The sequence below is a fragment of the Sphingomonas sp. 4RDLI-65 genome, from assembly GCF_049472435.1.
Classification (GTDB): Bacteria; Pseudomonadota; Alphaproteobacteria; order Sphingomonadales; family Sphingomonadaceae; genus Sphingomonas.
Genome location: NZ_JBCEBT010000002.1, coordinates 5,001 through 228,366, shown reverse-complemented (window position 1 = coordinate 228,366; position 223,366 = coordinate 5,001). Strand labels below are relative to the sequence as shown.

The 223,366-nt window shown below is 66.5% G+C and carries 227 protein-coding genes and 2 tRNA genes (2 of these 229 only partly in view); 121 read left to right on the top strand and 108 right to left on the bottom strand.

Annotated features, from left to right (window positions below; translation table 11 throughout):
* The 6 genes from VH567_RS06025 to VH567_RS06000 all read left to right on the top strand — a co-directional run.
* Positions 1 to 845, top strand: partial view of a DMT family transporter gene (locus tag VH567_RS06025; protein ID WP_423324144.1) — the 3' portion only. Its footprint begins 160 nt before the window's first position; 845 of the gene's 1,005 nt are visible here — the last part of the coding sequence; its start codon lies off the left edge, out of view; the stop codon is at positions 843 to 845.
* Positions 842 to 1,495: a COQ9 family protein gene (locus VH567_RS06020; protein ID WP_423324142.1), complete on the top strand. Its 654-nt coding sequence runs from the start codon at positions 842 to 844 to the stop codon at positions 1,493 to 1,495. The genes VH567_RS06025 and VH567_RS06020 overlap by 4 nt, the downstream gene beginning before the upstream one ends.
* Positions 1,496 to 1,623: 128 nt before the next feature.
* On the top strand, positions 1,624 to 1,899 hold the full coding sequence (locus VH567_RS06015; protein WP_055874807.1) for a FeoA family protein: 276 nt from the start codon (positions 1,624 to 1,626) through the stop codon (positions 1,897 to 1,899).
* Positions 1,900 to 1,908: 9 nt separating this feature from the next.
* Positions 1,909 to 3,783, top strand: coding sequence for a ferrous iron transporter B (gene feoB / locus VH567_RS06010; RefSeq protein ID WP_423324140.1), 1,875 nt, complete (start codon positions 1,909 to 1,911; stop codon positions 3,781 to 3,783).
* Positions 3,784 to 3,791: 8 nt separating this feature from the next.
* Positions 3,792 to 4,379, top strand: a complete 588-nt coding sequence (gene ssb / locus VH567_RS06005; protein WP_423324138.1) for a single-stranded DNA-binding protein — start codon at positions 3,792 to 3,794, stop codon at positions 4,377 to 4,379.
* A gap of 5 nt (positions 4,380 to 4,384) precedes the next feature.
* The gene (locus VH567_RS06000; protein WP_423324136.1) at positions 4,385 to 5,917 is read left to right on the top strand and encodes a sensor histidine kinase; all 1,533 of its coding nucleotides are present in this window, start codon (positions 4,385 to 4,387) and stop codon (positions 5,915 to 5,917) included.
* On the opposite strand, the gene VH567_RS05995 is transcribed toward VH567_RS06000, so the two are convergent.
* The 4 genes from VH567_RS05995 to metX form a co-directional block, all read right to left on the bottom strand.
* On the bottom strand, positions 5,914 to 6,294 hold the full coding sequence (locus VH567_RS05995) for a response regulator (protein WP_423324134.1): 381 nt from the start codon (positions 6,292 to 6,294) through the stop codon (positions 5,914 to 5,916). The two genes, VH567_RS06000 and VH567_RS05995, sit on opposite strands and share 4 nt — an antisense overlap.
* 95 nt (positions 6,295 to 6,389) lie before the next feature.
* Complete coding sequence (gene metW / locus VH567_RS05990) at positions 6,390 to 6,977, bottom strand: methionine biosynthesis protein MetW (protein WP_423324132.1); 588 nt, start codon at positions 6,975 to 6,977, stop codon at positions 6,390 to 6,392.
* Positions 6,974 to 7,408, bottom strand: a complete 435-nt coding sequence (locus tag VH567_RS05985; RefSeq protein WP_423324130.1) for a GNAT family N-acetyltransferase — start codon at positions 7,406 to 7,408, stop codon at positions 6,974 to 6,976. Before VH567_RS05985 ends, metW begins: the two co-directional genes overlap by 4 nt.
* Positions 7,405 to 8,571 (bottom strand): homoserine O-acetyltransferase MetX, encoded by a 1,167-nt coding sequence (gene metX / locus VH567_RS05980; protein WP_423324128.1) that lies wholly within the window; start codon positions 8,569 to 8,571, stop codon positions 7,405 to 7,407. The genes VH567_RS05985 and metX overlap by 4 nt, the downstream gene beginning before the upstream one ends.
* 279 nt (positions 8,572 to 8,850) lie before the next feature.
* Here metX and hisC point away from each other — a divergent pair, with 279 nt between their 5' ends.
* Together hisC and VH567_RS05970 are read left to right on the top strand one after the other, a co-directional pair.
* Positions 8,851 to 9,948: a histidinol-phosphate transaminase gene (gene hisC, locus VH567_RS05975; RefSeq protein ID WP_423324995.1), complete on the top strand. Its 1,098-nt coding sequence runs from the start codon at positions 8,851 to 8,853 to the stop codon at positions 9,946 to 9,948.
* Positions 9,948 to 10,856: a prephenate/arogenate dehydrogenase family protein gene (locus VH567_RS05970; RefSeq protein WP_423324126.1), complete on the top strand. Its 909-nt coding sequence runs from the start codon at positions 9,948 to 9,950 to the stop codon at positions 10,854 to 10,856. The genes hisC and VH567_RS05970 overlap by 1 nt, the downstream gene beginning before the upstream one ends.
* A gap of 34 nt (positions 10,857 to 10,890) precedes the next feature.
* Here VH567_RS05970 and VH567_RS05965 read toward each other — a convergent pair whose 3' ends face one another.
* Genes VH567_RS05965 through ftsE form a run of 4 tightly spaced genes read right to left on the bottom strand, consistent with a single transcriptional unit; the run spans position 10,891 to position 13,713 of the window.
* Positions 10,891 to 11,571, bottom strand: a complete 681-nt coding sequence (locus VH567_RS05965; RefSeq protein ID WP_423324124.1) for a lysophospholipid acyltransferase family protein — start codon at positions 11,569 to 11,571, stop codon at positions 10,891 to 10,893.
* Positions 11,568 to 12,104: a YdcF family protein gene (locus tag VH567_RS05960; protein ID WP_423324122.1), complete on the bottom strand. Its 537-nt coding sequence runs from the start codon at positions 12,102 to 12,104 to the stop codon at positions 11,568 to 11,570. Before VH567_RS05960 ends, VH567_RS05965 begins: the two co-directional genes overlap by 4 nt.
* A complete protein-coding gene (locus VH567_RS05955) occupies positions 12,101 to 12,997 on the bottom strand; it encodes a cell division protein FtsX (protein WP_423324120.1) in 897 nt (298 codons plus the stop codon). The genes VH567_RS05960 and VH567_RS05955 overlap by 4 nt, the downstream gene beginning before the upstream one ends.
* Positions 12,994 to 13,713: a cell division ATP-binding protein FtsE gene (ftsE, locus tag VH567_RS05950; protein ID WP_423324118.1), complete on the bottom strand. Its 720-nt coding sequence runs from the start codon at positions 13,711 to 13,713 to the stop codon at positions 12,994 to 12,996. Before ftsE ends, VH567_RS05955 begins: the two co-directional genes overlap by 4 nt.
* A gap of 165 nt (positions 13,714 to 13,878) precedes the next feature.
* Between ftsE and VH567_RS05945 the strand changes: the two genes are divergently transcribed.
* On the top strand, positions 13,879 to 14,685 hold the full coding sequence (locus VH567_RS05945) for an MJ0042-type zinc finger domain-containing protein (RefSeq protein ID WP_423324116.1): 807 nt from the start codon (positions 13,879 to 13,881) through the stop codon (positions 14,683 to 14,685).
* On the opposite strand, the gene VH567_RS05940 is transcribed toward VH567_RS05945, so the two are convergent.
* Positions 14,682 to 16,055 carry an MATE family efflux transporter gene (locus tag VH567_RS05940; RefSeq protein ID WP_423324114.1) on the bottom strand — a complete coding sequence of 458 codons (1,374 nt, stop codon included), beginning with the start codon at positions 16,053 to 16,055 and terminating at the stop codon, positions 14,682 to 14,684. The two genes, VH567_RS05945 and VH567_RS05940, sit on opposite strands and share 4 nt — an antisense overlap.
* Positions 16,056 to 16,167: 112 nt before the next feature.
* Here VH567_RS05940 and VH567_RS05935 point away from each other — a divergent pair.
* Together VH567_RS05935 and VH567_RS05930 are read left to right on the top strand one after the other, a co-directional pair.
* A tRNA-Leu gene (locus tag VH567_RS05935) sits at positions 16,168 to 16,254 on the top strand.
* A gap of 100 nt (positions 16,255 to 16,354) precedes the next feature.
* A complete protein-coding gene (locus VH567_RS05930; protein ID WP_165886441.1) occupies positions 16,355 to 16,507 on the top strand; it encodes a hypothetical protein in 153 nt (50 codons plus the stop codon).
* Positions 16,508 to 16,622: 115 nt separating this feature from the next.
* Here VH567_RS05930 and VH567_RS05925 read toward each other — a convergent pair whose 3' ends face one another.
* The 6 genes from VH567_RS05925 to VH567_RS05900 form a co-directional block, all read right to left on the bottom strand.
* Positions 16,623 to 16,877 carry a hypothetical protein gene (locus tag VH567_RS05925; protein ID WP_423324112.1) on the bottom strand — a complete coding sequence of 85 codons (255 nt, stop codon included), beginning with the start codon at positions 16,875 to 16,877 and terminating at the stop codon, positions 16,623 to 16,625.
* A gap of 22 nt (positions 16,878 to 16,899) precedes the next feature.
* A complete protein-coding gene (locus VH567_RS05920; RefSeq protein ID WP_423324110.1) occupies positions 16,900 to 21,939 on the bottom strand; it encodes a hypothetical protein in 5,040 nt (1,679 codons plus the stop codon).
* Positions 21,940 to 22,009: 70 nt separating this feature from the next.
* Positions 22,010 to 23,140: a hypothetical protein gene (locus VH567_RS05915; RefSeq protein ID WP_423324108.1), complete on the bottom strand. Its 1,131-nt coding sequence runs from the start codon at positions 23,138 to 23,140 to the stop codon at positions 22,010 to 22,012.
* A 53-nt stretch (positions 23,141 to 23,193) separates the two neighbouring features.
* Positions 23,194 to 23,667 (bottom strand): hypothetical protein, encoded by a 474-nt coding sequence (locus VH567_RS05910; protein WP_423324106.1) that lies wholly within the window; start codon positions 23,665 to 23,667, stop codon positions 23,194 to 23,196.
* A 26-nt stretch (positions 23,668 to 23,693) separates the two neighbouring features.
* Positions 23,694 to 24,728 (bottom strand): hypothetical protein, encoded by a 1,035-nt coding sequence (locus VH567_RS05905; protein WP_423324104.1) that lies wholly within the window; start codon positions 24,726 to 24,728, stop codon positions 23,694 to 23,696.
* 466 nt (positions 24,729 to 25,194) lie between these two features.
* Positions 25,195 to 25,656, bottom strand: a complete 462-nt coding sequence (locus VH567_RS05900; protein WP_423324102.1) for a hypothetical protein — start codon at positions 25,654 to 25,656, stop codon at positions 25,195 to 25,197.
* A gap of 361 nt (positions 25,657 to 26,017) precedes the next feature.
* Between VH567_RS05900 and VH567_RS05895 the strand changes: the two genes are divergently transcribed.
* The 6 genes from VH567_RS05895 (at position 26,018) to VH567_RS05870 (ending at position 31,855) form a co-directional block, all read left to right on the top strand.
* A complete protein-coding gene (locus VH567_RS05895) occupies positions 26,018 to 26,179 on the top strand; it encodes a hypothetical protein (RefSeq protein ID WP_423324100.1) in 162 nt (53 codons plus the stop codon).
* A gap of 136 nt (positions 26,180 to 26,315) precedes the next feature.
* Positions 26,316 to 27,380 carry a type III polyketide synthase gene (locus tag VH567_RS05890; RefSeq protein ID WP_423324098.1) on the top strand — a complete coding sequence of 355 codons (1,065 nt, stop codon included), beginning with the start codon at positions 26,316 to 26,318 and terminating at the stop codon, positions 27,378 to 27,380.
* Positions 27,377 to 28,072 (top strand): methyltransferase domain-containing protein, encoded by a 696-nt coding sequence (locus VH567_RS05885; RefSeq protein ID WP_423324096.1) that lies wholly within the window; start codon positions 27,377 to 27,379, stop codon positions 28,070 to 28,072. Before VH567_RS05890 ends, VH567_RS05885 begins: the two co-directional genes overlap by 4 nt.
* A complete protein-coding gene (locus VH567_RS05880; protein ID WP_423324094.1) occupies positions 28,051 to 29,151 on the top strand; it encodes an NAD(P)/FAD-dependent oxidoreductase in 1,101 nt (366 codons plus the stop codon). Before VH567_RS05885 ends, VH567_RS05880 begins: the two co-directional genes overlap by 22 nt.
* A 28-nt stretch (positions 29,152 to 29,179) precedes the next feature.
* Entirely contained in the window at positions 29,180 to 29,602 is a 423-nt protein-coding gene (gene msrB, locus VH567_RS05875) for a peptide-methionine (R)-S-oxide reductase MsrB (RefSeq protein ID WP_423324092.1), read from the top strand.
* A gap of 138 nt (positions 29,603 to 29,740) precedes the next feature.
* Complete coding sequence (locus VH567_RS05870) at positions 29,741 to 31,855, top strand: PBP1A family penicillin-binding protein (protein WP_423324090.1); 2,115 nt, start codon at positions 29,741 to 29,743, stop codon at positions 31,853 to 31,855.
* On the opposite strand, the gene VH567_RS05865 is transcribed toward VH567_RS05870, so the two are convergent.
* Genes VH567_RS05865 through VH567_RS05855 form a run of 3 tightly spaced genes read right to left on the bottom strand, consistent with a single transcriptional unit; the run spans position 31,831 to position 33,533 of the window.
* Positions 31,831 to 32,505 (bottom strand): M48 family metallopeptidase, encoded by a 675-nt coding sequence (locus VH567_RS05865; protein WP_423324088.1) that lies wholly within the window; start codon positions 32,503 to 32,505, stop codon positions 31,831 to 31,833. The genes VH567_RS05870 and VH567_RS05865 overlap by 25 nt on opposite strands.
* A 15-nt stretch (positions 32,506 to 32,520) precedes the next feature.
* Entirely contained in the window at positions 32,521 to 32,955 is a 435-nt protein-coding gene (locus tag VH567_RS05860) for a YcgN family cysteine cluster protein (RefSeq protein WP_398457037.1), read from the bottom strand.
* Positions 32,952 to 33,533 carry an SCO family protein gene (locus tag VH567_RS05855; protein ID WP_423324086.1) on the bottom strand — a complete coding sequence of 194 codons (582 nt, stop codon included), beginning with the start codon at positions 33,531 to 33,533 and terminating at the stop codon, positions 32,952 to 32,954. Before VH567_RS05855 ends, VH567_RS05860 begins: the two co-directional genes overlap by 4 nt.
* 108 nt (positions 33,534 to 33,641) lie before the next feature.
* Between VH567_RS05855 and VH567_RS05850 the strand changes: the two genes are divergently transcribed.
* Positions 33,642 to 34,247 (top strand): ankyrin repeat domain-containing protein, encoded by a 606-nt coding sequence (locus VH567_RS05850; protein ID WP_423324084.1) that lies wholly within the window; start codon positions 33,642 to 33,644, stop codon positions 34,245 to 34,247.
* A gap of 142 nt (positions 34,248 to 34,389) precedes the next feature.
* On the opposite strand, the gene VH567_RS05845 is transcribed toward VH567_RS05850, so the two are convergent.
* From VH567_RS05845 to VH567_RS05795, 11 genes are all read right to left on the bottom strand, one after another.
* Positions 34,390 to 34,887 (bottom strand): MmcB family DNA repair protein, encoded by a 498-nt coding sequence (locus VH567_RS05845; RefSeq protein WP_423324082.1) that lies wholly within the window; start codon positions 34,885 to 34,887, stop codon positions 34,390 to 34,392.
* Positions 34,888 to 35,092: 205 nt separating this feature from the next.
* Entirely contained in the window at positions 35,093 to 35,722 is a 630-nt protein-coding gene (locus VH567_RS05840) for a cell wall hydrolase (RefSeq protein ID WP_423324080.1), read from the bottom strand.
* A gap of 189 nt (positions 35,723 to 35,911) precedes the next feature.
* A complete protein-coding gene (locus VH567_RS05835) occupies positions 35,912 to 36,238 on the bottom strand; it encodes a DUF1491 family protein (protein WP_423324078.1) in 327 nt (108 codons plus the stop codon).
* Positions 36,235 to 36,708 (bottom strand): PaaI family thioesterase, encoded by a 474-nt coding sequence (locus tag VH567_RS05830; RefSeq protein WP_423324076.1) that lies wholly within the window; start codon positions 36,706 to 36,708, stop codon positions 36,235 to 36,237. Before VH567_RS05830 ends, VH567_RS05835 begins: the two co-directional genes overlap by 4 nt.
* On the bottom strand, positions 36,698 to 37,165 hold the full coding sequence (locus VH567_RS05825; protein WP_423324074.1) for a PTS sugar transporter subunit IIA: 468 nt from the start codon (positions 37,163 to 37,165) through the stop codon (positions 36,698 to 36,700). The genes VH567_RS05830 and VH567_RS05825 overlap by 11 nt, the downstream gene beginning before the upstream one ends.
* A gap of 101 nt (positions 37,166 to 37,266) precedes the next feature.
* Entirely contained in the window at positions 37,267 to 37,878 is a 612-nt protein-coding gene (gene hpf, locus VH567_RS05820) for a ribosome hibernation-promoting factor, HPF/YfiA family (protein ID WP_423324072.1), read from the bottom strand.
* A 60-nt stretch (positions 37,879 to 37,938) separates the two neighbouring features.
* A complete protein-coding gene (dnaQ, locus tag VH567_RS05815; protein ID WP_423324070.1) occupies positions 37,939 to 38,631 on the bottom strand; it encodes a DNA polymerase III subunit epsilon in 693 nt (230 codons plus the stop codon).
* Positions 38,632 to 38,646: 15 nt separating this feature from the next.
* Complete coding sequence (gene coaE / locus VH567_RS05810; RefSeq protein ID WP_423324068.1) at positions 38,647 to 39,222, bottom strand: dephospho-CoA kinase; 576 nt, start codon at positions 39,220 to 39,222, stop codon at positions 38,647 to 38,649.
* Entirely contained in the window at positions 39,219 to 40,040 is an 822-nt protein-coding gene (locus tag VH567_RS05805; RefSeq protein ID WP_423324066.1) for a shikimate dehydrogenase family protein, read from the bottom strand. The genes coaE and VH567_RS05805 overlap by 4 nt, the downstream gene beginning before the upstream one ends.
* Before the next feature lie 231 nt (positions 40,041 to 40,271).
* Entirely contained in the window at positions 40,272 to 40,862 is a 591-nt protein-coding gene (locus tag VH567_RS05800; protein WP_423324064.1) for a Maf family protein, read from the bottom strand.
* Positions 40,859 to 41,692, bottom strand: a complete 834-nt coding sequence (locus VH567_RS05795) for a pyruvate, water dikinase regulatory protein (RefSeq protein WP_423324062.1) — start codon at positions 41,690 to 41,692, stop codon at positions 40,859 to 40,861. Before VH567_RS05795 ends, VH567_RS05800 begins: the two co-directional genes overlap by 4 nt.
* A gap of 328 nt (positions 41,693 to 42,020) precedes the next feature.
* Here VH567_RS05795 and hemE point away from each other — a divergent pair, with 328 nt between their 5' ends.
* The 4 genes from hemE (at position 42,021) to VH567_RS05775 (ending at position 46,051) form a co-directional block, all read left to right on the top strand.
* Positions 42,021 to 43,070: a uroporphyrinogen decarboxylase gene (gene hemE, locus VH567_RS05790; protein WP_423324993.1), complete on the top strand. Its 1,050-nt coding sequence runs from the start codon at positions 42,021 to 42,023 to the stop codon at positions 43,068 to 43,070.
* Entirely contained in the window at positions 43,067 to 43,528 is a 462-nt protein-coding gene (locus VH567_RS05785) for a CopD family protein (RefSeq protein ID WP_423324060.1), read from the top strand. Before hemE ends, VH567_RS05785 begins: the two co-directional genes overlap by 4 nt.
* 306 nt (positions 43,529 to 43,834) lie before the next feature.
* Complete coding sequence (gene rho / locus VH567_RS05780) at positions 43,835 to 45,091, top strand: transcription termination factor Rho (protein WP_031395107.1); 1,257 nt, start codon at positions 43,835 to 43,837, stop codon at positions 45,089 to 45,091.
* A 240-nt stretch (positions 45,092 to 45,331) separates the two neighbouring features.
* Positions 45,332 to 46,051 (top strand): TerC family protein, encoded by a 720-nt coding sequence (locus VH567_RS05775; RefSeq protein WP_423324991.1) that lies wholly within the window; start codon positions 45,332 to 45,334, stop codon positions 46,049 to 46,051.
* Positions 46,052 to 46,318: 267 nt separating this feature from the next.
* Here the strand turns inward: VH567_RS05775 and VH567_RS05770 are convergent, their stop codons facing one another.
* Together VH567_RS05770 and VH567_RS05765 are read right to left on the bottom strand one after the other, a co-directional pair.
* On the bottom strand, positions 46,319 to 47,020 hold the full coding sequence (locus tag VH567_RS05770; RefSeq protein ID WP_423324058.1) for a dienelactone hydrolase family protein: 702 nt from the start codon (positions 47,018 to 47,020) through the stop codon (positions 46,319 to 46,321).
* Positions 47,017 to 47,490, bottom strand: a complete 474-nt coding sequence (locus tag VH567_RS05765; protein WP_423324056.1) for a methylated-DNA--[protein]-cysteine S-methyltransferase — start codon at positions 47,488 to 47,490, stop codon at positions 47,017 to 47,019. The genes VH567_RS05770 and VH567_RS05765 overlap by 4 nt, the downstream gene beginning before the upstream one ends.
* Positions 47,491 to 47,546: 56 nt before the next feature.
* Here VH567_RS05765 and VH567_RS05760 point away from each other — a divergent pair, with 56 nt between their 5' ends.
* The 6 genes from VH567_RS05760 to VH567_RS05735 are packed head-to-tail and all read left to right on the top strand — an operon-like array spanning position 47,547 to position 53,247.
* On the top strand, positions 47,547 to 47,783 hold the full coding sequence (locus tag VH567_RS05760) for a DUF6489 family protein (protein ID WP_423324054.1): 237 nt from the start codon (positions 47,547 to 47,549) through the stop codon (positions 47,781 to 47,783).
* A 7-nt stretch (positions 47,784 to 47,790) separates the two neighbouring features.
* Positions 47,791 to 49,068 carry a tRNA uridine-5-carboxymethylaminomethyl(34) synthesis GTPase MnmE gene (gene mnmE, locus VH567_RS05755; RefSeq protein WP_423324052.1) on the top strand — a complete coding sequence of 426 codons (1,278 nt, stop codon included), beginning with the start codon at positions 47,791 to 47,793 and terminating at the stop codon, positions 49,066 to 49,068.
* Between the two features lie 54 nt (positions 49,069 to 49,122).
* Positions 49,123 to 50,958 carry a tRNA uridine-5-carboxymethylaminomethyl(34) synthesis enzyme MnmG gene (gene mnmG / locus VH567_RS05750; protein ID WP_423324050.1) on the top strand — a complete coding sequence of 612 codons (1,836 nt, stop codon included), beginning with the start codon at positions 49,123 to 49,125 and terminating at the stop codon, positions 50,956 to 50,958.
* Complete coding sequence (rsmG, locus tag VH567_RS05745) at positions 50,955 to 51,575, top strand: 16S rRNA (guanine(527)-N(7))-methyltransferase RsmG (protein WP_423324048.1); 621 nt, start codon at positions 50,955 to 50,957, stop codon at positions 51,573 to 51,575. The genes mnmG and rsmG overlap by 4 nt, the downstream gene beginning before the upstream one ends.
* The gene (locus VH567_RS05740) at positions 51,572 to 52,354 is read left to right on the top strand and encodes a ParA family protein (protein WP_055874932.1); all 783 of its coding nucleotides are present in this window, start codon (positions 51,572 to 51,574) and stop codon (positions 52,352 to 52,354) included. Before rsmG ends, VH567_RS05740 begins: the two co-directional genes overlap by 4 nt.
* Positions 52,351 to 53,247 (top strand): ParB/RepB/Spo0J family partition protein, encoded by an 897-nt coding sequence (locus VH567_RS05735; protein ID WP_423324045.1) that lies wholly within the window; start codon positions 52,351 to 52,353, stop codon positions 53,245 to 53,247. The genes VH567_RS05740 and VH567_RS05735 overlap by 4 nt, the downstream gene beginning before the upstream one ends.
* A gap of 279 nt (positions 53,248 to 53,526) precedes the next feature.
* Here VH567_RS05735 and holA read toward each other — a convergent pair whose 3' ends face one another.
* Genes holA through VH567_RS05715 form a run of 4 tightly spaced genes read right to left on the bottom strand, consistent with a single transcriptional unit; the run spans position 53,527 to position 58,193 of the window.
* Positions 53,527 to 54,546: a DNA polymerase III subunit delta gene (gene holA, locus VH567_RS05730; RefSeq protein WP_423324043.1), complete on the bottom strand. Its 1,020-nt coding sequence runs from the start codon at positions 54,544 to 54,546 to the stop codon at positions 53,527 to 53,529.
* Complete coding sequence (gene lptE / locus VH567_RS05725) at positions 54,543 to 55,073, bottom strand: LPS assembly lipoprotein LptE (RefSeq protein ID WP_423324041.1); 531 nt, start codon at positions 55,071 to 55,073, stop codon at positions 54,543 to 54,545. The genes holA and lptE overlap by 4 nt, the downstream gene beginning before the upstream one ends.
* Positions 55,070 to 57,751 carry a leucine--tRNA ligase gene (gene leuS, locus VH567_RS05720; protein WP_423324039.1) on the bottom strand — a complete coding sequence of 894 codons (2,682 nt, stop codon included), beginning with the start codon at positions 57,749 to 57,751 and terminating at the stop codon, positions 55,070 to 55,072. The genes lptE and leuS overlap by 4 nt, the downstream gene beginning before the upstream one ends.
* Before the next feature lie 10 nt (positions 57,752 to 57,761).
* The gene (locus tag VH567_RS05715) at positions 57,762 to 58,193 is read right to left on the bottom strand and encodes a DUF3576 domain-containing protein (RefSeq protein ID WP_056053843.1); all 432 of its coding nucleotides are present in this window, start codon (positions 58,191 to 58,193) and stop codon (positions 57,762 to 57,764) included.
* 269 nt (positions 58,194 to 58,462) lie between these two features.
* Here VH567_RS05715 and VH567_RS05710 point away from each other — a divergent pair, with 269 nt between their 5' ends.
* Positions 58,463 to 59,170 (top strand): hypothetical protein, encoded by a 708-nt coding sequence (locus VH567_RS05710; RefSeq protein ID WP_423324037.1) that lies wholly within the window; start codon positions 58,463 to 58,465, stop codon positions 59,168 to 59,170.
* A 209-nt stretch (positions 59,171 to 59,379) separates the two neighbouring features.
* Here VH567_RS05710 and VH567_RS05705 read toward each other — a convergent pair whose 3' ends face one another.
* Positions 59,380 to 59,907 (bottom strand): thiamine phosphate synthase, encoded by a 528-nt coding sequence (locus VH567_RS05705; RefSeq protein ID WP_423324034.1) that lies wholly within the window; start codon positions 59,905 to 59,907, stop codon positions 59,380 to 59,382.
* Positions 59,908 to 59,929: 22 nt separating this feature from the next.
* On the opposite strand from VH567_RS05705, the gene VH567_RS05700 reads away from it, so the two are divergent.
* Together VH567_RS05700 and VH567_RS05695 are read left to right on the top strand one after the other, a co-directional pair.
* Positions 59,930 to 60,604: a YggS family pyridoxal phosphate-dependent enzyme gene (locus tag VH567_RS05700; RefSeq protein ID WP_423324032.1), complete on the top strand. Its 675-nt coding sequence runs from the start codon at positions 59,930 to 59,932 to the stop codon at positions 60,602 to 60,604.
* Positions 60,601 to 61,269, top strand: coding sequence for an HAD family hydrolase (locus VH567_RS05695; RefSeq protein WP_423324030.1), 669 nt, complete (start codon positions 60,601 to 60,603; stop codon positions 61,267 to 61,269). Before VH567_RS05700 ends, VH567_RS05695 begins: the two co-directional genes overlap by 4 nt.
* Before the next feature lie 222 nt (positions 61,270 to 61,491).
* Here the strand turns inward: VH567_RS05695 and VH567_RS05690 are convergent, their stop codons facing one another.
* The 6 genes from VH567_RS05690 to VH567_RS05665 form a co-directional block, all read right to left on the bottom strand.
* Complete coding sequence (locus VH567_RS05690) at positions 61,492 to 61,971, bottom strand: YdcF family protein (RefSeq protein WP_423324989.1); 480 nt, start codon at positions 61,969 to 61,971, stop codon at positions 61,492 to 61,494.
* A gap of 41 nt (positions 61,972 to 62,012) precedes the next feature.
* On the bottom strand, positions 62,013 to 63,059 hold the full coding sequence (gene ribA, locus VH567_RS05685) for a GTP cyclohydrolase II (protein WP_423324028.1): 1,047 nt from the start codon (positions 63,057 to 63,059) through the stop codon (positions 62,013 to 62,015).
* Positions 63,056 to 63,838 carry an exodeoxyribonuclease III gene (locus VH567_RS05680; RefSeq protein ID WP_423324025.1) on the bottom strand — a complete coding sequence of 261 codons (783 nt, stop codon included), beginning with the start codon at positions 63,836 to 63,838 and terminating at the stop codon, positions 63,056 to 63,058. The genes ribA and VH567_RS05680 overlap by 4 nt, the downstream gene beginning before the upstream one ends.
* A gap of 337 nt (positions 63,839 to 64,175) precedes the next feature.
* Positions 64,176 to 64,805: a LolA family protein gene (locus VH567_RS05675; RefSeq protein ID WP_423324023.1), complete on the bottom strand. Its 630-nt coding sequence runs from the start codon at positions 64,803 to 64,805 to the stop codon at positions 64,176 to 64,178.
* 68 nt (positions 64,806 to 64,873) lie between these two features.
* Positions 64,874 to 66,259, bottom strand: coding sequence for a carbohydrate porin (locus VH567_RS05670; RefSeq protein WP_423324987.1), 1,386 nt, complete (start codon positions 66,257 to 66,259; stop codon positions 64,874 to 64,876).
* Between the two features lie 231 nt (positions 66,260 to 66,490).
* A complete protein-coding gene (locus VH567_RS05665) occupies positions 66,491 to 68,800 on the bottom strand; it encodes a DNA translocase FtsK (RefSeq protein WP_423324021.1) in 2,310 nt (769 codons plus the stop codon).
* Between the two features lie 143 nt (positions 68,801 to 68,943).
* Between VH567_RS05665 and VH567_RS05660 the strand changes: the two genes are divergently transcribed.
* Positions 68,944 to 70,158: a UbiH/UbiF/VisC/COQ6 family ubiquinone biosynthesis hydroxylase gene (locus VH567_RS05660; RefSeq protein WP_423324019.1), complete on the top strand. Its 1,215-nt coding sequence runs from the start codon at positions 68,944 to 68,946 to the stop codon at positions 70,156 to 70,158.
* Complete coding sequence (locus VH567_RS05655; protein WP_423324017.1) at positions 70,158 to 70,865, top strand: phosphatase PAP2 family protein; 708 nt, start codon at positions 70,158 to 70,160, stop codon at positions 70,863 to 70,865. The genes VH567_RS05660 and VH567_RS05655 overlap by 1 nt, the downstream gene beginning before the upstream one ends.
* Here VH567_RS05655 and galE read toward each other — a convergent pair.
* A complete protein-coding gene (gene galE, locus VH567_RS05650; protein WP_423324015.1) occupies positions 70,862 to 71,860 on the bottom strand; it encodes a UDP-glucose 4-epimerase GalE in 999 nt (332 codons plus the stop codon). The genes VH567_RS05655 and galE overlap by 4 nt on opposite strands.
* A 59-nt stretch (positions 71,861 to 71,919) precedes the next feature.
* Here galE and msrA point away from each other — a divergent pair, with 59 nt between their 5' ends.
* A complete protein-coding gene (gene msrA / locus VH567_RS05645) occupies positions 71,920 to 72,462 on the top strand; it encodes a peptide-methionine (S)-S-oxide reductase MsrA (RefSeq protein WP_423324013.1) in 543 nt (180 codons plus the stop codon).
* Positions 72,463 to 72,560: 98 nt separating this feature from the next.
* Here msrA and VH567_RS05640 read toward each other — a convergent pair whose 3' ends face one another.
* Complete coding sequence (locus tag VH567_RS05640) at positions 72,561 to 73,598, bottom strand: L-threonylcarbamoyladenylate synthase (RefSeq protein WP_423324011.1); 1,038 nt, start codon at positions 73,596 to 73,598, stop codon at positions 72,561 to 72,563.
* 46 nt (positions 73,599 to 73,644) lie between these two features.
* On the opposite strand from VH567_RS05640, the gene VH567_RS05635 reads away from it, so the two are divergent.
* Positions 73,645 to 75,357: an acyl-CoA dehydrogenase gene (locus VH567_RS05635; RefSeq protein ID WP_423324009.1), complete on the top strand. Its 1,713-nt coding sequence runs from the start codon at positions 73,645 to 73,647 to the stop codon at positions 75,355 to 75,357.
* A 224-nt stretch (positions 75,358 to 75,581) separates the two neighbouring features.
* A complete protein-coding gene (locus tag VH567_RS05630; RefSeq protein WP_423324007.1) occupies positions 75,582 to 76,397 on the top strand; it encodes an arylamine N-acetyltransferase family protein in 816 nt (271 codons plus the stop codon).
* Positions 76,398 to 76,675: 278 nt separating this feature from the next.
* Here VH567_RS05630 and VH567_RS05625 read toward each other — a convergent pair whose 3' ends face one another.
* Positions 76,676 to 77,032 (bottom strand): GntR family transcriptional regulator, encoded by a 357-nt coding sequence (locus VH567_RS05625; protein ID WP_056053547.1) that lies wholly within the window; start codon positions 77,030 to 77,032, stop codon positions 76,676 to 76,678.
* A 38-nt stretch (positions 77,033 to 77,070) separates the two neighbouring features.
* Entirely contained in the window at positions 77,071 to 77,646 is a 576-nt protein-coding gene (locus VH567_RS05620) for a nitroreductase family protein (protein ID WP_423324004.1), read from the bottom strand.
* Positions 77,647 to 77,755: 109 nt separating this feature from the next.
* On the opposite strand from VH567_RS05620, the gene VH567_RS05615 reads away from it, so the two are divergent.
* Positions 77,756 to 79,363, top strand: a complete 1,608-nt coding sequence (locus tag VH567_RS05615; RefSeq protein WP_423324002.1) for a peptide MFS transporter — start codon at positions 77,756 to 77,758, stop codon at positions 79,361 to 79,363.
* Between the two features lie 114 nt (positions 79,364 to 79,477).
* Here the strand turns inward: VH567_RS05615 and VH567_RS05610 are convergent, their stop codons facing one another.
* Both VH567_RS05610 and VH567_RS05605 read right to left on the bottom strand, forming a co-directional pair.
* Positions 79,478 to 80,470 (bottom strand): aldo/keto reductase, encoded by a 993-nt coding sequence (locus VH567_RS05610; protein WP_423323999.1) that lies wholly within the window; start codon positions 80,468 to 80,470, stop codon positions 79,478 to 79,480.
* On the bottom strand, positions 80,445 to 81,719 hold the full coding sequence (locus tag VH567_RS05605; protein WP_423323997.1) for a dicarboxylate/amino acid:cation symporter: 1,275 nt from the start codon (positions 81,717 to 81,719) through the stop codon (positions 80,445 to 80,447). Before VH567_RS05605 ends, VH567_RS05610 begins: the two co-directional genes overlap by 26 nt.
* A gap of 68 nt (positions 81,720 to 81,787) precedes the next feature.
* Between VH567_RS05605 and glmM the strand changes: the two genes are divergently transcribed.
* The 9 genes from glmM to VH567_RS05560 all read left to right on the top strand — a co-directional run bounded on the left by glmM (position 81,788) and on the right by VH567_RS05560 (position 89,570).
* The gene (gene glmM / locus VH567_RS05600; RefSeq protein ID WP_423323994.1) at positions 81,788 to 83,128 is read left to right on the top strand and encodes a phosphoglucosamine mutase; all 1,341 of its coding nucleotides are present in this window, start codon (positions 81,788 to 81,790) and stop codon (positions 83,126 to 83,128) included.
* Positions 83,128 to 83,343, top strand: coding sequence for a DUF1272 domain-containing protein (locus tag VH567_RS05595; RefSeq protein WP_423323992.1), 216 nt, complete (start codon positions 83,128 to 83,130; stop codon positions 83,341 to 83,343). Before glmM ends, VH567_RS05595 begins: the two co-directional genes overlap by 1 nt.
* A gap of 73 nt (positions 83,344 to 83,416) precedes the next feature.
* Positions 83,417 to 84,259, top strand: a complete 843-nt coding sequence (thiD, locus tag VH567_RS05590) for a bifunctional hydroxymethylpyrimidine kinase/phosphomethylpyrimidine kinase (RefSeq protein ID WP_423323990.1) — start codon at positions 83,417 to 83,419, stop codon at positions 84,257 to 84,259.
* Positions 84,247 to 84,885: a ribonuclease HII gene (locus VH567_RS05585; protein ID WP_423323988.1), complete on the top strand. Its 639-nt coding sequence runs from the start codon at positions 84,247 to 84,249 to the stop codon at positions 84,883 to 84,885. Before thiD ends, VH567_RS05585 begins: the two co-directional genes overlap by 13 nt.
* 176 nt (positions 84,886 to 85,061) lie before the next feature.
* Positions 85,062 to 86,201, top strand: coding sequence for a site-specific DNA-methyltransferase (locus VH567_RS05580; RefSeq protein WP_423323986.1), 1,140 nt, complete (start codon positions 85,062 to 85,064; stop codon positions 86,199 to 86,201).
* Between the two features lie 151 nt (positions 86,202 to 86,352).
* Positions 86,353 to 87,411 (top strand): dihydropteroate synthase, encoded by a 1,059-nt coding sequence (gene folP, locus VH567_RS05575; protein WP_423323985.1) that lies wholly within the window; start codon positions 86,353 to 86,355, stop codon positions 87,409 to 87,411.
* Positions 87,412 to 87,503: 92 nt separating this feature from the next.
* Complete coding sequence (locus VH567_RS05570) at positions 87,504 to 88,388, top strand: bestrophin family protein (protein WP_423323983.1); 885 nt, start codon at positions 87,504 to 87,506, stop codon at positions 88,386 to 88,388.
* Between the two features lie 133 nt (positions 88,389 to 88,521).
* On the top strand, positions 88,522 to 89,217 hold the full coding sequence (locus tag VH567_RS05565) for an FRG domain-containing protein (protein WP_423323981.1): 696 nt from the start codon (positions 88,522 to 88,524) through the stop codon (positions 89,215 to 89,217).
* Positions 89,218 to 89,228: 11 nt separating this feature from the next.
* Positions 89,229 to 89,570, top strand: coding sequence for a hypothetical protein (locus VH567_RS05560; RefSeq protein ID WP_423323979.1), 342 nt, complete (start codon positions 89,229 to 89,231; stop codon positions 89,568 to 89,570).
* A gap of 24 nt (positions 89,571 to 89,594) precedes the next feature.
* Here the strand turns inward: VH567_RS05560 and VH567_RS05555 are convergent, their stop codons facing one another.
* A complete protein-coding gene (locus VH567_RS05555; protein ID WP_423323977.1) occupies positions 89,595 to 91,010 on the bottom strand; it encodes a sigma-54-dependent transcriptional regulator in 1,416 nt (471 codons plus the stop codon).
* 59 nt (positions 91,011 to 91,069) lie between these two features.
* Between VH567_RS05555 and VH567_RS05550 the strand changes: the two genes are divergently transcribed.
* The 8 genes from VH567_RS05550 to VH567_RS05515 all read left to right on the top strand — a co-directional run bounded on the left by VH567_RS05550 (position 91,070) and on the right by VH567_RS05515 (position 96,024).
* Positions 91,070 to 91,273, top strand: a complete 204-nt coding sequence (locus tag VH567_RS05550; protein ID WP_423323975.1) for an aa3-type cytochrome c oxidase subunit IV — start codon at positions 91,070 to 91,072, stop codon at positions 91,271 to 91,273.
* A 4-nt stretch (positions 91,274 to 91,277) separates the two neighbouring features.
* Complete coding sequence (locus VH567_RS05545) at positions 91,278 to 92,399, top strand: NAD(P) transhydrogenase subunit alpha (protein WP_423323973.1); 1,122 nt, start codon at positions 91,278 to 91,280, stop codon at positions 92,397 to 92,399.
* A 10-nt stretch (positions 92,400 to 92,409) separates the two neighbouring features.
* A complete protein-coding gene (locus tag VH567_RS05540) occupies positions 92,410 to 92,658 on the top strand; it encodes a type II toxin-antitoxin system HicA family toxin (protein ID WP_423323971.1) in 249 nt (82 codons plus the stop codon).
* Positions 92,655 to 92,870, top strand: a complete 216-nt coding sequence (locus VH567_RS05535; RefSeq protein ID WP_423323969.1) for a type II toxin-antitoxin system HicB family antitoxin — start codon at positions 92,655 to 92,657, stop codon at positions 92,868 to 92,870. The genes VH567_RS05540 and VH567_RS05535 overlap by 4 nt, the downstream gene beginning before the upstream one ends.
* A 19-nt stretch (positions 92,871 to 92,889) precedes the next feature.
* On the top strand, positions 92,890 to 93,210 hold the full coding sequence (locus tag VH567_RS05530) for a proton-translocating transhydrogenase family protein (protein WP_423323967.1): 321 nt from the start codon (positions 92,890 to 92,892) through the stop codon (positions 93,208 to 93,210).
* 98 nt (positions 93,211 to 93,308) lie between these two features.
* Positions 93,309 to 94,814, top strand: a complete 1,506-nt coding sequence (locus VH567_RS05525; RefSeq protein ID WP_423323965.1) for an NAD(P)(+) transhydrogenase (Re/Si-specific) subunit beta — start codon at positions 93,309 to 93,311, stop codon at positions 94,812 to 94,814.
* Between the two features lie 113 nt (positions 94,815 to 94,927).
* Complete coding sequence (locus VH567_RS05520) at positions 94,928 to 95,884, top strand: hypothetical protein (protein WP_423323963.1); 957 nt, start codon at positions 94,928 to 94,930, stop codon at positions 95,882 to 95,884.
* 64 nt (positions 95,885 to 95,948) lie between these two features.
* Positions 95,949 to 96,024 (top strand) — tRNA-Val (locus VH567_RS05515).
* Between the two features lie 5 nt (positions 96,025 to 96,029).
* On the opposite strand, the gene VH567_RS05510 is transcribed toward VH567_RS05515, so the two are convergent.
* Positions 96,030 to 96,590: a helix-turn-helix domain-containing protein gene (locus VH567_RS05510; RefSeq protein WP_423323961.1), complete on the bottom strand. Its 561-nt coding sequence runs from the start codon at positions 96,588 to 96,590 to the stop codon at positions 96,030 to 96,032.
* A gap of 112 nt (positions 96,591 to 96,702) precedes the next feature.
* Here VH567_RS05510 and VH567_RS05505 point away from each other — a divergent pair, with 112 nt between their 5' ends.
* From VH567_RS05505 to VH567_RS05495, 3 genes are all read left to right on the top strand, one after another.
* Positions 96,703 to 97,167 carry a DUF6456 domain-containing protein gene (locus VH567_RS05505; RefSeq protein ID WP_423323959.1) on the top strand — a complete coding sequence of 155 codons (465 nt, stop codon included), beginning with the start codon at positions 96,703 to 96,705 and terminating at the stop codon, positions 97,165 to 97,167.
* 39 nt (positions 97,168 to 97,206) lie between these two features.
* Positions 97,207 to 98,145, top strand: coding sequence for a diaminopimelate epimerase (gene dapF, locus VH567_RS05500; RefSeq protein ID WP_423323957.1), 939 nt, complete (start codon positions 97,207 to 97,209; stop codon positions 98,143 to 98,145).
* Positions 98,146 to 98,231: 86 nt separating this feature from the next.
* Positions 98,232 to 98,786: a fasciclin domain-containing protein gene (locus VH567_RS05495; protein WP_423323955.1), complete on the top strand. Its 555-nt coding sequence runs from the start codon at positions 98,232 to 98,234 to the stop codon at positions 98,784 to 98,786.
* Positions 98,787 to 98,988: 202 nt separating this feature from the next.
* Here the strand turns inward: VH567_RS05495 and VH567_RS05490 are convergent, their stop codons facing one another.
* Positions 98,989 to 100,254 carry a NupC/NupG family nucleoside CNT transporter gene (locus VH567_RS05490; RefSeq protein ID WP_132895902.1) on the bottom strand — a complete coding sequence of 422 codons (1,266 nt, stop codon included), beginning with the start codon at positions 100,252 to 100,254 and terminating at the stop codon, positions 98,989 to 98,991.
* Between the two features lie 141 nt (positions 100,255 to 100,395).
* On the opposite strand from VH567_RS05490, the gene VH567_RS05485 reads away from it, so the two are divergent.
* The 6 genes from VH567_RS05485 to VH567_RS05460 all read left to right on the top strand — a co-directional run bounded on the left by VH567_RS05485 (position 100,396) and on the right by VH567_RS05460 (position 104,439).
* Entirely contained in the window at positions 100,396 to 101,058 is a 663-nt protein-coding gene (locus VH567_RS05485) for a queuosine precursor transporter (protein ID WP_423323953.1), read from the top strand.
* Positions 101,059 to 101,183: 125 nt separating this feature from the next.
* Positions 101,184 to 102,101, top strand: a complete 918-nt coding sequence (gene argB / locus VH567_RS05480; protein ID WP_060526005.1) for an acetylglutamate kinase — start codon at positions 101,184 to 101,186, stop codon at positions 102,099 to 102,101.
* A 226-nt stretch (positions 102,102 to 102,327) separates the two neighbouring features.
* A complete protein-coding gene (locus VH567_RS05475; protein WP_056053469.1) occupies positions 102,328 to 102,630 on the top strand; it encodes a YggT family protein in 303 nt (100 codons plus the stop codon).
* Between the two features lie 8 nt (positions 102,631 to 102,638).
* The gene (locus tag VH567_RS05470) at positions 102,639 to 102,950 is read left to right on the top strand and encodes a DUF167 domain-containing protein (protein WP_423323950.1); all 312 of its coding nucleotides are present in this window, start codon (positions 102,639 to 102,641) and stop codon (positions 102,948 to 102,950) included.
* Positions 102,947 to 103,822, top strand: a complete 876-nt coding sequence (gene folD, locus VH567_RS05465; protein WP_423323948.1) for a bifunctional methylenetetrahydrofolate dehydrogenase/methenyltetrahydrofolate cyclohydrolase FolD — start codon at positions 102,947 to 102,949, stop codon at positions 103,820 to 103,822. Before VH567_RS05470 ends, folD begins: the two co-directional genes overlap by 4 nt.
* Positions 103,819 to 104,439, top strand: coding sequence for a MarC family protein (locus tag VH567_RS05460; protein WP_423323946.1), 621 nt, complete (start codon positions 103,819 to 103,821; stop codon positions 104,437 to 104,439). The genes folD and VH567_RS05460 overlap by 4 nt, the downstream gene beginning before the upstream one ends.
* A 139-nt stretch (positions 104,440 to 104,578) precedes the next feature.
* Here the strand turns inward: VH567_RS05460 and VH567_RS05455 are convergent, their stop codons facing one another.
* On the bottom strand, positions 104,579 to 106,381 hold the full coding sequence (locus VH567_RS05455; protein WP_423323944.1) for an AcrB/AcrD/AcrF family protein: 1,803 nt from the start codon (positions 106,379 to 106,381) through the stop codon (positions 104,579 to 104,581).
* 90 nt (positions 106,382 to 106,471) lie between these two features.
* On the opposite strand from VH567_RS05455, the gene VH567_RS05450 reads away from it, so the two are divergent.
* A complete protein-coding gene (locus VH567_RS05450) occupies positions 106,472 to 106,897 on the top strand; it encodes a GtrA family protein (protein WP_423323942.1) in 426 nt (141 codons plus the stop codon).
* 15 nt (positions 106,898 to 106,912) lie between these two features.
* A complete protein-coding gene (locus VH567_RS05445; protein WP_423323940.1) occupies positions 106,913 to 107,641 on the top strand; it encodes a class I SAM-dependent methyltransferase in 729 nt (242 codons plus the stop codon).
* A 316-nt stretch (positions 107,642 to 107,957) separates the two neighbouring features.
* Here the strand turns inward: VH567_RS05445 and VH567_RS05440 are convergent, their stop codons facing one another.
* Positions 107,958 to 108,980 carry a glycosyltransferase family 2 protein gene (locus VH567_RS05440; RefSeq protein ID WP_423323938.1) on the bottom strand — a complete coding sequence of 341 codons (1,023 nt, stop codon included), beginning with the start codon at positions 108,978 to 108,980 and terminating at the stop codon, positions 107,958 to 107,960.
* A gap of 51 nt (positions 108,981 to 109,031) precedes the next feature.
* The gene (locus VH567_RS05435) at positions 109,032 to 111,137 is read right to left on the bottom strand and encodes a RelA/SpoT family protein (protein ID WP_423323936.1); all 2,106 of its coding nucleotides are present in this window, start codon (positions 111,135 to 111,137) and stop codon (positions 109,032 to 109,034) included.
* A 166-nt stretch (positions 111,138 to 111,303) separates the two neighbouring features.
* Between VH567_RS05435 and VH567_RS05430 the strand changes: the two genes are divergently transcribed.
* Complete coding sequence (locus VH567_RS05430) at positions 111,304 to 111,789, top strand: winged helix-turn-helix transcriptional regulator (RefSeq protein ID WP_423323934.1); 486 nt, start codon at positions 111,304 to 111,306, stop codon at positions 111,787 to 111,789.
* 126 nt (positions 111,790 to 111,915) lie between these two features.
* On the opposite strand, the gene VH567_RS05425 is transcribed toward VH567_RS05430, so the two are convergent.
* From VH567_RS05425 to VH567_RS05415, 3 genes are read right to left on the bottom strand one after another with little or no spacing between them, the layout of a single operon-like run.
* Positions 111,916 to 112,341 carry an acyl-CoA thioesterase gene (locus VH567_RS05425; protein WP_423323932.1) on the bottom strand — a complete coding sequence of 142 codons (426 nt, stop codon included), beginning with the start codon at positions 112,339 to 112,341 and terminating at the stop codon, positions 111,916 to 111,918.
* A 1-nt stretch (position 112,342) separates the two neighbouring features.
* The gene (locus VH567_RS05420; RefSeq protein WP_423323930.1) at positions 112,343 to 113,119 is read right to left on the bottom strand and encodes a sulfite exporter TauE/SafE family protein; all 777 of its coding nucleotides are present in this window, start codon (positions 113,117 to 113,119) and stop codon (positions 112,343 to 112,345) included.
* Between the two features lie 8 nt (positions 113,120 to 113,127).
* Entirely contained in the window at positions 113,128 to 114,336 is a 1,209-nt protein-coding gene (locus VH567_RS05415) for an LL-diaminopimelate aminotransferase (protein ID WP_093398371.1), read from the bottom strand.
* Positions 114,337 to 114,653: 317 nt separating this feature from the next.
* Here VH567_RS05415 and VH567_RS05410 point away from each other — a divergent pair, with 317 nt between their 5' ends.
* From VH567_RS05410 to clpS, 3 genes are all read left to right on the top strand, one after another.
* Positions 114,654 to 116,363: a PHA/PHB synthase family protein gene (locus tag VH567_RS05410; protein WP_423323928.1), complete on the top strand. Its 1,710-nt coding sequence runs from the start codon at positions 114,654 to 114,656 to the stop codon at positions 116,361 to 116,363.
* Positions 116,364 to 116,715: 352 nt separating this feature from the next.
* Positions 116,716 to 117,177, top strand: coding sequence for a phasin family protein (locus tag VH567_RS05405; protein WP_423323924.1), 462 nt, complete (start codon positions 116,716 to 116,718; stop codon positions 117,175 to 117,177).
* A gap of 192 nt (positions 117,178 to 117,369) precedes the next feature.
* Entirely contained in the window at positions 117,370 to 117,708 is a 339-nt protein-coding gene (gene clpS, locus VH567_RS05400) for an ATP-dependent Clp protease adapter ClpS (protein ID WP_131587736.1), read from the top strand.
* 154 nt (positions 117,709 to 117,862) lie between these two features.
* Here clpS and VH567_RS05395 read toward each other — a convergent pair whose 3' ends face one another.
* The gene (locus VH567_RS05395; protein ID WP_423324985.1) at positions 117,863 to 118,546 is read right to left on the bottom strand and encodes a Crp/Fnr family transcriptional regulator; all 684 of its coding nucleotides are present in this window, start codon (positions 118,544 to 118,546) and stop codon (positions 117,863 to 117,865) included.
* Positions 118,547 to 118,796: 250 nt separating this feature from the next.
* On the opposite strand from VH567_RS05395, the gene murA reads away from it, so the two are divergent.
* Positions 118,797 to 120,080, top strand: a complete 1,284-nt coding sequence (murA, locus tag VH567_RS05390; protein ID WP_423323922.1) for a UDP-N-acetylglucosamine 1-carboxyvinyltransferase — start codon at positions 118,797 to 118,799, stop codon at positions 120,078 to 120,080.
* Between the two features lie 274 nt (positions 120,081 to 120,354).
* On the opposite strand, the gene phbB is transcribed toward murA, so the two are convergent.
* From phbB to VH567_RS05370, 4 genes are all read right to left on the bottom strand, one after another.
* The gene (gene phbB / locus VH567_RS05385) at positions 120,355 to 121,077 is read right to left on the bottom strand and encodes an acetoacetyl-CoA reductase (protein ID WP_423323920.1); all 723 of its coding nucleotides are present in this window, start codon (positions 121,075 to 121,077) and stop codon (positions 120,355 to 120,357) included.
* A 33-nt stretch (positions 121,078 to 121,110) separates the two neighbouring features.
* The gene (gene hemH, locus VH567_RS05380) at positions 121,111 to 122,118 is read right to left on the bottom strand and encodes a ferrochelatase (RefSeq protein ID WP_423323918.1); all 1,008 of its coding nucleotides are present in this window, start codon (positions 122,116 to 122,118) and stop codon (positions 121,111 to 121,113) included.
* On the bottom strand, positions 122,115 to 124,301 hold the full coding sequence (locus tag VH567_RS05375) for a molybdopterin cofactor-binding domain-containing protein (protein WP_423323916.1): 2,187 nt from the start codon (positions 124,299 to 124,301) through the stop codon (positions 122,115 to 122,117). Before VH567_RS05375 ends, hemH begins: the two co-directional genes overlap by 4 nt.
* Before the next feature lie 176 nt (positions 124,302 to 124,477).
* Positions 124,478 to 126,166, bottom strand: a complete 1,689-nt coding sequence (locus tag VH567_RS05370; protein ID WP_423323914.1) for a class I adenylate-forming enzyme family protein — start codon at positions 126,164 to 126,166, stop codon at positions 124,478 to 124,480.
* Between the two features lie 37 nt (positions 126,167 to 126,203).
* Between VH567_RS05370 and lgt the strand changes: the two genes are divergently transcribed.
* The 6 genes from lgt (at position 126,204) to VH567_RS05340 (ending at position 131,828) form a co-directional block, all read left to right on the top strand.
* Complete coding sequence (gene lgt / locus VH567_RS05365) at positions 126,204 to 127,139, top strand: prolipoprotein diacylglyceryl transferase (RefSeq protein WP_423323912.1); 936 nt, start codon at positions 126,204 to 126,206, stop codon at positions 127,137 to 127,139.
* Between the two features lie 51 nt (positions 127,140 to 127,190).
* Positions 127,191 to 128,279, top strand: coding sequence for a class I SAM-dependent methyltransferase (locus VH567_RS05360; RefSeq protein WP_423324983.1), 1,089 nt, complete (start codon positions 127,191 to 127,193; stop codon positions 128,277 to 128,279).
* Positions 128,252 to 128,788: a GNAT family N-acetyltransferase gene (locus tag VH567_RS05355; RefSeq protein ID WP_423323910.1), complete on the top strand. Its 537-nt coding sequence runs from the start codon at positions 128,252 to 128,254 to the stop codon at positions 128,786 to 128,788. Before VH567_RS05360 ends, VH567_RS05355 begins: the two co-directional genes overlap by 28 nt.
* A 151-nt stretch (positions 128,789 to 128,939) precedes the next feature.
* The gene (gene pgeF / locus VH567_RS05350; RefSeq protein ID WP_423323908.1) at positions 128,940 to 129,698 is read left to right on the top strand and encodes a peptidoglycan editing factor PgeF; all 759 of its coding nucleotides are present in this window, start codon (positions 128,940 to 128,942) and stop codon (positions 129,696 to 129,698) included.
* Positions 129,699 to 129,787: 89 nt separating this feature from the next.
* Positions 129,788 to 131,134 (top strand): cystathionine gamma-synthase family protein, encoded by a 1,347-nt coding sequence (locus tag VH567_RS05345; RefSeq protein WP_423323906.1) that lies wholly within the window; start codon positions 129,788 to 129,790, stop codon positions 131,132 to 131,134.
* Positions 131,135 to 131,309: 175 nt separating this feature from the next.
* Positions 131,310 to 131,828, top strand: coding sequence for a phosphoribosyltransferase (locus tag VH567_RS05340; RefSeq protein WP_423323904.1), 519 nt, complete (start codon positions 131,310 to 131,312; stop codon positions 131,826 to 131,828).
* Positions 131,829 to 132,032: 204 nt separating this feature from the next.
* On the opposite strand, the gene VH567_RS05335 is transcribed toward VH567_RS05340, so the two are convergent.
* The gene (locus tag VH567_RS05335) at positions 132,033 to 132,419 is read right to left on the bottom strand and encodes a glycine zipper 2TM domain-containing protein (protein WP_423323902.1); all 387 of its coding nucleotides are present in this window, start codon (positions 132,417 to 132,419) and stop codon (positions 132,033 to 132,035) included.
* Between the two features lie 155 nt (positions 132,420 to 132,574).
* On the opposite strand from VH567_RS05335, the gene VH567_RS05330 reads away from it, so the two are divergent.
* A complete protein-coding gene (locus VH567_RS05330) occupies positions 132,575 to 133,600 on the top strand; it encodes an esterase-like activity of phytase family protein (RefSeq protein WP_423323900.1) in 1,026 nt (341 codons plus the stop codon).
* Positions 133,601 to 133,671: 71 nt separating this feature from the next.
* Here the strand turns inward: VH567_RS05330 and rpmB are convergent, their stop codons facing one another.
* Positions 133,672 to 133,971 carry a 50S ribosomal protein L28 gene (gene rpmB, locus VH567_RS05325; protein WP_056053386.1) on the bottom strand — a complete coding sequence of 100 codons (300 nt, stop codon included), beginning with the start codon at positions 133,969 to 133,971 and terminating at the stop codon, positions 133,672 to 133,674.
* A gap of 181 nt (positions 133,972 to 134,152) precedes the next feature.
* Between rpmB and VH567_RS05320 the strand changes: the two genes are divergently transcribed.
* Both VH567_RS05320 and VH567_RS05315 read left to right on the top strand, forming a co-directional pair.
* The gene (locus VH567_RS05320) at positions 134,153 to 134,371 is read left to right on the top strand and encodes a hypothetical protein (RefSeq protein ID WP_423323898.1); all 219 of its coding nucleotides are present in this window, start codon (positions 134,153 to 134,155) and stop codon (positions 134,369 to 134,371) included.
* Positions 134,372 to 134,410: 39 nt separating this feature from the next.
* Complete coding sequence (locus VH567_RS05315; RefSeq protein WP_423323896.1) at positions 134,411 to 134,860, top strand: nucleoside deaminase; 450 nt, start codon at positions 134,411 to 134,413, stop codon at positions 134,858 to 134,860.
* Between the two features lie 142 nt (positions 134,861 to 135,002).
* Here VH567_RS05315 and pepN read toward each other — a convergent pair whose 3' ends face one another.
* Positions 135,003 to 137,591, bottom strand: a complete 2,589-nt coding sequence (pepN, locus tag VH567_RS05310; protein ID WP_423323894.1) for an aminopeptidase N — start codon at positions 137,589 to 137,591, stop codon at positions 135,003 to 135,005.
* A gap of 106 nt (positions 137,592 to 137,697) precedes the next feature.
* Between pepN and VH567_RS05305 the strand changes: the two genes are divergently transcribed.
* On the top strand, positions 137,698 to 139,380 hold the full coding sequence (locus VH567_RS05305; protein WP_423323892.1) for a M28 family metallopeptidase: 1,683 nt from the start codon (positions 137,698 to 137,700) through the stop codon (positions 139,378 to 139,380).
* A complete protein-coding gene (locus tag VH567_RS05300; protein ID WP_423323890.1) occupies positions 139,377 to 140,213 on the top strand; it encodes an NAD(P)-dependent oxidoreductase in 837 nt (278 codons plus the stop codon). The genes VH567_RS05305 and VH567_RS05300 overlap by 4 nt, the downstream gene beginning before the upstream one ends.
* Here the strand turns inward: VH567_RS05300 and VH567_RS05295 are convergent.
* The 3 genes from VH567_RS05295 to VH567_RS05285 all read right to left on the bottom strand — a co-directional run bounded on the left by VH567_RS05295 (position 140,126) and on the right by VH567_RS05285 (position 144,455).
* On the bottom strand, positions 140,126 to 141,049 hold the full coding sequence (locus VH567_RS05295; RefSeq protein ID WP_423323888.1) for a DMT family transporter: 924 nt from the start codon (positions 141,047 to 141,049) through the stop codon (positions 140,126 to 140,128). The two genes, VH567_RS05300 and VH567_RS05295, sit on opposite strands and share 88 nt — an antisense overlap.
* Entirely contained in the window at positions 141,046 to 142,047 is a 1,002-nt protein-coding gene (locus VH567_RS05290) for a threonine aldolase family protein (protein WP_423323886.1), read from the bottom strand. Before VH567_RS05290 ends, VH567_RS05295 begins: the two co-directional genes overlap by 4 nt.
* A 251-nt stretch (positions 142,048 to 142,298) precedes the next feature.
* Entirely contained in the window at positions 142,299 to 144,455 is a 2,157-nt protein-coding gene (locus VH567_RS05285; protein WP_423324981.1) for a transglycosylase domain-containing protein, read from the bottom strand.
* 205 nt (positions 144,456 to 144,660) lie between these two features.
* Here VH567_RS05285 and VH567_RS05280 point away from each other — a divergent pair, with 205 nt between their 5' ends.
* Complete coding sequence (locus VH567_RS05280; protein WP_423323884.1) at positions 144,661 to 145,284, top strand: NADPH-dependent FMN reductase; 624 nt, start codon at positions 144,661 to 144,663, stop codon at positions 145,282 to 145,284.
* 138 nt (positions 145,285 to 145,422) lie between these two features.
* Here VH567_RS05280 and VH567_RS05275 read toward each other — a convergent pair whose 3' ends face one another.
* Genes VH567_RS05275 through VH567_RS05265 form a run of 3 tightly spaced genes read right to left on the bottom strand, consistent with a single transcriptional unit; the run spans position 145,423 to position 151,244 of the window.
* Entirely contained in the window at positions 145,423 to 146,862 is a 1,440-nt protein-coding gene (locus tag VH567_RS05275) for an efflux transporter outer membrane subunit (RefSeq protein ID WP_423323882.1), read from the bottom strand.
* Between the two features lie 11 nt (positions 146,863 to 146,873).
* Positions 146,874 to 150,065, bottom strand: a complete 3,192-nt coding sequence (locus tag VH567_RS05270; protein ID WP_423323880.1) for an efflux RND transporter permease subunit — start codon at positions 150,063 to 150,065, stop codon at positions 146,874 to 146,876.
* 6 nt (positions 150,066 to 150,071) lie between these two features.
* On the bottom strand, positions 150,072 to 151,244 hold the full coding sequence (locus VH567_RS05265) for an efflux RND transporter periplasmic adaptor subunit (RefSeq protein ID WP_423324979.1): 1,173 nt from the start codon (positions 151,242 to 151,244) through the stop codon (positions 150,072 to 150,074).
* Positions 151,245 to 151,423: 179 nt separating this feature from the next.
* On the opposite strand from VH567_RS05265, the gene VH567_RS05260 reads away from it, so the two are divergent.
* A complete protein-coding gene (locus VH567_RS05260) occupies positions 151,424 to 151,999 on the top strand; it encodes a TetR/AcrR family transcriptional regulator (RefSeq protein WP_423323878.1) in 576 nt (191 codons plus the stop codon).
* Between the two features lie 199 nt (positions 152,000 to 152,198).
* Here VH567_RS05260 and VH567_RS05255 read toward each other — a convergent pair whose 3' ends face one another.
* The 8 genes from VH567_RS05255 to VH567_RS05220 form a co-directional block, all read right to left on the bottom strand.
* Positions 152,199 to 153,230 (bottom strand): sensor histidine kinase, encoded by a 1,032-nt coding sequence (locus VH567_RS05255; protein ID WP_423323876.1) that lies wholly within the window; start codon positions 153,228 to 153,230, stop codon positions 152,199 to 152,201.
* Positions 153,227 to 153,667, bottom strand: coding sequence for a response regulator (locus VH567_RS05250; RefSeq protein WP_423323874.1), 441 nt, complete (start codon positions 153,665 to 153,667; stop codon positions 153,227 to 153,229). The genes VH567_RS05255 and VH567_RS05250 overlap by 4 nt, the downstream gene beginning before the upstream one ends.
* The gene (locus VH567_RS05245) at positions 153,664 to 155,172 is read right to left on the bottom strand and encodes a sensor histidine kinase (RefSeq protein ID WP_423323872.1); all 1,509 of its coding nucleotides are present in this window, start codon (positions 155,170 to 155,172) and stop codon (positions 153,664 to 153,666) included. Before VH567_RS05245 ends, VH567_RS05250 begins: the two co-directional genes overlap by 4 nt.
* A gap of 79 nt (positions 155,173 to 155,251) precedes the next feature.
* Complete coding sequence (locus tag VH567_RS05240; protein ID WP_423323870.1) at positions 155,252 to 156,031, bottom strand: exonuclease domain-containing protein; 780 nt, start codon at positions 156,029 to 156,031, stop codon at positions 155,252 to 155,254.
* A 27-nt stretch (positions 156,032 to 156,058) separates the two neighbouring features.
* The gene (locus tag VH567_RS05235) at positions 156,059 to 156,508 is read right to left on the bottom strand and encodes a PH domain-containing protein (RefSeq protein WP_423323868.1); all 450 of its coding nucleotides are present in this window, start codon (positions 156,506 to 156,508) and stop codon (positions 156,059 to 156,061) included.
* Positions 156,509 to 156,871: 363 nt separating this feature from the next.
* On the bottom strand, positions 156,872 to 158,251 hold the full coding sequence (gene pgmG, locus VH567_RS05230) for a phosphoglucomutase/phosphomannomutase PgmG (protein ID WP_423323866.1): 1,380 nt from the start codon (positions 158,249 to 158,251) through the stop codon (positions 156,872 to 156,874).
* A 145-nt stretch (positions 158,252 to 158,396) separates the two neighbouring features.
* Positions 158,397 to 158,663, bottom strand: coding sequence for a DnaJ domain-containing protein (locus tag VH567_RS05225; RefSeq protein WP_423323864.1), 267 nt, complete (start codon positions 158,661 to 158,663; stop codon positions 158,397 to 158,399).
* Positions 158,660 to 159,502: a division plane positioning ATPase MipZ gene (locus VH567_RS05220; protein WP_423323862.1), complete on the bottom strand. Its 843-nt coding sequence runs from the start codon at positions 159,500 to 159,502 to the stop codon at positions 158,660 to 158,662. The genes VH567_RS05225 and VH567_RS05220 overlap by 4 nt, the downstream gene beginning before the upstream one ends.
* Before the next feature lie 75 nt (positions 159,503 to 159,577).
* Between VH567_RS05220 and panC the strand changes: the two genes are divergently transcribed.
* Together panC and VH567_RS05210 are read left to right on the top strand one after the other, a co-directional pair.
* Positions 159,578 to 160,429, top strand: coding sequence for a pantoate--beta-alanine ligase (panC, locus tag VH567_RS05215; RefSeq protein ID WP_423323860.1), 852 nt, complete (start codon positions 159,578 to 159,580; stop codon positions 160,427 to 160,429).
* Between the two features lie 78 nt (positions 160,430 to 160,507).
* Complete coding sequence (locus VH567_RS05210) at positions 160,508 to 160,804, top strand: hypothetical protein (protein WP_423323858.1); 297 nt, start codon at positions 160,508 to 160,510, stop codon at positions 160,802 to 160,804.
* 115 nt (positions 160,805 to 160,919) lie between these two features.
* Here the strand turns inward: VH567_RS05210 and topA are convergent, their stop codons facing one another.
* The gene (topA, locus tag VH567_RS05205; protein ID WP_423323856.1) at positions 160,920 to 163,538 is read right to left on the bottom strand and encodes a type I DNA topoisomerase; all 2,619 of its coding nucleotides are present in this window, start codon (positions 163,536 to 163,538) and stop codon (positions 160,920 to 160,922) included.
* 474 nt (positions 163,539 to 164,012) lie between these two features.
* Between topA and VH567_RS05200 the strand changes: the two genes are divergently transcribed.
* Entirely contained in the window at positions 164,013 to 164,279 is a 267-nt protein-coding gene (locus VH567_RS05200; RefSeq protein ID WP_423323854.1) for a hypothetical protein, read from the top strand.
* A gap of 27 nt (positions 164,280 to 164,306) precedes the next feature.
* Here the strand turns inward: VH567_RS05200 and dprA are convergent, their stop codons facing one another.
* Together dprA and plsY are read right to left on the bottom strand one after the other, a co-directional pair.
* Positions 164,307 to 165,398 carry a DNA-processing protein DprA gene (gene dprA, locus VH567_RS05195; protein ID WP_423323852.1) on the bottom strand — a complete coding sequence of 364 codons (1,092 nt, stop codon included), beginning with the start codon at positions 165,396 to 165,398 and terminating at the stop codon, positions 164,307 to 164,309.
* Positions 165,391 to 166,005, bottom strand: coding sequence for a glycerol-3-phosphate 1-O-acyltransferase PlsY (plsY, locus tag VH567_RS05190; RefSeq protein ID WP_423323850.1), 615 nt, complete (start codon positions 166,003 to 166,005; stop codon positions 165,391 to 165,393). Before plsY ends, dprA begins: the two co-directional genes overlap by 8 nt.
* Before the next feature lie 287 nt (positions 166,006 to 166,292).
* Between plsY and murI the strand changes: the two genes are divergently transcribed.
* Together murI and hemA are read left to right on the top strand one after the other, a co-directional pair.
* Positions 166,293 to 167,081, top strand: coding sequence for a glutamate racemase (gene murI / locus VH567_RS05185; RefSeq protein ID WP_423323848.1), 789 nt, complete (start codon positions 166,293 to 166,295; stop codon positions 167,079 to 167,081).
* Between the two features lie 136 nt (positions 167,082 to 167,217).
* Positions 167,218 to 168,480: a 5-aminolevulinate synthase gene (gene hemA, locus VH567_RS05180; protein ID WP_423324977.1), complete on the top strand. Its 1,263-nt coding sequence runs from the start codon at positions 167,218 to 167,220 to the stop codon at positions 168,478 to 168,480.
* A gap of 3 nt (positions 168,481 to 168,483) precedes the next feature.
* On the opposite strand, the gene VH567_RS05175 is transcribed toward hemA, so the two are convergent.
* From VH567_RS05175 to VH567_RS05155, 5 genes are read right to left on the bottom strand one after another with little or no spacing between them, the layout of a single operon-like run.
* The gene (locus tag VH567_RS05175; RefSeq protein WP_423323846.1) at positions 168,484 to 169,056 is read right to left on the bottom strand and encodes a Uma2 family endonuclease; all 573 of its coding nucleotides are present in this window, start codon (positions 169,054 to 169,056) and stop codon (positions 168,484 to 168,486) included.
* A gap of 31 nt (positions 169,057 to 169,087) precedes the next feature.
* Complete coding sequence (locus VH567_RS05170) at positions 169,088 to 169,552, bottom strand: DUF3429 domain-containing protein (protein WP_423323844.1); 465 nt, start codon at positions 169,550 to 169,552, stop codon at positions 169,088 to 169,090.
* A 21-nt stretch (positions 169,553 to 169,573) separates the two neighbouring features.
* Positions 169,574 to 170,311, bottom strand: a complete 738-nt coding sequence (locus VH567_RS05165; RefSeq protein WP_423323842.1) for an anti-sigma factor — start codon at positions 170,309 to 170,311, stop codon at positions 169,574 to 169,576.
* Positions 170,304 to 170,867 (bottom strand): sigma-70 family RNA polymerase sigma factor, encoded by a 564-nt coding sequence (locus VH567_RS05160; RefSeq protein ID WP_423323840.1) that lies wholly within the window; start codon positions 170,865 to 170,867, stop codon positions 170,304 to 170,306. The genes VH567_RS05165 and VH567_RS05160 overlap by 8 nt, the downstream gene beginning before the upstream one ends.
* Positions 170,868 to 170,883: 16 nt before the next feature.
* Entirely contained in the window at positions 170,884 to 171,300 is a 417-nt protein-coding gene (locus VH567_RS05155; protein WP_423323838.1) for a hypothetical protein, read from the bottom strand.
* Between the two features lie 233 nt (positions 171,301 to 171,533).
* Between VH567_RS05155 and rpiB the strand changes: the two genes are divergently transcribed.
* From rpiB to VH567_RS05130, 5 genes are all read left to right on the top strand, one after another.
* Entirely contained in the window at positions 171,534 to 171,974 is a 441-nt protein-coding gene (gene rpiB, locus VH567_RS05150) for a ribose 5-phosphate isomerase B (protein WP_423323836.1), read from the top strand.
* Entirely contained in the window at positions 171,971 to 173,281 is a 1,311-nt protein-coding gene (locus tag VH567_RS05145; protein WP_132734655.1) for a serine hydroxymethyltransferase, read from the top strand. The genes rpiB and VH567_RS05145 overlap by 4 nt, the downstream gene beginning before the upstream one ends.
* Positions 173,282 to 173,284: 3 nt before the next feature.
* Positions 173,285 to 173,464 carry a hypothetical protein gene (locus tag VH567_RS05140; RefSeq protein WP_423323834.1) on the top strand — a complete coding sequence of 60 codons (180 nt, stop codon included), beginning with the start codon at positions 173,285 to 173,287 and terminating at the stop codon, positions 173,462 to 173,464.
* Positions 173,465 to 173,929, top strand: coding sequence for a transcriptional regulator NrdR (nrdR, locus tag VH567_RS05135; RefSeq protein ID WP_353469722.1), 465 nt, complete (start codon positions 173,465 to 173,467; stop codon positions 173,927 to 173,929). It begins immediately after the preceding gene.
* 229 nt (positions 173,930 to 174,158) lie between these two features.
* Positions 174,159 to 175,283, top strand: coding sequence for a TrmH family RNA methyltransferase (locus VH567_RS05130; RefSeq protein WP_423323831.1), 1,125 nt, complete (start codon positions 174,159 to 174,161; stop codon positions 175,281 to 175,283).
* On the opposite strand, the gene VH567_RS05125 is transcribed toward VH567_RS05130, so the two are convergent.
* The gene (locus VH567_RS05125; protein ID WP_423323829.1) at positions 175,280 to 175,579 is read right to left on the bottom strand and encodes a chorismate mutase; all 300 of its coding nucleotides are present in this window, start codon (positions 175,577 to 175,579) and stop codon (positions 175,280 to 175,282) included. The genes VH567_RS05130 and VH567_RS05125 overlap by 4 nt on opposite strands.
* A 191-nt stretch (positions 175,580 to 175,770) precedes the next feature.
* Here VH567_RS05125 and rpsD point away from each other — a divergent pair, with 191 nt between their 5' ends.
* From rpsD to VH567_RS05110, 3 genes are all read left to right on the top strand, one after another.
* Entirely contained in the window at positions 175,771 to 176,385 is a 615-nt protein-coding gene (gene rpsD / locus VH567_RS05120; RefSeq protein ID WP_056053294.1) for a 30S ribosomal protein S4, read from the top strand.
* Positions 176,386 to 176,661: 276 nt separating this feature from the next.
* Entirely contained in the window at positions 176,662 to 178,293 is a 1,632-nt protein-coding gene (locus VH567_RS05115) for a M28 family peptidase (RefSeq protein WP_423323827.1), read from the top strand.
* On the top strand, positions 178,294 to 179,265 hold the full coding sequence (locus VH567_RS05110) for an agmatine deiminase family protein (protein ID WP_423323825.1): 972 nt from the start codon (positions 178,294 to 178,296) through the stop codon (positions 179,263 to 179,265).
* 320 nt (positions 179,266 to 179,585) lie between these two features.
* Here the strand turns inward: VH567_RS05110 and VH567_RS05105 are convergent, their stop codons facing one another.
* The 10 genes from VH567_RS05105 to coxB form a co-directional block, all read right to left on the bottom strand.
* Positions 179,586 to 180,455 (bottom strand): class I SAM-dependent methyltransferase, encoded by an 870-nt coding sequence (locus VH567_RS05105; RefSeq protein WP_423323823.1) that lies wholly within the window; start codon positions 180,453 to 180,455, stop codon positions 179,586 to 179,588.
* The gene (thrC, locus tag VH567_RS05100) at positions 180,452 to 181,852 is read right to left on the bottom strand and encodes a threonine synthase (protein WP_423323820.1); all 1,401 of its coding nucleotides are present in this window, start codon (positions 181,850 to 181,852) and stop codon (positions 180,452 to 180,454) included. Before thrC ends, VH567_RS05105 begins: the two co-directional genes overlap by 4 nt.
* An 11-nt stretch (positions 181,853 to 181,863) precedes the next feature.
* Positions 181,864 to 182,490: an SURF1 family cytochrome oxidase biogenesis protein gene (locus VH567_RS05095; protein WP_423323818.1), complete on the bottom strand. Its 627-nt coding sequence runs from the start codon at positions 182,488 to 182,490 to the stop codon at positions 181,864 to 181,866.
* Positions 182,487 to 182,870 (bottom strand): DUF983 domain-containing protein, encoded by a 384-nt coding sequence (locus VH567_RS05090; RefSeq protein WP_423323816.1) that lies wholly within the window; start codon positions 182,868 to 182,870, stop codon positions 182,487 to 182,489. Before VH567_RS05090 ends, VH567_RS05095 begins: the two co-directional genes overlap by 4 nt.
* Before the next feature lie 234 nt (positions 182,871 to 183,104).
* Positions 183,105 to 184,031 carry a cytochrome c oxidase subunit 3 gene (locus tag VH567_RS05085; RefSeq protein ID WP_423323814.1) on the bottom strand — a complete coding sequence of 309 codons (927 nt, stop codon included), beginning with the start codon at positions 184,029 to 184,031 and terminating at the stop codon, positions 183,105 to 183,107.
* A 30-nt stretch (positions 184,032 to 184,061) separates the two neighbouring features.
* Positions 184,062 to 184,613 (bottom strand): cytochrome c oxidase assembly protein, encoded by a 552-nt coding sequence (locus tag VH567_RS05080; protein WP_423323812.1) that lies wholly within the window; start codon positions 184,611 to 184,613, stop codon positions 184,062 to 184,064.
* Positions 184,613 to 184,750 carry a hypothetical protein gene (locus VH567_RS05075; RefSeq protein ID WP_165886435.1) on the bottom strand — a complete coding sequence of 46 codons (138 nt, stop codon included), beginning with the start codon at positions 184,748 to 184,750 and terminating at the stop codon, positions 184,613 to 184,615. The genes VH567_RS05080 and VH567_RS05075 overlap by 1 nt, the downstream gene beginning before the upstream one ends.
* A complete protein-coding gene (locus VH567_RS05070; RefSeq protein WP_423323810.1) occupies positions 184,747 to 185,646 on the bottom strand; it encodes a heme o synthase in 900 nt (299 codons plus the stop codon). Before VH567_RS05070 ends, VH567_RS05075 begins: the two co-directional genes overlap by 4 nt.
* 422 nt (positions 185,647 to 186,068) lie before the next feature.
* The gene (ctaD, locus tag VH567_RS05065) at positions 186,069 to 187,730 is read right to left on the bottom strand and encodes a cytochrome c oxidase subunit I (RefSeq protein WP_423323808.1); all 1,662 of its coding nucleotides are present in this window, start codon (positions 187,728 to 187,730) and stop codon (positions 186,069 to 186,071) included.
* A gap of 1 nt (position 187,731) precedes the next feature.
* Positions 187,732 to 188,871, bottom strand: coding sequence for a cytochrome c oxidase subunit II (gene coxB, locus VH567_RS05060; RefSeq protein ID WP_423323806.1), 1,140 nt, complete (start codon positions 188,869 to 188,871; stop codon positions 187,732 to 187,734).
* A 373-nt stretch (positions 188,872 to 189,244) separates the two neighbouring features.
* On the opposite strand from coxB, the gene pyrE reads away from it, so the two are divergent.
* The 5 genes from pyrE (at position 189,245) to VH567_RS05035 (ending at position 193,248) form a co-directional block, all read left to right on the top strand.
* Positions 189,245 to 189,829, top strand: coding sequence for an orotate phosphoribosyltransferase (gene pyrE, locus VH567_RS05055; RefSeq protein ID WP_423323804.1), 585 nt, complete (start codon positions 189,245 to 189,247; stop codon positions 189,827 to 189,829).
* Positions 189,826 to 190,566, top strand: coding sequence for a pyridoxine 5'-phosphate synthase (locus VH567_RS05050; RefSeq protein ID WP_423323802.1), 741 nt, complete (start codon positions 189,826 to 189,828; stop codon positions 190,564 to 190,566). The genes pyrE and VH567_RS05050 overlap by 4 nt, the downstream gene beginning before the upstream one ends.
* A gap of 177 nt (positions 190,567 to 190,743) precedes the next feature.
* Entirely contained in the window at positions 190,744 to 191,178 is a 435-nt protein-coding gene (gene acpS, locus VH567_RS05045) for a holo-ACP synthase (protein ID WP_423323800.1), read from the top strand.
* On the top strand, positions 191,175 to 192,167 hold the full coding sequence (gene lepB / locus VH567_RS05040; protein WP_423323798.1) for a signal peptidase I: 993 nt from the start codon (positions 191,175 to 191,177) through the stop codon (positions 192,165 to 192,167). Before acpS ends, lepB begins: the two co-directional genes overlap by 4 nt.
* A gap of 1 nt (position 192,168) precedes the next feature.
* Positions 192,169 to 193,248, top strand: a complete 1,080-nt coding sequence (locus tag VH567_RS05035; protein ID WP_423323796.1) for an AI-2E family transporter — start codon at positions 192,169 to 192,171, stop codon at positions 193,246 to 193,248.
* Between the two features lie 215 nt (positions 193,249 to 193,463).
* On the opposite strand, the gene VH567_RS05030 is transcribed toward VH567_RS05035, so the two are convergent.
* Entirely contained in the window at positions 193,464 to 194,528 is a 1,065-nt protein-coding gene (locus tag VH567_RS05030) for a glycosyltransferase (protein WP_423323794.1), read from the bottom strand.
* Positions 194,529 to 194,666: 138 nt separating this feature from the next.
* On the opposite strand from VH567_RS05030, the gene VH567_RS05025 reads away from it, so the two are divergent.
* The 3 genes from VH567_RS05025 to VH567_RS05015 are packed head-to-tail and all read left to right on the top strand — an operon-like array spanning position 194,667 to position 197,348.
* On the top strand, positions 194,667 to 195,593 hold the full coding sequence (locus tag VH567_RS05025) for a hypothetical protein (protein ID WP_423323792.1): 927 nt from the start codon (positions 194,667 to 194,669) through the stop codon (positions 195,591 to 195,593).
* Entirely contained in the window at positions 195,590 to 196,111 is a 522-nt protein-coding gene (locus VH567_RS05020; RefSeq protein WP_423323790.1) for a DUF2141 domain-containing protein, read from the top strand. Before VH567_RS05025 ends, VH567_RS05020 begins: the two co-directional genes overlap by 4 nt.
* A 52-nt stretch (positions 196,112 to 196,163) precedes the next feature.
* A complete protein-coding gene (locus VH567_RS05015) occupies positions 196,164 to 197,348 on the top strand; it encodes a glycosyltransferase (protein ID WP_423323788.1) in 1,185 nt (394 codons plus the stop codon).
* Here the strand turns inward: VH567_RS05015 and VH567_RS05010 are convergent.
* Both VH567_RS05010 and ubiG read right to left on the bottom strand, forming a co-directional pair.
* Positions 197,290 to 198,714: a DUF2029 domain-containing protein gene (locus VH567_RS05010; protein ID WP_423323786.1), complete on the bottom strand. Its 1,425-nt coding sequence runs from the start codon at positions 198,712 to 198,714 to the stop codon at positions 197,290 to 197,292. The two genes, VH567_RS05015 and VH567_RS05010, sit on opposite strands and share 59 nt — an antisense overlap.
* A 218-nt stretch (positions 198,715 to 198,932) precedes the next feature.
* Entirely contained in the window at positions 198,933 to 199,673 is a 741-nt protein-coding gene (gene ubiG / locus VH567_RS05005; RefSeq protein WP_423323784.1) for a bifunctional 2-polyprenyl-6-hydroxyphenol methylase/3-demethylubiquinol 3-O-methyltransferase UbiG, read from the bottom strand.
* A 52-nt stretch (positions 199,674 to 199,725) separates the two neighbouring features.
* Here ubiG and VH567_RS05000 point away from each other — a divergent pair, with 52 nt between their 5' ends.
* From VH567_RS05000 to pal, 9 genes are all read left to right on the top strand, one after another.
* Positions 199,726 to 200,979 carry an aspartate kinase gene (locus tag VH567_RS05000; protein WP_423323782.1) on the top strand — a complete coding sequence of 418 codons (1,254 nt, stop codon included), beginning with the start codon at positions 199,726 to 199,728 and terminating at the stop codon, positions 200,977 to 200,979.
* A 136-nt stretch (positions 200,980 to 201,115) separates the two neighbouring features.
* Positions 201,116 to 202,102, top strand: coding sequence for an NAD(P)H-dependent flavin oxidoreductase (locus tag VH567_RS04995; protein WP_060526296.1), 987 nt, complete (start codon positions 201,116 to 201,118; stop codon positions 202,100 to 202,102).
* Positions 202,103 to 202,517: 415 nt separating this feature from the next.
* Entirely contained in the window at positions 202,518 to 203,276 is a 759-nt protein-coding gene (locus VH567_RS04990; protein ID WP_423323780.1) for a hypothetical protein, read from the top strand.
* 115 nt (positions 203,277 to 203,391) lie between these two features.
* Entirely contained in the window at positions 203,392 to 203,850 is a 459-nt protein-coding gene (locus VH567_RS04985; RefSeq protein ID WP_423323778.1) for a YbgC/FadM family acyl-CoA thioesterase, read from the top strand.
* On the top strand, positions 203,847 to 204,539 hold the full coding sequence (tolQ, locus tag VH567_RS04980; protein WP_056053223.1) for a protein TolQ: 693 nt from the start codon (positions 203,847 to 203,849) through the stop codon (positions 204,537 to 204,539). Before VH567_RS04985 ends, tolQ begins: the two co-directional genes overlap by 4 nt.
* Before the next feature lie 123 nt (positions 204,540 to 204,662).
* A complete protein-coding gene (gene tolR, locus VH567_RS04975; RefSeq protein ID WP_055882060.1) occupies positions 204,663 to 205,100 on the top strand; it encodes a protein TolR in 438 nt (145 codons plus the stop codon).
* Between the two features lie 13 nt (positions 205,101 to 205,113).
* Positions 205,114 to 206,148 (top strand): cell envelope biogenesis protein TolA, encoded by a 1,035-nt coding sequence (locus tag VH567_RS04970; protein WP_423323775.1) that lies wholly within the window; start codon positions 205,114 to 205,116, stop codon positions 206,146 to 206,148.
* Between the two features lie 221 nt (positions 206,149 to 206,369).
* Positions 206,370 to 207,737 carry a Tol-Pal system beta propeller repeat protein TolB gene (tolB, locus tag VH567_RS04965; RefSeq protein WP_423323773.1) on the top strand — a complete coding sequence of 456 codons (1,368 nt, stop codon included), beginning with the start codon at positions 206,370 to 206,372 and terminating at the stop codon, positions 207,735 to 207,737.
* 52 nt (positions 207,738 to 207,789) lie between these two features.
* Positions 207,790 to 208,317, top strand: a complete 528-nt coding sequence (gene pal, locus VH567_RS04960) for a peptidoglycan-associated lipoprotein Pal (RefSeq protein WP_333928802.1) — start codon at positions 207,790 to 207,792, stop codon at positions 208,315 to 208,317.
* A gap of 159 nt (positions 208,318 to 208,476) precedes the next feature.
* On the opposite strand, the gene VH567_RS04955 is transcribed toward pal, so the two are convergent.
* From VH567_RS04955 to VH567_RS04940, 4 genes are all read right to left on the bottom strand, one after another.
* Entirely contained in the window at positions 208,477 to 209,328 is an 852-nt protein-coding gene (locus tag VH567_RS04955; RefSeq protein ID WP_423323770.1) for a S1/P1 nuclease, read from the bottom strand.
* Positions 209,325 to 210,245 carry an isoaspartyl peptidase/L-asparaginase family protein gene (locus VH567_RS04950; protein ID WP_423323768.1) on the bottom strand — a complete coding sequence of 307 codons (921 nt, stop codon included), beginning with the start codon at positions 210,243 to 210,245 and terminating at the stop codon, positions 209,325 to 209,327. Before VH567_RS04950 ends, VH567_RS04955 begins: the two co-directional genes overlap by 4 nt.
* Positions 210,242 to 211,390: an acyltransferase family protein gene (locus tag VH567_RS04945; protein WP_423323766.1), complete on the bottom strand. Its 1,149-nt coding sequence runs from the start codon at positions 211,388 to 211,390 to the stop codon at positions 210,242 to 210,244. Before VH567_RS04945 ends, VH567_RS04950 begins: the two co-directional genes overlap by 4 nt.
* A 350-nt stretch (positions 211,391 to 211,740) precedes the next feature.
* Complete coding sequence (locus VH567_RS04940; RefSeq protein WP_423323764.1) at positions 211,741 to 212,262, bottom strand: DUF1993 domain-containing protein; 522 nt, start codon at positions 212,260 to 212,262, stop codon at positions 211,741 to 211,743.
* Between the two features lie 115 nt (positions 212,263 to 212,377).
* Between VH567_RS04940 and ispG the strand changes: the two genes are divergently transcribed.
* From ispG to VH567_RS04920, 4 genes are all read left to right on the top strand, one after another.
* Positions 212,378 to 213,514 carry a flavodoxin-dependent (E)-4-hydroxy-3-methylbut-2-enyl-diphosphate synthase gene (ispG, locus tag VH567_RS04935; protein WP_423323762.1) on the top strand — a complete coding sequence of 379 codons (1,137 nt, stop codon included), beginning with the start codon at positions 212,378 to 212,380 and terminating at the stop codon, positions 213,512 to 213,514.
* Positions 213,515 to 213,979: 465 nt separating this feature from the next.
* A complete protein-coding gene (locus VH567_RS04930) occupies positions 213,980 to 214,306 on the top strand; it encodes a hypothetical protein (RefSeq protein WP_423323760.1) in 327 nt (108 codons plus the stop codon).
* Positions 214,307 to 214,321: 15 nt separating this feature from the next.
* A complete protein-coding gene (locus tag VH567_RS04925) occupies positions 214,322 to 215,221 on the top strand; it encodes a DMT family transporter (protein WP_423323758.1) in 900 nt (299 codons plus the stop codon).
* Positions 215,218 to 215,694, top strand: coding sequence for a GNAT family N-acetyltransferase (locus VH567_RS04920; RefSeq protein ID WP_423323756.1), 477 nt, complete (start codon positions 215,218 to 215,220; stop codon positions 215,692 to 215,694). The genes VH567_RS04925 and VH567_RS04920 overlap by 4 nt, the downstream gene beginning before the upstream one ends.
* Positions 215,695 to 215,868: 174 nt before the next feature.
* On the opposite strand, the gene ppa is transcribed toward VH567_RS04920, so the two are convergent.
* The 3 genes from ppa to VH567_RS04905 form a co-directional block, all read right to left on the bottom strand.
* On the bottom strand, positions 215,869 to 216,447 hold the full coding sequence (ppa, locus tag VH567_RS04915) for an inorganic diphosphatase (RefSeq protein ID WP_132895682.1): 579 nt from the start codon (positions 216,445 to 216,447) through the stop codon (positions 215,869 to 215,871).
* A 76-nt stretch (positions 216,448 to 216,523) separates the two neighbouring features.
* Complete coding sequence (locus tag VH567_RS04910; protein ID WP_423323753.1) at positions 216,524 to 218,437, bottom strand: M61 family metallopeptidase; 1,914 nt, start codon at positions 218,435 to 218,437, stop codon at positions 216,524 to 216,526.
* 82 nt (positions 218,438 to 218,519) lie between these two features.
* Complete coding sequence (locus tag VH567_RS04905) at positions 218,520 to 219,170, bottom strand: DUF1345 domain-containing protein (protein ID WP_423323751.1); 651 nt, start codon at positions 219,168 to 219,170, stop codon at positions 218,520 to 218,522.
* A 49-nt stretch (positions 219,171 to 219,219) separates the two neighbouring features.
* Between VH567_RS04905 and hisS the strand changes: the two genes are divergently transcribed.
* The 4 genes from hisS to VH567_RS04885 all read left to right on the top strand — a co-directional run.
* A complete protein-coding gene (hisS, locus tag VH567_RS04900) occupies positions 219,220 to 220,485 on the top strand; it encodes a histidine--tRNA ligase (protein ID WP_423323749.1) in 1,266 nt (421 codons plus the stop codon).
* Positions 220,482 to 221,555, top strand: a complete 1,074-nt coding sequence (prfA, locus tag VH567_RS04895) for a peptide chain release factor 1 (protein ID WP_056053173.1) — start codon at positions 220,482 to 220,484, stop codon at positions 221,553 to 221,555. Before hisS ends, prfA begins: the two co-directional genes overlap by 4 nt.
* 91 nt (positions 221,556 to 221,646) lie before the next feature.
* Entirely contained in the window at positions 221,647 to 222,513 is an 867-nt protein-coding gene (prmC, locus tag VH567_RS04890) for a peptide chain release factor N(5)-glutamine methyltransferase (RefSeq protein WP_423324975.1), read from the top strand.
* Positions 222,514 to 222,755: 242 nt separating this feature from the next.
* Positions 222,756 to 223,366 carry the 5' portion of a DUF4167 domain-containing protein gene (locus VH567_RS04885; RefSeq protein ID WP_423323746.1) on the top strand. 595 nt of this gene lie beyond the right edge of the window, so only the first 611 of its 1,206 coding nucleotides appear in the window; the start codon lies at positions 222,756 to 222,758; the stop codon falls past the right edge of the window.

Here is a 223,366-nt window from a genome sequence, read left to right as displayed (position 1 = left end):
TCGTCCGCGCGACCGAGGTCGGGCCGGTGGCGGCGGGATTCTGGCGGCTCACGCTGGCGGTGCCGTTCCTGATCGTCCTCGCGGTCCAGCAGGGCGCGCGGCCGAGGCGGCTCGGGTGGAAGCTGTGGGCAGGGCTGCTCGCGGGGGGCGTGTGCTTCGCGGCCGATCTCGGCACGTGGCACCTCGGGATCCTGCGGACGACGCTCGCCAATGCGACGCTGTTCGGCAATGTCGCGACGCTGATCTTCCCGATCTACGGCTTCCTGATCGTGCGAAGCTGGCCGACGCGGACGCAAGGGTTCGCATTGGCGCTCGCGGCGGCGGGCGGCGCGTTGCTGCTCGGGCGGTCGTACCAGCTCGATGCGAAGAACTTGGCGGGCGATCTGTTCTGCCTGCTCGCGGGGCTGCTCTACACCGTCTATTTCATCCTGATGGCGCGCGCCCGGGCGACGCTCGCCCCGGTCTCCGCGCTGACCTTGTCGACACTGGCGGGGATCGTGCCGCTCCTGGTGTTCGCGCTGGCGATGGGCGAACGCGTGCTGCCGACGCACTGGGGCCCGCTGATCGGGCTCGCCTTGTGCAGCCAGGTGCTCGGCCAGGGCTTGATGATCTATGCGCTTGGCCGCTTCACGCCGCTGGTGATCGGGATCGCACTGCTGATCCAGCCGGTGCTGGCAGGGCTGGTCGGCTGGCTGGTGTATGGCGAGCGGCTCGGTACGGCGGATCTCGTCGGTGTCGTGATGGTCGCGGTCGCGCTGGTGCTCGTCCGGCAAGGCCCTCCCCCCGAATTACCTCTTGAAGACGCGCTTGATACGCCTGATTTTGAACGGCAGGAGACGGTATGACCCAAGACCTCACGCTCGACGAAATCCGCGCAAAGCTCGCCCCCGGTATCGCCGCCAACGCGGCGTTCGACGGCTGGAGCGACGCCGCGCGCGACATGGCCGCGCAGGCGGAAGGCATCGACACCGACGTCGCCGCGCTGGCGTTCAAGGACGGCCCGGTCGACATGATCGACGCCTGGTTCGCGCATATCGATGGCGTGATGCTCGCCGCAGTGTCCCCCGAACGGCTCGCGCTGATGAAAATCCGCGAGAAGATCACCGCGCTGGTCGAGGCACGACTCGATGCGACGTCGATCGATCGCGAATCGCTGCGTCGTGCGCTGGCGATCCTCGCGCTTCCGCAAAACCTCGCAAAGGCGACGCGGCTCGGCTGGCGGACGGTCGACACGATCTGGCGCGCCGCAGGCGATGTCGCGACGGATTATAATTACTACACCAAGCGGACCATCCTGCTCGGCGTGTATGCCTCGACGATCACCGTGTTCCTCGACGACGAGAGCGAAGGCCTTGCCGAAACGCGTGCATTCCTTGCTCGCCGGATCGACGGTATCATGCAGTTCGAAAAGGCCAAGGCCGGGTTCCTCAAGCGCACCGAGCACAGCTTCAGCCTGTCGCGATTCGTTGGCCGGCTACGCTATCCGACGGCCTGAAGCCGCGAACAGTCCGCTAAGTAACTCTCTCTCCGGACTTTCGTCCGAACGACGCGACGTTGGGGTGGTGCCGACTAACGACGGTTAGGGCTTTCCTTCGAACGGGGTTACTGATAATCAGTCGCATCATGGACACTCGCCCCGATCGTTCCGTCAGCCTCGAAACCCTGCCGCGCAAGCAGCACGCCATTGTTGCGGCAATCGAGTGGGCGCGGCTCGCCGGGCCGGAAGCACGCCGGCTTCGCGAACTGGGCTTCGACGAGGGTGTCGATGTCGAGGTTCTGCACCGCGCGACGCTTGGCCAGGGCCCGATCGCCTGCCGTATCGGCCGCATGACCGTCGCGCTCCGCCGCGCGGTCGCCGGCGCGATCCAGGTTTCTCCGATGCCTGCCGCGGCCGAATAATCCTTTAGAATGAACGCAGCACCGCTGGTTGCGCTGGTCGGCAATCCCAATGCCGGCAAGAGCGCGCTGTTCAACGCGCTCACCGGTGCGCGGCAGAAGGTCGGCAATTACCCCGGCGTCACGGTCGAGCGGAAAGTCGGGCGGCTGATGCTCGACGACGGACGGCCGGTCGAGCTGGTCGACCTGCCCGGTGCGTACAGTCTCGAACCCTCCTCCCCCGACGAGCGGGTCACGCGCGACGTCGTCACCGGCACGCAGGACGGCGAACGCCTGCCCGACGCGCTGGTCGTCGTCGTCGATGCCGCCAATCTCGACAATCACCTCCGCTTCACGCTCCAGCTGATCGCGCTCGGCCTGCCGGTGGTGGTCGCACTCAACATGGTCGACCTGGCCGAGCGCGACGGCCTGAAGCTCGATCCCAAGGTACTCGAACGCGAACTCGGCGTGCCGGTGATCCCGACCGTCGCGGTGCGCAAACGAGGCCTCGACGAGCTCAAGGCAGCGCTGTCGAGCATCGTCGTCAACGGCCCGATGCGCCTGCGCAAATCGGACGGCAGCGTCCAGGACGACATCGTCACGCTCCAGCGCCGCGCGCGTGCGATCGCGACGTCGGCGACGGTGTCCGAGACGACCGTCCGCCGCTGGACGCACATGCTCGACGCGGTCGCGCTGCACCCTGTCGCCGGCCCGATCCTGCTGCTCGCGATCATGTTCCTGATGTTCCAGGCGGTGTTCAGCTGGGCCCAGCCGTTCATGGACGCGATCGATGCAGGCTTCACCGCGCTCCAGGCGTTCCTCACCGCAGAACTCCCCGCCTCGCTCCTCCGCTCACTCCTCGTCGACGGCGTGATCGCCGGCGTCGGCGCGGTGATCGTGTTCCTGCCGCAGATCCTGATCCTGTTCCTCTTCATCCTCGTGCTCGAGGCGAGCGGCTACATGGTCCGCGCGGCGTTCCTGATGGACCGCGTGATGGCGAGCGTCGGGCTGTCCGGCCGCGCGTTCATCCCGCTGCTGTCGAGCTTTGCCTGCGCGATTCCGGGCATCATGGCGACGCGGACGATCGACGACGAGAAAGACCGGCTGACGACGATCCTGATCGCGCCGCTGATGACGTGCTCCGCGCGGCTGCCGGTCTACACGCTGATCATCGGCGCGTTCATTCCCAACACGAAGATCCTGCCGTTCGTCGGGCTTCAGGGCGTCGTCATGCTCGGGCTGTACGTGATGGGCATCGTCGGCGCGTTCGTCGCCGCGCTGGTGCTGCGCCGGACGGTGACCAAGGGCGTGTCGTCGGGCTTCATGATGGAGATGCCCAAATACCAGTGGCCGCAGTGGCGCGACGTCGGCATCGGCCTGTGGAGCCGCGCGCAGATCTTCCTGAAGCGCGCCGGCGGCATCATCCTGACTTCGACGATCATCCTGTGGGTGCTGCTGAGCTTCCCCAAGCCGCCCGAACAGCCCGCCGGCGCACCGAAGATCTCGGCCGTCGATTATTCGGTCGCCGGTCGCATTGCGAACGGCATTGCGCCGATATTCGCACCGATCGGCTTCAACCGCGACATCGTCCTCGCGCTGATCCCGGCAATGGCCGCGCGCGAAGTCGCGGTTGCGGCAATCGGCACGGTTTACGCAATCGACGATCCCGACAGCAACCAGGGCGGCAAGGCGATGGTCGAGAACCTGCGCGGCCGCTGGAGCCTGCCGACCGCACTCGCCTTCCTGATGTGGTTCGTGTTCGCGCCGCAGTGCATTTCGACCATCGCCGTCACCCGTCGCGAGACCAATGGGTGGAAATGGCCCGCCTTCATGGTTGGCTATTTGTTCGCCGCCGCGTACATCATGGCTGGCATTACATACTGGCTGGCGGTGTTCGCCGGCCTCTGAGGGGCATCATGGCAGGCAGCGTCAACAAGGTCATCATCGTCGGCAATCTGGGTCGCGACCCGGAGAGCAAGGCGTTCCAGAACGGCGGCAAGGTCGTCAACCTGCGCATCGCGACATCCGAGTCCTGGAAGGACAAGATGTCGGGCGAGCGCAAGGAAAAGACCGAATGGCATTCGGTCGCGATCTTCAACGAAGGTCTCGCGAACGTCGCGGAGAAGTATCTCCGCAAGGGCTCGAAGGTCTATATCGAAGGCGCGCTCCAGACCCGGAAGTGGCAGGACGCGCAGGGCCAGGATAAATATTCGACCGAGATCGTACTGCAGGGTTTCAACAGCGTGCTGACGATGCTCGACGGCCCGAACGGCGGCCAGGGTGGCGGCGCAGGCGGCGGCGGTGGTAGCCGCGGCGGTGGCGACGACTGGGCCGGCGGCGGTGGCGGCAACGACTTCGGCGGTGGCTCGTCGGGTGGCGGCGGCGGTTACGGCGGCGGCGGTCGTGGTGGCAGCGCACCCTCAGGCGGCGGCGGCGCCCGCGGCGGCAGCTTCGGCCAGACCGGCGGCTTCTCGGACGATCTCGACGACGACGTGCCGTTCTGATCTCCATGCCGACGCTGACGTCTCTACCGGCGACCACTTCATTCGACGAGGTCGCACGCGCGCGCGTCATCGCGTCCTACGACGTGGCGGGCGCGCGCGCGAAGGGCCAGCTGGACGACATCGTGTCGTTCGCGGCCGAGCTTTGCGACGCGCCGGTCGCGCTGCTGAGCCTGGTCGAGGAAGAGTATCAGCGTTTCCTGTCGCGCACCGGCACCGATCTGGAGCAGACGCCGCGCAGCATGTCGTTCTGCGCGCACGCGATGCACCATCATGAGGTGATGGAGGTGCCCGATGCGCAGCAGGATCTGCGCTTCGTCGCCAATGCGCTGGTCACCGGCCCGCCTTATGTGCGGTTCTATGCGGGGGCGCCGCTGGTCTCCAGCGAAGGCGTGCCGCTGGGCGCGCTGTGCGTGCTGGCACCCGATCCGCGCGAGGGGCTGACCCGGTTCCAGCGCGACGGCATGACGTTGCTGGCAAAGGCCGCCATGGGCCGGCTCGACGATCGCCGCGCCGCGCGCGAGCAGGCGATGGCCGAGGCCAAGGCACGACGGACGCTGGAAGCGAGCGACCTGCGGTTCCGCACGCTGGCCGACACGATGCCGCAGATGGTCTGGTCGACGCTGCCCGACGGCTTCCACGATTACTACAATGCGCGCTGGTATGAATTCACCGGCGCGCCCGCGGGCACCACCGACGGCGAAGGCTGGAACGGCATGTTCCATCCCGAGGACCAGGATCGCGCCTGGGCATTGTGGCGCCACTCGCTCGATACGGGCGAGCCGTACAACATCGAATACCGGCTGCAACATTTCGACGGCACCTACCGCTGGGTACTCGGCCGTGCGCTGCCGGTGCGCGACGAAAGTGGCGCGATCCAGCGCTGGTTCGGGACGTGCACCGATATCCACGAACAGAAGCTCGCCTACGAAGAGCGCGAGGTCATCAGCCAGGAACTGAGCCACCGCATCAAGAACATCTTTGCGGTGATCGCCGGGCTGATCGCGTTCGCGGCACGGGGCAAACCCGAGTTCGCCGGGATCGCGACCGATCTGCGCCACCGCATTACCGCGCTGGGCCGCGCGCACGACTTCGTCCGGCCCCACAGCGCGAACTCGCGCCCGTCGGCGGCACAGAACAGCCTGCACGGGCTGTTGAAGGAGCTGTTCGAGCCATACCAGCGCGTCGACGGCATGCGCGTGATCGTATCGGGCGACGACGTGACCATCGACGATCGCTCCGCCACCCCGCTCGCGCTGCTGTTCCACGAGCTGGCGACCAACGCGACCAAATATGGCGGCCTCGCCACCGAACTGGGCTGCGTGAGGATCGCTGTCGCCACGAAAGGCGACATGGTGATGCTGACGTGGTCGGAGGAAGGCGGGCCGGTCGTGACCGAACCGAACACCCCGGCCGGCTTCGGCACGCAACTGATCGAAATGAGTGCCGTGCGTCAGCTGGGCGGCAAGATCGAGCGTCAATGGAATGGGTCGGGACTGACCGTCGTGCTTGATATCCCGAAGGCCGCGTTCAGCCGTTAGACGATCCGGATGACGTCGTCATGAACGACAGGCTGCTCGTCGCAGGCAAGCGCGGCAGCCGCCAGGATTGCCGCATCGCTGAATGGCTTGCGGATGTAGCCGAGGCATTCGGCATCGCCGATCTGCGCGGGGTTTGCCGTCACGAACACGACCTTTACGCCGTAATCCGCGGCCATACGCTTGGCGATCTCGGGTCCGGTCGGTCCATCGCGCAGGTTGATGTCGACGAAGGCGAAGCTGCAACCGGGAGCAGCCGCGATCGCACTCTCGCGATCGGCCGCAATCCCCACCACGCCGTAACCCGCATCGGTGAGGATTCTCTCGAGGTCGAGCGCAACGAAAATCTCGTCTTCGACAATGAGGGCGGTCTTGGTCATCGGCGTGTTAACCGGCCGCCGACCAATCGGTTCCGTAGCGATACTGATCTCAATCAGTATCGGGCAACATAGTGTTACATTTATCGCGGTGCGGTTTACCGGCGCAGCAGGAATACCGCATGCTCGGCGAGCAGGTTGGCGGCGCCCGCACCGGTGCGCTGGTCGCCCGACAGGAACCAGGCGTCCTCGACCGTAATGCCGCGCGCCTTCACGAAGCTGCGGAAATCGTCGATCGTCACGTGGTGGATGTTGGGCGTGTCGTACCAGCTCTCGGGCAATTGGCGCGTCACCGGCATGCGGCCGCCCCACAATAGCGACAACCTCACCCTCCAATGCGCGAAATTGGGGAAGCTGACGAACGCACGCCGGCCGATCCGGAGCAGGTGATCGAGCACGAGATCGGGCGCGCGCGCGGTCTGAAGCGTCTGGCTGAGAATGGCGTAGTCGAAGCTCCCATCGGGGTAGCCGGCAAGGTCGATATCGGCATCGCCCTGGATCACCGACAGCCCGCGCGCGACGGCGGATGCAACGTTGCGCGCGTCGATCTCCAGCCCGCGCGCATCGACGTCGCGGGTGTCGCGGAGCGCGGCCATCAGCGCGCCGTCGCCGCAGCCGATATCGAGCACGCGGCTGCCTTGCGCGACGTTTTCGGCGATGACGGCGAGATCGGTGCGTAAGGTCATGGTGCGGTCCGGAGCTGCTCGGCGAGGCCGGGGGCGAGCCTCTCCATATAGCGATCGGCACGGACCAGCGGGTGGAAGCCGAGCCCCGCATAGACGCCGTGCGCATCGGCGGTGACCAGCCCGATTCGTCGCAGCCCTGCGAACGAAGGGTGCTCGAGGAACCAGCTCACCATCTTGCGCCCTAGTCCCTGCCCGCGCACCGACTCCTCGACCCAGACGTCGGCGAGCCAGGCGAACGTCGCGTGATCGGTGATCATCCGAGCAAATCCGACCTGCTGCTCGTCCTGGTACGCACCGAGGCAATGCGAACCGGCGATCGCGCGTTCGACCAATCCGCGCTCGATCCCCGGCGACCAGTAGCTGCTTGCCAGCCAGCCATGGATGCGGTCGACCTGCAGCTTGTCCACGTCGTCGGACAGGATGATCGTCATCGCCCTGCCCTTAGGAAGCCGTCGACGACCCGGTTGAGATCGGGCGCCTCCAACAGGAACGCGTCATGGCCATACGGGCTCGACAATTCGACGAAACTGACAGGTGCGCCCGCTGCGTTGAGCGCCTGAACGATCGCGCGCGACTCGGCGGTCGGATACAGCCAGTCAGTGTCGAAACTGACGAGGCAGAACCGCGATTTTGTCGCGCGAAAGGCATTGGCGAGCAGCCCGCCATGCTCTTCCGCGAGGTCGAAATAATCCATCGCCCGCGTGATGTAGAGATACGAGTTGGCATCGAACCGGTCGGTGAAGGCGAGTCCCTGGTGGCGCAGATAACTCTCGACCTGAAAATCCGCGTCGAACCCGAACGACTTCGCGTCGCGCGCCTGGAGGCGGCGGCCGAACTTCTCGGTCAGCCCGGCTTCCGACAAGTATGTGATGTGCGCCGCCATCCGAGCGACCGCGAGCCCCGCGGTCGGCGCGTCGTCGTCGTGATACTCGCCACCGCGCCAGTTCGGGTCGGCCATCACCGCCTGGCGCCCTACCTCGTGGAAGGCGATGTTCTGCGCGGTGTGGCGCGCGGTCGAGGCGATCACGACGCACGCCTTCACCCGATCGGGAAAGGTGGCGGGCCAGCTTAGCGCCTGCATGCCACCCATCGATCCGCCGACCACCGCATGCAGCACGTTGATGCCGAGATGATCGAGCAGCATGGCTTGCGCGCGAACCATGTCGCGGATCGTGATGACCGGGAAGCTCATCGCCCAGGGGCGACCGGTCGCCGGATTGATCGTCGCCGGGCCGGACGTGCCCATGCAGCTGCCGAGCACGTTCGCGCAGACGATGAAGTGCCGCGCAGGGTCGATCGGCTTGCCCTCGCCGACCATGCGGGTCCACCAGCCGGGCTTGCCGGTGCGCGGGTGGTTCGACGCGACATGCTGGTCGCCGGTCAGCGCGTGGCAGATCAGGACGGCGTTCGAGGCGTCGGCGTTCAGCGTGCCGTAGGTTTCGTAGGCGATGTCGACCGGCGACAGCAGCACGCCGCCGTCTAGCCGTAGCGGTCCCGGCAGCGTCACGCGGCGCGCGAGGCCGAAGCGCTGGTCGGTGTCGTGGCCGATGCTGGGGTCGAGAGCAGGCGTGTCGAGCATGACGCGCGCTACCATAAGGGGCCGCCGTCATGCCAGCGTGGTGGTCATCTTGTGCGCGAACGAAGGCAGGCCATCTCGATCCTCCCCCGCAAGGGGGAGGTGGCTGGCGCTTGCCAGACGGAGGGGGCGGAAAGGGAAACCCCTGTTGCGTTGCCCTCCCCCTCCGTCGCCTTCGGCGCCACCTCCCCCTGGCGGGGGAGGATCGTGAAATCCGGCGATCGACCGCCCCCCCACGCACAAATATTTGCCACCGCGGCACCGCGCCCGCTATGCCCCGCGGCCATGACAAACATCATGCCCGCACCCGCGCCGAAGCCCTGGATCCTGGGGATCGCGCCGTACACGCCCGGCCGCTCGACGACCGATGATGGCCGCACGGTGATCAAGCTGTCGTCGAACGAAAACCCGCTCGGCACCAGCCCCGCCGCCAAGGCCGCGTTCGATGCCGCCGACCGGACGCTGGAACGCTATCCCGATGCCGGCGCGGTCGCCCTGCGCGAGGCGCTGGCGGCGCATTACGACCTCGATCCGGCGCGCGTGATCTACGGCACCGGCTCGGACGAGATCCTGCACCTGGTCGCTGGCGCCTATGCGGGCCCCGGTGACGAGATCATTCACGTCCGCTACGGTTTCGCGGTCTACGAGATCGCGACGCGCCGCGTCGGTGCCGAGCCGGTGATCGTCGACGACCGCGACTATGCGACCGACGTCGATGCGATCCTCGCTGCGGTGACCGAGCGTACCCGCGTCGTGTTCGTCGCCAACCCGAACAACCCGACCGGCACATTCACCCCCCGCGCTGAAATCGCGCGACTGCATGCGGGCCTCCCGAAGTCGGTGCTGCTTGTGCTCGACCAGGCCTATGCCGAATATCTCTCGCCCGAAGAGGACGATGCGGGCTTGGCACTGGCGATGACCGAGGCGAACGTGCTGGTCACGCGGACCTTTTCGAAGATCCACGGGCTGGCGGCCGAGCGGATCGGCTGGGGCTATGCCTGCGCGCCGATCATCGACGCGATGCACCGCATCCGCGCACCGTTCAACGTGACCACCGCGGGCCAGGCCGCCGCGGTCGCGGCGATCGCCGACACCGCTTTCGTCGACGCGACGCGCGCGCATAACGACACGTGGCGCGGCTGGTTCGTCGAGCAGATCGGGCAGATGGGCAATGCCGGCTTGCGTACGGTGCCGTCGAAGGCGAACTTCGTGCTGGTGCTGTTCGAGGGCAAGCTGACCGCCGATGCCGCCTATCACGGGCTGATGGAAGCGGGCTACATCGTCCGCTGGCTCCCGGGCCAGGGCCTGCCGGGCGCGCTGCGCATCACGATCGGCACCGAGGAGGAAACGCGCGGCGTCACCGCGGCGCTGCGCAACCTGGTCGACAACGCCTGATGCTGCCGTTCGCGCGCGTCACGATCATCGGGCTGGGACTGATCGGCTCGTCGGTGGCGCGCGCGGTACGGGAAACGATGCCGACGGTCCGCGTCACCGGCTACGATTCCGACGCGAACGTGCGCGAGGCGGCGGACCGGCTGAACTTCTGCGACGACGTTGCGGACTCGGCCGGCGCCGCGGTGATCGACGCCGACCTCGTGATCCTGTGCGTGCCGGTCGGCATCATGGGCGACGTCGCGCGCGAGTTCGCAGCCGAGCTCCCCGCCGATGCGATCGTCAGCGATGTCGGCAGCTGCAAGGCCGAGATCGTCCGCGCACTTACCGACGCACTGCCCGGCGCGACGGTGATCCCCGCGCATCCGGTCGCAGGTACCGAGCGGAGCGGCCCCGAGGCCGGTTTCGCGACGCTGTTCCGCCATCGCTGGTGCATCGTCACGCCGCCGGAAGGCGCCGACCCGGTCGCAGTCGAGCGCGTGTCCGAATTCTGGCGACGGCTTGGCGCACAGGTCGAGACGATGGCGCCCGAGCACCACGACCGCGTCCTGGCCGTCACCAGCCACCTGCCGCATCTGATCGCCTACACGATCGTCGGCACCGCGGGCGACCTCGAGCAAGTGACCCAGTCCGAAGTCATCAAATATTCCGCCGGTGGCTTCCGCGACTTCACGCGGATCGCCGCGTCCGATCCGACGATGTGGCGCGACATCTTCCTGAACAACCGCGAGGCCGTGCTGGAGATGTTGCAGCGCTTTTCGGAGGATCTAAGTCATCTGCAACGCGCAATTCGCTGGGGCGACGGCGATGCACTGTTCGATCTGTTCACGCGGACCCGGGCGATTCGCCGGAGTATCGTCGAGCAAGGTCAGGACGACGACGTGCAGGATTTCGGCCGCACGCACATTTGACTAAGTCGTTGTTCCACGTGGAACAATTACGTAGTTAGTCGAGCGCGTTCATCGCCGCGTGGACACGGTGCTCGGCCTCTTCGCGCGGAAGACCGGCCGGGACCACCTCGCCGAACCGGAAGGTAATGACACCGGGAAGCTTCGGCCCCTTCTTCGGCCAGACGAGCCCGCTGTCGCATGCGATCGGCACCGTCGGCATCTTCAGCGCACGGTAGAGGCCCGCGAACCCGGGCTTCAGCGGCGGATGCTCGCCCGGCGATACCCGCGTGCCCTCCGGAAAAATGAGTATCGAGCGGCCGGTCGCCTTGGCGGCGGTCGCCTCGCGCATCATGCTGCGCATCGCTTTGGCCGACGCTTCGCGGTCGACGACGATCGCGCCGTATTTGCGTGCGGCCCAGCCCCAGGCCGGGATATCGGCGAGTTCGCGCTTCAGGACGATCGCCGGCCCGTCGAGCAGCGCCTGCAATTCCAGCGTCTCGAACATCGCCTGGTGCTTGCAGGCATAGAATGCCGGCTCGGTCGGCCGAGTACCCTCAATCCGGATATGCACGCCGAGGATCGCCCGCGCGCACCAGCGATGAAAGCGGGTCCATATCGTCGAATGTACGATCACCGCCCGCGTGCCGAACAGCGCCGAGATCGGCACGGTCACCACGATCGGCACCGAGATCGTGTAGAAAACGAGCATGAACGCCCAGTTACGCAGCCAGATCATCCGCCATATCCAATCCACAACGCGATCCGGCGAAGGATCAACTTGTTGTATTCGTTGACCAAGGTCCCGAGCCGCGGCGTTCCCGGAACGCCGTCGCCGAGAATGATCACGTTTTTGCCGAGCGCCGCGGCCAGCTCCATCCGAGCACGCGCGAGATGCCAGTCGGAGGTCACCAGCCGCACCGACCGGTAGTTATGGACACGCACCCACTGCGCGGTTTCCTCCGCGTTCGAGCGCGTATCGACCGCGTCGGCGCCGAGATCGATGCAGCACGCGAACAAGGCAGGCGACGTCCGGTATTCGAGCGCGAGGTCGATCGGCCGCACGCCCGGCGCCACCCCGGTCACCAGCATCCGCCGGGCCTGGTGATCGCGAAGCAGCGCGATGCCGCGGTCGATCCGCCCTGCCCCACCAGTCGGCACGACGATCGCATCCGAGGTAAAGCCGTTGAGCGGCGTGGGCAGCAGCAGCATGAACACCGCGAACCCGAATGCCCAGGCGAGCCCCAAGAGTCCGAACAGCCGGACGATCACAGGATGTGCCTCAGCGCGCGGACGATCGTCACGCGCGCCGCCAGTGTCGCCAGGATGACGAAGGCGAACGGGAGCAACGCGAGCACCACCCAGTCGACCCCGCCGAGCGTCACGCCGCCGAGCAGTTCGGAGCCCAATCCGTGCAACCGGATGCCGATGAACGCCACCACCAGCAGCGCCATCACCCCGCCGCCGACGCCGCCGATCGTCGCATCGAGCGCGATCCGGCGCTGGAACAGGCGTGCGACCTGCAGGTCGGTCGAGCCGAGCATGTGCATCACCGCGATCGTCGCACGGTGCGTTTCGAGCCCCGCGCGCGCGGCGAGCACGACGACCGCCGCGGTCGCGCTCGCCATCAGCAGCACGAGCGCGAGGGCCAGCAACGTCATCGACCGCATCACGTCGTTGACCGGCGACATCCAGCTCTCGTGGCGATCGACGCGGACGACTGGGCTCAGACGCCGCACCGTGGCAGCAACACGCGCGGCGGCCGCCTCGTCGTGATCGGCGAGGTCGACGTCGATCATCGCCGGCACCGGCAATTGCGGATCGGCGCCATCGGACCCTAGCCAGGGTTGCAACAACCGGGTCAGCTCGGCGCGATCGACCGGCATTGCGGTCGCGACCGCCGGCATCGCGCGCAACGCAGCCAGCACGCGCACCGCGACGGCGTCACGCCGGACCGGATCGCCATCGACGACCTGCACCGTCAACCGCCCCGCCAATTGCCGATCGAGCAACCGCGCAGCCCCCGCGGTCGCCAGCCCCAGTGCGGCGGCGAGCATCGTCAGGAACAGCATGATCGCCATCACCCACGTCATCGCGCGCAGGCCGCCGGCCTCGTCGAGCACGCGGCGTTCGGCCGAGGACCGGGCTTTGGTCGCGCGACTCATGAATCGGGCCGCGTCGGCGGATAGCGCAGCGACCCGGTCGGATCGAGCAGCCGCCCGCGATCGAGCCGCATCATCTGCGCCCCCGGAATCCGCCCGAGCAGATGGAAGTCGTGCGTCGCGACCACCACCGTGGTGCCGAGCTTGTTGAGCGATTCGAACAGATGCAGCAGCCGCTCGGCCATGTCGGGATCGACGTTGCCGGTCGGCTCGTCCGCGACCAGGATCTCGGGCCGGGCGATGACGGCGCGGGCGATCGCGACGCGCTGTTGCTCGCCGCCCGACAGCGTCGCGGGTCGCGCGTCGGCGCGGTCGCCGAGCCCGACCCAGGTCAGCATCTCGCGTACCGGTTGCTCGATATCCGCCTCGGGCATGCCGGCGACACGCAAGGGGAGCGCGATATTGTCCCAGGTCGACAGATGCGGCACGAGCCGGAAATCCTGGAACACCACGCCGATCCGCCGGCGGAATCCCGGCAGGCGATCGCGCGACAACACGACCGCGTCCTCGCCGAACAGCCGGATCACACCGCGGGTCGGGCGTTGCGCCAGGTACAGCAGCTTCAGCAGCGAGGTCTTGCCCGCGCCGCTTGCACCGGTGAGGAAATAGAACGCACCACTGCGCAGCGTGAAGCTGACGTCGGACAACGTCTCGGGCCCCGCGTCCGGGCCGGTCCCGTAGCGCAGCCCGACATTCTCGAATTGGACGATATTCGCCATGACGTGGTTGCGCCCGCTCTCGCCCGCTTGATGCCCGTGCCAATGCCCGTATCGGCGCTTTCGCATGAAAGCGCGCGCCGCTTCAAGCTTGCCACCGATGCGGGCCGCGTGCTTATTCACAGCCAAGAACGGTCGCGCTCCGGCGGCCGCTGGTAAAGCGTCTCCATGATCCTCCAATGTCCCGAGTGCAGCACGCGCTATCTGGTCCCCGACAGTGCGATCGGCGGCGAAGGACGCACCGTGCGCTGCGCCAATTGCCGGCATAGCTGGTTCCAGGCGCCCGCCCCGGTGGCAGAAGAGGCGCTGGAGGTGCCGGTCACGACGCCGCTTGCACCCATGCCGCCCCCGCTCGCGCCCTTGCCGCGAACGCCCGATCCGGTCGAGCGATTCGCCGCGCCTGCGACGGCGCCCGTGACGGCACTGCCCGTACCGCCGCCGTCACCGTCGTCACCGCTCGCCGAACCCGCGTTTGTCGCGCCCACCTATGCGGTGGTCGAACCGCGGTACGATTCGAATGCCGAGCAGCCGCCGTTCCGTCCGCGCCGCAACATGGCGCGGCGCTGGACGATCGTGGCGGTGCTCGCCGGGTTGCTGATGCTGCTTGCGGCGGGGGCGATCGTCTATTTGGGTGCACCTGGCGTCGCGGCGAAGCTCGGTCTTGGGCTAGGCAGCGACGAGACGCCCTTGCGGCTGCGCGACAATCCGATCGAGCGACGCGAGCTGGAGAACGGCTCCGAACTGTTCGCGGTCAGCGGCCAGGTGACCAACCCGTCGGACCAGCGCCAGCGCGTGCCGGACATCCGCGCCGAACTCCGCGATGCGCAGGGCCGGCTGGTGTACAGCTGGACGATCACCCCGCAGCAGCGCACGCTGGCGCCGGGCGGCACGATCGATTTCAACTCCGCGACGCTGAACGTGCCGCCCAATTCGAAGCGGCTCGAGTTGAGCTTTGCCGGCGAGGCCACGCGCTAGGCGCGCTGCAACCGCCGGCTGACGATCCAGAAGCGGGCGCCGTGCAGCGTGGCGGCGGTGAGCATGCCGAGGCCCGACGCATAGACCAGCGCCATCGGCCCAATCCCGACGTGCACCATCCACCAGCCCGCGCCGCCAGTGACGACGAAATAGGCGACGATGCTGTTGACCCCCGCGACGACCTGATCACCGAGCGAGCGGAGCGCGTACACTAGCACCACCTGCGCGCCGTCGAATAGGATGAACGGCGCCCACACCGGCAACATCGCCAGCGCGACCCCGTGCGTGGCGAGATCGGCGGGAAACGCCGCGACGATCGGGCCGCGCGCGACGATCAGCATGATACCGCATAGTCCCAGCGCGAGCATCGACAGCCCGGTCGCGATCAGCGCGCGGGAAATGCCGGCCTTCGGATCGCCCTCGCCCACTGCGTTGCCGACGCGTACCCCGCAGGCGGACCCAAGCCCCAGTGCCAATCCAAACGTGACGTTGTGGACCGAGAACACGATCTGGAACGCATGGGCGACATCGTCGCCGAACTGCGTCGACAGCGCGATCAGGATCGAAAAGCCGGCAAGTTCGAGCCCCGATGCGATAGCGGGGACGATCCCGAAGACCGCAAGTGCAGCGATCCCCGCGGGCACGCCCCGCCATGCGGCCCTATCGAGACGACGCACCCCGCGCTCCCGTGCGCGGGGCAAGGTCAGCGCGGCGGCGATCATGCCGACCGCACCAAACCCTGACGCGATCGCGGTGGCGGTCGCGGCACCGACCGCGCCCATAGCCGAGAACCCCAGATGCCCGCCCGACATCGCCCAGGCGAGCACCGCGTTGAGCGGCAGGATCGACAGGTTCACGACGGCGACACGGCGGGGTCGGCTGACACCCTCCAGGAAGAAGCTGGCGGCGACGATCATCAGCTGCGGCGGGTAGGTGAACGCCATCACGCGGACGACGCGCCCGGCGGGGTCGACGAGTGCGGGCGCGACGCCGATCCCCGCGAGCATCGAATCGGCGAACAGGAACATGACGCCGCCGACCACCAGTCCGAGCAGCAGCCCGAGCACCAGCCCCTCGCGCAGCACCTGACCGGTGCGCGACAGATCCCCTGCCCCATCGGCGCGCGCGGTGTGAACGAGCACGCCCGACAGCCACGCAAGCCCAGTGACGATCGCGATGAAAGTGAGCGAGCGACTCGCGCCGAGCGCGGCCACCTCGTGCGCGCCGACCAGCCCGACCACGATCACGTCGGTGACGTGGAGGATCGTCCAGTTGAGGCTGGTCAGCATCACCGGCCAGGCGAGCGCCAGGATGCGCCAAGTCTCGTGGGGCGTTTCGCTTCGGGTATCGGTCGAGAAGAGGCGGAGCATCGTTTGCGGTACCGGACGAACGGTTTTTCGCAAAGGCCGTTGCGTAGCGTTCAAACCCTTGCTAGTGGCGCTCGCCTACCAGATGCCGGGTCCGCCCGGTGATGTTTCATGGGCGGCCATGGCGGAACTGGTAGACGCGCAACGTTGAGGTCGTTGTGGGCGAAAGCCCGTGGAAGTTCGAGTCTTCTTGGCCGCACCATTTTTTACAGATCGAGTGAACCACCCCGTTGAGGGTCCCCCTTGCCACGCTTGTGCGTTGGCGTGCTTGAAGAGATTTGGGCCCGCGTGGAGGAATTTGCATGAGTTCGATCGACGACACGATCATCGACACGCCCGAAGGCCCGATGACGTTTGCGCAGTGGAAAAAGAAGAACCCGGTCCAGCTGCCCTCGCGCCGGACCAAGGGGAAGAAGCTGCCCAACAAGGTCAAGCTGACGACCGACGAGAAATAGGCAGACTATTCCCCTCCCGCTTGCGGGAGGGGTTAGGGGAGGGGCTGGCCCAACCCGCCAGCTCGCTTGCGGCACGCCCCTCCCCCGACCCCTCCCGCGAGCGGGAGGGGAGAAGTCAGTGCGGCCCCACTCCCGTCCCTGCGCCCATCTGCGCGCGGATCATTCTTGCCTGGAATTTCACGCGTTGCCAGAACGTCGCATCGTCGAGGCGCCATTGGCGGATCGCCTGCGTCGCGAGCGTCTCGATCAGCGCTTCGCTGGCCGCCGCGTCCTGCTTGGCGAATTCGCGCGCGAGGTCCTCGACGCACGGGCCGTGATCGGTGAAGTCGCGCGGGGGCGTCATCGGTGGGGCCTGGCTCGGCATCGGCATGTCTCTCTCTCCCTGTAAATGGTCATCGCCGGCCGCCGAACAGCGCGCGCGTCGCGCTGCCCAAAGTCGAGCCTATCGTCGTCTGGTCGAACTTCAGCCGCATCGTCACGTACGGCCCCTGCCGCGTGTAGCGGTCGTCCTCGAAATCGCGGTCGCGGTAGCCCGAGACGTTGTAGCCCGCGGTCAGCCACATGTTCTGCGCAGGCGACACGCCGACCGACGGCCCGCCGCTCCACGACCACGCACCGCGCGACCACGCGTGCTGGACCGATCCGCTCACGCCGACGTCGATCCGCGTGCCGATGTCCTGGCGCAGTTCGAACCCGGTGACGTCGATATACCCGTCATACGTGTCGTCGGCGAAGCGCCCCGCGACGTATTTCGCGCCGTAATAGAGCGTCGCCTCGGTACCGTGGCCAAGCCCCTCGGGGCCGGTGCGGTAATTGACGGCAAGATTGTTGATCGCCCGCGTGGTGACCTGATCGCCGCCGCCATACGCGGGCACGCCGAGTGCGTTGGAGTCCGTGAACCCTGAATCCGCACTCTCGTGGCGCAGTTCGAGGCGTTCGAGCAGCGACCAGCGGCTGTCCAGTGGGCGGAAGGCGAGCGCGACGTCGGCGGTGGCGTAGGTGGCGACCGCGCCGGTCTTGTCCCTGATCGTGTACGCCTTGATGCTCGACGCGAGCGTCTTGCCCTGCCCCAGCGTACGCAGGAAGTTGGTGGTGATCCCCCACCGATCGCCGCTGTCGGCATTGCGGTATTCGAGCCGCCCGTTCACCGACCAGCGGGCTTGGCGATAGGTCGCGCCGAGCGTGGCGGCGGCGTAATCGCCATTCGTTTGGTCCTGCCCGACATAGCCGCCCGAGGTGACCGGCTGGAACGCATTGACGACTGCGCCCTCGGGGATCTGCCCCTTCAGCGTATTGCTGGCATCGAGCGTGCCGTCGATCGTCCAGTTCTTGCCGAGCGGGACCGACTGGCTGAGGCCGTATTGCGCATAGGTCCGCGCGCCGTTTTCGCCGATGGCCTGCTGGTTGAGCGTGCTCATCAGCTTGGCGCCGGTCCAGGGCGCGACATCGACGCCGAACTGCTTGGTATGCGCGACGAAGCCGTTGCCGTCGGCGATCTCGTAGCCGCCGATCAGGCGGATGCCGGGCGTGATCCGGTAGGCGAGCTGGATCTGGTGGCGGATCGGGAAGTCGACGCTGTCGCTGTCGCCGCCGGGCGCGAACTGGGTCTGGCCGGTGATCGTCACCGCGTTGCCGAACAGCGCCTGGCTGCCACCGACGGTGAGCAGGCGGCTGTCGCGGTTGCGACCGTCGACGCCCTTGTCCGACGCGTACTGGCCGCCGACGAAGATCGTGCCGGAGTCGCGACGATATTCCAGGCGGATATCGGCGGCGGATCGTGTGCCCGCACTGTCGAGCTGCTGCTGGTGCCAGGCAACGCCGGTGATGCTGAGGCGATCGGTCAGCCGCACCCGGCCGTCGAGCCCGAATTTGCGTGTACCGGCTTCGACGAGGTTCTGCTGGCCGACGCCGAACGCGGTATCCTGTTGGCGGGCATAGGCGAGCAGGTCGAGCTTCGACCCATGGTGATCGACTTCGGCGAGGTAGGCGAGGCCCTGCCCCAGCCCCTGACGTCCACCCTTGGCGATCTCGCCGCGGAGTTCGGTATTGGCGGTCACGCGCGCCTTGATGTCGGCGCCGAGGACGGTGGCCTTGCCGACGGTCTCGTCGCGGATCGCGGCGACACCGATTTCGACGCGGCCGTTCGCCAGCTTGGTCGCGACGCGCGCGGCGGCGGCGAGCTTTGCCGACCTACCCCCCTCGACCTCGTAGTCGGCGACGATGAAGATCGGGTTCAGGTTGTTGTCGCGGCTGAGGATCGGGCTACGGAAGCGGACCGTGCCCATCGACGTGTCGATGTCATAGTCGATGTGGCGCGTCAGCTCGGTGGTCGCGACGATCAGTTCGGAGCGGAAGCGGTCGCGCGTCTCGATCCGCAGCTTGTCGCTGTTCGGGACGATGTTGCGGCCCGACAACCGGTACGGACCGCTGAGGCCGTTGCCCTGGATCTCGTCGCGCGAATACAGCGTGTCGGTGTTGGCCGCGAACCCGGTCGCACGCACCCGCTTGCCCTCGTACGCCGCCTTCACGCCGTTGAGCGTGCGGTTGTAGCGGGTCAGCTGCGTGTCGGTGAAGCCGGTCTCGAAATCGCCGAACAGCGCGTAGAATTCGCGACGCTCGAGCCGCAGGTACAGCTTCCGCTTGGTGGCGGCGTCATAGCCCTGGCGCGAGCCGTCGCCGTACACGGTGTAATAGCGGTTGGGATCAATCGTGCCGAGCAGCCCGCGGTCGGGATCGTATTTCCGGTCGCTGTCATACGCGATCGTCGCCAGCCACGAACCCTTGACGCGACCCTTGGCGTAGAAAGCGAGCTGGCCGTCGGTGACCACGCTGCCCCGCTGCGAGCGCGGCAGGCCAGACTGGCGCTTGCTGAGCATGTCGTAACCGAGCGAGCCCGCACCGAACCCGACGACCACCCAGTCCTTCTGCGACGCGGCGAGCCACGCGCGGACGTCGTTGGCGTGAACCAGCTTGTCCTCGGTCAGCGAGACGACGACGTGAACCGCGCCCGCCTGCGTGGTCGGCTGGAGCGCGATGAAGGCAAGCCCGTCGTCGCCGACCACCCGCGCGGTCGTCGCCGCGCGATCGCGACCGGCAAGCTGGCGGCCCTGTTCGAGCTCGGCCTCGACCGCCGCCGTGTAGGGCTGGTCGACGCTGAACGGGACGAGCGTGCCCGCACGAACGGGACGTCCGGTCTTGTCGGTCACGCGCACCGCGATCAGCGGACGGGTAAGGCCGTCGGCGACCAGCCTGCTGCTGGCGGCGTCGAACACCGCGCGGACCGGTGCACCCGAATAATGCACTACCCGGTCGAGCGTCTTCACGACGCTGCCGTCGGCGGCGAGCACACGCGCCTGGAGACGATTGTCGCCGTCGATCAACGGGATACCGGTCCAGCGCGACACCGCGATGTTGCTGCCATCGCGCGCATCGGTACCGTCGAACGCGAGCGGCTCGACCTGCCTGCCGTTGATCGTCAGCGCGATGCGCTGGCCCGGCATGTGCTTGACGACGGCGCGCAGGATCGGCGCGCGCGGGTTGTGGTCGGCAGTCGGGAACAGCCAGTCGATGCCGGCCGCCTGCTCGCCCGCCAGCCAGTCGCGACTGCCGGCAGCGATGGCGGCATCCGCGACCGCGACCGGAAGCCCCGCGTCGGCCGCCTTGGCGTTGCCGGTCGGCTTCAACTGGAAATCGACGCGCTTCAGGAGGCCACCGTCTCCTTCGACGAAGCGCGAGATCGGACTGTTGGCCTGCCGGGTGTCGATGTCGCAGGCGACCGGCGCGTGCGTCGCGGGGATGCTCGAAATGTCGATCTGGACGACGTGGCGCCCGGCGCGGACGCCTTCGAAATGATACAGGCCGTCGCGATCGGTGACGACGAACGTGCCGTCCTCCATCAACAGGCGGATTCCGGCCACGCCCTTGCGCTTGTCGACCGGATCGCCGCAATTCCCCTCGGTCACGCGGCCGATGATCGTCATCGCGTCGGTGAACAGGAGCGGACGCAGCCGCACCGACGCAGCGGCTTCGTTGCTGGTGACGGTGCCCTGCCCGACCACGCGTGCGCGATTAAGCGCTTCGCCGGTCGGTGCGCCCGGCGCGATGCTGACGACGTATTTGAGTTCGGTCGAGGCGCCGGCGGCGAGCAGCGGGATCGCGAAGTCGAGGCTGCGGCCATCGCTCGACACGGTCGGCTCGTCCCCGCCGCGCGCCGAATTGCGTTCGTAGCGCAGCCCCTTGGGCAACGTATCGGCAACATGGAGCCCGCGCGCGGCAATCGAATCGCGGTTGGTAATGCGCAGCAGATACTGGACGAAATCGCCCGGCGACGCCTCGCGGACGGAGGCGACCTTGGTCAGCAGCAGCGTACCGGCGCCGGGGCTGTCGAGCGGAATGTCGGCGGAAAAGGGCTCGGGCGTCGACAGCGTCAGCGAGCCGCCGAAACTCGTGTCGTTGAGGATGAACGCGCGGCCTTGCGGGTCCTTCAACGCGGCCAGCGTCGCGCGATCGACCGTCGAGGGCGCGGTGTAGGTGCCGGGCGGCGCCACCTTGAGGAAATAGCGCCCGGCAGGGGCCAGCGGAAAGCGATAGCGGCCGGTCTCGCCGGGATAGACGCGGCCGCTGGCGTCGGTGACGGCTGCGCCGGTGACCACGGTGGAGGGATAACGGCTGACGCCGTCGTCGCCGAACACGGTCGCGGGCTGGCCGCTGTCGTCGACCAGCGACACGGTGGTGCCGTCGACCAGCGCACCGGTCCGCGAATCGAACGTGTAGCCGGCCGGATCGATCAGCAGCGACGCCATCGAGGCCAGGCTGTAGCCATCCTCGACAAAGCTCAGCTTGATCGTCACGCCGCGCATGTTGCGGATGTCGCAGGCAGCGAGGTCGGGATGCTTGCCGGTCGCGCTGGCGGGGATGCCGCCGGCGAAGATGCCGCTGTCGGCCGCGGTTTCGGTCAACGTCAGCGTCGTGTGGATCGTGCCGACGTCGACATCGATGACCGACGTCTCGCGCAGCTCGGGATCGTGGTTGCCGGCCTGGTTGTCGAGCACCAGGATCATGTCCGCATAGATATCGACCGCCGCGACCCAGGGCGATGCGGCATAGGTCGCGGCATCGATCGGCGCGGGGGTGAACAGGAACGACGGCGCGGTCTGGCACGTCGCGCCGGTCAGTTCGTAATTGGGCGGCGGCAGGCGGAACGTGAGTGTCGTCGGACGCTTGGCCCGGTTCACGTCGAGCGCCACCATGTTGGACGATATCGTGCGCGATCCGGATGCGCTCGCCGCATCGTCGAACGTCAGCGTCGCGGTGTTCTCGATACGCGTCTGGCCACCGGCCTGGGCGCTGGCCGGCAGACAGCCGAGCACGAGCCCGGACAGGATAGCCAGGAACAGGGCGCAGAGGCGCAAAAGGCGGTGGGCGCTGGGCATGAAGGGCCCTCTCCCGACACGCGTCGCCACGCGTGCCGGGATCGGTCGATCCTTGTTCGCGAGGGACGGGTTAGTTGATCGTCACGCGGAAGCTTGCCGCGACCGTCGCGCCCCCGATCAGGGTCGGAATCGTCGCGGTCACCTTCTTCGTGCCGGTATCGTACGAGCCGGTGAAATTGGTCCCCGGAATCGCCGCCCCGTTGTCGCTCGCGATGAAGCCGGCCAGCGTACAGATCGGATTGACGCCGGGCAGGCCGATCACGATCGACCCGGGCTGATACGTCGTGTTCGCCGGGATGGTATCGGTCAGGTTGACGTTCTCCGCCGACACCAGCAGCGTCGCGTTGTTGACCACGAGGCAATATTGCACGGTCGCCCCCGGAATGGCCTTGGGCAGCACGATGCCCGACACCGGATCCGATATCACCGTCGAATATTTGGTCACGGTCAGCGCGACGTTGCGCGTGGTGATCTCATAGCCCAGCGATGCACGGCCCTGGCCATTGTTGGCGATATCCAGGCCGAGACCATCCGAATCATTGTCGGCAAACACGATATCGACCGCATTGTCGTCGTTGGCGAGGATGCTGGGCGACAGTGCAGCGCCCTGGACCGCGCCATTGCCACCGGCGGCGACCTGCGCGATCAGCGTGATGCCGGCGAGCGCGGCGGTCTGCTGGTTCGGCACGTCGCCGACGATGAACACGGTCGCGACCTGATCGGCGCCCAGTTCGCTGATGTACGTCGCGGTATCGACCCCGACGTCGTACGTGCCGTTGCCGTTCGAATCGACGAAGATCCGGATGTTGGTCACGTCGAAATTATCGCCGGTGAACAGGTTCTGGATCGGCGTCTGGCTGGCCGACAGCAGGAAGTCCTGCGTGCCGTTGGTGTTGTTGGTCACCTGGAAAGCCACCACCGCGTTGGGCTGGCCGATTGCCACCTGCGTGTTGTTCTGCGTCGCCGGGACGACCGTCAGATTGACCTTGCGATCGACCACGAACGTCGCTGCGTTCGACGTCGCCGACTGTTGCACGCCATTGACGGTGTAGCTCGCCTGCGCGGTGTTGGTGATGGTCGTGCCGGCGGCGGTGCCCGCGGGCCCCGGCGTCTGCGCGCTGGCGGTGCCGGCCATCGTTCCGATCGACACGATTGCCGCCGTACCGGTCAGCAACGTGCGTATTACCCCTTTTGCGTACATTTCTAGGTCTTCCTTCTGCGTGGTCGTTCAGGTTTCGAGAGCGTGGGACGGGATCATTTGAGGACGGCCTGGAAGGCGAACTGGCCTTGCGCGCCGGCCGGGATCGGGCTTGCGAGGCGCCACCGGACGCTGGTGACATCGTTGGGGCCCGCCGCGCGCGTGCTGCCGTCGAGGCTGCGGACGCGCAGCGAATCGAGCGCACCGAAGATCTTGCCGTCGACCGATAGGTCGGGCGCAGGCGAACCGGGGCTGGCCGAGCGATAGGAAATCTGCCGCGGCAACGGGTTGGCCAGCACGACGTTCGCCAGCGGCTGCGCGCCGGTGTTGCGATAGGCCAGCACGAAGATCACCTTGTCGCCGGGCGTCACCCGCGACGGCTTGACCAGCGCGATGCGGGTGGTGCCGTCGGCGGCCGCGCTGCGGCTCTCGACCATGATGCTGCTGGTGACCTGCAACGGACCGGCCGCGGCGGATGCCACGGCAGCGGTCGTCGCCAGGACGACGGCTATCGTCGGACGCGTAATCATGGGCATGCTCCTCCTGAGAATTCGGGTCATTGAATCTTGGCCTTGAACTGGACGGTGTGGACGGACGCCGCGGCGACCTGGCCGAGCGCAACGGCGATCGCGCCGCCCTGCACGGATTGGGGCGCAGATTGGGGCGCGGATTGGGGATCGAAGCGGCCCGCATCGCCGTCGCCGGCATCGGTCAGCGGCGTGCCGTCGAGCACCAGGCTGCCGGGCACGAACGCGGTGCCGCCGGGGATCGGGTCGAGGATCCGCGCGCCGGCGACCGCATCGGTAAAGCGCGCCTCGAGCGTGTAGGTGATGACCGCGTCGCGCACCGCGTTCTGCGATCCGTCGGCGGCGCGCACCGACTGGCTCTTGAACAAGGCCGGCCCCGAAAGCGCGGTCGTCAGCGGCACCGCGACCCGCGCGATCGCCCCGGTCGGGCCGACCACCGCATCGCTGCCGCCGTCGCCCAATCCCGCATACGCGCTGCCGGTGCTGCCCGATCCGGTGCTCGACTGCGCCGTCACCGTCAGGGTCGCCGTCGCGCCGGTAGCGCCCCCGGATGCCGCGACGATCGCCAGCAACGCGATCGACTGGCCGGGCGCCAGGACCGGCGTCCTGCCGTCGACCGGTGCCAGATCGATGGCCGGATCATAAAGGCCGTCGCCATTGGCATCGGTCACCAGCGCGCGCAGCGTGATCGGACCCGACGACACGCTGGCCGCGACAACGAAGGATTCCCGGCCATTGTCCATGTTGGTCAGCGTCAGCGGCACCACGGTCGGCTGGGCCGCAACGACGATCCCCCCCTGCCCGTTGCGCACCAGGCCGACGTCGAGCCGCTCTGCGACGATGATCGTCACGGTGTTCGAGACGGTCGACTGCGCCGTCCCGTTCAGGTCGAAGCGCAGACCCGCGGTGTTGACGATCGGCGTTCCCGCGAGGGTCTGGGCCGTAACAGCCTGGGCACCAACCTGGGCACCCGTGTCTTGCGCCCGTGCAGCAAGCGGCATGAGACCGACCGCCGCACCGATGAGCAGGGCGCACGACAGGGCATTGGCAGCCCAAAGCCACATGTCGTTACTCGCCAAGATTGTCCGGAGACGAATCAATTACTGCCCCAATCCTCTGATCGGAGGCAGAAATGCCGGATGTCGCTTAATCAAATACTACAAAGTCATAATGGCGAACTTTGCTGTAATATTTGTTCGAATATCAAACGGATGTGAATGCCATTATTGGATATAGTATAGCGTTATCGGGCCGAAAAAACCGTTTCACCTGACAACTACCAGATTAAATCACATCGTTATGGCAACAGGTACGCGACATTGACCCTTTTCGTAGAAAAGGCAGGCGCCCCAGAACTTGTTGGTGCACCTTTCGAATACGCGAGGGTTCGCAATGCGACAGCGTCGCCCCTTGTTCTCCCGCGAGCGTGGGCGCCCGGTCTGAATCGTCGCGCTTGCGGGAAACAGGCCGGGGACGATGCGGTAGTTTCGATCTATACCGGCACGCCTGAGCGCCGGGGATCGACCAGGCCTAGCGCTGCTTGAGCGCCCGCAGATAGGCGGTCATCGCCAGGTCGCCGGCATGGCTGAGCGAGATCTCGACGCGACGGCGGTCGGTCGGATCGATCACGCGGTCGATCAGCTTCAGCTTGTGGAGATGCTCGATCCAGCGCTGCGACGTGGTGACGGGCGCATCGGACATGCTCACCAGCGCCTTGATGTTCATCGGCAGCCGCTCGTCGCGCGACACGAACAGCGCGAGCAGCATATCCCAGGCGGGCTCATGGAACAGTTCGCCCGGCAGGAACTGGCGGCGCAGGCGGCGTTCGGCGAGGACCGTCTGCGCATGCTCGACCAGCACCGCGGTGTTGGGCACTTCGCCGACCGATGTCGGCTGGGCCGCCTGCGCCACGCGCCCGTTGAATTCCTCGGCAACCGCCGACAGCTTTGCGGTCAGATCCTTGATCAGTTCGACTACGGACTCGTTCTTCACCAATGGCTCCCCGTCGCTCCTATGGGATGACACGACATCCAAAAATCCGGCCCGCGGCTTGAACCGCTATCGCCCGATACCGTCATACACCGTAATCATTGTCGCCTTCCGTAGCGATAATTCAACCCAATCCTTTGATAATCGGTAATTCGGAGTAATAATTACATCGAAAACAGTGTGCATCTCCCCGGCGAGACTATTGTGCTGCCAAAAGATTGATCCAAAACGGTTTTATTCGTCCCAATCTGATGCTTTGTTGTGGACATATGCCAGGATAGACTTCTGGCGACCATCGATAGGCCGGGCTATTGCGCGATCGCCGCGCGATACGGTGCACGGCGCTGATAGCGGAAAGCCTGCCATGAACGCGATTCGCGTCTATTCCCTGCTGCACGATGCCTGCCAGACGCTGGACGCGGCGGAAGACCATGCGATCGCCGCGCATGTCGGCTACGCGATGGCGCTGCTCCAGCAGAAATACGACATCGACGAAAACCAGATGGACCGATCCACCTCCGAATGATCCCGGACAAAGATGCCGGGGACGATCATAGTCCGTTTGACCATCCGGCGCGTTGCTGCCTACGCGATCTTACCGTGTCGTGACGTCCCGGGTCGGGGCCGCGCAGGGTGACGTCGATCGCGTGCGAGAGGGTATTGTGTCCGCTTATCTGAATGCCGTCGGGTCCGCCGTTCCTGGCCACGACATCCACGGTGCCTTCATTGCCTGGGCGCGATCGCGGGTCGACGCGCGGGCGCAGCGCGTGTTCGACCGGATGACCGGCCGTGCGGGCATAGTGCATCGCTGGTCGGTGCTGCCACCGACCGAAAGCGGGGGATCGCCGGTCGACGATAGCGGGTTCTACGCGACCGAACCGCACCCGGGGACGGCAACGCGGATGACGCTGTACGCCGAGCACGCTCCCATTCTGGCGATCCGCGCGATCGAGGCGCTGCGGGATCAGATCGCGCTCGACGGGATCACGCATCTGGTGGTGGCCAGCTGCACCGGCTTCGTCGCGCCGGGAATCGACCAGATCATCGCGAGGCGGCTCGGGCTCGCGCCCGATGTCGAGCGGCTGCTGATCGGGTTCATGGGATGCTATGCCGCGATCGTCGCGCTGCGCAGCGCCCGCCACATCGTCCGGTCTGAACCGAACGCCCGCGTGCTGGTCGTGACGGTCGAGCTGTCCACCCTCCACCTGCAGCCGGCGACCGAGATCGAATCGCTGCTGGCCATGCTGCAGTTCGGCGATGGCGCCGCGGCCGCACTCGTCACCGGCGATCCGCACGGGTTCGCGCTGGAGACGCCGTTTGCCGCGACGCTGCCCGACAGCGAGGCCCTGATCCGCTGGGACGTCACCGATGCCGGGTTCGCGATGCATTTGTCGGGCGAGGTGCCGGGACGGATCGCCACCGCGCTGGCGGATTCGGCGTTCCGCGATATCGTTAGCGGCGGACGATCGCCCGATGCGATCGATGGCTGGGCGATCCATGCCGGTGGCCGGTCGATCCTCGATGCGGTCGAGCATGCGCTCGATCTGAAGCCGGATACGCTCGCCGCATCGCGTCAGGTGCTGGCGGACAATGGCAACATGTCGTCGGCGACGCTGATGTTCGTGTTCCAGCGGCTGCTGGCCGGGCCGCCGGTCGAGAACGGCGTGGCGCTCGCGTTCGGGCCAGGGCTCGCGGCGGAGGGCTTCGGATTCCGGAGCGCGGCATGACCCTCTTTTCGACCGGGCTGGCCACCCGCAGCCAGGCCGAAGAGCTGATGGACGCCGACGATCTCGACGCGGCGACCTATGCCGATGTCGTCGGCGATCTCGCGATCGTGAACAGCGTGACGATGGCGCGCCGTCCGACGCTCGATTTTCTTGCGCGTGCTACGGCCGGGCGGAAGAAATTTCGGCTGCTCGACGTCGGCTTCGGCGACGGCGACATGCTCCGCCGCATCGCGCGCTGGGCAAGGTCGAAGGGCATCGAGGCGGACCTGGTCGGGGTCGATCTCAACCCCCGCAGCGAACAGGCGGCGCGGGCGCATGGCAGCGATATCCGCTATGTCACCGGCGACTATGCCGACCTTGGGGGCGAGCCCTGGGACGTGATCGTCAGCAGCCTGGTCGCGCACCACATGACGCACGACCAGCTAATCGCGTTCCTGCGCTTCATGGAGGCCCATGCCAGCGCCGGATGGTTCGTCAACGACCTGCACCGTCACGGGTTTGCGCATCGGGGCTTCCCGATCCTCGCAACGCTGGCACGCTGGCATCCGATCGTGCGGCATGACGGGACGCTGTCGATCGCGCGCAGCTATCGTCCCGACGAATGGCCCCCCCTGCTCGCCGAGGCTGGCATCACCCAGGCGAAGGTCGCTCGCGTCTTTCCGTTCCGGTTATGCGTCGAACGCCTGCGCTGATCGTCGGCGGCGGGCTCGCGGGCGCCGCGACCGCGATCGGGTTCGCGCGCGCGGGGCTGCCGCACCTGCTTGTCGAGCGATCGCGCGAAACCGGCGATGCGATCTGCGGCGGGTTCCTCAGCTGGCGGACGCTGGAGACGCTCGCCGGGCTCGGGATCGATCCGGACACGCTGAACCCGGAACGCGTTACGCGGGCACGCATTTTTGCAGGCCGTCGCCGCGCCGAAGCCGCCCTGCCCCACCCCGCCGTCTCGGTGACGCGCCACCGGCTCGATACGGTCCTGCTGGCCGAAGCGAAACGCCTCGGCACGCCGGTCGAGCGCGGTGTGACCGTACGCGAGATCGACGGGACCAGCGCACGGCTCGCAGACGGCACGACGATCGCCACCGACGCGCTGTTCCTCGCGAGCGGCAAGCACGACGTACGCGGCATGGCGCGCCCCGAAGACGCACGCGGCGCCGACCCGACGCTCGGGATCCGGGTGCGGATCGCGCCCTCCGCGGCACTCGGCAAGGCGCTGGCCGGGGGCATCGAGCTGCATCTGTTTGATCGCGGCTATGCAGGCCTGGCGATGCAGGAGGATGGCACCGCCAACCTCTGTCTCGCGGTTCACCGCTCGCGACTCCAGGCCGCCGGATCGCCCGCGCAACTGCTGGCGGCACTCGGTCGCGAGATGCCGGCCCTCGGCGAATGGGTCGCGCTGGTCGATCCGGCCGCACCGATCGATGCGATCGCCAACGTCCCGTACGGCTGGCGCCAGCGCACCGGTGTCGATGCGACGTTCCGGCTCGGCGACCAGGCCGGCGTGATCCCGTCGCTCGCCGGCGAAGGCATGGGCATCGCGCTCGCCAGCGGAGTCGCCGCGGCCGACGCCTACGGACGTGCCGGACCAGCCGCCGCGGCGGCCTGGCAGGAGACCTTTGCGCGGCGTCTCGCCCGGCCGATCGGCATCGCAGGGCTCGTCCGCCACGTCGCCGAGAGCGAACGCGCGGCATGGCTGTTGCCGCTAATCCGCCCCGGACTGATCCAGGTGATCGCCAATGCGACCAGGATAGGCCATTTTCCACCCCGCGCATGAGAGTCACTCCAGCACGAGGTGTAGGCCGATGGACCAGCTCAATCTGTCCGAGGCGGAATGGCGCAGGCGGCTCTCTCCCGAGCGATATCACGTGCTCCGCGAAGCGGGCACCGAGCGTGCCTTTGCCGGCGTGCTGACCGACACCAGCGCGGACGGGGTCTATCGCTGCGCGGCGTGCGGCAACGCGCTGTTCGACAGCGCCGACAAATACGAATCCGGTTCGGGATGGCCCAGCTTCACGCAGTCGATCGGTCCGGATGCGGTGACCGACCACACCGACAGCTGCCACGGCCCGACCAGCACCGAAACCCGTACCGAAACGCGCTGTGCCCGCTGCGACAGCCATCTCGGCCACGTCTTTGCCGATGGCCCGCCACCGACCGGACAGCGTTATTGCATGAGTTCGCTGTCGCTCGAGTTCCGACCGCGCAAAGCGAACGGCGCAGCCTGATGCCGCTTGTAGGGCAGGGGCATAGCGCGTAATTCCGCGACCTACATGGCTCGTGCGCGTTCTGCTTCACCGTCCCGTCGGCCCCCAACTCCACCGGCGTCACGCTGGCGGCGGCGGCTGGTCGTCTTTATCCAGGTCATGGTCGGGATCGGCGTCCTCGCGCTCGGTGCGCTGGCGATCGCGGTCTATATCGCGATGTCGCAGCTCCCCAGCTTCGACAGCCTGAAGTCCTCGCCCAACGGCCAGATGATCCGCGTCCATGCCGCCGACGGCACCGTGATCGTGTCGATGGGCCCGAGCTTCGGCGAGTGGCTGCCCTATACGCAGATCCCGCAGGTGATGCGCGATGCGACCGTCTCGGTCGAGGATCGCCGGTTTCGCTCGCATATCGGCATCGACCCGGTCGGCGTCGCGCGCTCGGTGAAGGCGCGGTACGACCGCGGCCACTGGACGCAGGGCGGGTCGACGATCACGCAGCAGCTCGCACGGACCGTCTTCCTCAACAACCAGAAGAAGTTCGGGCGGAAATTCCGCGAGGCGATCCTGGCGTTCGCGCTCGAATGGAAATTCTCGAAGGATCAGATCCTCGAACTCTATCTGAACAAGGTCTATTACGGCGGCGGCGCCTACGGGATCGACGCAGCTAGCCGAAAGTTCTTCGGCCACGGCGCGGATCATCTGAGCCTGGCCGAGGCTGCCGTGATTGCGGGCCTCGTAAAGGCACCGTCGAACTATTCGCCGACCGCCGATGCCGAGGCCGCCGTCGGGCGTGCAGGCGTCGTGCTGGAAACGATGCGCGAGACGGGCGCGATCACCGCGTCCCAGGCGGCCGATGCGGACGTTTCGGGGCTGAAGCTCGCGCCCGAGCCCCGGCAGAACAGTGTCCGCTATTTCACCGACTGGGCGCTGCCGCAGCTCGATACGCTGATCGACGAAACCACCGAGCCGCTCGAGGTCTGGACCACGCTCGACCTCAACATGCAGCGCCAGGCGGACGAGGCGATCCGCGCGAACGCCCCGCCAGGCGCGCAGGGCGCTCTGGTCGCGCTCGACCGCGGCGGCGAAGTGCGCGCGATGGTCGGTGGCAAGGATTACGTCTCGTCGATCTACAACCGCGCGACGCAGGCGGTCCGCCAGCCGGGCTCTGCGTTCAAGCTGTTCGTGTATCTCGCCGCGCTGGAGGCAGGCCACAAGCCCGAGGATTCGATCGTCGACGAACCCGTCACGATCCAGGGCTGGAGCCCGCGCAACGATTCCCGGCGTAACTCCGGCGCGGTCAGCTTGCGTACCGCGTTCGCCTATTCGCTCAACACGATCGCCGCGAAGCTGGGGCAGGAGGTCGGCTTCACCACGGTCGCCGACATGGCGCGCCGGTTCGGCATCACCACCACCGTCAACACGCACCCGTCGATGGTGCTGGGCACGTCCGAGGTCCGCGTGATCGACATGACGCGCGCGTTCGCGTCGGTCGCCAGCAAGGGCGTCGCGGTCACGCCGTACGGGATCACGCGCGTCACCGCGAACGGCCAGACGATCTACACGCATGAGGTCGATCGCAGCCATGTGTTGGTCGCGCCCTACGTCGCCGCCGAGATGACCGACCTGCTTCAGACCGCGGTCAATACCGGCACCGGTCGTGCAGCACAGATCGGCCGGCCCGTCGCGGGCAAGACCGGCACGACCAGCTCGTCGAAGGATGGCTGGTTCCTGGGCTTCTCCAGCGGCATCACCACCGGCGTGTGGATGGGTCGCGACGATGCCAAGCCGATCGCGGGCCTGCACGGCGGCACCGCGCCGGCGCGCGCCTGGGCGGCGTTCATGAAGCCCGCCACCGCAAGCCGCCCGATCGAGCAGTTCGATACGCAGGTGACGTTGCCCGAATGGCAGCTGGAACCCGACGAGGAGAGCTATTTCGGCCAGCCCGACAACGGCCAGATGGCGGTCGACGAGAACGGCAATCCGATCGAGCAGGGGGCGACCCCGGTCCCGACCGACGCGCAGACCGGCGACACGATCCCGCGGCCCGATGCGGATCAGCCCGAGGCGCCGCCAGCGGCACCGCCACAGCAGTTGAACCAGGACTGGATCGACCGCGTCACCGGGCGCGAGCGGCGCGAGCCGTCACCGGCGGGGCGTCAGCCGCTCCAGCGCGACATGTCCAGAGATGGCCAGCGCGATCAGGTTCAGACCCAACGCTTCCAGAGCGACCGGGATCAGGACCCCCGCTATCAGGATAATCGCCCGAACCAGTGAAGTGTCGCGCCATGCGTGCGCAGCCAGACGCGCGCGGGCGTCGGGTCTTCGCCGTAAAGCTCTTCGACCAGCGCGTGGAAGGCCGGCGCGTGGTTCATGTGGACGCGGTGCGCGACCTCATGCGCGACGGTGGCGCGGCGGACCCAGCCCGGCGCAAGGATCAGCCGCCAGCTGTAGCGGATGATGCCACTCGACGCGCAACTGCCCCAGCGGCCCTTCGCGTCACCGATCGCGACATGGGCGACGCTGACCCCGGCCTTGGCGGCATATTCGGCGGTTTCGGTTTCCAGGACGGCGAGCGCAGTGCGTTTCAGCCACGCCTCGACGCGGCGCGCGATGGTCTCGGGCGGGCCTGACAGCGACAGGACGGCGCCTTCGCGCACCACGGTGCGGCGGCTGCCCGGCGTCCACTCGATCGTCAGCGGTTCGTCGGCGACGGTCAGGATCGCGCCGGGGACGAACGGCCGCGGCTGGGGCAGCAACGCGCGCTGTTCGGCGATCCAGCCCGCCTTGTCCTCCGCCCAGGCCAGCGCCTGTTTCAGCGCCGCGCGCTTGGGCAGCACGAGCCGCGCCCGGCCACTCGCAGGATCGATCGACAGACGCGCGCGACGGGCGCGGGGATGACGAACGATCTCCAGGCCCTCGATCATGCGGCGATCACCGGCTCACAATTCGCGATCGATGACGTGATATTCCAGCTCGCCCGCCTCGTCCTCGCTGACGGTCCAGCCGCGCACCGACTGCTTGGCGCGGTGGACGGCCTCGCGGTCGCCGCAGACGAGGTAATGCCACTCCGGCAGCTGCTCGCCAGCCGCGCGCAGGCGATACGCGCAGGTCGAAGGCAGCCAGTCGATGCCGTGGACGTTGCCGGTCGTCAGTCGCACGCACTCGGGCACATAGGCGTGGCGATGGCGGTAATCGGAGCATTGCCCGCTGCGCCGGTCGAGCAACCGGCACGAGACGTTAGTTGCGACGAGCTCGCCCGTCTCCTCGTCCTCGAGCTTGTGGATGCAGCATTTGCCGCAGCCGTCGCACAACGCTTCCCATTGGCCGCGGTCGAGTTGCTCGATCGGCGTATCTTCCCAGAAGCGCGCGCTCACCGGACCCAGCGCTTGATCTCTGTCGCCACTGCGTCGGGCCCTTGTTCCTGTGGCAGCAAAGCGATCGGCTTGCCGTCCGGGTCCATCAGATAGGCCTGCCGGCTGTGGTTTACGAGGTAGCCACCTCCGGGTGAAGGATCGCCCTTGCTCGAATATACCGCATATTCGGTCTTGATCCGCTCGATCGCTTGCGGACTGCCGGTCAGCCCGATCATGCGCGGGTGGAAGGCGGAGACGAACTGCTTGAGCACGGCGGGCGTATCGCGCGCCGGATCGACGGTCACGAACACCGGCACGATCTTCGCGGCGATCGCAGGATCGCTCGCCTCGAGCTTTTTCACCGCGGCACCGATCGCCTGGACATCCGTCGGACACACATCGGGACAGAAGGTGTAGCCGAAATACATGATCCGGTATTTGCCCGCGAAACTGCGTTCGGTGATGGCTTTCCCGTTCTGGTCGGTCAAGGCGAAGGGACCACCGATCCGGGCGCCTTCGAGCGGCGGTTTGGCAGGGGGTGCCGACGCAGTGCACGCGGACAGCGCAAGGGCCGGGATGAGGAGGAAACGCAGGTTCATGATGCCGCCAGCCTTGATCTGTTAGACCCTGCGGCGCAAGCGTCGCACTGGACCATGAGCGGCGCAAACCGTCGCGCCATATCCAGGACGAACCAAGGAAGTCTCTCGATGCGTATTCGCCTGATGCTCGCCGCTACTCTCCTGACGCCGATGCTCGGTGTCGCGGCACCCGCGTTCGCGCAAGGCCAGTCGGAGGGCTACAAGTTCCTCTCCGCGGTGCGCGATGCCAAGAACAACGAAGTGCTGGAGATGCTCGGCAAGCCGGGCAGCAACATCGTCAACGTGCGCGACGTGACGAGCGGGGAGGGCGCGCTCCACATCGTCATCAAGCGGAGCGACGAAGTGTATCTGCGCTTCCTGCTGCAAAAGGGTGCCGACGCCAATCTGCGCGACGGCAAGGGCAACACGCCGCTGCTGCTCGCGGTGACGCTGGGGCAGACCGGCATGATCCCGATCCTGACCGCCGCGGGCGCGAACCCGAACCTGGCGAACTCGGCCGGCGAGACCCCGCTGATCCGTGCGGTGCAGCGCCGCGACGTCGGCATGATCCGGGTGTTGCTGAACGAGAAGGCCGATCCCGACCAGGCGGATATCATGGCGGGCATGTCGGCGCGCGATTACGCCAAGCAGGACGGCCGCAACCCGATCGTGTCGAAGCTGCTGGAGGATGCGCCAAAGACGGTGAAGAAAGCCGTCTCGGGCCCGAAATTCTAACCGTCTTCTGATCCTCCCCCGCCAGGGGGAGGTGGCACCGCAGGTGACGGAGGGGGAGGATTGGGAGCAGCGGTTACCCCTTCCTCCCCCTCGTCTGGCGAACGCCAACCACCTCCCCTGGCGGGGGAGGATCATCTCGCCTTCAGAACGCCAGCCCGTCCGCATCGGGGTCCATCTGCGCGATCAACCGTCGCGCCGCCCGCCGCGCAAACGCCAGCGTACAGCGTTTGCGGACGTGCGCGGGCAGGGGGATGGTATGCGCCTCGCGCACGATCGCCGCGTCGTAGCGGTCCGCGACGATGATCCCGGTCCGCTCGGGCAGGAAGGCGGGGCCATGCAGCGGGCCGACGTCGAACCCCGCCGGCACCGCCCAGAAATACCGGTCGCAATGCCCCAGATAATCCGGCCACTTCCCGTCGCCGAGCAGGTCTGCGCGCGATACCTTGATCTCGACGATGACGATCTGCCCGCGCGCATCCACCGCCATCAGGTCTGCCCGGCGGCCGCCGTCGAGCGGCACTTCGGTCATCGCGGTGAGGTCGTGGCGCAGCAACATGCGAATGACGCCGCGCGCCACGTCGGCGGCACAAAGCGGCGATCCAGGTTCGTCAATGCAGGAGTCCGGCGGCATGTCGAGCATGCCCCGGAAATAGAACAATCCGCGAACGAGGCAAGCTCATTCACGGATTGTGGTCGTGTTCTGGCGATTGTCGGCCCGCCCCCTTTGCCCGTTCGTGCTGAGCGAAGTCGAAGCACCTGAGTTCGGGGCACACCCTTCGACTTCGCTCAGGGCGAACGGGGTTGGAGTGAGGAGGGGGCAAGCTGACTTGAGAGACCTTTAGGTCTCAGCGATAGAAGACGTGGTTGCCGATCGAGGCGACCTTGACCGCGCGGACCGAAGGGCGGCGATCGGGGGTGTTGAAGTAGAGCGCCTTCTGGGCCGGGCTGTTCCACGCATCGGCGAGGGCAACCTTGGCGACCGCGATCGCGGTGCGATAGGCGGTGCCGGCGTTGATGTTCGGGATCTGGCCACCGCGGACGAAGCTGAACTGGCCGCGCTGCTTGACGACGGCGCAGACGTCGGCGGGGAAACGACCCGACTTGGCGCGATTGATGATGACCTCGGCAACCGCGAGCTGGCCGGTCAGCGGCTCGCCCTTCGATTCGAAATAGATCGCGCCGGCAAGGCACTGGAGCGCTTCGTCGGCGGCGGCGCTATCCTGCGCGGCAACGGCCTGGGCGAGCGTGTCGAATTCTTCTTCCTCGGCAGCTGCGACTGGCTCGACGCCAATCTTCTCGGGGGCGATCTTCTCGACGGCTGCAACGGTGGTTGCGGCGGGAGCGATCTGCGGAACATTCTGCGGGGAAAGGGCGTTTAGATTTGCGAGAGCGGTAAGGCTGACCGTGGAACGATCGAGACCCGTCGCCTGACCGGGTGCGCTGTTGCCGAGCAGGCCAGCAAGAGAAAACGTCATGACTGCGATTGTCGCAGCCCGCTGAAGTATGGTCATTCAATCGTATTCAGATGCGGTTGGACCGTGGAAGCAATCGTACAAGCCGATCGTCCAGGCATCCCCCCGACTGCGTAACCGATCCGGATCGCACCCGTCCCAGCACAACGCCAATCAATGTTGCAATCCCCCTCTATTGGGGGGGCTTTGGAGTCAATCGTCGAGGATCGTTTCAGCGGCGAACCGTTCCGCCGCTGCGATGTCCACCTCGACGACCCACAAATCGGGGTCGCGCGCACGCCTGCGCCGCCAATAGCCGTCAAGGTCTTCGACCGGAGTCGAGTCGATCAAGGCGGTTCGCCCGTCGGGCCCGATTCCGCGTTCCAGCAGCCGGGGAGGGGCGCCCTTGTCGACCGCGATGACGAGGATCGCACCGCCTTGCGCGTCGCCTTTCGCCATCACCGCGCCGAACCCGCCAGCGTCGTTGACACGGCGGAGGAGGGCGCTGACGAGCACACCGCTGGGTAGCCTGCCGCTCATGCCGGCGCCCGGTATCCAGGCAGCCCGGCGAGAGCAATCCGCGAGCGCATGAACGTGCCGGTACCCCGCGCCGCCTCTTCGCCGTCCGCATCGATCAGTCGCGCATCGGCGACGAACACGCGTCGCTTGCCGCTGATCCAGCGGCCCTCGGCGATCACCGGGCCGACCTTGAGAGGGCGCGTGAGCAGCAGGTTGAACGCAGTCGTCAGCAGGAAACGATCGGTGACGAGGCTGTTCGACGCATAGAACGCGGCATCGTCGAGCATCTTGAAATAGCTCGTGCCATGCGCTGCGCCGCCTGCGTGATAATGCCGCTCGTCGATCGTGAAGTGAATCCGCGCTACACCCGCTTCGGGGATCTCCAGCGACGATTCGAAGAACCGATTGATCGGCGCCTGCGCATACAACGATTCCAGCGCGCGGAAATGCGCATCCGCGCCCCCCAGACCCGGGTCCGGCTCACGCGGCATCGCGCACCTCGTCCGCCGTGAACAGCGCGTACAGCGCATCGGGCGAACCCGCGCCGCGCAGTTTTTCGAGGAACGCCTTGTCGCGCAACCGCCGCGAGACGCGGGCCAGCGCCTTCAGGTGCACCGCCCCCGCGTCGGTGGGGGAGAGCAGCATGAAGACGAGGTCGACCGGCAGATCGTCGACCGCCTGGAAATCGACCGGCTGCGCCAATCGCACAAACACGCCGGTGACCTGCGCGAGCCCCTCCAGCTTGGCATGCGGGATCGCGACGCCGCCACCAAACCCGGTCGAGCCCAGCTTCTCGCGCGCCGTCAGACGCTCGGCGATCGTCTTCGCGTCCGCATCGACGATCTCGGCCGCAACCGTCGCGATATGCTGGAACACCGCCTTCTTGGTCGCGGCAATCACGCCCGTCTGCACTGCGTCGGGACGCAACATATCGCTGAAATCAGTCATTCTGTTCAATGTCTCAAGCGCCCCCGCGCGCATCCGCCTTAGCGGGTTGCGCGGGGGCGTAAAGGCGCGGCCGTGAGACCCGCGCCTTTATGGACCCTTCTTTACTGGGGAGGGGAGGCCGTGCCGGTCGAAGCGGCCCGCTGTGGCTCGACCCAACCGATCGTACCGTCGCCGCGCTTGTAGACCATGTTGTGCGCGCCGGTGCCCGCATTCTTGAACAGCAGCGCGGCGGTGTTGCGCAGATCAAGCATCATCACCGCATCCGATACGCTCGCCTCGGGGATATCGACACGCGTCTCGGCGATGATCAACGGTGCGTCGGCGACATCGTCCTCCTCGACGCTCTCCTGGAACAGCGTGTAGCCGGCGTTATCATAGCCGTTGCTCTCGGCCATCGCGACCGCTTCGCCGGCATGGCGATCCTTCAGGCGGCGCATGTAGCGGCGGAGCTGGGTTTCGATCTTGGCGGCGGCACCATCGAAGGCGGCGCGGGCGTCATAGGCCTCGGAATGGCCCTTGAGCACGAGGCCCTTCATCACATGCGCGACGATATCGCATTTGAAGCCGGCATCGTGCGGACCCTTGCCGAACGTGACTTCGGCCGAGATGGCGCGCGAGAAATACTTGTCGGCGATACCCTGGAGTCGGTCTTCCACGTGGCTGTTGAGTGCTTCGCCCGTGTCAACCTGGTGACCAGAAATCCGGATATCCATTATCGTCTCCTTGTCGGCGTTACAGTCTCGGGCGGTCCTGTTGGCTCCACCCTGCCAGCGTCATCCGGACGCCACGGCCCCCCAAATCGGATCCTTGATCCCCTTCATAAACGCCGCATGCGCCGCAAGGTCTCCCTCGCTCACCGCGAAAACACGCGGCGGACGAACGACCCGAGGCGCCTGTGCGACGATCGGAGTCGCGGCGTTGCCGGCCGCTTCGTTAAGAAGTCCCAGGCCGATCTGGCGACCGCCCATCAGCTCGACATAGACCTGCGCCAGCAACTGCGCATCGAGCAGCGCGCCGTGCAGCACACGGTGGCTGCGATCGATCCCGAACCGCGAACACAGCGCGTCGAGCGAATGCTTGGCGCCGGGGTGACGGCTGCGCGCGATCTGCAGCGTGTCGACCATCCGCTTCATGTGGATGATCTGGCGTCCGCACTTGGTCAGCTCGCCGTTGAGGAACGAGAAGTCGAAGCCGGCATTGTGCGCGATCATCGGCGCATCGCCGACGAATTCGAGCAGGTCGTCGACCGCATGGGCGAACTTGGGCTTGTCGGACAGGAACTGCGCGCTCAGCCCGTGGACGTTGAACGCCTCGACCGGCATGTCGCGCTCGGGGTGGTAATAGGCGTGGAATGTGCGTCCGGTCTCGACCCGGTTGACCATCTCGACGCAGCCGATCTCGACCATGCGGTCGCCCCCGGAAAAGCTGAGGCCAGTGGTTTCGGTATCGAAGACGATCTCACGCATCCCGATGGTATCGGCTCAGATTTCCAAGGATGCAAGCACCGCCCGGACTTGCGCGCGGGTTGCGTCGAAGCTGGTGTCGGTGCGGATGACATGGTGCGCGCGGGCGCGTTTTTCCGCATCGGGGGTCTGGCGGGCGAGGATCGCGGCGAACTTCTCCGCGGTCATGCCGGGACGGGCGAGGACGCGCGCGCGCTGGACGTCGGGGGCGGCGGAGACGACGACGATCAGGTCGACATTGCGGTCGCCGCCGGTCTCGAAGAGGAGAGGGACGTCGAACACGACGTGTTTCCCCGCGTGCTCGGCGAGGAAGGCAGCGCGCTCTTCGCCGACGGCGGGGTGGACGATCGCCTCGAGTCGCTTGATCGCGGCGTCGTCGCCGAACACGGCTGCACCAAGTTTCGCACGATCGACCGCGCCGTTTACGGTCGAACCGGGGAAGGCGGCTTCGATCGCGGAAACCAGCCGGCCGCCGATACCCTGCAACCTGTGCACGGTCGCATCGGCGTCGAACACGGGCACGCCTTCGTCGGCGAACATCGCCGCGACGGCGGACTTGCCCATGCCGATCGACCCGGTCAGTCCGATGATCATTTGATGAGCAATGCCCGAAGCTCCTCATCGCGATCGCGCGGTGGTTCCACGTGGAACAATATCTCGAACGCGACGGCCGCCTGGCCGATCAGCATCTCTAGGCCGTCGACCGTTTCTAGATCCCGCGCCCGCGCCGCTTTCAACAAACCTGTTTCAAGCGGCGAATAAACGATGTCGTAGACCAGCGAGTCCGGATCGAGCGCGCCGAGATCGATATCGAGCGGCGGCTGACCCGCCATCCCGAGCACGCTGGCGTTGACGAGCAGGCGAGAGGGCGGGGCGGCAGGACCGATCGGCAATGCCTGCCCCTTGAGCCCGAACGCCGACAGCAACGCCGCACCCTTCAGCGGATTGCGGTTGAGGATCGTCACCGGGCCAACCCCCATTCGCGACAGCGCAAACAGAATCGCGCGGGCGGCGCCACCGGCACCTATCACCGTGACGGGCTGGCCGGCAATATCGAGATCGTCGATCGGCGCCCAGAATCCGGCGGCATCGGTGTTGGTGCCGATGCAGTCGCCGGCCTGGTTGCGGAACACGGTGTTGATCGCACCGATCGTCCCGCGGACGTTGCCAGGATCGGAGACGTGGTCGAGCGCGGCGAGCTTGTGCGGCATGGTGATGTTGCATCCGCGCCAGGCTGGGTCGGCTTTCCGTTCGGCGAAGTAGGCGGGAAGTTCGTCGGCGGTGACGTGTTTATGGCGATACTCGGCGTCGATCCCAAGCGCATCGAGCCAGAAGCCGTGGATCAGCGGCGATTTCGACTGCGCAATCGGATCGCCGATCACTTCGGCATAGGGACGGGTGGCGAGAGTCATTCGAAGCTCCATGTGTCCCCGCGAAGGCGGGGGTCCAGTCTGGGCACCCGCCTTCGCGGGTGAACACGGTTTAGTCTAGCGCTGCGGAATTGCCACGCACCGCCCTCACCTCTCACCCGTCATCCCAGCGAAAGCTGGGATCTCTCCGTTTGGCGGGCGTAGTCTGCCTCGTGAGATACTCCAGTTTTCGCTGGAGTGACGGACAGGGGGCTCGTGAAAACGAAAGATACGTTACGCAGGCAGTTCGCCACGCACGCGCAGGAAGTCGAGCACGTCCAACAGCGGCATACCAAGCACCGTGAACTGGCTCCCCTCGATCTTGGCGAAGAGTTGCGCGCCCGGGCCTTCGATCCGGTAACAGCCGACGCAGCCGGAGATCGCGGGCCACTCCGCATCGAGATACGTCTCGATAAACGCCTCCGATAGCGGCCGAACATGCATCTTTGCGCGCTCGACATGCCGCCAGATCGCCTGCCCGTTCTCGGCAATCACCGCAGCGCTCCAGAGATCATGCCGCTTGCCCGACATCAGTCGCAGATGCGCCGCCGCATCCGCCCGATCGACCGGCTTGTCGAGGATCGTGCCATCCTCCAGCGCGACCAGCGAGTCGCTGCCAAGCACCAGATACCCCGGCATCCGCGTGGAAACCTTCAGCGCCTTCAACTCCGCCAGCGCATCAGCCAGATCGCGCGGCGAAAGATCGCGCAGCGCCGCCTTCGCCGCATCCTCGTCCACACCCGCGAACGTCGCCTCGAACGGCACCCCCGCAGCCGTCAGCATCGCCCGACGCGACGCACTCTGCGAGGCAAGGATCAGGCTCATGCCTCGACCTTCGCGATGTCGTCGCTCCGCCGCTGGTTGCACAGCGCAATGATCGCTGCCGCCGTCTCCTCGATCGACCGCCGCGTTACGTCGATCACCGGCCAGCCATTGTCGGCGAACATCCGCCGCGCAAAGGCGAGCTCGCGCATCACTGCTTCCTCCTCGACATACGACGTATCCGGCTGCTGGTTCAGCGACAGCAACCGGTTACGCCGCACCTGGATCAGTCGGTCCGCACTGGTCGTGAGGCCGACGATCAGCGGGTTCTTCAGGCCATAGAGGATCTTCGGCGGCGGGCTCTCCACCACGATCGGGATGTTCGCCGTCTTGTACCCGCGGTTGGCGAGATAGATCGAGGTCGGCGTCTTCGACGAGCGCGACACGCCCGCGAGGACGATATCGGCCTCCTCCCATTCCTCCCACGCGATCCCGTCGTCATGCGCGATCGTCCACTGGATCGCATCGACGCGCGCAAAATACGCTGCGTCGAGGACATGCTGGCGCCCCGGCCGCGCCTTAGCCTGCTGCCCCAGCAACCCCGACAGCGCGTCGTTGACCGGGTCGAGCGGCGCCACCGCGGGCAACCCCAGCGCCAGACACCGCTGCTCCAGAATCCGCCGGGTCGCGGGGTTCACCAGCGTGAACACCACCAGCCCTGGGTTCTGCGCGATCTCCTGGAGGATGCGCTCGAGATGCGCCTCGGTCCGGACCATCGGCCAGAAATGCCGCACCGTCTCGACGTCATCATATTGCGCCAGCGCCGCCTTTGCGATGTTCTCCAGCGTCTCGCCGGTCGAATCCGACAGCAAATGGAGGTGAAGCCGCATCATCGGCATTTTATCCCCAGCGAGCGGGTCATTGGGCGTGGATCTGTGGATAACATGGGGAGAACGGCTAGCGTAACTCGTCCCCCTCGCCAAGCGACCCTCGCGCCGTGGATAACAGCGATTCTGTCCACACGCTCGCGCACAGGGGCGGATTTTATCCACAGGCTGTGGGTAACGGGGAGCCTTGAATCGAATCAGCGCGTTTGAGGCGGTGCGACCGGGTCAAGCTGTTGGCAATTCGGGGATCACCGCATAAGTCCCGGGTTCAACCGCCCAACCACTGCAACAACCTATTTCTAGAATCTTCTTATAGTAGAAGAAGGGTGCTCCGCTGACCGATCCGACCTCCCATTCGCCTGCCTTCAAGCCGCTGCTGGCGACCCTTCGTGGTGAGCGCCAAGCGGTCCCTCCACTGTGGCTCATGCGGCAAGCCGGGCGGTATCTCCCCGAGTATCGCGAACTCCGCGCGGAGAAGGGGGGGTTCCTCGCGCTTGCGACCGATCCTGACGCTGCTGCCGAAGTGACGCTCCAGCCGATCCGCCGGTTCGGGTTCGACGGCTCGATCCTCTTTTCGGACATCCTCATGATCCCTTGGGCGCTAGGGCAGGACCTGAGCTTCGGGGTCGGCGAAGGGCCACGGCTCGAGCCGGCGCTGGTCGATCATGCGCTAGATCGGTTGCAGCCGGTGATGGGGCGGCTGGAGCCAGTCTACGGCACGGTCGCGAGGGTCGCTGCGGCATTGCCTCCAGAGACGACGTTCCTGGGCTTTGCGGGGTCTCCCTGGACCGTCGCGACGTATATGGTGGCGGGGCGGGGGTCCAAGGATCAGTCCGAGACGCGGCGCTTCGCCTATCGCGACCCGGAGGCCTTTGGTGCGATCATCGATGCGATCGCCGACAACACCGTCGAGTATCTCGCGCGACAGATCGAGGCGGGCGTCGACGTGGTGCAGCTGTTCGACAGCTGGTCTGGCTCGCTCTCGCCTGCGCAATTCGAACGCTGGGTGATCGCGCCGACCGCGTCGATCGTCGAGCGGCTCCACGCGCGCTGCCCCGGCGTGCCGATCATAGGCTTTCCGAAGGGGGCGGGGGGAAAGCTCCCTGCCTATGCGCGCGAGACAGGTGTCGATGCGATCGGGCTGGACGAGACGGTCGATCCGGTGTGGGCACACGCGTCGCTGCCGGCGGACATGCCGGTGCAGGGTAATCTCGATCCGCTGGCGTTGATCGCGGGTGGGGCGGATCTCGATGCGGCGATCGATCGGATCCTTGCGGCGTTCGTCGAGCGTCCGCACGTCTTCAATCTCGGCCACGGCATCCTGCCCGACACGCCCATCGCGCATGTCGAACAGCTGATCGCCCGCGTAAGGAGCACGACATGAGTGGTTTTCTTGGAGCGGCCTATGATTGGGTGAAAGCGGCGCATCTGATTTTCGTGATCTTCTGGATGGCGGGGCTGTTCATGCTGCCGCGCTATCTGGTGTATCATCAGGAGGCGCTGGCGGCCGGCAACGCGGGCGAGGCGGCGAACTGGGTCGAGCGCGAGGGAAAGATCCGCCACATCATCCTGACCCCGGCGATGATTGTCGTGTGGGTGCTGGGGATCGCGCTGGCGCTCAACCTCGGACTGGCCGACGGAGCGCCGGGGTTGGGGTGGCTGCACCTGAAGCTGCTGCTGGTGTTCCTGCTGACGGGCTATCACGGCTGGACGGTGGGCTATGCGAAGAAGCTCGCCGCGGGAAAGCCGACGCTCACGGGCAAGCAGTTGCGTATGCTCAACGAAGTGCCTGCGCTGGCGGTAACGCTGATCGTCGTGTTGGTGATCGTAAAGCCGTTCTAAACCCTTCCGTCATGCCGGGCTTGTTCCGGCATCCACCGTTCCGCAAACGCGATAGTCGTGAGAATGCGGAACCGTGGACCCCGGAACAAGCCCGGGGTGACGGAGTAAGTGGGGCGAGGTGCGCATCCCTAACGTAGCAAGCGTCCCCGCTTGACTAACCCGCCCCCCAATTCTAACTCCTTCTCCCAACACGGCCTCCTGGCGTCCTGCCCGGTCGTGTCTTGCCAGACTCGTCTCGCCCAGTTTCGCTTCCCAAGCGCACCGCCGACCGAGCGTTCTCCCGTTGATTGCTATCCGGAAATCCCCATGCATCTCAAAGACCTGAAGAAGAAGAAACCCGCCGAGCTGGTCCAGCTGGCCGAGGAACTGGGGGTCGAGAGCGCCTCGACACTGCGCAAGCAGGACCTGCTGTTCGCGATCCTGAAGGTCCAGGCGGACAATGGCGACCAGATCATGGGGCTCGGCACGATCGAAGTGCTGCCCGACGGCTTCGGTTTCCTGCGCTCGCCGGAATCGAACTACCTCGCCGGTCCCGACGACATCTACATCTCGCCGAATCAGGTGCGTAAGTTCGGCCTGCGCACCGGTGACACGGTCGAGGGCGAGATTCGCGGGCCGAAGGATGGCGAACGCTATTTCTCGCTGGTGAAGCTCACGGCCGTCAATTTCGACGACCCCGACGTCGTCCGCCACCGCGTCAATTTCGACAACCTCACGCCGCTCTACCCCGAGAGCAAGCTGACGCTCGATCCCGCCGATCCGACCGTCAAGGACAAATCGGCGCGCGTGATCGACATCGTCTCGCCGCAGGGCAAGGGCCAGCGCACGCTGATCGTCGCGCCGCCGCGCGTCGGCAAGACCGTCATGTTGCAGAACATGGCCAAGGCGATCACCGACAATCACCCCGAGGTGTTCCTGATCGTGCTGTTGATCGACGAGCGCCCCGAGGAAGTCACCGACATGCAGCGCAGCGTGAAGGGCGAGGTGGTCAGCTCGACCTTCGACGAACCCGCACAGCGCCACGTGCAAGTCGCTGAAATGGTGATCGAAAAGGCCAAGCGCCTGGTCGAGCACAAGAAGGACGTGGTGATCCTGCTCGACTCGATCACGCGTCTCGGCCGTGCCTACAACACCGTCGTGCCGTCGTCAGGCAAGGTCCTGACAGGCGGTGTCGATGCGAACGCGCTGCAGCGTCCGAAGCGCTTCTTCGGTGCCGCGCGCAACATCGAGGAGGGCGGTTCGCTCTCGATCATCGCGACCGCGCTGATCGACACCGGCAGCCGCATGGACGAGGTGATCTTCGAGGAGTTCAAGGGCACCGGCAACTCGGAAATCGTGCTCGATCGCAAGGTCGCGGACAAGCGCATCTTCCCGGCGCTGGACGTCGGCAAGTCGGGCACCCGCAAGGAAGAGCTGCTGGTCGACAAGGCCAAGCTCAGCAAGATGTGGGTCCTGCGCCGCATCCTGATGCAGATGGGCACGATCGACGCGATGGAGTTCCTGCTCGACAAGATGAAGGATTCGAAGACCAACGAGAATTTCTTCGATTCCATGAATCAATAACCGAGTGCGGCCTGCGCCAAGCTGGCGCAGGACTCGCACCGGTTCGGCCGGCGGGGGCGCGAGCCTCCCGACCGACGACATCGGCTTTGCCGATGTCCGGCCAAGCAGAACGACGCAAAAGCGGCACGCGAGAGCAATGGCTTTCGCGTGCCGCTCCGCTATTAAACACATGAAATCCGTCACCACCGCTCGCGTTGGTGACCCACGTCACCGGGAGCTGACATCTTGAGTATCATCGCCATGCTGGCCGCCGCCGCATCGGAAGTCGCCGGGCCGGGCTCGCCGCTCGACATCTGGCACCACATCGTCGCCGACTTCTCCAACCTCGGCGACCCGAAGGCGCTCGCCGCGTTCGGATCGGTGCTGATGATCGACCTCGTCCTCGCGGGCGACAACGCGATCGTCGTCGGTGCACTCGCAGCGGGTCTCCCCGCCGACCAGCGCAAGAAGGTCATCCTGATCGGCATCGGCGCGGCGCTCGTCCTGCGCATCTTCTTCGCGCTGATCGTGACGTGGCTGATGGGCATCGTCGGGCTGATCTTCGCGGGCGGTCTGCTGCTGCTGTGGGTCAGCTGGAAGTTCTGGCGCGAAATCCGCGAGGGCGCGGAGAACGCGGGATCCGAGGAAATCCAGGGCGACGAACGCTCGGGCATCCGGTCGTCCAAGGGGTTTGCGAGCGCGGCTTGGGCAGTCGCCGTTGCCGACGTCTCGATGAGCCTCGACAACGTCCTGGCGGTCGCCGGCGCAGCGCGCGAGCATCCCGGCATCCTCGTCATCGGCCTGCTGCTGTCGGTCGCGATGATGGGTCTGGCGGCGAACTACATCGCGCGCGTGATCAACAAGTATCGCTGGATCGCCTATATCGGCCTCGCAGTGATCCTCGTGGTCGCGGTGAAGATGATCTACGAGGGCTGGGTCGGCACCGGCGACACGCTGGGGATCATCACGCTGCTGCGTTGATCGCGCTGGTATTGGGATAAGGAAAAGGCCTCGCCGGATGATCCCGGCGAGGCCTTTTTCATGTCCGCCGTCGGCCCCCCGTCACCCCTGAACACTCGGCGATTATCCCTCCCGAGCAAGTAAGACTGTTTCCCCGCGAAGGCGGGGATCCAGACTGGGCTCCCGCCTTCGCGGGAGAACAAGGAGGGGATGGCGCCGTACGACTGCTGACTCGCACTTGTCCGATGGGGATAAGCACCGAACACATCCGGGGTGACGGGAGGGGTGTTAGCCCAGATTCTCCGCGAAGAACTTCGCCGTACGCTCGTCCGCCAGCTTCGCCGCCGCATCCGAACGCCGCTCGCCGAACTCGGTCGCGAACCCGTGGTCCTCGCCCGCATAATCGTAGATCGTCACCTTGGGGTGATCGTCGAGCCCGGCATGCATCGCCGCCTGAGCCGCCTTGTCGACGAAGTGATCCTCCTCCGGCACATGCAGCAGCACCGGATGCGCGATCGCGTGCTTCTCAGCCAGCAACCCATCGATCCCGACGCCGTAATAACCGACGCTCGCATCGACGTCGGTCCGTGCCGCGGTCATGAATGCGAGGCGCCCGCCGAGGCAGTAACCGACCACGCCGACCTTCGCACCGTCACCGAGTTCGGCGCGGACTGCACGGATGCTCGCCTCGATATCGGCAATGCCCTTGTCCTGGTCGAACTGGCCCATCAGTTCCAGCGCACGATCGAACTCGGGCTTCATGTCCGGATCGAGTTCGATGCCGCGCTCCAGCCGCCAGAACAGGTCTGGTGCGATCGCCAGATAGCCCGCTTCGGCGAGCGTATCGCACTTGCGGCGAATGCCGGCATTCACCCCGAAGATCTCCTGGATCACGATGATCGCGGCCTTTGGCTCACCTGCCGGCGTTGCGCGATATGCAGTGAATTCGCTATCGCCGTCGAGCGTGGAAATCGTGGTGGTGTTCGTCATAACAATCCTCCTTGCGGCCGCTCGTGGTCGAGCAGCCTAAATTTGGTGATGGGGCCGTTGCCCGCGGAATACGCACCAAGCGCGCCGCCGGCTCCAAGGATTCGGTGGCACGGGACGACGATCGGAAACGGGTTGCGCGCGCATGCTTGGCCGATCGCGCGCGGGCTCGATCCGATAGCTTTCGCGAGCGCCCCGTAACTCGCGGTTTCGCCGAAAGCGATGTCGACGATGCCCTGACGAAGGACTGCGCCACGCTCGGTAGGCGAGGGGGCGAGCGGCAGATCGAACGCTTTAAGCCGTCCCGCGAAATACGCTTCAAGCTGTCGGAGCGCTTCCCGGATCGCGGGCACATCGCTCGCAGCCGCGTCGCCCGTCGCCAGAATATCGATCGCGTAAATCCGGTCCGCGGAGCCGGTCACGCGGACCAGTCCGATAGGCGTTGCGATCGAGGCTACATCGCGCGCATACATTGCCACGCTATGCAGCGCGCGGATGGGCGGCTCAAGCGCCATCTGGGACGCGGTACATGAAGATGAACATCGAGATCGAATGCACCCCGGACGAGGCGCGCCGCGCGGTCGGCCTGCCCGATCTGACGCCGATCCACGACCGCTATGTCGCGATGATGATGGACGCGATCCCCGCCGGCCAGATGAAGCCCGAGATGCTCGAATCGATGATGCGCGGCTGGCAGCCGATGGGCGAGGCGGGCATGGCGATGTGGAAACGGATGTTCGACACCGCGACGAAAAGCGGCAGCTGAGTTCCACGTGAAAACGATCTTCGCGGTATCGAGCGGGCGTCCACCAGGGGCGATCGCCGTAGTCCGGATCAGCGGACCGCAAGCTTTCGCGGCGGCCGAAGCCCTGGCAGGTCCGTTGCCAGCCGCCCGCCACGCAAGCCTGCGCGGGTTGCGCGATGCCGACGGCGCGTTGATCGACCGCGCGCTGGTGATCGTCTTCCCAGGACCGAGGACCGCGACCGGCGAGGACCTAGTCGAGCTTCACTGCCACGGCGGTCGCGCCGTGATCGCTGCCGTCGAGCGCGCCTTGTCCGCAATGCCCGAGCTCCGTTTCGCCGAACCCGGCGAGTTCACCCGCCGCGCGCTGACGAACGGCCGTATCGACCTGACCGAGGCGGAAGGCCTCGCCGACCTCCTCGAAGCCGAGACCGAGGGGCAGCGCGTCGCCGCAATGACCGCAGCCGAGGGCCGCGTGAGCCAGGCCGTTCGCGGCTGGATGGCCTCGGTCGCGATGCTGTCCGCTCGGATCGAAGCGATGCTCGACTTCGCCGACGAGGACGACGTGGCAAGCGATACCGCCGCGTTCGACGCACTCGTCGGAGAGATCGACGCGCTCGCCGGGGAGATCGAAACGGTGGTCGATGCCCCGCCGGTCGAGCGCCTGAAGGACGGGCTTCGTGTCGTCATCGGCGGTCCCCCCAACAGCGGCAAGTCGACGCTGCTCAACCTGCTCGGCGAGCGCGATGCGGCAATCGTCTCGCCCATCTCGGGCACTACGCGCGACCGGATCGAGGTGCCGGTGATCCGCGACGGCGTTGCGTACGTGCTGACCGATACCGCCGGGCTGATCGATACGCTCGACCCGATCGAGGCGATCGGCGTCACACGCGCCGAGGATGCAATGGCGGCGGCGGACATCGTCCTGTGGCTGGCGGACACCCCCCCGCCACGCGCCGATGCGATCTGGCTTCACGCGCGTGCCGACCTGCCGGGGCGGGGGGAAGTGCCCGCAGGCCGGACGTTGGCGATCGCGCAAACCGATCGCGGTTCGCTCGATCGGCTTTGGGCAGAACTGCACCAGCGGGCTGCGGCGATGCTTCCGCGTGGCGATGGCATTGCGCTCAAACAGCATCAGCGGCGGCAATGCGGGCTTGCCGTCGAGGCGCTGCGGGACCGCAGTTTCGATCCGCTGATCGTTGCCGAACATCTCCGCCAAGCGCGTGCAATCCTCGCTGGAGTCCTCGGCCTCGACGCGACTGGCGAGATGCTCGATGCGCTGTTTGGACGTTTTTGCATCGGCAAGTGATGTTCCACGTGGAACATCTTTGACGCACTCGTCCTGTCGTTCTACGGCAATTCCATGTTCGATGTAGTGGTGGTTGGCGGTGGCCATGCCGGAACCGAAGCCGCAGCCGCGGCGGCGCGGAGGGGCGCGCGCACCGCGCTCGTGTCGTTCGACGCGCAGCACATTGGCGCGATGTCGTGTAATCCTGCGATCGGTGGCCTGGGCAAAGGGCACATGGTGCGTGAGGTCGATGCTTTCGACGGGCTGATCGGGCGCGCTGCGGACGCCGCGGCGATCCATTACCGCATGCTCAATCGCAGCAAGGGATCGGCCGTGCAGGGGCCGCGGATCCAGGCGGATCGCAAGCTCTATTCGCGTGCTATCCAGGCGATGCTGGCTGCGACCGCGGGGCTGTCGATCGTGGAAGGGGAGGCGATCGCACTTCATTTCGAGGGTGCTCGCATGGCGGGCGTCGTGCTCGCCGACGGCGCGATCGTACAGGCTCGCGCGGTCGTGTTGGCGACCGGGACGTTCCTCGGCGGCCGCATCTTCCGCGGTGATGATCGCGAAGACGGCGGCCGGATCGGCGAGCGTGCGGCCAAGCCTCTGGCGGATCAGTTGCGCGCACGCGACCTGCCGATGGCCCGACTGAAGACCGGGACACCGCCGCGATTGGACGGCCGCACGATCGACTGGGGTGCGCTCGCCGAGCAGCCATCGGACCTCGATCCATGGACGATGTCGCCGATGACCCGCGCACGTCCGCTGCCCCAGATTGCCTGCGCCATCACCCGCACGACCGACCGGACGCACGCGATCATCCGCGAGGCGTTCCATCGGTCGCCGCTGTTCACCGGCGCGATCGAGGCGGCGGGGCCGCGCTACTGTCCGTCGATCGAGGACAAGGTCCATCGCTTCGGCGACCGTGACGGGCATCAGGTTTTCCTCGAACCCGAGGGGCTCGATGACGCGACGGTCTATCCCAACGGCCTGTCGACATCGCTCCCGGACGAGGTCCAGGCCGAGATGCTCGCCAGCATTCCGGGGCTCGAGCGGGTCAAGATGACGATGCCCGGCTATGCGGTCGAGTACGACTATATCGATCCGCGCGCGCTCGACACGCGGCTTGCACTCGGCGCGATCGAGGGCGTGTTCTGCGCCGGCCAGATCAACGGGACGACCGGGTATGAGGAAGCGGCAGGGCAGGGGCTCGTCGCCGGGCTCAACGCCGCAGCGTATGCGCGCGACCTGGCGCCGGTGATCCTCGATCGCGCCTCCAGCTATCTCGGCGTCATGATCGACGATCTCACGCTGCAGGGCGTAACCGAGCCCTATCGGATGCTCACCGCACGCGCCGAGTTTCGCTTGTCGTTGCGTGCGGACAATGCCGAGACGCGGTTGGGTACGATCGCCGAAGCCGCAAGGTGCCTCGGACCAGAGCGGCTCGCGCATCAGCATGCGATGGCCCAGAACCGTGCCCGCTTCCGCGCGTCGCTCGACGGCGAACGCACCGCGACCGAGGTGGCTGACCAGGGCGTTGCGATCGGTCGCGATGGTGCGCGCCGGACCGCGTTCGACTGGCTCCGATTCGAAGGCGTGACGCTCGCGCATGTCGCGCCCGACGCAGCGCAAGGCATCCCGGTGACAGTCGTTGACGAAGTCTTAGAGGACGCGCGCTACGCCCCGTATATCGAACGCCAGGCGCAGGAGGTTGCGCGCCTGCGTGCCGACGAGGCGATCCGCCTGCCCGAGGACCTCGCCTATGATCGCATACCTGGCCTGTCGAACGAGATGATCGATCGCCTGACTGCCGCGCGGCCGACGTCGCTTGCCGCAGCGGCACGGGTGCGCGGGATCACCCCGGCGGCTTTGTCCGCGGTATTATTGCATACGAAACGAGTGCCAGCATGATCGAAGACGACGCACAGGCCTGGGTCACCGAACGGTTCGGGGCAGAGGCGACCGAGCGCCTCGCGGCGTTCGTCGCGATGGTCGTCGAGGAAGCGCCGCACCAGAATCTGATCGCACCGTCGACCATCCCGACGATCTGGGACCGGCATGTGGTCGACTCACTCCAGCTCGTCGCATTGGCGGGAGCGGAGTCGTCGGCCAAGCGCTGGCTCGATATCGGAACTGGCGGCGGCTTTCCGGGCATGGTCGTCGCGCTGGTTCGCGAGGGTCCGGTCGATCTGGTCGAGCCCCGGCGACGGCGCGCGGACTTCCTCCAGCTCTGCGTCGCGCGTCTCGGGCTCGGCGATCAGGTCCGCGTTCACGCCTCCAAGGTCGAAAACGCCAAGGCAGACGCGACGATCATTTCGGCGCGCGCGGTCGCCTCGTTGCAAAACCTTTTGCGTGGCGCGGCGCACTGCGCCACAACGGAGACGCGGTGGTTGCTTCCTCGGGGGCGTTTCGACGAGGAGGAGTTCGCCGCGCTCAAGCAGCATTGGCGGTTTATGTTCCACGTGGAACAAAGCGTCACGAACCCGGAGTCGTCGATCGTGGTTCTGGATCGGGTAAGCGCGCGATGATCACCATCGCGGTCGCCAATCAGAAGGGCGGGGTGGGCAAGACCACCAGCGCCATCAACCTCGCGACCGCGCTGGCGGCGACGGGCATGCGCGTGCTGCTGGTCGATCTCGATCCGCAAGGCAACGCATCGACCGGGCTCGGCATCGGTCATTCGCAGCGCGAGCGGTCTAGCTACGACGTGCTGGTCGGCGAAACGTCGATCGAAGAGGCGGTCGTCCACACGCGCGTACCGCGGCTCGATATCGTGCCGGCGACGGTCGACCTGTCGGGCGCGGAGATCGAACTGGTCGATTTCGACGCGCGCACGCACCGGCTAGATCGCGCCGTCAAGGCGGCGCAGGGGCCGTGGGATATCGCGCTGATCGATTGCCCGCCCTCGCTCGGACTGCTGACAATCAACGCGATGGTTGCGGCGGATTCGCTGCTCGTGCCGCTGCAATGCGAGTTCTTCGCGCTCGAAGGGTTGTCGCAGTTGCTCAGTACGGTCGAGCGCATCCGCCAGCGGTTCAATCCCGGCCTGTCGATTCTCGGGGTCGCGCTGACGATGTTCGATCGGCGTAACCGGCTGACCGACCAGGTCTCGGCGGACGTCCGCGCGGTGCTCGGCAAAGTCGTGTTTGAGACGGTGATCCCGCGCAATGTGCGCCTTTCCGAGGCACCGAGCCATGGGCTACCCGCGCTGATCTACGACCATCGGTGTTCGGGGTCGCAGGCGTACATCGCGCTCGCGCGTGAACTCATCGGCCGGCTCCCGGCAACAGCGCAGGCGGCGGCATGAGCGACGGTAATAAACGTGGTCGTCCGGGGCTGGGCAGGGGCCTCAACGCGCTTCTCGGCGAGATGGCGCGCGAAACGCCGGTGTCCGCCGATGGTGCAGCGCAGCAATCGTCCGGCGTGCGCATGCTGCCGGTCAGCTCGCTGTCGCCGCATCCCGATCAGCCGCGTCGGCATTTCGACGAGGCGATGCTCGACGAGCTTGCCGCGTCGATCGCGTCGCGCGGGCTGATCCAACCGATCGTCGTGCGGCCGCACGGGCATGATTTCCAGATCGTCGCGGGCGAGCGGCGCTGGCGGGCGGCGCAGCGTGCGCGTCTGCACGAGGTGCCGGTCGTCGTTCGCGACTTCGACGACGCCGAGACGCTTGAGATCGCGCTGATCGAGAACATCCAGCGCGAGGACCTGAACGCGATCGAAGAGGCGCAGGCCTATCAGCGGCTGGCGGGCGAATATGGCCACACGCAGGAGGTGCTCGCCAAGATCGTCCACAAGTCGCGCAGCCATGTCGCCAACCTGCTGCGGTTGCTGGAATTGCCGGCGCAGGTGCAGTCGCAGGTGGTCGATGGTTCGCTGTCGATGGGGCACGCTCGAGCTTTGCTGGGTTCGCCGGATGTGGAGTCGCTTGCGGATCAGGTTGTCGCGCGGGGGCTATCGGTGCGCGAGACCGAGAAGCTCGCGCGCGATGCCAAGCCTGGGCGGAACCGGAGTGGCAAGCCGTCAGAGGCGCGTATTCCCGATGCGGATATCGCGGCGCTGGAACGGCAGTTGGCGGATCTGCTCGGGCTTCAGGTGCGCGTTGCGCATACCGAGACGGGCGGCACGCTAACGCTGAGCTATTCGACGTTGGATCAGCTCGACATGGTGTGTCAGCGGCTGACGGGCGGGGCGATCTAGGTCGCGGGTCAACCTGACCCAATCGCACCCCTTCCGTTCGTGCTGAGCGAAGTCGAAGCACCTGCGCACCGGACCATCCTTCGACTTCGCTCAGGACGAACGGGTGATAGGGGGGGAGGACCACTAATCTCCGTCATCCCGGCGGAAGCCGGGACCGACGGTTGCGGTCCGCTTCGTTAGTGATCGCACCCTGTCCATGGGTCCCGGCGTGCGCCGGGATGACGGAGGGTGGGTGGACGGGGTATTAGAAGGACATGCTGCGACGAAGCGCGGTCGAGATTAGTTTCGCCGGGCGATCGCCTGGGATAGCGCCACCACCGCCGCTTCCGCTACCACGCCTCCGGCATTCCCGGACGCCATGATCGCCCGCTCGGCGGTGCGGACGCGCTGGATTGCGGTGGCGAGCATCACCGGCGACCAACGGCGCAAGGACCGAGCGGTGCTCGCCTCTTCCTTGAAGAACACGCGGTGGCGTTTCATCACCGCGTCGACCGTGTCCCCCCGGTCGATCTCGCCGCGCATGTCGGCGAGCGCGATCAGGCGGCGGACGAGTTGGCGCAGCCACGGGATTGGCGAGGTACCGGCCTCTTCGAGCACCGCGAGTTCGGCGCCAAGGTCATCGACCCGGCCCTCGATCACCGCGTCGATCGCGCGGCTCATTTCTGCGTCGCCGAGGTCCGCACCGACCGCATCGAGCGCGTGGTGGTCGAGGTCCGCGGGGCGATCGGGCGCGGCGTCGAGGTAGAGCGCGAGCTTCTCGATCTCTCGCGAAATGACAGCGCGGTCGCCTCCGGTCGTATCAACGAGGCGGCGAGCAACGCCTGGGGCGGGGCGCAAACCGTTCTCGCCCGCGATCGTCGTCGCGAGGCGTTCGGCATCCTGCGCCGTCGGGGCATAGCAGGCGAACGCCATCGCGCGCGGCGAGTCGATCGCGAGCTTGACGATCTTGGCGGTCGACTTGACCGTCGGGGCGATCGCGACGACCGGGTTGCCGACGCGCTCGGCGGCCAACAGGTTGGTGAACGCTTCAAGGCTCTCCTCGCCCGCGGATGCGACGCGGACGAACCGGGCGCCCGCGAACAACGACAGCGAGGCCGCCTCGTCGGTCAGCCGGCCGGGGTCGCCCTTGAGCGTCGAACCATCGAGATCGACGCGCTCGGCATCCGCGCCCATCGCCTTGGCGAGCACGCGGGCAAGGTCGCTCGCGCCCGCCTCGTCGGGGCCGTGGAGCAGGTACAGACGGATATCGCCGCCCGGTTTGGCCAGCGCACCGCGGATCTGGCCGGCGCTGGCCTTCACTTTGCGGGCGTAGCGCCCTGCGCCGCCGCGACGGCAGGCGTATTGCGTGCGTACAGTGCGACGCGCGCGACGATCTGGTCGGCGACGATCTGTGACAGGCGTTCGAGCGCGGTGTTCTCGGCGGCGATCGTCGCATATTCCGAGCGGACGACGTCGATACCGGCGTCTGAGCCCGCGGTCGCATCTAGCAGTACCGAGCCGTCGCCGATCCGTACGAGCTGATAACGCGCGCGCAGAGTCCGGCGTTCGCGCGAGACGCTGTCGTCGGTACGAACGCCGAGGCCGCTGATCTGGTCGTCGAGACGAATGTCGATCCGGTACAGCGCCGGCGCGCCGTTCGACGGCAGGCGGTCTCGTAGAGCCGTCGCCATCAGCCAGCCGTTCTTGCCCTCGATCGGCGCGATCTCGACCTGACCGAGCGCGCCCGCGACCGGTCCGCTGCTGCCGCCCGCATAGAGCGGATGCAGTCCGCAGCCGGACACCATGGGCGCCAGCACCAGCGCGCTGAGCATCGCAAGCCGCTTCATGCGACGATATTCACGAGACGGTCGGGCACGACGATCACTTTCCGGGGCGGCTTGCCCTCGAGCAGGCGGACGATCTTTTCGGAGGCGAGCGCGGCGGCTTCGACCGCGTCCTTCGGCGCGCCCTTGGCGAAGACGAGCGTGTCGCGCAGCTTGCCGTTGACCTGCACCGCGATCGTGACTTCGTCGTCGATCAGCATCGCCGGATCGACGATCGGCCATGCGGCGTCGGCGATCAGGCCGTCATTGCCCGCGGTCGCCCAGGCTTCCTCTGCGACGTGTGGGACCATCGGGCTGACGAGCAACAGCAACGTGCGGATCGCCTGTTCGCGGTCTGCAGAGGGCGCCGCCTTCTCGATCGCGCTGCACAGTGAGTAGAGCCGCGCGACCGCCTTGTTGAACTGCAAGGCGTTGATATCGCTCTCGATACCCACGGTCGTGCGGTGACAGAGCTTGCGCAGGGCGATGTCGGCGCCCTCGGCCTTTGCCGCATCATCGGACTCGATCAGGCGCCAGAGACGCTGGACGAACCGCCACGCGCCTTCGATGCCGGATTCGCTCCAGGGGAGATCGCGTTCGGGCGGCGAATCGGAGAGCACGAACCAGCGCACCGCGTCGGCGCCATACTGGTCGACGATCGGCTCGGGATCGACGGTGTTCTTCTTCGACTTCGACATCTTCGTCACGCGACCGACCGTCACAGGGCCTCCGGTCGCGATCTCGATATACCCTGCATCGGTCTTGCGGACCTCGTCGGGAGACAGCCACTTCGTCTTCACCGGCGCGTCGCTCGAATCGTCGTCGTCGGTGTCGGCCTCCGGCTGCGCGTCGCCGGCGTCGCCTCGGCTATACGTCTCGTGCGTGACCATGCCTTGCGTGAACAGCCCGGCGAACGGCTCGGCGATGTCGAGCATGCCGATATGCTTCAGCGCGCGCGTCCAGAAGCGCGCGTAGAGCAGGTGCAGGATCGCGTGCTCTACGCCGCCGATATACTGGTTGACCGGCAGCCACTTCTCCGCGCCCGTCCGGTCGAACGGTTTCGCGTCCGGCTGGCTGGCGAAGCGGATGAAATACCACGACGAATCGACGAACGTGTCGAGCGTATCGGTCTCACGCCGCGCATCCGCGCCGCACGACGGACAGGGGACGTTTTTCCAGGTCGGATGGCGATCGAGCGGGTTGCCGGGGATGTCGAACGACACGTCCTCGGGCAGCACGATCGGCAACTGGTCCTTGGGCACCGGCACCGCGCCGCACGCGTCGCAGTGGATGATCGGGATCGGCGTGCCCCAGTAACGCTGACGGCTAACGCCCCAGTCGCGCAGGCGGAACACGGTCGTGCCCTTGCCCCAGCCTTCGCCCTCGGCGCGCTCGATCACGACGCGCTTGGCGTCCTCGATGTCGAGCCCATCGAGGAAGTGCGAGTTCACGATGGTGCCGGCGCCGGTCCAGGCGGTGTCCCCGACGAACACGGGGGCCTCGTCATCGCCTTCGCTCACGACGCGCTTGACCGGCAGGTCGTATTTGCGCGCGAAATCGAGATCGCGCTGGTCGTGCGCGGGCACGCCGAACACCGCGCCGGTGCCGTATTCCATCAGCACGAAGTTGGCGATGTAGACCGGGAGCTCCCAAGCCTTATCAAGCGGATGCACCGCACGCAGACCGGTATTGAAGCCCAATTTTTCCTGCGTATCGAGTTCGGCCGCAGTGGTGCCGCCCCGCTTGCACAGTTCGATAAACGCAGCCGCATCGGGGTTCGTCTCGGCGATAGCGCGCGCGATCGGGTGATCGGCAGCGACCGCGACGAAGCTGGAGCCGAACATCGTGTCGGGGCGGGTGGTGAAGACCTCGACGCTCTCTATTCCCCTTCCGCTTGCGGGAGGGGCTAGGGGAGGGGAGGCGTCCCCAACCACTGCCGTCGCGTTCGCGTCAGGCCCTCCCCCGACCCCTCCCGCGAGCGGGAAGGGAGCAGAAAGTTGGAACTTGAACTGCAACCCCTGGCTGCGGCCGATCCAGTTCTCCTGCATCAGCTTGACCTTGTCGGGCCAGTGCTCGAGCGCGCCAAGGCCATCGACCAGCTCGTCGGCAAAATCGGTGATCTTCAGGAACCACTGCGACAGTTTCCGCCGTTCGACCAGCGCGCCCGAACGCCAGCCACGACCGTCGATCACCTGCTCGTTGGCGAGCACGGTCATGTCGACCGGATCCCAGTTTACCGCCGATTCCTTGCGATACACGAGCCCCGCCGCGAACAGGTCGAGAAACAGCGCCTGCTCGTGGCCATAATACTCAGGCTCGCACGTCGCCAGTTCGCGCGTCCAGTCGAGCGCGAAGCCGAGGCGCTTCAGCTGCGCCTTCATCGTCGCGATGTTGGCGCGCGTCCAGTTGCCCGGATGCACGCCCTTTTCCATCGCCGCGTTCTCGGCGGGCATGCCGAACGCGTCCCAGCCCATCGGATGGAGCACTTCCATGCCCTTCATTCGACGGAACCGCGCGAGCACGTCGCCCATCGTGTAGTTCCGGACATGCCCCATATGGATGCGCCCCGACGGATAGGGGAACATCTCGAGCACGTACGAGCGCGGCTTGGTCGACAGATCGTCGGCGGCGAACGTCTTGCGTTCGTCCCAGACCTTCTGCCACGCCGCGTCCGCCTTCAACGCATTGAAACGCGACGCCATTATACGGTCCTCAGCCCGCGATCGAGGCGCGGCGCAGGTCGCGGGCCTTGGTCAGGATGATGTCTTCCAGCTTCTGCGTGGTCGCGGCCTGGACCGGCGATGACACCCACTGGCCGTTGCGGTTGACTTCGCGAAGCGCGGCGACGCGCAGCGCATCGGCGCGCAGATCCTGGTCGAGGATCGAGACGGTCACCTTCATGCGCTCGGTCGGCGTCTGCGGATTGATGTACCAGTCGGTGACGATCACGCCGCCATTGGAGTCGGTCTGGAGCAGCGGCATGAAGCCCAGCGTGTCGAGGCTCGCGCGCCACAGATAGCTGTTCACGCCGATCGTGGTGATCTTCGATGCGGCGAGATCCGCCTTGGGACGCGCCGAACCGCCGCCGCATGCGACGAGAGGCAGGGCAAACAGCACGACTGCGATACGCGAGCGGCGGAACATGGGCATCATCCTGGCAAGAAAATCAGTCCTTGCTCTACAGGCCAGCCTGCGCCCCCGCAAGCTGACGCCGGGATCGCGGTCACGGGGCGTGCGAACGGGGTACGACGACGAAAACGAGGCCTCAAAACCCCAAATCTGTGTGCTGATTGCAACACTATCTCATAATCGGCGCAGGAAGCCGCTCTTCGGTGGTTGCCATGGATCAATTCGTGATAGTCGCAGTTTCACGAGGGATCCGATTACGGGATTCGAGGAATAGATTCGTTGTGATGACGCGTGGGGGAATAGTCGGGGTGGTTGCCGGGGCGCTTGTCGCCACTGCCGCAATTGTCGCGCCCGCGTTCGGCGCCAGCGAACAGCCCGCCCGAATCGCCAAGAGCAACGTCGCGTCGGTCCGCGGTATCGGATCGTTCACCCCCGCCGCCGCCGATCCCCGCCTTGCCGCGATGTTTGCGCGCGGTGGCTTCGAAGCCGGCAGCTTCCGTTTCACGCCCGCCGAAACCCGGCAGAATAATCGCGCGGTGACCGTTGCGGTGCGTGCGCAGACCAATCGCGCCCTCGCCAACACGGCGAGCCTCGCGTCGTCGACGTCGACCGTCGGCATCGCCCCGATCGCGTATAATCTCGGCATGTCGGTCGGCTGGAAGCGCTTTGCGATCTCCGGCGACATGAACAAGCTCGATCTCGGCGCGATGCCGGGTAGCCGCGAAGCCGCCGATCTCGCGGTCAGCTACAGCGCCAAGCGGTTCAGCGGCACGGTAAAGGCAGCGGCGGATCGTCCGCTGTCGAACGCACCACACCTCGTCGAGGACGCGCCGAGCTATTCGGTCGATCTCGGTGGCTCCTACGCGCTGACGCGCAGCCTCGCGGTCACCGCCGGCGTGCGCTATCGCTCGGACCGCGAGCGCTTCGTAAAGGTCGACGACGACCGCCGCGACAGCCAGGCCGTGTATCTGGGCACCGCCTTCCGCTTCTAAGCGTCCGAGTAGCGACGGTTCGTCGTAGTGCTCGACCGGATTTCGCAATTTGCGGGTAAACCCGAACCCGTCCTTACCCATCGCCGCATCTCGTCCAATCCGTCACCCCCGCGAACGCTGGGGTCTCCCTCGATACAGGTGAAGCGTGCCCCACGATGAGATCCCAGCGTTCGCTGGGATGACGGTTAGGGGGAGGCGGACGACTAAGCCTAGCAAACCCAAGCGTCGATCGCGGCCCATCCGTGAAACCCGAACCGCCGAATTCTTCGCCAGCGCGACTCATCCATCCCCCCCAGCGCAATGACCGGTATCCCAAGTCCGCGCCCGATCCGCATCGCCCGCGCCGGCCCAAGCCCAGCCGCCCCCGCATGCGACCGCGTGGCATGAACCGGCGACACGAACAGCGCATCCGCCCCCGCCCGCTTCCCGGCCAAGGCTTCCCTACGATCATGCGCCGGCCAGGTCCTGATCTCCGACCTCGCCCGAGTCCGCACCCGGCCGTGCACGCCGTCCGCCCCGATCGACGACGCCCCGGCCACGACCACGATCAGCCCGCGTGCAAACGCGACGCGCTTCACCCGCAACAGCATCGCCCGCCGCTCCCCCGCAGGCGTAGCGTAATGCCGAAACACCACCCCCGATCCGGGCGGCAACCGGCGCAGCGCCGCCCCCAGATCGTCACCCATCCGCTCGTCGGTCATCAGCCAGCGCTCGGGGATGGGCTTTCGGAGCGTCACGTCGCTGCCTATAGCGCCCGGCATGACATCTGACGACACCACGCCACTCGAGTCCATCCGCACCCGGATCGCCAAGGCCGCCGAGATCGCCGACCGCCGCGTGACCGACATCACGCTGATCGCGGTCTCCAAGACGCACCCGGTCGCCGCGATCGAACCGCTGCTCGCACAGGGCCAGCGCGTGTTCGGCGAGAACCGCGTGGCAGAGGCGGCGGAGAAATGGCCGGCGCTGCGCGAGGCGTATCCCGACGTCGAACTCCATCTGATCGGCCAGCTCCAGTCGAACAAGGCCGCCGAAGCCGTCGCGCTGTTCGACTGCATCCACGCGGTCGATCGCCCGTCGCTGGTCACCGCGCTGGGGAAGGCGATGGACGCGAGCGATCGCCGTCCCGACTGCTTCCTCCAGGTCAACATCGGCGACGAACCGCAAAAGGGTGGTTGCGCGATCGCCGACCTGCCGGCGCTGGTGGAGCAGGCGCGTGCCGCTGGGCTGCCGATCGCCGGGCTGATGTGCCTGCCGCCCGCCGACATCGAGCCGGCGCCGTATTTCGCGCTGCTGGCGAAACTCGCGCGCGATCACGGGCTGACAGGGCTCAGCATGGGCATGTCCGACGATTTCGAAACAGCCGTGACGATCGGCGCGACTCACGTCCGCATCGGCAGCGCATTGTTCGGCGCACGGGGCATCGCGGCATGAAGTTCGACGCACTGCTGTTCGACTTCGACGGCGTCCTGATCGACAGCGAATCGATCGGCAACCGCCACATCGCCGAATGGCTGACCGCCGCCGGGCACCCGACCACCGCCGAAGACTCGATGGCGAACTTCATGGGGCTCGCCGGCCCGCAGTTCATCGACGCGCTCGAACGCTGGATCGACCGGCCGCTCCCCGCCGACTTCTACGCAGCGCGGAAAGCCGAGGACGAGCGTGTGATGGCCGCTGGTATCGACGCGATCGAAGGCGCGGTGGCGTTCGTCCGGTCGCTGCCCGCCGACCTGCCCAAGGCGATCGTCTCGTCGAGCCCGGTGAGCTGGATCGCGCGGCACCTGGAGCATATCGGCCTGCGCGACGCATTCGGCGACCACCTCTACAGCGGCCGCGAACACGTGACGAACGGCAAGCCCGCACCCGACCTGTACCTGTTCGGCGCGCGCCAGCTCGGCGTCGACATCGCGCGAACGGCAATCCTCGAAGACTCGCCCGTCGGCGCGACCGGCGCGGTGGCGTCGGGGGGCTACGTCATCGGGCTGTCGGCAGGGTCGCATTGCAACGCCGAACACGGCGCGCGGCTGAAGGCTATCGGTGTCGATGCGCTGGCGGACAATTTCGCCGACGTCGCGCGGTTGGTCGGGGCGCACTGACCACCCCCTCCGTCATGCCGGGCTCGTTCCGGCATCCACCGCTCCGCTTGATCATCGGCGGTCGATACGCGGCACGGTGGACCCCGGAACAAGTCCGGGGTGACGGAGGTGGGCGGCACAACCCGTTTTGCTGCGATCGCAGGAATCCAGGGTAACTAAGGGCCGAGCGCGGTATCCTGGGCTCCTGCGTCAGCAAAAACCCCGCTAACCCCGCTAACCCCGCTAACCCCGCTTCCGCCGCCAGATCGCCCCGACCCCCGCCACTAGATCATACGGAATCGCCGCCACTTCCCGCGAGCGCATCTTGAGCTGGTACCGCCGGCTCCCGCCATGCGGCACGTGGATCGCGCTCGCCGGCATGCCGAGCATCGCGAACAGCATGCGGATGCGCGGCTGGTGATAGCCATCGGTGCAGATCATGCACCGCGCGTACTGGCCAGCGCGCGCGAACGCGGTCGCCGCGACCACGCTCTGCAAAGTATCCACGCTCGCCTCGTCGAGATGAATCCGCGACCGGTCGACCGTCTCCGCCAGCACATCCGCCATCACCGAAGCCTCGGACGGCCCATGCGTCCCCTTCGCGCCCGAGCAGAACAGGTCGGCATCGACATAGCGCGCCGCCGCCGCCGCCGCGAACGCGATCCGCCGCGCGAGCGTCGGGCTGGGGCTGCCATCGGGGCGCACCGCCGCACCGAACACCACGATCAACCGTCTGGAGGGTGGGGGCGAGGGCGGAATATCGGTCAGAACTGGTGCCCCGTACGATCGCGCTTGGTCGCCAGATACTGCGCGTTATGCGGGTTGGACGGCAGGAAATGCGGCACCCGCTCGATCACCGTCACGCCCGCCGCCTCCAGACCCGCGACCTTGGCCGGATTGTTCGTCAGCAACCGCACCTCGCGCTGGCCGAGCAGCGTCAGCATCCGCGCCGCCACCCCGAAATCGCGTGCATCGACGGCAAAGCCCAGCCGCGTGTTCGCATCGACTGTATCGAATCCCTGGTCCTGCAACGCATACGCGCGCAGCTTGTTGACCAGCCCGATCCCGCGCCCTTCCTGCCGCAGATACAACAGGATACCCCAGCCGCTATGCTGGATCGCGTGGATCGCGGCGTGCAACTGCGGCCCGCAATCGCATTTGAGGCTGCCGAGCACGTCGCCCGTCAGGCACTCGCTATGCAGGCGGACCAGCGGCGGCTGGCCATTGGGCTGGCCGATCAGCAGCGCGATATGCTCGTCCGCGCTCTCGGGTGAGCGGAACGCGACGATCTCCGCATCCTCCGCACCCGCGACCGGAAGCCGCGCCCGCGCCGCAAGCGTCAGCCGGGTCGCATCCTCATGCGCGTCGATATCCGCGCGCGTGATCGCGACTTCGTGTTCGCCGCTGCCAAGGAAGAACGCCGGCAACAGCCCTGCGATCCGCGCCAGCCGCAACGCCGCCGCGGCCGCCTCGGGATCGGCCAACGCGATCGTCTGGAACGGCCCCTTCATCGGCGTTGCCAGATCGAACTGCGGATCGGCCAATGCGGCCGCCGCGGCAAAATCGATCCACGGCGCGCGATCGACCAGCACCGGCTCGGTCGGATCGGCAGCCGCCAGCTGGTTCGCCAGCTTCAACGTCGCTGCCCGCCCCGAGGAGATCAGCACGCCGCCATTCGCATCGGGATCGAACGCCGCCAGACGGTCCGCATCCGCCGTCTCGACCGCGAGCAGCACGAGCCCGTCGATCGCGATCGGCCAGCCGCGCCGCAACGCATCGATCGCGCGGGCAGCAGCGCGGGGGTCGGTCAAAACGCAAACTCGGTCATGATCGGCACGTGATCGGACGGCTTGAGCCAGCTCCGGCAGCGCTCATACACATGATGCGACACCGCCGCCTCGGCCGCGGCCCCGGTCGCCCACATATGATCGAGCCGCCGCCCGCGATCCGACGCTTCCCAATCCTTCGCGCGATAACTCCACCACGTGAACAGCCGTGCAGGGGCAGGGTGGAAATGGCGGCCGAGATCGACCCAGTCGCCCGCCGCCTGCAATCGGCCCAGCGCCGCGACCTCGATGGGCGTGTGGCTGACGACGTCGAGTAGCTGCTTATGGCTCCAGACGTCCGATTCGAGCGGGGCGATGTTGAAGTCGCCGACCAGGATCGTCGGGCCTGCAAGCGTCTCCGACCAAGTCGTCATGCGTTCGATGAAGTCGAGTTTCTGGCCGAACTTGGGGTTCACCTCGCGGTCGGGCACGTCGCCGCCGGCGGGGACGTAGACGTTCTCGAGCCGCACGCCGTTCTCCAGCCGGACGCCGATATGGCGCGCCTCGCTGTTCGCCTGCCAGTCGAACCGGTCATCCTCGACGATCGGCACGCGGCTCAGAATCGCGACGCCGTGGTGCATGCGCTGGCCGTGCAGGACGATGTGGTCGTAGCCGAGCGCGCGAAACGCCTCCAGCGGGAAGTCGCCGTCGATGACCTTGGTCTCCTGCAGGCACAGGATGTCGGGTTGCTCGTCGCGCAGGAACTGCTCGACGATGGCGATCCGGAAACGGACCGAGTTGATGTTCCAGGAGACGATCTTCACGGCCGCGATGTAGCGTTGCGCAGGGGTGGGGACAAGGAAGCGTCTGGGGCTTCTGGAGAAGGGAGAAGGCGCCACGGGCAAAGCCCATGTCGTCGACCGAGCTATCGCTCGTCGGCCGCGCTTGAGCGAGTCATGAAGACGCAGTCTTCCTGCCGCTCTACGCGAAAGACCCTCGCTCCGGGGGCATGGAGCGAGGGCCAACTCAGCGTTCGTCACGCAGGCGAGAGGTGAGGAAACCATCCGGGCAACAGGGGGAAAAATCCCGAATGCCCCACATCCGCGACCCGATATCTAGGAGACGGAACCTGTCGCTTGCATGAATGGCGACCGGGTTATGTCACTTTCTTCCACCTTTTTGACGCGGATCGTTCCAGCGGAAGGTGTTGTCGCTGACCGGCGCACCGAATTTCTGGTTGGTCAGCCGTACAGTCGTCCGGTTGTTCTGGCTGTCGAGCGCGACCCAGCCCTGCAGCATCAGACCCCCTGGGGCGCCAGCGCTTCGCACGAAAACCAGCGTGATCCTGCCAGTCTCGGGATGTTTGGGATCGTTTACCTCGACCGACACGATCCGCGAATCATACCCGGGAACGAGTTTGGCATAGCGCGTGATATCCCGTGTCGGATCGAGGAATACGACCAAGGGCGAGTTCTTGATCGGCCAGCGCTGCACCTGCTTGACCGAATAATCGATGAACGTCAGCGCACCGCCCTCCGCGACGATCAGGATCGGCACACCTTTCTGATACTGGAACCGGATTTTGCCGGGCTTCTTTAGCGTCAGAACACCAGTCAGGACCTTGCCGTTACGATCCGCTTGCGAGAAATCAGCGGTCATCGTCTCCATCGCTTGAAGAGACTTCTGCACGGCCGCGAGATCGCCGGTCGCCTGTGCGGCGATCGGCGCGGGCAGGGCCGCGACCGAAATGGCGGCGATCGTCGCGATCACCGCGGGGCGGGTATTGAACATCGAAATCTCCTTGCAGCGCGACCGTTGCCCGCCCGCGCTTGAACCGCCACTGAATTCGACGAGTTCCGCTACAGCGTGATCGCCGCCTTCATCCCCAGCACGCCGACGTCGTTCGCGTCGTGTACGCCGCCGGGATTGTGGATGAACTGCACATTGGGTCGCAGTTCGAGCCACCGCGTCGGATGCACGCTGTAATACAGCTCGGACGCATATTCCGCGCCCTGTACCGCCGGCCGCGTCGGATCGAGTTCCTGCCCCTTCGCGACGCGCCCGTTCACGTTGGTCCGCGCCACGCCGAAGCCCAGGATGTCGCCCGGCCGCCATGGCACCAGCCCCTTGTAGAACAGCCCCGCGGCGACCTGGTTGTCGGTGGTCGCGGTCGCGCGGTCGGCCTGCGTCGCGTTGAGGAACACGCTCAGCCCGGTCACCGACTTGCCGTCCTTCGACGTGCCGGTGATCTGCTGCTGAAGATTGAAATACACCCCGTAGCGCGCATCGCGGCGCAGCGGCGCAAGCCCGGTGATCGCGATCGGCTGGCGGTTCAGATCGTAGAACACGTCGTCGCCGTTCGACGTGCTCACCCAGCCGCCGACCTTGTAGGCGCCGACCCGGCCATCGTCATTGCCGCGATGCCATTCCGCCTCGACGGGTACGAGCACCCCGGTCGCGCCGTGAAAATGACCGATCACGAAATCGTTATCGAGGTTGCGCGGGTTCACTTCGTAGACGCCCGCCTTGAACGTCATCTGCTCGCTCTGGTCGTAGCGCAGCCGCGCGCCCCATTGGCCGACCGGCCAGTTCTGCCAGTAATCGCCGACCAGGTTGCCCGGCTGCGCGCCGCAGAAGCTGAGGTTCTGGAAATAGCACGAGAACACCGCGAAATCCTCGCCGGGATTGGTCCGGCCGACCTTTACCTCGAGCTTCTCGCCGAGTTTCTGCTCGTACCAGAACTGCGTGAGGCGCACCGTCTGGCCGCGGCCATAGACTTCCTGCACCTGCTGCAGCACGCCCAGATTGGCATCCGCACCGAGATCGCGACCGCGGCGATAGGTGACGGTCGCCTGGAACGCACCGCCCTTGAGCCCGACGACCTTGTCGAGATCGAGCAGCACGCCGACGTCGAACTGGCCGGTCTCGCGCAGCAGCTTCCGGTCGCCGCCCGAGAAGTTATACCCGCTTTCCGAGGCATAGCGCGCGCTGACTCCGATGCCGCGGTCCGCCAGGCGTTTGCGGATGTCGAACCAGTCGGCGAACAGGCCGGGCGGCGGCGTGCGCTGCGTATCTGCGGTCAGTGCGGACGGGGAGAGATCGCTGTCACGGCGAACGCCCGCGCGGGGGCGGTGCTGCGTGTCGGTGGTGGAGCTGCCGGGGGTCTGCTTAGCGATATCCTGCGCCGAAACCTGCCCGGATACGGCAAGCGCCACTGCCGCCGCACACAACCGCCGATACCCCATCACGCTCACCTGTTTTTCGTAACTTATATCAACCCCTTATAGCGGGTCGCCGCAGTCCGAAACCCTCCGGAAGGTTGAAGGCCGGAGTTTCAAGAATCCTCCCCCGCCAGGGGGAGGTGGCTGGCCCTTGCCAGACGGAGGGGGAGGGGGCGACAACGTAGGTTCCGTGTCCTCCCCCTCCGTCACCTGCGGTGCCACCTCCCCCTGGCAGGGGAGGATTGCAATGCAGCGCTAGATCGCATGCCCCTCGGTATCGCGCAGCACTTCGCGCCGGCCGACATGATCCGGACGGCCGACGATGCCGTCCTTCTCCATCCGCTCGATCAACCGCGCGGCGGAGTTGTACCCGATCCGCAACTGCCGCTGCAGCCACGAGGTCGACGCCTTCTGCGACTCGCACACCAACTGGATCGCCTGGCGATACTGCTGGTCCTCCGCCGAATCCTCACCCGTCGGCGAGCCCTCCAGCGCGAAGCTCTCCTCGGGCTCCTCAGTGACGGAGGAGATGTAGTCCGGCAGCCCCTGCGACCGCCAGTGATCCGCCACCAGCCGCACTTCGTCGTCGGTCACGAACGGCCCGTGCACACGGACGATGCCCTTGCCGCCCGGCATGTAGAGCATGTCGCCCTTGCCCAGCAGCTGCTCCGCGCCCTGCTCGCCGAGAATGGTCCGCGAATCGATCTTCGACGTGACGTGGAAGCTGATCCGCGTCGGCAGATTGGCCTTGATGACGCCGGTGATGACGTCGACCGACGGCCGCTGCGTCGCCATGATCAGGTGGATGCCCGCCGCGCGCGCCTTCTGCGCGAGCCGCTGGATCAGGAACTCGACCTCCTTGCCCGCGGTCATCATCAGATCGGCGAGTTCGTCGACGATCACCACGATCTGCGGCAGCACGTCGTATTCGAGCTTCTCCTCCTCGTACATCGGCGCGCCGGTATCGGGGTGATACCCCGTCTGCACCTTCCGCCCGAGCGGCTGCCCCTTCGCCTTCGCGCCGCGCACCTTGTCGTTGAAACCGGCGAGGCTGCGGACACCCACGGAGGACATCTGGCGATAACGATCCTCCATCGTCTCGACCGCCCATTTCAGCGCGCGCACCGCCTTGGCCGGATCGGTCACGACCGGCGACAACAGATGCGGGATGTCGTCGTACATGCTCAGTTCGAGCATCTTCGGATCGATCATGATCATCCGGCACTGGTTCGGCGTCAGCTTGTACAGCAGCGACAGGATCATGCTGTTCAGCCCGACCGACTTGCCCGACCCGGTCGTGCCCGCGACCAGCAGATGCGGCATCGGCGCGAGATCGGCGATCACCGAATCGCCCGCGATGTTCTTGCCGAGGATGATCGGCAGCTGCGCCGACTGGTCCTCGAACGTCTGGCTGCCAACGAGTTCGTGCAACGACACCGCCTCGCGCCGCGCATTCGGCAGCTCGATGCCGATCACGTTGCGCCCCGGAATTACCGCGACGCGTGCGGAAATCGCGGACATGTTGCGCGCGATATCGTCGGCCAGCGCGATTACGCGGCTCGCCTTGATGCCCGGCGCAGGCTCCAGCTCGTACATCGTCACGACCGGGCCCGGCCGCACCTCGATGATCGATCCCTTCACATGGAAATCGTCGAGCACGTTCTCGAGCAGCCGCGCGTTGCGTTCGAGCCCAGCCTTGTCGATCACATTGCCCTGGCTCGGCGGCGACTGGGTCAGCAGGTCGAGGCTCGGCAACGTGAAATTGTCGCGCAGGTCGAGCGACGACTGGCGCTCCTTGGGTTTGGCCTGCGATGGTGCGTTCTGGCGATCCGCGATTACCGGGGCAGGGCGCGGGTCGGGCTCGGCAACCGGGCGGGGCTCGACCGGTTTGCGCGTCAACGTCAGCGGCTCGTCGTCATCGACCACATCGTCGAAGCCGTCATAGCCGAGCGCCTCGGTGCGATTGCGGCGGGGCAGGCGCCATTTGCGCTCGCCGAGATCGATCTCGATGCTCTTGCCCCAGACGATCGCACCCGCAATCGCCGCGACCAGTCCGATTGCGCGCGCGGACCAGAGCTCGGCCGTAGGCTGGCCGATGAAGCTCAGCCCCCAATGCACCGCACTCGACACCGACAGCCCGATCACGCCGCCCCACCCTGCCGGCAGCGCCAGCACGGACGTGCCCGAGACGAACGCCAGCGCGCTCGCCATCAGCGCGACGCCGATCGCCGCCCCGCGCACCATCCGCAGCCAATGCCCCAGCGGCGCATCCCGCCACAGTCGCATCCCCAGGATCGGCCCGATCGGCAGCAGCAACGCGACCGCCGGCCCGAATAGCGTCAGCGCGATATCGGCGAACCACGCGCCCGGCGGCCCGACCAGATTGGCGGGGTAGCCGCCCGACGCGGTGTTCAGCGCCGGATCACTCGGGTGATAGCTCGCCAGCGCCAGCGCCATCAGCAGCGTACCGACGAACAACGCGATCGCCGCGATCAGCGCACCGCTGCGCACTGCCCCCGCCTTCACCGTCTCACGCCACAAGGCTGGCTGCGCGCGGCTGGCCATGACCCGTATTCTCCAGATTCTCTACAATAGAGAAATGCATCGTCCCCGGCAGCCTCAACGTCAAGATAACCACGCTGCAACACGGGTTAAGCTGCATCCGGATCGTCGTTGGCAGCGACCGGCTGGCGGGATAGAGCGGCGCCATGGACACAGATGTAATCATCCTCGGTGGCGGGCTGGTCGGTGCGACGCTCGCCGTGGCGCTCGGCGTGCACGGCATCTCGACGATCGTGATCGACCCCGCCGACCCCGCGGTGACGCTGGCCCCCGGCTTCGACGGCCGCGCCTCCGCGGTCGCGAGCGCAAGCCACCGCATGCTCGACGCGATCGGCATCGGCGCGACGCTGGCGGGGCAGGGCTGTGCGATCCGCCAGATCCGCGTCAGCGACGGCCTCGAACCCGGCGCACTCGATTTCGTCCCCGCCGCGGACGATGGCGCGCTCGGCACGATGTACGAGAACAAGCTGCTCCGCCGCACGCTGTTCGACGCCGCCACCGCCGCGCCGAACGTCGACCTGCGCATGCAGACGCGCGCGACATCGGTCGACCGCGCCGAATCGGGCGTCACCGTCACGCTGGACTCGGGTGACGTCGTCCGCGCGCCGCTGATGATCGCCGCCGAGGGCCGCAACTCGCCGACCCGCGAGGCTGCCGGCATCACGATCGCCCGCTGGTCGTACGAACACACCGCGATCATCGGCGCGTTCCATCACGCACTGCCGCATAACGACGTCGCCTACGAGATCTTCTATGCGAGCGGCCCGTTCGCGCTGCTCCCGCTCCCCGACGATGCCGACGGCCACCGCTCCGCGATCGTCTGGACGGTCGACGCGAAGAACGCCCCCGGCATGCTGAAGCTCGGCGACCGCGCGTTCCTCGCCGAAGCGGAAAAGAGCATGGGCGGCTTCCTCGGCACGCTCTCGATCGCCACGCCCCGCTCAAGCTACCCGCTGGGCTTCCACCACGCCGCCCGCATCACCGACACCCGCCTCGCACTGGTCGGCGACGCCGGCCACGGCATCCACCCGATCGCAGGACAAGGGCTCAACCTCGGCTTCCGCGATGTCGCGACGCTCGTCGAGGTGCTGGTCGAGGGCAAGCGCCTCGGCCTCGACCTCGGCGATGCCGCCTTGCTCGCCCGCTACCAGCGCTGGCGCGGGCTCGACACGTTCATGACCGCCGCCGCTACCGACACGCTCACCCGCCTGTTCGGCCTGCCCGGCAAGACCGCCAGCGCGGTGCGTCGATTCGGCATCAGCGCGGTCAACGCGATCCCGCCGCTGAAGGACCGCTTCATGGCCGAAGCACGCGGCGAAAGCGGCGATCTGCCGAAACTGCTACAGGGCATGACGGTATAGTGCAGCCGCCGCTGCGCACCACGCGCCGTCACCTGCCGGGGATCCTCGCGGGCGCCTCGATCGCCGCGGTCGGTATCGTGCTTATCCTGTCGATCGGACTCGCGGTCGATCATTGGCCGTTCGCGTTCGATCGCGCGATCATCCTCGGCGTCCGCGCATGGGGGGGGCCGGCGTGGTTGCCCAAGGTCGCGGCCGACATCACCGCGCTCGGCGGCGGCATCGTCCTGACGATCGTCGTCGTGATCGTCGCCGGCCTGCTGATCGTCCAGCGCCTCTGGCTGACCGCGCTGGCGATCGTCGCGGCCAGCGTCAGCGGCAATGTGATCGTCGAACTGGTCAAGCTGCAGATCGGCCGTCCGCGCCCCGACATCGTCGCGCACCTCGTCACCGTCTCGCACATGAGTTTCCCGAGCGGGCATTCGGCCAACAGCGCGATCGTCTATCTGACGCTCGCCGGACTCGCCTCGCAGGTCACGCAGGATCGCGCGACGCGGCGCTATCTGCTGGTCGTCGCGATCCTGCTGGTCGGCGCGATCGGCTGCAGCCGCGTCTATCTCGGCGTGCACTGGCCGAGCGACGTGCTGGCCGGCTGGAGCTTCGGCACGCTGTGGGCGCTGGCCTGGTGGCTCGCGACCGCCCGCGCACGCCAGGCGATCGGCGGCGAGCGCCACGCGTTCGGCACCCCGCCGCCCGATCCGGCCTCCTAGCGCCCCTTCTCGGCCAGCGTCCGCTCCCAGGCCAGCGCATCGCGGACGATCCCGTCCAGATCGGCATGCCGCGGCGTCCAGTCGAGCGCCGCCAGGATCGCGCGATTGTCCGATATCAGCATCGCCGGATCGCCCGCGCGGCGCCCTTCGAGACGCCGGTCGATCGTCAAGTTGGTCACCTTGTCGACGGCGTCGAGCACTTCGAGCACCGAGAAACCCTTGCCGTAGCCCGCGTTGAGCGTGTGGCTCTTCGCAGGTTCGGCAACTAGCACCGCCAGCGCGGCGACATGCGCGGCGGCAAGGTCGGTGACGTGGATGTAATCGCGCACCCCCGTACCATCCGGCGTGGCGAAGTCGGTGCCATAGACGCCAACGTGCGATCGCTTGCCGGTGGCCGCCTCGACCGCGATCTTGATCAAATGCGTCGCACCGATGGTCGACTGGCCGCTGCGTCCCTGCGGATCCGCACCCGCCACGTTGAAGTAGCGCAGTGCCGCGTAATTCATCGGGTGCGCCGCCGCGACGTCGCGTAGCATCGCCTCGGTCATCAGCTTCGACATGCCGTACGGATTGATCGGCACGGTCGGATCACCCTCCGCGACCGGCACCTTCTCCGGCGTGCCATAGGTCGCGGCGGTCGACGAGAAGATGAAGTGCGGCACGCCCTCGACCACCGCACTCTCGATCAGCGCACGGCTGGCGGCGGTGTTGTTGCGGTAATATTTGAGCGGATCGCTGACCGATTCGGGCACCACCACCGAGCCGGCGAAATGCATGATCGCACGGACGTTATGCTCGCGGATCGCCGCGCGCACCTTGGCATCGTCGGCGACGTTCGCCTCGACTAGTGCCGCGCGGCAGTCGACCGCCCAGTCGAACCCGGTGACCAGATTGTCGACCACGACGACGTCATACCCGGCATCGAGCAGCGCCAGCACTGCGTGGCTGCCGATATAGCCGGCCCCGCCGGTCACCATAACCTTACCGTCAATCACGCGCGTCTCCTCTTTGTTGCGCGGTAGCGACTTCCTACATTGGCGGAAAGGAGATCGTGATGACGGATTATGTAACGCTGGCCGGCGGCTGCTTCTGGTGCACCGAGGCGGTATTCAAGGATGTGATCGGCGTCGAGAGCGCCGAGAGCGGCTATATCGGCGGGCATGTGCCCAACCCGACCTACAAGCAGGTCTGCGGCGGCGACACCGGGCATGCCGAGGCGATCCGGATCGGTTTCGACCCTGAGCAGCTGAAGCTCGGCGACCTGCTCGACATCTTCTTCGCGACGCACGACGCGACGACGCTGAATCGGCAGGGCAACGACGTCGGCACGCAGTACCGCTCGGCGATGTTCCCGGCGGACGACGCGCAGAAGGCCGAGATGCAGGCAGCGCTCGAGCGCGCACAGGCGGATTCGCCGAAGCCGATCGTCACCACCATCGAGCCGATGGACACGTGGTACGAGGCCGAGGGCTATCACCAGGATTACTGGGAGACGTCGGGCCGCTCGAACCCGTATTGCATGGCGGTCATCCCGCCCAAGCTGCAGAAGCTCCGCAAGAGCTTCGCCGCACGGTCGAAGGCGGCGGTCAGCGCCTAAGATCGGACCATAGCCGTTCCCCCGCGGACGCGGGGGCCCAGCTAAATACCGCAGTACGACCTAGCTCCTGGACCCCCGCCTCCGCGGGGGAACGGGCGCTAGCGGTGAGCGGCACGGCGAAGACGGTCGTTGATCGCTTCGCCGATACCATCGAGTGGGATTGGTGCGACGGCAATCTTCGCACTCGCGTTCGCGTCCGCGGCGTGAAGCAGATCGAACAGCTTCGCGGCTGCTTCGACGAGGTTGCCCGAAGCCGACAGGGAAGCCTCGCCCGTCACGTCGCCAAAACCAATCAGCCACTCGTCCGACCCGGCGTCGGTAGCATTCAAGCGAAGCAGCTTCTTGGGAGCATAATGGCTCTCAAGCTGTCCAGGCGCCGTCACCCCACCCGTACTCCCCCCCGGCGAAGGCCGGGGCCCAATTGGGGGACGGTCATGATCCGCGTTGCGCTCCGTTACATCCGACGTTCCAATTGGGCCCCGGCCTTCGCCGGGGGGGTGCTGTTGGCCGGGTGGGTGTTGGAGGTGGGTTAGGAGCGCTTCGGCCGTCACCGGCCCCGGCCGCAGCACCGTCCGCCCGGCCACGATCGTCGACTCCAACCCAGCCTCGGTCGCCCCGTCGTCGATAATCAACGGCACGTTCCCCCCGAGGCTCCCCGCAACATGCGCCGCGCTAGTCGGTGAAATCCCCCCACTCGCATTGGCAGAAGGCGCCGCCAACGGCCGCCCCGAAGCCGCAATCAACCCCTGCATAGCCCGATGCCGAGGCACCCGAACCGCGATCGTGTCGAGCCCCGCGGTCACCAGCGAAGCGATCCCCGAATCCCCTCTTACCGGCAGCACCAGTGTCAGCGGCCCCGGCCAGAACGCCTCGGCCAACGCAAGCGCATCCGCATCGAACACCGCGATACGCTCCGCCGCGGCCAGATCCGCCACATGCACGATCAACGGATTGAAACTCGGGCGCCCTTTCGCGGCATAAATCCGCGCCACCGCTTCGGCATTGGTCGCGTCCGCGGCAAGCCCGTACACCGTCTCGGTCGGCACCGCGACGATCCCGCCATCGCGAATCAGCGCGGCGGCTTCGGCGATCGCGGCCGTGCCGTAGGGTAAAATCCGAGGGTGTGGACGGGTCATTCCACAGGCGTATAGCGGGTCCAAACCGTAGCGATAAGAGGATGCGATGGCCTTCACTCCAGCAACCACCGAACAGCGTTTCGTGCTCGACCATGTCGTCCGGATCGGCGAACTTGCCGACACCGAACGCTATGCCGCCGCCAGCGACGACGTCGTCGACGCGGTCCTCGAAGGCGTCGGCCAACTCGCGGCCGGCGAATGGGCGCCGCTCAACCGCGCTGGCGATACGGTCGGAGCCAAGTGGACCCCGGACGGCGTTGTCATGCCCGACGGCTTCGCGCAGGCGTACAAGGATTATGTCGAGGGCGGCTGGGGCACGATTGGCGTCGAGGAGGAATGGGGTGGACAGGGCCTGCCGTTCGCGATCCAGACCGCGGTGCTCGACACGCTCGGCTCGGCCAACATGGGCTTCGCGCTGTGTCCGACGCTGACCGTCGGCGCGATCGAGGCGCTCCAGCATCATGGCAGCCCCGAGCAGCAGGCGCTCTACCTCCCCCATCTCGCGACCGGCGAATGGACCGGCACGATGAACCTCACCGAGCCGCAGGCGGGCTCCGACGTCGGCGCGTTGCGTGCGACGGCGACGCCTCTCGGTGACGGCAAGTGGAGCATCAAGGGCACCAAGATCTACATCTCGTTCGGCGATCACGACATGGCGCCGAACATCGTCCACCTCGTCCTTGCGCGGACGCCGGGCGCACCCGCCGGCACCAAGGGCATCTCGCTGTTCCTCGTCCCCAAATACCGCCTCAACGAAGACGGCACCCCGGGCGACTTCAACGACGTCCGCGTCGTCTCGATCGAGCACAAGATGGGCCTCCACGCCTCGCCGACCTGCGTGCTGAGCTTCGGCGATAACGACGATTGCATCGGCGAACTGATCGGTGCCGAGCTCGGCGGCATCCGCGCGATGTTCACGATGATGAACAATGCGCGGTTGAACGTCGGCCTCCAGGGCGTCCAGGTCGCCGAGGGCGCGACGCAGGGCGCGGTAGCCTATGCGCTCGACCGCGTCCAGTCCGCCCGCGCCGGTTCGCCGAACAAGGAGTCGGTCAAGATCGTCGAGCATCCCGACGTCCGCCGCATGCTCATGCGGATGAAGGCGCAGACCCAGGCGGCCCGTGCGCTGGTCTATTACGCGGCAGGACAGGTCGATCGCGCCAATCTGGGCGACCACGCCGCGCGCAACCGCCTCGAACTCGTCACCCCGCTCGCCAAGGCGCACGGCACCGATCTTGGCAACGAAGTCGCGTCGCTCGGCATCCAGGTCTACGGCGGCATGGGCTATGTCGAGGAAACCGGCGCCGCGCAGTATTTCCGCGATGCCCGCATCACGCCGATCTACGAGGGCACCAACGGCATCCAGGCGGCGGATCTGGTCGGGCGCAAACTCGGGTTGGATAACGGCGGCGCGTTCGCCGCGCTGATCGCCGACATCCGCGCCGAAGCGAAGGACGAGCGGCTGTTGGCGCTCGTCAATGCCTGCGAAGCGATCGGGCGTAAACTCGCCACCGCGGACGCCGACGACAAGCTGGCGGCAAGCTATCCGTTCCTGACGATGCTGTCGGTCGCGACCTGCGGCTGGCTGATGGAGCGGCAGGGCGGTGTCGCCGGCACCGACGATTTCGGCCGGATGAAAACGGCGGCGGTCCGCTTCTACCTCGACCAGATCGTCCCCGAGGCGATGGGCCTCAACGCGGCCGCCAATGCCAGCGCGGCGGTGCTCTACTCGATCGAGCCGGAACTCTTCGCGGCCTGAGTCAGCCTCTACAAATCCGTCATCCTTATTCGTGAGGATGACGGCCCTCTTTCCCGTTCGCCCTGAGCGAAGTCGAAGGGTGTGCCCCGCGCGCAGATGCTTCGACTTCGCTCAGCACGAACGGGGGGAGGGGGGGCGCCGAGTGCCACATCCGGTCCTCGCCACTCGACTACCCCTCGCGACCAACACTATGGGGAAGCGGCAGTAAGGGAGCCCTCCGACCGATGTTCGACCTCGACGCCTATCTCCTCCGTGTCGCCATGCCCGCGCGGCCGACGCTCGACTCGATCGGCCTCGGTCGCCTCCAGCACGCGCACCGTCTCGCCATCCCATTCGAGGATCTCGACGTCGTCCTCGGCCGCGGCATCGCGATCGATAGCGCGTCAGTCTTCGCCAAACTCGTGACCGCACGCCGCGGCGGCTATTGCTTCGAGCATAACCGCCTGTTCCTCGACGCCCTCGCCGAGCTCGGCTTCACCGCCCGCCCGTTGCTCGCGCGCGTCTGGATCGCGGCGACCGACGTGCCACCGCTCACCCACACCTTCGCGCTGGTGACGATCGACGGGCAGGACTGGATCGCCGACACCGGCTTCGGCGGCAGTTATACGCCGGTCCTCCCGCTCGCCGACGGCGCCGAGGCGACCGCACCCGATGGCGCGCGCTTCCGCCTGGAATCGACCGAAAGCGGCTGGATGCTGCTCCGCGACGGCGATCCCATGACCACCGATGGTCGCGGCTCGGGCGAGGGGTTCCAGCCGCAATACAGCTTCACGCTCGCGCAAGTGTTCGACGCGGATCTCGCGCTGTCGAACCACTGGACCTCGACCGCCCCGTCCAGCCGCTTCACGCACACGCCAATCGCCAGCATCGTCCTGCCCAACGGCTTCGCCTCGCTGATCGGGCGCAACTACCGCCGGCGTTCGGGCACCGACACGACCGTCGGCGAGATCACCGACCCGCGCGTGTACCGCATCCGCATTAGCCTGTTGTTTGGGATCGACCTGAGCGTCGAGGATGTCGCCGCGCTGGGGATTTTCTGAAGCTTGGGTCCAGGCTCAGGGGTCCCGAGCCCCGAGGCCCAAGCATAAAGTCCCCCCCACTCCCGTTCGTGCTGAGTAGAGACCGAGTAGCTTCGAAGAAGCGTATCGAGGGCTCGTATCGAAGCATGGGTTCCGCACGCCAACCTGTCCTTCGATACGTCCTCTCGATACGCGGCTTCGCCGCTACTCGATGACTACTCAGGACGAACGGGGGAGGGGCAGCACGAACGCAGGGGCAGGGGGCAGGAGAACGCGAAGGGCATCGCTAGCGACCAAAATTAGGCCCGCTCACGCTCCAGCAGATCATGCGCATCGAGCCCGAGCAAATCGATATGCCCCAAAATCCTAGGCCACTGCGTCGTCACGAAATTCTCGCGCTCGGCCACCCGCAGCGCTTCCGCCGCGCCCGGCATCACAAACATCCCGACGCCGCGCCGCACCTCGACATACCCATCGTCCTGAAAGCTCTGATACGCCTTGGCGACCGTCAGCGGGTTCGCGCCCTGCTCGGCGGCGAACGCGCGGACCGACGGAAGCTGGTCGCCCGCACGATAATCCCCACGCAAAATCCCCGCGGCGATCGTGCTGCGAAGGCGGATATATACGGGGCTGTCGTCGCTGCTGAGCGCTGTCATGGTGACTTAATACAGTAATTGCGTAGGAAGTCGAGTCCTTAGGAACCCCAATGGCTTACCAGCCGTGCCATATCCGGGCGGGGCCGTTCGTCGAGCGCGCGCGATGGCGTGCCGATGAACATGAAGCCCGCGATCCTTTCCGACGCCGACCCGAACGCATCGCGTACCGTGTCCGAGAACGCCGCCCAGCCGGTCAGCCAGCCGCCCGCGAACCCCTCCGCATGTACCGCATGGAGCAAATTCATGCACGCCGCCCCCGCCGACAACTCCTGCTCCCACACCGGAATCTTGCTCTCTTTCGGCGACGACAGGACGACCACCAAGGTCGGCGCCTGATGCGCGAACTGGTCGAGCGACTCGATCTCCAGCCGTGATGCCTCGGGCCGCTCCGCACGGTACGCGTCGGTGATCAGCGTCGACAGCGCCGCGCGCTGCTCCTCCCCCACGACCACGAACCGCCACGGCGCCAGCTTGCCATGATCGGGCGTCCGCGCTGCGATCTCGAGGATCGTCGCCAGCTGGTAGGAATCGGGGCCGGGCGCGATCAGGTCGCGTGGCTTGCCCGAGCGGCGGGTGGCGAGCAGCGAGAGCGGCGTGGAGCGATCGTTGAGCATGTCCCGCCAGATAGGCCCTGATGTGTGATATTTACAGTCCGGGCTTTGTCGTTAAGTTGCGCGCGATCGAGCGCCCGTCAGCGGCGCACTCATGGAGCATCACCACCACATGGCCAGCGCTATCGCCAAAGCGAGTACAAGCAGCGGCGTTCCCGCCGATGCGAAGACGTTTTTCGGGCACCCGCGCGGGCTGTTCATGCTGTTCTTCGCCGAGCTGTGGGAGCGCTTTTCGTTCTACGGCATGCGCGCGATCCTGGTGCTGTACCTCACCAAGCATTTCCTGTTCGCCGAGCAACCCGCCTACGCGATCTACGGCGCGTATACCTCGCTGGTCTACATCACGCCGATCATCGGCGGCTATCTGTCCGACCGGTTCCTCGGGCCGCGCAAGGCGGTGCTCGCGGGCGGCGTCTTCATCACGCTCGGCCACCTCCTGCTCGCGGTCGTCGAGGCACCGCAGGGCGTGCAGGGCACCGCGCTCAACGGCTTCTATCTCGGCCTCGCCTTCATCATCGTCGGCACCGGCTTCCTGAAGGCGAACATCTCGGTGCTCGTGGGCCAGCTCTATGCGCGCGACGACATGCGGCGCGATGGCGCGTTCTCGATCTTCTACATGGGCATCAACACCGGCGCGTTCGTCGGCCCGATCGCGGTCGGCATCCTCGGCGAGACGGTCGGCTGGTCGTACGGCTTCGGTGCAGCCGGAATCGGCATGGCGCTCGGCCTGGTCGTGTTCGTGCTGTTCCGCCGCGAGCTGCACGGCGTCGGTGAATCCCCCGCGCCGGCAAAGCTCGCCTCGAAGCCGGTCGCCGGCCTGTCGATCGAGTGGTTGATCTATCTCGGCGGGATCGTCGGCGTTGCCGTGTCGTGGTGGCTGGTGCGCAGCCAGGGCGTCGTCGGCACCGCGCTGATCGTCGCGTCGCTTGTCACCGTCGGCTACATCCTGTGGACCGCTGTCGCCAAGCTGCCGCGCGTCGACCGCGACCGGATCTTCGCCGCACTGTTCCTGATCGCGCTCGCGCCATTGTTCTGGGCGCTGTTCGAACAGACCGGCTCGTCGCTCAACCTCTACACCGACCAGGCGGTCGACCGCGTCGTGTTCGGCTGGACTATCCCCGCGTCGGTGTTCCAGTCGGTCAATCCGTTCTTCATCATCACGCTGGCACCGGTGTTCGCGGCGATCTGGACCAAGCTCGGGCGGGCAGGGCGCGAGCCGAGCGCACCGTTCAAGTTCGGCATCGGCCTGATCCTGGTCGGCGCAGGCTTCTTCGTGCTGACGCTCGGTGCGCCGGCGCAGGGCCTGACCCCGGCGATCTTCGTGGTGCTGCTCTACATGCTGCACTCGATGGCCGAGCTCTGCTTCTCGCCGATCGGGCTGTCGTCGATGACGCGGCTGTCGGTGCCGAGCATGACCGGGCTGATGATGGGTACGTGGTTCCTCGCCACCGCAGGCGGCAATTTCCTCGCCGGCCTGATCGCGCAGGCGACCGGCGGCGAGGGCGCGGGCGTCGGTCTGGTGCTCGAAGTGTACGGCCGGATCGGCTGGTTCGCGATCGGCGTCGGCGTGGTCGTGCTGGTGCTCGCGCCGTTCGTCACCAAACTGATGCATCTCGACCAGCTGGGCGCGGTCGATCACGCGATGGCCGGCCAGAACGAACTCGGCGAGCCCGGTGCTGCCGGCCTAGACACTCGCGGCGAGCAGGTGCCGCGAGGCTGAAGCAAATTCCCCTCCCGCTCGCGGGAGGGGCTAGGGGAGGGCGCGACGTACGTACCGGCGTCCGGTGCATGAGGCACCCCTCCCCCGACCCCTCCCGCAGGCGGGAGGGAGAAGTCAGATCCGCGTCATCGACAGCGCCTTCTCGCCATACCGCGGCCCGGCCGTCCCGCCCCGCGGCGCCGCCGCATCCAGCTTCGCCAGATCGTCCGCCGAGAGCGCAACGTCCGCCGCCTTCATGCTGTCCTCCAGCGTAACCCGGCGCTTCGACCCCGGGATCGGCACGATATCGTCGCCCTGCGCCAGCAGCCACGCGAGCGCCACCTGCGCCGGGCTCGCCCCATGCGCATCGGCAATCGACTTCACCACCGCGACCATCTCCATGTTCTTGGCGAAGTTTTCCTCCGAATACCGCGGATCGTTCCGCCGGTAATCGCCCTCGGGCAGATCCGACCGCGCCGTGATCTGCCCGGTCAAAAACCCGCGCCCCAGCGGCGAATACGGCACGAACCCGATCCCGAGCTCGCGACACAGCGGCAGGATCTCGTCCTCGACGTCACGCTCCCAAAGCGAATATTCACTCTGCAGAGCCGCGATCGGATGCGTCGCCGCCGCCCGCCGGATCGTGTCGAGCCCCGCCTCCGACAGCCCGAGATGCCGCACCTTGCCCTCGCGCACGAGCTCGGCCATCGCACCGACCGTCTCCTCGATCGGCACACCCGGATCGACGCGGTGCTGATAGAGCAGATCGATCGTCTCGACCCCCAGCCGCTTCAGCGATCCCTCGCACGCGCGCCGCACATTGGCCGGCGTCGAGTCCACCCCGGTCATGCCATTCTCGTCATAGCGGAAGCCGAACTTGGTCGCGATCACGACGCCGTCGCGCTTTCCCCGGAACGCCTTGCCGAGCAGTTCCTCGTTGACCAGCGGGCCATAGATCTCGGCGGTATCAAACAGCGTCACGCCCAGTTCGATCGCGCGGTGGATCGTGGCGATGCTCTCGTCGGCGTTGGCCTCGCCGTACATGCCCTTGCCGATGCCGGCCATCGGCATGCAGCCGAGACCCAGTGCGGAAACCTCGAATTCAGGGCCGAGCGTGCGATACTTCATGCGGAATCTCCTGAGCGCCGTTCCCGTGATCGGACCGCGCTGCGACGGAGATGGTAACGGCGGTGTCCATCGTCACGTTCCCGACCGTGCGAAACAGGTCGGGTATGGTCTCGACCGCGATGAGCAGACCCAGCACCTCGAGCGGGATGCCCATCGCCAGCGCCACCGGCGCGACCGAGGCGACGAAGCTGATCGTGCCGGGCAGCGAGATCGACCCCATCGTGGTGATCGCCGCAGTCGCCACGCCCGCCGCCATCTGCCCCGGCCCGATCGGCAACCCCAGCCAGTGCGCGACGTACAGCGCCACTGCGAGGTTCATCGCCGGGCTGGTCGCGCGGAACACCGCGACCGACAACGGCAGGACGATCCCGGCGGTGGCGGGCGACGCGCCGAGATCGGTCGACGCCTTCAACATCGCCGGCAACGAGGCGAGCGACGACTGGGTACTGATCGCCACCGCCTGCGCCGGTGCGACCGCGCGCGCGAACCGGCCGAAGCTGACCCGGCCGCCGATCATGCCGATCGGATAGGCGCAGAGCAGGACGATGAAGCCGATCGCCGAGACGCAGACGATATAGTGCAGAAGCGCGCCGAACGCCGCCGTACCGGTGCGCGCGCCGACACCGTAGGCGAGCGCGAAGATGCCGATCGGTGCCAGCTTCAGCACCCATTTGATGATGATCAACAGCGCGTCGACCACCGCCTGGAAGAAGCCGGTCAGCACGCGGCGGCGATCGTCGGGCAGTTTCGTGACCGCAAAGGCGAAGGTCAGCGCAAAGACTGTGAGCGGCAGGAACGAGTCGCTCGACGCGGCGGCGACGATGTTGGTCGGCACGATCGTGTCGAAGAACGCGCCGATCCCCGGCACCGGCCCGACTGGCGCGGCACCCGTCAGCGCGGCGCGCAGTGCGGAACCGAGCGCGTGCGGCAACGGGAAGGCCTCGAGGATCAACGGCATGACCAGCGCGGACATGATCGTCGTGCTCCACAGGATGACGACGATCATCACCATCGCCCGCACGGTGATCCGTCCGGCGCGCGCGGCCTCGGTGGTCGCACCGATCCCGGTCACGAGCAGCCCTACGACGAGCGGCACGATCACCATCTGCAATCCGTGCAGCCACGCCGAGCCGATCGGCTGCGTGACCGCCGTCGCCGCGATTGCATTCGCCGGCGACCAGGCGGCCGCGGCGATGCCGATCGCGATGCCGCCGATCAGGGCTGCAAGAATCCGTGTGGTCTGCGACATGCTCGCCCTTAATGGTCTACCGCGCTATCAAACGCGTCGGACACCGATACGGAACGGACGCGTAACCAATGGCAAGGAAATATTTCGGTACCGATGGCATTCGTGGCGCCACCAACGTCGCGCCGATGACCGCGCAGATGGCGATGAAGGTCGGCATGGCGGCCGGCGCGTATTTCCAGCGCGGCGATCACCGCCACCGCGTCGTGATCGGCAAGGACACGCGGCTGTCGGGCTATATGCTCGAATCCGCGCTGGTCGCGGGCTTCACCAGCGTCGGCATGGACGTCGTGATGGTAGGGCCGATGCCGACGCCGGCGGTGGCGATGCTGACGCAGTCGATGCGCGCGGATATCGGCGTGATGATTTCCGCCAGCCATAACCCTTACGCTGACAACGGCATCAAGCTGTTCGGCCCCGACGGCTACAAGCTGTCCGACGAGGCAGAGGCGGCGATCGAGGCCTTGATCGACGGGGACGTGCCGCTGGTGTCGTCCGCGCAGATCGGCCGTGCCCGCCGGATCGACGACGCGCAGGGCCGCTACATCCACTTCGCCAAGTCGACCTTCCCCGAGAATCTACGCCTCGACGGCATGCGGATCGTGATCGATTGCGCGAACGGCGCCGCCTACAAGGTCGCACCATCTGCTCTGTGGGAGCTCGGCGCGGACGTCGTCGCGATCGGCGTCACGCCCAACGGCACCAACATCAACGACGGCGTCGGCTCGACCGCACCGCAGACGCTCGCCGAGACGGTGGTCGCGAGCGGCGCCGACATCGGCATCGCGCTCGACGGCGACGCCGATCGGCTGATCGTCGTCGATGAGACCGGCACGATCGTCGACGGCGACCAGCTGATGGCGACGATCGCGGCCAGCTGGGCGCGGCAGGGGCGGCTGGCCGGCGGCGGTCTGGTCGCCACCGTGATGTCCAACCTCGGCCTCGAACGCCATCTCGCCGCGCAGGGCCTGGGGCTGGTCCGTACCAAGGTCGGCGACCGTCACGTGCTCGAGAAGATGCGCTCCAGCGGCTATAATGTCGGCGGCGAGCAGTCGGGTCACATCATCCTGTCGGACTATGCGACGACCGGCGACGGACTCGTCGCAGCGCTCCAGATCCTCGCGGAGGTCAAGCGCTCGGGCGCCCCCGCAGGCGAAGTGCTGCACCGCTTCGAGCCGCTGCCGCAGTTGCTCAAGAACGTCCGCTTCGCCGGCGGCAAGCCCCTCGACGACGAGTCGGTGAAGGCGGTGATCGCGCAGGCCGAGGCCGAACTGACTGGCAAGGGGCGGCTCGTCATCCGTCCATCGGGCACCGAACCCGTGATCCGCGTGATGGCCGAAGGCGACGATCTCGGCCAGGTCGAGCGTGTCGTCGACCGGATCTGCGACGCCGTACGAAAGGCTGCCGCCTGATGCTCGAAATGCGCCCCATCTGCGAACGCTGCGCCACCGACCTCCCCGCCGATGCACCCGGCGCGTTCATCTGCTCGTTCGAATGCACCTTCTGCGCGGTATGCGCGGACGCGCTCGACGAGCGATGCCCGAACTGCGGCGGCGAACTGCTGGATCGCCCGACAAGGCTTGGCGAAGCGCCCCCGCAAAAGCCGGGAGCGGGCAGGCGGCACTAGGGGAGGATCGAGGAATGTCGATCGGCTGGAGTCCTACACTGTCCCGCAGCCCAGCGATTATGCCATAGCGATCGTGATGACCGCCAGAATCCTCATCATCGCCGGTTCGGACTCGGGCGGCGGCGCCGGAATCCAGGCGGATATCAAGACCGTGACGATGCTCGGCGGCCACGCGATGACCGCCGTCACCGCGATCACCGCGCAGAACACGCTCGGCGTGCAGGCGGTCCACCAAGTCCCGACCGACATCGTCCTCGCGCAGATCGACTCGGTCGTCTCGGACATCGGCGTGGACGCGGTGAAGATCGGTATGATCGGCTCGGCAGCCACTGCAAACGCCGTAGCCGACCGCCTAGTCAGCTTGTTCTCCCGCGAAGGCGGGAGCCCAGACTGGACTCCCGCCTTCGCGGGAGAACAAGCTAGGCGCATCCCCGTCATCTTCGATCCAGTCATGATCGCCACCAGCGGTTCCATCCTCGCCGACCCTGAGACGATCGCCGCGTTCACCCGCCTCATGCGGATCGCAACCCTCGTAACCCCCAACCTCCCAGAACTCGCAGCCCTCGGCGGCGAGGCCGCAATCCGCGCGCTCGGCACAGCCGTCCTCATAAAAGGCGGCCACGGCGAAGGCCCGCACATCACCGACCGCCTCGTCACCGACGCCGGCGAAACCCGCTGGACCAACCCCCGCATCGACACCCGCCACGCGCACGGCACCGGCTGCACGCTCGCCAGCGGCATCGCCACCGGCCTCGCCCAGGGCATGCCGCTAGACGCCGCGATCGAGCGCGCCATCGCGTTCGTCCGCGCCGCGCTTGCAAACGCACCGGGCCTAGGCGCAGGGCACGGCCCGATGGGGCACGCGCTCGGCACCAGCCCGTTCGACCAGTTGAAAGCCCCCCAATGCCCGGCATGAAACACGAAAAGCTCTGCGTCGGCCCCGTCGCCGGTGTCGACGAAGCTGGCCGCGGACCCCTCGCCGGACCGGTCGTGGCGGCCGCCGTGATCCTGCCGTCAAAAGGCGTCCCCCGCGGCATCGACGACTCCAAAAAGCTCTCCGCCTCGGAACGCGAACGGCTCTGCGCGCGGCTCAAAGGCTGCGCGATCGTCGGCATCGGCATCGTCGAGCCGGAAGAGATCGATACGCTCAACATCTACTGGGCGACGATGAAGGCAATGACCCTCGCCGTCGACGCGCTCGCGGTCGAACTCGGCCACGCGCCCGGCCACGTTCTCGTCGACGGCAACCGCCTGCCGCGCTGGACCTACCCCGCCACGCCGCTGGTCGGCGGCGATGCGAAATCGCTGTCGATCGCCGCCGCCTCGATCGTCGCCAAGCACACCCGCGACCTCATCATGATCGCCGCGGCCGAAATGCACCCCGAATATAACTGGCATTCGAACAAGGGTTACGGCTGCGCGCATCACATGAAGGCACTGCGCGATCACGGCCCCACGCCGATTCACCGCCGCAGTTTCGCCCCCGTCGCCGCCGCCTATCTCGCCCGCGAGGGACTGTTCGCGACGGAAACGACGAGCTGAGTCTTTCGCGCCACACCCCAAGGGCTTGAGCCACGAGTCTCCCACGACTCAACATCTGGGCAACGGCGACTCGATTGGTCGCAGCGACGGAATCGCACCGAAACGCCGTTAACGAATGTTTGCTTGACGGAGTCGGACAATTCCGCCGCTATGGGCACCGATAAGGGGCGGAAATCATGGGTTTGATCGACACGATCGCACGGCCGCGTGCGAAGAAGGCAGCGGAGCCGGCAGTTCAGCCGGTCCTTCCGCTCGACCAGATCCTGCGCGGCGACTGCATCGAGCACATGAAGACGCTCCCGTCGAACTCGATCGACATGATCTTCGCCGACCCCCCGTACAACCTCCAGCTCGGCGGCGAACTCTATCGCCCCGACGGGTCGCACGTCGACGCCGTCACCGACGACTGGGACAAGTTCGACACCTTCGCCGCCTACGACCGCTTCACCCGCGCCTGGCTCAAGGAAGCGCGCCGCATCCTCAAGGACGACGGCTCGCTCTGGGTCATCGGCAGCTACCACAACATCTTCCGCGTCGGCGCCGCGGTGCAGGATCTCGGCTACTGGATCCTCAACGACATCGTCTGGCGCAAGACCAACCCGATGCCCAATTTCCGGGGCACCCGTTTCACCAACGCGCACGAGACGCTGATCTGGGCATCGAAGGGCGAGAAGGCGAAATACCACTTCAACTACCGCGCGATGAAGACGCTCAACGACGAGCTCCAGATGCGCAGCGATTGGGAATTCCCGACCTGCGGCGGCGCTGAGCGACTGAAGAAGAACGGCACCAAGGTCCACCCGACGCAGAAGCCCGAGGCGCTGCTGTACCGGATCCTGCTCGCCTGCACCGAGCCCGGCGACGTCGTGCTCGATCCGTTCTTCGGCACCGGCACCACCGGCGCGGTCGCCAAGCGGCTCGGCCGCAGCTGGATCGGCATCGACCGCGAGGGCGACTACATCGAAGCCGCGCACGAGCGGATTGAGGCCGCGTTGCCGCTCGACGAATCGGCGATCCGCACGATGATGAGCCCGCGCACGCAGCCCAAGGTCGCGTTCGGCGTGTTGGTCGAGAACGCCTATCTCGTCCCCGGCGCGGTGCTGACCGATTCGAAGCGTCGCTGGCGCGCGACGATCCGCGCGGACGGTTCGCTGCTCAGCGACTGCGGCACGATCGGCTCGATCCACAAGCTCGGCTCGACCTTGCAGAACGCCCCGGCCTGCAACGGCTGGAGCTTCTGGCATTACGAAAGCGACAAGGGCCTGAAGCCGATCGACGATCTCCGCCAGACGTATCTGCTGGCGACCACGGTCTGAGCAAAGTTCCGTTCGTGCCGAGTAGAGACCGAGCGTAGTCGAGGGCTCGTATCGAGGTACATGTCCCTCGATACGCCATCTTGCCAAGCTCGATGTCTACTCGGGACGAACGGTGGTTTGAACGAACGGTGGATTTGAGGAAAAGGGGATCATGACCAGCCTCCACCTCCGCCCGACCCAGTTCGTCGACACCCCGATCGGCCACGAAGACGGCAGCGTCGCGCGCCTCGCCGGTGGCCTGCAATGGTTCGCCGCCTACGAAGTGATCGAAGGCCGCACCCGCCGCACGATCCGCGTTGCCGACATCGCAACACTCGGCGAACGCGCCGCGCACCTCCACGCCGCCATCACTTCACCCCGCGCCGCACTCCAGCTCGGCGAGCGCACGCTCCGCTTCGACCAGCCGATCGTCGCCGGCATCCTCAACGTCACCCCCGACAGCTTCTCCGACGGCGGCAAGCATGTCGACGACCCCGCCGCCGCAGCAGCAGCCGGGATCGACATGGCCGCTGCCGGCGCGACGATGATCGACGTCGGCGGGGAATCCACCCGCCCCGGCGCGGCAGCGGTGTGGGAAGGCGACGAGATCACGCGCCTGGTCCCCGTCGTCGAGCGCCTCGCACGCGCCGGCGCGATCGTCTCGGTCGACACGCGCAAGGCCGCCGTCATGGAGGCGACGCTCGCCGCCGGCGCGCACATCGTCAACGACGTCGCCGCGCTCCTCTGGGACGACCGCGCGCTGGATGTCGTCGCAAAAAGCGGCTGCCCGGTCGTGCTGATGCACTCGCCCGACCCGAAAAAGGGCGGACACGGCGACGGCGGCTACACCAACGTCCTGACCGACGTGTTCGACTGGCTCGAAACGCGCATCGCCGCGGTCGTCGCGGGCGGCGTCGATCGATCGCGGATCATGGTCGATCCCGGCATCGGCTTCGGCAAGACGCTGGCGGAGAACCTCGCGCTGCTCAACGGCCTCGCGATCTTCCACGGCCTCGGTTGCCCGATCATGCTCGGCGCAAGCCGCAAACGCCTGATCGGCGCGCTGTCGAACGAGGCACCGGTCGACCAGCGTCTCGCCGGCTCGCTCGCGCTGGCGCTGAAAGGCGCAGAGGCGGGCGTCCAGATTCTGCGCGTCCACGACGTCGCCGAGACGGTCCAGGCGGTGAAGATCTGGCGCGGCCTGCGCGATCAGTCGCTCGTCGGCGGGTAACCGGGGAGGCAAGCCGGGCGGCCGATCATCGCTGCATTGCAGCGAAACGCCTCTTCGCGCATTAAAAGCCCTGTAAACAAGGGAGCTTTCGTTTGATCGTCACTGCTACACCACGCATGAGCCAGATCCTCAGCGAGGTCTGGCGCCCGCTGCTCGGCCTCTTCGTCTGGGACGTGGTCGTCACGATCACCTATTACGTCCTGCCGTTCCACGCGCCGGCCCTACCGCTGACCCTATTCGGTACCGCGCTCGCGCTGTTCCTCGGCTTCCGCGATAACTCGGCGTATCAGCGCTGGTGGGAAAGCCGCGGGCTGTGGGGCCTGATGATCAACGCCTCGCGCAACCTGGCCCGGATGGCGCGCAACATGCTGCCCGAGCCCGAGGGCCATGACATGAAGCGGACCATCGTGCTCCGCCAGATCGCGTATGTGAACGCGCTGCGCTGCCAGTTGCGCAAGCAGCCCGCCCCGCCAGAGGTGCTGCGCTTTTTGTCGAAGGAGGAGGCGTCGTTCGCGCTCGAGCGGACCAACATCGCCAACGGCCTGCTCGACGGCACCGGCCGCCGGATCGACATCGCGCGCCGCAACGGCTGGATCGACACCATCCAGCAGACGCAGTTCGAGGCGATCCTGGTCGACATCGCCAACGCGCAGGGCGGCATGGAGCGGATCAAGAACACGCCGCTGCCCAACCAGTATCGCTTCTTCCCGAGCCTGTTCACGCGGTTGTTCTGCGTGCTGCTGCCGATCGGCCTGGTTGAGACGCTGGGTTACGCGACCCCGGTCGGCTCGACGATCGCCGGCCTGATGTTCCTGGCCGTGCTCCAGATCGGCGACGATCTCGTCGATCCGTTCGCCGACACGATCCACGACGTGCCGCTCAACGCGATGTGCCGCACGATCGAGATCGACCTGCTCCAGGCGATCGGCGATCCGGCGCCAGAGCCGTTGCAGCCCGACAAGGGCGTGCTCTGGTAGGGTGTCGTGTCGGCGCGGTCCCGTGCGGGGTCGCGTTGTAGGGATAGTCTCACCGATCTGGTCGCGTCTCCGATTGATTATCCCGCGGCGCTGATGCCTCCTCTTGGAGGGGGCATCTATGACGATAGCGGATTTGTGGGATGCGTTCTGGCACTGGACGGAGGTGCACCGCGCCGGGGCCTATCTCTTCCGCGGCCAGGCCGAGGATGTTCCGATCCGGCCGAGGATCGGCCGTGCCGAATATGGTTATGCGCTGCCCAAGGAGCGGCAGATGTTCGATGCGTTCAAGCGCGCGGCGCGGCCCTTCGTCCAGATCATGCCGGGGTCGGAGTTCGAATGGCTTGCGCTGGCGCAGCATCATGGACTGCCGACACGGTTGGCCGACTGGTCGACCAGCCCGCTGGTGGCGGCATGGTTCGCGGTCGCGTCGTTCCCGCTCGCCGGGGATGCGGTGATCTATGGTCTCGATCTCTTGCGGGAGGATGTCGAACCCTTCGATCTGTCGACCAATCGCGGTGTGCGCAGCAATAACGGGTTCGCCGGACCGCTTGATATCCGGGAGCACGTCTATCTCATCGAGACACCGGCGGTTTCGTCCCGGATCACGACCCAACGCGGCATCTTCACCCTGCACGGCAATCCAAAGATCCCGCTGGATATCCCGGAGAATGACCGGTTCATCATTCCTCAATGCCTCAGGGAGCATTTTCAGGCACGACTGCTGGACTTGGGGATCGATGCGTCCCACATCTATCCAGACCTTGATGGGCTGTGCAAGGCGCTCGACTGGCGCCTGCGAACCGGCAAGCCCTTTTCGGCGATTGCGTGATGGAGAACGTCATGAGCGGTATCGAAATACCAGGCACCGATCTCGCCAGCGGCTCCGATGCATTGCCTTGGCAGCGCCCCGCCATCGTCGATGCGGTTGGTCAGGCGATCGAACAGGAACTGGCGCGGTTCGGCAAGGAGGCCGTCGTCAAGTCGGTGCGGTTTATCCCCTCTACGCTTTCGACCAAACTCAACGGCGATCTCCAGATGATCGCGAACACGATCGTCGAGGTGAAAGGTGCGATTCCGGGTCGTTCGGAAGTGCTCGAATCGGTCGTGACGATCGATCCGACCGACGCGAACGGGTTGCGGGATGTTTCGACCCATTCGCTGCAACGGCGCGCGTTCGCCTGATTCCGCGCGACGATCCAGCAATGCTCACGCGGCGTTGTCGATCCCCAGGTCGCTGAGCTTGCGGTACAGCGTCGAGCGGCCGATCCCCAGCCGCCGCGCGACTTCGGTCATGCGGCCGCGATAATGGCCGATCGCCAGGCGGATCACGTCGGCTTCGATCTCCTCGAGCGCGCGCAGATTGCCGTCGGGACGGAACAACGTGACGCCGCCACCGCCTGCGGCCACGGTCGCGGGCCCACGCTGGCGGTTGCCGAGCGCGGCGATCTGCGGGAAATCCTCCTCGGTCAGCGCGGCGCCTTCGCACAGCACGGCGGCGCGGAAGAGCGCGTTCTGCAACTGGCGGACGTTGCCGGGCCAGTCGTAATGCACCAGCAGCTTCAGCGCCGCGTCGGTGATCCCGAGCGGGCGCAACCCCGGTTGCTCGGCGATCCGCGCGAGCAGATGGCGGGCGAGCGCGGGGATGTCGCCGGTGCGTTCGCGTAAAGGGGGGATCGTCACCTGCACCGCGTTCAGCCGGTAATACAGGTCTTCGCGAAACCGCCCCGCCTCGACCTCGTCGAGCAGCCTTTGGTTGGTCGCGGCGATCACCCGGACGTCGACGTCGCGCGCATGCCGCGCGCCGATCGGCTGGACCTCGCCGGTGTGGAGCAGATGGAGCAGCTTGGCCTGCGCCTCCAGTGGCATCTCGCCGATCTCGTCGAGGAACAGCGTGCCGCCATCGGCATCGTGGAACCGGCCGATCTTGCGTTCGAACGCGCCGGTGAACGCGCCCTCCTCGTGCCCGAACAGTTCCGATTCGATCAGGTTGGCGGGCATCGCCGCGCAATTGACGGTGATCATCGGTTTCTTGGCGCGCGGCGAGGCGGCGTGGATCGCCTCGGCGACGACTGCCTTGCCGACCCCGCTCTCGCCCTCGACCAGCACCGCGACGCGCGCGCGGGCCGCCTTGGCCGCGATCGCCAATGCGGCACGGAAATCGGGGGAGGATCCGACGATCTCGTCGAACGCGAGCAGCGCGGGGATCTTTTCGGTGAGCGGGCGCAGTTCGCCCGCGGCGGTGCCGGCGATCGCCGCCTCCAGCGCGGCGAGCACGCGGTCGGGCGCGAGCGGCTTGACCAGGAAATCGGTGGCGCCCGCGCGCATCGCGCTGACCGCATGCGCGACCGAGCCATTGGCGGTGAGCATCAGGATAGGCAGCGCGGGGCGACGGTCGCGCAGTTCGGCGATCAGCGTGGTCGCGTCGCCATCGGGGGCGGAATGATCGAGCAGGATCGCGTCGAGCTGCATTCCGTCCTGCGTGCCGAGCGTGGCGATCGCCATCTCGCCATCGGTCGCGAACACCGCGCGCCAACCGCCACGCGCAGCAAGCGCGGCGACCAGCCGGCGCTGTGCGGGCTCGTCGTCGATCAGCAATACTAGGCGCTGGCCGTTACGCGTCATGGCGAATCCTGTCCCGTTCCGGCACGTGCAATAGCGTGGCCAAGTAAAGGTCGCCTTAAATGTCGCGCTTGGCGATCCCCGATGTGCGGGTTAAGGTCGGCCACATAGAGGATGGCACTCACAGGATTGGGGCACGAACCATGGCCGGCAACGGGGACATGAAGGCGCATGTGGCGACCTATTCGAGCGTGACGGGGATGATGAAATGGGGCTCGGTCGGGTGCGCGCTGGTCGTCGCGCTCGTCATCTGGCTGATCTCGTAACACGATGAAGATCGCCGTCCTGAAAGAGCAAGCGGACGGCGAGCGGCGGGTTTCCGCGACGCCGGAAACGGTGAAGAAGTTCATCGCGCTGGGGGCAACGCTGGCGGTGGAGGCAGGGGCGGGCGAGACCGCCTCGATCGCCGACGCCGCCTATGCGGACGCCGGCGCGTCGGTCGGCGATCGTGCGGCGACCTTGGCGGGGGCGGACATAGTGCTCGGCGTGCAGGGCCCCGACGCGGCGTCGCTGGCCGGTGTCGCACCGGGCGCATGGATCGTCGCCAGCCTCAATCCCTTTGCAGAGCGTGCCCGGACCGAGGCCTACGCCGCGGCCGGCTACGAAGCACTGGCGATGGAGTTCATGCCGCGCATCACGCGCGCGCAGTCGATGGACATCCTGTCGTCGCAGTCGAACCTCTCGGGCTACAAGGCGGTGCTCGACGCCGCCGCCGAATATGGTCGCGCCTTCCCGATGATGATGACCGCGGCGGGCACGATCTCCGCGGCCAAGGCGTTCGTGATGGGCGTCGGCGTGGCGGGCTTGCAGGCGATCGCGACCGCACGGCGGCTCGGCGCGCAGGTGTCGGCGACCGACGTGCGCGCCGCGACCCGCGAGCAGATCCAGTCGCTCGGCGCCAAACCGATCTTCGTCGAGAACGTCGCCGGCATCGAAGGCGAGGGGACGGGCGGCTATGCCGGCGAGATGTCCCCCGAATACCAGGCCGCGCAGGCCGAGCTCGTCTCGGGGCACATCGCCAAGCAGGACATCGTCATCACCACCGCCCTCATTCCGGGCCGTGCCGCACCGCGCCTGATCACGGCGGCGCAGGTCGCGAGCATGAAGCCGGGCTCGGTAATCGTCGATCTCGCGGTCGAGCAGGGCGGCAACGTCGAGGGCTCGGTCGCGGGCGAAGTGGTCGTCGTGAACGGCGTCAAGATCGTCGGCCACCGCAACGTGCCGTCGCGCCTCGCCACGGACGCCAGCGCCTTGTTCGCGCGCAACCTCTACAATTTCCTCAACGCCTTCTGGGACAAGGAGGCGGGCAAACCCGTGCTCGACGCAGAAATCGGCGACGCGATCCGCCTCACCCAGGGCGGCAAGATCGTGAACCCAAGGCTGCTGTCTTGATCAGGGGAGCGTGACGCGTGGCGATCGGCTTCTCGATGCGATGCGGGCAAATCCGCGCGACTGGCGAATCCAGGATGTCGTCGCGGTGTGTGCAGGGGCGGGGATCGCTTGCAGCCCGCCACGCAACGGCTCACACTACAAGGTGAAGCATGAAAGCCAGATCGAGATCCTGACGATCCCCGCGCACCGACCGATCAAGCCGGTCTACATCCGCGATCTCATCAGGTTCATCGATGCGGTGCGGAGAACGGAACGATGAACCCGCAGGATTATGAAGTCGTGATCAGGCCGCTGTCGCCTGCCGATGGCGGGGGATATCTGGCGGTTGTCCCGGCGCTGCCCGGCTGTAAATCCGACGGCGACACGCCGCAGGACGCGCTTGCAAACGCCTATGACGCGATCGCCTGCTGGATCGAAGCCGCCGAAGACATGGGGCGTACCATACCCGCCGCAGCCCGCGCCGCGGCTTGAAGGAATCGGAGACCGAATAATGGACTTTATCGCGATCCTGTCGATCTTCGTGCTGGCGTGTTTCGTCGGGTATTTCGTGGTGTGGGCGGTCACGCCCGCGCTGCACACGCCGCTGATGGCGGTGACCAACGCGATCTCGAGCGTGATCATCGTCGGCGCGCTGATCGCCGCCGCGGCGCCGACTGTCCTGGGGGCGATCGGTGCCGGATCGGGCGTGGCGAAGGCGCTAGGCCTGATCGCCGTCGTGCTGGCGAGCATCAACATCTTCGGTGGCTTTGCGGTCACCGCGCGGATGCTGGCGATGTACAAGAAGAAGGAACGGCCGGTCGCCAAGCCCTGAGGCCGTCACCCCAGCGAACGCTGGGGTCTCGTGCCGCGGGGACGCGTGCGACTACCGGGAGATACCAGCGTTCGCTGGCATGACGGCAAGGGGATGGAATGGAACACGCACTGACGGTCAGCCCCTGGGCATCGCTCGCCTATCTGGTCGCGGGGGTGTGTTTCATCCTCGCGTTGCGCGGGTTGTCGAGCCCCGCGTCGAGCCAGCGCGGCAATCGTTTCGGCATCATCGGCATGACGATCGCGGTGGTCACGACGCTGGTGACGCATGTGCCGATCCGCATGAATGGCTGCCCGTTGGGCATTGGCCGTTGCGCAATCCTCGATCGTCCCGTTGTCGATTGGCTGACCGTCGTCGAAATCCTCGCAGCCATCGCCATCGGCGCGGCAATCGGCATCGGCACCGCACGCCGCATTGCGATGACCGCGATGCCGCAGCTCGTCGCCGCCTTCCATTCGCTCGTCGGCCTCGCCGCGGTGCTGGTCGGTATCGCCGCCTATCTCAATCCGCAGGCGTTCGGCATCTCCGACCTCGTCATTCCGCTTATCGGCCAGCCCTTCGCGGTCATCCACCCGGTCAGCCGGATCGAACTCGGCCTCGGCGTCGCGATCGGCGCGATCACCTTCTCGGGCTCGGTCATCGCGTTCCTGAAGCTCAACGGCAACATGGGCGGCAAGCCGATCATGCTGCCCGGCCGCCACGTCATCAACATCGCGCTGCTCGCCGGCATCCTCGGCCTGATCGCCTATTTCGTCACCGATCAGTCGGCGTGGATCTTCTGGACGATAACGTTGCTCAGCTTCGTCATCGGCTTCCTGCTGATCGTCCCGATCGGCGGCGCGGACATGCCGGTGGTGGTCAGCATGCTCAATTCTTATTCGGGCTGGGCCGCGGCGGCGATGGGCTTCACGCTGCACAACAGCGCGATGATCATCACCGGCGCGCTGGTCGGCAGCTCGGGCGCGATCCTCAGCTACATCATGTGCCGCGCGATGAACCGCAGTTTCATCAGCGTGATCGCGGGCGGCTTCGGCCAGTCCTCGGACGCCGGCGGACCCGCGGCCGCCAGCGACCGCCCGTGGAAGCGCGGCTCCGCAGAGGACGCCGCGTTCCTCATGAGCCAGGCCGAGCAAGTCATCATCGTCCCCGGCTACGGCATGGCGGTCGCGCAGGCGCAGCACGTCCTGCGCGAGATGGGCGACAAGCTGAAGGCGGAGGGCGTCCGCGTGAAATACGCGATCCACCCAGTCGCGGGGCGTATGCCCGGGCACATGAACGTGCTGCTGGCCGAGGCGAACGTGCCCTATGACGACGTGTTCGAGCTCGAGGATATCAACAGCGAGTTCGCACAGACCGACGTCGCCTTCGTGATCGGCGCCAACGACGTGACCAACCCCGCCGCCAAGACCGACAAGTCCTCGCCGATCTACGGCATGCCCGTGCTCGACGTCGAAAAGGCGAAGACCGTGCTGTTCATCAAGCGATCGATGGGCGGCGTCGGTTATGCCGGTGTCGATAACGACCTGTTCTACCGTGACAATACGATGATGTTGCTCGCGGATGCGAAGAAGATGGTCGAGGATATCGTCAAGGCGCTCGACTAGGCGCTAGGTTACGCCACGCGCAGGACGTTCCCAACTCCAACGGAACTCGATCCAGTTCGGGTGTAACTCTTGCGCTGACACAGGTTAGTCTCCGTATCACAACGGAGACCGTGATGACCCGACCGGACGGCCTGCCCGATACCGCCAAGTACGATACCGCCGATTACGATACGGGGATCGACGCGGTCCTCATCGCCGCGCCCAGTGCGCCGGACCGGCTTGCCGTCGCGCTCGCCGCGTTGCGCGGTCGGATCGTCAGGCGGCTCGACTGGCACGCGGCATTCGGCGATCACCCGACGCCGCAGGTGATCGTCGTCGAGGTCGCCGGGGTCGATCCCGCGCTGCTCGCCGACCGCCTGCCCGTCATCGTCGACCAGGCGGCAGCGTTGCAGGCGGGGCTTGTGGTGGCGCTGGGTGTTGACGAAATCGACGTGGTCGCGGCGGCCACGCTCGGCGGCAGCACCCGGTTGCTCGTCGATCCCACCGTCGGCGATTGCGTCGCGGCGATCGTGGTCGCCGCCGAGGCCGCGCGCATGCCCGCAGGGGTGTTCGACGTCACGCGTGAGAGCGACGGCACGCGGCTGGAACGCCTGAACACCGAGGTTGCGCGGATCGCCGAGGCGCTCGCGCGGCTGACGCGCGCGGAGATCGACGATGATAGCCCCGCCACGCCGATCGTCGGCGACCGGACGAACCGCTACGGCACGCCGCCGTCCCTGGCCGAGCCGAGCGCCGCCGACGTCCGCAGGGCGATCCGCGCGCGACGGCTGCGCGATCAGTTCTTCGGCACCGCGCTGTTCGAGGATCCGGGGTGGGACATGCTGCTCGATCTCTACGCCGCCGAACTCGAGCGTGGTCGCGTGTCGGTGTCCAGCCTGTGCATCGCCGCCGCGGTCGCGCCGACCACCGCGCTGCGCTGGATCGCGCGCATGACCGACACAGGCTTGTTCGAACGCCGCCCCGATCTGGTTGACCGGCGGCGCGCGTTCATGGTGCTCTCCGATCGCGCGAGCGAGGCGATGCGCGGCTATATCGTGGCTACCAGGGGCGCCGACCTGCGGATTCCGTGACGGTCCGCGCCCTTTTAGCTTGCCCCGGCCGCCCGGCTTTGGCATCGCACCCCAACCCGAGAGGGGGCGATTAGCTCAGTTGGTAGAGCGTCTCGTTTACACCGAGAATGTCGGCGGTTCGAGCCCGTCATCGCCCACCACCTTCCTACAGTTCGCGGACCAGCCGCATAGCGACCGCGATCCAGGCCGGGCCTGCTATGGCCAGCGGCTGCGTGCCTGCGCCCGGCGGCAATACCGTCACGCCGCCGTCGAATCCTGTAAGGCGCCCGAACGCGAACCGCCCAGCCGGTTGCGGGACGAGCACGTCGCGGTTGAGCGCGGTGGCGAAGCCCTCCGGCGCCAGCATCGCGCACCAGATCACGTCGCCCGCGCGGTAATCGCCGATCCCGCCCGCCACCGTCACGGCGATTTGTCCGGGAGCGACCTGGGGCGGGGGCACGGTCGTGGTCCGGCGCGGCGCGTGGACGCCGCGGCCGTCGAGGATCGCGGTGACGGGCAGGTCGGCGCGGTCGGGCAACCTCACGAGATCGCCCGCCTCGACGCCCAGCGCCGCGGCGATCCGGTTCAGCCAGCCGACCGATACGGTCCGCGTGCCCGTCTCGAGCCGGCCGATCGTCTGCGCGGTCGTCGGCGGGACACAGCGCCGCGCGACATCCTCCAGCGTCAGGCCCTTGGCGCGGCGGACTTCGCGAATGGCAGTGATCATTGCACCGGGATCATCGAAAGGCTCCAAACCAGATGGGTTATTCCTCTGTCCTACAACCATGCCGATATGGCAACCGGCACTATCGACGTGGAGCGACAACGGGAGACGGCGGATGCGCGAGCTGGTGGAACGATCGATCGATTCGGAGGGCGTTCCGCAGCCATCGGGGGCGCGGCGCGGGCGAATGGTCACGGTGAATCTGGCCGAATCGCCGCTCGGTTGGCTGCGGTCGCGCGGGCTGGTCGACGCGCGGCAGTTCGCAGCGGGCGAACAATTGCGCGCCGACTACGAACGCGCCTCGATCGCGCCGGGCGTGACGATGCGCTGGGCCGAGCGGGTCGACGGGGGCGGGCATGACGGCCTGGATCCAACGTCCGCGCAGATCGCCGCGAAATGCCGGTTCGACACCGCGATCGCGGCGGTGGGGCCAGGGCTTGCGGATATCCTGTGGCGCGTGGTCTGCGCGGGGGAGGGACTGCCCGCCGCAGAAAAGGCGCTGCACTGGCCAGCGCGGGCAGGGCGACTGGTCCTGACGCTCGCGCTCGACCGCCTGGCCGCGCATTACGGGATTGGTTAGGCGCTCGCATTGGCGCGTCTGCGTGACTAGATGTCGGGCATGCGCTTCGACCTCATCAAATGCCACGGCTCCGGCAACGACTTCCCCCTGATCGACGCGCGGGCGTCGACGCTGGACGACGCAACCTGGGCGACCGTCGCGCGCGCGCTTGCAGATCGCGACGGACCGGTCGGCGGCGATGGCCTGTTACTGCTCACCGGCGGCGACGAGAGCCACGCCTTCGGCATGCGGATGTTCAATTCCGACGGCAGCGAGTCCGAAACCTGCCTTAACGGCCTGCGATGCGTCGCGCGCGCCGGGTTCGCGGCGACCGGCACGGAAACCGCGACGGCGTTGCTCAAGACCAGCGATGCGATCGTCGTGCACGACGCCGACATCGCGCCCGGCGTGTTCACCGTGCGCGAGATCGCAGGGCCAGCGTCGCTCGACGTCACCGCATGGCCGGTGGACATCGGCGCGGATCGCATTGTCGACGCACCGATCGCCGGCTTGCCGACTACCCGTGCGTTCACCGCCGTGGCGATGCCGAACCCCCATCTCGTGACGTTCGTGGACGCGATCGACGAAGCCGAACTCGTCCGCGTCGGCGAGGCGTGCGAGGCCGCCCCCGACTGGCTTCCCAACCGCGCGAACGTCAGCTTCGTCGAGGTCCGGGGCGCGAATCTGTTCGTCCGCACTTTCGAGCGCGGGGTCGGGCTCACCAACAGTTGCGGCAGCGCGATGGCGGCGTCGACCTATGCCGCGTGCCTGACCGGGCGGATCGCCTACGACACGCCGACCACCGTCTTCAACAAGGGCGGCCTCGTCCGCGCCGAGGCGAGCGAGGCGGCGATGGTCACGCTGTCGGGTAATGCCACGTTCGAATGGCGCGGCTCGGTCGACGTCGATCTGGCGACGGCGACCGCCAGCGACCTGACGATCACGCAGCGCAACGACGACGAAATCGCAGCCTGGGCGGGGCTTCTCGCGACGATCTGAAGCCGCGCTGCATCCTTCTGCAAACGCGCCCGTATCTCCCCGCAGAAGCGTCGGACGACCGGCGCAGTGCAGGAGAGAGAGCCGTCATGAATCACGTGTTCCGTACCGCCATCGTCGCCGCCGCCGTCGCGATCAGCGGCAGCGCCATCGTCGCCGCGCAGACCAACCCGATGGTCGGCGGTGCCGCAATGTATCCGACCAAGACGATCGTCGAAAACGCGGTCAATTCGAAGGATCACACCACGCTGGTCGCCGCGGTCAAGGCTGCCGGCCTGGTCGAGACGCTCTCGGGCCCGGGTCCGTTCACCGTGTTCGCGCCGACCAACGCCGCGTTCAAGAAGCTGCCCGCCGGCACCGTCGACACGCTGCTCAAGCCCGAGAACAAGGCGCAGCTGTCGGCCGTGCTGACCTATCACGTCGTCCCCGGCACGATCACCGCCGCCGACATCGCCACCAAGGCGAAGGCGAACGGCGGCACCGCGACCTACACGACCGTGCAGGGCGAGCCGCTGATGTTCAAGAAGGTCGGCACCGGCTGGGGCATCATGGACGGCAAGGGCCACAAGGGCCGCGTCACGATCGCCAACGTCATGCAGTCGAACGGCGTGATCCACGTCATCGACACGGTGATGCTGCCGTAATCGCGCATCCCGCGAGATAGCTGCCTCGCGTCCCCCCCCGCGAGGCAGTGTCGTCGGGCCCGCTGCCGAAAGGTGGCGGGCCCGATTGCGTTTGAGGTTACTCTCCTCCCCTGTGAGGGGAGGGGTGGTGCGCTATCGAGGGGGCGATACCCCTCCGTCAGCCAAGCGGCTGCCACCTCCCCTTGCAGGGGAGGATACACGGTCAGCCGATCAGCAGCCCCGCGAGCGCCGCCGACATCAGGTTGGCGAGACTGCCCGCGGCCAGCGCACGCAAGCCGAGTTTAGCGATCATCGGCCGCTGGTTCGGTGCCAAGCTGCCGGTCACCGCCATCTGGATCGCGATCGACGAGAAGTTCGCGAACCCACACAGCGAGAAGGTGATGACCGCGATCGTCCGCGCGCTCAGGCCCTGTTGCGTACCGAGCGAGATATACGCGACGAATTCGTTCAGCACGATCTTCTGCCCGAACAGCCCGCCGGCGATCCCCGCCTCGCTCCACGGCACGTTGAGCAGGAACATGATCGGCGCGAAGACATAGCCGAGCAGCCCCTGGAAGCTCAGTCCCGGCAGCCCGATCATGTTGCCAAGCCCGCCGAGCAGCCCGTTGGCCAACGCCACCAGCGCCACGAACGCCAGCACCATCGCGCCGACCGCAACCGCCAGCCGCACGCCGGTCTGCGCGCCCTGGGCGGCGGCCATGATCAAATTGGCGGGCTTTTCCTCGTCATGCGTGGCTTGCGGCATCGGCTCGCCCGCGCCCGATTCCCCCGGCTGGTCGCCGAGCGCCAGTTCGCCCTCGGGCGGCATGACGCGGTCGGGCATGATGATCTTCGCCATCAGGATACCGCCCGGCGCCGCCATGAAGCTCGCCGCCAGCAGATAATCGATCCGGATGCCCATCGACGCATACGCCGCGAGGATCGTCCCCGCGACGCCGGCCATGCCGCTGGTCATCACGGTGAACAATTGCGCCGGGGTCAGCCCCGCCAGATACGGCCGGATGACGAGCGGCGATTCGCTCTGCCCGACGAAGATGTTCGCCGCCGCGCACAAGGATTCGACCTTCGACACGCCGATGACCTTCTCGATCCCGCCGCCGACCCAGCGCACCACCAGCTGCATGATGCCGAGATAATAGAGGATCGAGACGAGGCTCGCGAAGAAGATGATCACCGGCAGCGCGGCGATCGCAAAGCTCTGCCCGCCGATCTCGGGCGTCGCCATCTTGCCGAACAGGAATTCGGTGCCCTTTTGCGAATAGCCGAGCAGATTGGCGACCCCGCCCGACATGCTGCCCAGCACGACCTTGCCGATGCTCGAATACAGCACGAGCACCGCGATCCCGACCTGCAATGCGAACGCGGCGCCGACGATGCGCAGGCGGATCGCGCGGCGATCGCTCGACAGCAGCACCGCGATGCCGAGGATGACGGCGATGCCAGCAAGGCCGATGACTAGTCTTTCCATGGACGCCCTGCATTTTTGACTGACACGCGCCGCCCCCCGGCCGCGCAAGCGACCGACATGACACGCGCGCGGCGTGCTCGCCAGTCTTTATGATGGGGAGGTCATTTGACGGCGCGCGCGATTCCGCTAGCGTCCCGAGCGATGGATAAGCCTCCCCCTAGCAATCAGGCAGCCGCGTTCCCGCGTTCGCTCTTCGTTTTCTCGGTCCTGTACGGCGGCATGGTGTGCATCGCCGGCGTGTTGGGGGTGAAGCAGGTCGCGCTCGGCCCGCTCGCGGTCGAGGCGGGGATCTTCGGCTTCCTGCTGCTGGTGGTGCTGAGCAGCGCGATTTCCGAGCTGCACGGCCAGAAGACCGCGACGTTCCTGGTGCGCTTGGGCTTCATCCCGCTGCTGGTGTCGGCGGCGCTGATCCATCTCGTGCTGGCGCTGCCGCACGATCCGGGCATGTACCCGCCCGCGGTCGACGCGTTCCCGATCGTCGTCGGCCAGAGCTCGCGGATGATGATCGCGGGGCTGATCTCCTACGGCATCTCGCAGACGCTCAACGTGCTGATCTTCTCGAAGCTGTCGGGACAGGTCGGCAGCGGCGAGGGCAAGCTGGTGTGGCTGCGCGGCATGATCGCGAGCATCATCTCGCAGATCATCGACACGATCCTGTTCATCACCATCTCGTTCCTGGGTGAGCGGCCGATCCTCGGGCTGATGGAGGGGCAGATGCTGACCAAGGTCGTGCTGTCGATCGTGCTGGTACCGTTCCTGATCACGTTCTTCGTGCGATTGGGCCGCCGGCTGGACCGGGCATAATGTTAGATTTTTCCGTTCGTGCCGAGTAGAGACCGAGCCTGTCGAGGGCTCGTATCGAGGTACAGGTCTCTCGATACGCCATCTCGACAAGCGCTCGATGGCTACTCGAGACGAACGGAAGTCAGTTGACCGATCACACGCCCGATCCCGCCCTGCTCGCCAAGGCGGAAACGCTCACCGAGGCGCTGCCGTATCTTCAGCGCTATGCCGGCAAGACGTTCGTCGTGAAATACGGCGGCCACGCGATGGGCGACCCCGAGCTGCAGCGCGATTTCGCCGAGGACATGGTGCTGCTCAAGGCGGTCGGCATCAACCCGGTCGTCGTCCACGGCGGCGGCCCGCAGATCGGCGCGATGCTCAAGCGATTGGGCGTCGAATCGCGCTTCGTCGACGGCCTGCGCGTCACCGATGCCGAGACCGCGCAGATCGCCGAAATGGTCCTCGCCGGCTCGATCAACAAGGAAATCGTCGGCTGGATCGGCCAGGCCGGCGGCCGCGCGGTCGGTATCTCGGGCAAGGACGCCGGCCTCGTCCTCGCGCAGAAAGTCGGTCACGGCCGCGAGCCCGACAAGCTCCAGGGGATCGAGCGTCACGTCGACCTCGGCTTCGTCGGCGAGCCGATCGCGGTCGATCGGACGATCCTCGACACGCTGATCGCCGCCGACATCATCCCGGTAATCGCCCCGATCGGCATCGGCGCCGATGGCCACACCTACAACATCAACGCCGACACGATGGCCGGCGCGATTGCGGCTGCAATGGGCGCGGCGCGGTTCTTCCTGCTGACCGATATCGTTGGTGTGCTCGACAAGCAGGGCGAATTGCTGACCGACCTCGACCCCGCGCGGATCGCCGAACTCCGCGCCGACGGCACGGTGACCGGCGGCATGATCCCGAAGCTCGACACCTGCGTCGCAGCGGTCGAATCGGGCGTCGATGCCGCGGTGATCATCGACGGCCGCGTGCCGCATGCCATGCTGCTGGAGATCTTTACCAAGCAGGGGGCCGGTACGCTGGTCAGCGCCAACGGGCGTTCGCGGTAGAGGGAAGCAGGACCATCTTTCGCCAATCCTCCCCTTGCAGGGGAGGTGGCAGCGCGCAGCGCTGACGGAGGGGTGACCCGCTCTCGATAGGGCGATACCCCTCCGTCGCTGCGCGCCACCTCCCCTGCCAGGGGAGGATGAAGGCGGTAAACATCGTCACGACCCAGGGCTTCTCGTTCTTCCCCCGCCCCCTTATATCGGCAACACACCAGCGGAGACCCTTGCCTTGATCGCCCTTCTTCAGATCGTCCAGTTGCTGCTCAACCTCGTCTGGTGGGTCATCGTCATCCAGGCGGTGCTGTCGTGGCTGATCGCGTTCAACGTCATCAACACGCACAGCGATTTCGTCCGCACGGTCTGGAACGCGCTGCAGAAGATCACCGAGCCGCTCTATCGCCCGATCCGCCGCATCCTCCCCGATTTCGGCGCGCTCGATCTGTCGCCGCTGGTCGTGCTGCTGATCCTCTACATCCTGACCAACATCGTCATCCCGAACATCGCGCAGAACTACCTCGTCGCAGCCTATTGAGGGGCTTATTGATCGGGCCGGCAGCCTGGCGCGCGGTCAATGACGGCCTAGCGATCGCCGTCCGGGTAACCCCGCGCGGCGGTCGCGACGCACTCGCCGCCGGAACGCCTGAACATTTCGCCGCGCGACTGGCAGCCGCCCCCGTCGATGGCGCCGCGAACGCCGGCCTGGTCGCGCTCGTCGCCAAGACCTTCGGCGTACCCAAGCGCGCAGTAACGATCATCGCCGGCGACACTGCCCGCCTGAAGCGCCTGCACATCGCCGGCGACTCCACTACGCTGGCGGAAATCGCCGCTGCGCTCTATGGGCCGCGGGCATGAGCGCGACCATCATCGACGGCAAGGCCTTCGCAGCCGGCCTCCGGGCCCGTATCGCAGACGGCGTCACCGCCTTCAGGGCGCAGGCGGGCCGCGCGCCCGGCCTCGCCGTGGTGCTGGTCGGCGAGGACCCCGCCTCGAACGTCTATGTCCGCTCGAAGGGCAGGGCGACGCGCGAGGCCGGGATGGAAAGCATCGAGCACCGGCTCCCCGCCGACGTGCCCGCCGAAGACCTGCTCGCGCTGGTCGCGACGCTCAACGCCGACCCGACGATCGACGGTATCCTCGTCCAGTTGCCGCTGCCGAAGCATATCGACGAGCAGACGGTGATCGCCGCGATCGATCCCGACAAGGACGTCGACGGCTTCCACCCGATCAACGCCGGCCGCCTCGCGACCGGTCTGCCCGGCTTCGTCCCCTGCACGCCGTATGGCTGCGTCATGCTGTTGAAGAGCGTGCTGCCGAGCTTGAGCGGTTTGGAAGCGGTCGTCGTCGGCCGCTCCAACATCGTCGGCAAGCCGATGGCGCAATTGCTGCTCCGTGAAAGCTGCACCGTCACAATCGTCCATAGCCGCACGCAGGACGTGCCCGCACACATCCGCCGCGCCGACATCGTCGTGGCCGCGGTCGGCATCCCGCAGATGATCAAGGGCGACTGGCTCAAGCCCGGCGCGACCGTCATCGACGTCGGCATCAACCGCACCGACGCCGGCCTCGTCGGCGACGTCGATTTCGCCAGCGCGGTGGAGGTCGCGGGGGCGATCACGCCGGTGCCGGGCGGCGTCGGGCCGATGACGATCGCGTGCCTGCTGCGTAACACATTGGTCTCGGCAGGACGTCGCGAAGGCGTCGCGATCGAGGAGTCGGGCCTGTGATCGAACTCTACATCTCGTCGCTGATCACGTTCTTCGTGGTCATCGATCCGCCCGGCTGCGCACCGATCTATGCTGGCCTCTCGGCGAGCGCCTCGTCCCTCCAGAAGCGCGCGATGGCGATCCGCGCGGTCGGCGTTTCCGCGCTGATCCTGTTCGTCTTCGCGCTGTTCGGCGAGGCGTTGCTCAAGGGGCTGGGGATCAGCCTCGCCAGCTTCCGCATCGCCGGCGGCATCATGCTGTTCCTGATCGCGCTGGAAATGGTGTTCGAAAAGCGCACCGAACGCCGCGAGGACCGCGCCGCCAAGGTCGCGAACGATCCCGAGGTCGAGGACGTCTCGATCTTCCCGATGGCGATGCCGATGATCGCCGGCCCGGGCTCGATCGCGTCGGTGATGCTGTTGATGAGCCGCAACAGCGGGATCGAGCGCTCGGCGGTCGTGCTGGCGGCGATGGTCACGATCCTGCTGCTGACGCTGGTCGCACTGCTCGCGGCGGGGCCGATCATGCGGATCCTCGGCGCCAAGATCGAGGCGGTGATCACGCGCCTGCTCGGCGTGCTGCTGGCGGCGCTGGCCGTGCAGTTCGTACTCGACGGCCTGTCGGTGGTGCTGCGCTAACTGCCGTAACTCTGGCCGTCATCCCCGCGCTGGCCGTCATCCCCGCGAAGGCGGGGACCCATACTGGCTGATCGTGCGATCTATCACTGACGTCGTAGGATATGGGTCCCCGCCTCCGCGGGGATGACGGCGTTGAAGGTCAGTCCACCTTGAACAACCGCAGCGGAGACTTCGCCGGCAGCGGCAGAGGCGTCAGCCAAGCCGGCACCTCGTTCTTCGCCAGCTCGGCGTAGAACCCCTTGGGGCTGCGCGCCTTGTAGTTGGTCGATTCCGCCGCGTTCGGGCACAGCAGCAGCATCGTCGCGCCGTGCCGCTTGATGATCGCATGCGCCTGGTCCGGCGTCCCCCCGAACGCATGCTGCACGTCGAGGATCGCGTCGCCGTTACGGTGATACGGCCCAGCGATCGCATCGTGATGCGTGATCGTGATCAGCCGCGGTCCCATGTCGACGAAGGTGAACACCGTCTGCGCGGGATATTTGTTCAGCGCGAGCAGCACGGTTGTCCGCAGGCAGTTGCCCGTCGCCATGTTGACGCGCTTTTCATACGGCTTCGGCCGGTCGATCGGGAAATACTGGATCAGCATCCCGGCAAACAGCCCCGACACGATCAGGAACGCGCCGACCGTCCCCAGCACGCGCACCGCCACCGACCGGTTGCCGAGTAGCCGCGGCAGGATCAGCCACCCGAGCGCAGTTGCCCCCGGAATCGCCAGTAACTGCGCCGCCGGCCCCGCGCGGACCTGCCACAACAGCATCGCACACGCGAACGCGGTGAACAGCGCCACCGCTGCCCAGCCGACCGCACGGTCGTCGCGACGCGCACGCCAGGCCGCGAGGATCGCCCCGATCAGCCCGATGATCGGCAGCGTCGCCAGCGCGAACCCGACCCGGAAACTATGCTTGTAGATGGGCTTGGCTTCGCGGACATTGTCCAGCCAGTTGCGCTGCAGCTCGGGCGAAATGCCCTCGGGCCGCCCCAGGCACTGCGGAAACACCAACGCGAATCCAGCAACGATCGCCGCACCCGCAACGACCGCCAGCGCCAGCCGAGCCCCCCGCGAAGCCGGCCCGAACCGCGCGAGCAGAAACAACAACATCCCCGCCGCAATCATCACGCTCAACCACACGGGCGTCAACGCATCGCACCGCATCCCCTGGTTGGCGTTCGACGCGAACAGCGCGAACCCCAGCGTGCTGCCGCCGCCGAGCGTCAGCGCATAGATCGACAACCGCTCGGCCTCGGTGCGGTCCCACACCCAGCGCAAGGCGATGATCGCCCCCGCCATCGCCGCATACGGCAACAGTTCGAGCCCGATCGACAGCGACACTGCGCTCGCGAGCCCGACCATCGCGCCACCACGCCGGCCATTCGCATCGCACAGTCCCGCGACCGTCAGGCTCAGCATGGCGAGCTGCCAGCCGTGATGATCGATGCGCTCGGGCATGAACATCAGCATCGTGCCGGTCGCGCCGACCATGATCACGACCGCCAAAGGCCACGCATACGGGCTGATCAGCCGCCGCACGGTCGCACCGATGCCGAGCATCGCGATCGACAGCGGCAACAGCGGCGCGATCCCGCAGGCGAGCCGCTCCGCCCAGCTGTTGGTGGTGAACAGCCGGAAGAACAGGATCAGCCCCGCGATCGGGAGGTCGACGATGCGGCTCCAGTGGATGTCGAAGCCGACCGGCGGGTTCAGCCGGTAGTTGCGCAGATCATACCAGCCCTGGCCGTCGAGCAGCGCGCGGACCTGCATCAGCCGCATGTTGTCGTCGGTATCGCCGAGCGACAGCCAGCGGATCTGCCCCCAGCGATCGAACATCGACCAAGCCGCCACCGCCACCCACGCGAGCAGCGTCAGCGCGATCCAATGCCGGTCGAGTGCGTCGAGCAGCGTGTTCCGCGGCGTCGACTGCTCGGGGGGTGGTGCCTGATCCAAAACGCTTTCCTCCAGCCCACACGCACTCTAGATGCGCGGGCATATCTAACGCGTCGCTCTATCGCGGTGTTGGTAAAGAACAAGGCGGGCATGCAGGCGATTTGGCGACAGGTTGAGCAGATGCGGTCGAGCGGCGTGCTCGGCCAGCTCGTGCGCTTCGGCATCGCCGGCGGGATTTCCAGCGTCGTGTATTCGCTCGTCTACCTGCCGCTGACCGCGTACGTCTTCCCGCCCCGCCAGGCGGTGGCTGCGGTGCCGTTCGCATTTGTCGTCGCGGTGGTGGTAGGCTTCTTCCTGCACAGCCGCTGGAGCTTCAAGGGGCACGCCAAGGAACCGGGGGCAGGGCGGCATTTCAAGTTCGTGATCGTTCAGGCCGCGGGGCTGAGTCTCAACGCGGTCATCACCTGGATCGGCACCGCGCTGCTTCATCTGCACCCGTGGATCCCGCTGATTCCCGCCGTCTTCCTTGCCGCGATCGTGACGTTCGTGCTCAACCGTCTCTGGGTTTTCAACTGAAATGGCCGACAAGTAATGGACCGCATCGTCTACGACCGGATGGCCGCCCACGATTCCACCCACTGGTGGTACCGCGCCCGCCGCGACATCCTCGCCGATTACCTGACCCGCTACGGCGCGTTGCCGAAGGATGCGAAGATCCTCGAGATCGGCTGCGGCACCGGGCATAACCTGCCGATGCTGGCCGAGTTCGGCGAGATCGACGCGATCGAGATCGACCCCGCCGCACGCGAGATCGCCAGCGAGCGGCTCGGCAAGCCGGTCGGCGCGGCGCCCTTGCCCGAACTCCCCGGCGTGCCGCGGAAGCATTACGACCTGATCGCGGTGCTCGACGTGGTCGAGCATATCGAGGACGATGTCGCCGCGCTGAAGGCGATGGCGGATTGCCTTGCACCCGGTGGCAAGATCCTGATCGCCGTGCCTGCGCATGCGTGGCTGTGGAGCGCGCATGACGTCGTGAACCATCACCATCGTCGCTACTCGAAGGCGACGTTGAAGTCGGCGATCGAGACCGCGGGTTTGAAGCCGGAGAAGCTTGGATATTTCAACTCGCTGCTGTTCCCGCTGGCGGCGGCGGCGCGGATTGCCGGGCGAATGACCGGTCGTGACGACAGCGACGATTCGCCGCCGCCGAAGCTGGTCAATGCGCTGTTCGAGAAGATCTTCCGGCTTGAGCGGCATCTGGTCGGACGTATGCCAATGACGCCGGGGGTTTCGATCGTGACGCTGGCAGTGCCGCGGTAACCCTCCTCGTCCCTCCCCTTGCAGGGGAGGTGTCGCGTAGCGACGGAGGGGTGACGTCCTATCGAGAGCAGGTCACCCCTCCGTCAGCGCTGCGCGCTGCCACCTCCCCTGCAAGGGGAGGATGGGCGGTAAATTCGGTGCGGGCGGCACAGTGGCGAGCGTCTTGGATTTGCGAGTAGAAAGCACCACCCAGGCGAAGGCCGGGGCCCAATTGGGCGATGTGGCCAATTGAGGTTCGCGCTCCGTTACCGCGACCTTTCCAATTGGGCCCGGGCCTTCGCCGGGATGGTGTGAGGATCGGGGTAGGCGGTGTTCGTCAGTCTACGCGGATTGGTGGCGACGTGTCAGGCAACCGCACCACGTCCACCGGCTCCGCACGAAACCCCAAGGTCGCCTTGCCCTGGATCGGGCCGGCGACGTCCGCGACGATATACAGCGGCCGCCGCTTCGACTCGACGTATAACCGCCCGAGATATTCCCCGATCATCCCCAGCACGAACATCTGCACCGCGCCCAGGAACACGGTCACGAGCATCGTCGAGGTCCAGCCCTGCACCGCGCTCCCCGACAGCCAACCGATCGCAATATACACGAACAGCAGCAGCGACACCCCGGTCAGCGCGAGCCCGGCATGGCTAGCGAACCGCAACGGTGCGGTGGAGAAGCCGGTGACAGCGTCGAACGCGAGGCGGATCATCTTTGCCAGCGGGTAGTTCGTCTCGCCGGCCAGTCGCTCGGCGCGGTCGTAGGGGAAGGGGACCTGGCGGAAGCCGATCCAGGCGACCATGCCGCGGATGAAGCGGGCCTGTTCGGGGAGCGACAGGAACGCATCCAGCGCCCGCCGGCTCATCAGGCGGAAATCGCCGGTGTCGAGCGGGATCGGCGTCTCGGTCATCCGTGTCAGCAGGCGGTAGAACGCGGCGGCGGTGGCTTTCTTGAAGACCGTTTCGCCCGCGCGCTGGCGGCGCACTGCGTAGACCACGTCGGCCTGACTCGCCGCCATTGCCGCGCGCATGTCGGACAGGAGTTCGGGCGGGTCCTGGAGATCGGCGTCGATGATCAGGATCTGCTCGCCGGCGCAAAGGTCGAGGCCGGCGGTGAGCGCCAGCTGGTGCCCGTGGTTGCGCGAGAGGTTGATCGCGACCAGCCGAGGATCGGCAGCGGCGAGGCGCTGCATCACGGGCCAGCTGTCGTCGCGCGAGCCGTCGTTGATCAGGACGATTTCGTAATTGTCGCCGACCGCAACCTTTGCCGCGCCGGAAATGCGCGCGTGCAGGATGTCGAGGCACGCCGCCTCGTTATAGCAGGGGACGACGATCGATAACGCGGGACGGTTCATCCGCGCCGTTTAGCGTCAATGGGAGTTGTAGGCAGCAATAATCAACAAACTCTACACCCGCTCCACGGTATGCACCGCATCCGCCGCGCGCAGCCCCGCCATCAGCCGCATCAACTGCTGCACGTCGTGCACCTCGACATCGATCTCGTTGGTGTGAAAGCTCTTGTCGCGCGTATCGAGCCGCAGGTTGATGATGTTGGCCTTGTGCCCGCCGATGATCGTCGAGACGATGCCGAGCGAGCCCGGCTCGTTCTTCACCATCACCGAAATCCGCGCGACCGCACCCTCGGTCTCGTCGCCCCACGCCACGTCGACCCAGTCGGTCTCGTTCTCGGAGCGTTCGGCAAGCTCGGCGAGCACGCGGCAGTCGATCGCATGCACCTCGATGCCCGCATCCGGCCGGCGCAACCCGACGATCCGGTCGCCCGGCACCGGATGGCAGCACGTGGCGAGGTCGTAGGCGACGCCGGGGGTCAACCCCTTGATGGAGATCGCGCTCGATTGCGGCGCCAGCGCATGCGTCACGTCCGCACCGGCCGAGCCCGGCATCAACGCCTCCATCACCGCCGCATCGGACAAGGTCCGCCGCGCGATCGCGACCATCAGCGACGATTCGTCGGGCAGCTTCAGCCGCTTGAGCGCATGGCTCAGCGCATCGGTGCCGATCTGCGCGGGCAGGCGGGTGACAATATCCTCGTACAAGGTCTGGCCGAGCGCGGTCTGCTCGACGCGCTCCTTCTGACGCAGATGGCGACGGATCGCGGCGAGCGCTTTGCCGGTCGTTGCGACGTTGAGCCATTGCGGCTGCGGCGACTGGCCCTTCGAGCGCAGGATCTGCACTTGATCACCGTTCTCGATCACCGTCGACAGCGGCACGACGCGACCGTTCACCTTCGCGCCGACCGCCTGATCGCCGAGATCGGTGTGCACAGCATAGGCGAAGTCGATCGAAGTCGCGCCCTTGGGCAGCTGGATCAGCTCGCCCTTCGGCGTGAACGCGAAGATGCGATCGGTGTACATCGCCATCCGCGTGTGTTCGAGCAGCTCTTCCGGGCTCTCGGCGGTGTCGAGGATCTCCACCAGGTCACGAATCCAGCTCACTTGGCGGTCGCTGCCGTTGATCTGCTGTTTGTACGCCCAGTGCGCCGCCAGCCCGAACTCGGCCTGTGCATGCATATCAGCCGTGCGGATCTGGATCTCGATCCGCGCGCTGTCCGCGTGGATCACCGACGTGTGCAGCGAACGATAACCGTTGCGCTTGGGCGTCGAGATGTAATCCTTGAATCGGCCCGGCACCATCGGCCAGCGCTGGTGGATGATCCCGAGCACCCGGTAGCAATCCTCCTCGGTCGGGACGATCGCGCGGAACGCCATCACGTCGGAGAGTTGTTCGAAGCTGATGTGGCGTTCGGACATCTTTCGGAAGATCGAATAGGGGTGTTTTTCGCGCCCCGAGATTTCCGCCTCGACCCCGGCGCGAGACAGGACCAGCTTCAGCCCGGAGGCGATCTTGGCGATGCGATCGCCGTCGCCTTTCTTCAGCTGTTCGAGGCGGCGGTTGATCGATTCGGAGGCTTCGGGCTCGAGCTGTTCGAACGCGAGCGACTGCATCTCGCGCATGAACTCGTACATGCCGATCCGCTCCGCGAGCGGCGCGTAGATGTCCATCGTCTCCTTGGCGATGCGACGGCGCTTCTCGGGCTTGGCGATGTGATGCAGCGTCCGCATGTTGTGCAGACGGTCTGCGAGCTTCACCAGCAGCACGCGGATGTCGTCGGACATCGCGAGCAGGAATTTGCGCAGATTCTCCGCGGCGCGCTCGTTCTCGGTCTGCGCCTCGATCTTCGAAAGCTTCGTCACGCCGTCGACTAGCCGCGCGACCGAGGCGCCGAACAGCCGCTCGATCTCCTCGGGCGTCGCGACCGTATCCTCGATCGTGTCGTGGAGGATCGCGGTGGCGATCGTCTCGGCATCGAGATGCAGGTCGGTGAGGATGCCCGCCACCTCGATAGGGTGGCTGAAATATGGATCGCCGCTCGCGCGCTTTTGCGACCCGTGCGCCTGCATCGAGAAGACATAGGCGCGGTTCAGCATCGCCTCGTCGGCGTCGGGATCGTAGTCGAGGACGCGATCGACCAGTTCATATTGGCGCAGCACCCGCCATAGATGGGGCCGGGCAGGGACTTTTGGCAACAAAAAGCGTCGCATCACTGTGATCTAGTGGTTGCGTCAGCCATTCGTGGGCGGCGCATAATGTAGGATAAGCGGGGCATTTCGCTTCTGCGGGTTATGCGGTACGTTCGCGGCGGGTGAGGATGACGTGATGGGCAAGTTGCGCGAACCATTACTGGAATGCAGCCTGCCCGCCGCACTGGAGGCGATGGGCGAGCGCTGGTCGTTCCTGATCCTGCGCGCGGCGTTCAACGGCCTGCATCATTTCGAGGAGTTCCAGTCGGAACTGGGGATTGCGCGGAATATCCTGGCGAATCGGCTGGCGCGGCTGGTCGAGCACGGGATCCTGGAGCGACAGCCTATCCCGGAGGATCGGCGCAAGATCGCCTATGGCCTGACCGACAAGGGCTTCGCGCTGCTGCCGACGATGATCGCGCTCCGGCAATGGGGCGAGCGGTGGGAGACGTGCGTGCCGGCGTTCCCGATTTTGGTCGACGAACGCGATCGGCGGCCGTTGCAGCCGGTCTCGGTGCGGGCGCATGACGGGCGGGTGCTGGGGAAGGGGGACCTGATCTGGGCGCTGCCTGGGGAAGTTGCGGGCGTGGAGGCTGAGGTGGCGGCCGAGGCGGCGGAGTAGGCCCCTTCTGCTCCCCTCCCTGGAAGGGAGGGGCTGGGGGTGGGTCGGCTTGGGGCTGGTGCGGCGCTTTCCCAATTGGCCGACCCACCCCCTACCCCTCCCTTTCAGGGAGGGGGGACTGTTGTGTTAGCGGGTCGGTAGCGCTTCGAGGACCGTGCGGATCGTGTCTGGCAGAGCTACCGGGCGGCCGGTTTCCAGGTCGACGTGGACGCTGACCATCGTGATCACCGTGTGCAGATCGCCCGTCTCTGCGTGGGCGAGTTCGAAGCGTTTGGTCAGGCTCGAATTGCCGAGCTTCTCGATCCGCACGAACGCTTCGACCGTATCCCCCAAGCGGAATGGCTTGAGGTAATCGATCTCCGTCCGGCGCACGTTGAACTCGGTGGTCGGCCACACATCCGGCAGCGCCTCCGCGATCCCGGTCCATTCCCAGAACTCGGTGACCGCGACGTCGGCATATTCGAGATAGCGCGAATTGAAGACGATCTTCTGGCCGTCGATCTCGGCGTAGCGCACGCGGAATCGCGTCGAGAAGGCGAAGCCCGGCCGCATGTCAGAAGATCAGCTTCACACCGACCAGCGCCAGCACGGTCGCGAGCACCGGCACCAGCACCCGGTCCGAGACACGCGTCGCGATCAGGCTACCGACGATGATGCCGGGGATCGAGCCGATCAGCAGCGACACCAGCAGGTCTACGTCCACCGAGCCGAGGATCCAGTGACCGATTCCGCCGAGCAGCGTTAGCGGCACGGCGTGCGCGATGTCCGAGCCGACAAGCCGGTTGATCGGCAGTTTCGGGTAGAGGATCAACAGCGCGGTCATGCCCAGCGCGCCGGCACCTACCGAGGTCAACGAGACTAGCACGCCAAGGACTGCGCCGAGGAGGATCGTCAGCATCGCCTGGCGTTCGCCGCCGACGGTGCCGATCCGTGGGGTCAGCCACGCGACGATCTTGCCGCGGAAGAACGTCGCGACCGCCGACAGGATCAGCGTCACGCCCAGCACCGCGGTGATCGCGTGGCCGGTGTCGGACGATTTCTCGCCGAGATGGTTGAGCACGAGCAACGTCGCGATCGCCGCGGGGACGCTGCCGGTGGCGAGCCGGCGGACGACGCGCCAGTCGACCGTGCCGCGCCAGCCATGCACCGTCGTCCCGACCGTCTTGGTCGCCGACGCGTAGAGCAGGTCGGTGCCGACCGCGGTGGCGGGGTGGAAGCCGAAGACGAGCACCAGCAGCGGCGTCATCAGCGATCCGCCGCCGACACCCGTCAGCCCGACGATAAGGCCGACGAGCACGCCGGCCACCGAATATAACAGGTTGATATCCACGTGGGCGGTTAGCCGGCGCCACGCGCGGGCGTGTTGACGCCCATCGACTGGAGATATTTCTTCACGTTGCGCGCCGCCTGGCGGAGCCGCTGTTCGTTCTCGACCATCGCGATCCTCACATAGCCCTCGCCGTTTTCGCCGTAGCCCACCCCTGGGGCCACCGCGACATGCGCGTGAGTCAGCAATTGTTTGGTGAACTCAAGGCTACCTAAATGCGCGAGTGCGGGAGGTAGCGGGGCCCAGGCGAACATCGAAGCGCGGGGGCTGGGAATATCCCAACCGGCGCGACCGAAGCTCTCGACCAATACGTCGCGACGCTTGTGATAGAGCTGGCGGTTGCGCTCGACGATGTCCTGCGGGCCGTTGAGCGCGGCGCAGGCGGCGGCCTGGATCGGCGTGAACGCGCCGTAATCGAGGTACGACTTCACGCGAGTCATCGCCGCGATCAGCGTCTTGTTGCCGACCCCGAAGCCCATCCGCCAGCCGGCCATCGAATAGGTCTTGCTGAGCGAGGTAAACTCGATCGCGACGTCCTTCGCGCCCGGCACCTGGAGGATCGAGGGGGTCGGCTTGCCGTCGAAATACAGCTCCGAATAAGCGAGGTCGGAGATCACCCATAGCTTGTGCTTCTTCGCGAACGCGACGACGCGCTCGTAGAAGGCGAGGTCGACGACCTCGGCGGTCGGGTTCGACGGATAGCCCATCACCAGCACCGACGGCGCGGGCACGGTGAACGCCATCGCGCGCTCGAGGCTCTCGAAATACGCCTCGTCCGGCGTGGTCGGCACCGCGCGGATCGTCGCGCCGGCGATGATGAAGCCGAAGGTGTGGATCGGATAGGACGGGTTGGGCGCGAGCACGACGTCGCCAGGCGCGGTGATCGCGGTGGCCAGACTCGCAAGGCCTTCCTTCGAACCCATCGTCACCACGACCTCGGTCTCGGGATCGACATCGACGCCAAACCGCCGGCCGTAATAGTTCGCCTGGGCCTTGCGCAGGCCTGGAATGCCCTTCGACTGCGAATAGCCGTGCGCGCTGGGTTTGCGCGCGACTTCGACGAGCTTCTCGATGACGTGCTCGGGGGGCGGCAGGTCGGGATTGCCCATGCCGAGATCGATGATGTCCTCCCCGCCCGCGCGCGCCGCCGCCCGCATCGCGTTCACTTCGGCGATGACGTAGGGGGGCAAGCGTTTGATGCGGTAGAAGTCTTCGGACATGATCGGCCTCATGTTGGAGGAGCGGGTGCTGTACCGCAGGTGAGGGGAGGCGTCACCCCAATCCCCAATTGCCGTCACCCAGCGAAAGCTGGGGTATCCCGGTTCGCTTCAAGTCGATCCTCCCCCGCCAGGGGGAGGTGGCACCGAAGGTGACGGAGGGGGAGGGAGGCGCCACCTCCGTTCCGTGTCCTCCCCCTCCGTCTGGCAAGGGCCAGCCACCTCCCCCTGGCGGGGGAGGATCGTCGGGCTCTGGCGATGCGGTCACGCTTCCGCTCGACCCACACCTGCGTTAAGCTCCGGAAAAAGCAGAGGACGTCATGGCCGAAACTCCTCCTACTCCGAGCCTGCCCGATCTCCAGCACTGGACCTGGGTGATGGGGCGTGCGCAGCAGATGATGATGGAACAGGGGCTCGCGGCGATGCAGGCCAAGCCCGAGGGTATTCCCGCGATTCCCGGCTTCACCGACCCCGCCACGCTGGAGCGCGCGCGCGATTTCTGGACTGAGAGCCTGACGCTGTGGCAGCGGTTTCTCGATCCCGCCAAGGCGCCCGAGCCTGCCCCCGTCACCGACAAGCGTTTCAAGGCGCCGCAGTGGCGCGAACCCGTGTTCGACCTGATCCGCCAAAGCTACGAACTCATTGGCGACCACATGCTCCGCGGCGTCGAGGCGGTCGATGGCCTCGACCCGAAGCAGAAGGAGCAGTTGCGGTTCGCGACCAAGGGGTTCGTCGACGCAATGAGCCCGACCAATTTCGCGCTGACCAACCCGCAGGTGATCGAGAAGACGATCGAGACGCGCGGCGAGAATCTGCTCAAGGGCTTGCAGAACATGATGGCGGATCTTGCCCGCGGGCAGGTGACGCACACGCCGGAGGGCGCGTTCGAGCTCGGGCGTAACCTGGCGATGACGCCGGGCAAGGTCGTCAAGCGCACGCCGCTCTACGAACTGATCCAGTACAGCCCGACCACCGAGAAGGTGCTGGCGACGCCGCTGGTCATCTTTCCGCCGTGGATCAACCGGTTCTACATCCTCGACTTGACGCCCGAGAAGAGCTTCATCCGCTGGGCGGTCGAGCAGGGCATCACCGTGTTCATGGTGTCGTGGAAGTCGGCCGACGCAAGCATGAGAGACGTGGTCTGGGACGATTATATCGCCGCGCAGATCGACGCGATCGACACGGTGCGGACTGCGCTGAAGGTGCCGGCGGTGCACACGATCGGCTATTGCGTGGCGGGGACGACGCTGGCGGCGACGCTTGCGCTGCTAGCGGCGCGCGGCGAGGCGGCGAAGGTCGCGAGCGCGACGTTCTTCACGGCGCAGGTCGATTTCGCGCAGGCGGGCGAGCTGCAGCATTTCATCGATGACGAGCAGTTGAAGATGGTCGCGTCGCTGTCGCCCGAGGGGTTCCTCGACGGGCGCTACATGGCGACGACGTTCAACCTGTTGCGCGGGCGCGACCTGATCTGGAACTATGTCACGCAGAATTACCTGCTCGGGCAGGATTACGTGCCGTTCGACCTGCTCCATTGGAACGGCGACACCACCAATCTGCCGGCGAAATGGCATCTGAGCTATCTGACCGATCTCTACCGCGACAATCTGCTGGTCACGGGCACGATGACGGTGGACGGGACGCCGATCGACCTCACCAAGGTGACGACACCCGCTTACGTTCAGGCGGGGCGCGAGGACCATATCGCGCCGGCCGAGAGCGTGTGGAAGCTGACCCAGCTGTTCGCCGGACCGTTGAAGTTCGTGCTGGCGGGGTCGGGCCACATCGCCGGAGTCGTGAACCCGCCGGCTGCGGGCAAGTATCAGTTTTGGACCAATCCCTCGCCGCATACGACGCTCGACGACTTCGTTGCAGGGGCTACCGAGACCAAGGGAAGCTGGTGGCCAGACTGGGTCGAATGGGTGCGCGCGATCGATCCGAAAACCGTGGCAGCCAAAGGGGTTAGGCATCCCGGCAAGGGGTCTCTCGCGGCGCTCGGCGATGCCCCCGGTGAGTACGTCAAAAGCCGGTAGCGCTACCTTCCGTTAACGTCATGGTGCAGTGCACAATTTCGTTGTGCGACGCCGCGAATCGTGTATCAAGGACCACGACATAACTCCGAAGAGAGGTGCGTGGATGGTGGATATCGTGAAACGGACGGCCAAGGCCGGTTCGAAGCCTGTCGCCACCGCGAAGGCTCCTCGGACCGTCGCCAAGCCGGCTCAACCGGCACCCAAGCCGGTCGCCAAGACGCCGGCGATCGACACACCTCCCGCGGCTGCTTTTGTATCGCCGCAACCGGACACTCCCGCCCCGATTCTGGCCGTCGCGCCGTCGGGGATCCCAGCTAGTGAAACTCTAGCCAGCGAACCAAAGGACGCCACGATGGACACGATCCAGAGCATCACCGAGAAGACCAAGGCCCTGTTCACCAACGGGTTCAGCGGCACCACCACCAGCGAGTTCAGCGAGCAGGCCAAGGGCGCGATGGAGAAGTCGGCGAAGATGGTGGAGGACATGACCGCATTCGGCAAGGGCAACATCGAGGCGCTGGTCGAATCGTCGAAGATCGCCGCGAAGAACGTCGAAGCGCTCGGCCATGAAGCCGCCGAATACGCCAAGACCTCGTTCGAGAGCGCGACCGAAGCCGCCAAGACGCTCGCCGCCGCCAAGTCGCCGACCGATTTCATGAAGCTCCAGGGCGATTATGCGCGCACCGCGTTCGACACGATGATCGCCGAAGGCTCGCGCTCGACTGAGCGGATGCTCAAGATGTTCGGCGAGTTCGCGCAGCCGATCTCGAACCGCGTTGCGGTCGCGACCGACAAGATGAAGATCTCGGCATAAGTCGATAGCGCCACGCCTTCGGGCGGTGCGACGAGAAGGGGGCGGCCGTCATGCGACGGTCGCCCCCTTTTTCGTTTGTGGATTTCGCGCGGATTTCGCATGGGGTGTGCGGGCGCCCCCTTGCCCTTGCCCCCCGGCATGCCATATTTTGGCAGCATGGTGTTGACCCCCGAAATGAAGCTGGCCGTAATGATGGCCGAGCGCCGCGACGATGGTGGCGAGGATGGCAATGACGGCACCGGTGCCGGCATCGCGACCAAAACGCGTGCCAAGACCAAACAACCGACGCCGTACCGCGTGCTGATGCTCAACGACGATTATACGCCGATGGAGTTCGTCGTGCTGTGTCTCCAGCGCTTCTTCCGCATGGACATGGAGGCCGCGACGCGCGTGATGCTGCACGTCCATCAGAAGGGCGTCGGGGTCTGCGGGACGTTCAGCTACGAGGTCGCCGAGACCAAGGTGTCGCAGGTCATGGATTTCGCCCGCCAGAACCAGCATCCGCTGCAATGCACGCTCGAAAAGGCGTGAGCCTGACGCTTTGAGTTACTCCTCCCCCGCAAGGGGGAGATGGCATCGAAGGTGACGGAGGGGAGGTAAGCGCCAACCTTGGTTCCGTATCTGCCCCCTCCGTCTGGCAAGAGCCAGCCACCTCCCCCTGGCGGGGGAGGATCGAGATAATCGCCTACCGCGCGGGTGGCAGCCAGCGCAGGTCCAGCCGATCGAACCGATCGATATAATTCGCCGCCTGCGCCAGCATTGCCTCGTTGAGCAACGTCACGCGACCAGCCTCGCGCCGGATCAGCCCATCCTCTTCCAGCTGTCGCAGCATCCGGTTGACGTGCACCGCGGTGAGCCCGGTGGCATCGCCGATCTCCTCCTGCGTCAGCCCGAGCGTAAAGCTGTTGCCCATCGCCCGGTCGCGCATCCGCATCCGGTTGCGCATCTCGATCAGCAACGCCGCGATCCGCGCCTTGGCCGAGGTGCGACCCAGCGCGGCGAGCCGGTCGGTCAGCGCCACCTTCTCCATCTGGTTCATCACCATGATGATCGCCGACAGCCGCGGATGATCGGTGACGAGCGCAGTCATCGCCGAGCGATCGAACGCGCACACCGTGCAGTCGGTCAGCGCGACCACCGTCTCGGGCGAATCGCGATAAACCAGCGCGGACACCGCCAGCATGTCGCCGGCATAAAGGAAGCGGAGGATCTGGCGGCTGCCGTCGTCGAGCAGCACATAGCTCATCGCCATGCCGCGTTGCAGAATGAAGAGTTCGGCCTGCGGATCGTTTTCGCGCACGAGGACGGCACCGCGACGCAAGTCGCGCGGGCGGTCCTCCAACCGCGCTAGCGCAGCCTTTTCGTTCATCGACAAGTCGATGAGATCGCCGACGCGGTCGGCGAAGCAGCTGTCCGGCACTCTATAATGGTCCCCAATGTTAGAGAACCACAGAGCAAAGCTAGGATTTCCGTGCATTAAAGTCGATCAAGCAGGGGGCGTTAGCGCCAGAGAGGGGGCGGCGGGGGCCAACGCGGGACTTGTCCTCGACCAGCGTCCACCTGTCGCCGGATCATCGCGCGGCCCTTGCGTAGAACGCCAGTGGCGATAGACACCCGGGATGGACCGTATTCTCATTCGCGGCGGCAATCGCCTGTCCGGGCGCCTGCCCATTTCCGGTGCGAAGAACGCCGCGCTCACGCTGATGCCGTGCGCGCTGCTGACCGAAGAACCGCTGACGCTGCGCAACCTGCCGCGGCTGGCGGATGTCGACGGCTTTGGCCATCTGCTCAACCAGCTTGGCGCGTCGACCGCGATCCAGGGCACGCGGCCCGAGGATTTCGGCCGGGTGATGACGATCCGCGCGGGCAACCTCACCTCGACCGAGGCACCCTACGACATCGTTCGGAAGATGCGCGCGTCGATCCTGGTGCTCGGGCCGCTGCTCGGGCGTGGTGGCGAGGCGACGGTGTCGCTCCCGGGTGGCTGCGCGATCGGCAATCGTCCGATCGACCTGCATCTGCGCGCACTTGAGGCGATCGGTGCCGAACTCGAGATGGCCGCGGGCTATGTGAAGGCGATCGCGCCGGGTGGCCGCCTGCCGGGCGGCCGCTTCCGCTTCCCGATCGTGTCGGTCGGCGCGACCGAGAACGTCGTTATGGCGGCGGTGCTCGCCAAGGGGACGAGCGTGATCGAGAACGCTGCACGCGAGCCCGAGATCGTCGACCTCTGCAACTGCCTCGTCGCGATGGGCGCGTCGATCGACGGGATCGGCACCGAGACGCTGACGATCGAAGGCCGCGACCGATTGCACGGCGCGACCTATGCGGTGATGCCCGACCGGATCGAGGCGGGCAGTTACGCGTGCGCCGCGGCGATCACCGGCGGCGACCTGGAGCTGGTCGGCGTGGATGTCGCCGACATGGGCGCAACGTTCGATGCGCTGGTCGAGGCCGGCGTGTCGGTGACGCCGACCAAGGACGGCGTGCGTGTCGCGTCGGACGGCGTGCTGAAGCCGCTGACGCTGTCGACCGCGCCATATCCCGGGTTTGCGACGGACATGCAGGCGCAGTTCATGGCGATGCTGTGCAAGGCGGACGGCGCGAGCGTGCTGACCGAGACGATCTTCGAGAACCGCTATATGCACGTGCCGGAACTGGCGCGGATGGGCGCGGATATCCAGGTGCGCGGGCGGACCGCGGTGGTGCGTGGCGTCGACAAGCTGGTCGGGGCGCAAGTTATGGCGACCGACTTGCGCGCGTCGATGAGCTTGATCCTGGCGGGGCTTGCGGCGGATGGCGAGACGTCTGTGGGCCGGGTGTATCACCTCGACCGCGGGTATGAGCGGTTGGAAGAGAAGCTGAGCGCGGTCGGTGCGGATATCGAGCGCGCTAGCGACGGGTGAGTGGGACCTTCCCACCACCCCGGCGAGGGCCGGGGGCCAATTGGAAAGGTCGTCCTGATACGCGCTTAGAGCTGTTGCTAAGCGGTTCCCCCGCGAAAGCGGGGGCCCAGGATCAAGCAAGACTGTCGGTGGTAATCCGGTAGACCTCTACTCAGCGCCGCCGGCAAAGCCGCCGTCGGACGGGTTCGGCCTAGCCGACCCGCCGGCCGTGCCGGGCGCTGCCCGCTTCGCATTGCTCGCGGGCATCGGCTGCGCTGTGCGCTGCCTGCGCCCGTCAGTACATGTGCTGCCCGCCATTGATGCTCAGCGTCGACCCGGTCACGAACCCGCCCTCTTCCGAGCAAAGAAACGCTACCCCGCGTGCAATCTCGTTAGCCTGACCCAGCCGCCCGACCGGGATTTTCGCGACGATCTTTTCCAGCACGTCGGCCGGCACCGCCGCGACCATGTCCGTATCGATATACCCCGGCGCGATCGCGTTGACCGTTACGCCCGCCCGCGCGCCCTCTTGCGCCAACGCCTTCGTGAACCCGTGGATGCCCGACTTCGCCGCAGCATAGTTCACCTGGCCGTATTGCCCAGCCTGCCCGTTGATTGAGCCGATGTTGACGATCCGCCCCCATTTGCGCGTGCGCATGCCGGGAAACACCGCCTTGGCCATGTTGAAACACCCGCCAAGATTGGTGTCCATTACCTCTTTCCAATCCTGGTACGTCATCTTCAGGATGGTGCCGTCGCGGGTGATGCCGGCGTTGTTCACGACGATATCGACATCACCCAGATCGGCGGCGACCTGCGCGCAGCCGGCCTGGCACGCGTCGTAGTCGGCGACGTCCCACTTGTACGCCTTGATCCCGGTGCGCTCGGTAAACTCGCGCGCCCGCTCGTCGTTGCCGGCATAGGTTGCCGCGACGGTCAGGCCCATCTCCTGCAATGCTAGGCTGATCGCTTCGCCGATTCCGCGCGTACCACCGGTTACAATTGCCACGCGTGCCATCAGTCTCTCCTCGGTTCAGCCTTTTGCCGGAGGCTAGACAGCCCGCACCCAACCTTCAAGCTCGCGCGCCAAAATGCTGCGCAGCATTTCGACGCCGACCGGGCTGTCGTTAAGGCAGGGGACATAGGCGAAGTGCGTCCCGCCAGCCTCTTCGAAGCTCTCGCGCCCGCGGATCGACAGCTCCTCCAGAGTCTCCAGGCAATCGGCGGAAAAGCCCGGCGCGAAGATCGCCACCTTGGTCTTGCCGGCCTTGGCAAGCGCGACGAGCGTCTCGTCAGTCGCCGGCCCCAGCCACTTCTGCGGCCCGAACCGCGACTGGAACGCGATCGTCAGCTGGCGGCCCATCCGCTCGCCAAGCAACCGCGCGGTCTTCTGGCAGTGGCAGTGATAGGGATCGCCCTGCTGCAACGTCCGCTTCGGCATCCCGTGGAAGCTGGCGACGATCGCGTCGGGGGTGAAATCCAACGCCGCGAGGCCCTCTTCGAGCGAGGCCTTCAGCGCGTCGATATAGAGCGTGTCGTCATAGTAAGGCGGCAACGTGCGGATCGCCGGCTGCCAGCGCAGCCCGGCGAGATGCTTGAACGCCTTGTCGTTCGCGGTCGCGGTCGTTGCTGCGCAATATTGCGGGTAGAGCGGCGCGAGCAGGATGCGCTCGCACCCCGCCGCTTTCATCGCGGTCAGCCGGTCCGAAATCGATGGATTGCCGTAGCGCATCGCCCAATCGACCAGCACTTCCGGTCCGAACGCATCCTTCAGCGCCTCCGCCTGCAACCGGGTGATCGCGGCGAGCGGCGAGCCATCCTCGCGCCACACCTGCGCATAGGCGTGCGCTGACTTTTTCGGGCGCGTGTTGAGGATGATGCCGCGCAATATCGGCTGCCACGCGATCTGCGGGATCTCGACGACGCGCGAATCGGACAGGAACTCGCCGAGATAGCGCTTCACCGATTTCGCATCGGGGCCATCGGGCGTGCCGAGGTTCATCAGCAGCACGCCGATGCGGGGCTTGGGAATCGGGGGGTGATCGGGAGGCAGGGTCATGGCGCTGGTCTTAAAGGCAAATTGCGGATGCGGAAGCCCGTTGACGCATAGAGCGCATTGGCGATCGCCGGCGCGACCGCGGGGACGCCGAGTTCGCTTACGCCACCGGGGGCTTCGTCGCTGCGGATGATCTCGACGGTGATGTCGGGGGTGTCGGCGAGGCGGGGCAGGGCGATCGTGTCGAACCCGCGTGCGTCGGCGAGGCCGCGGGTGAAGCCGGTGGAGGCTCCGAGTGCGGAAGCCATGCCGAAGATCAGCCCGCCCTCGATCTGCTGGCGGACGATGTCGGGGTTGATCTGCGCGCCGCAGTCGACCGCGGCGACCAGCCGGTCGACGACCGGGCGCTGGCCCGCGCCCATGTGCGCCTCGGCCATCACGGCGATGTAGCTGCCTCGGAACGCGTGGCCTGCGATGCCTTGGCCGCTGCCGGCGACGCCGCCGTTCCAGCCACCGAGCGCAGCCGCGGTCGACAGGCAGCGCGCGAGTCGCGGTTCGCCGCCGAGCATGCCGATGCGGAACGACATCGGTTCGGACTGGGCCGTGCGCGCCAGTTCGTCGAGGAAGCATTCGGTGAAGAACGTGGTGTAGCCGTGTGCGCCGCCGCGGAGGTGGCCGGTAGGTATGCCGATCTCGGCCGGGTGGTGGTCGATCGCATAGGCTGGGATGCGATAGGCGGGCGTTGCACCCGCCACGGCGTAGCGGTCGCCCTTCGTGCCGATCAGCGCGGCTTCGGTGGCGAGTCCTGGCATCATGCGGCGGGCCATCTCGGCGCCGGTGGAGGGGGCTGCGATGTTTGCGGACCAGCCCATGATCGCGCCGTTGGGGGCGAGCCGTGCGGCCATCTTCGCGACTGCGGGCGGGCGATAGCGATCGTGGAGCGAGTCTTCGCCGCGCGACCAGACGAGGCTGACCGGGCGTCTCAGCTTTACCGCGAGCACCGCCGCCTGTTCTGCGACGTCGGGTTCGAGCGCGGCGCCGAACGATCCGCCGATCAGCATCGGGTGGACGACGACGGCATCCTCGCTGAGACCCGCGGCGCGCGCCGCAGCCGATCGTGCGAGCCCCGGTGCTTGCGTCGCCAGCCAGAGTTCGAGCCGGCCGTTCGAGAAGGAAGCCGTCGCGCTGCGCGTCTCGATCGCTGCGTGCAGGCCTAGCCCTGCACGGTAGGTCGCTGTGACGAGCTTGGCGCCTTGGAAGGTTGCGGCGACGTCGCCCGTCTCAGCCATTCGCGTGCCCGGTCGCGTAAGCGCCGCATCCAGTGCAGCGCCGATCGACTTGGTATCGGGCAGGGGGGCGTCGTTCTCGAACCGCGGCGCGAGCGCATCGAGCGCCTTCTGCGCCGCCCACCACGTCGTCGCCACCGCGGCCACCCAACGCGGGTTCTCGACGATCGAGAGCACGCCGCGGATGCGGTCGGCGGCGGCACGGTCGACCTTTTTCAGGCGACCGCCGACCGGGCCCTGGCGGATCGCGGCGTGGACCATGTCGGCGAGGCGGACGTCGCCAGCGAAGTTCGCCGAACCGTCGACCTTCGCTGGCGTGTCGAGTCGGGGGACCGATTTGCCGACCAGCTTGCCTGCGCCCTGGATGCCGAGCGGGAGGGGATCGGGGAGAGTGAACTTCGCGGCTTCCTCGGCCAGTTCAGCGAAGCGGATGCGCTTGCCGCCGTAGGTACAGAAGCCGGCGTCGACGTTGACCTGGGTCCAGTCGGCGTCCCAGCGCTTGGCCGCCGCCATGCAGAGCAGTGCGCGGGCGCCCGCGCCGGCTTCGCGACAGGCTTGTTCGAACATCCGGATCGAACTCGATCCGCCGGTGAGCATCGGTGGCTGTACGATGCCGTCCGGGAGGCGGTCGAACAGGCCTTCGAACAGGTCGTGCGTGGCGATTCCGTTGGCGTAGAGCGGGTTGAGGGGGGCGGGCTCGACGCCGATCGTGCGCCAGTCCGCGCCGAGTTCGTCGGCGACGATCTGGGGGAGGGTCGTGTAGACGCCCTGGCCGTGTTCGACCTGTGGGACGGCGACGGTGACGTGGCCGTCGGTGCCGATCTTGAGCCAGGCGCCGAACGCGGTTTCGCCGGGGTTCGCGACGAGATTGGGGGCGTAGGTGCGCGGCCATAGACCCCAGGCTACGACGAGCCCGATCCCCGCGCCGCCGCCGACTAAAATCTCACGCCTGCTAATCATGAGGTGGCTCTAATCCTTCTCCCCCACGGGGAGAAGGTGGCGCGGAGTCACGTCTATCTTCCCTCGTCATCCTGACGAAAGTCAGGACCCAGAGCCAAGCAGCTGTGCCTCCCCGTTATCCTGGGTCCTGACTTTCGTCAGGATGACAGAAATGGGAGACCGCTTATCCCACAAATTCAGGCCATCGCTCGGTACGTTGCCTTGAGCGAGACCTTGTCGATCTTCTCCGTTCCGAGTCTCGGCAGCGGGGAGTCCGAAATCCAAATCCGCTGCGGTATCTTGAACGCGGCGATGTGCTGGTGGAGGAACGCGGTCAGGTCGTCCGCGGTCAGCGTCTCGCCGTCCTGCGGGACGACAACCGCGCCGGGCACCTCGCCGAACCGCTCGTCCGCCAGCCCGAAGACCGCGGCCTCCGCGACCGCCGGATGCTCGTACAACGCCGCCTCGACCTCCTGGCACGAGATGTTCTCGCCGCCGCGGATGATGATGTCCTTTTTGCGGTCGACGATGAACAGATAGCCGTCTTCGTCGAGATAGCCGATGTCGCCGGTCCGGAAATAGCCGTCGGTGGTGAACGCCGCGGCGGTTGCGTCGGGGCGGTTCCAATATTCCTTGAAGTTGCAGATCGAGCGGATGCAGACCTCGCCGCGCTGGCCCTGGTCGACCGGGTGGCCCGCGTCGTCGAGAATCGCGAGGTCGACCAAAGGCGCGCCGGGGCGGCCCGCGGAATTGGGCTTGGCGAGGTAGTTGCCGCGCCAGTTGCCGGTGCCGACCGCGTTGGTCTCGGTCAGGCCGTAACCGATCAGCGGCGCGCTTCCGCCCATTTCCTCGTCGATCCGGCGGACGTGGTCGACCGGGCGCGGCGCGCCACCCGCGGCGAAATCGGTGACGGTCGAGAGGTCGTACTTCGCGCGGTCCGGGTGGTTGAGGATCTCGAAGCTCATCAAGGGCACGCCGACGAAATAGGTCACGCCCTCCGCCTCGATCAGCCGCATCGCCTCGCCCGCATCCCATTTGGGCATGAGCACCAGCTTGCGGCCCATCGCGAAGCTCTGGAGGAAGACCGGCACTTCGCCGGTGATGTGGAACAGCGGGATCGTCAGCAGCGTGACCGGTTGGCCGACCGGCGGATTGCCTTGCGCGGTGGCGATGCCGACCATCATCATCGCCTGGCCAAGATAGTTGAAGATGCTCTGCACGATAGCGCGATGCTCGGAGAGCGCGCCCTTCGACTGTCCAGTTGAGCCGCTCGTGAACAGGATCGTCGCGTGATCTTCCGGCCCGAGCCGTGGTAGGTCGGCGGTGTGATCGTCCTTTGCGAATACGGCTGCGAGGGCGGTGTCGAGCGCCCGCGAATCGTCGATCTCCACCACCGGCGCCGCCAAGCCTGTGATCTGCGCCAGTCGCTTCACCCGCGGCGGATCGGCGAACACTAGCGCGCAATCGACCTCGCCGATCGCCGTCTCCAGCTCCTCCGCCTGCCACCAGCCGTTGAGCAGGGTCGCGACGCCGCCGGCCATGATGATGCCCATGTAGAGTATGATCCACGACGGCGAATTGCGCATGGCGATGCCGACTCGGTCGCCTTTCGCGATGCCGTACCCGCCGATCAGGGCACGGGCGGTGCTCTCGGCCGCCGCGTAGACTTCGCCGAAGGTTAGCCGCTCGTCGCCGGAGACGAGGAAGACGGCGTCGCGGTGCTCGTTGGCGTAGTGCGCAAAATAATAGCTGAGTGCGGGGGGCGCGGCGGCGATCGTCGGCAGCGTGACTCCGAACCGCTCGGCCGACCCGAGCGGCAGCATGCCGTCGGGCGCGGTCAGCGCGGCCATCGTCGAATCCATAGCTACGTCTAGCTCGGTCCGCATATCGCTCTCCTACTTGGTCTTATCGTTATCGGTCTTTATGCAGGGGCGAACGCGTGGGGAAAAGCCTTTGATCCTGTCGACCATCACCGCCGCTGCGGGCGCCGTAGCGCCTGCCGTCGGCAGTCACATCCGCTTCGAGGATTTGGGGCTTCACCCCGACGTCTTCTCGATCGGCTTCTTCACGCTCCGGTGGTATAGTCTTGCCTATATCGGCGGCATCCTGCTCGGCTGGTGGTATCTGCTGAAGCTGCTCGCGCAGCCCGGTGCGCCGATGGCGCGGCGGCATGCCGACGACCTGGTGTTCTACGCGACGCTCGGCATCATCCTCGGCGGGCGGCTCGGTTACGTGATCTTCTACGCACCCGAGATGTTCCTGCATCCGCTGCGGATCTTCCGGCTCTGGGACGGCGGGATGTCGTTCCACGGCGGGGTGATTGGCACGTCGATCGGGCTGATCCTGTTCGCGCGGAAACATCAGCTCAACTGGTTGCGCGTGCACGATTATATCGCATGCTGCGTACCCTTCGGGCTGTTTTTCGGGCGGCTCGCGAACTTCGTCAACGGCGAGCTCTGGGGCAAGCCGACCAATGTCGCCTGGGGAATCATCTTCGAGCGCACCGTGCCGTTCGGCATGGTCGAGCCGGCGCGTCACCCGAGCCAGCTGTACGAGGCAGGGCTGGAAGGCATCCTCCTGTTCGCGCTGCTTTGGTTCGCGTTCTGGAAGACCAAGGCGCGGTATGATCCGGGCAAGCTCGTCGGGTTGTTCGTGCTGGGGTACGGTCTTGCGCGGTTCACGGTGGAGTTCTTCCGCGAGCCGGATTCGCAACTGCGGGCGTTTGCCGAGCATACCGGTCTGCACATGGGGCAGTGGTTGTGCGTGCCGATGATCATTGGCGGCGGGTATCTGGTGGCGACGGCGGCCAAGCGCCGCGTGCGGGTCGAGTCGATCGCGGGGACGGCGAGCGTCGCTTAACGCCCCTCCCGCTTGCGGGAGGGGTTGGGGGAGGGCATGGCCGCAAATGTCATGGCCAACGATAATCCAGCCCCTCCCCTAACCCCTCCCGCAAGCGGAAGGGGAATCGAAGCAGCCCTTCCCGAACGGCTTGCCCGAGCTATTGCGCTCGCGGGACCGATCCCCGTTGCGCAGTATATGGCGGCGGCCAACGCGCACTATTATGCGACGCGTGATCCGTTGGGGGCTGCGGGGGACTTCACGACCGCGCCTGAGATCAGCCAGATGTTTGGCGAGCTCATCGGCCTCTGGTGCGCCGACCTGTGGGACCGAGCCGGGCGCCCGGACGTGGCGTGGGTCGAACTCGGGCCGGGCCGGGGGACGCTGGCCGCCGATGCGGGGCGCGCGATGGAGAAGGCCGGGCTTATGCCGTCCGTGCATTTCGTCGAAACCAGTCCGGCGCTGCGGAAGGCGCAGGCCGAACGCGTGCCCGCCGCCATCTGGCACGACGCGATCGACACGCTGCCGACCGATCGCCCGCTGATCGTCGTCGCCAACGAGTTCTTCGACGCGCTGCCGATCCGGCAGATCGTCAAGCGCGAGCAGTGGCACGAACGGCTCGTCGCCGCGCAGGACCTGCTGTTCCTGCCGATCGCGGGCAAGCCGCTGCCCGACGCGGTGATCCCAGAACCGTTCCGCGATGCCCCCGCCGGTTCGATCCTCGAGACGTCGCCCGCCTCCGTCACCATCGTTCGCGGCCTCGCCAAGCGCATCGCCGCGCAGGGCGGCGCGTTGATCGTGGTCGACTATGGCTATGAAGGCCCGGCACTCGGCGACAGCTTGCAGGCGGTGCGCGGCCATGCGTTCGCCAATCCGTTCGAGGCACCCGGCGAGCATGACCTGACCGCGCATGTTGACTTCACTACGCTCGCCGCCGCCGCGCAGACCGAGGGGGCGGTCGCCTGGGCCCCGGTGAGCCAGCGCGATCTGCTCGGTGCGCTCGGGATCGACCCGCGGACGTCGGCGCTCGCCAAGGCGTCGCCCGCGCGGGCCGAGTCATTGGCTACGGATCGGAGGCGGTTGATGGACGACATGGGTGTTCTCTTCAAAGCGCTGGCGGTTACCGCGCCCAATTGGCCAACCCCGTCGGCGTTTGCATGATCGCCTATCGCGATGCCGTGCCCGCCGATGGCGCAGAACTGGCCGCGATGGCGAAGCGGTCGTTCACCGATACGTTCGGCACGCTGTACCGCCCCGAAGACCTTGCCACGTTTCTCGACCAGACGTTTGGGGCGACGGGGCTGCCAGCGCAACTGTCCTACCCCGTCTACACGGTCCGCGTTGCCGTGGACGATGCTGGTGGGATCGTCGGGTTTGCTAAGATCGGGCCTGTCGCGTTTCCGGGCGAGTGGCCTGAGACCGCGATCGAACTTCACCAGCTTTATGTGCGCGGCGATCAGCATGGCGCGGGCGTCGGGCCTGCGCTGATGGATTGGGTGATCGATGCCGCACATGCGGATGGCCGGACGGAACTGGTCCTCAGCGTGTATGTGGATAACGCGCGCGCGATCCGGTTCTACCAGCGCTACGGCTTTGTGGAGATCGGGCGGTATGTGTTCATGGTCGGCGAGCAGCCGGATGATGACCGAATCATGCGGCTGGTGCTGTGATGATCGTTAGTGCATCGAATCGGTACCACCCTGGCGGAGGCCGGGGCCCAATTGGCAAGGTCGTGGTAACGATGCGCAGTTCTCCGTCAGCGGCGTTTCCCATTTGGGCCCCGGCCTTCGCCGGGGTGAATCTATGGGGAGGGCGGTTGATATGACCATCGACGTCATCCGCGCGAAGGCGCTCGGCGATATTCCCCACGGCTTTCTCGACCGTCGCGGGGGCGTCTCGACCGGCGCGTATGCGAGCCTCAACGTCGGCATCGGCTCCGACGACGATGCGGCGAACATCGCCGAGAATCGCCGCCGTGCGACCGAGGTAGTCCTGCCGGGTGCGAAACTCGTCGGGCTGTATCAAGTCCATTCCGCCGACGCGGTCACCGTGATCGAGCCGTTCGACGATGCGATCCGCCCGCATGCCGATGCGCTGGTAACCAACCGCCCGGGCCTCGCGCTTGGTATCCTCACTGCCGATTGCGCGCCCGTCCTGTTTTCCGACGCGCAAGCCGGTATCGTCGCCGCGGCCCATGCCGGTTGGAAAGGCGCGCTGGGCGGCGTCACCGATGCGACGATCCTGGCGATGGAAGCGATCGGTGCACACCGCGACCGGATCGTCGCCGCGGTCGGGCCGTGCATCGCGCGCGCCAGTTATGAGGTGGACGACGCCTTCATCCGCCGGTTCTGCGAGGCGGATCCGGAGAATGAACGCTTCTTCGCCGACGGCCGTGCGGACCATTATCAGTTCGATCTCGAAGCCTATGTCGTCAGCCGTCTAGCGATCGCCGGGATCGGCCGGATCGAGGCGCTGGGGCTCGATACCTACATCGATGACGAGCGCTTCTTCAGCTATCGGCGCGCGACTCATAGCGGCGAACCCTCTTATGGGCGCCAGATCAGCATCATCGGGCTGTAACGGGGGCTGTAACGGCTCCCAAAGCCCGCGTCGGTCGTTTAGGCTTCGCAAATCGGTCCGCGCCAGACGGGCCAGGCAGGAGTTTATTGATGTCCGATACCTCGAATACCGCCGGTGCCGTACCCGCTGAAACCGAAGCAGACCTGACCGGAGTCGCGGCACGCGTTGCGCCGAAGCCGTCAATTGGCGAGATCGGTGGGCGCAAGCTGAAGCCGTCGACGCTGATGATGGGCCACGGTTATGACCCCGCTTTGTCGGAAGGTTCGCTGAAGCCGCCGATCTTCCTCACCTCGACGTTCGTTTTCCCCAACGCGGCGGCGGGCAAGCGCCACTTCGAGGGCGTCACTGGCAAGCGGCCGGGTGGCGCCGAGGGCCTCGTCTATTCGCGCTTCAATGGGCCGAACCAGGAGATCCTCGAGGATCGCCTCGGCGTGTGGGAAGAGGCGGAGGACGCGCTTGCCTTCTCGTCGGGCATGTCGGCGATCGCCACGCTGTTCCTTGCAATGGTCAAGCCGGGTGACACGATCGTCCATTCCGGGCCGTTGTACGCAGCGACCGAGACGCTGATCGGTCGCGTGCTCGGCAAGTTCGGGGTGAAGTGGCTCGACTTCCCGGCGGGGGCTACGCGCGAGGAGATCGACGCGGTGATGACCGAGGCGGCGACCGGCAACGTCGCGCTGATCTATCTGGAAAGCCCGGCGAACCCGACCAACGCGCTGGTCGACGTCGAAGCGGTCGCGGCTAGCCGTGACGCCATCTTCAAGGGGGAAAAGCCGCCGATCGCGATCGACAACACGTTTCTGGGGCCGCTGTGGTTCCAGCCGCTCAAGCATGGCGCGGATATCGTCGTCTACTCGCTGACGAAATATGTCGGTGGGCATTCCGATCTCGTCGCGGGCGGCGTGCTCGGCACGAAGGAGCATATCAACACGATCCGGACGATGCGGAACACGATCGGGACGATCACCGATCCGAACACCGCGTGGATGCTGCTGCGGTCGCTGGAGACCTTGGAACTGCGGATGAGCCGTGCGGGCGAGAATGCGGCGAAGGTCTGCGGTTTCCTCCGCCATCATCCGAAGGTCGAGCGGGTCGCGTATCTCGGTTTTCTCGAGGACGAGCCTGGCATGGAGCGGCAGGCGGACATCTATCGGCGCCATTGCACCGGTGGCGGCTCGACCTTCTCGTTGTACCTCAAGGGCGGCGAGCGCGAGAGCTTTGCGTTCCTCGATGCGCTGAAGATCGCCAAGCTGGCAGTGTCGCTGGGCGGGACCGAGACGTTGGCGAGCCATCCTGCGGGCATGACGCATCTGTCGGTGCCCGACGCGCGGAAGCAGGCGCTGGGGATTACGGACAACCTCGTCCGGATCTCGATCGGGGTGGAGGATCCGGACGATCTGATCACCGATTTCGAGCAGGCGCTGGAGACGATCTGACTCTCAAAGGGCATCTGCCGCTCCTTGTTCGCCCGCGAAGGGTCTCCCTTCAAAGTAATACTTTGAAGGGGCCCTGACGGCGGGAGCCCAGTATGGGTCCCCGCCTTCGCGGGGGAAACATGCTGCTTTCTGGTTTTGGGGTGAAGTCTGCCTCCCGACGCGCTAGCACCCGCTAATGCCGATCTTTACCCCCATCCCGCAGCACGAGTTCGTCGCCGCGATTCATGTCCTCGCTGCCAAGCTGGTCGAGGACACCGCGTGGAAGCCCAATTTCATCATCGGCATCGGTCGCGGCGGGCTCGTGCCGGCGGTGTTTCTCAGCCACGCTATCGGCCTGCCGACGCTGTCGGTCGATTATTCGAGCCAGGTGAAGGACTTCGCCGACGAGCCGCTGATCAAGCTCGCCGCGCGCACCCGCGAGGGCGAGCGGCTGCTGTTTCTCGACGACATCAACGATTCGGGGCGGACCATTACGCATCTGCGCGGGGCGCTTGCCGCCGCGGGAGCCGTGGAAGGATCGGTGCGGTTTGCGATGCTGATCGACAATGTCAGCTCGGCGGAGAGGATCGAGTATAGCGCACGGGTCATCGACCGGACCGTGACGAAGGACTGGTTCGTGTTTCCGTGGGAAGCGGTCGCGCCGGCTTCTGCGATCGCGGAGGATGCGGCCGAGGTGCCTGAGCGAATCGCTTAGGCGGCAGACGAACAAAGGGCCGGTTTCCGAACGGGAAACCGGCCCTCGCCCTCGATACGCTACGCGAGGGAACTGGGAAACTGGTGGGCTTCAGCCGGGCACGACGTCGGCAAAGCCGTCGTTGGTTGGGTCAGGCTAGGCCTGCCCGCCGTCCGTGCTGGCGCTTGCTCGCTTTCGCTTGCAGCGGACCGGGCGTTGCCGGGCTTAGCGCCGGCAATACCGGGGGTTATCCGACTTATCGATCGCGTTGCCGGCGAGGCCACCGCCCGCTGCGCCAAGTACTGCGCCGAGCGTACGATCACCGCGACCGGCGATGGTGTGGCCGAGCAGACCGCCGGCGAGCGCGCCGATGACCGTGCCACCGGTGTTGTCGCAACCGCGACGGTTGCGCGCGTTGTAGCGACGGTCGTTGCCACGATATTCGCGGTAGCCCCGGTCGTCGCCACGGTACCCGCGATAGCCATTGTTCTGATAGCCATCGTAGCCACGCTCGTAGCGCGAGCCATAACGCTGCGCTTCGGCGGCGGCCGGGGCGAGGGCGGTTGCACCCAATGCGAGGACACTGGCGGCGAGGGTAAAAGTCTTGAACATCGTGCGTCTCCCGTTGGGGATTTCGGCGGCGGCGTCGGCCGTGCTTCCATCCTCGATAAGACGCTTATGAGCGATTCGCATTGAGCCGAGCCTGAATGCGACCGTTATCCGCCGTTCATGCTTCCGTGCGCGTCACGAGCCCCTATGAGGGCGCGATGCGGCGCCTGCTCACCATCCTGTTCGTCGGCGTCAGCGTCTGCGCGATCGTGCCGACCTGGTCGGGGGAGGCGCGGCTCGACCTGCTCGGCAAGCGGGCACAGCTTACCGCGACGCGGGTGATGCTCGATCGGACGAATCCGCGACATGTCCGGGTCGGGGGGCTGACCTATCTTGGCGGCGTGGCGCTCGCCAGCCGCGACCGGGCGTTCGGCGGGTTCTCGTCGCTCGACGTTACTGCCGCGGTCACCGGGAACCGATTCACGCTGCTCAGCGATGGCGGCAATGTCGTCCAGTTCGACATGGGGCCGAACTGGCGCCCGCACCGCATCGCCTTCACCAACCTGCCCGCCGGCCCCGGCATCGGCTGGGAGAAGCGCGACCGCGACAGCGAATCGATGGCGATCGATCCGAAGACGGGCAAGATCTGGGTCGGCTTCGAGGACAGCAATTCGATCTGGCGCTATTCGCCCGGGTTCGCGCGGTACGAAGCGCGAGCGAATCCCGAGGCGATGCACAAATGGCCGGCGAACGGCGGCCCCGAATCGCTGGCCCACCTGCCCGACGGTCGATTCGTCGTCATCAGCGAGGAAGCGCATGCGCATCGACCGGATTGGACCGGGTCGGAGGAGGAGCGACTGCACACGCGCCAGGCGCTGATCTTCGCGGGCGATCCCATCGGTGCGGCGCCACCGTCGCGCTTCGCCTACGAGCCTTATGGCCGGTATGATCCCGCGGATGTCACGGCATTGCCGAATGGCGATCTGCTGGTGCTCGACCGTGGGTTCCGCCTGCCGTTTACGTTCTCGGCACGGATATCGCGGGTCGCAGCGCAGGACGTGGCAGCAGGGCGAATCGCCAAAGGGCGATTGATCGCAACGATCGACGCGCCGCTGATCCACGATAATTTCGAAGGGATCGACACGACGGAGGAGAATGGCGCGACGATCGTCTGGATGGTGTCGGACGACAACCAGATGTTTCTGCAGCGTACGCTGCTGCTGAAGTTTCGGCTGGATCGCTAGGTCTACAAACGCCGACGGCCCGCCCTGCGAGGTGCAGGGCGGGCCGCGGTGATCGCAGTATGACGTCGCTGTTAGGCAGCGACGGCCGAGGCTGCGATCTTCTTGACGACTTCGCGCTTCAGGCGGCGAACGCGGAGCGACAGCTTGTCGTCCGAGACCTTCACCAGCCAGTTGTCGAGGCCGCCATTGTGCTCGACGGTGCGCAGGCCGTGCGTCGAGACGCGCAGCTTGACGCCCTTCTCGAGCGAATCGGAGAGCAGCGTGACGTTCTGCAGGTTCGGCAGGAACGTGCGCTTGGTCTTGTTGTTGGCGTGGGAGACGTTGTTCCCGACCATCCGGCCCTTGCCGGTCAGTTCGCAGATGCGCGACATGTGATTACCTATTCAAGTGTCGGGAGAACCCCGGAAAGGCGCGCGAATAGCTGGCACGCCGGCTTTCGTCAACCGATTCACGCAATGCGGGTCTTGCGACCGACCCGAAACGCGTCTTGCAACCGGCTGCGTTCGCGGACGTTGTTACGCTATCGAACTGTTCAAGAAAAGGGGATGTCCTATGCGTACGCTCTTGTCGCTGCTCGCAATCGTCGTGCTGGTCGTGGTCGGCCTGATGTATTTCGGGATCATCAACGTCGATCAGACCCGCCAGGGCGTCGTCCAGGCGCCGAAGTTCCAGGCCGACGTTGCCAAGGTCACGCTGGGCACCGAGAACAAGACCGTGGCCGTGCCGACGATCAACGTCGAGAAGCCGGCCAACAGCCAGGCGCCGAACTGAGCTTTACGGAACGCGGGCGGCGGGGCAGGGCCTGAGGCCATGTTCCCCGTCCCCGAACCCATGCGCCGCGCGCTCGACGCGGCACGCGATGCGGCGCTGGCTGGGGAAGTCCCGGTTGGCGCCGTTGTCGTGAAGGACGGCGTTATTATCGCGGTGGGCGCCAATGCGCCGCGGGCGTTGTGCGACCCGACCGCGCATGCCGAGATCCAGGCGATTCGCGCGGCGGCGTTGGCGTTGGGCAGCGATCGGCTCGAAGGTTGCGATCTATGGGTGACGCTCGAGCCTTGCGCGATGTGTGCCGGGGCGATCGCGCATTCCCGGATCGCGCGGCTCTATTATGGGGCGCCCGATGCGAAGGGCGGGGCGGTGGAGCACGGACCGCGGTTTTTTGGTCAGCCGACGTGCCATCATCGGCCCGAGATCTACCCGGGAATTGCCGAGACCGAGGCGGCGAGGATCCTGCGGCAGTTCTTCGCGAACCGTCGGTAGGTCACCTCGGTCGCGCTCGGCCTCACGCCCCCTTCCCATTTCGCCCTGAGCGAAGTTGAAGGGTGTGCCCCAAGTGAAGGTGCTTCGACTTCGCTCAGCACGAACGGGAAAGGGGTGTGGCTTTCCGATCTCCCCGAGAGCGTTACCCCTCCAGGCTCTTCGAAGCCTGCTCGAACAAGTCCTTCGATAGCCCCGGCGTCCGCACGATCCGCTCAAGTTCCGCGCGCATCAGCCCAGCGCGCGCTGCATCGAACCGGCGCCAGCGACCCAGCGGCGGCAGGAGCTTCGCCGCGGTCTGCGGGTTCAGGCGGTCGAGTGCGATCAACTGGTCCGCGAGGAAGCGATAGCCACTCCCGTCGGCGTTATTGAACGCCCGCTGGTTCGCGCCGAACGCGCCGATCAGCGAGCGGGCGCGGTTGGGGTTGGTCAGGGTGAAGTCGGCATGCTCGACAAGCGCGGCAACGATCGCGCCGGTATCGTCGCGCGACGACTGCGCCTGCGCCTGGAACCACTTGTCCAGCACCAGCGGATTGTCGCAATATTGGCTGTAGAAGATGTCGAGCGCGGTGGTGCGGATGTCGGATGTGCTGCTCACCAGTGTCGTCAGCGCGCCCATACGGTCGGTCATGTTGTCCGCCGAATCGACCTGCGCGAAGGTGAGATTTGCCGCATCCGCCGCGCCGCTCGCCGCGATATAGCCGAGCGCGACCGACCGCAGGCGACGCAGGCCCTTGCCCTCCGGCGTATAGGCGTAGGACTGGCCCTCACCCCGCGCGTAAGCCTGACGCCACTGCGTTTCGAGCTGCGTCCCTAGGTCGCGGCGCAGCGCCTCGCGGGCGCGGAAGATTTCCTCGGGATCGACGACGGCCATCTGGTCGCCGATGAAGCTCTCCGACGGCAGCAACACCGCCTCTGCGACGAACGCCAGATCGAGATCGGTGTCGGCGAGCGTGTTCGCCACCGCAGCGATCACGCCTTCGTGATCCACGCGCCCCTCGACCGACGCGACCAGCGTATCGAGCATCAACTGCTGCATCGCCTCGTAGCGCGCGAACGGATCGTCGTCGTGCGCGCTGAGGAAGGCGAGATCGGCGGCGGTGCGGTCGCTCTCGACCACCACGGGGGCGGAGAAGCCGCGGTTGATCGACAGCACCGCACGTTCGACGAGGCCCTCGAACACGATCGTGTCGAGCGTATCGTCGAACAGGACGAGGCGCTCGTCGGTCAGTGGCGTGCCCGACTCCGCGCCGAACAGCTTGATCCGCAACGGCAGGACCATTGGCGATTTCACCGGTTGGCCCGGTGTGGCTGGCACCTGCTGCGCGAGCTGCAACGTCGCGCGGTCGCCGTCCTGCGAGAGGCTGGCGGAAACGCGCGGCGTGCCAGCTTGCGAATACCAGAGGCGGAACTTGGTGAGATCGACCTTGCCGCCTTCCTCCATCGACGTGACGAAATCCTCGCAGGTGGCCGCGGTGCCGTCGTAGCGATCGAAATACAGGTCGGTGCCGGCGCGGAAGCCCTGCGGTCCGAGGATCGCGGCCATCATCCGGATCAGCTCGGCGCCCTTGTTGTAGATCGTGGCGGTGTAGAAGTTCGAGATCTCCTGGTAGGATTCCGGGCGTACCGGATGCGCGAGCGGGCCCGAATCCTCGGGGAATTGCGAGGCGCGCAGGCCACGGACGTCCTCGATGCGCTTGACCGCGCGCGAACCCTGGTCGGCGGAAAACCCCTGGTCGCGGTAGACCGTGAAGCCTTCCTTCAACGACAGTTGGAACCAGTCGCGGCAGGTGATCCGGTTGCCCGACCAATTGTGGAAATATTCGTGCGCGACGACCGCGGCGATCGCGTCATAGTCGTAATCGGTCGCGGTATCCGGGTCGGCCAGGATGTAGCGCGAGTTGAAAATGTTGAGGCCCTTGTTCTCCATCGCGCCGAAGTTGAAATCGTCGACCGCGACGATGTTGAACACGTCCAGGTCGTACTCGCGGCCGTAGGTCGTCTCGTCCCACGCCATCGCGAGTTCGAGCGCCTTGAGCGCGTGGTCGGTCTTGGGCAGGTCGGCTTCACGCACCCAGATGCCGAGCGACACCTCGCGGCCCGACATCGTCGTGAAGCTGCTGCGGTTGACCGCGAGATCGCCCGCGACCAATGCGAAGAGGTAGGAGGGCTTGGGGAACGGGTCGTGCCAGGTCGCCCAGTGGCGGCCGCCGTCGAGGTCGCCCTGCGCGACCGGATCGCCGTTCGCTAGCAACACCGGGAAGTGCTTCTTGTCCGCGGTCATCTTGACCGAATAGGCGCTGAGCACGTCGGGACGGTCGGGGAAATAGGTGATGCGGCGGAACCCTTCCGCCTCGCACTGGGTGCAGAGATTGCCGCCCGACGCATAGAGCCCCATCAATTGCGTGTTGCGATCGGGGGCGATCTCGACCTGCGTCTCGACGACGTGCGCGTTGCCGGCGAGCGGAATGACGAGCTGTTCGCCGTCGATCCGCCAGTCATTGATCGCGACGCTGTCAACCGTGACCGACAGCGGTTTCTGGCCCGCGCCGTCGAGCCGCAGCGGTGCGACGTGATCGCCGTTGCGCGTGACCAACAGCGTTGCCGTGACTCGCGTGGTGGACGGATCGAGGTCGAACTCCAGTTTCGTCTCGGGGACCAGCCACTCGGGCGGGGTATACTCCTCGCGGCGAATGACGAGCGGGTGGGCGAGACTGTTGTGGATGTCGAGCATATGCTTGCGAATATAGGGCAGCGGCCGTCTATCGCCAGCCAAAGCTTGCGCAGGTGTCGGTGCATGCTACGCCGCTGCAACACGTTCCCTTTGCAAGGATTTCCGGATGTATCGTCCTCTCGGCGCGCTCGCGGTGCTCGCGCTTTCTACGTCTGCGCTGGCTCAGACTGCGCCCGTTACGGCTCCGAATATTGCCGAGTTGAACGCCAAGCTCGCAGCCCCGCTGCCCGCCGATCAGGCGGCGATGAAGGCGCACGTGCTGTTCCTCGCGTCGGATGCGATGAAGGGGCGTGAGGCTGGCAGCCCTGAGTTCGATATCGCTGCGCAGTATGTCGCCGCGCAATTCTATGCGGCTGGGCTTCGCCCCGGTGGCGATCAGGGCGGCTATCTCCAGAAGGTGCCGCTGGTCAGCTACAAGGCGGCGAGCAAGGGCGACTTCGTCTGGACCGGGCGCGGGGCCGCGCAGCCGCTCGTGTTCGGTCAGGATTACGTGCCTGCCGCGAACGGCGCGAAGGCGGAGACCAGCGTTTCGGCGCCCGTCGTGTTCGTCGGCTACGGCATCGAAGCGCCGCAATATGGCCAGGACGATTACAAGGGCGTCGACGTGCGCGGCAAGATCGTCGCCCTTTTCGGTAGCGTGCCGACGCGGTTCGCCGGCGAGGAGCGCGCGTTCTTCGGGTCGGCCAGCACCAAGACGCGGATCGCCGAGGCCAAGGGCGCGGTGGGCGTGATCCTGCTCGAAAGCCCGCGCTCCGCCAAGGTTCGGACGTTCGCCAAGACGGCCGAGTTCTATGCGACGCCGCGGATGACGTGGGCGAACCCCGATGGCACTGGCAAGGTCGATGCGCCCGGGGCGCCGTCGCTCGGGACGGTCAGCATGGTCGGCGCGGCCAAGCTGTTCGCCGGTGCGAAGACGCCTTGGAGTCGGATCGTCAAGCAGGCGGACAGCGACAACGCAAAGTTCAAGTCGATGCCGCTGGTCGGCACGCTCACCGTCGCGACCAAGACAAGCTTTGTGCCCGCCGCCAGCAGCAACGTCGTCGGCGTGATCCCCGGCAGCGATCCGGTGGTCGGCAAGGAGGTCGTCGTGCTGTCGGCGCATCTCGATCACATCGGCATCACGAAGCCGGTAAAGGGCGACGCGCTGAACAACGGCGCGCTCGACAATGCGATCGGTATCGCCAGCCTGATCGAGGAGGCCAGGCGTTTCACGGCCAGTGGGCAGGGGCCCAAGCGCACGATCATGTTCCTGGCGGTCACCGGCGAGGAGAAGGGGCTGGTCGGTAGCGATTACTTCACCAACCACCCGACCGTGCCGCTGACCTCGATCGTCGCGGACGTGAACCTCGACATGCCGATCCTGACCTACAAGTTCGAGGACATGGTCGTGTTCGGCGCCGAGCGTTCGACGATCGGCCCGATCGTGCAGAAGGCGGTGGCGGCGATCGGCGTCGGCCTGTCGCCCGATCCGATGCCGGAGGAAGGCATCTTCGTCCGCTCGGATCACTTCCGTTTCGTCCAGAAGGGCATCCCTTCGGTGTTCCTGTGGCCTGGTCAGAAGGGGCCGGGCAAGGCGGCGGTCGCGTATTTCATGGCGAACAATTATCATAAGCCGTCGGACGACCTGACGCAGCCGATTCTGTGGGATCAGGGCGTGCGGTTCGTCGATGCGAACTACCGGATCGCGCGCGAGATCGCCGACGGCGCGCAGCGGCCGGTGTGGAATGCGGGCGACTATTTCGGGACGTTGTATAAGGGGCCAATGGCTGGCGCGGCGGTCGCGCCATGAGCCGGCTGCTGGTCTTCGGTCTCGGCTACACCGCTTCCCGACTTGCCGCGCGGCTCGCAGCGGATGGCTGGCATGTCGTCGGCATGACGCGGGACGGGCGCGGCGATACGCTCCGGTTCGACGATACGGACGCGGTGACGGCTGAGATTGCTGCGGCGACGCATATCCTGTCGTCGGTGCCGCCCGAGCATGAGGCGGACCCCGTGCTCGGGCGCTACGGTTCGCTGTTACCGCGGATGCGCGCGTGGATCGGGTATCTGTCGTCGACCGGGGTGTACGGCGATGCGCAGGGCGCGTGGGTGGACGAGACTGCGCCGATCGGTGGTGGTCGCCGGAGCGCGCGAGCGGCGGCGGATGCGGACTGGCTGGCCATTGGTGCGCGAACGTTCCGGTTGCCAGGGATCTATGGGCCGGGACGGTCGCCGCTCGACCGGGTGCGCGACGGCAAGGCGCACCGGATCGATCGACCGGGGCAGGTGTTCAGCCGCGCGCATGTCGACGATATCGTCTCCGGCGTGATCGCCGGGTTCGATGCGCCGGCGGGGGCGTATAACATTGCCGACGATGTCCCCGCGTCGCAGAACGACGTTGTGGCGTTCGCGGCGATGCTGCTGGGGATGCCCGCGCCGCCGTTCGTGACGCTCGAGGAACTCTCGGCGATGGGGCGCGGCTTCTATAACGAGAACCGGCGGGTGGCGAACGGCAAGGCGAAGCGGGTGCTCGGCTGGGCACCCGCCTGGCCCGACTACCGTGCCGGCCTGCGTGCGCTGAGCGCGATGACGAGCCCGATGCCGGACAATATCGCGCCGGCAACCGCCAGGGTCGACCAGTGATAGCGCTCGAAGATCGTCGATAGCAGCATCGCGATCACCGGCACGATCACGCCCGAATAGGCCGCCTTCGCCGGGCCGATCGCGCGGATGACGTTGAAATACAGCGGGAAGGCGAGCGCCGACGCGAACACGCCGAGATAGAGGATGCCCGCGACATAGCCGAAACGCGGCTCGAACACCGGCGGCCCGGTGGTGATCCACGCGAACGCCGCATCGAGACACGCGCCGATCAGCATCGCGATCGCGAGCGTCGGTGCCATCGGATAGCGCTTCGCGAACGCGCTGCCCTGGATGACGTTGGCGACCGACGCCGCCATCACGCCGCACAGCGTCAGGACGATGCCGATCGTCGCGGAGCGGGGGCCGTGTGGATCGACGTGTGCTTCGTTGATGAACAGGAGGGCGACGCCGGCCATCGCCACTGCGCAGCCGACCATAAGCTGTCGTCCGAGGCGTTGCTTCAGGAAGATTCGGCCGAAAATCGCGTTGGGGACTAGCAGGAGCGCGAACACCACCGCCACCAGCCCCGACGTCACATAATGTTCGGCGCGGTAGACGAAGTTGAAGTTGAGCGTGAACAGCGCGATGCCGATCACTGCCGCAAATGCGTAGCCGCGGGCGTCGAACTTGAAGCTCTCGCGCTTGATGCTCGCGTAGATCGCCATGGCGATGCCGGCGACGAGGAAGCGGTAGCTGATCGACCAGCTCGGCGGGACGACCGCGATCTGGTCGCGGATGACGAGCCAGGTCGAGCCCCAGATCAGCGTGACGATGCCGAACGGGATCAGCACGGCCGCGCGGGTCGACTGGGGAGGATCGGTTGGACCGGGAGTCATAACTCCCGGATCGCATCGGCGAGCAGGGCGACCGCGTCTGCGGGGCTGTCCCAGGCTGTAACGAGCCGGATTTCACCGGCCGCCCAGTCGTAGAAGTCGAAGCCTTTCGCGCGGAGGGCTGCGGCTTCATCCGGCGTCGCGCGGAGGAAGACCTCGTTTGCCTCGACCGGGTGGACGAGGCGGTTGCCGGCCGCGGCGGCGAGCTTGGCGGCGGCGTCGTTCGCGGCCTTGGCGTTGGCGAGCCAGAGGTCGTTCTCGAGCATCGCGAGGATCTGCGCAGCGAGGTAGCGGCCCTTCGACAACAATAGCCCGGCGCGCTTGCGGCGGTATTGCGTGACGGCGGCGAGGTCGGGCTTGAAGAAGACCAGTGCCTCCGCGCTCATCGCGCCGTTCTTGACGAAGCCGAAGCTCAGCGCGTCGACTCCAGCGCGCCACGTCATCTCGGCGGGGGAGCAGCCGGCGCGTGCCATCGCGTTGGCGAAGCGCGCGCCGTCCATGTGGAAGCCGAGCCCGCGGTCCCTGGCCAGCGCGCCGATCTCCGCGACCTCGTGGGGCTGGTAGACGCGGCCGTATTCGGTGGCGTTGGTGATCGAGATCGCGTGCGGCTGGACGCGGTGGACGTCGTCGGCGATCGCGTCGATGACGGTGCGGATCGTGTCGGGCGTCATCTTGGCGCCGTCGCCGTCGGCCAGGAACAGCTTGGCGCCGTGGGTGTAGAATTCGGGCGCGCCGCCCTCGTCGTTCTGGATGTGCGCGTCGCGGTGGCAGACGATGCCGCCGTGCGGGGGGCAGAGGGCTGCGAGCGCTAGGCAGTTGGCGGCGGTGCCGGTGGGGACCCAGAGGACGGCGACCTGGGTTTCGAAGAGGTCCGACAGGCGGCCGTCGAGCTGCTGGCTCCACGCGTCGCCGGCATAGGCGGTGTCGAGCGTGTCGGCGGCGGCGATCGCGGCCATGACGTGCGAGTGGATCGTGGCGGCGTTGTCGGAGAAGAAGCGCATGGGGAGGACATGCTGCGATGCGGTGGTGGCGTCAACGGGGGCTTCCGGTTGAGTTGCGACTCCACGCTTTTACTCTTCCACCCCGGCGGAGGCCGGGGCCCAATTGGGGGCGGTAAGTGGCGAAGGACCGCGCGTAGTTACTGCGACCTTTCCAATTGGGCCCCGGCCTCCGCCGGGGTGGTTAGAAGTTGCCGGGGTGGTTAGAAATGGCCGGGGTGGTGGTCAGTCTCCAGATAGCGCCGATCGCCGAACTACTGCCCCTCGTCAGGCCCTTGTTCTTCTTCCGGCGGCCTCCGGTCATCCCGGGGGGGCGGGCCTTCTTCGCGGTCGCGGCGGGAGGGGCCGACGGAGATGGTGCCGTCCTCGCCCATCTTCAGGTTGAAGCCGAGGCCTTCGATTTCGCCGCCCAGCGGCAGCATCGCATTGTCTTGGTCGTCCGACGGCAGCGCATCCGGGTCGACTTCCTCGACTGCCGGGGCAGGGGCCGCGACCGGTGCGATGCCCAGCGCGCTCTGCATGAAGTCGCGCCAGATTCGTGCGGGGATGCCGCCGCCCGACAGGCCGGGGTTGGAGGAATTGTCGTCGTTGCCGACCCATACGCCGACCACCAGATCGCGCGCGAAGCCGACGAACAGCGCGTCCTTGTTGTCCGACGTCGTGCCGGTCTTGCCGAACGCGTCGACCGTCAGGTTCGCGCCGCGGCCGGTGCCGGTGCGGATCGAGGCGGCGAGCAGGTCGAGCATCTCGTCGTGGATCTTGCTCGGCATCTCGGTCGCGCCGCCGGTCAGCGACTGGTACCAGCCCTTCTCGCGGACGTCGGCGAGGCCGCGCGGCTGGACCGGATATTGCTCGCGCGCGATCGCGGCATAGGCGGCGGTCAGTTCGAGCAGCGATACGGTCGAGGTGCCTAGGCCGATCGTCGCCTCACTCGGGATCGGCGTCGAGATGCCGAGATCGCGCGCCGCCTTGATCACCGCCTTTACGCCGACCTGTTGCGTGAGCCGTGCCGCGGCGACGTTGGACGAGCGCGCGAAGGCCTGGCGCAACGTGATCGTGCCCTGATAGCGGCCGTCGCTGTTCTTTGGGGTCCAGTCGCCGATCGTTACCGGGCGGTCTTCGATCGTCGAATCGGGCGTCATGCCCTGACGCATCGCGGCGAGGTAGACGAACAGCTTGAAGGTCGAGCCGGGCTGACGGCGTGCTTGCGTCGCGCGGTTGAAGGGGCTTTTCGCGTAGTTCTTGCCGCCGACCATCGCGACGACCCGGCCGTCGGGACGCATCGCGACCAGCGCGACCTGTGCTTCACGCAGGCCGGCGCGCGCGACGGTGCGCTCGGCGGCGCGTTGCAGGCGGGGATCGAGCGTCGTCTGGACGGTCGCCTCGGTCTTGATCTCGCCCGCCTGGTCGCGCGCTTCGGGCAGGATCCAGTCGGCGAAATAGGTGCCGTTGGGGAGCTGCGACGGGCGGCTGCCGAGCACGCGCTGCGGCTGGACCGCGTCGCCTTCCGCCTTGGTGAGGAAGCCGGCGTCGACCATCGCGCCGACCACGACGGCTTCCCGCTTGCGCGCGCCTTCGAGGTTGGAAGTGGGGGCGAGGCGGGACGGGGCCTTGACCAGTCCGGCGAGCATCGCCGCTTGGCCCACGTTCAGCTTGTCGGGGGTGCGGCCGAAATAATGCTTGGCGGCCGCGCTGATCCCGTAGGTGTTGTCGCCGAAATAGACGTTCGAGAGATAGCGCGAGAGGATTTCGTCCTTCGACAGCCATGCCTCGAGCCAGAAGGCGATCATCGCCTCGCGGATTTTTCGCGTCGCGGTGCGATCCGAATCGAGGAAGGCGTTCTTCGCAAGCTGCTGCGTGATGGTCGAGCCACCCTGGCGCACCCCGCCCGAGCCTAGGTTTGCCCAGGCTGCGCGGGCGATGCCGCGCGGATCGATGCCCCAGTGCGAATAGAATCGCCGGTCTTCGATCGCGAGGAACGCCTGCGTCACGTGCGGCGGGAGCTTGGCCGCGTCGACCGACTTGCCGATGATCGCGCCGCGACGGGCGATCGGCGTGCCGTCGTCCGCGGTCAGCGTGATCGAGGGCGGCGTCGGCGGCTGGAGCGACTTGGACAAGGGTGCGGTGATCGCCAGCCAGATGATCGCGATCACCAGCAGGACGATGCCGATGCCGAAGCCGCGCAGGATCCAGCGGCCGATCGGGCGCTTGCGCCGCGGTACGCGCGCGGCGGCGTAGGGCGGCAGCGCGTCGCGGTCGCCATACGGCTCGGGCTCGTCGCCGTCGCGCTCGCGATCGTATTTCTGGCGGAGGCGTTCGCGTTCGGTGATCAGCCGCTCGCGCTCATACGCATAGGGCTCGCGGTCGCCGCTTGAGCTGGAACGGGTGGTGTCGAAGGGATCGGGGCGCATCGGTCGTTCCAGCGGGTCGGCCAAGCGGCGGACATCGGGTGTATTATCGTTCTATGACAGCTCGGGCAAGCGTATGTGCACGCGCCCGGCCTTTGCGCATGCTTAACGTGTACAGGGGCTTAGCGACAGCGCCGGTGTGATCGGTGCGCGAAGACGTGTCGAACGGCGGTTGTCATCGCACCGGGAAACGGGGAAGAGCGATGCCATGACGTTCGAACAGGATGAACCCGTGGCCGCTTCCGATACTCTTCCCCCCGCCTTGCCGCTGGTCGTCGGTATCGGCGGCACGATCGGCGGCGTGTCGTCGACCGAGCGCGCACTCCGGATCGCGCTCGATGCGGTCGAGAAACAGGGCTATCGCACGCAGATGTTCGGCGGCGCCGACATGGCCCGCCTGCCGCTCTACGACCCGAAGGCGACGACGCGCACGCCCGACGAACAGGCGTTCGTGGCGGCGGTGCGCGAGGCGTCGGCGGTGATCATCGCGAGTCCCGGCTATCACGGCAGCATCTCGGGCGTGGTGAAGAACGCGCTCGACCTGCTCGAGGAGACTGCGCGCGATCCCGAGCGGCCGTATCTGGCGGACATGCCGGTCGGGCTGATCGCCACGGCGTATGGCTGGCAGGCGACCGGGAGCACGATCGCGGCGCTGCGCTCGATCGTCCATGCGCTGCGCGGGTGGCCGACGCCGTTTGCGGCGGCGATCAATACGCAGGTGACCAAGTTCGACGACGAGGGCGGGGCGAACGATCCTGCGGTGATCGAGCAGCTGCGGCTGGTGGGGCGCCAGGTCGCTCGGTTCGCGCCGCTGTCGGAGCCGGCGAACTAACGGCGACTCCTTCGATCCTCCCCCGCAAGGGGGAGGTGTCGCGACGCGACGGAGGGGTATCGCCCTGCTGAGAGCGGGTCACCCCTCCGTCTGGCAAGGGCCAGCCACCTCCCCTTTCAGGGGAGGATTACCCGGTCGTTACTTCAGGCCGCCGCCCAGCGAGCGGTAGAGTTCGACCGCGTTGGTATCGCGCACCAGTCGCGTCGCCAGCAGGCTCTGCTGCGCGGTGTAGAGCGAGCGTTGCGAATCGAGCGTGTTGAGGAACGGATCGATCCCGGCGCGGAAGCGGAGTTCCGACAGCTTGAACGCGCCCGCCGCGTTATCGCGCAGCGAGGTCTGTGCCTCGAGCTGGCCATTGATCGTGCCGCGCCGCGCCAGGGCATCGGCGACCTCGCGGAAGCCGGTCTGGACGCTCTTCTCATACGTCGCCAGCATCGCGTCGCGCGTCGCCTTGGCGTAGTTGAGATTGCCCTTGTTGCGGCCGAAATCGAAGATCGGCTGGGTGATCGTCGGCGCGACCGACCATTGCTGGCTGCCGCTGCCGAACAGGTTCGACAGGCCGAGGCTGAGCGTGCCGAACGCCGCGGTGAGCGAGATGTTCGGGAAGAACGCCGCGCGGGCCGCACCGATATTGGCGTTCGCCGCGATCAGGTTATGCTCGGCGGCGGCGACGTCGGGACGGCGCAACAGCACTTCGGACGACAAATTGGCGGGAAGATTCTCCAGCGTCGGCGTCTTGTCCGGCATCCGCATCGGGAGAAGATCCTGCGTCACCGTCGTGCCGGCGAGCAGGTTCAACGCGTTCTGGTCCTGCGCGATGAGCGTGGTCGCATCGGCGATGTCCGAGCGGGCCTGATCGTAGGTCGTGCGCGCCTGGCGGACCTCGAGTTCGGAGGCGATGCCGATGCGGAAGCGGTCCTGCGTGAGCTTCAGCGTCTGGCCGAATGCGCGTTCGGTATCCTGGGCGATCTTGAGGCGATCCTGGTCCGCGGCCATCGACAGCCACGCGGTCGCAGTCTCGGCGATCAGCGAGACCTGTGCGGCGTTGCGGTTTTCCTCGGCGGCGAAATACGCCTCCTGCTGCGCCTGGGTCAGGTTGCGGATGCGGCCGAAGAGATCGATCTCCCACGCGGAGACGCCGACGGTCGCGGAATAGATGTCGAAGCGACCTGCGCCTGCCGCCGCGCCGCCGCCCGCGCCGGCGCCGATCGCACCGACCGGGGACTTCTGATACGTTGCGCTGCCGGTGCCGCCGATCGTCGGGAACAGATCGGCGCGCTGGACGCGGTATTGCGCGCGCGCCTGGGCGACGTTGGCGACCGCGATGCGGACGTCGCGATTGTTGTCGAGCGCGAGACGGATCACGCCGCGCAGGCGATCGTCGGTGAAGAACGCCTCCCACGCGGTGTCGGCGGGCACGATCGCGCTGGCCGCATCGCCCGCCGCATACGCGGGGCCGGTCGGTCCGGTCGGCGCCACGGGAAGCTCCGGCCGGACGTATTTGGGGGCCAGGTTACAGCCGGCGAGCGTGAGCCCGGCGGCAAAGGTGAGCGCGGTGCGGCTGGAGAGCTTGAGCATGGACATCTGGATCAGGCCTCCTGCGGCCGCTGGTCGTGGGGCGGCGTGGTCGTGCCGTCACGGTTGTCATCATCATGCGCACGGTCGTTCCGCGTGTCCGCCTTGTCCTGCTTGAAGACGCGCTTCACGAGCAGGAAGAACAGCGGCACGAAGAAGATCGCGAGGACGGTCGCGGACAGCATGCCGCCGACCACCGCCCAGCCGATCGCGTTCTGGCCGCCGGCGCCGGCACCGCTCGACAGTGCGAGCGGCAACACGCCGAAGATGAACGCGAACGACGTCATCAGGATCGGGCGAAGGCGAAGCTTCGCCGCCTCGACCGCGGCATCGGCCGCGTTCATCCCGTCGCCCATCTTCTCCTCGGCGAACTCCACGATCAGGATCGCGTTCTTCGCCGCCACGCCGATCGTCGTGATCAGCCCGACCTGGAGGTAGATGTCGTTGTTCAGGCCGAAGATCATCGCCGCGGCGACCGCGCCGAGGACGCCGAGCGGCACCACCAGCAGGACGGCGATCGGGATCGACCAGCTCTCGTACAGCGCGGCAAGGCAGAGGAACACGATCAGCAGCGACAGCGCATAGACCGTGGTCGACTGGCCGGCGGACAGGTTTTCCTCGTAGCTGAGGCCGGTCCATTCATAGCCGATGCCGGGGGGCAGCTTGGCCGCCATCTCCTCCATCGCCTTGATCGCGGTGCCGCTGCTGACGCCCGGTGCCGGCGAGCCCATGATCTCGAACGAGGCTACGCCGTTATAGCGTTCGAGTCGTGATGGGCCGTACTGCCACTGCGTCGTCGAGAAGGACGAGAACGGTGCCATCGCACCGCTGGTGGTGCCGCGGACGTAGAAGTTGCCGAGATCGGCAGGCGAGGTACGGAACGGTGCGTCGGCCTGGACATACACCTTCTTCACGCGACCACGGTCGATGAAGTCGTTGATGTAGGCGCCACCGAACGCGGTGCTGACGGTGGTGTTGATGTCCGCCTGGCTGAGGCCGAGTGCGCCTGCTTCGGCCTGGTCGACGTTCAGTTTCAGCTGTGGCGCATCCTCCAGGCCGTTCGGGCGGACCTGCATCAGGCGCTTGTCCTGGCTGGCCATGCCGAGCAGCATGTTGCGCGCCTCGAGCAGCTTCTCGTGCCCGACGCCGGCATTGTCCTTCAGCATGAAGTCGAAGCCGTTGGCGTTGCCGAGTTCCTGCACGGCGGGCGGCACGAAGCCGATCACCATGCCGGCGCGGATCCCGGCGAGCGCCTGGTTGGCGCGCGCGGCGACCGCGGCGACGGTGTTCTCGGCACCGCTACGATCCTCCCACGGCTTCAGCTGGATGAAGGCGAGGCCGACATTCTGGCCCTGGCCGACGAAGCCGAAGCCGCTGATCGTGAAGATGCCCGCGACGTTGGCCTTCTCGTCGACGAGGAAGTGATCGCGCAGCTTGTCCATCGTCCGCGCGGTTTCCTCCATCGGCGTGCCCGTAGGCATCGAGACCTGGGCGAACATCAGCCCCTGATCTTCCTCGGGGAGGAAGCCCGACGGCAGGCGCACGAAGATGAAGGCCATCGCGACGACGATCACGGCATAGACCAGCATCGTGCGGACCCAGCCTTTCTCGACGCGGCGCAGGCCGTTGCCGTATTTGCCGACGCCCTTGTCGAAGGTGCGGTTGAACCAGCCGAAAAAGCCCTTCTTCTCGCCGTGATCCTGCTTCGACGGCTTCAGGATGGTGGCGCAGAGCGCGGGCGTGAGGATCAACGCGACCAGCACCGAGAGCACCATCGACGACACGATCGTGATCGAGAACTGGCGGAAGATCACGCCGGTCGAGCCGCTGAAGAACGCCATCGGCAGGAACACCGCCGACAGCACCAGGCCGATACCGACCAGCGCGCCGCTGATCTCGTCCATCGACTTCTTGGCGGCTTCCTTCGGCGAAAGTCCCTCTTCCTGGATCAGTCGCTCGACGTTCTCGACGACGACGATCGCGTCATCGACGAGCAGGCCGATCGCCAGCACCATGCCGAACAGGGTCAGCGTGTTGATCGTGAACCCGGCCGCGTACAGCACGCCGAGCGAGCCCAGCAGCACCACCGGCACCGCGATCGTCGGGATCAGCGTGGCGCGGAAATTCTGAAGGAACAGGAACATCACGAGGAAGACGAGGACGATCGCCTCGACCAGCGTATGGACGACCTGCTCGACCGACAGCCGCACGAAGGTCGAGTTATCGACCGGGAACGCGACCTTGACGTCGGACGGGAACTGCTTGGCGATCCGGTTCACCTCGGCCTTGACCAGCTTGACGGTGTCGAGCGCGTTCGCGCCCGGCGCCAGCTTCACGCCGAAGCCTGCCGCCTGCTTGCCGTTGTAGCGTGCCTGGAAGCTGTAGTTTTCCGAGCCCATCTCGACACGGGCGACGTCGGCCAGCTTGACGGTCGCGCCGCTGGTTGCCGACCGGACGATGATCGCGCGGAACTGTTCGGGCGTCTGCAACCGCGACTGTGCGGTGACGGTGGCGTTGAGCGACTGGCCCTTCACCGCCGGCAGACTGCCGACCTGACCCGCCGAAACCTGGGCGTTCTGCGCGGTCAGCGCCGACGTGATGTCGGTGACGGTGACGCCGAGGTTCGACATCTTGAAGGGATCGACCCAGATGCGCATCGAATATTGCGCGCCGAACACCTGCGTGTCGCCGACGCCCTTGATGCGGCTGAGCGGATCCTGGAGCTTCGAGGCGATCATGTCGCCGAGATCGACCTGATCGTGCGCGCCATTCTCGGAATAGGCGGCGATCACGAGCAGGAAGTTGGCGGTCGCCTTGGTCACGCGAAGACCGGCCTGCTGGACTTCCTGCGGCAACAACGGCGTCGCCTGCTGCAGCTTGTTCTGCACCTGGACCTGCGCGATGTCGGGATCGGTACCCTGCTCGAAGGTGAGCGTGATCGCGAGGTTGCCCGAGCCGTCCGAAGTCGAGGCGAAGTAGCGAAGGTTGTCGATCCCCTTCATCTGCTGCTCGATGATCTGTGTCGTGGTGTTCTCGAGCGTCTGCGCGTCGGCGCCCGGATAGGACGTCGCGACCGTCACCTTGGGGGCGGCGATCTCAGGGAACTGGGCGATCGGCAGCTGACGGATCGCGAGGATACCCGCCAGCATCAGGATGATGGCGATAACCCATGCGAAGATGGGTCGATCGATGAAATAGCGTGACATGGGCGGTTACTTCCCGGCCTGCGCGGAGGTGTTGCCGGCTGCGGGATCGCCGCCCGCTGCGGCGCCACCGGGGGCAGCGCCGGGCGCACCGGCGGGCTTGCCGACCTGCTGCGGGGCAGCGGGCTTGACGGTCGAGCCGGGGCGCAGGTTGAGCAGCCCCTCGACGATCAGCTTGTCGCCTGGCTTCAGGCCGCTGGTGACGATCCACTTGTCGCCGATCACGCGGTCGGTCGTGACGTTACGCTGTTCGACCTTGTTCTGCGCGTTGACGACCAAAGCGGTCGCACCGCCGCGCGGATCGCGCGTGATGCCCGCGGTGGGCGCCATGATCGCGTTGCGCCGGGTGCCCTCGACCAGTTTCGCACGGACGTACATGCCCGGCAGCAACAGACCGTTGGGGTTGGGGAAGCTCGCACGCAGCGTGACCGCGCCTGTGGTCTGGTCGACCGTGACTTCGGAGAATTGCAGGCGGCCCTCGATCGGATAGGTGCTGCCGTTGGGAAGGATCAGCTGGACGCGCGCGCTGCCGTCGCCGCGGGTCACGCCGCCGGTCGCCATCGCCTGCTTGAGATCGAGCAGCTGGGCTGCCGACTGCACGACGTCGACATAGACGGTGTTGGTGCGCTGGATCGTCGCGAGCGGATCGGTCTGGCCGGTCTGGACGAGCGCGCCGACGGTCACGAGCGACCGGCCGATGCGGCCCGAGATCGGCGCCTTGATGCGGGTGAAGCCGAGGTTGACGCGGGCCGACTGGACCGCCGCCTGCTGCGCTGCAACATTGGCGCGCGCCTGCTGGGCGGATGCGGTGGCGTTGTCCGCCTCCTGCTTGCTGACCGCGTTGAGCGCGACGAGCTGGCCGTAGCGCTGGGCCTGGAGGCGGGTCGCGTTGATCTGCGACTGGGCGGCGCCGAGCTGGCCCTGCGCACTGGCGAGAGCCGCGCGGTAAGGCGCGTCCTCGATCGCGTAGAGAACCTGGCCCTTGCTGACCATCGCACCCTCGGTGAAGAGGCGATCGCGGACCACGCCGCTGACCTGCGGACGCACTTCGGACGTCTCTACGGCAGCGATACGCCCTGGCAGTTCGGACGTGAGCACGACCGGCTCCTCGCCGACGGTGACGACACCGACGGTCGGCGTCGGCGGCGGCGGTGGCGCCTCTTCCTTGCTGCACGCCGTCATTAGCGCCAGCGCGACTAGGGCTACCGATCCCTTGAGGTTCAATCGCTGCATGTTGAGCATCCCGACGTTCGTGCAGATAGGTTGACCGGAATGAACGTTCATTCCGCTTGCTTGGCCGCTAGGATTGTGCGACCGGCGGGTCAACCAAAAAACGCATCGGGTATTTAATTTTGAGTGCAGTGCAGCATGAATTGGGTAGCCGGGAGCGCATCGTTGGCGCCGCCCGGCATCTGTTTGCGACTCAAGGGTTTCATCAGACCCCGATGTCCGAACTGGCTGTCGCTGCAGGGGTTTCGGTCGGTCAGATCTATCGCCTGTTCACGGGCAAGAACGCCGTCATCCAGGCAATCGTCCTGGAGGACGCCGCGGCGAAGATGGCCGAATTGCAGACGATGAACGACTCGGTAAAATGCGAGGGATTGTCGATCGAGGAGGGGTTCATCGAACTCGCGCGGCGCGCGCTGTCGAAGGGCGACGAGGCGTTGTCGTTCGAGATCATGGCGGAGGCGCACCGCAACACCGACGTCGCCGATACGATCGCCGAGCTGTGCCGCGGCTTTCGCCAGATGATCCGCGAACTCGCCTGCGTCGCCAATCCGGACTTGCAGGAGAACGAGCTGGAAGGGGCGGAGGAACTGATCCTCGCGTTCATGTTCGGGCTCGGCCACCGCACGCTGTCGCGGCCGCGGCTGTCGGAGGACGAGACCGCGCGGTTGACGGGGCGGATGATCCTGGCGGCTGTGCGTGCGCTTTAGGATAGAGCCGTTCGTGCTGAGTAGCGACCGAGTAGCTTCGCAGAAGCGTATCGAGGGCGCGTATCGAAGCATCGGTTTCGCGCGCTAACCTGTCCTTCGATACGCCCTCTCGATACGCGGCCATGCCGCTACTCGATGGCTACTCAGGACGAACGGTAGAAAGCACGAAAGGCGGATCAGTCCGTCTAGCTTGCGCCTTCTACCGTACCGCCGCGCGGAGGGTGGCGCGGACGCCGGTGTGGGCCGGGTCGTATTCGACGATCGTCTGGAGGCATTGCGCCATCGCCTTGATCAGCTTCGTGCCGAGGCCGGTGCCGCGCGGCGTCGCGTCTTCGGGGATGCCGCAGCCATCGTCTTCGACCGCCAGCAGGAAGATGTCGTCGTCGATCCGGCGCAGCGCGACGCGGACTTCGCCGCCGCCGGTCGGGTAGGCGTATTTGCAGGCGTTGGTGACGAGTTCGGTGACGATCACGCCAAGCGATACCGCGCGGTCCGTCGGCAGGCGGATCGGCTCGGCGGCAAGGCTGAGCGCGCGCGGGAGGGCGTCGGTCGACCAGGTCTCGGCGAGTTCGTCGACCAGCGCGCCTAGATATTCCTGCATGTCGACGCTCTCGACGTCGTTGCTGGTGTAGAGCCGGCGGTGGACCTGCGCGATCGCCTGGATGCGGCGTTGCGTGTCTTCGAGCGCTTCGCGGGCGGACGGATCGGTGAGTGCGGTCGCCTGGAGGCGGACCATCGCCGAGACGAGTTGCAGCGAGTTGGCGACGCGGTGGTTGACCTCACCGAGCAGCGCCTCGAGTCGCGCGTTGCTGGCGCGGAGATCGGCTTCGGCGGACGCCTTTTCCTGTTCGAGCAGCGCGCGCGCGCGAACCTGCGCGAACGAGGCGGCGAGCAGGTCGAAGAAATCCTCGCCGACGGTCTTCACGACGTAATCCGACGCGCCGGCCTTCAATGCGGCGACGGCGATGCGGCCTTCCTCGGAACCGGTGACGTACACGATCGGCGGGTGATCGGGCAGGCGGCGGAGTGCTTCGAGCGTTTCCAGGCCGTCCATGCCGGGCATGTAGTGATCGACCGCGATCAGGTCGAAGCGCTCGGCGGCGGCCTTGACCACGCCCTCGGCACCGGTCTCGGCGACGGTCATGCGGTAGCCGCGGCGTTCGAGCGCACGCGCCGCCAGCCGCCGGATGCCGGCGTCGTCGTCGATGTAGAGGACGCTTGGCTCGCTCACTCGGCGTCGGGAACCTGGATCACCGAGAGGAACAGCCCGAGCTGGCGGATCGCCTGCGCGAAGCTCTCATAGTTCACCGGCTTGGTGATGTAGACGTTGCAGCCGAGATCGTAGCAGCGCTCGATCTCGATCTTGTCGTCGGTGGTGGTCAGCACGACGACCGGCGTGCGCTTGAGCGGGCTGCCCTCCGCCTTGATCCGCGCCAGGATATCGGTGCCGCTCATGTCGGGCAGGTTGAGATCGAGCAGGATCATCGCCGGGCCGCTTTTCGCCGGGCCGTCGACCGCGTTGAACAGGAAGTCGAGCGCGGTGGTGCCGTCGGTGAAGTGCTTGATGTCGTTCAGGATGCCGGCGCGACGGATGTTCTTTTCGATCAGCCGGGCATGGCCCTCGTCGTCCTCGATCATGACGATCCCGACGGTCTGGTGCTGGTTCATGCCTTGATGTCCTGAATCGTCAGTTCGGTGGGAAGATTGAGGCGGAAGGTGGCACCGTCGCCGAGCGTCGACTGCACGTCGATCGTGCCGCCGAGACGATAGGCCAGCGCGCGGACATGCGCGAGTCCGATGCCTTCGCCGGGCTGATCCTGCGCGCCCGACCGGCGGAACAGGTCGAACACGCGCTGGTGATCGCGCGGATCGATGCCGCGGCCATTGTCGACCACCGACAGGATCACGCGGTTGCGTTCCTTGTGCCCCCTTACGACGATCTCGCCGGGGCGGCCGGGTTTCAGATACTTGGTGGCGTTCTCGATCAGGTTCGACAGGATCTGTTCGAGCGCGAGGCGATCGGTGACGACCGCCGGGATCGGCCGCTCGACGCGCACGACTGCGCCGCGATCGTCGATCACGTGCTGGATCGACCCGATGATCGTGTCGACCAGTTGCGCGGGGTCGACATGCTCGGGTGCGATCGTGCGACGGCCTTCGCGCGACAGCTTGAGGATGGCGTTGATCAGCCGGTCCATCTTCTGCGTCGAGGTGCGAATGAAGCCGATCGCCTCGGGCAGGTCCTCGCGCGCCGCCAGCCGGGCGTCCTCGGTCAGGATGTGCGGCGCCTCGGCCTCGGCGCGATCGACCAGTTCGGCGAGCGGCCCGGCGGCGGTGGCGAGTTCGGCGGTGAAGCCCATCACGTTGACCAGCGGCGAGCGCAGGTCGTGGCTGACTATATAGGCGAAGCGCTGGATTTCCTCGTTCGCGCGGCTGAGGTCGGCGGTGCGCTCCGTCACCTGCTCCTCGAGCGTCTCGTTGAGATCGCGCAGGCTGTCGCGCGAGGTGGCGAGATCGGCGGTGTAGCGGCGGATCACCAGGATCGCGAGGATCGCGACCACCAGCAGCAGCGCGGCGGCGAGCCCGGCGACCGAGAGGAATAGCGCGCTGGTCTGTTGCTGGCGTCCGCTGCGGATCGCGAGCAGGCGGACCTCGTCGGCGGCCATCGCCTGCAATCGGTAGCGGATGCCGCGCATCAGCGGCACGCTGGCATCGACCGCGAACCGGCGCTGGGCCTCGGCGATCCGGCCGCCTGTGACCAGCGCCATCGACTGCGCCCTGAGCGCGCGCAACCGGATGAAGCGCGGCTCGATCAGGTCGAGCCGTGCGATCTGGTTGGGATTGTCGGCGGTGAGGCGGCGCAGCGTGGCGATCGACGGTGCGAGGTTGCCCGCGCTCCGGGCGTAAGCATCGGAGAACAGGGGCATCCCGGTGAGGAGGTAGCCGCGCCGCGCCGTCTCCGACTGCTCCATCTGGCTATGCAGCGTGGCGACCGCCTGGCGGACGTCCTGGGTGTGGAGGATCTCGGCTGTATAGGTGCGGTTGCGGACCGTGATCCAGCCGATCGCGATCGCCGCAGCCGCCAGCGCGACGAAACCGAGCGTCATGAAGGCGACCAGCCACCGCGCGACCCGACCTTCGGACGAGGGCAAATTCAAGCGTACGCGCACCATGGACTCGCGCTGTAAGGGAGTGCCGATCGTTACACCAGCGATACTGCCTTGCCGCAGAGCAATCGGGGGGGATCAAGTTTTACAGCAACAGGTCCTGCGCGCTGGCCTTGCCGACGCGGCCGCCGCCGCTGCGGCGGTCCATCTCGTGGTTGGCGGTGAAGCGGATGTCGGGGTCGCGGTCGGTCATGAACGCCATCAAGGTCTCGTGATCGAGCTCGGACCATTCCTTGCCGCGGTCGGGGCCGTAGCGCACGCGCGGGATGAGGCCGGGATCACGCGACCATTCGAGCAGTTGCGCAAGGCTCGCCTCGTTGAGCATGTCGCGGAGGTGGAACGCGGTGACGTAGGCGTCGGGGAACGCGCGGTGTGCGGGCAGGCCGCGCTCGTGCTCCATGCCGTGGGGTTTGCGCCAGTAGCGCAGCACCTGGTTCGAGAAGCTCGGGCTGTCGGGCCAGAGCCGGAGCGCGCATTTCCAGGTGCAGATCCATTCGGCATCGCGGGTGAGCGCGGGCGTGCAGAATTTCTGCTCGAAATCGGCGCGGTGTGCCGCGAGCGCCAGCCGGCGCGGCCAGGGGTCTAGCACCTGGCGGGCGCAGTCGTGCCAATACGGCGCGTCGGCGACATGCTCGTCAAGGATGTGGTGGATCGCCTGCGTGATCGGCGGGATCAGCCGGCCGGGATTGACCAGCAGGCTGCCGCCTTCGCCGTAGATTTCCCAGCGGCCGTCTTCGCCGAGCGCGACGTCCTGCCAGCCAATTTCGCAGACGCCGTGTGCGGGCGGGGCCGAGCCGGTGGTCTCCAGGTCGACGACCCGGATCATCTGCGGCTGGGGTTTGGGCTTGGGGTAGGGGGGCGCCATGCCCGCCATGTGGGGACAAAAGCGCGCTTAATCCAGCGCGTATACGTCGTCCACGTCGAGTTCGCGGACACCGCGACGTTGGCGGGCGCGATCGACGAGTTTGCGCAGGCCCTCGCGGCGGTCGCGCGCCATCGGGATGTCGCGGAGGATGAACTCGCCGCCCGCGGTCGTGCGTTCAGTGGAGGTGAGCGTGATCGTGCCGATGTCGGTCATCTGGTTGAGCAGCGAATAGCCGAGGCGGACGTCCTTGATCCGATAGAGCTCGATCTCGTCGATCGTCTTGAACAGTATGCCGCGTCTGATGATCAGGCGCTGGTCGGTGATCTCGTAGGAGGCGCTACGGTTTTTCAGCCAGCGGATGCCGATGAGGACGAAGCCGACGCCGATCAGGCAGGTGAGGAGGGTGCCCCAACCGGCGAAGCTGCCGAGGAGCCAGCGGCGCGTGCTGGAGCGGAATTCGTCGACTGGGCGCTCCATTTGGGGGACTCCTTGGGGTGGTGGCGGGACGGTAGGCTGGGGCGATGGCGTGTCAATCATGTGTGGCTGTCGCCCTTAAACGGGCGCCATTCCCTGCCGTGTCGTCATCCCCGCGAAGGCGGGGATCCATATGCTCCGGACGGTTGCGATTCTCTTGCGAGGCTAGCCAGTCTGGGTTCCCGCCTCCGCGGGAATGACGGGGTGGCGCAGCCACTAGGTTGGTGCTCCATTCTGCGGGCAACCTTTCAACCTGCACCACCCCGGCGGAGGCCGGGGCCCAATTGGGTGACGTTGCTAACGATGGGTAGCTCCCCGTTATATCCACCTTTCCAATTGGGCCCCGGCCTTCGCCGGGGTGGTATTCTATTGAGCCGACGTTGTGCGGGTCACGCCACTCGCTGCGAGTTGCGCGTCGACCTCCGCGAGCAGCGTATCGAGCGCCGCCTGATCCTTCGCCTCCGCGCGTACCGTCAGCATCGCCTGCGTGTTCGAAGCGCGGAGGAGCCACCAGCCTCCCGTGGTCGTTACCCGCGCACCATCGGTGAGGTTCATCTCCGCGCCCTCCGACTTCAACCGCGCGATCACCTCGTCGACCACCGCGAATTTCCGCGTGTCCTCGACCGGAAAGCGCAGGTCCGGCGTTGCCACCAGCGCCGGCATCGCGTCGTGCAATTCCGTCAGCGAGCGGCCCGACAGATGTACTGCGCGGATCAGCCGCACCGCCGCGTATTGCGCGTCGTCGAAGCCGTAATATTCGCCGGCGAAGAACAGGTGGCCGCTGAGTTCGCCTCCCAAGGGCGCACCGGTGCGGGTCATTGCTGTCTTCATCAGGCTGTGGCCAGTGGGGGCCATCACCGGTTCGCCGCCCAGCTCGATGATTCGGTCGAACAGCGCTTGGCTCGACTTCACGTCGGCGACGATGGGCGCGCCGGGGTGCTCGCGCAGCGCAGGTTCGACCAATATGGAGAGAATCTGGTCGCCCCATATCACCCTTCCCAGCCCGTCGACCGCACCGATCCGGTCGCCGTCGCCGTCGAAGGCCAGTCCGAAATCGAGCTTCTTCTCCGCGACCAGACGTTTCAGATCGGCGAGGTTCGATTCTTCGGTGGGATCGGGATGATGGTTGGGGAAATTGCCGTCGACTTCGGCGAAGATCACATGATGCTCACCCGGCAGCAGTTGGACGAGCTTCTCGATCACTGGGCCGGCGGCGCCGTTGCCGGTGTCCCAGCCGATCCGGTATGCGCCGCCGGCATAACCCGCCATCAGGCGGGCGACATAGGCGTCGAGAACGTCCGCGGTCGTGACTTCGCCCGCGCCTTCGCTCCAGGCACCAGACGCGGCGAGCGTGGCGAGGCCCTGGATGTCGTCGCCGAAAAATGGCGCGTGGGCGTGCACCATCTTGAAGCCGTTATACTCGGGGGGATTGTGGCTGCCGGTTATCTGGATGCCGCCATCCACTTCTAGCGTGGCCTCGGCGTAATAGAGCATTGGCGAGGTACTGAGGCCGATCCGGACGACGTCGACGCCGCCGGCTGCGAGGCCGGCGACAAGCGCTGCTTCGAGTTCGGGGGAGGAGTTGCGGCCGTCATACCCTACGACCACGCGGTGGCCGCCAGCCGCGCGGATGCGGGTGGCGAAGCCGCGGCCGATCGCGGTGGCGTCGGCGGGGCCGAGCGCTTTGCCGACGATCCCGCGGATGTCGTATTCACGGAGCGAGGTCGGGTCGAACTGGTGGGTCATGGGCCTCTCGCTAGTCGTAGTGGTGCGGGAATAGCGCCCTACCACCGTCACCCCGGACTTGTTCCGGGGGCCACGGTGCCGCGAACTCACGACTATCGAGTGTGCGGAACGGTGGATGCCGGAACGAGCCCGGCATGACGGGGGGCTAGCGCGCGCGCTTCAGCAACAGGTCGCGCGCGGCGTTTACGCGGCGGGTCAGGTCGGTGGAGCCGCCGCGGTCGGGGTGGACGGAGGCGATCAGGCGGCGGTGGGCGCTGCGGATCGCGTCGGCGTTTGCGGTGCTGTCGATGCCGAGGATCGAGCGCGCTTCCGCTTCATCCGTCACCACACGCCGTTCAGATTTGGGTTTCGGCTTCGGGCGCAGGTAATGCCACGCCGCCCAGATAAACAGCGCGGCGACGATCCACTTCACGCAGCCACGTCCGGTGCGCGTTCGGCGACCACGTCCGGCAGTTGCAACGCGGCCATCATCTCGCGCAGTTCCTGACGCGCGGCGACGTGCGCGAGCCCCATGCTGCCGAACGCCTTGGCGTCGATCATCGTCAGGCCGGCGGGGAACATTTCGCGGTAGATCACGCGCTCGCCGAGCCCCGGGATGATCCGGAAGCCGACGCGCTTGGCCAGTTGCGCGAGTGCATCCGACACGCGGCGCATGTTGCGCGCCTCGATGTGCTGGAGGCGGTTGCGCAGGACGACCCAGTCGATCGTGGTGCCGTCGGCGCGTGCGCGCTGTTTCCGTGCGTCCCAGATCAGTTCGGAATAGAAGCTCGGTCGGGTCACCTGATACGTCTCGGGGTCGACCTGGCCGATCAGGTCGAAGTCGACAAAGCTGTCGTTCATCGGCGTGACCAAGGTGTTGGCCAGCGCCGCTGCGGTGCGCGCGAACGGATCGTCGCGGCCGGGCGTGTCGACGACGAGGAAGTCCGAGCCTTCGCACAGCGAGTGCCACAGGTCCTCGAACTGGTCTTCGCTCTGCTCCGACAGCGTCGCGTGGCGCGGCATCGGCAGGACCGAGCCGTTGCGCTTCATCGTCTCGGCGCGGTTGTCGAGATAGCGGCCGACGGTGCGCTGGCGGTGGTCGAGATCGAGACACGCGACGCGCGCACCCTTGGCGGCGAGCGCGATCGCGACGTGCACCGCGGTCGTCGACTTGCCGGTGCCGCCCTTCTCGTTGGCGAACACGATGACGTGCGTCGATACCGACGGGGCAACGTGTGGCGATGCGGGGGTCTGTTCGGGGCCCGTGGCCAACGCGCGTTTCCTTATTGATCGAGACTGTCACCCTTCATAGAAGCCGCGACCGCACTTATCGAGTAGGAGTTTCACGTGGACACCGTCCGGGACCTGAATGCGTTGCGCGCGAGCGTCGCCGCCTTTCGTGCGGCGGGGCAGCGCGTTGCGCTCGTCCCGACGATGGGCGCGCTCCATGCCGGCCATGTCGCGCTGATCGAGGCGGCGAAGCGGCCGGGGACGAAGGTGGTCGCGTCGATCTTCGTGAACCCGACGCAGTTCGGCCCGAACGAGGATCTGTCGCGCTATCCGCGGCGCGAGATGGCCGATATCCGCATGCTCAACGAGGCCGGGTGCGACCTGCTCTGGCTGCCGTCGGTCGAGACGATGTATCCCGATGGGTTCGCGAGCATGGTGCGCGTCTCGGGGGTGAGCGACGGGTTCGACGGTGCCTCGCGGCCGGGTCATTTCGACGGCGTCGCGACGGTCGTGTCGAAGCTGTTCAACCAGGTCGGGCCCGACGCGGCGTATTTCGGTGAGAAGGATTACCAGCAGCTGGCGGTGATCCGGCGGTTCGTCGCCGATCTCGACTTCGCGATCGATATCGTCGGGGTACCGACGCAGCGTGACGACGACGGCTTGGCGATGTCGTCGCGCAACATCTATCTCGACGACGAGCAGCGCAAGCAGGCTATCGCCTTGCCGCGCGCTCTGGGTGTTGCGGCGCGGGCGATCGCGAAGGGCGAGGATGTGGAGTCGGTGCTGGATGACGCGCGGACGACGTTGGTCGGGGCGGGGTTCACGATCGATTATGTCGCGTTGGCGGATGCCGAGACGCTGGCGGAGAACCCGGCGGCGGATCGCCCGCGGCGGTTGCTGGCGGCGGCGCGGATGGGCGCGACGCGGTTGATCGATAACATCGCGATAGACAGCCCGGGCGAGTTGTAAAAAACGAGCGTTAACCCATTAACCATTTCGTAGTCGGAATCGCCGCAGTCTGTCCTCACGAACATTGGGGGCAAGACCATGGGCAGCAATCTCAAGAACGCTAATTTTACGATCGAACGCCGTCTGGCGGATGCCGCACGCGGCGACGACCGGGCGTGTTACGATCTGGGGATGGTGTATTCGACGGGGACGTCGGGCGTCGTGCTCGACCTGATCGAGGCGCATAAGTGGTTCAACCTGGCGGCGGTGTCGGGGAACATCGCCGCGCAGGAATGCCGCGCGGAGATCGCCGAGGACATGACCGCGCGGGAGATTTCTGTGGCGCAGCGCGCTGCGCGGGACTGGATGCAGCTGACGCAACGCCGGGCTGCTTGAGCTGAAAACTCCCTTTCCGCTTGCGGGAGGGGTTGGGGGAGGGGATCACCACAAACGTCGCGTTCGTGGGGTATTTCGGTCCCTCCCCTAGCCCCTCCCGCAAGCGGGAGGGGAATTAGGCTTCCGCTTTCTTCTTTGGCGCGGCTTTCTGGGCGGGGGCCTTTTTGGCCGGGGCCTTCTTGGCTGGAGCCTTCGCCTCGGTCGCGTCCTTGGCCACTGGCGTCTTGGCCGGCGCCTTCTTTGCCGCCGGCTTCTTGGCAGGGGCTTTCTTTTTCTTCGTTGCCGGAGCCGCCGCCGCGCGGGCGTCGATCAAGGACGCCGCTTCTTCGAGCGTCAGCTGATCCTTCTCGATCGACTTGGGCAGCGTCGCGTTGGTCGTGCCGTCGGTGACGTAAGGACCGTAACGCCCCTCCATCAGCTTGATCTCCGCCTCGGTGCGCGGGTGATTGCCGAGCACCTTGAGCGGCGCCTGAGCCCCACGTGCGGTGCGACCGCCGCCAGCCGCCGCTTCGGCGAGCTTCACGACCGCCGCATTCATGCCCGTCTCGAACACGTCCGCCGTGGTCTGGAGCCGCGCATATTTCCCCGCATGCTTCAGATACGGACCGAACTTGCCGATCGTCGAGATGATCGGTTCGCCGGTCTCGGGGTGGTTGCCGACCGTCCGCGGGAGCGACAGCAGCTTGACCGCCCATTCGAGGTTCAACTCGCCGATATCCTTCGGGATCGACGCCATCTTGCGATCTTCGCCCTCGCCGATCTGCAGATACGGCCCGAAGCGTCCCGATTTGCGCTCGATCGGCTGGCCCGTGTCGGGATGCGTGCCGAGCGTCGACGGGCCGGTATCCGCCTCGGCGTCGCCACCGGGCTGCGCGAAGCGGCGCGTGTATTTGCACTCGGGATAGTTCGAGCAGGCGATGAACGCGCCGAACTTGCCACCGCGCAACGCGAGCTGGCCCTCGCCGCAGTTCGGGCAGAGGCGGGGATCGCCGCCGTCAGCCTTGGCGGGGAACAGATACGGCGCGAGGAAGGTGTCGAGTTCGGCGGTGATGGCGGAGGGTTGCTGCTCCATCACCTCGTTGGTGCGCGGCTTGAAATCGCGCCAGAACGCGTCGAGCACCGACTGCCATTGCGCGCGACCGCCCGAGACGTCGTCGAGTTCCTCCTCCAGCTCCGCGGTGTAGTCGTAGCCGACATATTTCTCGAAGAAGCGTTCGAGGAACGCCGTCACCAGCCGGCCGGATTCCTCGGCGAAGAACCGGTTCTTCTCGATCCGGACATAGGCGCGGTCCTTCAGCGTCTTGATGATCGAGGCGTAGGTGGACGGGCGGCCGATGCCGAGCTCCTCCATGCGCTTGACCAGCGAGGCTTCGGAGAAGCGTGGCGGCGGCTGGGTGAAATGCTGCTCGGCGTCGACCTTCTTCTTGGCGGGCGCATCGCCTTCGCGCATTCGCGGCAGGCGGCGGGCGTCCTCGTCGGCCGAGTCATCCGACCCTTCCTCGTACAAAGCGAGGTAGCCGGGGAAGAGCACGACCTGGCCGGTTGCGCGCAAAATATTGCGGCCGGTGCCGTCGGCCATCTCGACCGTGGTGCGCTCCATGCGGGCGGACGCCATCTGGCTGGCGAGCGCGCGCTTGAAGATCAGGTCGTAGAGGCGCGCGTGGTCGCCACCCCCGGCCTTGTCCTTGCCGAAGTCGGTCGGGCGGATCGCTTCGTGTGCTTCCTGCGCGTTCTTCGCCTTCGACTGATATTGGCGGGGCTTGTCGGGGACATAGCTCGCGTCGAAGCGGTTCGCGACGGCCAGACGCGCGGCCGAAATCGCGCTGCTATCCATCTGCACGCCGTCGGTGCGCATGTAGGTGATCGCACCGTCCTCATAGAGGCCCTGCGCGATCCGCATCGTGTGATCGGCGGAGAAACCGAGTTTCCGCGAGGCTTCCTGCTGGAGCGTCGACGTCGTGAACGGCGGCGGCGGGTTGCGACCGGCGGGCTTGGTCTCGACCGACTGGACCGAGAAATTGCCGTCGAGCACCGCCTGCTTGGCGCGCAGGGCATCGCCCTCGTTGCCGATCGAGAGGCGGTCGAGCTTGTTGCCTTCGAACTGCGTCAGGCGCGACGTGAAGGCGGTGCCGTCATGCTCCATATCGGCGGTGACGGACCAATATTCCTGCGGCTTGAAGACGTCGATCTCGCGCTCGCGCTGGACGATCAGGCGGAGCGACACCGATTGGACGCGACCGGCGGACTTGGCGCCGGGCAGCTTGCGCCACAGCACCGGCGAGAGCGTGAAGCCGACGAGATAATCGAGCGCACGGCGGGCGCGATAGGCATCGATCAGGTCGTCGTCCAACTCGCGCGGGTTCTTCATCGCCTCGGTGACGGTGGCCTTGGTGATCGCGTTGAAGGTGACGCGCTCGACCTCCTTGGGGAGTGCCTTCCGTGCGCGCAGCACTTCGCGGACGTGCCACGAGATCGCCTCGCCCTCGCGATCCGGATCGGTCGCGAGGATCAGGCGGTCGGCGAGCTTGGCGAGATCGGTGATCGCCTTCAGCTGCTTCGACTTGTCCGCGTAATTCTCCCACGTCATCGCGAAGGCATCGTCGGGATCGACCGAGCCGTCCTTGGGCGGCAGATCGCGGACGTGGCCGTAGCTGGCCAGGACGCGGTAATCGCTGCCCAGATACTTCTCGATGGTTTTGGCCTTGGCAGGCGATTCGACGATGACAAGCTGCATGGGGAAACCGGGGTCCTTACGTGTACGCGTACGAGGGTGACGGCGTCGGGGCGGTGCCGTCAACCCGGAGAGGGTTCAAGTTCGACCGACGCGAGATGCGACCATCGGCCCGGGTTTTCCAGAGGGGGCGGGCTTTCCCGGGGGAATTGTGCACAGGGCGGGCGTGAAGGGCGGGGTATTTCCCGGATTATGAACAGGTTGGGTGCGCCCTATCGATGTCGGCATGATGACAGCAAAACTTCCCCGACCATCGTCTTCGATCGAAACAGGCGCGGAGATCGTTACAATTGCGGTCGCCCGAATATCCAGTCCAGCGACCGATGCCCCGGCTCATCCGCATGATTTCCGTCCGGCACCATGGCTTCCGAAACGCGACATGTGTTTCCGTCAGGGGCTTGCGGTGCAGCGGGATCATGACGCTTTGCTGCCGGGGGGCGGGGGTGAGAGCATCGTATCAGCTCGGGATCATCGCGCGTGACCCGGCATGACCTTGCCGTCGCGAAATGGAAGTGTTCGTTCCTCGCGAAGAAGATCGTCATTCTCCGCCAGTCGGCTGCGGAGCCGCATGTCCTTGCGTTGATAGCCTTGCATCAGAGCGAACTGGATATGTTGCTGGCGGCGATCGCGAAGACGCATGATGCCAAGGAGTGGGCGGCGAATTGGGGCGCGGCGAATACGCAGACGGACGAGCGTCAGGCTTGTGGCACTGCGATCGGCGCCAAGCAGGACCTTGCGGGATGATCCGGGGGTAAGAGGATTCCCGCCGGACTAGACCAGGCTCGCTCGGCCGCCGGCGTGGCGCTCCAGCCGGCCGCCGAGTTCGAGTTCGAGCAATACCGTGTGCACGACCGCCGGGCTCAGGCGCGACTGGCGGATGAGTTCGTCGATCGCGACGGGGACGGGGCCGAGCAGGTCCAGGATCCGGCGGCGGTCGGCGTCGGTGGCGTCCTCCGGGGGCGTGGCAGCGTAGGCCTCGATCGGGGAGCGGACCGAGCGGGGGTCGAACGGGCGGATCTGCTCGAGGATGTCGGCGGCGGACTGCACCAGGGTTGCGCCTTCGCGGATCAGCAGGTTGCAGCCTTGCGCGCGGGGATCGAGCGGGCTGCCGGGGACGGCCATGACTTCGCGGCCGGATTCGTTGGCGAGACGCGCGGTGATCAGCGAGCCGGATTTGGGGACGGCCTCGACGACCACGGTGCCGATCGCGAGGCCGGCGATGATGCGGTTGCGCGAGGGGAAGTTGCGCGCCTTGGGCTCGGTGCCGGGGGGCTGTTCGGCGAGGAGGACGCCTTCGGTGGCGATGCGCTCCTGCAGCGCGGTGTTGTCGGGCGGGTAGGCGATGTCGATGCCGCTGGCGATGACGCCGATCGTGGCGCCGCTGGAGCCTGCGCCGAGAGCGCCGATGTGCGCGGCGGTGTCGATCCCGCGGGCTAGGCCGGAGACGATCGTCGTGCCTTCTTCGGCGAGTTGCAGTGCCAATTGTCTTGCGAAGCGGCAGGCGGCGGCGGACGCGTTGCGCGCGCCTACCATGGCTATGCAGGGGCGGGTGGCGTGGGTGAGGTCACCGCGGAAGATGAGGGCCGGCGGGGCGGTCTCGATTTCGGCGAGGAGGCGGGGGTAGTCGGGGTCGTCGAGGAAGAGGTAGCGCGCGCCGAGCTTTGCGGTAGCGGCGATTTCGCGTTCTGCGAGCGCTGCGTCGGCGATCCTGGGGCTGCGTCCGCCGCCACGTTGGGCGAGCATCGGGAGCGCGTCGATGGCGGCGTCGGCGCTGCCGAAGCGGGCGATGAGCTGGCGATAGGTGACCGGTCCGATCCCGGTCGTGCGGATGAGCCGAAGTCTTGAGACCGTCGGGTCAGCCACTCGTTTTCCGGCTGGAACCGATCCGCGGTTCGGTGCCCGAGAACAGGCGCTCGACGTTCTCGCGGTGCTTCCACAGGACGATCAGCGCGAGCGCGAGGAGTAGCAGGACGAGGTCGAAACGGCCGAACAGTGCTGCGGCAAACGGCGCGCTAAGCGCGGCGGCCATGCCGGCGACCGAGGAGATTCGCAGGCCCGCGAGCAGGCCCAGCCAGACGATCGCGTAGACCAGCCCGAGCGGCCAGTGGAGTGCGACGACGATTCCCATCAGCGTGGCGACGCCCTTGCCGCCCTTGAATTTGAGCCAGACGGGGTAGCAATGGCCGATGAACGCACCGGCGGCGGCGAGGAGAGCGTTGCCCGGGAACAGGTGCGCGACCAGCAGCACGGCGACCGCGCCCTTGGCCATGTCGAGCAGCAGCGTGGCGGCGGCGAGGCCCTTCCGCCCGGTGCGCAGGACGTTGGTGGCGCCGATGTTGCCCGAGCCGATCGTGCGCAGATCGCCTGCACCGCCCAGCCGAGTCAGGATGACGCCGAACGGGATCGAGCCGAGCAGATAGCTCAGCACGAGCGATAGCGTGGGCGCGACCCAGAGAATTTCCGTCTGCAAGTATGTCCCCCGTTCTGGCGGCACTTATAGGCCACGTGGGGCGGACGGCAAATGGCGTGAGTTGGGGCGTTCTGTCGTGATCTCCCGTTCCTTGCCATCCCCGCGCCGTCATCCCCGCGCAGGCGGGGATCCATTTTCTCCAACGTGGGCGATTATGCCGTTGGCTTTGCCACTATGGGTCCCCGCCTCCGCGGGATGACGATCGGATGTGTGCATTGGAAGCTTCGAAGGCTTCGATCCAGCAACACATGCTTGTCGAGGGCGTTGGTATGGCTAAGGCGGACCACATGGACACGCGCCCTATCCTGTTCTTCGATTCCGGTGTCGGTGGGCTGTCGATCGTCGGACCGGCGCGCGCTGCGCTTCCGGATGCGCCATTCGTCTATGCCGCCGACTCGGCCGGGTTTCCGTACGGGACCAAGAGCGAGGCGGAGATTGCGGCGCGGGTGCCGGTGCTGCTGGGGCGGTTGGCGGAGCGGTATCGGCCGCGGTTGATCGTGATCGCGTGCAATACCGCGTCGACGATCGCGTTGCCGGTGGTGCGCGCGGCGCTCGATTTGCCGGTGGTCGGGACGGTGCCGGCGATCAAGCCCGCCGCGCTGCTGTCGAAGACGCGGACGATCGGTGTGCTGGGGACCGAGGCGACTGTGCGGCAAGCCTATGTCGATGATCTCGCAGCGAGGTTCGCGGGCGATTGCACGGTGCTGCGCTACGGATCGGCGGCTTTGGTCGAAATGGCGGAGGCGAAATTGCACGGGCGAGTGGTGGCGCCGGAGCGCTATGCGGCGGTGTTGGACGGGTTGTTCTCGCAAGCCGGCGGGGAGCGAATCGACGTGATCGTCAACGCCTGCACGCATTTCCCCTTGGTCGAGGCGGAGCTGGCCAGGGCGGCGCCCGGCGTGCGGTTCGTCGACGGCGGTCCCGGGATCGCGCGGCGGATCGTTCACCTGATGCAGGGCGAATCATGGTCGGGCGCGGGCGAGGGTGTTGCTGTGTTCACGCGGTTGGGCGACGACGAACGCGCGCTCGGACCGGCGTTAGCGGCGCGCGGGTTTGGCAGGATCGAGCAGCTTTAGGCGTTAACCTGGGACACTATGGCACCTTGCGTCGTGGGCGCATCGTGGCAATGTGCACCCCGGATGAGGAAAGCGATCACCGTAAGAGCGGTATTGCGCTGGAAACGAGTGAAAGCGAGGCGTAGTGCCCAAGCCTATGATTACCAACGGCATCACGGCAACGGATTCCACCTTGGGTCCGCGAGTCGATTATTCGCGCGTGTTCACGCAGGCGATCGACCGGTTGCATGCCGAGGGCCGCTACCGCGTGTTCATCGACATCCTTCGCAACAAGGGCGCATTCCCCAACGCGCGCTGTTTCGCCGGGCATAACGGGCCGAAGCCGATCACGGTGTGGTGCTCGAACGATTACCTCGCGATGGGCCAGCACCCGAAGGTGATCGCGGCGATGGAAGAGGCGTTGCACGACGTCGGCGCGGGCTCGGGCGGCACGCGCAACATCGGCGGCAATACGCATTACCATGTCGATCTGGAGGGCGAACTCGCCGACCTGCACGGCAAGGAAGCGGCTTTGCTGTTTACGAGCGGGTATGTCTCGAACGAGGCTACGCTGGCGACCTTGGCGAAGGTACTGCCGGGCTGCATCATCTTTTCCGATGAGCTGAACCACGCGTCGATGATCGCGGGGATTCGCAACTCGGGGTGCGAGAAGCGCGTGTTCCGCCACAACGATCTCGCGCATCTCGAAGAGTTGCTGGCCGCGGAGGACCCCGCCGTGCCGAAGCTGATCGCGTTCGAGAGCGTGTATTCGATGGAGGGCGACATCGCGCCGATCTCCGCAGTATGTGACCTCGCCGACCGGTACAACGCGCTGACCTATTGCGACGAAGTCCATGCTGTCGGGATGTACGGCGCGCGCGGCGGCGGGATTTCGGAGCGGGACGAAGTCGCGCACCGGATCACGATTCTCGAGGGGACGCTGGGCAAGGCGTTCGGCGTGATGGGGGGCTATATCGCCGCCGATCGCACGATCGTCGACGTCATCCGCTCCTATGCGCCGGGGTTCATCTTCACGACCTCGCTGTCGCCGGTGCTGGTCGCGGGCGTTCTCGCGAGCGTTCGGCATCTGAAGGCGTCGAGCGTCGAGCGCGAGGGGCAGCAGGCTTCCGCGGCGATGCTGAAGGCGATGCTGAAGGACGCCGGGCTGCCGGTGATGATCGGCGATACGCATATTGTGCCGCTGATGGTCGGCGATCCGGTCAAGGCGAAGAAGATCAGCGACGTGCTGCTCGCCGAATACGGCGTTTATGTTCAGCCGATCAATTACCCGACCGTGCCGCGCGGCACTGAGCGGCTGCGGTTCACGCCGGGCCCCGCGCATACCGAGGCGATGATGCGCGAACTGACCGATGCGCTGGTGGAGATCTGGAGCCGGCTGGACTTGCGCAAGGCGGCTTGAGGTTCAGTCGACGACGATGTCGATGTTCAACTCGGGGATCGCGATAGGCTGGCCGAACGGGATCAGCCGTTTGTCCTCGTAATCACCAGAGCGGGGCTTGGCCATCACGTGCGTCCGGCGCGCGTTGATATCGACGACCCAATAATGCGGCACGAACGCCTCGGCATAGTCGCTCCGCTTGGCGCCGAGATCGAGCGCGAGGCTCGTATCGGCGATCTCGACCGCGAGGAACAGCGCAACGCGGTCGAACAAGGTCGCGCGCAGATCGGGATCGCGAAGCACCGCGACGTCCGGTTCGCGCAGCGTGTCGGCGGTCAGGCGGACGGTCGGCTCCTGCCCGACAATCCATTCGGTGCCGAGCGCGGCGAAGGCGGATTGCAATCGCAGGAACGCGATGCGCTGCGCGTTCCAGTGCGGTACGTTTGCCGGTGACATCCGCATAATCTCCCCGTTGACCAGTTCGACCTTGCCCAGCCAGTCGGCTATCGGCGGATGACGGACGAGTTCCATGAACTCGGCGGTAGTGAATCGCGCAGGCCCGGAAGCCAGCTGGGTGATGTGCTCGGCGACGCTCATGGCATCGGTATAGCATTTCCGCGCACGCGCGTCACAGTATAGCCGCCAGTAACGTCAGGACGCCCAGGCCAAGTGACAAAGGTATGCGCAGTGCCATCCAGCCGGGCGGAGCGATGCCAACACGGACGAGCGCGCGGTCGACGAGCAATGCACCGATCAGGCTGATACCGAGCACCACCAGCGACGGGCCGGGCCAGCGTAGGCCGACCATCCAGGGCCAGGCGGTGACCAGCGCGATCAGCGAGGGGGCGACGCTTGCGAACCAGAGCCAGCGCGGCGGCGAGTCGGTGCGTGCGGCGAGGCCCCACCAGAGGCCGCCGAGGAAGCTCAGGATGATCGCGGCATAGGCGTAGGCGATCGCCAGCGCGGAATAGCGGCTTTGCGGATCGCCGCTCAGGATCAGCGCCACTGCCCCGAGCTGTGGCAGTAGGCCGCTCAGGCCGAGCAGGCGCGCGATCGGCGGGATGCCGCCGCTGGCGGCGGGTCGCACGGCCATCAAAGGGGCATCACACGGGCATCAGACGCGGGCGACCACGCCGGTGGCGACGACCGGGCCGGTCGGCAGGCCGGTTGGCGAGCCGCCGAGCGGTTCGACCGAGATCGCGAGCGTTGCGCCGGGAGCGATGCGACCGCGGTCGACGCCCTTTGGTGCCAGCACGGTCGGACGTCCCGACAGCAGGCCGAGCGAGTGCGGTACGCCGTCGCCGCCGATCACCCAGAGTTCCGCGACCCGCGCGTTCGGTACGCCGGGACCTGCCGCGACGCGGAGCGCGCCGTTGGCGGGATCATAGACCGCGGCGACCGGCGACTTCGCATCGCCGAGCATCGCCACAAGCACGCTCGTCGGGCGCGGAACCGGGGTCGGTTGCGACACGGGCACGGTCGGCTCGGGGCGGAGCATGACGAACAGGAGCAGGCACGCCGCGATCGCACTCGTGAAGGCAGCAAGCGCTGGCCACGGGAAGCGGCTGACCTTGGCGGGCCCCGTCGTGCCGATCGTCGTGGTGCCGATCGACACGCCGTCGAGGCTGGCTTCGATCCGTGCGGCGATGTGAGACGGCGCGGCGCGCTCGGGCCACAGGTCGAACAAAACGGCCAGGCGCGACCGCCACCATTCGACCTGCGCGGCGAAACCGGGTTCGGCGAGAACGCGGCGCAGTGCTACACCGCGCTCTTCGCCTTCGAGCAGGCCGAGCGCGAGTTCGGCGGCCGCCACATCCTCGGGGACGCCGGTATCTGTGGTCGGATCAACCACCGAGGCATTCCTTAAGGCGTGCGAGGCCGCGGCGGACCCAACTCTTCATCGTGCCCAGCGGCACGGCGCGCTTCACTGCCAGTTCGGCGTAGGTGACGCCGTCGAAGAACGCGGTGCGGATCGCGTCGCGCTGCTGCGGTTCGAGGCCGTCGAGGCACTCGATCAGTTCGCGCGACGATTCGCTGGCGAGTAACGCCGCTTCGGCACCCTCGCCGGGATCGGCGATGTCGGGCGCGTCGTCGAGCGGGCTGGTGCGTCGTACGCCCTGCGCGCGCTGCCAATCGATGGCGCGGTTGCGCGCGATCGTCGCCAACCAGGTTATCGGGCTCGCGCGGCCGGGTTCCCAGGCACCGGCGCGTTTCCAGATCGTGAGATAGACCTCGTGCAGCACATCCTCCGCGGCTTGGGCGTTGCCGCAGATACGGTGGGTGATGCCGAAAAGCTTCGCGCTGGTCAGCGAATAGAGTTCGCGAAACGCGTCGCGGTCCTCTTGCCCGGTGCGCAGGAGCACCTCGGAGAGATGCGCGCGCGCCGCGTCCGCATTTGAAAAGGCCATGGTCACGATCCGGAACCTAGCGGCTAAGTCGCTCGCGGCAATAGCCTTCGCCGGGCTTTACGGTGAGGCAGTCGGTTTTGCCGGAGAGATATTTCAGCCCGGTCGCGTCGCCGTTGGTCGGGCGCAGGGTTTCGCGGATGCCGTTGCGATCGAAGAGTATAGTGTCGCCCGTGGCGGTGCCGTCGAACTTGCCCTTGTTGTCGAGGTCCCATTGCATCGTCAGATCGTAGTGACCGGGCGCGCCGGCGTGGGCGATGTCGAGGACCATGCCCTCCACCCCGATCCAGCGGCCGGCATAGTCGCGCGGTGCCGGTGCGGTCGCCTTGCGCTCGACCGACCCTGCCGACGTCATGTTGCCGTCGCTGCTGGTGTCGGGGGCGGGGCCCGAGCAGGCGGTCAGCGCGACGGCGGCAAGCAGGGTGAGGGCTTTCATGGATGTCTCCTTCACGGTCTGCGTTCAGTGCAGATCTCGGTCTTCCCTCTTAGCGCGTCATCCTGACGAAAGTCAGGACCCAGAGCTACGGGTGATGCGCTATGTTACCCTTGGATCACCCTGGCTCCTGACTTTCGTCAGGACGACGCAGCCGCCGCGAACAGGTGTGGCAAATTCCGGCTCGGGTGGGTAAGGGGCTGGGCACTCGATCCCCCGTCACAGGATTACGCCAGGTGCGCATCGCCATCGCGTCCGATCACGCCGCCGTTTCGTTGAAAGCGGTGCTCGCCGCCTGGCTGCGGGAGATGGGGCATGATGTGCTCGACCTTGGCCCTGAAGGCACCGCCAGCGTCGATTATCCTGACTATGGGTTCAAGCTTGCCGCAGCGATCGCCGACGGTAGCGCCGACCGCGGTATAGCACTGTGCGGCTCGGGGATCGGCATATCGATCGCCGCCAACCGTAACCCCGCCTGCCGCTGCGCACTCGTCTCCGAACCGTTGTCGGCGAGCCTCGCGCGCATCCACAACGACGCCAACGCCATCGCGATGGGCGCCCGCCTGATCGGCGAGGAAATGGCCAAGGCGTGCGTCGAAGCATTTCTCACCGCCGATTTCGCCGGCGGCCGTCATCAACTCCGTGTCGACAAACTTTCCACAAAGGTCCCCGCATGAGCACTCAGCCCCGCGAACTCCACGACGTCCAGCCTGACGGCTTTTTCACGCGCGGTCTGGCCGATGCTGACGCCGCCGTGTTTGCGGGCGTCGCCGCCGAACTGGAACGCGAGCAGACGCAGATCGAGTTGATCGCGTCCGAGAATATCGTCTCGAAGGCGGTGCTCGAGGCGCAGGGCTCGGTGTTTACGAACAAGTACGCGGAAGGGTATCCGGGCAAGCGCTACTACCAGGGCTGCGCGCCGTCGGACACGGTCGAGACGCTCGCGATCGAGCGCGCCAAGCAGATCTTCGGCTGCGGGTTCGTCAACGTGCAGCCGCATTCGGGCGCGCAGGCGAACGGCGCGGTGATGCTGGCGCTGGTCAAGCCCGGCGACACGATCCTCGGCATGAGCCTCGATGCGGGCGGTCACCTGACGCATGGCGCGAAGCCGGCGATGTCGGGCAAGTGGTTCAACGCGATCCAGTACGGCGTCGATGCGACCACGCACCTGATCGACTACGACCAGGTCGAGGCGCTGGCGGTCGAGCATCAGCCCAAGTTGATCATCGCGGGCGGTTCGGCCTATCCGCGCACGATCGACTTCGCGCGCTTCCGGGCGATCGCGGACAAGGTCGGCGCGTATTTCATGGTCGACATGGCGCATTTCGCTGGGATCGTCGCGGCGGGCCTGCACCCGACGCCGTTCGGTCACGCGCATGTCGTCACGACCACCACGCACAAGACGCTGCGGGGTCCGCGCGGCGGCATGATCATGACCAATGACGAGGCGCTGGCGAAGAAGTTCAACTCGGCGGTGTTTCCGGGCCTTCAGGGCGGGCCGCTGATGCACGTGATCGCGGCGAAGGCGGTCGCGTTCGGCGAGGCGCTCCAGCCTGACTTCAAGAGCTACATTGCCGCGGTCGTCGAGAACGCCAAGGTGCTGGCGGCAACGCTCAAGGAGCGCGGCTCGGACGTCGTCTCGGGCGGCACCGACACGCATCTCGCGCTGATCGACCTTACCCCGCTGGGCATCACCGGCCGCGATGCGGACGAGGCGCTGGAGCGGGCGGGGATCACCTGCAACAAGAACGGCATCCCCAACGATCCGCTGCCGCCGGTCAAGACCAGCGGCATCCGCGTCGGCTCGCCAGCGGGGACGACGCGTGGCTTCGGCCCGGCGGAGTTCCGCGAGATCGGCAACATGGTCGCCGACGTGCTGGACGGCCTCGCGAAAAAGGGCGAGCATGGGGACCCGGAAGTCGAGGCGGACGTTCGGACGCGTGTTCGTGCACTGTGCGCGCGCTTCCCGATCTATCAAGGATAAGACATGTCGAAGATCGATGACATCCAGAACGACATCAAGGCGACCCCCGGCCTCGGCAAGAGCATGGCCAAGTGGAGCGCACTCGGCGCGGTCGTGGCGATTCCCGTGCCGGTGATCGGCCCGATCTTCGGCGCACTCGCGGGCGCGGGCTACGCCTATTACAAGGGCAAGAAGAAGATCTGAATGCGCTGCCCCTTCTGCGGACATGAAGACAGCCAGGTAAAGGACAGCCGCCCCACCGAAGACGGGGCGGCGATCCGACGCCGGCGCCAATGCGAAGGCTGCGCCGCGCGTTTCACGACGTTCGAGCGGATCCAGTTGCGCGAGCTGTTCGTCTTGAAGAGCGAGGGGCGGCGGGAGCCGTTCGATCGCGAGAAACTGCTGCGGTCGCTGTCGATTGCGACCAGGAAGCGGGCTATCGAGGCTGGGCGGATCGAGAAGCTGGTGAGCGGGATCCAGCGGCGGCTGGAGACGCTGGGCGAGAATGACGTCACGTCGAAGCGGATCGGCGAGATGGTGATGGACGGGCTCAAGGGGCTCGATTCGGTCGCGTATATCCGGTTTGCGAGTGTGTATCGGGATTTTAGCGAGGCGAAGGACTTCGAGGCTTTTGCCGGGAGTGTGGAGGAGGTTGGGCGCGAGGGGTGATCCGGGCCTGTCCTTCGATACGCGCTCTCGACTTCGCTCGATCGCTACTCGGGACGAACGGAGTAGGCGAACAGTTTGAGGGCAGTAGATTGGGGTGAGGCCCGTCCCCCAATCGACGAGTCCGCAACCACACCCAGCTACGTCATCGCGCCGGTCACCCCTCACTTCCGTTCGTCCCGAGTAGACGTCGAGCTTGTCGAGACGGCGTATCGAGGGATAAGCCCCACCCATGACATTCTGGGCCTATGTGGTGCGCTGCGCCGACGACAGTTATTACACCGGACACACGGACGATCTGGAACGAAGGATCGGCCAGCACAATCTCGGCGAGATCGCGGGGTATACGCAGACGCGGCGTCCGGTGACACTGATGTGGAGCCAGGAATTCCCTTCGCGGCAGGAAGCTCTGGCGGCCGAATTCCAGGTGAAGGACTGGTCGAGGAAGAAGAAGGAAGCGCTGTTCCGCGACGATTGGGCGGCGGTGTCGGCAGCAGCTAGGAAGCCTGAGGGTTCGGAACCTGTCCCTCGATACGAGGCCTCGACAAGCTCGACCTCTACTCGGGACGAACGGGATGGGGGAGGCGAACAGGCTGGTATGGGCCAGGACGCGGCGGTCGGCGCCTCGACCCCACCCCCCGTCATCGTCCTGGTCCGCCCCCAACTCGGCGAGAACATCGGCAAGGCCGCGCGCGCCATGCTTAACTTCGGGCTCACCGAAATGCGTCTCGTGTCCCCCCGCGACGGCTGGCCCAACCCCTCCGCCGGTCCTGCGGCGAGCGGCGCCGACATCGTCCTCCAAAACGCGAAGGTCTACGACAGCGTCGCCGCGGCGACCGCCGACTGCGCGCAGGTGTTCGCCACCACGGTGCGCAAGCGCGGCGTCACCAAGCCGGTCGTGACCCCCGAACAGGCCGCGACCGAGATCCACGCCGCGCCCGGCCGCTCCGCGATCCTGTTCGGACCCGAGCGCTCCGGCCTCGAAACCGACGACGTCGCGGTCGCGCGGACGATCATTACCGTGCCGATCAATCCGGAGTTCGGCTCGCTCAACCTTGCCCAGGCGGTGATCCTGGTCGCCTACGAATGGTCGAAGGGCCTCACCGCCGAGCGCGAGCTGTCGCAGCCGTCGATCAACCCGATCATGCCGCCTGCGCCGCAGGAAGAGCTCGACGGGATGATCGGGCAGCTCGATGCGATGCTGATGGGGGCGGGGTTCTTCCACCTGCCCGACAAGATGCAATCGACGCGGCGGACTCTCCGCACGCTGCTGACCAAGCCGGGCTGGTCGAGCCAGGAGATCCGGACTCTTCGCGGGGTGCTGTCGTCGTTGGGGGGGAAGAAGCCGCGAGCCTAGCGCCGGTCGAAGGCGGCGAGTTCGTAGGCGATCGAGGCTTCGACCAGGCGTTCCCACAGATCCGCGACCACGGCCTCCGGCACCCCAAGCCTCACTGCCTCGGCCCGCGCATTGTCGATCACCTGCGTCTTCCGACCCTCGTCGCGGACGTGCCCGCGTTCCGGCTTAATGCGCGCGGCGGCGTCCATGTAGGCGAAGCGCTTGGCGAGCAGCGCGATCAGGTCGCGGTCGAGCGCGTCGACGCCTGCGCGGACCTCGGTCATGGTGGTGCAATCGGGGCCGGATAGGATGGTCATGCGCGCCTCTTGCCGAGCCTCCCGCTACCTGTCCAGCATGACCGCCGAGCTTGACTCTGGCGCCCCCTCCGTCTAGGCGCCCGCCTTCGCAATGGCCCTGCACCCCGGTGAAGCGGTGGCCCTGCCCTGTCACGTACAGCAAGCAGAGCGATACCGGGACCAACGTTGTTTGCATTTGCAAAGGTTATATTATGTCGAAGCGTCAAAGCGCGAAGTACAAGCTCGATCGCCGGATGGGCGAGAACATCTGGGGTCGTCCCAAGTCGCCGGTCAACAAGCGCGAATACGGCCCGGGCCAGCACGGCCAGCGCCGCAAGGGCAAGGTCAGCGATTTCGGTATCCAGCTGCGCGCCAAGCAGAAGCTCAAGGGCTATTATGGCGACGTGACTGAGAAGCAGTTCCGCGCGTGCTACCACGAGGCTGCGCGTCTGAAGGGCGATACCTCGCAGAACCTGATCGGCCTGCTCGAGCAGCGCCTCGACATGATCGTCTACCGCGCCAAGTTCGCGCCGACGATCTTCGCGGCTCGCCAGATCGTCTCGCACGGCCACATCCGCGTCAACGGCGTGAAGTGCAACATCGCCTCGCGTCGCTGCTTCGTCGGCGACGAGATCACGCTGGGTTCGAAGGCGCAGGAAATGGCGCTGGTCATGGAAGCGCAGAGCCTCGCCGAGCGCGAGATCCCCGACTACGTCGCCACCGACGGCGCGGCCAAGGTCACCTTCACGCGCGTCCCGACGCTCGACGAGGTTCCTTATCCGGTGAAGATGGAGCCGAATCTGGTCGTCGAGTTCTACTCGCGCTGATTTGATTTCCTCCCGTTCGTCCTGAGTAGCCGTCGAGTAGCGGCGCAGCCGCGTATCGAGATGGCGTATCGAAGGACAGGTTGGCGCGTACCACCTGTGCTTCGATACGAGCCCTCGATACGGCGCCTTCGGCACCTACTCGGTCTCTACTCAGCACGAACGGTAAGGTTGTGAAGGGCGGTCCTGCGGGGCCGCCCTTTTTCGTTGCCCATTTCGCCTCGTGGACATGGGCCCCCGGCTTTGCCAGAACGCGCGCAACCAAATGGGGAAATGACCATGCGCGCTGCCATCCTGTCTCTGTTGCTGCTGGGGACCGCCGCGTCCGCGCAGACCACGCCTGCCATCTCGGTCGAGACGCTGAAGACCGTTACGCAGGTTCTCTCGTCCGACGCGTATGAAGGTCGCGCGCCGACCACGCCCGCCGAGGCGAAGACGGTCGCGTATATCGTCGACCGGATGAAGGCGGCGGGGCTGAAGCCCGGCAACAAGGGGTCGTGGACGCAGGACGTGCCGATGGTGCAGATCACCGCGGGTAACGTGCAGCCGTACAGGTTCACCGGCGGCAAGACCCCCGTCAGCCTGAACTTCCGGACCGACATGGTCGCGGGCACCTACCGCGTCGTGCCGAAGGTCTCGGTGGCGAACAGCGACGTCGTGTTCGTTGGCTACGGAATCACCGCGCCCGAGAAGGGCTGGGATGACTATGCCGGCGTCGACGTGAAGGGGAAGACGGTGGTCATCCTCATCAACGATGCCGACTGGCAGACGATGTCGCGCGAGGGGCCTTTCGAGGGGCGCGCGATGACGTGGTACGGGCGCTGGCCGTACAAGTTCGAGAATGCGGCGAAGCACGGCGCGGCGGCGGCGATCATCGTTCATGATACCGAGCCGGCGGCCTATCCGTGGGCGGTGGTGCAGTCGTCCTGGACCGGGCCGCAGCTCGAGCTGGACGAGAAGGGCGATCATCTCGACCAGTCGCAGATCGTCGGCTGGATGCAGAAGCCCGCTGCCGAGCGCGTGTTCGCGAGCGCGGGCAAGGATTACGCGACTCTGGCGGCGGCGGCCAAGGTGAAGGGGTTCAAGGCGGTGCCGCTCGGGCTGAAGCTGTCCGGCGGGTTCGACAACACGATCAAGCGGCAGGCGTCGAAGAACGTCATCGGCGTACTGCCGGGCACTGCTGCTCCGAACGATTACGTGATGTATTCGGCTCATTGGGATCATCTCGGGCGCTGCGACGCGGTCGATGGCGATGACATCTGCAATGGCGCTGCGGACAACGCGACCGGTGTTGCCGGGTTGGTGGCCTTGGCCGAGGCTCAGGTGAAGGCGGGGCCGGCAAAGCGCTCGATCGCGTTCCTGGCGGTGACTGCAGAGGAATCGGGCCTGCTCGGCTCGCGCTATTATGCCGAGCATCCGATCTATCCGCTCGCGCATACCGTCGGCGGGGTGAACATGGACGTGCTGAACGTCGATGGTCGGGCGAAGGATTTCGTCCTCACCGGTGCGGGCAAGTCGGAGATCGAAGATCTTGTGAAGCCGTTCGTCGCCGCCGAGGGCCGCGTGATCGGTGTCGAGGCGAACCCGGAACGCGGCGGCTATTACCGGTCGGATCACTTCAGCTTTGCCAAGCTCGGCGTGCCGATGCTGGATGGCGGCAGCGGTGAGGATCTGGTCGTTGGTGGCACCGCGGCAGGGCATGCCGCGCGCGAGGATTATGTCGCGCACCGCTATCACAAGCCGGCGGACGAATATGACGCGAAATGGGACTGGTCGGGTGCGGTCGAGGATCTGACGATCTATTACGGGCTTGGGCGCAAGCTCGCGGACGATACCGGTCTGTGGCCGAACTGGTATAAGACCGCCGAATTCCGCGGCATCCGTGACCGCGATCGCGCAGGAGCCAAGTAATTGACCACGACCGTTTCTACCCCCGCCGAATGGGCGCATCACAAGGCCGTCTGGATCGGCTTTCCGAGCCATGCGGACCTGTGGCTGGAGGATCTGGAGCCTGCGCGGGACGAGGTCGTCGCGTTTGCCAAGGCGGTGCATGCCGAGGGGCGGGGCGAGACGGTGATCCTGGTCGCGGCCGATGTCGGGTCGGCGACGACGGCCAAGCGGCTCGCGCCGTTCGCGCAGGTGGTGATGGAGCCGTTCGGCGATATCTGGCTGCGCGATACCGCGCCGATCATCGTCGGCGACGGGACCGCGCGGGACTTCCGGTTCAATGGGTGGGGCGGGAAGTACGACCTGCCGGGTGACGACACGATCGGGCAGCGGCTGGCGGCGAGCCGGCACAAGCGGGTCGAGGCGTGCGACTGGGTGCTCGAGGGCGGCGCGATCGATGGCGATGGCACCGGGACGGTCGTGACTACTCAGCAGTGCCTGCTCAACCGCAACCGCAATCCGTCGCTGACCAAGGCGGAGATCGAGGCGCGGTTGGCGTCCGACTTGGGGTACACCCGCGTGGTGTGGCTGGGCGACGGGCTGGTCAACGATCATACCGACGGCCATGTCGACAACCTCGCCCGGTTCGTTGGCGAGGGACGCGTGGCGATCCCCAAGGCGACCGACAACGATCCGAACTGGCAGGTCTACCAGAACGCGGCGCGGGACGCCGAGGCGGCCGGGCTGGAGGTCGTGACGATCCCGTCACCGGGGCGCGTGCTGCGCGACGAGGAGGTCGTGCCGGCGAGCTACATGAACTTCTATATCGGTAACGCCGCGGTGGTGGTGCCGTTGTACGGCGCGGAGAACGATCAGGCGGCGGTGGTTGCGATCCAGGCACTGTTCCCGGACCGCGAGGTTGTGGGGCAGCGGGCGGATCATATCCTGACGGGGGGCGGGAGCTTCCACTGCATCTCGCAGCAGATTCCTGGGTAAACACCCACATCCGTTCGTCCCGAGTAGCGGTCGAGTAGCTCCGTAAGGAGCGTATCGAGACGGCGTATCGAAGGACAGGTTGGCGCGCGGAACCTGTACCTCGATACGAGCCCTCGATACGCCCAAGCGGGCTACTCGGTCTCTACTCCGCACGAACGGTGATGGGTGTTGCCGTGTTTCCCGTCCCTTGAATCAACCACCACCCCGGCGAAGGCCGGGGCCCAATTGGGGGACGTAGCCAACGGAGGGCGCACCTTCGTTACGCCGACCTTTCCAGTTGGGCCCCGGCCTTCGCCGGGGTGGTGGCTAGGTGGGGAAGCTCAGCGGCTCCAGCGGGCCCAGATCGCGGTGGGGAGGGTGAGCCCGCGCGCTTCTTCGCGGACGCCGAGTTCGCCGACTTCGACCTTGCCGGGGAGATCGGCGAACACCTGGTTCAGCAATTCCCCGATCGCCAGCGCGGACATCCGCACCGCGTAGACCGTCAGGAACAGGAACCGCGAGTTCTCGTCGAGCAGCTTCCGGCAGTCGGCGATCAGCTTCGGCAGGTCTTCTTCCAGCCGCCAGACCTCGCCTTCAGGCCCACGCCCGTATTTCGGCGGATCGAGCAAAATCCCGTCATACCGCCGCCCGCGCCGAACCTCGCGCGCGACGAACTTCGCCGCATCATCCGTCATCCAGCGGATCGGCGCGTCGGCCATGCCCGACAGTTTCGCATTGGCCTTGGCCGCCTCGACCGACTTCTTGGAGGCGTCGACATGGACCATGCGGACGCCCTTGGTCGCCATCGCGAGCGTGCCGACGCCGGTATAGCCGAACAGGTTCATGCATTCGGGGCTGTCGAGCCCCGCCACGCGCTCGCGCATCCAGCTCCACACCGGCGCCATGTCGGGGAAGAAACCGAGGTGACGGAACGGGGTGGTCTGCGCGGTGTACGACACCTCGTTCCACTTGAGCGTCCAGCCTTCGCGGGGCACGGGCTCGGAGAATTCCCAGCGGCCGCCGCCGTCCTCGTCCGAGCCGGGGACGAATTCGCCCTGCGCCTGCCAGTCGGTCGATGCGGGTGCCCACATCGCCTGCGGTTCGGGGCGGATGAAGCGGAAGCGGCCATAGCGTTCGAGCTTCTTGCCGTGGCCGGAGTCGATCAGGCCGTAATCCGCCCAGGGTTCGCCGATGAGGGTTTCGAGTGTCATGCCGACGGCTTCGCGCGCTCGGTGATGTAGGCGGTGATCGCTTCGAAGGTCGCCGGCAACGTGGCGTAGCGTTCCTCGCGGTCGAACAGGTCGCCGACGCGGGTTGGCAGCGAGGGGCGGACACCGGTGGCGCGCTCGACCGCGTCGCCGAACTTGGCGGGGTGCGCGGTGGCGAGCGTCACGATCGGCACGCCGGCTGGGACTTCGGTACGCAGCGCGGCGGCGAGGCCGATCGCGGTATGCGGGTCGATGACTTGCCCGGCATGCTCGTGCGCCCAGCGCATCGCCAGCGTCATGTCGTCGAGGTCGATGCGCTCGCTCTGGAAGAGGGCGGAGGCGCCTTGCGATTGCGCATTGGTGAGGCGCATTGCTCCCGAGGATTCGAAGCCGGCCATCTGTGCGGCGAGCGCTGCGCCGTCACGATCGCCGAGATCGAACAACAGGCGCTCGAAGTTCGAACTCACCTGGATGTCCATCGAGGGGGTCGGGGTCTGCTGGACGCCGCCCTTCGAATAATCGCCGGTGCTGAGCGCGCGGTGGAGGATGTCGTTGACGTTGGTCGCGACGACCAGCTTGGCGACGGGGAGCCCCATCTTCGCCGCGACATAGCCCGCGAAGACATCGCCGAAATTGCCGGTCGGGACCGCGAACGCGACCTCGCGATCGGGCGCGCCGAGGCGGACGGCGGCGTAGAAGAAATATACCACCTGCGCCATCAGGCGGGCCCAGTTGATCGAGTTCACCGCGGACAGCGCGAACTTGGTCGAGAAGGCGCGGTCATTGAACATCGCCTTCACGAGCGCCTGCGCGTCGTCGAAGCTGCCTTCGATGGCGATATTGTAGACGTTGGGGCTGAGCACCGTGGTCATCTGCCGGCGCTGCACGTCGGAGATGCGGCCGACCGGGTGGAGCATGAAGATGTCGATGCCCTCGCGGCCCGCGACCGCGTCGATCGCGGCGGAGCCGGTGTCGCCGCTGGTCGCGCCGACGATCGTCAGGCGCTTGGTCGTGCCGGCGAGGAAGCGTTCGAAGAACAGCCCGAGCAGCTGGAGCGCGACATCCTTGAACGCGAGCGTCGGGCCGTGGAACAGTTCTAGGAGCCATTGGTCGTGGTCGAGCTGGACCAGCGGGACGACCGCGGCGTGGGAGAAGCGGCCGTATGCCTGATCGCAGAGTGCCTTCAGCTCCTCGCGCGTCATTGCGTCGCCGACGAACGGGGCCATCACCGCGACTGCGGTGTCGACATAGGAGAGCCCGGCGAGCGCGGCGATCTCGTCGCGGGTCATCGTCGGCCATGCCTCGGGGAGGTAGAGACCGCCATCCGAGGCGAGGCCGGCGAGCGTCGCCGCTTCGAAATCGAGGACAGGGGCCGAGCCGCGGGTGCTGATGTAACGCATGGCCAAGCCGGTTAGCGGGGCGCGGCTTTCGACACAACCTTACCGCGCTTGGCTATCGCCAGGACATAAATGATCGCGGCGATGGCGGCGAAGAAGAACCATTGGCCGGCATAGGCGAGGTGATTGTTCGGGACCGTGGCGATGTCGGGCTTGCCGTTAGGGCTGAGCCCGGCTTGCGGGGTATCCGCGACCAGCATCAAGCGTTGCGGCGTGTGATCGAACAGCGATCTGATCAGCGAGCGGCCGTCGGGCGCGTGGGTGATGTAGCCGGAGACTTCGCCGCCGAGCCATGTGACCTTGGCCATCGGATCGCGGGTGGTGCCGAGCTGGACGATCATGCCGGGGCCTTCCGCGCCGGTCCGGCACTCGGCGATCGCGCGGAAGCCGGATTTGCCGGCGCCGGCGAGTTTTATCTCGGTCGGCTGGAGGCAGAGGCCCGAGGCGCGGCGGAACAGGAGAGTCTCGTCGGGCAGGCGCGGGAAAGCCATTGGCGGCTTGACGGGGTTGGCGGCGAGCTGGGCGAGGAACGCTTCCTTTTTGGGGAGGCGGTCGAGGAGTTGCCACAGGCCGAGGCCGATCATCGCCGCGATTGCTAGCGTGACGAGGATCGTTGGAATGACGGGGATGCGTCTGGTCACGGGTCGATTCGGCCTTCGCGGGCTGCGTTGCGGTATTCGGCGGACATGAGGGCGCCCTTGGCCGCTCTTAGGGATAGCACGACGCCGCCGGCGGTGAAGGGGATCCAGATCAGCATGTGCAGCCAGAGCGGCGGGTGGACCTTGAGTTCGAGCGTGATCGCGAGGATCACGACGAGGGCGCCTAGGATCAGGGTGAGGAAGGCGGCAGGGCCGTCGCCGACGTTGAACTTGGTGAAGTCGAGGCCGCAATTTGGGCAGCGGTCGGCGAAGTTGGACCATTTGGCGAAGAGGGTGGGCTTGCCGCAGCGGGGGCAGAGGCCTTTCAGCGCGACCTGGGTGATCGTGGGGGCGGCGGCGAGGGGGTAGGGGTCTTCGGTCATGCGGTCAGCGCTTCCCTTCATGTTTCCCCGCGAAGGCGGGGATCCAGACTGGGCTCCCGCCTTCGCGGGAGAACAAGGGGAGGAGGACCACCTGCTTGTCAGTTACCACCCCGGCGGAGGCCGGGGCCCAATTGGGGGACGTCGCCAACGTAGGGCTGCGCTTCGTTACTGCGACCTTCCCAATTGGGCCCCGGCCTGCGCCGGGGTGGTCACCATAAACTAGTCGATCGAGCCTCACCCCCCGTGGACGGGGGCGCCCCAGCCGCCCCAGACGTAGACGGTGACGAACAGGAACAGCCACACGACGTCGACAAAATGCCAGTACCAGGCCGCCGCTTCGAAGCCGAAATGCTGCTTCGGCGTAAAGTCGCCGCGGTAGGCGCGGACCAGGCAGACGATCAGGAAGATCGTGCCGATCAGCACATGGAAACCGTGGAAGCCGGTCGCCATGAAGAACGATGCGCCGTAGTTGATACCCTTAAACGGGAACGGTGCGTGGACGTACTCGTATGCCTGGATCGAGCTGAACAGCGCGCCGAGGATCACGGTGAGCCACAGGCCCTTCAGCACGCCGTCGCGGTTGCCGACGCCGATCAGGCCCCACAGCCCGGTCTTCTCGCCGCCGCGCTGGTTGTGGATCAGTGCATGATGCGCCCAGGTCACCGTGGTGCCCGAGGTCAGCAGGATCAGCGTGTTGAGCAGCGGCAGTTCGAACGGGTTGATCACCGTCAGGCCCTTCGGCGGCCACTGCGCGACGATCGCCGCGCCGCCTTCCACCGCCCGCGTGACGCTGCCGTCGGCATAGGTCATCGCGGTCGGGAACAGCGAGAAGTCGAAGAACGCCCAGAACCAGCCGACGAAGAACATCACTTCGGAGGCGATGAACAGGATCATGCCGTAGCGGAAATGGAGCTGCACGACCGGCGTGTGATCGCCCGCATGCGCTTCCTTGATGACCTGCGCCCACCAGCTGTAGAAGGTGAAGAGCAGCCCGGTGAGGCCGATGAAGAAGATCCAGCCGCCGCCGTTCGGCTTGTCGATATGGCCGCCGTGCATCCACATGATGCCGCCGACCGCCATGATCAGCGCCGAGAACGAGCCGACCAGCGGCCAGATGCTCGGCGGCAGGATGTGGTAATCATGGTTCTTGGCGCCGGCCATCGGTACTCCCCTATGTTCTTTGGCAGCGTTCTAGCTGGCTGTTTTCGCAGAATCCACCGGGTAAAACGTGTAGCTGAGCGTGATCGTCTGGATATCGGCCGCGTCGGGGTCGGTCAGGATCTTCGGATCGACGAAGAAGATCACCGGCATCCGCGCGGTTTCGCCGGGCTTGAGCGTCTGCTGCGTGAAGCAGAAACACTGGATCTTGGTGAAATACTTGCCGGCCTGCGCGGGCTGGACGTTGAACGTCGCGGTGCCGGTGAGCGGCTTGTTCGACGTGTTCGTGGCGGTGAAGAACGCCATGTCGCGCGCGCCGATGTCGATCGTGTCGGAGCGATTTTCGGGGGCGAACTTCCACGGCAGCTTGGGGCTGACGTTGGTGTCGAAGTCGATCTTGATCTGGTGATTGACCGCGCCGGGGGCGACGAGCCCGCGCTGGGTCGTGCCGTTGAGGCCGGTGACCGAGCAGAACAGCCGGTAGAGCGGCACGCTGGCCCAGGCGAGCCCGGTCATGAAACAGATGAAGAGCACCGCGAGCGCCGCGGTGCGGTTGGTGCGCGACATGGCCTTCCAGCCCGCCATCAGTGCGGCATCCCTGCGCGGATCTTGGCGATCGAAATCGCGAAGACGAGGATGACGAACGCGCCGAGCAGCAGTGCCATCACGCGGGCGCGACCGCGCTGGCGGCTGCGGATCAGGTCGGGATCGGGCAGGCTCATGCGAACCACCGGTCGACGACCAGCGCGCCGAACATCACGAACAGATACAGGATCGAGTATTTGAACAAGGCCTTCTCCGGTTTCATCGCATCGTCGGCGTGGGTTGTGCGCTTGGCGACACGGACGGCGAGAAGCGCGAACCAGCCGGTGAGCAGGACCGCCGCGACGCCGTAGATCGCACCGGTAAGCCCGAGCGGCCAGGGCAGGATAGCGACCGCTGCCATCGGGATCGTGTAGAGCCCGATCTGGGTTCGCGTGGTCCGCTCGCCCGACACCACGGGGAGCATCGGCACGCCCGCGGCGGCGTAATCGCTCTTCATGAACAGCGCGAGCGCCCAGAAATGCGGCGGCGTCCAGAGAAACACGAACAGGAACAGCAGGACGGGGAGCAGCGCGATGTCGCCGGTCGCCGCGGCCCAGCCGATCAGCGGCGGGAACGCGCCGGCTGCACCGCCGATGACGATGTTCTGAGGCGTACGGCGCTTCAGCCAGACGGTGTAGATCAGCACGTAGAACAAGATCGAGACGGTCAGGATCGCCGCGGCGACCGCGTTGACCGCGAATCCCATGAACAGCACCGAGAACGCGCCGAGCCCGACGCCGAAATGCAGCGCGGCTTGGCGTTCCATGCGGCCATCGGGAAGCGGGCGCTTCTGCGTGCGGCGCATGACTGCGTCGATGTCCGACTCGTACCATTGGTTGAGCGCACCCGCCGCGCCGGCGCCGAGCGCGATGCAGAGGATCGCGGTGAAGCCGATCACCGGGTGCACGCCGACAGGGGCGGCGAGCATGCCGCAGAGGCCGGTGAAGACGACGAGCGTCATCACGCGCGGCTTGGTCAGCGCCAGGAAATCGCGCCAATGCGCCGGTGGCAGGAGGGGAGTTGCGGGAGTCATGGTTCGGGTACGCTATACGCGTTGGAAAGGCTTGAGGAAAGCGGTGTGGCTTGGTGGAGGCGCGCGTGATCTTGGTTATGCGGTTGCCTACCACCGTCACCCCAGCGAACGCTGGGGTCTCCCGCGTTGTGCGTGACGGGAGTCCCACGATGAGACCCCAGCTTTCGCCGTGGTGACGGAGGGGGGCAAGTGAGTTCCTCCTGCTTCCTTGTTCTCCCGCGAAGGCGGGAGCCCAGGCTGGGTCCTCGCCTTCGCGGGGAAACATAAAGTAGGGCTCGGGGCTGCTACATAAACCAAAAACGCCCCGGGTTTCCCCGAGGCGTTCTCTGTGCTTGGCTGGCCCGACACGGGAGTAAATCCCGTGTCGTCGGACGCGGCGTTGCCGCGCCGGCCGGGCGGGGGCCTGATGGCCCCGATCCGCCTCAATCTATCCGCGGCAGCGTCTCGAACTGATGGTACGGCGGTGGCGAGGAGATCGTCCACTCCAGCGTCGTCGCGCCATCGCCCCAGGGGTTGTCGCCTGCCGGCTTGCCCGCGACCATCGACCAGATCAGGTTGACGAAGAACACCACCATGCCCGCGGCCATGATCATGTAGCCGACCGAGGCGACCGTGTTCCAATGCTCGTATTGCGGCGTGTAGTCCGGGATACGGCGCGGCATGCCCTGGAGGCCCAGGAAATGCATTGGGAAGAACATCACGTTCACGCCGACGAAGAACACCCAGAAGTGCAGCTGCCCCAGGAACTCGTTGTACATCTTGCCGGTCATCTTCGGGAACCAATAGTAGAACCCGGCGAACAGCGAGAAGACCGCGCCCAGCGACAGCACATAGTGGAAATGCGCCACCACGTAATAGGTGTCCTGCATGTAATCGTCGATGCCGCCGTTCGCGAGCACCACGCCGGTCACGCCGCCGACGGTGAACATGAAGATGAAGCCGATCGACCACACCATCGGCGTCTTGAAGGTGAGCGAACCGCCCCACATCGTCGCGATCCACGAGAAGATCTTGATGCCGGTCGGCACCGCGATGACCATCGTCGCCGCGGTGAAGTACATCTTGGTGTTCACCGACAGACCCGTGGTGAACATGTGGTGCGCCCACACGACGAACCCGACCACGCCGATCGCGACCATCGCGTACGCCATGCCGAGATAGCCGAAGACCGGCTTGCGGCTGAACGTCGAGATGATCTGGCTGACGATGCCGAAGCCCGGCAGGATCATGATGTAGACTTCGGGATGGCCGAAGAACCAGAACAGATGCTGGTACAGGACGGGGTCGCCGCCGCCGGCCGGATCGAAGAAGGTCGTGCCGAAGTTGCGATCGGTCAGCAGCATCGTGATTGCGGCTGCGAGCACCGGCAGCGCCAGGAGCAGCAGGAACGCGGTGACGAGCATCGACCACACGAACAGCGGCATCTTGTGCAGCGTCATGCCCGGCGCACGCATGTTGAAGATCGTCGTGATGAAGTTGATCGCGCCGAGGATCGACGACGCACCCGCGAGATGCAGCGCGAGGATCGCCATGTCGGTCGACGGCCCGGGCTCGCCGTATGTCGAGAGCGGGGCGTAGAGCGTCCAGCCATTACCTGCGCCGCCGAAGAACGGCGAGGCCAGAAGCAGCGTGAAGGCGGGGATCAGCAGCCAGAACGACACGTTGTTCATGCGCGGGAACGCCATGTCCGGCGCACCGATCATGATCGGCACGAACCAGTTGCCGAAGCCACCGACCATCGCCGGCATAACCATGAAGAACACCATGATCAGGCCGTGCGCGGTGATCAACACGTTCCAGAGATGAAGCGATTCGTCGAGGCTGGCGGGGCCGCCGTGGAGCATGCTCGCCCAGCCCTGGAGGTACTGGATGCCGGGATGTGCGAGCTCGGCGCGCATGAGCCCCGAGACCGAACCGCCGATGATCCCCGCGACGATCGCGAAGATCAGGTACAGCGTGCCGATGTCCTTATGGTTGGTCGACATGAACCAACGCGCAAAGAAACCCGGTTTGTGATCGGTGTCGTGGTGGTCGTGCGATTCGTGCGCGACGAACGCCGACGGATGGAGAGCGGTGTCGGTCATCTTACTGTCCCGCGTTGCCGGCGCCGGCCGGGTTTGAGGTGGCGCCCTGCGTCGTCGCGGGGGCTGCGGTAGTTACGTTTTCCACGGGTCCGGTGGCGTTGGCGGTTTCCGCGGCCTCCTCGACCTTCGCCGCGGAGCCATCGGCGCCGGGCTGCGGGATGACCTTGTCGGATGCCTTGCCGGGGGTCGGCATCGTGCCGCCCTTGGCCTTGACCCAGGCTGCGTATTCGGCGGGCGGAACCGCTTCGACCGCGATCGGCATATAGCCGTGGCGCGCGCCGCACAGTTCCGAGCACTGGCCGAAATACAGGCCGGGCTTGTCGATCGTGAAGCTGGTCTCGTTCAGGCGACCCGGGATCGCGTCGAGCTTGATCCAGAACGCCGGGACCGCCCAGCTGTGGATCACGTCGTTCGACGTCGTGATCAGGCGGATCGGCACGCCGACGGGGAGGACGATGCGGTTGTCGGTGGCGAGCAGCTTGGGGCCGTCGGCATCGGTGCGGCCACGCTCGCCCGCGGCGACGTCAGCCTTTTCCTTCAGCATGTTGGCGGTGATCTCGAAGCCGCCATTGTCCGGATATTGGTAGGTCCAATACCATTGGTTGCCGATCGCCTTCAGTGTCACGGCCCCCGACGGCGCCGGCTTGAACTGCGCCTGGAGCAGGCCGATCGACGGGACCGCGATCAGGACGAGGATCACGACCGGCGCGAGCGTCCAGAGGATCTCGATCGCGGTGTTGTGGCTGGTCTTCGATGCGACCGGGTTGCGCGCCTTGCGGTAGCGGAACGACACCCAGAAGAGGAGCGCGAGGACGAACAGCGAGATGATCGTGATCGTCGGCACCAGGATCGAATTGTGCATCCAGTGCGCGAACTGGCCGTTCTTGGTCACCTGCGGCTGGAGGCCGAACAGACCGTCGGTCGGCTGGCCGATCATCGGCTTGACCGTCATCGCGGGCGCACCGTCCATCGCGAGCTCGGGACTGGACGGGTTGGCGGTCGGCGTAGCGGCCGATGTGGTCGGCGCGGTGTTCGACACACCGGCCGGAGCGGCGGCGGCCTGTGGTGTGGGCGTGGCAGCCGGCTGGGCCGCATGCCCGGCGACACCACCGAGACTCGCCAGTGCGAGCCCCGCTGCCATCGCAAATCCTCTCATCCCCATCTTGCGCATCGTTTTTCTTGACCCCGGTTTATAGCGAACCCGATTCCGGACGCGCGGATGTCTGCTTATCATTTGGCAGGAGCTATACCCAGCGGGGGGGCTCGCCTCAAGCATTGTCTCACCTTGAGCGCCAGCTGGCCCGATCCAGACACTCCGTCATGCCGGGCTTGTTCCGGCATCCACCGCTCCGCAAGCCCGAGAGGATTGGGTTTGCGGAACCGTGGACCCCGGAACGAGCCCGGGGTGACGGAGTGGGTGGGGAGCGTAGGTGTACTTCTGCGCCGGTAGTCGTTGCGTGCGGTTTCGCGCGCTCGTATCAGCGCGGGCAGACCATTTGGAGCGATGACCCGCGATGACCGAAGACGACGTGCTCGCCGAATTCCGCGCTGCCGAAGCGTTGCTCGAAGGGCATTTCATCCTGTCCTCCGGCCTGCGCAGTTCGCGCTATCTCCAATGCGCGCGGGTGTTGATGGACCCGGCGCGTGGTGCTCGGTTGTCGGAAGCGCTGGTGGCGTCGATCCCGGCGGAGTTGCGCGCGCAGATCGATATCGTGGTCTCGCCGGCGATGGGCGGCGTCATCGCCGGCCACGAAATGGGCCGCGCGCTTGGTGTCGAGGCGGTATTCCTCGAACGCCCGGACGGCGTGTTCGAACTCCGCCGCGGGTTCCGACTTTCGCCTGGCCAGCGCGTGTTGATGATGGAGGACGTCGTGACCACCGGGCTGTCGTCGCGCGAGGCGATCGCGGCGATCGGGCGTGCGGGCGGCGTGACCGTCGCGGCGGCGGCTCTGGTCGATCGCTCGAATGGGACGGCGGATCTGGGCGTGCCGTTCTTCCCGCTGATCCGGCTCGACGTGCCGACCTATCCGGCGGACGCCTTGCCGCGCGAACTGGCGGCGATCCCCGCGATCAAGCCCGGCAGCAGGGCTGCGGCATGAGCCCCCTCGGCAACGACCACCTGCGCCTTGGGGTGAACATCGATCACGTCGCAACGGTGCGCAACGCGCGGGGGGCGGGGTATCCCGATCCGGTGCGCGCGGCGCTGGTCGCGGCGGCAGCGGGGGCGGACGGGATTACCGCACATTTGCGCGAGGACCGGCGGCATATTACGGACGACGACATCGCGCGGTTGTCGGCCGAGCTGACGATCCCGCTGAACCTGGAGATGGCGGCGACCGACGAGATGCTCGGCATCGCGCTGCGCCACAAGCCGCACGCCGCGTGCATCGTGCCCGAAAAGCGCGAGGAACTGACGACCGAGGGCGGGCTCGACGTTGCCGGGCATTACGACCGGATGGCGCGGCTGGTCGACGCGCTGGCGGGAGCGGACATCCGGGTGTCACTGTTCATCGAACCGGACGCGCGGCAGATCGAGGCGGCGGTGCGGCTCAAGGTGCCGGTGATCGAACTGCACACCGGGCTGTATGCGGAACTGTCGGGCGATGCGCGGACGGTGGAGCTGCGGCGGCTGACGGATGCGGCGGCGCTGGCGGCGAAGAACGGTATTGAGGTGCATGCGGGGCATGGGCTGACGTATGACAACGTTGCGCCGATTGCGGCTATCCGGCAGGTTCGGGAGCTGAACATCGGGCATTTCCTGGTCGGGGAGTCGCTGTTCGTCGGGCTTGGCGAGGCGGTTCGGCTGATGCGCGAGGCTATGGATGCGGCGCGGTAAGGAGGCAGTTTTGTTCGCGCAGAGGCGCAGAGGCGCGGAGCAGAAGAGCGCGCTGGTCCGAGGCCGGATTGTCTCGCTGCCTAACTCGATCTTGCCGCTCTTGCGGCCTTCATACTCTCCGCGCCTCTGCGCCTCTGCGCGCAAATCTAACTTTGTCTTCCGACCCCAGGCCGTGTCGTGATTATCGGGCTCGGGTCCGACTTGTGTAATATCGAGCGGATCGCGGCGTCGGTGGAGCGGTTTGGGGAGCGGTTCGAGCAGCGGGTTTTTACCGATGTCGAGCGGGCGAAGGCGGCGCGGCGGCCTTTTACCAAGGCGGGGACGCTGGCCAAGCGGTTCGCGGCCAAGGAGGCGTTTTCGAAGGCGGTGGGGACCGGGTTTCGCGCGGGCGTGTTCATGCGCGATATTGGCGTCGTGAACGCACCGAGTGGCGCGCCGACGCTGGCGTTGACCGGGGGGGCCAAAGCGAGGCTTGACGCGTTGACCCCCGAAGGCCACGTCGCGCGCGTGCATTTGACGATGACCGATGATCATCCGTGGGCGCAGGCCTTTGTGATCATCGAAGCTATACCTCTGATATCCCCGGACATGCGCCAGGATACGAATCGATGAAGGACGCGGCGTTGGACGGCAACGAGTTCCAGGAAAAGCCCCTCGCGCAGGCCACTGCGGTCGATCCCGCGCCCTCGGTCACCACGACCCCCGAAACTAGTTCCGAGACTGGCCGCCGCCGCGGCACCGACTGGTGGGGCGAGGTGAAGGGCATATTCTGGCTGATCCTGGTCGTGCTCGGCTTCCACAGCTTCATCGCCAAGCCCTTCTATATCCCCAGCGAATCGATGCTGCCGGGCCTGCGTATCGGCGACCGGCTGGTGGTGACCAAGTTCGCGTATGGCTGGTCGTTCGTGTCGCCGACGATCCCCAACCCGGTCGCGATTTTCAAGGGCGTGGTGCTGCGCCAGCAGGAAGATAGCTGGAGCGTGTCGCTGCCGTTTATCCACGGCCGGTTGTTCGGCTCGCTGCCGACGCGCGGCGACGTGGTGATCGTGACGCCGCCGGGGACGCATAACGACTATATCAAGCGCGTCATCGGGCTGCCCGGCGACAGACTGGCCGTGCGCGGCGGAATCGTGTTCCTAAACGGCGTCGCGGTGAAGCGGGGCCCGCTGCATGACACGCTGATCCCGGTCGACACCAACAGCCCGTGCAGCGAGATCGACTATCCCGGCGCGCGCGAGACGCTGCCCGACGGTCGCGAGATGTGCCGCCTGCCGACTTATACCGAGACGCTGCCGAATGGCCGCCGCTACGAGACGGTGGATCTGGAGCCGGACAGTCAGGGCGATAATTTCGCGGAGATCACGATTCCCGCGAACCATGTCTTCCTGATGGGCGACAATCGCGACCGCTCCGCCGACAGCCGGTTCGCGTTGAGCCAGCTTGGGCTTGGCGGACCGGTGCCGTATGAAAATCTCGGCGGGCGTGCGGAGTTCATCACCTTCAGCCTCGACGGCGATGCGACGTTCAATCCGCTGAGCTGGTGGAGTTCGCTGCGCTCGGATCGTGCCGGCACCTCGCTGCACCCTGCCAAGGTCAACTGAGATGGCCGGCGATAAGGCCGTCACCGAGCTCAGCCCGGTCGAGATGCGCGATCCGTTCCTGCGCAAGGAACTGAAGCGCGCGGTGATCTGGCTCGGGCTGGCGTGCGTCATCGCGTTGCTGATCGTGCTGGTGCAGCCGTTGCTGATCATCTTTGCGGGCGTCGTGTTTGCGGCGCTGCTCGATGGCGGCGTGCGGTTGCTCGGGCGGGTCCTGCCGATCGGGCGCGGCTGGCGGTTGCTGATCGTCGTGCTGCTGACGTTCGCGTTCCTGGTCGGCACGTTCATCCTGACCGGGGTGCAGGTGACCGAACAGGTGACGCAGCTGCGCTCGACGCTGGAATCGCAGGCCAATCGCTTCACTACCTATCTGAGCGCGCAGGGGCTGATGCCGGGCGCGTCGGACGTCAACGGGATCGTCAAGCAGGCGCTGGGCTCGGTCGGGCGGGTGACGTCGTGGGTCGGCACCGCGATCGGCGCGCTGACCAGCATGTTCATGATCCTGATCCTCGGGCTGTTCATCGCGATGGACCCGGGGACGTATTCGCGCGGGCTCCAGTGGATGGTGCCGGTCGACCTGCGACCGGAGTTCGCCAAGACGCTGGTCAAGATGGGCGAGACGTTGCGCAAGCTGCTCGCCGGGCGGTTGCTCGGGATGGCGGTCGAGGGTGTCGCGAGCGGGATCGCGCTGGCGGTCGGTGGCGTGCCTATGGCGATGCTGCTCGGGATTATCGCGGGTATCCTGGCGTTCATTCCGAACGTCGGCGCGATCGTGACGGGCGTGCTGATGGTCGCGGTCGGGTTCAGCGCGGGCGTCGATACGGGGTATTGGGCGATCGGGACGTACCTCGTGGTGCAGACGATCGACGGGTATGTGATCGTGCCGATGGTGGCGAAGCGTACGGTGGATTTGCCGCCGGTGTTGACCTTGGGTGCGCAGATTTTGGCGAGCGCGCTGTTCGGGATTTTGGGGCTGGCGCTGGCTGATCCGATGACCGCGATGTTGAAGACCGCGCTTGAGCGGCGGTCGGAGCGGGAAGAGGAGAAGGTGGAGGCGGGTGAAGGGGCTGCCGCTACTGCGTGACTGCCTGTCCGGTTGGCGCGCGCAACCGTTCCGCCCTCCGGTGGGGGGCCGCACCCTCGTTCTACAATTGTCGTGGGATAGAGCTCACTATCCGTCATCCCCGCGGACGCGGGGACCCATATCCTCCGAGGTTTGCCAGTATGGGTCCCCGCGTCCGCGGGGATGACGGGGGTGAGGGCCGGGGACGTCAATGTGGAAGGTAATCGGTAGGAAAGTTACCGCCTTACCAATTGGTCGAAGAGTGCGAGGTAGCGCCCCGCCGAGTCCGCACCGGGCTGCGGGACCGCCTCCGGTCGCTGCGCAGTCGGCGCTAGCCATGCATCCAACGCTGCGATCAGCCCTGCCGCATCGTCCCTCGCGGCGATCGTACCGCGATCCGCGCGGTCGATGATCTCCGCTACCGCCGCGCTCGAGTCGGTCGAAATCACCGGCGTGCCAACCGACAGCGCCTCGCGCAACACGCCGGGCACACCTTCATAGTCCGAGGTGAGCACGACCACCTGCGCGCGGGCCATGACCGGCAGCGGGTCGGTGCTGTGCCCGAGCAAGCGAACACGATTTCCCAAACCGAGCGCGCGAATGTGCGTTTCGATCGCTCCCCGCTCGTCGCCTTCGCCGAGGATCACCAGCGGAATGGTCCGGTCCGCCAGCAGCGGGAGAGCGGCGATCAGGCGGTCCCAGCGTTTCTGCGGTTCGAGCCGCCCCACGCCGAGGATGTAACGCGCGGGCAAATCCGGCGTCTCGCCCGGGATCGGCATCGCCGGCGGGTTCGGGATGATGCTCGTGCGGCCGACCATGCGCGTCGCCCGCGCCGCCTCGTCCGCCGTCGCGGGCGTCATCGCGACGAGGTGATCGAGGAAGCCTCCGTGCCGTGCCAGCCAGATTTGGTGCGCGGCGTGCATCAGCGGACCGTGATCGGCGCGCGCGGGGGCGTTGGACATCTTGGCGACGATTGGCGGACAGGCTTTGGCCAGCCGAAGCCGGGTCCAAGCCGCGATGCCGGTATAGAAATTGCCGGGGCAGAAGATCACGTCCGGTGCGAGGCGGCGGATGACCTTCGGCAGTGCCAGCAGCCGCGAGGGCGAAACGATCTCAAGCCCCTCCGGCAGTTCTGCCGCCAGCGGCCCGGCAATATCCTCGATCGCCAGCGTCACGCGTCGCCCCTCCGCCAGCCAGCCGCGCGCGAGGCGCAGTTGCGCGCGTTCGACCCCGCCGCCGCGCAGGTCTTCGGCATAGGTCAGGATGTGCCGCGCGGTCGGTGGTCCGCTCAGGAGTGACATATGGGGGTCATCATGATGCGCGATTGATAGAGCGGAGATCGCGATCGAATGAAACCGACTTTACGTGCACGCGTACCGACGGGCGGCTATTGGGCCGATCGAGGGGCGACGGAATGGCTTGAGGACCGGCGATTGAACATGCGTGCGAAAACGGCTGACTCGGAAGGCTATGCGGATATCGCACGTGCGGGGCTCGAGCCGCTGAAGACGATCGGCAGCCGCTGGCCGGCGATCATCGGTGCGGTGCTGACGCTGGCGATGATTGCCGGGCTGGGGCGCGAACTGTTGGGCCACGGGCTGGCCGGACTCACGCGCTCGGTGCCGCACGATCCGCGCTTTTACCTGTGTTTCGCGCTGCTCTACATGTCGCCGCCGACTGGGGATTACGTGATCTTCCGCCGGCTGTGGGGCATCCCGCTCGGTGGCCTGGTCGCGCTGATCAAGAAGCGGATCGCGAACGAAGTGGTGTTCGGGTACTCGGGCGACGCGTATTTCTATGCCTGGGCGCGGGCGAAGGCGCGGATGGTGGCGTCGCCGTTCGGTGCAGTGAAGGACGTCACGATATTGTCGGCGATCGCGGGGAATGCGATCACGCTGTTGCTGGTGGCGATCGCGTTGCCGCTCGGTCGGCACCTGCTGACGCATGATCAGTTTCGGACGGTGCTGGGGTCGGCGGGCGTGACGTTGCTGATCTCGCTGCCGTTCCTGATCTTCTCGCGCCGCGTGTTCTCGTTGCCACGGGCGAAATTGTGGTGGGTGTTCGGGATCCACTGCATCCGGTTGCTGTGCGGTTCGGTGCTGATCGCGTTCGCCTGGCATTTCGCGTTGCCGGAGGTGCCGGTCGGGATGTGGCTGTTCCTCGCGGCCGGGCGCCTGCTGGTGTCGCGGCTGCCGCTGGTGCCGAACAAGGACCTGCTGTTCGCCAACGTCGCGATCCTGTTGATCGGGCAGGATCAGGCGCTGTCGGAATTGATCGCGTTTACGGCGGCGTTGACGTTGCTGGTGCATGTGGGGTTGATCGTGGCGTTCGGAGCCCACGCCATTGCAGAGAGAAGTCGCGCATGATTCGATTGGCCATCGCGGGCGCGCTCATGTTGGCAAGCCCCGCGAGTGCGGAAATGCTCGGCAGTGATGCGGCGGCGTGTCGGCCCGGCGCCGGATCGAATGGAGGCCCCGCGATCGCGGCCGAGATCACCGGGTTGAAGGACCGCACGGGCGAACTGAAGCTCGAACTCTATCCCGGCGAGGAGGCCGATTTCCTGAAGGACGATCGCGCGCTGATCGCGGCGGGCAAGACGTTTCGGCGGGTGAGCGTGCCGACTCCTGCGGCCGGACCGACGACGATGTGCATCCGGGTGCCGCGGCCGGGCCGCTATGCGCTGTTGCTGACGCATAACCGCGACGGGAAGAACAAGTTCAGCTTCTGGTCGGATGGGGCCGGGTTTGCGAGCAATGTGAAGCTGGGACGGTCGCGGCCCAAGGTCGAGCAGGCGCTGGTCGAGGTGGGGGGCGGCGTGACGACGGTGCGGATCACTGCGCAATATCTGCGCGGGCTCGGCGGGTTCGGGCCTATCACGCCATGAGAATGGTCCCGTGAGAATCGTCCCGTGAGAATCGTCCCATGAGAATCGTCCCATGAGAATCGTCGACGTCAACGAGTTCTACTCGCCGACCGGTGGCGGGGTGCGGACCTATGTCGATCGGAAAATGGGCATCATGGCGGACATGGGCCATGAACTGATCGTCGTCGCGCCGGGACGGGAGGACCGCGTCGAGGAGCGGCCGGGCGGCGGGCGGATCATTTACCTCAAGTCGCCGGGGATGCCGTTCGATCGCAACTACGGGTTGTTCTGGGATGAGCGTGCGATTCACCGCGTGCTCGACGATCTCGATCCCGACGTGGTCGAATGCTGCTCGCCGTGGCGGCCGGCGTGGTTCGTCGGCGACTGGGAGGGACGCGCGGTGAAGTCGTTCTTCATGCACAACGACAATATCGCGGCCTATGCGCAGCGCTGGTTCGCGGGGGTTGCGAGCCATGACCGGATCGAGCGTGGGTTCGCCTGGTATTCTCGGTACATGAACCGTTTCCTCGAAAAATACGACGTCGTCGTCACCAATGGCCCGGCCTTAGAGAAGCGGTTGCGCGTGCGTGGCGTCCGGATCGATGCGGCGATGCCGCTGGGGATCGAGCGCGGGCATTTCTCGCCTGACCTGCGCGATACGCGGTTGAGGGCGGCGTTGCTGCGGCAGTGCGGATTGCCCGAGGACGGCATGCTGTTGCTCGGGCTCGGGCGGCATCACGGCGAGAAGCGCTGGCCTTTGGTAGTCGATGCGGTGGCGTGCGCTGGGGCGACTCTGCCGGTCGGGCTGATCCTGATCGGTGCGGGGGCACAGACCAAGGCGATCCAGCGGCGGATCGGTGGGTCGCCGCATATTCGGATGTTCGCGCCGGTGTATGACCGCGAGCGGCTCGCGCGGATCATGGCGAGTTGCGATGCGCTGATCCACGGGTCGGAGGCCGAGCCGTTCGGGCTGGTCGCGTCGGAGGCGATGGCGTCGGGCCTGCCGCTGATCGTGCCGGATACGGGCGGGTGCGCCGAAGTCGCGGACCGCCATGCGAGCGAGCTTTATGCGGCGCGCGATGCGGAGAGTGCGGCGGCGGCGATCGGGCGGTTGTTCGCGCGCGATCCCGCGTTGCTCAGGCGGGCGGCGGCGGTGGCGGCGCGGCATGTGCGCAGCGACCGCGAGCATGCGGTCGAGCTCATGGACTATTATGCGGGGCTGGTCGCGGCGAAGCAGGGGTGTGGGCTGGCGGCCTGAACGCGGTGAAGCGCGTGCCGGGGATCGGGATCGGATCGTAACCGGCTTTGATCGCTGCGGTGGCGAGGGCGCGGTCGAGGCTGGCGTCGCCGCTGGTCGCGGGGCTTTCGCCGCCGGTGAGGATCGTCGATCCGTCGAGGTTTACGCGTGCTCGCGATATCAGGTGGAGCGCGTGTTCCTGGGATGCGGCTAGCAGGTGCGTGCTGCGGAAATAGAACGGGCCGGTCGCGAAGGCGGGGTCCGGCAGGCGATTCGCTGCGGGCAGGATTTGCGGGGAGAGCGTTGCGATCGGGCCTTCGATCCCGTGTCGGTCGAGCGTGCGGCCGACCGCTTGGCCTTCGCGGAGGGCCTGGTTTAGCGAGAGGCCGTCCGAATCCGCCAGGGCTGCGGCGGAGGGGGCGAGGCCGGCGGTGGCGAAGATCGCGACGGCGATCCGCCACGCGCGGCTCGGGGGCGGGATCAGCGACAGGCGGACGAACAGGGCTGGCAAGGCTGGGAGGAGATATTGCCGCCAGGTCGGGAACGGCAGGAGCGCGGCGATCAGGCCCGCGAGGATCAGCCAATCGAGCAGGTCTACCGTGCGGCGTCGCCATGCGTCGCGCGCGACCAGCGCTAGCGCGGGCAGGGCTGCGCCTAGTGCGAGGAACTTCAGCGTGTCGATCGCCTTGGCGGGGAGCGACATCTTCCACGGGCGGAGCGCGTAATATTCGGCGGGGCCGCGCGCCGGGAAGGTGAAGGTGCCGAACACGAATCCGGCCGGGCTGCTGACATAGGTCCAGGCTACGAAGGCGATAACCGGGAGCGTGCCGAGCAGGACCGCGGCGGGGCGATGGCGGCGGTCGACCAGCGCGTAGAGGCCGTATGCCAACGCGGGGAACGCGTAGGAGATTTTTGCGGCGGCAGCGCTGGCTAGGAGCAGGCCGGCTAACGCTGCGGTGGCGCGCGTCGTCGCGGGGCGGACGATTAGCGGAAGGGCTGCGGCGAGCAGCGCGGCGGGGAGCGCGTCGTTGCGGGCCGTGCCGATGCTGAAGAGGAAGATGTCGCAGGTTGCGAACAGTGCGGCGCAGGTGAGGGCGGCCTTGGGTTTGGCGCCGAGGGTGCGGGCGGCGGTGTGAGCGCAGGCGATCGTCGCGACGCCGAGCAGGGCGTTGAGGATGCGGAGGGCTGGCCAGGTCCAGGTGCCGGCTAGGGCTGCGATGGGGGCGAATAGGTAGGGCTGGAGCGGGGTCTGGAGGTAGGCGAAGTCCCGGTAGGGGAGGAGGCCGTGGGCGGTTAGCGCGGCGGCGGCGACGTATTGGGATTCGTCGTGGTCTACTGGGCGGAGGAGGGCGAGGGTGGTGAAGAGGATCGCCAGCGCTACGAGCATCAGAAGAGTGTTCACCCGCGAAGGCGGGTGCCCAGACTGTTCACCCGCCTTCGCGGGTGAACATGGTTGGGGAGCGGTGTGCTCCATTACTCAGCACCACCCCGGCGGAGGCCGGGGCCCAATTGGGGAACGGTTATGATTGAGGGTGGCGCTCCGTTACCTTGACCTTCCCAATTGGGCCCCGGCCTTCGCCGAGGTGGAGGGGAAGGGGCCACGGGTCAGGCTTTTACCGCAGTCAGGAAATAGTCGAGGCTTGTCGAATCGCTCAGCGTGAACCCCGTCGCCGGCGAAAAGCTCAGCCCCCGCGTATCCGTCACGCGGAGACCTGCGTCCTTCAGCAGCGCAGTCAGTTCCTCGGGGGTGAGGAACTTGTTCCAGTCGTGCGTGCCCTTGGGAATGACGCCGGCACCTTCCGCCACGGTGATCATCGCCAATCGCGACAACGGCGTGCGGTTGGGCGTCGACAGGATCAGCAACCCGCCCTCCGCCAGCGTCCGCGCCAAGCCCCGCACGAAGCCGGCGGGGTCGCTGACATGCTCGATCACCTCCAGGCTGGTGACGAGATCGAACTGGCCGACCAGCCCTTCGACTCCCCCCGCCCGGTAATCGATCGCCAGCCCGCTCTGTGCCGCATGTATCTCTGCAACAGCGATATTCTCGGGCGCCGCATCGATCCCCGTCACCGCCGCACCAAGCCGGGCGAGCGGTTCGCACAGAAGGCCTGCGCCGCAGCCAACGTCGAGCGCGGTCTTCCCCGCCAGCGGCGTGAAGGTCGCACCATCGCCCCCCCAATGCGCATCCACCTGCTCGCGGATATAGCGCAGCCGTGGCGGGTTGAGCTTGTGGAGCGGGGCCGACGAGCCCTTCGGGTCCCACCAGTCCTTTGCCATGGTGCCGAAATGCGCGGCCTCGCGCGGATCGATTGTTGCGCCGTTTACGGTGTCACTTGCCAGTATCATGCGCGCTACCTATCAGGGCCGCCGCTTCGACCCAAAGGGATTTGCGCTGCCAATGGCCCGTATCGTGATGAAATTCGGCGGGACGTCGATGGCTGGGATCGAGCGGATCCGCAACGTCGCCGCGCGCGTGAAGCGCGAAGTCGACGCCGGAAACCAGGTCGCCGTCGTCGTCTCCGCGATGGCGGGCGAGACCGACCGGCTGGTCGGCTTTTGCCGCGAGGCGTCGTCGCTGTACGACGCAAAGGAATATGACGTCGTCGTCTCGGCCGGCGAGCAGATCACGAGCGGACTGCTCGCGATCGCGCTCCAGGCGGCGGGCTGCAAGGCCAGGTCGTGGCTTGGTTGGCAGCTGCCGATCAACACGTCGGACGCGCACGGTTCGGCCCGCATCGGCGAGATCGACACGGTCGCACTCGATGCGAGTCTCGCGGACGGCGTCGTCGCCGTGATCCCCGGTTTCCAGGGCGTCGCGGACGGCCAGCGCGTGACCACCTTGGGCCGCGGTGGCTCGGATACGTCGGCAGTGGCGATGGCGGCGGCGATGAAGGCCGACCGCTGCGACATCTATACCGACGTCGACGGCGTTTATACGACCGATCCCAGGATCGTGCCCCGTGCGCGGAAACTGAGCAAGGTCACGTACGAAGAGATGCTGGAACTCGCCAGCGTCGGTGCCAAGGTGTTGCAGACACGGTCTGTCGGCCTGGCGATGAAAGAGAATGTGCGGGTACGCGTGCTGTCTTCGTTCGAGGACGGCGACACCAATGACGGACATCGTGGCACGTTGATCGTGGGCGAAGAGGAAATCGACGATATGGAACGCCAGCTCATCACCGGCATCGCGCACGACAAGAACGAGGCGAAGATCACCCTGACGCAGGTCAGCGATCGGCCCGGCTCGGTCGCGGCGATCTTCGCGCCACTCGCGGATGCGGGGATCAACGTCGACATGATCGTACAGAACGTCGCGCATTCGACCGGCTCTACGGACGTGACGTTCACGGTGCCGGCGGCGGATCTGGCGCGCTCGCTCGACGTGCTCGACAAGGCGAAGGACGCGATCGGGTTTGCGACGATCGTGCATGATACGCGTGTGGCCAAGGTGTCCGTCGTTGGTGTCGGCATGCGCAGTCATGCGGGCGTGGCGGCGACGATGTTCACGACGCTCGGCGAGCGCGGCATCAACATCCAGGCGATCGCGACGTCGGAAATCAAGGTCAGCGTGCTGATCGAAGAGGATTATACCGAGCTGGCGGTGCGCGTGCTGCACACGGCGTACGGGCTCGATGCCGAGGATGCGGCGTAAAACTCTTCCCTCCCGCTTGCGGGAGGGGTCGGGGGAGGGCTAGGCGATCGTGATGACCGATATGTCCGCGCCTCAGGCACACCCCTCCCCCGACCCCTCCCGCAAGACGGGAGGGGAGCAGAGGCTGCAACGCCGGATGGCGCGCGGCGCCGCGTTCCTCGGGTCGGAGGTCGCGATTCTCGGCGGCGCGATGTCCTGGGTGAGCGAGCGTCACCTCGTCTCGGCGATCTCGAACGCGGGCGGGTTCGGGGTGATCGCGTGCGGGGCGATGACGCCTGCGCTGCTCGATACCGAGATCGCCGCGACCAAGGCGATGACGGACAAGCCGTTCGGCGTGAACCTGATCACGATGCACCCCGACCTGTTCGAACTGATCGCGGTCTGCGCCAAGCACAAGGTGGGGCATGTCGTGCTCGCGGGTGGCCTGCCGCCCAAGGGTAGCATCGAGGCGATCAAGGAAACCGGCGCGAAACTGATCGCGTTCTCGCCGGCGCTCGCGCTCGCGAAGAAGCTGATCCGCAGCGGCGTCGATGCGCTGGTGATCGAGGGCATGGAAGCCGGCGGGCATATCGGCCCGGTCTCGACCAGCGTGCTCGCGCAGGAGATGCTGCCGGAGATCGCCGAGCAGGTGCCTGTGTTCGTCGCCGGCGGGATCGGTCGTGGCGAGGCGATCGCGGGGTATCTGGACATGGGTGCGGCGGGCGTCCAGCTCGGCACGCTGTTCGTGTGCGCGACCGAATCGATCGCGCATGCCAACTTCAAGAAGGCGTTCATCCGCGCGTCGGCGCGCGATGCGATCGCCAGCGTGCAGATCGATGCGCGGCTTCCGGTGATCCCGGTGCGCGCGCTGAAGAATGCGTCGAGCGAGTTGTTTACCGCGAAGCAGCGTGAGGTTGCGGGGCATCTCGACGGCGGCCGCGTGGAAATGGCCGAGGCGCAGTTGCAGATCGAGCATTACTGGGCGGGTGCGCTGCGCCGCGCGGTGATCGATGGTGATGTCGAGCATGGCTCGGTGATGGCGGGCCAGTCGGTCGGCATGGTCAAGCGCGAGGAGCCGGTGGCGGACATCATCGGCGGCCTGATGGCGCAGGCTGCGGCAGCGCTGGAAGCGCGCGCGGTTTGATTTCTTGCCCTCCCCCGGTGGGGGAGGTGGCAGCCCGCTTGGGCTGACGGAGGGGTTGCCTGCTGTCGAGAGGGTGTCACCCCTCCGTCTGGCAAGCGCCAGCCACCTCCCCTTGCAGGGGAGGATTGCAGAGCACGCGTGTATTACGCTCGGTGATGCCTCGCTCCTAAACCTTCATCCAGCACCACCCCGGCGAAGGCCGGGGCCCAATTGGGGGACGTTGCTGATCCACGTGGCGTTCCGTTACTGCTACCTTTCCAATTGGGCCCCGGCCTCCGCCGGGGTGGACTAGTCGAGCGCCACCACCCCCAACCCCGCCCTCTCTCCACTCACCGCAAAGCGCGTACGGCTTACGTCTCGTTAACCTAATCCCCGCCATAGAGTGTCCCGTCGGGGGACGTTACGAGGTGTTGCGATGAGTCGTCGGTTTGCTTTGCTGTCCGTTACCGCGCTGGGCCTGTTGGCCGGCTGCACGTCGAAGCCGCGGACCGTCGCGCAGGTCGCGCCGCCCGTCATCATGGTGCCGGTGCCCGCGCCGACGATGCCGAAGGGCGCGTCGCCGACCATCGTCATCCCGGTCGCGCTGGCCGACGGCACCTATCCTACGCCGAATCGCAACCTGACCACGTCCGCCAAGGTCTGGCATCTCCGTGCCGCGCTCAACGTCGCAGCGCTTGCTTGCCGTGGACCGCAGGAGTTGACGATCGTCGCAGGCTATAACGCGCTGCTCTCGGCGCAGAAGCCGGTGCTCGCCAAGGCCGAGGCGACCTATGCCAGCGAATACAAGTCGGGCGGCGGCGACTGGCAGGATCGCTACGACGATTCGATGACGCGGCTGTACAACTTCTTCTCGCAGTCGCCCGCGCGCGACGGATTTTGCGCGGCGGCGGGCACGGTACTCGCGCAAAGCACAGGTCTGACGGCCGAGGCATTGCCGGCATTCGCGGCGCAGAATTTGCCCGTGCTCGAGCGGCCCTTCACCGATTTCTACCGTGCGGTCGACGCGTGGCGCGGTCGCACCGTGCTGCCGGTCCAGCCGCAACTGGCCGCGTCGCGCCAATATGCGTCGAACATGCCGGCGCAGACGATCACGCAGGCGCGGCTCCAGCCGATCTCGCAGCCGGTGCCGCCCGCGCAGCCTCGCCTGAAGCTCGACGCCAGCGTCTTCCAGTAGGCGCGTTGCGATTCTCCCCCGCCAAGGGAGGATCGTCAGGTCTGCCACGTCTGCCCGGCGCGTTCTTTCAGCAAAGCTTGGCTTCCCTGCGAAGACTGGGTTAACAGCCGCGGGAATGGCAGAGGTTTCCGACCAGCCGGCCGCGGGCCGCTTCGACGGGCGCGAGCACCGGTTTCCGGTGCGCGTGTATTTCGAGGACACCGACCTGTCGGGCGCGGTCTATCACGCCAATTACCTGCGCTACATGGAGCGCGCCCGGTCGGACATGCTGCGGGTCGGCGGGATCGACCAGCGCGCGGCGTTCGAGGCGGGCGAGGGCTCCTACGCTATCGCCAGCGTCACCATCCGTTATGCCGCGCCCGCCAGGCTCGACGACGCGCTGCTGGTCGTCTCGCGGATCGTGCAAGTGCGCGCGGCCGGGGTCGCCATTCATCAAAGGGTCATGCGCGACGGGCTTGTCTTGGCCGAGGCGGACATTGTGGCGGCGTTGGTCGCTCCCAATGGTCGCCCACGCCGCCAGCCGCGCGCATGGATCGATATCTACGAACGCCTAGTCTGGCAGGGGGAAGCATGAATCCGGTGTTGACTATGGATAGCGCGACGCTGTCGCCGATCCACTTGTTCCTCCAGGCCGACTGGGTGGTGAAGGGCGTGATGATCGGGCTGTTGCTCGCCAGCATCTGGACCTGGGCGCTGATCGTGGCGTTCTGGCGGCGGATCGGCAAGACGCGCAAGGGCATGACCCGGTTCGAGCGCGATTTCTGGAAGGCCGAGGATATCGACGTCTTCTACAAGGCGGAGGGCGAGAACGACCTGCCGTCGGCGCGCGTGTTCGCCGCCGGCGTGACCGAGTGGCGGCGCTCCACCGCGGGTGGCACGATCGACAAGAGCGGCACGCGCGAGCGGCTGGCGACCACGATGGGCGCAGCGGTGGCGGGCGAGATCGACAAGCTGTCGGATCGGCTGAACGTGCTGGCGACGGTCGGCTCGGTCGCGCCGTTCGTCGGGCTGTTCGGCACGGTGTGGGGCATCATGCGGAGCTTCACGAGCATTGCCGCCGCGCAGAACACGTCGCTGGCGGTGGTGGCGCCGGGCATTGCGGAGGCTTTGTTCGCGACCGCGATCGGGCTGTTCGCGGCAATCCCCGCGGTGATCGCGTACAACCGGTTTTCGCATGGGATCAACCGGATCGAGGCGAGCCTCAACCGGTTTGCGGACGGCTTCCACACGACCCTGTCGCGCCAACTGGACGGCTCGCGATGAGCGGCCTTCTTATTCCCCTTCCGCTTGCGGGAGGGGTTAGGGGAGGGGCTTCTATCTCTTCCTCGTACGGTTATCGTGGCACTGCCCTCCCCCGACCCCTCCCGCGAGCGGGAGGGGAGTAAGATGGCGATGAACCTTCCTTCTTCGCGTGGGCGTGGGCGGCGCGCGCCGATGGCGGATATCAATGTCACGCCGCTGGTCGACGTGATGCTGGTGTTGCTGATCATCTTCATGGTGACCGCGCCGCTGATGACCGCGGGCGTGCCGGTGAACCTGCCCGACGCACGCGCGAAAGCGCTCGACCAGGAGCAGAAGCCCGTCGAGATCTCGATGGACGAGACCGGCGCGCTGTTCATCGACAAGGATCAGGTGACCGACGATGCGCTGCCGATCCGGCTCGCGTCGATCGCCGCCAGCCGCGCGGTCGGCGATGAGCCGCAGGTGCTGCTGCGCGCGGATCGGAAGCTCGATTACGGCCGCGTGATGCGCGTGATGGGCGAACTCAACCGCGCCGGGCTGAACCGCGTCGCGCTGGTGACCGTCGAGGGCAATCAGAACTAATGGTACTCGGCTGATGGATCGCTCGGAGAAGATCGGCTTAGGCGTTGCCGTCGTCGGGCATGTCGTGCTGTTCGGCCTGTTGTCGCTCGGCTTTCTCAGCGCGCCCGAACCGCCGAAGATCCAGCAGCAGCCGATCGACGTGAGCCTGGTGCCCGACGTCGCGCTGGAGGCGACCGCGCCGCAATCGACCGAGGCGCCCGCGCAGTCGATCGCACCGGACGAAGGCGCGCCCGAGGATGCCGCGCCGCCTGCTCCGCAAGAGGCCGAGCCCGAGCCTAAGCCCGATCCCGTGCCGCCTGCGCCGCAGCCTAAGCCTGCGCCACCGAAACCTACGCCCAAGCCACAACCGGCGCCCGAACCCGCGCCCAAGCCGCAGCCTAAACCCAAACCTGCGCCACCAAAGCCTGCCGCCAAGCCGGCTCCGGTTGCGAAGCCTGTGGTGAAGCCGCAGCCCAAGCCGACCAAGGCGCCACCGACCAAGTCCGCGCCGGCGAAATCGGCACCTGCGAAGACCGCGACGAAATCGAAGGATACGGCTGCCAAGTCGTCGTCCAGCGCGGCTAAGCCCGCCAAGCCGTCCTCGACCAAGGGCAGCGGCTCGACCGCTGAGGCCAAGACCTCGCGTCCGCGCGGCTCGCGGCTCGGCGATAATTTCCTGAAGGGGCTGTCGGCCGATCCATCGCCGAGCAAGTCGGAAGCGCCCAAGGCGGCCAAGCTTGGCGCACAGGCGGCGGCGAATATCGGCTCGGCGATCCTGCGTCAGGTGCAGCCCTGCGCGAACCGCCAGGTCACGCCGGGGCCGGGCGCCGAGCGGATCCGCGTGACGATCAACCTGAAGCTCAACCGCGACGGCACGCTGAAGTCGCGGCCGACGATCAGCGGTCATGCCGGCGTCGACGACGACAACCGACGCTATGTCGACCGCGTCGACGATCTGGCGATCGCGACCTTTGTCGGCTGTTCGCCGCTACGCGGTTTGCCCGACGACCTGTATGACGTGCAGAACGGCTGGAGCAATTTCAGCCTGCGCTACAAACTTCCCGGCTGAGGATGTCCGTTATGACTCGATCGATCCTGGGGTTTTTCCCTTCGCGCCAGCTTTTACCAGTTGAGAAACACCACCCCGGCGAAGGCCGGGGCCCAATTGGGAAGGTCGATGTAATGGTGCGCAACGCTCTTTCAGCGCCGTCCCCCAATTGGGCCCCGGCCTGCGCCGGGGTGGTGTTGGGTGGGCGTAGGGCTCGATCGATTCTCGCGTCGGTCGGGTTGATGGCATTCGTCTCCGGTGCCGCCTATGCGCAGGACGCTCCGGCGCCGGCACCTCAGCAAGCCCCGGCCGACCCAGCAGCGCCGGCCCCCACAGGCGATCAGTCGGGCGGGCTCGTGGTCGACGTCACCGGCGGTATCTCCGCGCCGATGCCGATCGCGATTCCGGTGATGCCGACCGCCGCAGTGGTGTCGACGCCGGCAGGCTCGACCGACGTGCTCGGCCGCCAGCTCGCCGATATCGTCACCAACGACCTGCGCAATTCCGGCCTGTTCACGCCGCTATCCCCCGGCCAGCTTCGCCCGGTCAGCTTTCCCGAAGTCACCGCGCCCGGGTTCGACTATTGGGGCAGCACCGGCGCACAGGCGCTGGTGCAGGGGTTCATTCGCGCCAATGGCGACGGCAATCTGACCGTCGGCTGCTACCTCTACGACGTGTCGTCGAAGGCCGAGCTGACGCGGACCGGCTTCGTCGTGCCGCCGTCGGACTGGCGTCGCGCGGGGCATAAGTGCGCGGATATGGTCTACACCCGCCTCACCGGCGAAGGCGCGTATTTCGACAGCCGCGTCGTCTATGTGTCCGAGACCGGCCCCAAGGGGCGCCGGATCAAGCGGCTCGCGATCATGGACCAGGACGGCGCCAATCACCGCTTCCTGACCAACGGCCAGTCGATCGTGCTGACGCCGCGGTTCGCGCCGAACCAGCAGTCGATCGTGTACATGAGCTATCTCAACAATCGCCCGGCGATCTATGTCTACGACATCGGCTCGGGCAAGCAGCGGCTGGTGGTGGCGAACGCGAACCTGACGTTTGCGCCGCGCTTCTCGCCCGATGGGCGCAACATCCTGTTCTCCATGGCGCAGGGCGGGAATACCGACGTGTACCGCGTGTCGTCGCAGGGTGGCACGCCGCAGCGTCTGACCAATTCGCCGGGGATCGATACCGGCGGCAGCTATTCGCCGGATGGCTCGAAGATCGTGTTCGAGAGCGATCGCTCGGGCGGCCAGCAAATCTACGTGATGAACGCGGACGGCTCGAATCAGCAGCGGATCAGCTTCGGCGGCGGGCGGTATGCGACGCCGGTGTGGAGCCCGCGCGGCGACCTGATCGCGTTCACCAAGCTCGGCGGCGGCTTCCGGATCGGCATCATGAGCCCGAGCGGCGGCGGCGAGAAACTGCTGACCAACGACTGGCAGGACGAGGGGCCGAGCTGGTCGCCTAATGGTCGCGTGATCAATTTCTATCGCTCGGGACGCGGCAGCGGCGGCAAGGCGGACCTCTGGTCGGTCGACCTGACCGGCGTGAACGAGCGGAAGATCCCGACGCCGCTCGACGGCTCGGATCCGGCATGGGGCCCCTTGCGGCCCTGAACCTGCTATGGGGGCATAACGGGGAAACGTGATTTTCTACGGGAGACTATCTATGTCGAAGCTTTCCAACATCTTGCTGGCGTGTACCGCGCTGATCGCCGTTTCGGGTTGCGCGAAGAAGCGTCCCGCCGTGCTGCCGCCCGCGCCGGTCGACAACAACGCGCCGGTCGATCCCAATGCGGGGATGAACAACGGCAATGTCGGCGGCGCGATCGTGCCGGGGTCGGATGCCGACTTCCAGCGCTCGGTCAGCTCGAACACGGTGAATTTCGGTCTCGACATGTACGACATCGATCCGACCGCACGCGCGATCCTCGACAGCCAGGCGCAGTGGCTGGCGAAGTTCCCGAACCAGCGCATCACGATCGAAGGCCATGCCGACGAGCGCGGCACGCGCGAGTATAACCTCGCGCTCGGCGATCGCCGTGCCAACGCGACCAAGAACTATCTGGCCGCGAAGGGCGTGTCGTCGTCGCGGATGACGACGATCAGCTACGGCAAGGAGCGCCCGGTGGCGATGGGCTCGGACGACCAGAGCTGGGCGGCGAACCGTCGTGCGGTCACGGTGGTGCTGAACTAATCTTACTTGTCCCTCTCCCCTGCGGGGAGAGGGAAGGAGGAGCTCTTGCGACGGAAGGGTGAGGGGCCGTTGGGATTCGCGTCCTGAGCCTCACGCCCCTCACCCTCCCACACGCAAGCGCGTGCGGGCCCCTCCCTCTCCCCGGAGGGGAGAGGGGTTTTACCCCAGCGCCTTGTCGAGCAGTTTTGCCAGGCGAATACCGCCGCGGCGGATTTCCTCGCGTGACACCGGCACCATCTTCGCGATCGTCGCGTCGTCCATCTTCACCCGCGCCGGGACCGTACCGCACGCGTCCCCGCCTAGCGCTGCCGCATACGCCTCATGCGAGGCTGCCCAAGATTCGCGGCTCCAGTCGACGACCGTTCCCGCGCCGATCTTCGCCCGCTCGGCCGCCGGATAGCGCCGCACCAGCGACGGCGGCGTCGAGATCGCACGCTCGGCGAGCGGGCCATCCCAGATCGAATGCAGATTGAACCGCGCGGGGCCGTAGATGCCGTAATCCGCCTTCACGTCGTTGCCGCCCTTGTCGTTGCGATCGCCCGCGTGAAGGGGCTGGTGCAGATCGCCGACGAAGTGGATCAGGAACGCCAGCGCCTGGACTCGGTCCTTGGGCGACGTGGAACGATCGCGCAGGAGTTTCACGTCGCGGTCGATCTGGACCGACACGCAATTGCCGTCCTTGCACGAAGGTGTCAGGTCGAACGGCGCGCAGACGTCGGCATCCTGGAAATGCCAGGTGTATGCGAATCCGAAGCGCGACTTGCCGGCGGCATTCTTCAGCGGCTTGATGCAGTCTGCCCAAACGCTCGCCTCTTCGATTGTGCCAGCGGGGCACTCAGGCGTGTCGAGCAGCGCCTGTTGCGCGAGCAGTCGCCGGATCGCGACCTTGGTCTTGGGTGTGACGTTGGCATAGGCGATCTGCGCGACGGTCTGGTGGCCGTACTCCCAGAACGCGGTGGCAGGGGAGGCGAGGCCGAGCAGAGCCGCGGCGGCGAGGAGATAGCGCTTCATACCGGCTCGTTAGCGTAGATCGCGACCGTCCGGCTACCCTCGGACGAGGCCGTCCCGCGATACATGCCGACGGTGTTGAACCCCCAAGCCATGTCGCCATCCGGCCCCGCGACGATCACCCCGCCGGTGCCGCCGAGCGCCTTCACTTCGGCAAGCACCGCGTCGGCGGCGACTTGCAGCGATTCACCTGAGAGGCGGACACGCGCGGCAATCTCATGCCCAACGCCGACGCGGAGGAAGAACTCGCCCGAGCCGGTGCACGATACCGCACACGCGCGGTCGTCGGCGAAAGTGCCTGCGCCGATCACGGGCGTATCGCCGATCCGGCCCCAGCGCTTGCCCGTGACCCCGCCGGTCGAGGTGGCGGCGGCGACATGGCCGTGCGTGTCGCAGGCGACCGCGCCGACCGTGCCGTATTTCATGTCGACGTCGAACCCGCCGCCGTCCGCCTGGAACTCCGCGAACTGTCGTCGGCGTTCGTCGGTCCCGAACCAGTCCGCATCCGCCTTCGGCAATCTACGATCGCGCGAGAACGCATCGGCACCGGCTCCGGCAAGAAAGACGTGGCGGCCGTCGTCGAGGATCGCGCGGGCGAGGCCCACCGGATTGCGCGTAGCGGTGGCTGCGGCGACGGCGCCGGCTGCGCGGGTGCGGCCGTCCATGATCGCGGCGTCGAGTTCCAGCGTGCCGTCATGCGTGAACACCGCGCCGCGCCCCGAGTTGAAGTGCGGGTCGTCCTCCAGCACGCGCACGGCGGCCTCGACCGCATCCAGCGCGCTGCCGCCGTCCGCCAGCACCTTCGACCCAACATTGAGCGCACGAGACAACCCTGCTCTCGCGCCTGCATCCTGTTCGGGCGAAACCATCTCGCTGTCGAGTTTGCCGGCGCCGCCGTGGATGACGAGGGTCCAGGTCATGTCTTGTCTTTCATAGGTCGGAGGCCGATCAGCGGGCGGAGCGGGGCGATGCTGCGGCCGATCACGTAGAAGGCGATGCAGCCGATCGTCGTCGCGGCGAGCAGGCACGTGAACTCCGCCCAGCCCGGCAGGCCGGCGGGGAGCAGCGCGTACATGACGAGGACGATGATCGTCTGGTGGATCAGGTAGAACGGGAATACCGCCTCGGTCAGCACGCGGCGCCAGCGATGGTCGCGGTTCCAATAGCGTTCGGCGATCCCGATCAGCGCGACGATCGCCCCCCACTGCTCGACCGCGTGCGCGATGCCGTAGGGTGTGTAGACCCAGCGCGGCGTCACCACGTCCGCCGGCCAGCGGAGCTCGACGCCGATAATGCAGAGATAGCCGAGCAGCGCCGCGATCGCGCCGACTTTCCACCAGCGCGCGATCGCTGCCATCGCCGGCTCGGACCGCGCGAGGCCGAAGCCGAACAGGAAGGCGGGGAAATAGGTGACGTGTGCGATCCAGTCGCCCCACAGCGCCTGCGTCTCGCCGACCATGCGCAGCCACCAGGCATGGACGAACACGAGCCATGCGATCGGGAGCAGGACGACAGCGATACCGTCGAGAAAGGTGGCGCCGAAAACCCGGTCGAACCCGCGTTGCAGCCAGTCGCCGCGGACGACGATCAGCCCGAGCGTCAGGAGGGTCGTGTAGACCCAGAGATAGACGACGAACCAGAGGTGGTTCCAGGTCGGCAGCGACAGCCCGGCGAGCTTGCCGAAGCGGAAATAATCGTGTGTCCAGAAGGTCCAGTAGCTGCCCGCATAGCCATGCTTGGTGATCAGCTCGACCCAGGGTTGCGGCGGTACGATCACCGCGATGCCGAACAGCAAAGGCACGAGCAACCGGTTGCAGCGATTGGCGAAGAACCCGGCGGTGCTGTTCGATCGGGCGAGCAGCGCGCGGCTGGCATAGCCCGAGACGACGAACAGCAGCGTCAGGCGCCACGCGTTGCTGGCGAGCATCGGCAGGCGCACCCAGTCCTCGACATGGAGCGACTTTACGTGGAAGTTCCACGGCACGAAGACCATGCCGATATGGTAGAGGATCAGCAACGCGAACGCACCGATCCGCAGCCAGTCCATGCCGAAATGCCGGTTCATCGCGCGGCCCTACGGGGCGGGGGGCGGGGCCGCAAGCGCTGGACGGGCGGAGTGGTGTTTGGGGCCGGTCGGTATTTCTGTGATCCTCCCCCGCCAGGGGGAGACGGCTGGCGCTTACCAGACGGAGGGGGAGGATACGGAGCAGAGGTTTCCCTTTCCTCCCCCTCCGTCACCTTCGGTGCCACCTCCCTCTAGCGGGGGAGGATCGCGAAGCTTTGACTCTATTCCAGGCGGTCCGCGCGCCCTTGTTCTCCCGCGAAGGCGGGAGCCCAGTCTGGATCCCCGCCTTCGCGGGGAAACACGCTTTCTGAACGCGAAGAAGCGCTAAACTGCCGGTTATCGATCTCTCGTCACGCCTTGATGCGCGGTGCACCCATGAAGTCGCGCTTGCCGATCGGTACGCCCTGCGCGCGGAGGATCGCGTAGGCCGTCGTGGCGTGGAAATAGAAGTTCGGCTGCGAGAACGAGAGGAGGAAGTTCGCGCCGGTGAACGGCATGGTGAAGGTGCCGAACTCGAATTTCGTGTCGTTGTCGGCGAGCGCGTCGAACGCCTCCCGGTCGATCGCTTCCAGCGTGGCGATCGCATCGCGCAGGACGGCGTGAAGCCCCGCGAAATCGGTCGGCCAAGCTGATCGATCGGGCGAGAAGGTGCCGCAGCGCACGCCTTCGATCCCGCCGACCGAATGCGCCGCGCAGGATTTCACCTGATAGCCGAACGGCAGCATGTCGTCGGCGAGCTTTGCATCGATCAGGACTGCGGGTTCAATACCGCGTTCGGCCGCGAACGCTTCCGCCTTGTCGAGCAGTGCGTCGACCGCACGGAGAATCTGGAGGTTCGAGGGGATCGTCGCATCGTACAGGGACAGGGTCATCGCGTTCGCTCCTAAAGCCGTGCGCCGCTATGACCGACGTTTGGCATACCCGCCAGCGATGTTCCGTTCCACCGCGCAAGTCGCTATATAGGCCTCGAACTCCCGAGGAATCTCCATGTCCCTTCGTCCCTGGCGCGATATCACCCGCCGCAAGAGCCGCCAGATCATGGTCGGCAACGTCCCCGTCGGCGGCGACGCGCCGGTCACGGTGCAGACGATGACCAACACGCCGACCGACGACGTCCGCGCGACGGTTGACCAGATCCGGCGTTGCGAAGAGGCGGGCGTCGACATCATCCGCGTCAGCTGCCCCGACGTCGAATCGACCACCGCGCTGAAGCAGATCGTTCGCGCCAGCCGCGTGCCGATCGTCGCGGACATCCATTTCCACTACAAGCGCGCGCTCGAAGCGGCGGACGCGGGCGCGGCGTGCCTGCGGATCAATCCGGGCAATATCGGCTCGGCGTCGCGCGTGAAGGAAGTCGTCGACGCAGCGAAGTCCAATGGCTGCGCGATCCGGATCGGCGTCAATGGCGGCTCGCTCGAGCGGCATCTGCTCGAGAAATACGGCGAGCCTTGCCCCGATGCGCTGGTCGAGTCGGCGATGGATCACATCAAGCTGTTGCAGGACCACGACTTTCACGAGTTCAAGGTCGCGGTGAAGGCGTCCGACCTGTTTCTCGCGGTGGCGGCCTACCAGCAGTTGGCGGAACAGGTCGATTGCCCGCTGCATCTCGGCATCACCGAGGCGGGCGGGTTCGTCGGCGGCACCGTCAAGTCGGCGATCGGGATGGGGAGTCTGCTCTGGTACGGCATCGGCGACACGATTCGCGTGTCGCTGTCGGCCGAGCCGGAAGAGGAAGTCCGCGTCGGCTTCGAGATCCTCAAGTCGCTCGGCATCCGCAACCGCGGCGTCCGCGTCGTGTCGTGCCCGTCGTGTGCCCGCCAGGGCTTCGACGTGATCCGCACCGTGCAGGCGCTGGAGGAGCGATTGCAGCACATCCGCACGCCGATGTCCCTGTCGGTGCTCGGCTGCGTCGTGAACGGCCCCGGCGAAGCGCGCGAGACCGACATCGGGATCACCGGTGGCGGCAACGGCAAGCACATGGTGTACCTCTCGGGCGTCACCGACCACCATGTCCAGGATGCCGATATGGTCGACCACATCGTCCGGCTGGTCGAGGCCAAGGCGGCCGAGATCGAAGCGGCCGACGAGGCGATGGCTGCGCTGGTGCCGGTGGCGGCGGAATAGGGGCCACCCACTTCGTTCTGTCATCCTGACGAAAGTCAGGATCCAGGGTCACGTACGCGGACCTCAATGGCTCTGGATCCTGATTTTCGTCAGGATGACGAAGAATCGTACGCAGGCTTTTTCTCGTTCTCCCGGGAGCGCGGGAGCCGAGAGTAACAGGCGCTGACGGTTGTGGCTCCTGGACCCCCGCCTTCGCGGGGGAACAGCTTTAGTTCGATTCGACATCCACAGTTGTCGAAGTTTGCCGATCCTCCCCCGTCAGGGGGAGGTAGCGCCAAAGGCGTCGGAGGGGGCGGACACGGAACGAACGTTTCGCTTGCCTCCCCCTCCGTCTGGCAAGTGCCAGCCACCTCCCCCTGGCGGGGGAGGATCGGCACATCGATGATGATCCTTTCGAGCCACGCGCGGTGACTTGCGCAGCGCGCGGCGATGGCGTGCCGGTTCGATGCGGCGTATGGGATATGCATGATGATGGCCGCCGATCTTGATGTCCTGACCGCGCTGGATCACGCCGCGCCGCCCGGGCCTTGGTACGTGCGGGCCATGGATGACGACAATGCAACGTGCGCGACTGCTGTCGCCACGAAGCCCAACACGTCCGGCGACAATGACGATCTTTCCGGTTCGACCTATCATGGCGTGGTAGCGGCAACCTCGATTCAGCATCACGACTATGTCGTTCCCGCCGATGGACGGTCGCACGAAAATGCTGCGCTGATCGCGGCCGTACGGACGGCGCTTCCCGAATTGCTTCGATTGGCGCGGATCGGTGCGGCAGCCGATCGCGCCTGATATCCGCCTGTTCCGATGACCTCTCGCACCGTTTCGCCCGCCCTGGCCTTCGCGATCGCCGCGCTCGGCATCGGCCTGTTCTCGATGATGGACGCGGTGATGAAGTCGCTCGTCCTGGCGATCGGCGTCTATAATGCGCTGCTGTGGCGGCAGATGATCAGCGTCGGCCTCGGTGCGGTCGCGTGGAAGCTCGGGAAGAGCGGGCGGCCGAGCGGGCGGGCGCTCAAGCTCCATCTGGCGCGCGGGCTGGTGACGACGGCGATGGCGGTGCTCTTCTTCTGGGGGCTGGCACGCGTGCCGATGGCGCAGGCGATTTCGCTGACCTACATCGCGCCGATTCTCGCTCTGCTTCTCGCGGCGGTCACGTTGGGTGAGCGGGTCGGGTGGAAGACGTTGGTCGCCTCGATCGCGGCGCTTGGCGGTGTGCTGGTGGTGATGATCGGGCAAGGGCGCGAGGTGCCGGGGCCCGAGACGTTTCATGGCACGCTCGCGATCCTCGGCTCGGCGGTGCTGTATGCGGTGAACCTGGTGATCGCGCGGTTGCAGAGCCAGGCGGCGCGGCCGGGAGAGATCGCGTTCTTCCAGGCGTTGGTGATCACTGCCACGCTGACGCTGGCGGCGCCTTGGCTGGCGGTGGTGCCCGAGACGGTTCAGTGGCCCAAGCTCGTGCTCGCCGCGGGGCTCGCTACCGCGTCGTTGTGGCTGCTTGGCTGGGCCTATGCTCACGGCGATACAGGATTTCTTGCGACGACCGAATACACCTCGTTCGTCTATGCGGCCGGCTTGGGTTTTCTCGTATTCGGCGAGCGGGTATCGGCGTTCACGCTGGCGGGCGCGGCGATCATCGTCGTCGCGTGCCTGTACGCGGCGCGGCGGCGTGACATCGCGCAGAGTTCGATCGAGGCTAGTGCATGACCCATATCCGTTCCGCTGTCCGCGCCGATGTCGGCACGATCCTGCGCTTCGTCCGCGAACTCGCCGCGTTCGAGCGCGAACCGGATGCGGTCGAGGCTACCGAGCCGATGCTGGCGGAGGCGCTGTTCGGGGTACAGCCGGCGGCGGAGGCTCTGATCGCGGAAAGCGAGCATGGCCCGCTCGGGTTCGCGCTGTTCTTCCACAATTTCTCGACGTGGACGGGCAAGCGCGGGCTGTATCTCGAGGATCTCTACGTGACGCCGGACGCGCGCGGGCAGGGGGTCGGCAGCGCGTTGCTGGCGCATCTGGCCGGCGTGGCGCTCGATCGCGGGTGCGCGCGGTTCGAATGGTCGGTGCTCGACTGGAATGCCGACGCGATCGCGTTCTATCGGAAGGTTGGCGCGGTCGGGATGGAGGACTGGACGATCCAGCGGATGTCGGGGGATGCGCTGGTTAGGCTGGCGGGGCGGTAAGTGGGCCACCGCCGCACCGAACCGGTCCCTTCAGATACTACCTCCCCGGCGCAGGCCGGGGCCCAATTGGGGGCCAGAGGTAACGATGGATAGTCCTCCGTTACTTCGACCTTTCCACTTGGACCCCGGCCTGCGCCGGGGGGGGATTTCGGCAATAGACCGTCAGACGTCAGATCAACGCCCTGCGGTGTCGTCCGCGTTCATCGGCTCTTCGCCCTTGGCCTTCTCGGCGTTGTAGCGCTCGATCGCCTCGATCGTGACGCGCTTGGCTTCGTCGGCGTCACCCCACTTGCCGACGCGAACCCACTTCGTCTTCTCCAGGTCCTTGTAGTGCGTGAAGAAATGCTCGATCTGCTCGAACACGATCTCGGGCATGTCGCCGCGCTCGCCGATGTTCGCATAGTACGGGAACACCGCATCGACCGGCACGCAGACGAGCTTCTCGTCGCCGCCGGCCTCGTCTTCCAGGTTCAGCACCGCGATCGGCCGCGCACGGACGACGCAGCCGGGGATGAACGGCGAACGCGCGATCACCAGCGCGTCGAGCGGATCTCCATCGGGGCTGAGCGTGTGCGGCACGAAGCCGTAGTTCGCGGGGTAACGCATCGGCGTGTGCAGGATGCGATCGACGAACAGCGCGCCGCTGGCCTTGTCGAACTCGTACTTCACGGGCTCGCCGCCGGTCGGGACTTCGATGATGACGTTGAGGTCTTCCGGCGGGTTCTTGCCGGTCGGGATGAGATCGATACGCATGGCGGTCCTTTCAGAATATGACGGTGCCGGCGCTCCTCGTGTGGAGAGCGGCCGGCACCGGTAGATCAGTGGCTGGTCAGCGCGGGCTCAGCAGCTTGTCCAGCCCGCCTTCACCTGTACCGACCTTCTGGAGCCGCGGATAGCGCGGGCCGTCGTGGTAATCGAGCGAGATGTCACGGAATCGGTCGTTGTTCTTTACAGTAAGCCGGATCGGCTCCTTCGTACCCTTCGCCGCAAGGATCGCCGCCTTCAGCCGGTCCGCTGAATAGGCCTCCGCGTTGACCGCCTCGATCTCGGTGCCGACGTCGATCCCGGCCTTGAACGCGGGGCTGCCCCAGATCGACGAGGTGACTACGCCCTCCTTGTTGATCACCATGCCCAGCGAATAGCTGACGTCGGTGCCGCGGGTCTTCTCTGCCTGCTTGAGGTACGGGCTCTGCTCGGGGCCGTAGACCAGCTTGTAGCCGTTCATCGCGAAGCCGTTGATCGGCGCGGGCTTGCCCGTCTCGGTCAGGCGCGTGTTCAGGAACGTCGCCCAGTCATAGGGGACGATGCCGTTGAGCGTCTTGGCCACGTCGGCGAAGGTGTAGGTAAGCTCGCCGTAATCGCCGTCGCGGACGCCGAAGAACGCCTTGGCGAAATCGTCGATCGACTTGGTCCCGTTCGACTTCTGGCGGAGCATCGCGTCGACCTCCATCCAGACCATCAGGCCCTCGTTGTAATAATCCTCCGAGCGCTGCCAGCTGGTCCAGCCCTTGGGACGGCGCGCCGAGATGACGGGATCGTTGGTGGTGTCGATCAGCGGGCGCCACTGGCGACCGGGTGCGGTGTCGTAGATGCCGAGGATCGAGGCATAGCCGTCGAGCGTGTCCTGCTTGCTGACGAGTCCCGAACGCGCCTGGAGCACATAGCCCCAGAACTGCGTCTGGCCTTCGTAGACCCACAACAGTGAATCGCGCATCGGCGTGCGGAAATCGGGCGTCCACAGGTCGGCGCCGCGGCGGAACTTGCCGTCCCAGCTGTGCGTGAACTCGTGCGGCAGCAGATTGCGCGCGGCGGCGCCGGTTTCCCATTCGGTGAAATAGCCGGGGCGGACGCCGTTCTCGGAACTGCGATGATGCTCCAGGCCGATTCCGCCGAGCTGATCGGTGATCGACAGCAGGAATTCGTAGTGATCGTAATGCTGCGCGCCGAAGGTCTTGGCGGCCTGGTCGACGAGGCGCTTGTGCGCATCGATCTGCGCAGGGGTGGCCGCGAGCTGGTCGGGACTGTCGGCGAAGACGTTGAGATCGACGCGGGGGGAGAGCGGCCAGACCTTGCCGTATTTGCCCGCGAGCGTCGGCGAGTCGACGAGGATCTCGTAGTTGGTGGTGTCGTAGCTGTAGGTCGAGCCCGACACCTTCGCCGGCACCGCGCCCGCCGCGGTCCAGCCGGTCGGGTAGGTGACGGTCATCTTGATCGGGATCTGGCGGGTGAAATAGCCGGCCGGATAGAGGCTGACGAGATTCGGCTCGAGGCTGACCATCGTCGGCGTCATCACCACACGGCCCTGGTCGGGCTTGGTGGCGGAGATGAACTGGAATTCGGCGACTACGGTCTTCGCGCCGGTCGGCACGTCGATGTGGAACGCGAACACGTCGACCGGATCGCGCGTCCAGGGAAGGATCTTGCCATTCGCGCGGATCACGAGGCCCGCGAGCTTCTCGATCTCGCCGCGGGGGGAATGCGCGCCGGGCAGCCATTTCGGGAAGAGCAGCGCCATCGGCCCGGACTTGGCGACCGGGATCGTCTCCTTCACGCGAAAGATGCCGCGCTCGGTATCGGTCGCGTCGACGTCGAGTAGCAGCGTGCCGGGATAGGGCGTGTCGACTGCGTCGGGGATGGTGTCGACGAACGGCACTGGCTGCGGCGCGGTGTTGCCGGCGGGGACCTGCGCAAATGCCGGGGCGGCGGACGCGAGCAGGGATGCGACGAGAAGCTTGCGGATCAAGGAAGGGCCTTCCGGCTGAGAGACGATGACCCGAGGTGTAATCGCGATAAAGGGCAGCCGTCCAGTCCTTTACGGGGCGCGCTCAGCTGCTCCCGAGCACGTTGATCGTGAACGCCAGCACGCCGATGTTGAACACGAACGCCGCCATGCACTGGCCGAGCGCCGCCTTGCGCACGCGGCGCGAGGTGATCTGCACGTCCGAGGTCTGGAACGTCATGCCGAGCGTGAACGCGAAATAGGCGAAGTCCCAGTAATCGGGCTCGTCGCAGCTCGGGAAATCGAGGCCTTTCGCATCCTTCCCGTCGGCATCATCGACGTAAAACAGATGCGCGTAGTGCAGCGTGTAGATCATGTTCGAGAACAGCCACGCGAGCGCCAGCGTCGCGATCGTCAGCGTAATTCCGACCGCGTCGTTCTTGCCCTGCAATTCCTTCGCCACCGCGACCAGGATCACCAGCATGATCGTCCCGCTGAACCCGAGCAGCACCGCGCGGTTGGCGTCGTTCTCTTCCGCCGCGCGGCGCATCCGGGCGGCGGTGGCGTTGCGGAACAAGGTCGAGACCGCGATCAGGAACACGATTGCGGCGACGTCGAACGCGGCCATCGTGCCGCGGCCGAGTCCCAACCGCGGGATCAGCGCGACGAGACCGATCGCGAACACCAGCACGAACAGGATGAAGCGCGGTGGGGCCACGCGTTGCCCGAGGCCCCAATATCTGGCTTTTTCCGTCATGCCACAGCGCTAGCGCTTCGCGGGCACGTCGCCTAGATACGCGCGCATCATGGCCAAGACAGAAACCCCCCGTTTACAGACCCCACGCCGCATCCGTGGTACCCAGGACATTTTCGGCGACGAGCAGCGCCGGTTCGCGCACGTCCTGTCGACGTTCGAACGCGTGCGGGCGCTGTATTGCTTCCAGCGGATCGATATCCCGGTGTTCGAGTCGACGGCGGTGTTCGCGCGATCGCTCGGCGAGACGACCGATGTCGTGTCGAAGGAAATGTACACGTTCGAGGATCGCGGCGGGGATTCGCTCACGCTCCGCCCGGAGTTCACCGCAGGCATCGCGCGGGCCTACCTTACCGAGGGCTGGCAGCAGTTCGCACCGCTGAAGCTGACCACCAGCGGACCGGTGTTCCGCTACGAGCGCCCGCAAAAGGGGCGCTTCCGCCAGTTCCACCAGATCGACGCCGAGGTGATCGGCGCGGCCGAGCCGGCGGCGGACGTCGAACTGCTCGTGCTGGCGGACCAGCTGTTGCGCGAGCTCGGCATTTCCGAGGGCGTGACGTTGCAGCTCAACACGCTGGGCGACGCGGCGACGCGTGATGCGTGGCGCGAGGCGCTGGTGGCGCATTTCGAGGCGCATCGCGGGGAATTGTCCGAGGACAGCCTGACCCGGCTCGAGAAGAACCCGATGCGGATCCTCGACTCGAAGGACCCGCGCGACCGTCCGATCGCCGACAGCGCGCCGGATATCGATGCGTATCTGACCGACGAGGCGCGCGCGTTCTTCGAGGCGGTTACGGCCGGTCTCGATGCGGCGGGCGTTGCGTGGGAGCGCAATGCGCGGCTGGTACGCGGGCTCGATTACTACCGCCACACCGCGTTTGAGTTCGTGACCGATCGGTTGGGCTCGCAGGGAACTGTGCTGGCGGGCGGCCGGTACGACGGGCTGATCGGCTCGCTCGGCGGGCCGGAGACCGCGGGCGTGGGTTGGGCTGCAGGTGTCGAGCGTCTGGCTATGCTGATCGATGAGCCAACGGCGCCCGAGGTCGACGTCGCGGTTGTTGCAGAGGCCCAAGAGTTTGAGTCGGCGGCTACTAAGCTGACGGCAGCACTTCGGCGAGCAGGCTTTACCGTGGAGGCGAGTGTCACCGGAAACCCGAAAAAGCGGTACGAGAAGGCGCTTAGGACGAACCCGGCCTACGCTATTTCATTGTCTCGCAGAGACGGTCTCGTGAGCGTTGGCGAACGTGGCTTACGAGCTAAATTCCAGCCGGATCAGTTCAGGGCGATCATCGATTCGGCTACCGGCGGTCTTGAATGACCCAGATCTCCCCCGACCGCATCCGCGCGATCGAGGCTCGGCGTGACGAGCTGCAAGCCCTGATGTCGACCGGCGATCTCCCCTCGGATCGCTTCGTCGCGGTGTCGAAGGAATATGCCGAGCTCGAACCTGTCGCGCAGGCCGCCACCGAAGTGCGGCGACTACGGCAGGAGGCGGAGAGCCTGGCGTTCATGGCCGAGGATGCCGACGACGAACTCCGCGCGATGGCGTCGGACGAGCTGCACGAGAACCGCACGCTGCTCGAGACCGCCGATCGCAAGCTCGCGCTCGCTTTGTTGCCGCGCGACTCCGCCGACGAGCGCTCGGCGATGCTGGAAGTCCGCGCGGGCACTGGTGGCGACGAGGCGGCGCTGTTCGCGGGCGACCTGTTCCGGATGTACCAGCGCTATGCCGAATCGCAGGGCTGGCGGGTCGAGATGATCTCTGGTTCGTCGTCCGACGCGGGCGGCTTCAAGGAAGTCGTCGCCAGCGTCACCGGGCAGGGCGTGTTCGCCAAGTTGAAGTTCGAAAGCGGCGTCCACCGCGTCCAGCGCGTGCCCACCACCGAGGCGGGCGGCCGGATCCACACCTCGGCGGCGACCGTCGCGGTGCTGCCCGAGGCGGAGGAGGTCGACGTCAAGATCGACGACAAGGATCTGCGCATCGACGTCTATCGCTCGTCGGGGCCGGGGGGGCAGTCGGTCAATACGACGGACTCCGCGGTGCGGATCGTGCATATCCCGACCGGGTTGACCGTGATCCAGCAGGACGAGAAGTCGCAGCACAAGAACAAGGCAAAGGCCCTCCGCGTGCTCAGGACGCGGCTGTACGAGGCGGAACGCGACCGGTTGCATGCCGAGCGGGCGGGCGCGCGGAAGTCGATGGTCGGCTCGGGCGATCGTTCGGAGCGGATCCGCACGTACAACTTCCCGCAAGGACGCGTGACCGATCACCGCATCAACCTGACGCTGCACCGCCTGCCGGAGATCGTCGCGGGGGAAATGGACGAACTGATCGGCGCGCTGGTGGCGCAGGACGAGGCGGACCGCTTGGCGCAGCTGGATGGGTGAGCCGTCCTACTTCCCCCCCTCCCGCMNGCGGSTGGTTCCAGGCTGGCGGTGCGTTCGGGTCTTTCAAACCATCGCAACTGGTGTGTCCGCGGTGAGCGCGTGCCCACCCCCCAACCCCCTCCCGCAAGCGGGCGGGGGGGTAAGTGCGGCCGTCGCCACCGCCGCCGCGCAGTTCGCGTTTTCCGCCACCCCCCGCCTCGACGCGGAACTCCTCATGGCGCACGCACTCGGCGTCGAGCGTAACGCGATCCTCCTCGACCCGACCCGCTACACTCTCCCCGACACCTTCGCCGCGCTCGTCGAACGCCGCCTCAATCACGAGCCGATCGCTTACATCACCGGTACCCGCGGCTTCTGGTCGATCGATCTCGCCGTCGGCCCCGGCGCGCTCGTCCCGCGCGCCGACAGCGAAACCCTCCTGATCGCGGCCCAAACGCACTTCGCCGGCCGCGCCCCCGCCACCGTGCTCGACCTCGGCACCGGCCCCGGCACGCTGCTCCTCGCCGCGCTCGACGAATGGCCCGCGCAAGGCCTCGGCGTCGACTATTCGCCCCAAGCGCTCGGCTACGCCCGCGCCAACGCCGCCACCCTCGGCATGACCGACCGCGCCCGCTTCATCCGCGGGAGTTGGGCGAGCGCGATCGCCGGTCAGTTCGACCTCATCCTCGCCAACCCGCCCTATATCGCCACCGACGAGCAACTCCCGGCCGAAGTCCACAACCACGAACCGCACACAGCGCTGTTCGCCGGCCGCGACGGTCTCGACGACTACCGCATCCTTGCCGAGCAACTCCCCGCGCTGATCGCCCCCGGTGGCGCCGCCGTCATCGAGATCGGATCGACGCAAGCCACCTCCGTCACCGCACTGCTCGAAGCGCAGGGTTTGCACGTCGCGCTGCACCACGACTATGGAAACAACCCCCGTGCGCTGGTCGCGACGACAGGAATACGGCGCTAACCGGCAGTTTTCGCTTGTAGTATGGCCTTTCCGCCCGCTATCACGCGGGCAGGGGCACGCACTCTCGACGATTGGTCGGTTTAGAGCGATGACCCGCATCCTTCGCTTTGAGGTCGCTGCAGTCCGGCGGCCCTGGCAAGTTCGACGCACCGATCTCGTTTAGATCGTCGGTGCGCGGCGGGGGGTTTGCACCGCATTTCGGAGCACGACCAGATTTTGGTTCGACGACTGAGGACACAAGCTTGATCAACAACCGGCAAGCCGGCCGCCGTCGCGGTCGTGGCAACAATAATAATGGCGGCGGTGGCGGTGGTGGCGGTCAACGCCAGGGCGGCGGCGGTGGCCAGGGTGGTCGCGATACCGGCAACCGCATCGACAGCCGCGCGCGCGGCAACGCGAGCCAGCTGTACGAGAAGTACAAGAACCTCGCGCGCGACGCGCAGCAGCAGGGCGATCGCGTCAACATCGAATATTACCTTCAGTTCGCGGATCATTATTTCCGCGTGCTGAGCGAGACGCGCGCACGGTTCGAAGAGAGCCAGCCGCAGGCGCAGCAGCAGCCACGTCGTCAGCAGCCGTTCGATCTCGACGGCGACGACGATTACGGCGACGAGGGCGAACCGATCCGTTCGGGCGAGCAGCAGGGTGGCCAGGCTTCCGGCGAGCAAGGCAACCAGCCGCGCGGCGAGCAGCAGAACGGCCAGTACCAGAACGCGCCCCGCCAGAATCGCGACAATCAGAATCGTGAAGATCGTCCACAGCGCGAAGAGCGTCCGCGGTATGAGAATAATCGCTACGAAGGCCAGCGGAGCGAGGCTCAGCCGCGTAACGACGGACAGCGCGAGGATCGCGT

Excerpts from the sequence above, each read along its gene's own strand:
- VH567_RS05210 (WP_423323858.1), top strand. The coding sequence starts at position 160,508 with ATGGGCAGCAATCTCAAGAACGCTAATTTTACGATCGAACGCCGTCTG.
- VH567_RS05395 (WP_423324985.1), bottom strand. The coding sequence starts at position 118,546 with ATGAACGAAAAGGCTGCGCTAGCGCGGTTGGAGGACCGCCCGCGCGAC.
- VH567_RS05825 (WP_423324074.1), bottom strand. The coding sequence starts at position 37,165 with ATGACTGATTTCAGCGATATGTTGCGTCCCGACGCAGTGCAGACGGGC.
- hpf (WP_423324072.1), bottom strand. The coding sequence starts at position 37,878 with ATGGATATCCGGATTTCTGGTCACCAGGTTGACACGGGCGAAGCACTC.
- VH567_RS05425 (WP_423323932.1), bottom strand. The coding sequence starts at position 112,341 with ATGCGGCCGGGCTTCGCCTTCTCGACGCGATTCCGCGTGCGCTACGCC.
- feoB (WP_423324140.1), top strand. The coding sequence starts at position 1,909 with ATGAACGCAGCACCGCTGGTTGCGCTGGTCGGCAATCCCAATGCCGGC.
- ctaD (WP_423323808.1), bottom strand. The coding sequence starts at position 187,730 with ATGACCGACACCGCTCTCCATCCGTCGGCGTTCGTCGCGCACGAATCG.
- VH567_RS05995 (WP_423324134.1), bottom strand. The coding sequence starts at position 6,294 with ATGACCAAGACCGCCCTCATTGTCGAAGACGAGATTTTCGTTGCGCTC.
- VH567_RS05835 (WP_423324078.1), bottom strand. The coding sequence starts at position 36,238 with ATGAGCGGCAGGCTACCCAGCGGTGTGCTCGTCAGCGCCCTCCTCCGC.
- VH567_RS05170 (WP_423323844.1), bottom strand. The coding sequence starts at position 169,552 with ATGGCCGTGCGACCCGCCGCCAGCGGCGGCATCCCGCCGATCGCGCGC.
- VH567_RS05670 (WP_423324987.1), bottom strand. The coding sequence starts at position 66,259 with ATGGGGTATCGGCGGTTGTGTGCGGCGGCAGTGGCGCTTGCCGTATCC.
- VH567_RS05125 (WP_423323829.1), bottom strand. The coding sequence starts at position 175,579 with ATGACCATCCTATCCGGCCCCGATTGCACCACCATGACCGAGGTCCGC.
- VH567_RS05930 (WP_165886441.1), top strand. The coding sequence starts at position 16,355 with ATGAGTTCGATCGACGACACGATCATCGACACGCCCGAAGGCCCGATG.
- coxB (WP_423323806.1), bottom strand. The coding sequence starts at position 188,871 with ATGGCAGCGGGGCTCGCACTGGCGAGTCTCGGTGGTGTCGCCGGGCAT.
- VH567_RS05250 (WP_423323874.1), bottom strand. The coding sequence starts at position 153,667 with ATGAACCAGCACCAGACCGTCGGGATCGTCATGATCGAGGACGACGAG.
- VH567_RS05405 (WP_423323924.1), top strand. The coding sequence starts at position 116,716 with ATGGACACGATCCAGAGCATCACCGAGAAGACCAAGGCCCTGTTCACC.
- VH567_RS05490 (WP_132895902.1), bottom strand. The coding sequence starts at position 100,254 with ATGGAAAGACTAGTCATCGGCCTTGCTGGCATCGCCGTCATCCTCGGC.
- VH567_RS05760 (WP_423324054.1), top strand. The coding sequence starts at position 47,547 with ATGAAGATGAACATCGAGATCGAATGCACCCCGGACGAGGCGCGCCGC.
- VH567_RS05610 (WP_423323999.1), bottom strand. The coding sequence starts at position 80,470 with ATGAAGTATCGCACGCTCGGCCCTGAATTCGAGGTTTCCGCACTGGGT.
- VH567_RS05300 (WP_423323890.1), top strand. The coding sequence starts at position 139,377 with ATGAGCCGGCTGCTGGTCTTCGGTCTCGGCTACACCGCTTCCCGACTT.
- VH567_RS05415 (WP_093398371.1), bottom strand. The coding sequence starts at position 114,336 with ATGTCCGAAGACTTCTACCGCATCAAACGCTTGCCCCCCTACGTCATC.
- VH567_RS05345 (WP_423323906.1), top strand. The coding sequence starts at position 129,788 with ATGTCCGATACCTCGAATACCGCCGGTGCCGTACCCGCTGAAACCGAA.
- hemA (WP_423324977.1), top strand. The coding sequence starts at position 167,218 with ATGATTACCAACGGCATCACGGCAACGGATTCCACCTTGGGTCCGCGA.
- VH567_RS05905 (WP_423324104.1), bottom strand. The coding sequence starts at position 24,728 with ATGTGGCTTTGGGCTGCCAATGCCCTGTCGTGCGCCCTGCTCATCGGT.
- VH567_RS05015 (WP_423323788.1), top strand. The coding sequence starts at position 196,164 with ATGAGAATCGTCGACGTCAACGAGTTCTACTCGCCGACCGGTGGCGGG.
- VH567_RS05360 (WP_423324983.1), top strand. The coding sequence starts at position 127,191 with ATGGCCAACGATAATCCAGCCCCTCCCCTAACCCCTCCCGCAAGCGGA.
- VH567_RS04940 (WP_423323764.1), bottom strand. The coding sequence starts at position 212,262 with ATGACCCTGTCCCTGTACGATGCGACGATCCCCTCGAACCTCCAGATT.
- VH567_RS05640 (WP_423324011.1), bottom strand. The coding sequence starts at position 73,598 with ATGACCCGTCCACACCCTCGGATTTTACCCTACGGCACGGCCGCGATC.
- VH567_RS05635 (WP_423324009.1), top strand. The coding sequence starts at position 73,645 with ATGGCCTTCACTCCAGCAACCACCGAACAGCGTTTCGTGCTCGACCAT.
- tolQ (WP_056053223.1), top strand. The coding sequence starts at position 203,847 with ATGAATCCGGTGTTGACTATGGATAGCGCGACGCTGTCGCCGATCCAC.
- VH567_RS05430 (WP_423323934.1), top strand. The coding sequence starts at position 111,304 with ATGGGCAAGTTGCGCGAACCATTACTGGAATGCAGCCTGCCCGCCGCA.
- VH567_RS05630 (WP_423324007.1), top strand. The coding sequence starts at position 75,582 with ATGTTCGACCTCGACGCCTATCTCCTCCGTGTCGCCATGCCCGCGCGG.
- VH567_RS05370 (WP_423323914.1), bottom strand. The coding sequence starts at position 126,166 with ATGCGGACCGAGCTAGACGTAGCTATGGATTCGACGATGGCCGCGCTG.
- VH567_RS05620 (WP_423324004.1), bottom strand. The coding sequence starts at position 77,646 with ATGCTCAACGATCGCTCCACGCCGCTCTCGCTGCTCGCCACCCGCCGC.
- lepB (WP_423323798.1), top strand. The coding sequence starts at position 191,175 with ATGAAGGACGCGGCGTTGGACGGCAACGAGTTCCAGGAAAAGCCCCTC.
- VH567_RS05130 (WP_423323831.1), top strand. The coding sequence starts at position 174,159 with ATGACATTCTGGGCCTATGTGGTGCGCTGCGCCGACGACAGTTATTAC.
- VH567_RS05660 (WP_423324019.1), top strand. The coding sequence starts at position 68,944 with ATGGACACAGATGTAATCATCCTCGGTGGCGGGCTGGTCGGTGCGACG.
- VH567_RS05145 (WP_132734655.1), top strand. The coding sequence starts at position 171,971 with ATGAGCACTCAGCCCCGCGAACTCCACGACGTCCAGCCTGACGGCTTT.
- dnaQ (WP_423324070.1), bottom strand. The coding sequence starts at position 38,631 with ATGCGTGAGATCGTCTTCGATACCGAAACCACTGGCCTCAGCTTTTCC.
- VH567_RS05785 (WP_423324060.1), top strand. The coding sequence starts at position 43,067 with ATGAGTGGTTTTCTTGGAGCGGCCTATGATTGGGTGAAAGCGGCGCAT.
- VH567_RS05265 (WP_423324979.1), bottom strand. The coding sequence starts at position 151,244 with ATGACGGCGTGCAGCAAGGAAGAGGCGCCACCGCCGCCGCCGACGCCG.
- VH567_RS05155 (WP_423323838.1), bottom strand. The coding sequence starts at position 171,300 with ATGAAAGCCCTCACCCTGCTTGCCGCCGTCGCGCTGACCGCCTGCTCG.
- VH567_RS05115 (WP_423323827.1), top strand. The coding sequence starts at position 176,662 with ATGCGCGCTGCCATCCTGTCTCTGTTGCTGCTGGGGACCGCCGCGTCC.
- VH567_RS05340 (WP_423323904.1), top strand. The coding sequence starts at position 131,310 with ATGCCGATCTTTACCCCCATCCCGCAGCACGAGTTCGTCGCCGCGATT.
- VH567_RS05330 (WP_423323900.1), top strand. The coding sequence starts at position 132,575 with ATGCGGCGCCTGCTCACCATCCTGTTCGTCGGCGTCAGCGTCTGCGCG.
- VH567_RS05885 (WP_423324096.1), top strand. The coding sequence starts at position 27,377 with ATGACCCTCTTTTCGACCGGGCTGGCCACCCGCAGCCAGGCCGAAGAG.
- pepN (WP_423323894.1), bottom strand. The coding sequence starts at position 137,591 with ATGCTCGACATCCACAACAGTCTCGCCCACCCGCTCGTCATTCGCCGC.
- VH567_RS05675 (WP_423324023.1), bottom strand. The coding sequence starts at position 64,805 with ATGTTCAATACCCGCCCCGCGGTGATCGCGACGATCGCCGCCATTTCG.
- VH567_RS04930 (WP_423323760.1), top strand. The coding sequence starts at position 213,980 with ATGATGATGGCCGCCGATCTTGATGTCCTGACCGCGCTGGATCACGCC.
- phbB (WP_423323920.1), bottom strand. The coding sequence starts at position 121,077 with ATGGCACGCGTGGCAATTGTAACCGGTGGTACGCGCGGAATCGGCGAA.
- VH567_RS06000 (WP_423324136.1), top strand. The coding sequence starts at position 4,385 with ATGCCGACGCTGACGTCTCTACCGGCGACCACTTCATTCGACGAGGTC.
- VH567_RS05280 (WP_423323884.1), top strand. The coding sequence starts at position 144,661 with ATGACGTTCGAACAGGATGAACCCGTGGCCGCTTCCGATACTCTTCCC.
- VH567_RS05525 (WP_423323965.1), top strand. The coding sequence starts at position 93,309 with ATGGAACACGCACTGACGGTCAGCCCCTGGGCATCGCTCGCCTATCTG.
- VH567_RS04990 (WP_423323780.1), top strand. The coding sequence starts at position 202,518 with ATGAGTCGTCGGTTTGCTTTGCTGTCCGTTACCGCGCTGGGCCTGTTG.
- pgeF (WP_423323908.1), top strand. The coding sequence starts at position 128,940 with ATGACCATCGACGTCATCCGCGCGAAGGCGCTCGGCGATATTCCCCAC.
- glmM (WP_423323994.1), top strand. The coding sequence starts at position 81,788 with ATGGCAAGGAAATATTTCGGTACCGATGGCATTCGTGGCGCCACCAAC.
- ppa (WP_132895682.1), bottom strand. The coding sequence starts at position 216,447 with ATGCGTATCGATCTCATCCCGACCGGCAAGAACCCGCCGGAAGACCTC.
- VH567_RS05335 (WP_423323902.1), bottom strand. The coding sequence starts at position 132,419 with ATGTTCAAGACTTTTACCCTCGCCGCCAGTGTCCTCGCATTGGGTGCA.
- VH567_RS05320 (WP_423323898.1), top strand. The coding sequence starts at position 134,153 with ATGCGTACGCTCTTGTCGCTGCTCGCAATCGTCGTGCTGGTCGTGGTC.
- VH567_RS05865 (WP_423324088.1), bottom strand. The coding sequence starts at position 32,505 with ATGATCGAGGGCCTGGAGATCGTTCGTCATCCCCGCGCCCGTCGCGCG.
- VH567_RS05870 (WP_423324090.1), top strand. The coding sequence starts at position 29,741 with ATGGTCGGGATCGGCGTCCTCGCGCTCGGTGCGCTGGCGATCGCGGTC.
- VH567_RS05305 (WP_423323892.1), top strand. The coding sequence starts at position 137,698 with ATGTATCGTCCTCTCGGCGCGCTCGCGGTGCTCGCGCTTTCTACGTCT.
- VH567_RS05985 (WP_423324130.1), bottom strand. The coding sequence starts at position 7,408 with ATGACGATCATCCTGTCCGACGACGTGGACAAGCTGCAGGTCGACCGC.
- VH567_RS05605 (WP_423323997.1), bottom strand. The coding sequence starts at position 81,719 with ATGTCGCAGACCACACGGATTCTTGCAGCCCTGATCGGCGGCATCGCG.
- VH567_RS05285 (WP_423324981.1), bottom strand. The coding sequence starts at position 144,455 with ATGCGCCCCGATCCCTTCGACACCACCCGTTCCAGCTCAAGCGGCGAC.
- VH567_RS04995 (WP_060526296.1), top strand. The coding sequence starts at position 201,116 with ATGGCGCGCGGCGCCGCGTTCCTCGGGTCGGAGGTCGCGATTCTCGGC.
- hisC (WP_423324995.1), top strand. The coding sequence starts at position 8,851 with ATGCCCGCACCCGCGCCGAAGCCCTGGATCCTGGGGATCGCGCCGTAC.
- nrdR (WP_353469722.1), top strand. The coding sequence starts at position 173,465 with ATGCGCTGCCCCTTCTGCGGACATGAAGACAGCCAGGTAAAGGACAGC.
- folD (WP_423323948.1), top strand. The coding sequence starts at position 102,947 with ATGAGCGCGACCATCATCGACGGCAAGGCCTTCGCAGCCGGCCTCCGG.
- VH567_RS05595 (WP_423323992.1), top strand. The coding sequence starts at position 83,128 with ATGCTCGAAATGCGCCCCATCTGCGAACGCTGCGCCACCGACCTCCCC.
- VH567_RS05925 (WP_423324112.1), bottom strand. The coding sequence starts at position 16,877 with ATGCCGATGCCGAGCCAGGCCCCACCGATGACGCCCCCGCGCGACTTC.
- VH567_RS05920 (WP_423324110.1), bottom strand. The coding sequence starts at position 21,939 with ATGCCCAGCGCCCACCGCCTTTTGCGCCTCTGCGCCCTGTTCCTGGCT.
- VH567_RS05940 (WP_423324114.1), bottom strand. The coding sequence starts at position 16,055 with ATGCTCCGCCTCTTCTCGACCGATACCCGAAGCGAAACGCCCCACGAG.
- VH567_RS05580 (WP_423323986.1), top strand. The coding sequence starts at position 85,062 with ATGGGTTTGATCGACACGATCGCACGGCCGCGTGCGAAGAAGGCAGCG.
- VH567_RS05240 (WP_423323870.1), bottom strand. The coding sequence starts at position 156,031 with ATGGCGCCCCCCTACCCCAAGCCCAAACCCCAGCCGCAGATGATCCGG.
- rpsD (WP_056053294.1), top strand. The coding sequence starts at position 175,771 with ATGTCGAAGCGTCAAAGCGCGAAGTACAAGCTCGATCGCCGGATGGGC.
- ssb (WP_423324138.1), top strand. The coding sequence starts at position 3,792 with ATGGCAGGCAGCGTCAACAAGGTCATCATCGTCGGCAATCTGGGTCGC.
- VH567_RS06020 (WP_423324142.1), top strand. The coding sequence starts at position 842 with ATGACCCAAGACCTCACGCTCGACGAAATCCGCGCAAAGCTCGCCCCC.
- rpmB (WP_056053386.1), bottom strand. The coding sequence starts at position 133,971 with ATGTCGCGCATCTGCGAACTGACCGGCAAGGGCCGGATGGTCGGGAAC.
- VH567_RS05025 (WP_423323792.1), top strand. The coding sequence starts at position 194,667 with ATGCGTGCGAAAACGGCTGACTCGGAAGGCTATGCGGATATCGCACGT.
- VH567_RS05840 (WP_423324080.1), bottom strand. The coding sequence starts at position 35,722 with ATGACGTTTTCTCTTGCTGGCCTGCTCGGCAACAGCGCACCCGGTCAG.
- VH567_RS05855 (WP_423324086.1), bottom strand. The coding sequence starts at position 33,533 with ATGAACCTGCGTTTCCTCCTCATCCCGGCCCTTGCGCTGTCCGCGTGC.
- VH567_RS05090 (WP_423323816.1), bottom strand. The coding sequence starts at position 182,870 with ATGACCGAAGACCCCTACCCCCTCGCCGCCGCCCCCACGATCACCCAG.
- hemH (WP_423323918.1), bottom strand. The coding sequence starts at position 122,118 with ATGACCCTGCCTCCCGATCACCCCCCGATTCCCAAGCCCCGCATCGGC.
- VH567_RS05020 (WP_423323790.1), top strand. The coding sequence starts at position 195,590 with ATGATTCGATTGGCCATCGCGGGCGCGCTCATGTTGGCAAGCCCCGCG.
- VH567_RS05955 (WP_423324120.1), bottom strand. The coding sequence starts at position 12,997 with ATGAGTCGCGCGACCAAAGCCCGGTCCTCGGCCGAACGCCGCGTGCTC.
- topA (WP_423323856.1), bottom strand. The coding sequence starts at position 163,538 with ATGCAGCTTGTCATCGTCGAATCGCCTGCCAAGGCCAAAACCATCGAG.
- VH567_RS05450 (WP_423323942.1), top strand. The coding sequence starts at position 106,472 with ATGCAGGCGATTTGGCGACAGGTTGAGCAGATGCGGTCGAGCGGCGTG.
- VH567_RS05270 (WP_423323880.1), bottom strand. The coding sequence starts at position 150,065 with ATGTCACGCTATTTCATCGATCGACCCATCTTCGCATGGGTTATCGCC.
- VH567_RS05805 (WP_423324066.1), bottom strand. The coding sequence starts at position 40,040 with ATGACTCTCGCCACCCGTCCCTATGCCGAAGTGATCGGCGATCCGATT.
- ftsE (WP_423324118.1), bottom strand. The coding sequence starts at position 13,713 with ATGGCGAATATCGTCCAATTCGAGAATGTCGGGCTGCGCTACGGGACC.
- VH567_RS05235 (WP_423323868.1), bottom strand. The coding sequence starts at position 156,508 with ATGGAGCGCCCAGTCGACGAATTCCGCTCCAGCACGCGCCGCTGGCTC.
- VH567_RS05520 (WP_423323963.1), top strand. The coding sequence starts at position 94,928 with ATGACCCGACCGGACGGCCTGCCCGATACCGCCAAGTACGATACCGCC.
- VH567_RS05765 (WP_423324056.1), bottom strand. The coding sequence starts at position 47,490 with ATGTATGCGCGCGATGTAGCCTCGATCGCAACGCCTATCGGACTGGTC.
- VH567_RS05970 (WP_423324126.1), top strand. The coding sequence starts at position 9,948 with ATGCTGCCGTTCGCGCGCGTCACGATCATCGGGCTGGGACTGATCGGC.
- VH567_RS06015 (WP_055874807.1), top strand. The coding sequence starts at position 1,624 with ATGGACACTCGCCCCGATCGTTCCGTCAGCCTCGAAACCCTGCCGCGC.
- tolB (WP_423323773.1), top strand. The coding sequence starts at position 206,370 with ATGGCATTCGTCTCCGGTGCCGCCTATGCGCAGGACGCTCCGGCGCCG.
- VH567_RS05070 (WP_423323810.1), bottom strand. The coding sequence starts at position 185,646 with ATGACTCCCGCAACTCCCCTCCTGCCACCGGCGCATTGGCGCGATTTC.
- VH567_RS05160 (WP_423323840.1), bottom strand. The coding sequence starts at position 170,867 with ATGGCCTTTTCAAATGCGGACGCGGCGCGCGCGCATCTCTCCGAGGTG.
- VH567_RS05105 (WP_423323823.1), bottom strand. The coding sequence starts at position 180,455 with ATGACACTCGAAACCCTCATCGGCGAACCCTGGGCGGATTACGGCCTG.
- VH567_RS05910 (WP_423324106.1), bottom strand. The coding sequence starts at position 23,667 with ATGATTACGCGTCCGACGATAGCCGTCGTCCTGGCGACGACCGCTGCC.
- VH567_RS05140 (WP_423323834.1), top strand. The coding sequence starts at position 173,285 with ATGTCGAAGATCGATGACATCCAGAACGACATCAAGGCGACCCCCGGC.
- metW (WP_423324132.1), bottom strand. The coding sequence starts at position 6,977 with ATGACCTTACGCACCGATCTCGCCGTCATCGCCGAAAACGTCGCGCAA.
- VH567_RS05555 (WP_423323977.1), bottom strand. The coding sequence starts at position 91,010 with ATGACGCGTAACGGCCAGCGCCTAGTATTGCTGATCGACGACGAGCCC.
- VH567_RS05625 (WP_056053547.1), bottom strand. The coding sequence starts at position 77,032 with ATGACAGCGCTCAGCAGCGACGACAGCCCCGTATATATCCGCCTTCGC.
- VH567_RS05945 (WP_423324116.1), top strand. The coding sequence starts at position 13,879 with ATGATCCTCCAATGTCCCGAGTGCAGCACGCGCTATCTGGTCCCCGAC.
- VH567_RS04920 (WP_423323756.1), top strand. The coding sequence starts at position 215,218 with ATGACCCATATCCGTTCCGCTGTCCGCGCCGATGTCGGCACGATCCTG.
- hisS (WP_423323749.1), top strand. The coding sequence starts at position 219,220 with ATGGCCAAGACAGAAACCCCCCGTTTACAGACCCCACGCCGCATCCGT.
- VH567_RS04955 (WP_423323770.1), bottom strand. The coding sequence starts at position 209,328 with ATGAAGCGCTATCTCCTCGCCGCCGCGGCTCTGCTCGGCCTCGCCTCC.
- VH567_RS05880 (WP_423324094.1), top strand. The coding sequence starts at position 28,051 with ATGCGTCGAACGCCTGCGCTGATCGTCGGCGGCGGGCTCGCGGGCGCC.
- VH567_RS05550 (WP_423323975.1), top strand. The coding sequence starts at position 91,070 with ATGTCGCGCTTGGCGATCCCCGATGTGCGGGTTAAGGTCGGCCACATA.
- VH567_RS05295 (WP_423323888.1), bottom strand. The coding sequence starts at position 141,049 with ATGACTCCCGGTCCAACCGATCCTCCCCAGTCGACCCGCGCGGCCGTG.
- VH567_RS05915 (WP_423324108.1), bottom strand. The coding sequence starts at position 23,140 with ATGTACGCAAAAGGGGTAATACGCACGTTGCTGACCGGTACGGCGGCA.
- VH567_RS05850 (WP_423324084.1), top strand. The coding sequence starts at position 33,642 with ATGCGTATTCGCCTGATGCTCGCCGCTACTCTCCTGACGCCGATGCTC.
- rho (WP_031395107.1), top strand. The coding sequence starts at position 43,835 with ATGCATCTCAAAGACCTGAAGAAGAAGAAACCCGCCGAGCTGGTCCAG.
- ubiG (WP_423323784.1), bottom strand. The coding sequence starts at position 199,673 with ATGATACTGGCAAGTGACACCGTAAACGGCGCAACAATCGATCCGCGC.
- VH567_RS05315 (WP_423323896.1), top strand. The coding sequence starts at position 134,411 with ATGTTCCCCGTCCCCGAACCCATGCGCCGCGCGCTCGACGCGGCACGC.
- pyrE (WP_423323804.1), top strand. The coding sequence starts at position 189,245 with ATGACCGAAGACGACGTGCTCGCCGAATTCCGCGCTGCCGAAGCGTTG.
- rsmG (WP_423324048.1), top strand. The coding sequence starts at position 50,955 with ATGATCGAAGACGACGCACAGGCCTGGGTCACCGAACGGTTCGGGGCA.
- VH567_RS05770 (WP_423324058.1), bottom strand. The coding sequence starts at position 47,020 with ATGACGAACACCACCACGATTTCCACGCTCGACGGCGATAGCGAATTC.
- VH567_RS05560 (WP_423323979.1), top strand. The coding sequence starts at position 89,229 with ATGAGCGGTATCGAAATACCAGGCACCGATCTCGCCAGCGGCTCCGAT.
- msrB (WP_423324092.1), top strand. The coding sequence starts at position 29,180 with ATGGACCAGCTCAATCTGTCCGAGGCGGAATGGCGCAGGCGGCTCTCT.
- tolR (WP_055882060.1), top strand. The coding sequence starts at position 204,663 with ATGGCGATGAACCTTCCTTCTTCGCGTGGGCGTGGGCGGCGCGCGCCG.
- VH567_RS05275 (WP_423323882.1), bottom strand. The coding sequence starts at position 146,862 with ATGCTCAAGCTCTCCAGCCGCACCGCGCTCACCTTTGCCGCCGGGCTC.
- clpS (WP_131587736.1), top strand. The coding sequence starts at position 117,370 with ATGGCCGAGCGCCGCGACGATGGTGGCGAGGATGGCAATGACGGCACC.
- ispG (WP_423323762.1), top strand. The coding sequence starts at position 212,378 with ATGTCCCTTCGTCCCTGGCGCGATATCACCCGCCGCAAGAGCCGCCAG.
- pal (WP_333928802.1), top strand. The coding sequence starts at position 207,790 with ATGTCGAAGCTTTCCAACATCTTGCTGGCGTGTACCGCGCTGATCGCC.
- VH567_RS05530 (WP_423323967.1), top strand. The coding sequence starts at position 92,890 with ATGGACTTTATCGCGATCCTGTCGATCTTCGTGCTGGCGTGTTTCGTC.
- leuS (WP_423324039.1), bottom strand. The coding sequence starts at position 57,751 with ATGGCGTCGCGTTTCAATGCGTTGAAGGCGGACGCGGCGTGGCAGAAG.
- dapF (WP_423323957.1), top strand. The coding sequence starts at position 97,207 with ATGCGCTTCGACCTCATCAAATGCCACGGCTCCGGCAACGACTTCCCC.
- VH567_RS05695 (WP_423324030.1), top strand. The coding sequence starts at position 60,601 with ATGAAGTTCGACGCACTGCTGTTCGACTTCGACGGCGTCCTGATCGAC.
- murI (WP_423323848.1), top strand. The coding sequence starts at position 166,293 with ATGGACACGCGCCCTATCCTGTTCTTCGATTCCGGTGTCGGTGGGCTG.
- folP (WP_423323985.1), top strand. The coding sequence starts at position 86,353 with ATGACCAGCCTCCACCTCCGCCCGACCCAGTTCGTCGACACCCCGATC.
- VH567_RS05800 (WP_423324064.1), bottom strand. The coding sequence starts at position 40,862 with ATGAGCCTGATCCTTGCCTCGCAGAGTGCGTCGCGTCGGGCGATGCTG.
- lgt (WP_423323912.1), top strand. The coding sequence starts at position 126,204 with ATGCAGGGGCGAACGCGTGGGGAAAAGCCTTTGATCCTGTCGACCATC.
- VH567_RS05830 (WP_423324076.1), bottom strand. The coding sequence starts at position 36,708 with ATGCCGCGTGAGCCGGACCCGGGTCTGGGGGGCGCGGATGCGCATTTC.
- VH567_RS04985 (WP_423323778.1), top strand. The coding sequence starts at position 203,392 with ATGGCAGAGGTTTCCGACCAGCCGGCCGCGGGCCGCTTCGACGGGCGC.
- VH567_RS05740 (WP_055874932.1), top strand. The coding sequence starts at position 51,572 with ATGATCACCATCGCGGTCGCCAATCAGAAGGGCGGGGTGGGCAAGACC.
- coaE (WP_423324068.1), bottom strand. The coding sequence starts at position 39,222 with ATGATCATCGGACTGACCGGGTCGATCGGCATGGGCAAGTCCGCCGTC.
- murA (WP_423323922.1), top strand. The coding sequence starts at position 118,797 with ATGGACCGTATTCTCATTCGCGGCGGCAATCGCCTGTCCGGGCGCCTG.
- VH567_RS05965 (WP_423324124.1), bottom strand. The coding sequence starts at position 11,571 with ATGATCTGGCTGCGTAACTGGGCGTTCATGCTCGTTTTCTACACGATC.
- VH567_RS05290 (WP_423323886.1), bottom strand. The coding sequence starts at position 142,047 with ATGCGCTTCTTCTCCGACAACGCCGCCACGATCCACTCGCACGTCATG.
- VH567_RS05505 (WP_423323959.1), top strand. The coding sequence starts at position 96,703 with ATGCGCGAGCTGGTGGAACGATCGATCGATTCGGAGGGCGTTCCGCAG.
- VH567_RS05700 (WP_423324032.1), top strand. The coding sequence starts at position 59,930 with ATGACATCTGACGACACCACGCCACTCGAGTCCATCCGCACCCGGATC.
- VH567_RS05175 (WP_423323846.1), bottom strand. The coding sequence starts at position 169,056 with ATGAGCGTCGCCGAGCACATCACCCAGCTGGCTTCCGGGCCTGCGCGA.
- VH567_RS05050 (WP_423323802.1), top strand. The coding sequence starts at position 189,826 with ATGAGCCCCCTCGGCAACGACCACCTGCGCCTTGGGGTGAACATCGAT.
- VH567_RS05775 (WP_423324991.1), top strand. The coding sequence starts at position 45,332 with ATGCTGGCCGCCGCCGCATCGGAAGTCGCCGGGCCGGGCTCGCCGCTC.
- VH567_RS05375 (WP_423323916.1), bottom strand. The coding sequence starts at position 124,301 with ATGATTAGCAGGCGTGAGATTTTAGTCGGCGGCGGCGCGGGGATCGGG.
- msrA (WP_423324013.1), top strand. The coding sequence starts at position 71,920 with ATGACGGATTATGTAACGCTGGCCGGCGGCTGCTTCTGGTGCACCGAG.
- VH567_RS04970 (WP_423323775.1), top strand. The coding sequence starts at position 205,114 with ATGGATCGCTCGGAGAAGATCGGCTTAGGCGTTGCCGTCGTCGGGCAT.
- VH567_RS04950 (WP_423323768.1), bottom strand. The coding sequence starts at position 210,245 with ATGACCTGGACCCTCGTCATCCACGGCGGCGCCGGCAAACTCGACAGC.
- VH567_RS04925 (WP_423323758.1), top strand. The coding sequence starts at position 214,322 with ATGACCTCTCGCACCGTTTCGCCCGCCCTGGCCTTCGCGATCGCCGCG.
- VH567_RS05895 (WP_423324100.1), top strand. The coding sequence starts at position 26,018 with ATGAACGCGATTCGCGTCTATTCCCTGCTGCACGATGCCTGCCAGACG.
- metX (WP_423324128.1), bottom strand. The coding sequence starts at position 8,571 with ATGGTAGCGCGCGTCATGCTCGACACGCCTGCTCTCGACCCCAGCATC.
- VH567_RS05510 (WP_423323961.1), bottom strand. The coding sequence starts at position 96,590 with ATGATCACTGCCATTCGCGAAGTCCGCCGCGCCAAGGGCCTGACGCTG.
- VH567_RS05535 (WP_423323969.1), top strand. The coding sequence starts at position 92,655 with ATGAACCCGCAGGATTATGAAGTCGTGATCAGGCCGCTGTCGCCTGCC.
- VH567_RS05845 (WP_423324082.1), bottom strand. The coding sequence starts at position 34,887 with ATGCTCGACATGCCGCCGGACTCCTGCATTGACGAACCTGGATCGCCG.
- VH567_RS05495 (WP_423323955.1), top strand. The coding sequence starts at position 98,232 with ATGAATCACGTGTTCCGTACCGCCATCGTCGCCGCCGCCGTCGCGATC.
- VH567_RS05795 (WP_423324062.1), bottom strand. The coding sequence starts at position 41,692 with ATGATGCGGCTTCACCTCCATTTGCTGTCGGATTCGACCGGCGAGACG.
- VH567_RS05085 (WP_423323814.1), bottom strand. The coding sequence starts at position 184,031 with ATGGCCGGCGCCAAGAACCATGATTACCACATCCTGCCGCCGAGCATC.
- VH567_RS05030 (WP_423323794.1), bottom strand. The coding sequence starts at position 194,528 with ATGTCACTCCTGAGCGGACCACCGACCGCGCGGCACATCCTGACCTAT.
- thrC (WP_423323820.1), bottom strand. The coding sequence starts at position 181,852 with ATGCGTTACATCAGCACCCGCGGCTCGGCCCCTGTCCTCGATTTCGAA.
- VH567_RS05735 (WP_423324045.1), top strand. The coding sequence starts at position 52,351 with ATGAGCGACGGTAATAAACGTGGTCGTCCGGGGCTGGGCAGGGGCCTC.
- VH567_RS04945 (WP_423323766.1), bottom strand. The coding sequence starts at position 211,390 with ATGAACCGGCATTTCGGCATGGACTGGCTGCGGATCGGTGCGTTCGCG.
- VH567_RS05445 (WP_423323940.1), top strand. The coding sequence starts at position 106,913 with ATGGACCGCATCGTCTACGACCGGATGGCCGCCCACGATTCCACCCAC.
- prfA (WP_056053173.1), top strand. The coding sequence starts at position 220,482 with ATGACCCAGATCTCCCCCGACCGCATCCGCGCGATCGAGGCTCGGCGT.
- VH567_RS05545 (WP_423323973.1), top strand. The coding sequence starts at position 91,278 with ATGAAGATCGCCGTCCTGAAAGAGCAAGCGGACGGCGAGCGGCGGGTT.
- VH567_RS05710 (WP_423324037.1), top strand. The coding sequence starts at position 58,463 with ATGACGCGTGGGGGAATAGTCGGGGTGGTTGCCGGGGCGCTTGTCGCC.
- VH567_RS05080 (WP_423323812.1), bottom strand. The coding sequence starts at position 184,613 with ATGGCGGGCTGGAAGGCCATGTCGCGCACCAACCGCACCGCGGCGCTC.
- lptE (WP_423324041.1), bottom strand. The coding sequence starts at position 55,073 with ATGAAGCGGCTTGCGATGCTCAGCGCGCTGGTGCTGGCGCCCATGGTG.
- VH567_RS05615 (WP_423324002.1), top strand. The coding sequence starts at position 77,756 with ATGGCCAGCGCTATCGCCAAAGCGAGTACAAGCAGCGGCGTTCCCGCC.
- VH567_RS05010 (WP_423323786.1), bottom strand. The coding sequence starts at position 198,714 with ATGCTCGTAGCGCTGGCGATCCTCTTCACCACCCTCGCCCTCCTCCGC.
- VH567_RS05715 (WP_056053843.1), bottom strand. The coding sequence starts at position 58,193 with ATGTTCCGCCGCTCGCGTATCGCAGTCGTGCTGTTTGCCCTGCCTCTC.
- mnmG (WP_423324050.1), top strand. The coding sequence starts at position 49,123 with ATGTTCGATGTAGTGGTGGTTGGCGGTGGCCATGCCGGAACCGAAGCC.
- VH567_RS05035 (WP_423323796.1), top strand. The coding sequence starts at position 192,169 with ATGGCCGGCGATAAGGCCGTCACCGAGCTCAGCCCGGTCGAGATGCGC.
- VH567_RS05410 (WP_423323928.1), top strand. The coding sequence starts at position 114,654 with ATGGCCGAAACTCCTCCTACTCCGAGCCTGCCCGATCTCCAGCACTGG.
- VH567_RS05585 (WP_423323988.1), top strand. The coding sequence starts at position 84,247 with ATGCCCGGCATGAAACACGAAAAGCTCTGCGTCGGCCCCGTCGCCGGT.
- VH567_RS05000 (WP_423323782.1), top strand. The coding sequence starts at position 199,726 with ATGGCCCGTATCGTGATGAAATTCGGCGGGACGTCGATGGCTGGGATC.
- VH567_RS05440 (WP_423323938.1), bottom strand. The coding sequence starts at position 108,980 with ATGAACCGTCCCGCGTTATCGATCGTCGTCCCCTGCTATAACGAGGCG.
- VH567_RS05665 (WP_423324021.1), bottom strand. The coding sequence starts at position 68,800 with ATGGCCAGCCGCGCGCAGCCAGCCTTGTGGCGTGAGACGGTGAAGGCG.
- VH567_RS05075 (WP_165886435.1), bottom strand. The coding sequence starts at position 184,750 with ATGAGCCTGCCCGATCCCGACCTGATCCGCAGCCGCCAGCGCGGTCGC.
- pgmG (WP_423323866.1), bottom strand. The coding sequence starts at position 158,251 with ATGACCCACCAGTTCGACCCGACCTCGCTCCGTGAATACGACATCCGC.
- VH567_RS04905 (WP_423323751.1), bottom strand. The coding sequence starts at position 219,170 with ATGACGGAAAAAGCCAGATATTGGGGCCTCGGGCAACGCGTGGCCCCA.
- VH567_RS05485 (WP_423323953.1), top strand. The coding sequence starts at position 100,396 with ATGGATAAGCCTCCCCCTAGCAATCAGGCAGCCGCGTTCCCGCGTTCG.
- VH567_RS05245 (WP_423323872.1), bottom strand. The coding sequence starts at position 155,172 with ATGGTGCGCGTACGCTTGAATTTGCCCTCGTCCGAAGGTCGGGTCGCG.